Origin of the sequence: Pseudomonas graminis, from assembly GCF_001705435.1 — a bacterium.
GTDB lineage: Bacteria > Pseudomonadota > Gammaproteobacteria > Pseudomonadales > Pseudomonadaceae > Aquipseudomonas > Aquipseudomonas graminis_B.
In genome coordinates, this window is record NZ_MDEN01000063.1 from 56,221 (window position 1) to 282,251 (window position 226,031).

223 protein-coding genes, 1 tRNA gene and 5 pseudogenes (2 of these 229 only partly in view) are annotated in these 226,031 nt (G+C 60.4%); 122 read left to right on the forward strand and 107 right to left on the reverse strand.

From position 1 onward, the window contains the following. A protein-coding gene (locus BBI10_RS27985; RefSeq protein ID WP_244160365.1) for a hypothetical protein crosses the window boundary here: on the reverse strand, nt 1-171 show its 5' portion. Its footprint begins 12 nt before the window's first position; 171 of the gene's 183 nt are visible here — the first part of the coding sequence; its start codon is at nt 169-171; its stop codon lies off the left edge, out of view. A 473-nt stretch (nt 172-644) separates the two neighbouring features. On the opposite strand from BBI10_RS27985, the gene BBI10_RS26615 reads away from it, so the two are divergent. From BBI10_RS26615 to BBI10_RS13935, 6 genes are all read left to right on the forward strand, one after another. Continuing rightward, entirely contained in the window at nt 645-785 is a 141-nt protein-coding gene (locus tag BBI10_RS26615) for a Com family DNA-binding transcriptional regulator (RefSeq protein ID WP_244160376.1), read from the forward strand. A gap of 64 nt (nt 786-849) precedes the next feature. Beyond that, the gene (locus tag BBI10_RS13915) at nt 850-1,650 is read left to right on the forward strand and encodes a hypothetical protein (RefSeq protein ID WP_065989190.1); all 801 of its coding nucleotides are present in this window, start codon (nt 850-852) and stop codon (nt 1,648-1,650) included. Between the two features lie 216 nt (nt 1,651-1,866). After that, nucleotides 1,867-2,184 (forward strand): phage holin, lambda family, encoded by a 318-nt coding sequence (locus tag BBI10_RS13920; RefSeq protein ID WP_065989191.1) that lies wholly within the window; start codon nt 1,867-1,869, stop codon nt 2,182-2,184. A gap of 41 nt (nt 2,185-2,225) precedes the next feature. Next, a complete protein-coding gene (locus tag BBI10_RS13925) occupies nt 2,226-2,612 on the forward strand; it encodes a hypothetical protein (RefSeq protein WP_065989672.1) in 387 nt (128 codons plus the stop codon). Next, nucleotides 2,575-2,760, forward strand: coding sequence for a hypothetical protein (locus BBI10_RS27995; RefSeq protein WP_065989194.1), 186 nt, complete (start codon nt 2,575-2,577; stop codon nt 2,758-2,760). The genes BBI10_RS13925 and BBI10_RS27995 overlap by 38 nt, the downstream gene beginning before the upstream one ends. A 226-nt stretch (nt 2,761-2,986) precedes the next feature. After that, nucleotides 2,987-3,412, forward strand: coding sequence for a cell wall hydrolase (locus BBI10_RS13935; RefSeq protein ID WP_065989196.1), 426 nt, complete (start codon nt 2,987-2,989; stop codon nt 3,410-3,412). A gap of 70 nt (nt 3,413-3,482) precedes the next feature. Here the strand turns inward: BBI10_RS13935 and BBI10_RS28595 are convergent, their stop codons facing one another. Next, nucleotides 3,483-4,364, reverse strand: a complete 882-nt coding sequence (locus tag BBI10_RS28595) for a methyl-accepting chemotaxis protein (RefSeq protein ID WP_410935579.1) — start codon at nt 4,362-4,364, stop codon at nt 3,483-3,485. Continuing rightward, a pseudogene (locus BBI10_RS28600) lies at nt 4,341-5,108 on the reverse strand (MCP four helix bundle domain-containing protein); the annotation flags it as partial. The pseudogene BBI10_RS28600 and the gene BBI10_RS28595, both read right to left, overlap by 24 nt. Nucleotides 5,109-5,371: 263 nt before the next feature. Here BBI10_RS28600 and BBI10_RS13945 point away from each other — a divergent pair. Continuing rightward, a complete protein-coding gene (locus tag BBI10_RS13945) occupies nt 5,372-6,256 on the forward strand; it encodes an EamA family transporter (protein ID WP_065989199.1) in 885 nt (294 codons plus the stop codon). A gap of 119 nt (nt 6,257-6,375) precedes the next feature. On the opposite strand, the gene BBI10_RS13950 is transcribed toward BBI10_RS13945, so the two are convergent. After that, on the reverse strand, nt 6,376-7,863 hold the full coding sequence (locus tag BBI10_RS13950; protein ID WP_065989675.1) for a SulP family inorganic anion transporter: 1,488 nt from the start codon (nt 7,861-7,863) through the stop codon (nt 6,376-6,378). 469 nt (nt 7,864-8,332) lie between these two features. Between BBI10_RS13950 and BBI10_RS13955 the strand changes: the two genes are divergently transcribed. Beyond that, on the forward strand, nt 8,333-10,555 hold the full coding sequence (locus tag BBI10_RS13955) for a TonB-dependent siderophore receptor (RefSeq protein WP_065989200.1): 2,223 nt from the start codon (nt 8,333-8,335) through the stop codon (nt 10,553-10,555). 50 nt (nt 10,556-10,605) lie between these two features. Here BBI10_RS13955 and BBI10_RS13960 read toward each other — a convergent pair whose 3' ends face one another. After that, nucleotides 10,606-11,334, reverse strand: coding sequence for an SOS response-associated peptidase family protein (locus tag BBI10_RS13960; RefSeq protein WP_065989202.1), 729 nt, complete (start codon nt 11,332-11,334; stop codon nt 10,606-10,608). A 98-nt stretch (nt 11,335-11,432) separates the two neighbouring features. On the opposite strand from BBI10_RS13960, the gene BBI10_RS13965 reads away from it, so the two are divergent. The 15 genes and pseudogenes from BBI10_RS13965 (at nt 11,433) to BBI10_RS14035 (ending at nt 23,587) form a co-directional block, all read left to right on the forward strand. Continuing rightward, nucleotides 11,433-11,873: a LexA family protein gene (locus BBI10_RS13965; RefSeq protein WP_065989204.1), complete on the forward strand. Its 441-nt coding sequence runs from the start codon at nt 11,433-11,435 to the stop codon at nt 11,871-11,873. Nucleotides 11,874-11,986: 113 nt separating this feature from the next. Next, nucleotides 11,987-12,959: pseudogene (locus BBI10_RS13970) on the forward strand (transglycosylase SLT domain-containing protein); the annotation flags it as partial. 1,176 nt (nt 12,960-14,135) lie between these two features. Next, nucleotides 14,136-15,077 (forward strand): sigma 54-interacting transcriptional regulator, encoded by a 942-nt coding sequence (locus BBI10_RS13975; RefSeq protein ID WP_083233119.1) that lies wholly within the window; start codon nt 14,136-14,138, stop codon nt 15,075-15,077. A gap of 212 nt (nt 15,078-15,289) precedes the next feature. Continuing rightward, nucleotides 15,290-16,198 carry a sigma 54-interacting transcriptional regulator gene (locus BBI10_RS13980; RefSeq protein WP_065989207.1) on the forward strand — a complete coding sequence of 303 codons (909 nt, stop codon included), beginning with the start codon at nt 15,290-15,292 and terminating at the stop codon, nt 16,196-16,198. Nucleotides 16,199-16,368: 170 nt separating this feature from the next. After that, the gene (locus BBI10_RS13985; protein WP_065989208.1) at nt 16,369-16,701 is read left to right on the forward strand and encodes a hypothetical protein; all 333 of its coding nucleotides are present in this window, start codon (nt 16,369-16,371) and stop codon (nt 16,699-16,701) included. Between the two features lie 53 nt (nt 16,702-16,754). After that, nucleotides 16,755-17,801, forward strand: coding sequence for a harpin HrpZ family protein (locus BBI10_RS13990; protein WP_065989209.1), 1,047 nt, complete (start codon nt 16,755-16,757; stop codon nt 17,799-17,801). Nucleotides 17,802-17,842: 41 nt separating this feature from the next. Further along, the gene (sctI, locus tag BBI10_RS13995; protein WP_065989211.1) at nt 17,843-18,217 is read left to right on the forward strand and encodes a type III secretion system inner rod subunit SctI; all 375 of its coding nucleotides are present in this window, start codon (nt 17,843-17,845) and stop codon (nt 18,215-18,217) included. 9 nt (nt 18,218-18,226) lie between these two features. Then, nucleotides 18,227-19,030, forward strand: coding sequence for a type III secretion system inner membrane ring lipoprotein SctJ (sctJ, locus tag BBI10_RS14000; RefSeq protein WP_065989213.1), 804 nt, complete (start codon nt 18,227-18,229; stop codon nt 19,028-19,030). Next, nucleotides 19,030-19,572: a type III secretion protein gene (locus BBI10_RS14005; protein ID WP_065989215.1), complete on the forward strand. Its 543-nt coding sequence runs from the start codon at nt 19,030-19,032 to the stop codon at nt 19,570-19,572. Before sctJ ends, BBI10_RS14005 begins: the two co-directional genes overlap by 1 nt. A gap of 37 nt (nt 19,573-19,609) precedes the next feature. After that, nucleotides 19,610-20,191: a type III secretion system stator protein SctL gene (sctL, locus tag BBI10_RS14010; RefSeq protein ID WP_065989217.1), complete on the forward strand. Its 582-nt coding sequence runs from the start codon at nt 19,610-19,612 to the stop codon at nt 20,189-20,191. A 90-nt stretch (nt 20,192-20,281) separates the two neighbouring features. Beyond that, the gene (locus BBI10_RS14015) at nt 20,282-20,506 is read left to right on the forward strand and encodes a type III secretion protein (protein ID WP_065989219.1); all 225 of its coding nucleotides are present in this window, start codon (nt 20,282-20,284) and stop codon (nt 20,504-20,506) included. Beyond that, nucleotides 20,493-20,921 (forward strand): type III secretion protein, encoded by a 429-nt coding sequence (locus BBI10_RS14020; RefSeq protein WP_065989222.1) that lies wholly within the window; start codon nt 20,493-20,495, stop codon nt 20,919-20,921. Before BBI10_RS14015 ends, BBI10_RS14020 begins: the two co-directional genes overlap by 14 nt. Before the next feature lies 1 nt (nt 20,922). Next, nucleotides 20,923-23,025 (forward strand): type III secretion system outer membrane ring subunit SctC, encoded by a 2,103-nt coding sequence (gene sctC / locus BBI10_RS14025; protein WP_065989224.1) that lies wholly within the window; start codon nt 20,923-20,925, stop codon nt 23,023-23,025. After that, nucleotides 23,022-23,225, forward strand: a complete 204-nt coding sequence (hrpT, locus tag BBI10_RS14030) for an HrpT family type III secretion system protein (protein ID WP_065989225.1) — start codon at nt 23,022-23,024, stop codon at nt 23,223-23,225. Before sctC ends, hrpT begins: the two co-directional genes overlap by 4 nt. A gap of 2 nt (nt 23,226-23,227) precedes the next feature. Continuing rightward, nucleotides 23,228-23,587 (forward strand): type III secretion protein HrpV, encoded by a 360-nt coding sequence (locus tag BBI10_RS14035; protein WP_065989226.1) that lies wholly within the window; start codon nt 23,228-23,230, stop codon nt 23,585-23,587. Nucleotides 23,588-24,498: 911 nt separating this feature from the next. On the opposite strand, the gene sctU is transcribed toward BBI10_RS14035, so the two are convergent. The 12 genes from sctU to sctW are packed head-to-tail and all read right to left on the reverse strand — an operon-like array spanning nt 24,499 to nt 35,259. Further along, nucleotides 24,499-25,575, reverse strand: a complete 1,077-nt coding sequence (gene sctU / locus BBI10_RS14040) for a type III secretion system export apparatus subunit SctU (protein WP_065989228.1) — start codon at nt 25,573-25,575, stop codon at nt 24,499-24,501. Beyond that, nucleotides 25,572-26,366, reverse strand: coding sequence for a type III secretion system export apparatus subunit SctT (gene sctT, locus BBI10_RS14045; RefSeq protein ID WP_065989230.1), 795 nt, complete (start codon nt 26,364-26,366; stop codon nt 25,572-25,574). The genes sctU and sctT overlap by 4 nt, the downstream gene beginning before the upstream one ends. Continuing rightward, nucleotides 26,367-26,633 carry a type III secretion system export apparatus subunit SctS gene (gene sctS / locus BBI10_RS14050; protein ID WP_065989232.1) on the reverse strand — a complete coding sequence of 89 codons (267 nt, stop codon included), beginning with the start codon at nt 26,631-26,633 and terminating at the stop codon, nt 26,367-26,369. A 7-nt stretch (nt 26,634-26,640) separates the two neighbouring features. Then, nucleotides 26,641-27,294: a type III secretion system export apparatus subunit SctR gene (gene sctR, locus BBI10_RS14055; protein ID WP_065989234.1), complete on the reverse strand. Its 654-nt coding sequence runs from the start codon at nt 27,292-27,294 to the stop codon at nt 26,641-26,643. Further along, entirely contained in the window at nt 27,291-27,767 is a 477-nt protein-coding gene (locus BBI10_RS14060) for a FliM/FliN family flagellar motor switch protein (RefSeq protein ID WP_083233120.1), read from the reverse strand. Before BBI10_RS14060 ends, sctR begins: the two co-directional genes overlap by 4 nt. Continuing rightward, entirely contained in the window at nt 27,757-28,656 is a 900-nt protein-coding gene (locus tag BBI10_RS14065) for a type III secretion system protein (protein WP_244160366.1), read from the reverse strand. Before BBI10_RS14065 ends, BBI10_RS14060 begins: the two co-directional genes overlap by 11 nt. Continuing rightward, nucleotides 28,653-29,207 (reverse strand): type III secretion system HrpP C-terminal domain-containing protein, encoded by a 555-nt coding sequence (locus BBI10_RS14070; protein WP_065989235.1) that lies wholly within the window; start codon nt 29,205-29,207, stop codon nt 28,653-28,655. Before BBI10_RS14070 ends, BBI10_RS14065 begins: the two co-directional genes overlap by 4 nt. Next, nucleotides 29,204-29,659 (reverse strand): YscO family type III secretion system apparatus protein, encoded by a 456-nt coding sequence (locus BBI10_RS14075; protein ID WP_065989240.1) that lies wholly within the window; start codon nt 29,657-29,659, stop codon nt 29,204-29,206. The genes BBI10_RS14070 and BBI10_RS14075 overlap by 4 nt, the downstream gene beginning before the upstream one ends. A gap of 4 nt (nt 29,660-29,663) precedes the next feature. Beyond that, nucleotides 29,664-31,013 carry a FliI/YscN family ATPase gene (locus tag BBI10_RS14080; protein WP_065989242.1) on the reverse strand — a complete coding sequence of 450 codons (1,350 nt, stop codon included), beginning with the start codon at nt 31,011-31,013 and terminating at the stop codon, nt 29,664-29,666. Continuing rightward, nucleotides 31,010-32,002 carry a type III secretion system inner membrane ring subunit SctD gene (gene sctD, locus BBI10_RS14085; RefSeq protein WP_065989244.1) on the reverse strand — a complete coding sequence of 331 codons (993 nt, stop codon included), beginning with the start codon at nt 32,000-32,002 and terminating at the stop codon, nt 31,010-31,012. The genes BBI10_RS14080 and sctD overlap by 4 nt, the downstream gene beginning before the upstream one ends. Before the next feature lie 18 nt (nt 32,003-32,020). Continuing rightward, nucleotides 32,021-34,156 (reverse strand): type III secretion system export apparatus subunit SctV, encoded by a 2,136-nt coding sequence (gene sctV / locus BBI10_RS14090; protein WP_065989246.1) that lies wholly within the window; start codon nt 34,154-34,156, stop codon nt 32,021-32,023. Then, on the reverse strand, nt 34,156-35,259 hold the full coding sequence (sctW, locus tag BBI10_RS14095) for a type III secretion system gatekeeper subunit SctW (RefSeq protein ID WP_065989248.1): 1,104 nt from the start codon (nt 35,257-35,259) through the stop codon (nt 34,156-34,158). The genes sctV and sctW overlap by 1 nt, the downstream gene beginning before the upstream one ends. A gap of 270 nt (nt 35,260-35,529) precedes the next feature. Here sctW and BBI10_RS14100 point away from each other — a divergent pair, with 270 nt between their 5' ends. The 3 genes from BBI10_RS14100 (at nt 35,530) to BBI10_RS14110 (ending at nt 39,752) form a co-directional block, all read left to right on the forward strand. Further along, on the forward strand, nt 35,530-36,081 hold the full coding sequence (locus BBI10_RS14100; protein WP_065989250.1) for an RNA polymerase sigma factor: 552 nt from the start codon (nt 35,530-35,532) through the stop codon (nt 36,079-36,081). 257 nt (nt 36,082-36,338) lie between these two features. After that, nucleotides 36,339-38,717 (forward strand): type III effector HrpK domain-containing protein, encoded by a 2,379-nt coding sequence (locus BBI10_RS14105; protein ID WP_065989252.1) that lies wholly within the window; start codon nt 36,339-36,341, stop codon nt 38,715-38,717. A 171-nt stretch (nt 38,718-38,888) separates the two neighbouring features. Then, the gene (locus tag BBI10_RS14110; RefSeq protein WP_065989680.1) at nt 38,889-39,752 is read left to right on the forward strand and encodes a lytic transglycosylase domain-containing protein; all 864 of its coding nucleotides are present in this window, start codon (nt 38,889-38,891) and stop codon (nt 39,750-39,752) included. A gap of 55 nt (nt 39,753-39,807) precedes the next feature. Here BBI10_RS14110 and BBI10_RS14115 read toward each other — a convergent pair whose 3' ends face one another. The 8 genes from BBI10_RS14115 to BBI10_RS14150 all read right to left on the reverse strand — a co-directional run bounded on the left by BBI10_RS14115 (nt 39,808) and on the right by BBI10_RS14150 (nt 48,651). Next, complete coding sequence (locus BBI10_RS14115) at nt 39,808-40,272, reverse strand: GNAT family N-acetyltransferase (RefSeq protein WP_065989253.1); 465 nt, start codon at nt 40,270-40,272, stop codon at nt 39,808-39,810. A 147-nt stretch (nt 40,273-40,419) separates the two neighbouring features. Further along, nucleotides 40,420-41,712: a PQQ-dependent sugar dehydrogenase gene (locus BBI10_RS14120; RefSeq protein ID WP_065989254.1), complete on the reverse strand. Its 1,293-nt coding sequence runs from the start codon at nt 41,710-41,712 to the stop codon at nt 40,420-40,422. Further along, nucleotides 41,709-42,137, reverse strand: a complete 429-nt coding sequence (locus BBI10_RS14125) for a DUF2231 domain-containing protein (protein WP_065989255.1) — start codon at nt 42,135-42,137, stop codon at nt 41,709-41,711. Before BBI10_RS14125 ends, BBI10_RS14120 begins: the two co-directional genes overlap by 4 nt. A 197-nt stretch (nt 42,138-42,334) precedes the next feature. After that, nucleotides 42,335-43,681: a TolC family outer membrane protein gene (locus BBI10_RS14130; RefSeq protein WP_065989681.1), complete on the reverse strand. Its 1,347-nt coding sequence runs from the start codon at nt 43,679-43,681 to the stop codon at nt 42,335-42,337. Nucleotides 43,682-43,694: 13 nt separating this feature from the next. Next, entirely contained in the window at nt 43,695-44,999 is a 1,305-nt protein-coding gene (locus BBI10_RS14135) for an HlyD family type I secretion periplasmic adaptor subunit (RefSeq protein ID WP_065989256.1), read from the reverse strand. Further along, complete coding sequence (locus tag BBI10_RS14140) at nt 44,992-46,770, reverse strand: type I secretion system permease/ATPase (protein ID WP_065989258.1); 1,779 nt, start codon at nt 46,768-46,770, stop codon at nt 44,992-44,994. The genes BBI10_RS14135 and BBI10_RS14140 overlap by 8 nt, the downstream gene beginning before the upstream one ends. A gap of 23 nt (nt 46,771-46,793) precedes the next feature. After that, on the reverse strand, nt 46,794-47,123 hold the full coding sequence (locus BBI10_RS14145) for an AprI/Inh family metalloprotease inhibitor (RefSeq protein WP_083233121.1): 330 nt from the start codon (nt 47,121-47,123) through the stop codon (nt 46,794-46,796). Nucleotides 47,124-47,235: 112 nt separating this feature from the next. Further along, complete coding sequence (locus BBI10_RS14150; RefSeq protein ID WP_065989262.1) at nt 47,236-48,651, reverse strand: serralysin family metalloprotease; 1,416 nt, start codon at nt 48,649-48,651, stop codon at nt 47,236-47,238. Nucleotides 48,652-49,122: 471 nt separating this feature from the next. Here BBI10_RS14150 and BBI10_RS14155 point away from each other — a divergent pair, with 471 nt between their 5' ends. Together BBI10_RS14155 and BBI10_RS14160 are read left to right on the forward strand one after the other, a co-directional pair. Then, the gene (locus BBI10_RS14155) at nt 49,123-49,353 is read left to right on the forward strand and encodes a hypothetical protein (protein ID WP_065989264.1); all 231 of its coding nucleotides are present in this window, start codon (nt 49,123-49,125) and stop codon (nt 49,351-49,353) included. A 220-nt stretch (nt 49,354-49,573) separates the two neighbouring features. Continuing rightward, the gene (locus BBI10_RS14160; RefSeq protein WP_065989682.1) at nt 49,574-50,572 is read left to right on the forward strand and encodes a bile acid:sodium symporter family protein; all 999 of its coding nucleotides are present in this window, start codon (nt 49,574-49,576) and stop codon (nt 50,570-50,572) included. 148 nt (nt 50,573-50,720) lie between these two features. On the opposite strand, the gene BBI10_RS14165 is transcribed toward BBI10_RS14160, so the two are convergent. The 5 genes from BBI10_RS14165 to BBI10_RS14185 form a co-directional block, all read right to left on the reverse strand. Continuing rightward, nucleotides 50,721-51,362, reverse strand: a complete 642-nt coding sequence (locus BBI10_RS14165; protein WP_065989266.1) for a hypothetical protein — start codon at nt 51,360-51,362, stop codon at nt 50,721-50,723. A gap of 390 nt (nt 51,363-51,752) precedes the next feature. Next, entirely contained in the window at nt 51,753-52,103 is a 351-nt protein-coding gene (locus BBI10_RS14170; RefSeq protein WP_065989267.1) for a hypothetical protein, read from the reverse strand. A gap of 222 nt (nt 52,104-52,325) precedes the next feature. Further along, nucleotides 52,326-52,958: a hypothetical protein gene (locus BBI10_RS14175; RefSeq protein WP_065989268.1), complete on the reverse strand. Its 633-nt coding sequence runs from the start codon at nt 52,956-52,958 to the stop codon at nt 52,326-52,328. A gap of 1 nt (nt 52,959) precedes the next feature. Further along, a complete protein-coding gene (locus tag BBI10_RS14180; protein WP_244160367.1) occupies nt 52,960-57,687 on the reverse strand; it encodes an RHS repeat-associated core domain-containing protein in 4,728 nt (1,575 codons plus the stop codon). A gap of 414 nt (nt 57,688-58,101) precedes the next feature. Then, a complete protein-coding gene (locus tag BBI10_RS14185) occupies nt 58,102-58,545 on the reverse strand; it encodes a hemerythrin domain-containing protein (protein WP_065989270.1) in 444 nt (147 codons plus the stop codon). A 228-nt stretch (nt 58,546-58,773) separates the two neighbouring features. Here BBI10_RS14185 and BBI10_RS14190 point away from each other — a divergent pair, with 228 nt between their 5' ends. Beyond that, nucleotides 58,774-59,508 carry an alpha/beta hydrolase gene (locus BBI10_RS14190; RefSeq protein ID WP_065989274.1) on the forward strand — a complete coding sequence of 245 codons (735 nt, stop codon included), beginning with the start codon at nt 58,774-58,776 and terminating at the stop codon, nt 59,506-59,508. A gap of 418 nt (nt 59,509-59,926) precedes the next feature. On the opposite strand, the gene BBI10_RS14200 is transcribed toward BBI10_RS14190, so the two are convergent. Continuing rightward, nucleotides 59,927-61,111, reverse strand: coding sequence for an MFS transporter (locus BBI10_RS14200; RefSeq protein WP_065989283.1), 1,185 nt, complete (start codon nt 61,109-61,111; stop codon nt 59,927-59,929). A 280-nt stretch (nt 61,112-61,391) separates the two neighbouring features. On the opposite strand from BBI10_RS14200, the gene BBI10_RS14205 reads away from it, so the two are divergent. Then, the gene (locus tag BBI10_RS14205) at nt 61,392-62,309 is read left to right on the forward strand and encodes a Ku protein (RefSeq protein WP_065989284.1); all 918 of its coding nucleotides are present in this window, start codon (nt 61,392-61,394) and stop codon (nt 62,307-62,309) included. A gap of 60 nt (nt 62,310-62,369) precedes the next feature. After that, nucleotides 62,370-65,045, forward strand: a complete 2,676-nt coding sequence (ligD, locus tag BBI10_RS14210; RefSeq protein WP_065989683.1) for a DNA ligase D — start codon at nt 62,370-62,372, stop codon at nt 65,043-65,045. Between the two features lie 65 nt (nt 65,046-65,110). Here the strand turns inward: ligD and BBI10_RS14215 are convergent, their stop codons facing one another. After that, nucleotides 65,111-65,446, reverse strand: a complete 336-nt coding sequence (locus BBI10_RS14215) for a hypothetical protein (RefSeq protein WP_065989285.1) — start codon at nt 65,444-65,446, stop codon at nt 65,111-65,113. Nucleotides 65,447-65,896: 450 nt separating this feature from the next. Between BBI10_RS14215 and BBI10_RS14220 the strand changes: the two genes are divergently transcribed. Beyond that, complete coding sequence (locus tag BBI10_RS14220) at nt 65,897-66,874, forward strand: aldo/keto reductase (RefSeq protein WP_065989287.1); 978 nt, start codon at nt 65,897-65,899, stop codon at nt 66,872-66,874. 118 nt (nt 66,875-66,992) lie between these two features. Here BBI10_RS14220 and BBI10_RS14225 read toward each other — a convergent pair whose 3' ends face one another. From BBI10_RS14225 to BBI10_RS14240, 4 genes are all read right to left on the reverse strand, one after another. Beyond that, nucleotides 66,993-68,306: an MFS transporter gene (locus BBI10_RS14225; RefSeq protein WP_065989289.1), complete on the reverse strand. Its 1,314-nt coding sequence runs from the start codon at nt 68,304-68,306 to the stop codon at nt 66,993-66,995. Nucleotides 68,307-68,470: 164 nt separating this feature from the next. Continuing rightward, nucleotides 68,471-69,118 carry an N-carbamoylsarcosine amidohydrolase gene (locus BBI10_RS14230; protein WP_065989291.1) on the reverse strand — a complete coding sequence of 216 codons (648 nt, stop codon included), beginning with the start codon at nt 69,116-69,118 and terminating at the stop codon, nt 68,471-68,473. Nucleotides 69,119-69,153: 35 nt separating this feature from the next. Beyond that, the gene (locus BBI10_RS14235; RefSeq protein ID WP_065989293.1) at nt 69,154-69,972 is read right to left on the reverse strand and encodes an alpha/beta fold hydrolase; all 819 of its coding nucleotides are present in this window, start codon (nt 69,970-69,972) and stop codon (nt 69,154-69,156) included. Further along, on the reverse strand, nt 69,969-71,117 hold the full coding sequence (locus BBI10_RS14240; RefSeq protein WP_065989295.1) for an FAD-dependent monooxygenase: 1,149 nt from the start codon (nt 71,115-71,117) through the stop codon (nt 69,969-69,971). Before BBI10_RS14240 ends, BBI10_RS14235 begins: the two co-directional genes overlap by 4 nt. 359 nt (nt 71,118-71,476) lie before the next feature. On the opposite strand from BBI10_RS14240, the gene BBI10_RS14245 reads away from it, so the two are divergent. The 4 genes from BBI10_RS14245 (at nt 71,477) to BBI10_RS14260 (ending at nt 77,509) form a co-directional block, all read left to right on the forward strand. Further along, entirely contained in the window at nt 71,477-72,526 is a 1,050-nt protein-coding gene (locus tag BBI10_RS14245) for a 2,5-dihydroxypyridine 5,6-dioxygenase (protein WP_065989297.1), read from the forward strand. Between the two features lie 287 nt (nt 72,527-72,813). Next, nucleotides 72,814-73,272 (forward strand): MarR family winged helix-turn-helix transcriptional regulator, encoded by a 459-nt coding sequence (locus BBI10_RS14250; RefSeq protein ID WP_065989299.1) that lies wholly within the window; start codon nt 72,814-72,816, stop codon nt 73,270-73,272. 140 nt (nt 73,273-73,412) lie between these two features. After that, a complete protein-coding gene (locus tag BBI10_RS14255; protein ID WP_065989301.1) occupies nt 73,413-73,931 on the forward strand; it encodes a (2Fe-2S)-binding protein in 519 nt (172 codons plus the stop codon). Continuing rightward, entirely contained in the window at nt 73,928-77,509 is a 3,582-nt protein-coding gene (locus BBI10_RS14260) for a molybdopterin cofactor-binding domain-containing protein (RefSeq protein WP_065989307.1), read from the forward strand. The genes BBI10_RS14255 and BBI10_RS14260 overlap by 4 nt, the downstream gene beginning before the upstream one ends. A gap of 297 nt (nt 77,510-77,806) precedes the next feature. Here the strand turns inward: BBI10_RS14260 and BBI10_RS14265 are convergent, their stop codons facing one another. From BBI10_RS14265 to BBI10_RS14275, 3 genes are all read right to left on the reverse strand, one after another. Beyond that, nucleotides 77,807-78,463, reverse strand: a complete 657-nt coding sequence (locus BBI10_RS14265) for a TetR/AcrR family transcriptional regulator (RefSeq protein WP_065989309.1) — start codon at nt 78,461-78,463, stop codon at nt 77,807-77,809. Nucleotides 78,464-78,467: 4 nt separating this feature from the next. Further along, the gene (pssA, locus tag BBI10_RS14270; RefSeq protein WP_065989310.1) at nt 78,468-79,811 is read right to left on the reverse strand and encodes a CDP-diacylglycerol--serine O-phosphatidyltransferase; all 1,344 of its coding nucleotides are present in this window, start codon (nt 79,809-79,811) and stop codon (nt 78,468-78,470) included. Between the two features lie 136 nt (nt 79,812-79,947). After that, nucleotides 79,948-80,952: an NADP-dependent oxidoreductase gene (locus BBI10_RS14275; protein ID WP_065989311.1), complete on the reverse strand. Its 1,005-nt coding sequence runs from the start codon at nt 80,950-80,952 to the stop codon at nt 79,948-79,950. 251 nt (nt 80,953-81,203) lie between these two features. Between BBI10_RS14275 and BBI10_RS14280 the strand changes: the two genes are divergently transcribed. The 3 genes from BBI10_RS14280 (at nt 81,204) to BBI10_RS27570 (ending at nt 84,039) form a co-directional block, all read left to right on the forward strand. Further along, nucleotides 81,204-81,965 (forward strand): SDR family oxidoreductase, encoded by a 762-nt coding sequence (locus BBI10_RS14280; RefSeq protein ID WP_065989312.1) that lies wholly within the window; start codon nt 81,204-81,206, stop codon nt 81,963-81,965. A 92-nt stretch (nt 81,966-82,057) separates the two neighbouring features. Next, nucleotides 82,058-83,530, forward strand: coding sequence for a mechanosensitive ion channel domain-containing protein (locus BBI10_RS14285; RefSeq protein WP_065989314.1), 1,473 nt, complete (start codon nt 82,058-82,060; stop codon nt 83,528-83,530). A gap of 371 nt (nt 83,531-83,901) precedes the next feature. Beyond that, on the forward strand, nt 83,902-84,039 hold the full coding sequence (locus BBI10_RS27570) for a hypothetical protein (protein WP_167355794.1): 138 nt from the start codon (nt 83,902-83,904) through the stop codon (nt 84,037-84,039). Nucleotides 84,040-84,412: 373 nt separating this feature from the next. On the opposite strand, the gene BBI10_RS14290 is transcribed toward BBI10_RS27570, so the two are convergent. The 4 genes from BBI10_RS14290 to BBI10_RS14305 form a co-directional block, all read right to left on the reverse strand. After that, the gene (locus BBI10_RS14290) at nt 84,413-84,871 is read right to left on the reverse strand and encodes a DUF2726 domain-containing protein (RefSeq protein ID WP_065989316.1); all 459 of its coding nucleotides are present in this window, start codon (nt 84,869-84,871) and stop codon (nt 84,413-84,415) included. A 198-nt stretch (nt 84,872-85,069) separates the two neighbouring features. Further along, entirely contained in the window at nt 85,070-86,254 is a 1,185-nt protein-coding gene (locus tag BBI10_RS14295) for an ATP-binding protein (RefSeq protein ID WP_208600752.1), read from the reverse strand. A 547-nt stretch (nt 86,255-86,801) separates the two neighbouring features. Continuing rightward, on the reverse strand, nt 86,802-87,731 hold the full coding sequence (locus BBI10_RS14300; RefSeq protein ID WP_065989320.1) for a hypothetical protein: 930 nt from the start codon (nt 87,729-87,731) through the stop codon (nt 86,802-86,804). Beyond that, nucleotides 87,728-88,324 (reverse strand): hypothetical protein, encoded by a 597-nt coding sequence (locus BBI10_RS14305; protein ID WP_141695185.1) that lies wholly within the window; start codon nt 88,322-88,324, stop codon nt 87,728-87,730. Before BBI10_RS14305 ends, BBI10_RS14300 begins: the two co-directional genes overlap by 4 nt. 311 nt (nt 88,325-88,635) lie before the next feature. Here BBI10_RS14305 and BBI10_RS14310 point away from each other — a divergent pair, with 311 nt between their 5' ends. From BBI10_RS14310 to BBI10_RS14320, 4 genes are all read left to right on the forward strand, one after another. Further along, on the forward strand, nt 88,636-88,923 hold the full coding sequence (locus BBI10_RS14310) for a hypothetical protein (RefSeq protein ID WP_141695186.1): 288 nt from the start codon (nt 88,636-88,638) through the stop codon (nt 88,921-88,923). Between the two features lie 462 nt (nt 88,924-89,385). Then, the gene (locus BBI10_RS14315; RefSeq protein ID WP_065989326.1) at nt 89,386-90,228 is read left to right on the forward strand and encodes a hypothetical protein; all 843 of its coding nucleotides are present in this window, start codon (nt 89,386-89,388) and stop codon (nt 90,226-90,228) included. A gap of 345 nt (nt 90,229-90,573) precedes the next feature. Further along, a complete protein-coding gene (locus BBI10_RS27245; protein ID WP_141695187.1) occupies nt 90,574-91,131 on the forward strand; it encodes a hypothetical protein in 558 nt (185 codons plus the stop codon). Between the two features lie 167 nt (nt 91,132-91,298). Beyond that, nucleotides 91,299-91,589 carry a tyrosine-type recombinase/integrase gene (locus tag BBI10_RS14320; protein ID WP_083233128.1) on the forward strand — a complete coding sequence of 97 codons (291 nt, stop codon included), beginning with the start codon at nt 91,299-91,301 and terminating at the stop codon, nt 91,587-91,589. 185 nt (nt 91,590-91,774) lie between these two features. Here BBI10_RS14320 and BBI10_RS28000 read toward each other — a convergent pair whose 3' ends face one another. From BBI10_RS28000 to BBI10_RS14335, 3 genes are read right to left on the reverse strand one after another with little or no spacing between them, the layout of a single operon-like run. Further along, complete coding sequence (locus BBI10_RS28000) at nt 91,775-93,556, reverse strand: hypothetical protein (protein ID WP_244160368.1); 1,782 nt, start codon at nt 93,554-93,556, stop codon at nt 91,775-91,777. Beyond that, on the reverse strand, nt 93,546-94,031 hold the full coding sequence (locus BBI10_RS14330) for a hypothetical protein (protein ID WP_065989331.1): 486 nt from the start codon (nt 94,029-94,031) through the stop codon (nt 93,546-93,548). The genes BBI10_RS28000 and BBI10_RS14330 overlap by 11 nt, the downstream gene beginning before the upstream one ends. Beyond that, nucleotides 94,028-95,182, reverse strand: a complete 1,155-nt coding sequence (locus tag BBI10_RS14335; protein WP_065989332.1) for a dsDNA nuclease domain-containing protein — start codon at nt 95,180-95,182, stop codon at nt 94,028-94,030. Before BBI10_RS14335 ends, BBI10_RS14330 begins: the two co-directional genes overlap by 4 nt. Nucleotides 95,183-95,899: 717 nt before the next feature. Between BBI10_RS14335 and BBI10_RS14340 the strand changes: the two genes are divergently transcribed. The 3 genes and pseudogenes from BBI10_RS14340 (at nt 95,900) to BBI10_RS28610 (ending at nt 98,965) form a co-directional block, all read left to right on the forward strand. Then, entirely contained in the window at nt 95,900-96,829 is a 930-nt protein-coding gene (locus BBI10_RS14340; RefSeq protein ID WP_065989333.1) for a S66 peptidase family protein, read from the forward strand. 1,080 nt (nt 96,830-97,909) lie between these two features. Then, nucleotides 97,910-98,104 (forward strand): annotated as a pseudogene (locus BBI10_RS28605) (HAMP domain-containing protein); the annotation flags it as partial. Continuing rightward, on the forward strand, nt 98,102-98,965 hold the full coding sequence (locus tag BBI10_RS28610) for a methyl-accepting chemotaxis protein (protein WP_432213751.1): 864 nt from the start codon (nt 98,102-98,104) through the stop codon (nt 98,963-98,965). The pseudogene BBI10_RS28605 and the gene BBI10_RS28610, both read left to right, overlap by 3 nt. Nucleotides 98,966-99,003: 38 nt before the next feature. Here the strand turns inward: BBI10_RS28610 and BBI10_RS14350 are convergent, their stop codons facing one another. Then, nucleotides 99,004-100,194, reverse strand: coding sequence for a benzoate/H(+) symporter BenE family transporter (locus BBI10_RS14350; protein ID WP_065989336.1), 1,191 nt, complete (start codon nt 100,192-100,194; stop codon nt 99,004-99,006). Nucleotides 100,195-100,322: 128 nt separating this feature from the next. Then, nucleotides 100,323-100,766, reverse strand: coding sequence for a MarR family winged helix-turn-helix transcriptional regulator (locus tag BBI10_RS14355; RefSeq protein ID WP_065989338.1), 444 nt, complete (start codon nt 100,764-100,766; stop codon nt 100,323-100,325). A gap of 81 nt (nt 100,767-100,847) precedes the next feature. Between BBI10_RS14355 and BBI10_RS14360 the strand changes: the two genes are divergently transcribed. Genes BBI10_RS14360 through BBI10_RS14370 form a run of 3 tightly spaced genes read left to right on the forward strand, consistent with a single transcriptional unit; the run spans nt 100,848 to nt 103,097 of the window. Continuing rightward, complete coding sequence (locus tag BBI10_RS14360) at nt 100,848-102,014, forward strand: PLP-dependent aminotransferase family protein (RefSeq protein WP_065989687.1); 1,167 nt, start codon at nt 100,848-100,850, stop codon at nt 102,012-102,014. A 60-nt stretch (nt 102,015-102,074) separates the two neighbouring features. After that, entirely contained in the window at nt 102,075-102,677 is a 603-nt protein-coding gene (locus BBI10_RS14365) for a glutathione S-transferase family protein (protein WP_065989340.1), read from the forward strand. 33 nt (nt 102,678-102,710) lie between these two features. After that, a complete protein-coding gene (locus tag BBI10_RS14370) occupies nt 102,711-103,097 on the forward strand; it encodes a lysozyme inhibitor LprI family protein (protein WP_065989342.1) in 387 nt (128 codons plus the stop codon). Nucleotides 103,098-103,402: 305 nt separating this feature from the next. Here the strand turns inward: BBI10_RS14370 and BBI10_RS14375 are convergent, their stop codons facing one another. The 11 genes and pseudogenes from BBI10_RS14375 to BBI10_RS14415 form a co-directional block, all read right to left on the reverse strand. Beyond that, nucleotides 103,403-103,768: a glutathione S-transferase N-terminal domain-containing protein gene (locus BBI10_RS14375; RefSeq protein WP_083233129.1), complete on the reverse strand. Its 366-nt coding sequence runs from the start codon at nt 103,766-103,768 to the stop codon at nt 103,403-103,405. A gap of 79 nt (nt 103,769-103,847) precedes the next feature. After that, nucleotides 103,848-104,393: a GTP cyclohydrolase I FolE gene (folE, locus tag BBI10_RS14380; protein WP_065989346.1), complete on the reverse strand. Its 546-nt coding sequence runs from the start codon at nt 104,391-104,393 to the stop codon at nt 103,848-103,850. Between the two features lie 22 nt (nt 104,394-104,415). Then, nucleotides 104,416-105,624 carry a site-specific integrase gene (locus tag BBI10_RS14385; RefSeq protein WP_065989348.1) on the reverse strand — a complete coding sequence of 403 codons (1,209 nt, stop codon included), beginning with the start codon at nt 105,622-105,624 and terminating at the stop codon, nt 104,416-104,418. Between the two features lie 171 nt (nt 105,625-105,795). Then, complete coding sequence (locus tag BBI10_RS14390) at nt 105,796-106,188, reverse strand: hypothetical protein (protein ID WP_065989350.1); 393 nt, start codon at nt 106,186-106,188, stop codon at nt 105,796-105,798. Beyond that, on the reverse strand, nt 106,181-106,345 hold the full coding sequence (locus tag BBI10_RS27575) for a hypothetical protein (RefSeq protein ID WP_167355795.1): 165 nt from the start codon (nt 106,343-106,345) through the stop codon (nt 106,181-106,183). The genes BBI10_RS14390 and BBI10_RS27575 overlap by 8 nt, the downstream gene beginning before the upstream one ends. Then, on the reverse strand, nt 106,342-106,773 hold the full coding sequence (locus BBI10_RS14395) for a hypothetical protein (RefSeq protein WP_065989356.1): 432 nt from the start codon (nt 106,771-106,773) through the stop codon (nt 106,342-106,344). The genes BBI10_RS27575 and BBI10_RS14395 overlap by 4 nt, the downstream gene beginning before the upstream one ends. Beyond that, nucleotides 106,770-107,000 carry a hypothetical protein gene (locus BBI10_RS14400; protein WP_065989358.1) on the reverse strand — a complete coding sequence of 77 codons (231 nt, stop codon included), beginning with the start codon at nt 106,998-107,000 and terminating at the stop codon, nt 106,770-106,772. The genes BBI10_RS14395 and BBI10_RS14400 overlap by 4 nt, the downstream gene beginning before the upstream one ends. Beyond that, nucleotides 106,997-107,164 (reverse strand): hypothetical protein, encoded by a 168-nt coding sequence (locus BBI10_RS27580; RefSeq protein WP_167355796.1) that lies wholly within the window; start codon nt 107,162-107,164, stop codon nt 106,997-106,999. The genes BBI10_RS14400 and BBI10_RS27580 overlap by 4 nt, the downstream gene beginning before the upstream one ends. 175 nt (nt 107,165-107,339) lie before the next feature. Next, a pseudogene (csrA, locus tag BBI10_RS28005) lies at nt 107,340-107,522 on the reverse strand (carbon storage regulator CsrA); the annotation flags it as partial. A 138-nt stretch (nt 107,523-107,660) separates the two neighbouring features. Further along, on the reverse strand, nt 107,661-107,972 hold the full coding sequence (locus tag BBI10_RS14410; RefSeq protein WP_065989362.1) for a response regulator transcription factor: 312 nt from the start codon (nt 107,970-107,972) through the stop codon (nt 107,661-107,663). Nucleotides 107,973-108,108: 136 nt separating this feature from the next. Beyond that, nucleotides 108,109-108,834 carry a S24 family peptidase gene (locus tag BBI10_RS14415; protein ID WP_065989364.1) on the reverse strand — a complete coding sequence of 242 codons (726 nt, stop codon included), beginning with the start codon at nt 108,832-108,834 and terminating at the stop codon, nt 108,109-108,111. A gap of 83 nt (nt 108,835-108,917) precedes the next feature. Between BBI10_RS14415 and BBI10_RS26620 the strand changes: the two genes are divergently transcribed. From BBI10_RS26620 to BBI10_RS14455, 10 genes are all read left to right on the forward strand, one after another. Further along, complete coding sequence (locus BBI10_RS26620; RefSeq protein WP_083233122.1) at nt 108,918-109,235, forward strand: transcriptional regulator; 318 nt, start codon at nt 108,918-108,920, stop codon at nt 109,233-109,235. A 238-nt stretch (nt 109,236-109,473) separates the two neighbouring features. Beyond that, on the forward strand, nt 109,474-109,806 hold the full coding sequence (locus BBI10_RS14420) for a hypothetical protein (protein WP_065989689.1): 333 nt from the start codon (nt 109,474-109,476) through the stop codon (nt 109,804-109,806). Further along, on the forward strand, nt 109,803-110,048 hold the full coding sequence (locus tag BBI10_RS14425; protein WP_065989365.1) for a hypothetical protein: 246 nt from the start codon (nt 109,803-109,805) through the stop codon (nt 110,046-110,048). Before BBI10_RS14420 ends, BBI10_RS14425 begins: the two co-directional genes overlap by 4 nt. Then, the gene (locus BBI10_RS27250) at nt 110,045-110,266 is read left to right on the forward strand and encodes a hypothetical protein (RefSeq protein ID WP_141695188.1); all 222 of its coding nucleotides are present in this window, start codon (nt 110,045-110,047) and stop codon (nt 110,264-110,266) included. Before BBI10_RS14425 ends, BBI10_RS27250 begins: the two co-directional genes overlap by 4 nt. Further along, complete coding sequence (locus BBI10_RS14430; protein ID WP_065989691.1) at nt 110,245-110,808, forward strand: hypothetical protein; 564 nt, start codon at nt 110,245-110,247, stop codon at nt 110,806-110,808. Before BBI10_RS27250 ends, BBI10_RS14430 begins: the two co-directional genes overlap by 22 nt. Continuing rightward, nucleotides 110,805-111,113, forward strand: a complete 309-nt coding sequence (locus BBI10_RS27255) for a hypothetical protein (RefSeq protein ID WP_141695189.1) — start codon at nt 110,805-110,807, stop codon at nt 111,111-111,113. Before BBI10_RS14430 ends, BBI10_RS27255 begins: the two co-directional genes overlap by 4 nt. A gap of 133 nt (nt 111,114-111,246) precedes the next feature. Further along, entirely contained in the window at nt 111,247-111,753 is a 507-nt protein-coding gene (locus BBI10_RS27260; protein ID WP_141695190.1) for a hypothetical protein, read from the forward strand. Nucleotides 111,754-111,927: 174 nt separating this feature from the next. Beyond that, nucleotides 111,928-112,260, forward strand: a complete 333-nt coding sequence (locus tag BBI10_RS14445; protein ID WP_065989366.1) for an HNH endonuclease — start codon at nt 111,928-111,930, stop codon at nt 112,258-112,260. Nucleotides 112,261-112,407: 147 nt separating this feature from the next. Then, on the forward strand, nt 112,408-112,893 hold the full coding sequence (locus BBI10_RS28615) for a terminase small subunit (RefSeq protein ID WP_083233123.1): 486 nt from the start codon (nt 112,408-112,410) through the stop codon (nt 112,891-112,893). Between the two features lie 707 nt (nt 112,894-113,600). Next, nucleotides 113,601-113,897 carry a hypothetical protein gene (locus tag BBI10_RS14455; RefSeq protein ID WP_065989694.1) on the forward strand — a complete coding sequence of 99 codons (297 nt, stop codon included), beginning with the start codon at nt 113,601-113,603 and terminating at the stop codon, nt 113,895-113,897. Nucleotides 113,898-113,920: 23 nt separating this feature from the next. On the opposite strand, the gene BBI10_RS14460 is transcribed toward BBI10_RS14455, so the two are convergent. The 3 genes from BBI10_RS14460 to BBI10_RS14470 all read right to left on the reverse strand — a co-directional run bounded on the left by BBI10_RS14460 (nt 113,921) and on the right by BBI10_RS14470 (nt 114,859). After that, nucleotides 113,921-114,160 (reverse strand): helix-turn-helix transcriptional regulator, encoded by a 240-nt coding sequence (locus tag BBI10_RS14460; protein ID WP_065989368.1) that lies wholly within the window; start codon nt 114,158-114,160, stop codon nt 113,921-113,923. Beyond that, nucleotides 114,154-114,435, reverse strand: coding sequence for a pyocin activator PrtN family protein (locus BBI10_RS14465; protein WP_065989370.1), 282 nt, complete (start codon nt 114,433-114,435; stop codon nt 114,154-114,156). Before BBI10_RS14465 ends, BBI10_RS14460 begins: the two co-directional genes overlap by 7 nt. A 91-nt stretch (nt 114,436-114,526) precedes the next feature. Continuing rightward, a complete protein-coding gene (locus BBI10_RS14470) occupies nt 114,527-114,859 on the reverse strand; it encodes a hypothetical protein (RefSeq protein ID WP_065989372.1) in 333 nt (110 codons plus the stop codon). Nucleotides 114,860-115,855: 996 nt separating this feature from the next. Between BBI10_RS14470 and BBI10_RS27270 the strand changes: the two genes are divergently transcribed. Both BBI10_RS27270 and BBI10_RS14475 read left to right on the forward strand, forming a co-directional pair. Further along, entirely contained in the window at nt 115,856-116,059 is a 204-nt protein-coding gene (locus tag BBI10_RS27270) for a hypothetical protein (protein WP_141695191.1), read from the forward strand. Between the two features lie 638 nt (nt 116,060-116,697). Beyond that, the gene (locus BBI10_RS14475) at nt 116,698-117,636 is read left to right on the forward strand and encodes a hypothetical protein (protein ID WP_208600753.1); all 939 of its coding nucleotides are present in this window, start codon (nt 116,698-116,700) and stop codon (nt 117,634-117,636) included. On the opposite strand, the gene BBI10_RS27275 is transcribed toward BBI10_RS14475, so the two are convergent. After that, complete coding sequence (locus BBI10_RS27275) at nt 117,576-117,815, reverse strand: hypothetical protein (protein WP_141695192.1); 240 nt, start codon at nt 117,813-117,815, stop codon at nt 117,576-117,578. The genes BBI10_RS14475 and BBI10_RS27275 overlap by 61 nt on opposite strands. A gap of 122 nt (nt 117,816-117,937) precedes the next feature. Between BBI10_RS27275 and BBI10_RS14480 the strand changes: the two genes are divergently transcribed. Next, entirely contained in the window at nt 117,938-118,315 is a 378-nt protein-coding gene (locus tag BBI10_RS14480; RefSeq protein ID WP_244160371.1) for a DUF2513 domain-containing protein, read from the forward strand. Nucleotides 118,316-118,722: 407 nt separating this feature from the next. Continuing rightward, a complete protein-coding gene (locus tag BBI10_RS26635; protein WP_244160372.1) occupies nt 118,723-118,923 on the forward strand; it encodes a hypothetical protein in 201 nt (66 codons plus the stop codon). A 470-nt stretch (nt 118,924-119,393) separates the two neighbouring features. On the opposite strand, the gene BBI10_RS14485 is transcribed toward BBI10_RS26635, so the two are convergent. The 3 genes from BBI10_RS14485 to BBI10_RS14495 form a co-directional block, all read right to left on the reverse strand. Continuing rightward, nucleotides 119,394-119,954: a Smr/MutS family protein gene (locus BBI10_RS14485; RefSeq protein WP_065989376.1), complete on the reverse strand. Its 561-nt coding sequence runs from the start codon at nt 119,952-119,954 to the stop codon at nt 119,394-119,396. Between the two features lie 106 nt (nt 119,955-120,060). After that, on the reverse strand, nt 120,061-120,381 hold the full coding sequence (locus tag BBI10_RS14490; RefSeq protein ID WP_065989377.1) for a hypothetical protein: 321 nt from the start codon (nt 120,379-120,381) through the stop codon (nt 120,061-120,063). Between the two features lie 234 nt (nt 120,382-120,615). Then, nucleotides 120,616-121,239 (reverse strand): cysteine hydrolase family protein, encoded by a 624-nt coding sequence (locus BBI10_RS14495; protein WP_065989378.1) that lies wholly within the window; start codon nt 121,237-121,239, stop codon nt 120,616-120,618. A gap of 253 nt (nt 121,240-121,492) precedes the next feature. On the opposite strand from BBI10_RS14495, the gene prmB reads away from it, so the two are divergent. Next, entirely contained in the window at nt 121,493-122,401 is a 909-nt protein-coding gene (gene prmB, locus BBI10_RS14500) for a 50S ribosomal protein L3 N(5)-glutamine methyltransferase (RefSeq protein ID WP_065989379.1), read from the forward strand. Between the two features lie 167 nt (nt 122,402-122,568). Here the strand turns inward: prmB and BBI10_RS14505 are convergent, their stop codons facing one another. After that, nucleotides 122,569-123,369 (reverse strand): hypothetical protein, encoded by an 801-nt coding sequence (locus BBI10_RS14505; RefSeq protein WP_065989380.1) that lies wholly within the window; start codon nt 123,367-123,369, stop codon nt 122,569-122,571. A gap of 134 nt (nt 123,370-123,503) precedes the next feature. After that, entirely contained in the window at nt 123,504-124,499 is a 996-nt protein-coding gene (locus BBI10_RS14510) for an alpha/beta hydrolase (RefSeq protein ID WP_065989381.1), read from the reverse strand. 127 nt (nt 124,500-124,626) lie between these two features. Here BBI10_RS14510 and aroC point away from each other — a divergent pair, with 127 nt between their 5' ends. The 6 genes from aroC (at nt 124,627) to BBI10_RS14540 (ending at nt 129,899) form a co-directional block, all read left to right on the forward strand. After that, nucleotides 124,627-125,718 (forward strand): chorismate synthase, encoded by a 1,092-nt coding sequence (gene aroC / locus BBI10_RS14515; protein WP_065989382.1) that lies wholly within the window; start codon nt 124,627-124,629, stop codon nt 125,716-125,718. Nucleotides 125,719-125,749: 31 nt separating this feature from the next. After that, entirely contained in the window at nt 125,750-126,904 is a 1,155-nt protein-coding gene (locus BBI10_RS14520) for an MFS transporter (protein ID WP_208600755.1), read from the forward strand. Next, complete coding sequence (locus tag BBI10_RS14525) at nt 126,901-127,515, forward strand: methylthioribulose 1-phosphate dehydratase (RefSeq protein WP_065989384.1); 615 nt, start codon at nt 126,901-126,903, stop codon at nt 127,513-127,515. Before BBI10_RS14520 ends, BBI10_RS14525 begins: the two co-directional genes overlap by 4 nt. 110 nt (nt 127,516-127,625) lie before the next feature. Continuing rightward, complete coding sequence (locus BBI10_RS14530; protein ID WP_065989385.1) at nt 127,626-128,171, forward strand: 1,2-dihydroxy-3-keto-5-methylthiopentene dioxygenase; 546 nt, start codon at nt 127,626-127,628, stop codon at nt 128,169-128,171. 6 nt (nt 128,172-128,177) lie between these two features. After that, on the forward strand, nt 128,178-128,861 hold the full coding sequence (gene mtnC / locus BBI10_RS14535) for an acireductone synthase (protein WP_065989386.1): 684 nt from the start codon (nt 128,178-128,180) through the stop codon (nt 128,859-128,861). Nucleotides 128,862-129,182: 321 nt separating this feature from the next. Next, complete coding sequence (locus tag BBI10_RS14540) at nt 129,183-129,899, forward strand: helix-turn-helix transcriptional regulator (RefSeq protein WP_065989388.1); 717 nt, start codon at nt 129,183-129,185, stop codon at nt 129,897-129,899. A gap of 168 nt (nt 129,900-130,067) precedes the next feature. Here the strand turns inward: BBI10_RS14540 and BBI10_RS14545 are convergent, their stop codons facing one another. After that, on the reverse strand, nt 130,068-130,346 hold the full coding sequence (locus BBI10_RS14545) for a DUF3509 domain-containing protein (RefSeq protein WP_065989389.1): 279 nt from the start codon (nt 130,344-130,346) through the stop codon (nt 130,068-130,070). A gap of 511 nt (nt 130,347-130,857) precedes the next feature. Here BBI10_RS14545 and BBI10_RS14550 point away from each other — a divergent pair. The 15 genes from BBI10_RS14550 to BBI10_RS14620 all read left to right on the forward strand — a co-directional run bounded on the left by BBI10_RS14550 (nt 130,858) and on the right by BBI10_RS14620 (nt 147,117). After that, complete coding sequence (locus tag BBI10_RS14550; RefSeq protein ID WP_065989390.1) at nt 130,858-131,394, forward strand: ankyrin repeat domain-containing protein; 537 nt, start codon at nt 130,858-130,860, stop codon at nt 131,392-131,394. A gap of 67 nt (nt 131,395-131,461) precedes the next feature. Further along, nucleotides 131,462-131,986, forward strand: a complete 525-nt coding sequence (locus tag BBI10_RS14555) for a hypothetical protein (RefSeq protein ID WP_065989392.1) — start codon at nt 131,462-131,464, stop codon at nt 131,984-131,986. 109 nt (nt 131,987-132,095) lie between these two features. After that, nucleotides 132,096-132,287 carry a PLDc N-terminal domain-containing protein gene (locus BBI10_RS14560; protein WP_037009073.1) on the forward strand — a complete coding sequence of 64 codons (192 nt, stop codon included), beginning with the start codon at nt 132,096-132,098 and terminating at the stop codon, nt 132,285-132,287. Nucleotides 132,288-132,498: 211 nt separating this feature from the next. Further along, complete coding sequence (gene speE / locus BBI10_RS14565) at nt 132,499-133,359, forward strand: polyamine aminopropyltransferase (protein WP_065989394.1); 861 nt, start codon at nt 132,499-132,501, stop codon at nt 133,357-133,359. A 127-nt stretch (nt 133,360-133,486) separates the two neighbouring features. Further along, entirely contained in the window at nt 133,487-133,738 is a 252-nt protein-coding gene (locus tag BBI10_RS14570; RefSeq protein ID WP_065989395.1) for a helix-turn-helix domain-containing protein, read from the forward strand. Then, nucleotides 133,735-134,946: a type II toxin-antitoxin system HipA family toxin gene (locus BBI10_RS14575; protein ID WP_244160373.1), complete on the forward strand. Its 1,212-nt coding sequence runs from the start codon at nt 133,735-133,737 to the stop codon at nt 134,944-134,946. Before BBI10_RS14570 ends, BBI10_RS14575 begins: the two co-directional genes overlap by 4 nt. Nucleotides 134,947-135,216: 270 nt before the next feature. Next, nucleotides 135,217-137,289, forward strand: coding sequence for an LTA synthase family protein (locus BBI10_RS14580; RefSeq protein ID WP_065989397.1), 2,073 nt, complete (start codon nt 135,217-135,219; stop codon nt 137,287-137,289). 169 nt (nt 137,290-137,458) lie between these two features. Beyond that, nucleotides 137,459-137,695 carry a hypothetical protein gene (locus BBI10_RS14585; RefSeq protein ID WP_065989399.1) on the forward strand — a complete coding sequence of 79 codons (237 nt, stop codon included), beginning with the start codon at nt 137,459-137,461 and terminating at the stop codon, nt 137,693-137,695. A 249-nt stretch (nt 137,696-137,944) separates the two neighbouring features. Continuing rightward, on the forward strand, nt 137,945-138,283 hold the full coding sequence (locus BBI10_RS14590; protein ID WP_065989401.1) for a ribonuclease E inhibitor RraB: 339 nt from the start codon (nt 137,945-137,947) through the stop codon (nt 138,281-138,283). Between the two features lie 460 nt (nt 138,284-138,743). Beyond that, the gene (locus tag BBI10_RS14595; RefSeq protein ID WP_065989403.1) at nt 138,744-140,153 is read left to right on the forward strand and encodes a circularly permuted type 2 ATP-grasp protein; all 1,410 of its coding nucleotides are present in this window, start codon (nt 138,744-138,746) and stop codon (nt 140,151-140,153) included. 12 nt (nt 140,154-140,165) lie between these two features. After that, complete coding sequence (locus BBI10_RS14600) at nt 140,166-141,125, forward strand: alpha-E domain-containing protein (protein WP_065989404.1); 960 nt, start codon at nt 140,166-140,168, stop codon at nt 141,123-141,125. Next, nucleotides 141,122-141,973, forward strand: a complete 852-nt coding sequence (locus tag BBI10_RS14605; RefSeq protein ID WP_065989410.1) for a transglutaminase family protein — start codon at nt 141,122-141,124, stop codon at nt 141,971-141,973. Before BBI10_RS14600 ends, BBI10_RS14605 begins: the two co-directional genes overlap by 4 nt. Before the next feature lie 857 nt (nt 141,974-142,830). Then, entirely contained in the window at nt 142,831-144,036 is a 1,206-nt protein-coding gene (locus BBI10_RS14610; protein WP_065989412.1) for an acetyl-CoA C-acetyltransferase, read from the forward strand. Between the two features lie 67 nt (nt 144,037-144,103). Next, nucleotides 144,104-146,245 (forward strand): 3-hydroxyacyl-CoA dehydrogenase NAD-binding domain-containing protein, encoded by a 2,142-nt coding sequence (locus BBI10_RS14615; RefSeq protein ID WP_065989414.1) that lies wholly within the window; start codon nt 144,104-144,106, stop codon nt 146,243-146,245. 149 nt (nt 146,246-146,394) lie between these two features. Further along, on the forward strand, nt 146,395-147,117 hold the full coding sequence (locus BBI10_RS14620; protein ID WP_065989416.1) for an amidotransferase: 723 nt from the start codon (nt 146,395-146,397) through the stop codon (nt 147,115-147,117). Between the two features lie 200 nt (nt 147,118-147,317). Here the strand turns inward: BBI10_RS14620 and BBI10_RS14625 are convergent, their stop codons facing one another. The 10 genes from BBI10_RS14625 to BBI10_RS14670 all read right to left on the reverse strand — a co-directional run bounded on the left by BBI10_RS14625 (nt 147,318) and on the right by BBI10_RS14670 (nt 155,359). Then, on the reverse strand, nt 147,318-148,289 hold the full coding sequence (locus BBI10_RS14625) for a magnesium and cobalt transport protein CorA (protein WP_065989417.1): 972 nt from the start codon (nt 148,287-148,289) through the stop codon (nt 147,318-147,320). A 92-nt stretch (nt 148,290-148,381) separates the two neighbouring features. After that, entirely contained in the window at nt 148,382-149,137 is a 756-nt protein-coding gene (locus BBI10_RS14630; RefSeq protein ID WP_065989418.1) for a lysophospholipid acyltransferase family protein, read from the reverse strand. A gap of 150 nt (nt 149,138-149,287) precedes the next feature. After that, entirely contained in the window at nt 149,288-149,977 is a 690-nt protein-coding gene (locus tag BBI10_RS14635) for a crotonase/enoyl-CoA hydratase family protein (RefSeq protein ID WP_065989419.1), read from the reverse strand. A 132-nt stretch (nt 149,978-150,109) separates the two neighbouring features. Then, nucleotides 150,110-150,403 (reverse strand): DUF6388 family protein, encoded by a 294-nt coding sequence (locus tag BBI10_RS14640; protein WP_065989420.1) that lies wholly within the window; start codon nt 150,401-150,403, stop codon nt 150,110-150,112. A gap of 227 nt (nt 150,404-150,630) precedes the next feature. Continuing rightward, on the reverse strand, nt 150,631-152,133 hold the full coding sequence (locus tag BBI10_RS14645) for a purine-cytosine permease family protein (protein WP_065989422.1): 1,503 nt from the start codon (nt 152,131-152,133) through the stop codon (nt 150,631-150,633). A 183-nt stretch (nt 152,134-152,316) separates the two neighbouring features. Next, entirely contained in the window at nt 152,317-152,715 is a 399-nt protein-coding gene (locus BBI10_RS14650) for a YybH family protein (RefSeq protein ID WP_065989423.1), read from the reverse strand. A 172-nt stretch (nt 152,716-152,887) separates the two neighbouring features. Beyond that, nucleotides 152,888-153,322 (reverse strand): DUF4124 domain-containing protein, encoded by a 435-nt coding sequence (locus tag BBI10_RS14655; RefSeq protein WP_065989424.1) that lies wholly within the window; start codon nt 153,320-153,322, stop codon nt 152,888-152,890. 67 nt (nt 153,323-153,389) lie between these two features. After that, a complete protein-coding gene (locus BBI10_RS27285) occupies nt 153,390-153,884 on the reverse strand; it encodes a helix-turn-helix domain-containing protein (RefSeq protein WP_065989425.1) in 495 nt (164 codons plus the stop codon). Nucleotides 153,885-154,354: 470 nt separating this feature from the next. Then, nucleotides 154,355-154,444, reverse strand: a tRNA-Ser gene (locus BBI10_RS14665). Between the two features lie 165 nt (nt 154,445-154,609). Continuing rightward, nucleotides 154,610-155,359: a 3-oxoacyl-ACP reductase family protein gene (locus BBI10_RS14670; protein ID WP_065989427.1), complete on the reverse strand. Its 750-nt coding sequence runs from the start codon at nt 155,357-155,359 to the stop codon at nt 154,610-154,612. A gap of 185 nt (nt 155,360-155,544) precedes the next feature. On the opposite strand from BBI10_RS14670, the gene BBI10_RS14675 reads away from it, so the two are divergent. Next, nucleotides 155,545-156,105, forward strand: coding sequence for a cysteine hydrolase family protein (locus tag BBI10_RS14675; RefSeq protein WP_065989698.1), 561 nt, complete (start codon nt 155,545-155,547; stop codon nt 156,103-156,105). Nucleotides 156,106-156,132: 27 nt separating this feature from the next. On the opposite strand, the gene BBI10_RS14680 is transcribed toward BBI10_RS14675, so the two are convergent. After that, nucleotides 156,133-157,578 carry a SulP family inorganic anion transporter gene (locus BBI10_RS14680; RefSeq protein ID WP_065989428.1) on the reverse strand — a complete coding sequence of 482 codons (1,446 nt, stop codon included), beginning with the start codon at nt 157,576-157,578 and terminating at the stop codon, nt 156,133-156,135. Between the two features lie 204 nt (nt 157,579-157,782). Here BBI10_RS14680 and BBI10_RS14685 point away from each other — a divergent pair, with 204 nt between their 5' ends. Both BBI10_RS14685 and zapE read left to right on the forward strand, forming a co-directional pair. Next, entirely contained in the window at nt 157,783-158,991 is a 1,209-nt protein-coding gene (locus BBI10_RS14685) for an MFS transporter (protein WP_065989429.1), read from the forward strand. A gap of 9 nt (nt 158,992-159,000) precedes the next feature. Continuing rightward, nucleotides 159,001-160,122 carry a cell division protein ZapE gene (zapE, locus tag BBI10_RS14690; protein ID WP_065989430.1) on the forward strand — a complete coding sequence of 374 codons (1,122 nt, stop codon included), beginning with the start codon at nt 159,001-159,003 and terminating at the stop codon, nt 160,120-160,122. Nucleotides 160,123-160,146: 24 nt separating this feature from the next. On the opposite strand, the gene rarD is transcribed toward zapE, so the two are convergent. Together rarD and BBI10_RS27585 are read right to left on the reverse strand one after the other, a co-directional pair. Then, on the reverse strand, nt 160,147-161,031 hold the full coding sequence (gene rarD, locus BBI10_RS14695; RefSeq protein ID WP_065989432.1) for an EamA family transporter RarD: 885 nt from the start codon (nt 161,029-161,031) through the stop codon (nt 160,147-160,149). A 344-nt stretch (nt 161,032-161,375) separates the two neighbouring features. After that, the gene (locus BBI10_RS27585; RefSeq protein ID WP_065989434.1) at nt 161,376-161,594 is read right to left on the reverse strand and encodes a hypothetical protein; all 219 of its coding nucleotides are present in this window, start codon (nt 161,592-161,594) and stop codon (nt 161,376-161,378) included. 249 nt (nt 161,595-161,843) lie between these two features. Between BBI10_RS27585 and BBI10_RS14705 the strand changes: the two genes are divergently transcribed. After that, the gene (locus BBI10_RS14705) at nt 161,844-162,995 is read left to right on the forward strand and encodes an MFS transporter (RefSeq protein WP_065989436.1); all 1,152 of its coding nucleotides are present in this window, start codon (nt 161,844-161,846) and stop codon (nt 162,993-162,995) included. Nucleotides 162,996-163,010: 15 nt separating this feature from the next. Here the strand turns inward: BBI10_RS14705 and BBI10_RS14710 are convergent, their stop codons facing one another. Together BBI10_RS14710 and BBI10_RS14715 are read right to left on the reverse strand one after the other, a co-directional pair. Further along, complete coding sequence (locus tag BBI10_RS14710) at nt 163,011-163,448, reverse strand: carboxymuconolactone decarboxylase family protein (RefSeq protein WP_065989439.1); 438 nt, start codon at nt 163,446-163,448, stop codon at nt 163,011-163,013. Between the two features lie 121 nt (nt 163,449-163,569). After that, nucleotides 163,570-164,055 (reverse strand): multidrug/biocide efflux PACE transporter, encoded by a 486-nt coding sequence (locus BBI10_RS14715; RefSeq protein ID WP_065989700.1) that lies wholly within the window; start codon nt 164,053-164,055, stop codon nt 163,570-163,572. Nucleotides 164,056-164,173: 118 nt separating this feature from the next. On the opposite strand from BBI10_RS14715, the gene BBI10_RS14720 reads away from it, so the two are divergent. Continuing rightward, entirely contained in the window at nt 164,174-165,061 is an 888-nt protein-coding gene (locus tag BBI10_RS14720) for a LysR family transcriptional regulator (protein ID WP_065989441.1), read from the forward strand. A gap of 6 nt (nt 165,062-165,067) precedes the next feature. On the opposite strand, the gene BBI10_RS14725 is transcribed toward BBI10_RS14720, so the two are convergent. Further along, nucleotides 165,068-165,994, reverse strand: coding sequence for a LysR family transcriptional regulator (locus BBI10_RS14725; RefSeq protein ID WP_065989446.1), 927 nt, complete (start codon nt 165,992-165,994; stop codon nt 165,068-165,070). A 327-nt stretch (nt 165,995-166,321) separates the two neighbouring features. On the opposite strand from BBI10_RS14725, the gene BBI10_RS14730 reads away from it, so the two are divergent. From BBI10_RS14730 to BBI10_RS14750, 5 genes are all read left to right on the forward strand, one after another. After that, nucleotides 166,322-167,050: a DUF969 domain-containing protein gene (locus BBI10_RS14730; protein ID WP_065989448.1), complete on the forward strand. Its 729-nt coding sequence runs from the start codon at nt 166,322-166,324 to the stop codon at nt 167,048-167,050. After that, nucleotides 167,047-167,997 (forward strand): DUF979 domain-containing protein, encoded by a 951-nt coding sequence (locus BBI10_RS14735; protein WP_065989450.1) that lies wholly within the window; start codon nt 167,047-167,049, stop codon nt 167,995-167,997. The genes BBI10_RS14730 and BBI10_RS14735 overlap by 4 nt, the downstream gene beginning before the upstream one ends. 337 nt (nt 167,998-168,334) lie before the next feature. After that, nucleotides 168,335-169,255 (forward strand): ribokinase, encoded by a 921-nt coding sequence (gene rbsK / locus BBI10_RS14740; protein ID WP_065989452.1) that lies wholly within the window; start codon nt 168,335-168,337, stop codon nt 169,253-169,255. A 67-nt stretch (nt 169,256-169,322) separates the two neighbouring features. Next, nucleotides 169,323-170,654, forward strand: coding sequence for an L-fucose:H+ symporter permease (fucP, locus tag BBI10_RS14745; protein ID WP_065989457.1), 1,332 nt, complete (start codon nt 169,323-169,325; stop codon nt 170,652-170,654). Next, the gene (locus BBI10_RS14750; RefSeq protein WP_065989461.1) at nt 170,651-171,736 is read left to right on the forward strand and encodes an aldose 1-epimerase family protein; all 1,086 of its coding nucleotides are present in this window, start codon (nt 170,651-170,653) and stop codon (nt 171,734-171,736) included. Before fucP ends, BBI10_RS14750 begins: the two co-directional genes overlap by 4 nt. A gap of 217 nt (nt 171,737-171,953) precedes the next feature. Here BBI10_RS14750 and deoR read toward each other — a convergent pair whose 3' ends face one another. Next, the gene (gene deoR, locus BBI10_RS14755) at nt 171,954-172,724 is read right to left on the reverse strand and encodes a DNA-binding transcriptional repressor DeoR (protein ID WP_065989462.1); all 771 of its coding nucleotides are present in this window, start codon (nt 172,722-172,724) and stop codon (nt 171,954-171,956) included. A 130-nt stretch (nt 172,725-172,854) separates the two neighbouring features. Between deoR and deoC the strand changes: the two genes are divergently transcribed. The 5 genes from deoC to BBI10_RS27295 all read left to right on the forward strand — a co-directional run bounded on the left by deoC (nt 172,855) and on the right by BBI10_RS27295 (nt 178,313). Further along, on the forward strand, nt 172,855-173,535 hold the full coding sequence (gene deoC, locus BBI10_RS14760) for a deoxyribose-phosphate aldolase (protein WP_065989465.1): 681 nt from the start codon (nt 172,855-172,857) through the stop codon (nt 173,533-173,535). 167 nt (nt 173,536-173,702) lie between these two features. After that, nucleotides 173,703-174,656 (forward strand): alpha/beta hydrolase, encoded by a 954-nt coding sequence (locus BBI10_RS14765; protein WP_065989467.1) that lies wholly within the window; start codon nt 173,703-173,705, stop codon nt 174,654-174,656. A gap of 67 nt (nt 174,657-174,723) precedes the next feature. Then, a complete protein-coding gene (locus BBI10_RS14770) occupies nt 174,724-175,563 on the forward strand; it encodes an AraC family transcriptional regulator (protein ID WP_065989471.1) in 840 nt (279 codons plus the stop codon). A gap of 664 nt (nt 175,564-176,227) precedes the next feature. Further along, on the forward strand, nt 176,228-176,608 hold the full coding sequence (locus tag BBI10_RS14775) for a cupin domain-containing protein (RefSeq protein WP_065989473.1): 381 nt from the start codon (nt 176,228-176,230) through the stop codon (nt 176,606-176,608). A gap of 628 nt (nt 176,609-177,236) precedes the next feature. After that, nucleotides 177,237-178,313, forward strand: coding sequence for an Ig-like domain repeat protein (locus BBI10_RS27295; protein ID WP_141695195.1), 1,077 nt, complete (start codon nt 177,237-177,239; stop codon nt 178,311-178,313). Between the two features lie 116 nt (nt 178,314-178,429). Here BBI10_RS27295 and BBI10_RS14780 read toward each other — a convergent pair whose 3' ends face one another. Next, nucleotides 178,430-179,341: a LysR family transcriptional regulator gene (locus BBI10_RS14780; RefSeq protein WP_065989475.1), complete on the reverse strand. Its 912-nt coding sequence runs from the start codon at nt 179,339-179,341 to the stop codon at nt 178,430-178,432. A gap of 133 nt (nt 179,342-179,474) precedes the next feature. On the opposite strand from BBI10_RS14780, the gene BBI10_RS14785 reads away from it, so the two are divergent. From BBI10_RS14785 to dctM, 8 genes are all read left to right on the forward strand, one after another. After that, nucleotides 179,475-180,314: an FAS1-like dehydratase domain-containing protein gene (locus tag BBI10_RS14785; RefSeq protein WP_065989477.1), complete on the forward strand. Its 840-nt coding sequence runs from the start codon at nt 179,475-179,477 to the stop codon at nt 180,312-180,314. A 62-nt stretch (nt 180,315-180,376) separates the two neighbouring features. Further along, on the forward strand, nt 180,377-181,540 hold the full coding sequence (locus BBI10_RS14790) for an acyl-CoA dehydrogenase family protein (RefSeq protein ID WP_065989705.1): 1,164 nt from the start codon (nt 180,377-180,379) through the stop codon (nt 181,538-181,540). Nucleotides 181,541-181,550: 10 nt separating this feature from the next. Then, the gene (locus BBI10_RS14795; RefSeq protein ID WP_065989483.1) at nt 181,551-182,900 is read left to right on the forward strand and encodes an MmgE/PrpD family protein; all 1,350 of its coding nucleotides are present in this window, start codon (nt 181,551-181,553) and stop codon (nt 182,898-182,900) included. A 44-nt stretch (nt 182,901-182,944) separates the two neighbouring features. Then, entirely contained in the window at nt 182,945-184,144 is a 1,200-nt protein-coding gene (locus BBI10_RS14800) for a CaiB/BaiF CoA transferase family protein (protein WP_065989485.1), read from the forward strand. Between the two features lie 68 nt (nt 184,145-184,212). Continuing rightward, nucleotides 184,213-185,037: an HpcH/HpaI aldolase/citrate lyase family protein gene (locus tag BBI10_RS14805; RefSeq protein WP_065989487.1), complete on the forward strand. Its 825-nt coding sequence runs from the start codon at nt 184,213-184,215 to the stop codon at nt 185,035-185,037. Between the two features lie 182 nt (nt 185,038-185,219). Next, on the forward strand, nt 185,220-186,218 hold the full coding sequence (locus BBI10_RS14810) for a TRAP transporter substrate-binding protein (protein WP_065989489.1): 999 nt from the start codon (nt 185,220-185,222) through the stop codon (nt 186,216-186,218). 120 nt (nt 186,219-186,338) lie between these two features. Then, nucleotides 186,339-186,971, forward strand: coding sequence for a TRAP transporter small permease (locus BBI10_RS14815; RefSeq protein ID WP_065989497.1), 633 nt, complete (start codon nt 186,339-186,341; stop codon nt 186,969-186,971). Then, nucleotides 186,971-188,254 (forward strand): C4-dicarboxylate TRAP transporter large permease protein DctM, encoded by a 1,284-nt coding sequence (dctM, locus tag BBI10_RS14820; protein WP_065989499.1) that lies wholly within the window; start codon nt 186,971-186,973, stop codon nt 188,252-188,254. The genes BBI10_RS14815 and dctM overlap by 1 nt, the downstream gene beginning before the upstream one ends. Nucleotides 188,255-189,341: 1,087 nt before the next feature. On the opposite strand, the gene BBI10_RS14825 is transcribed toward dctM, so the two are convergent. Continuing rightward, a complete protein-coding gene (locus tag BBI10_RS14825; RefSeq protein WP_065989501.1) occupies nt 189,342-190,274 on the reverse strand; it encodes a hypothetical protein in 933 nt (310 codons plus the stop codon). Between the two features lie 343 nt (nt 190,275-190,617). On the opposite strand from BBI10_RS14825, the gene BBI10_RS14830 reads away from it, so the two are divergent. From BBI10_RS14830 to BBI10_RS14840, 3 genes are all read left to right on the forward strand, one after another. Next, on the forward strand, nt 190,618-191,094 hold the full coding sequence (locus BBI10_RS14830) for a GNAT family N-acetyltransferase (protein ID WP_065989503.1): 477 nt from the start codon (nt 190,618-190,620) through the stop codon (nt 191,092-191,094). A 360-nt stretch (nt 191,095-191,454) separates the two neighbouring features. Further along, a complete protein-coding gene (locus tag BBI10_RS14835) occupies nt 191,455-191,715 on the forward strand; it encodes a DUF1652 domain-containing protein (RefSeq protein WP_065989505.1) in 261 nt (86 codons plus the stop codon). Between the two features lie 86 nt (nt 191,716-191,801). Next, a complete protein-coding gene (locus BBI10_RS14840; RefSeq protein ID WP_065989507.1) occupies nt 191,802-192,263 on the forward strand; it encodes a hypothetical protein in 462 nt (153 codons plus the stop codon). 12 nt (nt 192,264-192,275) lie between these two features. On the opposite strand, the gene BBI10_RS14845 is transcribed toward BBI10_RS14840, so the two are convergent. Further along, nucleotides 192,276-192,590 (reverse strand): hypothetical protein, encoded by a 315-nt coding sequence (locus BBI10_RS14845; protein ID WP_065989512.1) that lies wholly within the window; start codon nt 192,588-192,590, stop codon nt 192,276-192,278. A gap of 954 nt (nt 192,591-193,544) precedes the next feature. Here BBI10_RS14845 and BBI10_RS14850 point away from each other — a divergent pair. Then, a complete protein-coding gene (locus BBI10_RS14850) occupies nt 193,545-194,912 on the forward strand; it encodes a pyridine nucleotide-disulfide oxidoreductase (RefSeq protein ID WP_432213750.1) in 1,368 nt (455 codons plus the stop codon). Between the two features lie 84 nt (nt 194,913-194,996). On the opposite strand, the gene BBI10_RS14855 is transcribed toward BBI10_RS14850, so the two are convergent. Beyond that, nucleotides 194,997-196,250: a M20/M25/M40 family metallo-hydrolase gene (locus BBI10_RS14855; protein WP_065989516.1), complete on the reverse strand. Its 1,254-nt coding sequence runs from the start codon at nt 196,248-196,250 to the stop codon at nt 194,997-194,999. A 162-nt stretch (nt 196,251-196,412) separates the two neighbouring features. Between BBI10_RS14855 and BBI10_RS14860 the strand changes: the two genes are divergently transcribed. Beyond that, nucleotides 196,413-196,649: a DUF465 domain-containing protein gene (locus tag BBI10_RS14860; protein WP_065989518.1), complete on the forward strand. Its 237-nt coding sequence runs from the start codon at nt 196,413-196,415 to the stop codon at nt 196,647-196,649. A gap of 280 nt (nt 196,650-196,929) precedes the next feature. Here BBI10_RS14860 and csrA (BBI10_RS14865) read toward each other — a convergent pair whose 3' ends face one another. The 3 genes from csrA (BBI10_RS14865) to BBI10_RS14875 form a co-directional block, all read right to left on the reverse strand. Next, nucleotides 196,930-197,118, reverse strand: a complete 189-nt coding sequence (csrA, locus tag BBI10_RS14865; RefSeq protein WP_065989520.1) for a carbon storage regulator CsrA — start codon at nt 197,116-197,118, stop codon at nt 196,930-196,932. A gap of 588 nt (nt 197,119-197,706) precedes the next feature. Beyond that, nucleotides 197,707-199,059 (reverse strand): GntP family permease, encoded by a 1,353-nt coding sequence (locus BBI10_RS14870; RefSeq protein ID WP_065989522.1) that lies wholly within the window; start codon nt 199,057-199,059, stop codon nt 197,707-197,709. A 128-nt stretch (nt 199,060-199,187) separates the two neighbouring features. After that, on the reverse strand, nt 199,188-199,715 hold the full coding sequence (locus BBI10_RS14875) for a gluconokinase (RefSeq protein WP_167355801.1): 528 nt from the start codon (nt 199,713-199,715) through the stop codon (nt 199,188-199,190). 267 nt (nt 199,716-199,982) lie between these two features. Between BBI10_RS14875 and BBI10_RS14880 the strand changes: the two genes are divergently transcribed. Continuing rightward, entirely contained in the window at nt 199,983-200,999 is a 1,017-nt protein-coding gene (locus BBI10_RS14880; RefSeq protein WP_065989526.1) for a LacI family DNA-binding transcriptional regulator, read from the forward strand. Between the two features lie 18 nt (nt 201,000-201,017). Here BBI10_RS14880 and BBI10_RS14885 read toward each other — a convergent pair whose 3' ends face one another. From BBI10_RS14885 to glcD, 5 genes are all read right to left on the reverse strand, one after another. Continuing rightward, nucleotides 201,018-203,195 (reverse strand): malate synthase G, encoded by a 2,178-nt coding sequence (locus tag BBI10_RS14885; RefSeq protein ID WP_065989528.1) that lies wholly within the window; start codon nt 203,193-203,195, stop codon nt 201,018-201,020. Between the two features lie 57 nt (nt 203,196-203,252). After that, nucleotides 203,253-203,660, reverse strand: coding sequence for a heme-binding protein (locus tag BBI10_RS14890; RefSeq protein ID WP_065989530.1), 408 nt, complete (start codon nt 203,658-203,660; stop codon nt 203,253-203,255). Nucleotides 203,661-203,725: 65 nt separating this feature from the next. Beyond that, the gene (gene glcF, locus BBI10_RS14895; protein WP_065989532.1) at nt 203,726-204,949 is read right to left on the reverse strand and encodes a glycolate oxidase subunit GlcF; all 1,224 of its coding nucleotides are present in this window, start codon (nt 204,947-204,949) and stop codon (nt 203,726-203,728) included. Nucleotides 204,950-204,952: 3 nt separating this feature from the next. Then, nucleotides 204,953-206,065 (reverse strand): glycolate oxidase subunit GlcE, encoded by a 1,113-nt coding sequence (glcE, locus tag BBI10_RS14900; protein WP_065989534.1) that lies wholly within the window; start codon nt 206,063-206,065, stop codon nt 204,953-204,955. Beyond that, nucleotides 206,065-207,564, reverse strand: a complete 1,500-nt coding sequence (gene glcD / locus BBI10_RS14905) for a glycolate oxidase subunit GlcD (RefSeq protein WP_065989536.1) — start codon at nt 207,562-207,564, stop codon at nt 206,065-206,067. Before glcD ends, glcE begins: the two co-directional genes overlap by 1 nt. 283 nt (nt 207,565-207,847) lie before the next feature. On the opposite strand from glcD, the gene glcC reads away from it, so the two are divergent. The 3 genes from glcC (at nt 207,848) to hppD (ending at nt 210,598) form a co-directional block, all read left to right on the forward strand. Beyond that, nucleotides 207,848-208,621, forward strand: coding sequence for a transcriptional regulator GlcC (gene glcC / locus BBI10_RS14910; protein WP_065989538.1), 774 nt, complete (start codon nt 207,848-207,850; stop codon nt 208,619-208,621). A 125-nt stretch (nt 208,622-208,746) separates the two neighbouring features. Continuing rightward, nucleotides 208,747-209,379 carry a maleylacetoacetate isomerase gene (gene maiA / locus BBI10_RS14915; protein WP_065989540.1) on the forward strand — a complete coding sequence of 211 codons (633 nt, stop codon included), beginning with the start codon at nt 208,747-208,749 and terminating at the stop codon, nt 209,377-209,379. A gap of 142 nt (nt 209,380-209,521) precedes the next feature. Continuing rightward, nucleotides 209,522-210,598, forward strand: coding sequence for a 4-hydroxyphenylpyruvate dioxygenase (hppD, locus tag BBI10_RS14920; protein ID WP_065989542.1), 1,077 nt, complete (start codon nt 209,522-209,524; stop codon nt 210,596-210,598). A gap of 435 nt (nt 210,599-211,033) precedes the next feature. Here hppD and BBI10_RS14925 read toward each other — a convergent pair whose 3' ends face one another. Beyond that, entirely contained in the window at nt 211,034-211,828 is a 795-nt protein-coding gene (locus BBI10_RS14925; RefSeq protein ID WP_065989544.1) for an IclR family transcriptional regulator, read from the reverse strand. Between the two features lie 108 nt (nt 211,829-211,936). Here BBI10_RS14925 and hmgA point away from each other — a divergent pair, with 108 nt between their 5' ends. Together hmgA and fahA are read left to right on the forward strand one after the other, a co-directional pair. Beyond that, nucleotides 211,937-213,253 (forward strand): homogentisate 1,2-dioxygenase, encoded by a 1,317-nt coding sequence (gene hmgA, locus BBI10_RS14930; RefSeq protein WP_065989546.1) that lies wholly within the window; start codon nt 211,937-211,939, stop codon nt 213,251-213,253. Further along, nucleotides 213,250-214,548, forward strand: coding sequence for a fumarylacetoacetase (gene fahA, locus BBI10_RS14935; RefSeq protein WP_065989548.1), 1,299 nt, complete (start codon nt 213,250-213,252; stop codon nt 214,546-214,548). The genes hmgA and fahA overlap by 4 nt, the downstream gene beginning before the upstream one ends. Nucleotides 214,549-215,100: 552 nt before the next feature. Here fahA and BBI10_RS14940 read toward each other — a convergent pair. From BBI10_RS14940 to BBI10_RS14955, 4 genes are all read right to left on the reverse strand, one after another. Then, a complete protein-coding gene (locus BBI10_RS14940; RefSeq protein WP_065989549.1) occupies nt 215,101-216,558 on the reverse strand; it encodes an N-acyl-D-amino-acid deacylase family protein in 1,458 nt (485 codons plus the stop codon). A 4-nt stretch (nt 216,559-216,562) separates the two neighbouring features. Then, nucleotides 216,563-217,423 carry a MurR/RpiR family transcriptional regulator gene (locus tag BBI10_RS14945; protein ID WP_065989550.1) on the reverse strand — a complete coding sequence of 287 codons (861 nt, stop codon included), beginning with the start codon at nt 217,421-217,423 and terminating at the stop codon, nt 216,563-216,565. Next, nucleotides 217,424-218,773 carry a gluconate:H+ symporter gene (locus tag BBI10_RS14950; RefSeq protein ID WP_065989551.1) on the reverse strand — a complete coding sequence of 450 codons (1,350 nt, stop codon included), beginning with the start codon at nt 218,771-218,773 and terminating at the stop codon, nt 217,424-217,426. It lies immediately after the preceding gene. A 390-nt stretch (nt 218,774-219,163) separates the two neighbouring features. Then, complete coding sequence (locus BBI10_RS14955; RefSeq protein WP_065989552.1) at nt 219,164-220,147, reverse strand: GlxA family transcriptional regulator; 984 nt, start codon at nt 220,145-220,147, stop codon at nt 219,164-219,166. Nucleotides 220,148-220,310: 163 nt separating this feature from the next. Between BBI10_RS14955 and BBI10_RS14960 the strand changes: the two genes are divergently transcribed. Beyond that, nucleotides 220,311-220,991 carry a DJ-1/PfpI family protein gene (locus BBI10_RS14960; RefSeq protein WP_065989554.1) on the forward strand — a complete coding sequence of 227 codons (681 nt, stop codon included), beginning with the start codon at nt 220,311-220,313 and terminating at the stop codon, nt 220,989-220,991. On the opposite strand, the gene BBI10_RS14965 is transcribed toward BBI10_RS14960, so the two are convergent. Then, nucleotides 220,988-221,629 (reverse strand): TetR/AcrR family transcriptional regulator, encoded by a 642-nt coding sequence (locus BBI10_RS14965; RefSeq protein ID WP_065989556.1) that lies wholly within the window; start codon nt 221,627-221,629, stop codon nt 220,988-220,990. The two genes, BBI10_RS14960 and BBI10_RS14965, sit on opposite strands and share 4 nt — an antisense overlap. Before the next feature lie 281 nt (nt 221,630-221,910). On the opposite strand from BBI10_RS14965, the gene BBI10_RS14970 reads away from it, so the two are divergent. After that, nucleotides 221,911-223,008, forward strand: a complete 1,098-nt coding sequence (locus BBI10_RS14970; RefSeq protein WP_065989558.1) for an MBL fold metallo-hydrolase — start codon at nt 221,911-221,913, stop codon at nt 223,006-223,008. Between the two features lie 10 nt (nt 223,009-223,018). Here the strand turns inward: BBI10_RS14970 and BBI10_RS27590 are convergent, their stop codons facing one another. From BBI10_RS27590 to BBI10_RS14980, 3 genes are all read right to left on the reverse strand, one after another. Then, nucleotides 223,019-223,174 (reverse strand): hypothetical protein, encoded by a 156-nt coding sequence (locus BBI10_RS27590; protein WP_167355798.1) that lies wholly within the window; start codon nt 223,172-223,174, stop codon nt 223,019-223,021. Between the two features lie 46 nt (nt 223,175-223,220). Beyond that, nucleotides 223,221-224,768: an FAD-dependent oxidoreductase gene (locus BBI10_RS14975; RefSeq protein ID WP_065989564.1), complete on the reverse strand. Its 1,548-nt coding sequence runs from the start codon at nt 224,766-224,768 to the stop codon at nt 223,221-223,223. Between the two features lie 166 nt (nt 224,769-224,934). After that, a complete protein-coding gene (locus BBI10_RS14980) occupies nt 224,935-225,423 on the reverse strand; it encodes a GFA family protein (protein WP_065989566.1) in 489 nt (162 codons plus the stop codon). A 191-nt stretch (nt 225,424-225,614) separates the two neighbouring features. Between BBI10_RS14980 and BBI10_RS28620 the strand changes: the two are divergent. After that, nucleotides 225,615-226,031 (forward strand): annotated as a pseudogene (locus BBI10_RS28620) (MCP four helix bundle domain-containing protein) (its annotated part continues 351 nt past the right edge of the window); the annotation flags it as partial.

Here is a 226,031-nt window from a genome sequence, read left to right on the forward strand (position 1 = left end):
GACAGATACCGAAAGGCGTTTACCGAGAGCGGCTAGCGTCGCCTCAAGTTGCTCCATCTTTGAGGCGTGCAGGAAGCCGACCAGACGATCTTCTTGTACCTGATGAACGCCCAGCAGACGCCGCAGATCGGCCTTCCGCATATCGCGCTCGATCACGGTGCTCCACAGCACGATCTTCGCCACTGTAGGCAGGCAGATAGACGACCTTCTCGCCTGGCTGTGCAGGTGTGGTCTCCGGAATGGCTTTGCGCTCGTCCACGTAGATCGACAGAGTCGACTGCTTCGGCCATCGCGTGCGCCTCATCTTCGCCGTAGCTGTTCAGCTGCGGCAGATCTCGGAACGGCGATCCCCGGTGCGGTGTCTTGTTCAAATCGAATCGCGTAGTTGTACATGTGATTCCCCTTGTGTAGGTGGAATGGAGGTGATCGTTCAGCGCTCAGATAGGGGGAGGGGGCTCTTAGAGCCCCAGTTGTTTAATGATCGCCTTGCGGGTCCCTTCGGGCATTTCCTTTGCACCGTACTCCGCGAAGGTTGTCTGTTGCCGTTTGGAGCGGTGACTTTGAAGTGGCTTCCCTTGGCTGCTTCGAACACCTGACAGTCACCGAGGTATCCGGAAAAAGTTGACCACCTCACTCTCGCCCGTATCGGTGAGATGACACAGCTCCAGATCAAGTGTTCCCGGTGCGGGACTTTGAATCATGTGAGGGCCACGAGCCCCGAGCTATCGCCTTTGAGCGACATGACTGCGGAATTCTCCGCGCAAAATCATTCGACTCAAAGGTGAAAATTATGAGTAACCCACTCTTTCCGTTTACTAATGCGGTAGTCCGATTCTCCCGCCTCACACAATGATGGTGCCAGGTCAGTACCTTACGTCTCCGTCCCAGGGGTATTCGCTGATCCTCAGGGAAGACGGGACGTTAGAGTTCTTCGACAACTTCGTTCAGAAAGTTCTGTGGCGGGCTGTCGAGCGAGAGGGTTCTAATTGGGTGTATGGCAAGCCCGCCGCAAACCGAAGTCTTGGGAATTATCTTGCCACTGAATACTCCCTCCACTTCAATGATGCTACTCGCAATCGGGACTGGTGGTCTTCGAGCAGCACCCCCCTCGGAGAGGAGAGTTTGTTAGCCTCCTATCGTACCTATCTGAGCCTGCAGGACGACGGCAACCTTGTACTGAATGACACCTTTCCTCTGTGGGTATCGTACAAGTCGTTGGAGGCATTTTCCCTGTTCTCCACTGACCTAATCATTAAACCAGGAGAGAAATTTGTACCGGGGGACCGGAGAGAGTCAGGCACCAATTTCTTGCAGTTCCAGGCTGACGGCAACTTTGTGCTCTACAACGCGCAGAAAGTCCCACTTTGGAATTCGGGCACTCAGGGAACGGGTGCAGATCTCGCGATAATGCAAGAGGACGGTAATTTCGTTATCTACGCGGGCTCGAAGGCGGTTTGGAACACTCAGACCGTCGGCAATCCCGATGCCTATCTACGTGTTCAGTCAAATGGCGTCCTTTCCGTCGTAATTGACAAGCCGGTGTGGGCTCGCTTCGGATTCACACCGAAGATTCTCCCTCGAAAAAAATGGACAATGTGGGGGCCGGTCAATATCCCTGTCTGGCCTTTCCCTAACTTGTCCTTGGGTTAAACGCGCGCTTGGTTTCCCTCTCGACTGTTCTCTACGTGTTCGGTCGAGAGGGCCTTAAAAGCGACTATTTTCAAGCAACTACTTATTCCAAGCCTCGGCACTTGCCGGGGCTTTTTCGTATTCAGCCCTTCCACACCCATCGCTACAAGTGAAGAGTGCTGCAGGGCTGCCCCATTCCCCGAGCCCGGAAGGGCGGACTGTCGGAGGTCAACGAAGATGCCGGAAAAAACACCTGACTTCTGGGCGCACGTCTGGCTGATCATCACGACGCCGCTCTGGCAAGGAGCGATCATGGCCGCAACCATTTCCCTATTGCGCGTGCTCTATGAAGGCAAAGAAGCCAACAAATGGCGCGTTGTGCTTGAAGCGCTGATCTGTGGTGCATTGAGCCTGTCAGCCAGCAGCGTCATCGAATGGATGGCCTGGCCGTCGAGCCTGTCCGTCGCCGCTGGCGGCACCATAGGGTTCATCGGCGTGACGGCGATCCGCGAGCTGATCATCCGGTTCCTCGGACGCAAGGCGGATTCGTTATGAGCCTCGAACCCGTTGTCGCAGTTGCCAAGGTAGGCGCCACATTGCGAACCGTTGCGGTCGCCATCGTCATTGCCATCGTCATGGGCCTGCTGATTGCCATCCAGCAGATCCGCGTGGTCACGTTGCAAGGGGCCATCACTGTCGAGGCCAATGCCAGGCAGGAAGCAGTCGATGCCAATAAGGAAAGCCAGGCCACGATCACCACGCTGCGCGCCGAAGCGCAGCGCAACGCCGACTACACCGCCGACCTGGACAAACGCATCAAGGCCAGCGAGGACAAAGCCAAGAAGGCGAGGAAAGAATTCGATGATCTCAAGCGCTACAGCAAACCTGTTCGTGATTGGGCTGCTCAGCCTCTGCCTGACGGCCTGCGTGGCAAGGCCTCAAGTGGTGACAAAGACAACAGCCATAAGGCTGGAGGCCCCTGAGCTGATTCCGTGCGAGCGGGTCAATGCGCAGGATACCGATTTGCGTGACAACGGCGACGTATGGGAGCTGAAAGATCAGGCCATCGAGCTGCTCGACACATGCGCCGACCAGGTCGATGCGCAGATTGTTCGAAGCAAGAATAAATAAGCTCATTTCATTTGAGATGCGTCGAATCTGAACGTGGCCGTGAACCGTGAAAGGTCTTGGTTCTTCTTCGCGCCTGGGTTCGAACATTCCCGATGATCATGCAGGAAAACCGTGTTGGACCGCTGCCTGTCGCGCGCAGGCGATTCTCCAACTCCCGCCTAAAAAAGCACATCCGATTTGCCTGGTCTGCCGTTGAGCGGGCTATTTTTTTGCCTGGAGAATAGTCATGACCGTGACTGATAAAGATCGCGACGTGCTCGCTCGCACGCTGTATGGCGAAGCTCGCGGGGAGGGGCTTGCGGGAATGCTGGCCGTGGCCTGGACGATCCGCAACCGCGTGAACGATGGACAAGAAAGGTCATGGTGGGGCGAGGGCTATGCCGGGGTGTGTCAGAAGCCCTATCAGTTCAGTTGCTGGAACAAGGGCGACCCGAACTATCCGTCCGTGAGCGGCGCGCGACAGATTCCGTTCCGCGAGTTGGCGCAGTGCCAAATCGCTGCCGACCAAGTAATCGACGGGAACGTGCCAGACCCCACCGGCGGGGCGACTCACTATTACGCGACCACTTTGTCGAGGGCTCCGGCGTGGGCAGCCAGCGCCAAGCCGACTCTGAAACTCGGGAGCCACATGTTTTTCAAGGACGTTCCGTGATCAGCGGCACAGTCATCAGCAAGCCGTTGGGGTAGGGAAGCCGGCTTCAGGGCGTCAAAGCAGCCATGGGCTAAAGCCGGAACTTGCCGACCATGTCGTTGAGTCGGACCGCGAGCGTCGACAGTTCGCTGCTTGCCTCCAACGTCTGTCTCGCGCCCTCGGTGCTTTGCATGGCCAAATCCCGAATGCTCACCAGGTTTCTGTCCACATCGCGGGCAACATGGGCTTGTTGCTCCGAAGCCGTCGCGATCTGCATGTTTCGTTCGTTGATTTCAAGGACTGCGTCGGTGATCAGGCGCAGGGACGAGCCTGCGTCTTTCGCAGAGGTCAGCGTGCTGTGAACCTCCTGCCTGCTTTTGTCCATGGATTCCACCGCCGCGGCGGACCCTGACTGGACCTTGGTGATCATCTGCTCGATTTCCTGAGTAGACAGCTGGGTCCGGTGCGCCAGGGCTCGTACCTCATCTGCCACTACGGCAAAGCCGCGTCCTTGTTCCCCGGCGCGCGCCGCTTCAATTGCCGCGTTCAACGCGAGCAGGTTTGTCTGCTCGGCGATGGCGCGGATGACGCTCAGCACTTTCGTAATATCGTCAGCCTGACTGGCCAGGGCCTTGACCTGTACCACAGAGTTGTCCACGAGGTCGGCGAGGTTCGTCATGGCCGTCACCGTGTTGACGACCCGGCGGTTGCCCTCTTCGGCAGATGTGCTGGATGACTGCGCGGCCTCGGACGTCGAGTTCGCGTTTCTTGCGACTTCTTCCACCGCCGCACTCATCTCGGTGACCGCCGTGGCCGCCTGTTCGATCTCACTGTTCTGTCTTTGAAGTGTCCGGTCTGCGTTTTCGGTGATCGATGTCATTTCGACGGACGCGGTGCTCAGTTGGTCGGCCGCTCCCGATATTTCAGTCAGCGTGGTCTTCAAATTGCCGGCCATGAGATTGAGCGCAATCATCAGACTGGATATCTCATCCCGCCCTGTCACGGCGAGGACGCCGGAGAGGTCGCCCGTTGCGATTTTCTCCGCGAAGGTCAACGAACTGCCGACCGGCTTCACGATGCTTCGGGTCAGGGCATAAGCCAGGCCTATGGTGAGCACCGATGCACCCAGAACAACGGAGATAAGAACCATGATGCTGTGGTTGTAAACCTCTGCAGCGCGATGCCCGGCGTTGACGGCGTTCTGTGAATTAAGGTCGCGCAGCTTTGTGAGCTCTGCCTGATACTGCGTCGCGGTCTGCGCCTGTTCGTTGTTGGCGTAGTCCAGCGCGCTTTGATGGTCGGTTTTATTCAGCGAAATAATGTTTTTGACGCCAGCTATGTATTTCTCCATCAGGCCGTTCGCGGTCTGAAACTGCTTGTTATCTTCTTCGTCAGTAATCAGGTGTGCTCGGTAGTAGCCCGTCTTGTCTTCGAGCGTGGCGATGTCTTGAAAAATATTATCGGTGACTTTGCGTTGTGCGTCTGAGCCCGACACCGCCAGCGATCGTATGCTTTCCAGCCGGGTATGCAGCAGAGCGATCTGGATATCGTCAATCACCTGAATGCTGGGCACCACGTCGGTTTCCAGCTTTTGTTCAGTGGCACGCATTTCATCAATTTGAACGTAAGCGAACACGCCAAGGCCTAGCAGGATCAGCGTGATCAGACCGAAGCAAAGCAGCGCCCTGGTCGCAATTCTAAAGTTTTGTAGTTGCATGTGAGTTTCTCCGGAGCTCCAAAGGAAGGCGCTGAGGTCCGTTCCAGCGATCAGCGTGTCTGCCGGATTTTTGAATACTTAAGGTGCGTTCGGCGGATGGGCAGGCCTATGGCTAGCATGTCCGCGGGTTTGCTCAGTGCTAAATAATCAATTAACTAATTCTTCATTCAACGGTGCCAAGGCGTTTGCAAATGCAACAGACACGAGGCGATTATTGTTTCATCGGGCTCTCCCCAACTACCTGCCAACTCTTAAGGAACACCATGCCGTTTAAAGACCTTTGCCTGGCATTGCTGGTCATCATCGCGTGGGGTTTGAATTTCATCGTGATCAAATACGGGCTGGATGGCCTGCCGCCGATGCTGCTGGGCGCGCTGCGGTTCACGCTGGTTGCGATTCCTGCCGTGTTTTTCATCCGTCGTCCGCAGTTGCCCTGGTTCTGGCTGCTTGCGTACGGAGCGACCATTTCCTTCGGTCAGTTCGCCTTTCTGTTCGAGAGCATGGCCCATGGCATGCCACCGGGGCTGGCCTCCCTGCTGCTGCAGGCGCAGGCGTTCTTCACGCTGCTGTTCGCGGCGATCTTCATCGGTGAGAAATTACGCATCTATAGCGTGGCGGGCTTACTCATCGCCGCGGGCGGGCTGACCCTTATCGGCATGGGCACAGGGGCTGCGACACCGCTGCTGGCGGTGTTGCTGGTGTTGTGCGCGGCCTCGATGTGGGCGTTGGGCAACATCATCACGCGCCGGTTCGGCAACGTCGATCTCGTGGCGCTGGTGGTCTGGGGAGCGATTGTTCCGCCGCTACCGTTTCTCGCCATGTCGCTGTGGCTGGAGGGGCCGGCGCTCATTGAGCATTCATTGCTCAACCTGAGTTGGAGCTCGGTGCTGTCGCTGGCTTATCTGGCCTTCGTCGCCACGCTCTTCGGCTACATCAGCTGGAGCAAGCTGCTGTCTCGCTACCCGGCGGGCAAGGTCGCGCCGTTTTCCCTGCTGGTGCCGGTGGTCGGCCTGAGTTCCTCAGCGTTGGTGCTGGGCGAGCGACTCAGCGTGCTGCAATGCGCGGGGGGTGTGCTTGTGATGTTGGGTCTGACAGTCAATTTGTTGGGCCCCAAATTATTCGGTGGAGGGCGACGCGCGGTGGCTTGATGACGGGCGACGCCGGATCACTTTCGCAAACCACGCGTATCCATTGCAGCGCTGCGTCTCTGCGCAGCGCAGGCCGTTGCCAAGCCTTCCCGGCGTCACTGCTGACCGTTTTGCTGCGGTCAGTGCCCCATTGGCGTCTCTAAACCGTCCGGTTTGTCATGAATGCCGAAGCGATCCACGAGAGTTGCACTGGCCTGGTTCATCCCGATGACATCCACTTGGACCCCCAGTCGACGAAGCTTGAGCACCACTTTGTCCAATGCCGCAACCGCCGTGATGTCCCAGAAGTGCGCGGCGCGAAGGTCAATGGCCAGCGTCTCGAGGGGCTCTTTGAGATCAAAGGATCGGATAAACCTGTCCGCTGATCCGAAGAACACCTGACCGGTCACCTCATACGTGCGGTGAGGGTGCTCGGGATCACGGGTTGAGCTCACCTCGAGCTGATGGCCGATCTTGTTTGCGAAGAACATCGCCGCCAGCAAGGTGCCCGCCACAACGCCGAAGGCCAGGTTGTCGGTGGCGACCACTACCACGACTGTCACCACCATAACGATGTTGGTTGAAAGCGGGTACTTGTTGAGGTTGCGGATCGAGTCCCAGCTGAACGTGCTGATCGACACCATGATCATCACGGCCACCAGCGCCGCCATCGGGATTCTCGCAAGCCAGTCGCCGAGAAACACCATCATGACCAGCAGCGACACCCCGGCGCTCAGGGTCGACAGTCGGGTGCGGCCGCCGGATTTCACGTTGATCATGGACTGCCCGATCATTGCGCAACCTGCCATGCCGCCTATCAGGCTAGAGGCAATATTCGCGATGCCTTGTCCCTTGCACTCGCGGTTCTTGTCGCTGGAGGTGTCAGTCAGGTCGTCGACGATGGTCGCGGTCATCATCGACTCCAGCAGCCCTACGACCGCCAGGGCGGCAGAGTAGGGCAAAACGATCAGCAGGGTGTCGAGGTTCAGCGGCACGTCCGGCCACAGGAATATCGGCAGGCTGTCAGGCAACGATCCCATGTCGCCTACGGTGTGTACGGTCAGTCCCATCGAGATTGAAATCGCGGTGAGTACGATAATGCACACCAGCGGCGAGGGGAGCAGTTTCCCCAGCACCGGCAGTCGTGGAAACAGGTAAATGATGGCCAGCCCGCCCGCCGTCAGGGCATAAACCGGCCAGGTCACTCCTGTGAGTTCCGGCAGTTGGGCCATGAAAATCAGGATCGCCAAGGCGTTCACGAACCCGGTCACGACGGAGCGGGAGACGAAACGCATCAGCTCACCCAGGCGCAGATAGCCGGCGATGATCTGAAGCACTCCGCACAGCAAAGAAGCTGCCAGAAGGTATTGAACGCCATGGTCCCTGACCAGATTGACCATGAGCAGGGCCATCGCTCCGGTCGCCGCCGACACCATCGCCGGGCGGCCGCCGACGAAAGCGATGACGGTGCAGATGCAGAAAGAGGCATACAGGCCGACCTTAGGGTCGACGCCTGCAATGATGGAGAAGGCGATCGCCTCGGGGATAAGGGCCAGCGCAACAACGAGTCCAGCGAGTACGTTCGCTCTGGCGTCGGACAGCCAGGCGGTTCTGATGTTTTCAAACATTAATTCACCCAGGGCAGGCACGGCATGACGCACAGCGACGGGCGCCGAGCGATACACGTGTGTCTGTTTCAATTGAGTTGTGGATTAGCCGCGGCCAGAAATTCAGGCGCAGCAGGATTCGACCGCAGTCAGGTGGCGGTCAGAGTCAAGCGAGGGGGGCGTAGCGCTAAGGCGGCGTAGGCAGCCAGTTGGAACGGGGCAAGGTAGTACCTTTGGTTATTCATCGTGAGACATGGGCATGATAGTTGTGATCTCGCCGTCCGGTCCAGACTGAATTCGCCCGAGCCGACTGATGGACGTAAGAGCAGTAAAAACAAATCACACGCTTTAACAAATGGAAACGGTTTGCATTAACAATTTATAAAAAGGTTGTTACGATCGACGCCCTCATAGCTTTTCGCCATGTGGAACGTCGCTCATCAGGGTGATGGGCCGCAGATCAGCTCTCGCCCTTTCCAGGAAGCACCCGATGCTACGTCCCGCCCTGCCAGCCTTGTCGGCACTTGTTGCCCTTGGTTTCTCCAGCCATTCCTTCGCAGCGCCGACGCAGCAGAATTTGCCGGATCAGCCACCGGCAACATCGCTCGCTCAACCGGGCAGTGCCAGCAGCAATTCGGCGTCGGGCGCCGTCGCGCTGGAAGGCCTGAGCATCAACGCCGATTACGGCATCGCGGGACAGGCGACCACGGAGAGTTCGGGGTCCTACACAACGGGTTCCATGAACACGGCGACCAAGCTGCCGCTGTCCATCCGCGAGACGCCGCAGTCGGTGAGTGTGATCACCCGCCAGCGCATGGACGATCAGGGCATGAATGACCTGAACGATGTGGTGAAATACGCGCCCGGCGTGACGTTGCACCGAACGGCGTCGGACCGTCAGGAGTTTCTGGCGCGCGGTTTCAAGATCGACAACATCATGTACGACGGCCTGCCGAGCAGCATCAGCGCCTACACCCAGGACGTGATTTCCGGCGCGGATCTGGCCATGTATGACCGCGTCGAAGTGGTTCGCGGGGCGACGGGCCTGATGACCGGCGCGGGCAGCCCGGCGGCGACGTTGAACCTGGTGCGCAAGCGCCCGACCGCCGTGCCGCAGGTCAGTGTCACCACCAGCGTCGGCAGTTGGGACCGTTACCGCACCGAGGTCGATGCGTCGAACAAGCTCAACGACTCCGGCACCGTTCGCGGCCGTGTGGTGGCCGCGTACGAAGATGACAAGAGCTTCTCCGATATCCGCAAAAATCAGCGGCAGACCTTTTACGGGATTCTCGAAGCCGACCTGAACGACTCGACCACCTGGACCGTCGGCGCGTCCAAACAGCGTGACGACAACACCTCGGACTGGGGCGGTCTGCCCAGCGGCCCGAACGGCGAAGACCTGCACCTCAAGCGTTCGACATTCCTCAGCAACGACTGGTCGTACTGGAACAAAGACAACATCATGTTCTTCACCGACATCACCCACCGTTTCGACAACGGCTGGTCGGCCAAGCTGGCGGGACAGAAGATCTGGGCTGAAGCGGACACCTTCTCCAGCTACATCGGCAACTACGACGGTCTGGGTTTTCAGCAGTACCACGGCAAGTACCGCGACGACGATGACCAGACCAACCTCGACGCCTCCCTCAGCGGGCCGTTTCAGATGTTCGGTCGCGAGCATGAACTGGTCGTGGGCGTGAGCCACCGGCAGGAGAAATTTCACCAGTGGGGCGGCTGGACCGACGGCACGCCCATTGACCTCTACAACCCGACCCATTCACTGCCCAAACCTGACGTCGACACCAGCCTGTACGAAACCCGCAATGCCGCTACCGAAGAAGGGGTTTACGCCGTCGCGCGCTTGAACCCGATCGACCCGCTGCACGTCATCCTCGGCAGCCGCGTCAGCTGGTATGACTTCGACAACCGCGTCGGCAGCGGCGATTACAAGGTGGTCCGCGAAGTCACGCCCTACGCCGGCGTCATCTATGACCTGAACGACACGTACTCGGCCTACGCCAGCTACACCGAAATCTTCAAGCCGCAGACCGAGATGGATTCAGCGCGCTCGGTGTTGAAGCCAATGACGGGCAAGAACTACGAGATCGGCCTGAAGGGCGAATACTTCGACGGCGCGCTGAATGCCTCGGTGGCGCTCTTTGAAATGGAGCAGGAAAACCGCGCGTACCTGGTGCAGGACCAGAACTCCACCAATTGCCCGAGCTTCCCGGCGTCCAGTTGCTACGGCGCAGCGGGCAAAGTGCGCAGCCGCGGGATTGATACCGAACTGAGCGGCGCGCTGACGCCGGACTGGCAGTTCTCGGCGTCGTACACCTACGTGTTGAGCCAGTTTGTCGAAGACGGCACCAAAAGCAACGAAGGCAAACTGTTCGCCCCCGAGCAGCCGAAGCATCTGTTCAAAGCCGCGACCAGCTACACATTGCCCGGCGAGCTGCACAAATGGCGCGTGGGGGCGGACGTGCTGGCCCAGAGCAAGACCTTCAACCGCGTTGGCGACGGCCAGGCCGATCAGGACGCTTACGGCATCGTCGGCCTGATGGCCGGCTACAAGCTGAACGAGCACTGGGACGGCCGGGTCAACGTCAACAACCTGTTCGACACCCGCTACTGGCAGGGCATTCCGATCGCGTCGGGTACCGGCGTTTACGGCGATCCGCGCAACCTGATGTTCTCGGTGAAGTGGACGCTCTGATCACTCCAAATCTGCCCCATTGAGTGCCGCGTGATCGCCATGTGCAGCGATCAAGCGTCCTCGTCCTGATCCTCCGTCAGCAAATCGAGCCCGGCCAAGGGCTCGATCAACTGCGCACCCTCGTTGCGCACATTTCCGACCTCTTTGCCCACGGCATGCCAGTGAAAATCGCTGACCGGCCGACAGCCTTCCTGGGCGATTTGCGCGAGCCGTGAGGCCGGTGTCTGCGGGTCGACCCATTCCCGTGCGAGCTCGGGCGTCAGCACCAAGGGGCGGCGGTCGTGGATGTCGAGCATGCCCGCGTCGCTCGCTGCGGTGATGATGACGAAGCCGTCGCGCTCATCCGGCTCAAGCCCAGGCCTGACCTGTCCCAAGGCGGCGAAGTACATCGGCCCCTGGTCTTTCAGATGAATGAAGTACGCCTGCTTGCGCTTCGAGTCGTTCGGGTCTTTCACCCATTCGTACCAGCCATTGGCCGGGGCCAGGGCGCGACCGTTCGGCCACAGATCCTTGAAGAACTTGCCTGTCATGACCGTTTCGACCCGCGCATTGATCGGGTCGGGCCGTTTACCTTTGGCCCAGTGGGGCGACCAGCCCCAGCGCACTTTGTCGACGCTCAGGCCGTCAGCCACCGGGCGGATGATTTCGACGCGGGTGGTCGGCGCCACGTTGTAACGCTCGATGGGCCAGAGATCGTAGCCGTTGATCACCAACTGCTCTGGCGCAAGCGTCTTGAGGTAATGGTCCATTGGCTCGTAGATCGAGTAGCGTCCGCACATGTGTCACCCGTCGAATTTTCCTGCTTACAACATTGACCGCGCGCGGCTGAGAACGTTAACTGTATATACGTACAGTTAACAAACACAAGGTCAGTCCCATGAGTGTCACCATCCTTGGCCGGTTGTCAGCGGCGGGCGAGCGGTTCCCCCTTTATGCCTTTCAAGTACCGGCGGGTTTTCCCTCGCCAGCGGCCGATCACATCGAGCGGCACATCTCGCTGGACGAGCTCTTCGACATCCGCGCGCCCCATGTCTATCTGGTCAAAATAGAAGGCGACAGCATGCAGGGCGCGGGCATTTATTGCGGCGATCTGGTGATCGTCGACCGCAGCCTGTATGCCGAGCATGGCGACATCGTCATCGCCGCGCTGAATACCGAGCCCGTCTGCAAACGCCTGCACATGCGTGGCAACGAGGTCATCCTCAAGTCCGAGAACACCAAATACCCGCCGCGCTACGTTATGGAGGGCGACGAGCTGCTGATCTGGGGCGTGGTGAAATACAGCGTTCGCGATCACGACAAGGTGATGCATTCGTGATGCAGAGGCTTTCTATATAAGGAAGGCGCGCAGGAGGGGTGTGACAGCACGGGCGTATTGGAACCATTCAAGCGCCCGTGCCACACAGCATAAACCTCTCAGGATGACCTCCCATGCCGCCTGCCTTCCGCCCGTATCCGGGCGTTTTGCGTGTCGTTCGACCGATGCGCATCGCTTCACTGACCGTCGCGGTGCTGTGTGCCGGGTGCCAGTCCTACGGCCCTCCCGAGGCGAGTACCGAACGCACGCCGCGCCTGGTGGCGGGGCTCCATCGCAGCGAAGAGCCGTTGGCTTACTCGCGGCCGACGCAACCCTACGACGGCAGTGATATCTGGCAGCGAATGGGGCAGGATTTCCGCCTGGCCGACGACAATGGCGTCAATGAACGCATCGTGCGTCAGCGCAACTGGCTGCTGGGCAATGCAGGGTTCATCCGCAACGCCAGCCAGCGGGCCAGCCCGTATTTGCACTTTATCGTCGAAACCCTCGACCAGCGCTCGATGCCGGCGGAACTGGCCCTATTGCCGATCATCGAGAGCGCCTACAACCCCAAGGCCAATTCGATCCGTGACGCGGCCGGGCTGTGGCAGTTCATGGCGGCCACCGGGCGCGATTTTGACCTGCGCCAGACCGCCTGGTACGACGGCCGCCGGGACGTCGTGGCGTCCAGCAAAGCGGCGATGGATTACCTGACGCGTCTGCATGGCCAGTTCGGTGGCGACTGGTTGCTGGCCATGGCCGCCTATAACGCAGGGGAGGGCACGGTGAGCCGGGCTATCGACGCAAATCAGCGGCGAGGGCTACCCACCGATTACTGGCACCTGAGCCTGCCGAAGGAAACCCAGGATTATGTGCCGCGCCTGCTGGCGCTGTCGTTGCTGGTGCGCGAACCCGGGACCTATGGTGTGAAACTCAGCCCGGTGGCCAACGCGCCGTATTTCACGGAGCTGGAGCTGGCGCGGCCGGTGGATCTGGAGCGCCTCGCTGTCAGCGCCGGCATCGATCGCTCGGTGCTGTTGAACCTCAACCCGGCATTTCTGCGCAAAAAAACCGCCGACGGACCCTCTCGCCTGCTCGTGCCTCGCGACCAGTTCGAGCAGCTTTCCGCCACTCTGGACAAAATGACCGACGACGTCGTGCACGGTAACGAGGCACTGGCGGTCACGACTGCCACGGCGTCAGCGGGAATTGTGCGCCCCTGAGGCGAGGTTTCAGCCGTGAGGTTGTCCGCTTCGGGCCCACTTTTGGCAGCAATGGGCTCGCCGTGTACCGGCGCAGACACACATCCGCCCGCCTGCTTTGCACGTCCCATCGACCCGGATGAGCCGGGTCAGACTTATTCACACAATGAATTAACGAAAATTTCAGCGAACTTTGCCGGCGTTTTGTAAAAACGCCGATACATCATGGCCAGTCGCCTTCGAAGACACAATTCGAAACATCCACTGCCCTAGGTTGATGAGCCTTTTGGCTCGTTTAGCAGTGCCTGGCAGATCATCCTGCGCGGCGAGGAATAGTTGGATCCCATTACCGAATCGTTATTGATCCGCAAACCTTTGCTTCGCTGTTAATAGTTCAAATCATGATAGTCGGTATGTCCGACCCGCTAAACGCAAGGGGTTTGGACCTATACGCGAGAGTACAGTAAAGCGTGTTCGGAAAACCGACTTGGCTCAGTCGGATTTCCGAACGGAGTTAAACTAGCCTTCCTTGAAACTAATAATTCAGGTGTCAATGATAGGGTCGCTTTAAATAGGTACGTGACGTTATATAAGTTTTAAAGGGACGGGATATGTAAGTCAGGCGATCAAGTAAGTTCGCATTACTTGTTCGGGACGAGCGAATATTAAATACGCGGTGGTCGAGCGCGCGAGGAATGACAATAAGTTTGAAACGGCATGAGTCAGCGTGCTGGCTTGTCAACCGCTTCGCCGCCGCCGTAGCGATGAGGGGAAGACAGAGGGGACGCACCATGGCAGAGCATAACCTGATGATTGTTAAGCTATTGTGATGCAGGCGCCAGGCCGGCCGGGCCGTTGGACGCCTCCGACGCTTCATCGTCCAGTCGGGGGCAACGGATGATTTTAAATAGTCGTTTGAATGTTTTGCGGATAATTAGTTGTATTCGTCAATAAAGTCAAAGTGCTATCACTGGTCGCGTGTGAAGTAGGTCTCGTGACGTCGGGGAACTAAATTTAATTGTGGCTGCCTTTGTAATGCGTGGTATTAATAAATCGCTTGCTCCCACTACGAGAGGTATCGATGAAAGAAGAAATCGATGTAAGCGACTGTTCCTGTCCGCCAGAAAATGTGGCGCTGGATATCCAGCAGATAGCATTGAATACCGCAAACCTGAGTATGGATTTGCTGCTGTGCGGGGAGACAGGAACAGGCAAAGACACGCTGGCCAAACGTATTCATGACTTGTCCGGTCGGACAGGTTCTTTCATCGGTATGAACTGCGCGGCTATTCCGGAATCCCTCGCGGAAAGTCAGCTGTTCGGGGTCGTGAACGGCGCCTATACCGGTGTCAATCGGTCTCGGGAGGGGTACATCGAAGCGGCCTGCGGCGGCACGCTGTACCTGGACGAGATCGACAGCATGCCGCTGAGCCTGCAGGCCAAGCTGCTGCGGATTCTGGAAACCCGGGGCATCGAGCGCCTGGGGTCGACCGACTTCATTCCGGTGGACCTTCGGGTCATCGCTTCGGCGCAGCGCCCTCTGGATGAACTCGTGGAACAAGGGCTTTTTCGTCGCGACCTGTTTTTCCGGCTCAATGTGCTGACTATTCAAATGCCAGCCTTGCGCAAGCGTCGCGAGCAGATCCTGCCATTGTTCGACCAGTTCACCCAGCAAGTCGCCGCCGATTTTGGCTGCCCGGTTGCCGAGCTGGACAATCGCCTGGTGCAGGTCCTGCTCAGCCATTCATGGCCCGGCAACATTCGCGAGCTGAAGTCGGCCGCCAAGCGGTTTGTGCTGGGGTTCCCGCTGCTGGGCGGCGATGCACCTGCGGACCGTGACCTGGAAACCGGCCTGAAGACCCAACTGCGCGTTATCGAAAGGATGCTCATCGAAGACGCACTCAAGCGTCACAAACACAGCCTGGAAGCGGTGGTGCAGGAGCTCGAAATTCCTCGGCGCACCTTGTACCACCGGATGAAGGAGCTGGGGATGAATGATGCTGAAGAAGCGGTGATTTCGTAGGACCGGCTTCAGGGATGGGGCCGGTGTGAGCGTCACCAGACGTGTGGTGTAACGCCTGACGCCTTCCCGGCTAAAGCCGGTCCTACAAACGCGAGTTCCGACCTGAGCCCCACAAATACCTGCCTCACCAAGCGCGCTGTTTCGCAATGGACGCCTCGCAGCCAATCTCGCGCAGCCAATGTCGCGTAACCCTGAGATACCAGAGGTCGTGGATGAGTGTGTACGAGTTATTCGATGAGCAACTGGAGGACGACCATCAGGTGCCGAACCTGCGGGTGGTGGCCCGCAGTCTCGGCCAGTTGGGGATCGACCTGCTGCTGTCAGGCGAAACCGGGACTGGCAAGGACACCGTCGCCAGCCGGATTCATGCGCTGTCCGGTCGTAAGGGCCGGTTGGTGGCGATGAACTGCGCGGCCATCCCGGAATCCCTGGCCGAGAGCGAACTGTTCGGCGTGGTCAGCGGCGCCTACACCGGTGCCGATCGGGCCCGGGTTGGCTACATCGAAGCGGCCCAGCGCGGCACGTTGTACCTCGACGAGATCGACAGCATGCCCTTGGCCCTGCAAGCCAGACTCCTGCGGGTGCTGGAAACGCGCTCCATCGAACGCCTCGGCTCGACATCACCCATTGCCTTGGACGTGTGCGTCATCGCCTCGGCTCAGCGCTCCCTTGACGAGATGGTCGAACAGGGACGTTTTCGCCGGGACCTGTATTTCCGCCTGAACGTCTTGACCGTGACCCTGGCGCCTTTGCGCGAGCAGAGGGCGCGCATCCTGCCGTTGTTTGCCCGTTTTGCTGAAGCCGCGGCGCAGGAATCGGGTGTTCCGATGCCCGAGACCACTGGCGTGCTGCGCCATGTTCTGCTCAACCACGATTGGCCGGGCAATATCCGCGAACTGAAATCAGCCGCCAAGCGTCACGTCATGGGCTTTCCGCTGCTAGGCGGCGAGGCCAGCGAAGAGGGCGAATCATCGGGCCTGAGATCGCAGTTGCGGGTCATCGAAAAAGCGCTGATTCAAGCCGCGCTCAAGCGCCACAACAACAGCGTCGATGCCGTGAGTCAGGAGCTCGAAATTCCCCGTCGGACGCTCTACCACCGCATGAAAGAGCTCGACGTCTGACCTCCGTTTATCCCGCTTTCTCTGGCGACACACCCTGCGTTCAAACGGCCAGATCCGCAGCGTCCCCGCCTGCTACGAACTTTATTGAGCGACATGGGAACCGATCCTGAGGTCCGGGCCACCCATTGGCACCAAGCACTTTCGCTGGTGATGACTCAGGAGTGTTCGACATGCCAAATCCAATAGCAATGGTCGGTGGCCTCGCCAACAGCTTTATCACTGGCGCTGGGCAGGCGACTCAGCAGGGCGCCAACGCTGTGACCAAAGTCCAGCAGGAAGGCCAGATCACTGATTCCGCTGCCCCTTCCAAGGCCGAAGCGGCACAAAACGCCGCCACCGAAAAGGCCGATGCCAGCCAGGCGCGCCTGATTGCCATGCAGACCGAAGCCGACATCCGCAAGCAGACCAACGATGTCCTCAGCGCCATCCGTTCCGGCAAGGAAGACAGCGCCAACAAGGCGATCAGTGCCGAAGCGCAGAACGCCAAGGGCATCAGCTACTGATCGGTCCGAGCGCCCCCTGAAAAGGGGGGCATCCACCTAAGGATGGAGGTTTCATGCTAAGTCTCAATGCCAATACCAATCCGCTGCAAAACCTGCACATCGGCACCGTGGCTTCCCAGCCGACGTCAGGCGGCGACAAGACCCCGCAGTCGCTGAAGGACGTCATTGATCAGCTGGCTCAGGCGCTGACCAAGGACGGGCACCTGGACAAGGAATCGCCGCTGGGCCAGATGGTCGGCAAGCAGATGGAGAAGAACAATCCGTTGGCGTCCCTGATCGGCGGCAATCCGGACATGATCAAGGCGGCGCTGGGCGACCTGATCAAAGACAAGCTGGGCGACAATTTTGGTGCTGCCGCCGATGCAGGCCAGGCGGGTGCCGGCGCGCCGGACCTGATGTCAAAGACCCTCAACGGTCTGGCCAAGGCCTCACTGGACGACCTCCTGACCAAGACGGACAAAGGCACCACCTTCTCCAAGGGCGACATGCCGCTGCTGGAAAAAATCGCTGAATTCATGGACCAGCGCACGGCCCAGGATCCGGTCAAATTCCCGGCACCGGACTCGGGCTCCTGGAAGAATGAGCTCACGGCTGAGGGCGACAACTTCCTCGACGGCAAGGAGACCGCTGACTTCCGTTCTGCGCTCGACTCTCTGGGCGGTCAACTCGATCAGCAACAGAACGGCCTCAGTGATGCCGGCGGCGGATCGCAGCTGAGCAGCGTTTCTCCCGCCGATCCATCTGGCGGCGCTATGCAAACCCCCGGCAGCGTGAATCAGGACCTCGGCCAACTGCTGGGCGATCTGCTGCAGAAGGGCGTCAATGCCAGCGTCGGCGGCGGCCTCGGTACGCCGATGAACGACGCGTCTCAGTCGGGCGGTGCCACCCAGAGCGTGACCCAGGACCTGGGGCAACTGCTCAGCGGCCTGATCAAGAAAGGCCTTGAAGCTGAACAGAACGGTGCCGGTGTCAACGGCGCAGGCGGGCAAAACCCGTTCGCCCAACAGGATCAGCAAAACACCCTGGCCCAGGCCGCTGCTGCCCTTGTCTCGGCATTGGTGGGCGGTGGCAACAGCAGCAATAGCAACAGCCTGTCCTGAACCGAGCTGCGCCCCTCGACACCGTCTGCCGGAGAACCCCCGTGACCCTTTCCAATGTCAACCAACTCAAATCGCCGTCCACCGATCTTGAGCCACGCCTGGATCAGGGACTGGTCAGCGGGCCTTCGCAGGCGGACGTCGATCTGTTCAACGCCGCCATGCGTCCCGAGCTGTCGATGCAGCAAAGCCATTTGTCCGAACAGATCGCCAGCGCGCTGTCGGAACGCCTTGGCGCCACTGACAAGCTGTCGCAGCAAGCGGCGCGCAAGATGAAACGGGCGTCCACCACTGACGACCCGCTGGAAATTTCCCAGATGAGCCGGTCGCTGTCGCAGTATTCGCTGCAAATGGCGCTGACCACCAAAGTCGTCAGCAAGAGCGCCCAGGCCCTCGATAAACTGACCAACCTGCAGTAGAGGCATGCCGTGAAATACCTGACTGCGGGACTGATCTGCCTGATGCTGCTGCTCAGCGGGTGCAGCGATGACACGGACCTGTTCACCGGGATGTCCGAGCAGGATTCCAACGACGTGATCGCCAGCCTCGCCGACCAGCACATCGACGCGCGCAAGCGCAGCGAGAAGACCGGTGTGGTCATCAGCGTGCCGACCGCCGAGATCAACCGTGCCGTGCGGATCCTCGATGCGGCCGGCCTGCCGCGTCGTTCGCGCACCAGTCTGGGTGAAATCTTCAAGAAAGAAGGGGTGATTTCTACGCCGCTGGAAGAGCGCGCACGGTACATCTATGCCTTGTCCCAGGAGCTGGAAGCGACGCTGTCGCAGATCGACGGCGTGATCGTCGCCCGCGTGCATGTGGTACTGCCTGAACGCATCGCGCCGGGCGAGCCGGTGCAGCCGGCTTCAGCGGCGGTGTTCATCAAACACACCTCGGCCCTCGACCCCGACAGCGTGCGCGGGCGTATTCAGCAGATGGTCGCCAGCAGCATTCCCGGCATGTCCGGCGAGCCCCTGGATTCGAAGAAATTCGCCATCGTGTTCGTGCCGGCGGCGGAGTTTCAGGACACCGAACGGCTGGTGAGTTTCGGGCCGTTTCTGGTCGACAGCGCCAACCTCGATTTCTGGAACCGCATGCTGTGGCTCGCGCCGTTTGCCGCGCTGCTGCTGATTGCCCTGATCGTGTTGGCCCTGCGCGGTGACTGGCGCGATGCGCTGTTGCAACGCATCGGCCTGCGCCGCAGTGCCCGGACGAGCATGCCGGTGAGTGCGTAATGCTCAGCGCCGAGGAGCACTGGATTCGCTGGTGGTGTGCGCCATGGGAATGGGCCCATGCCGACTGGATCGACGTGTTCGCGGACCACTGTGGCGTGACGCGCGAGGAGGGCACCGAGTTGCTCGGCACGCGGCACGACGTCTTTCTGCACAGCGTCGGCGTGGTCCCGAGCCAGCCGCCGCCGCCCGTTGACTCGATGATGCAATGGCTGCAACTGGGTGACGCGCAACAGCAGCAGGCGCTGTCGTTGGCCGGCCGCATCTGTTTCGGCCAGGGCGGGCAGGCGAGCGCTGATCACGCCGGGCACGTGCATGAGCCCTGGTGCCGCGCCGTGGCCAAGGCGTTGCGGCCCGGTTTATGGCTGGACGCCTCGGTGAGCGATGCGCGCGTATTGCTGGCGGCGTGGGCGGGCGAGCCTTGCTGGTCACGGCTGCGCCTGTCGTGGGCGCCGGATGTGTTGCCGACGGCGTGCGCCGAGCTGCCCGAGAACAAGCTGCAAACCCTCTGGCACTCGGTGTTGTGGCGAGTGACGACGCCTTGATGATTGCCGTTACCTCATTGTATTTCAGGAGCTGAACATGCTCGCCAAGCGTCGTCTCGTGTTGTCTTCCTCCACCGTGCTGGTCACCGACATCCTGCGTCGCGAAGACCTGGCCAGTACCGTGCTCGCCGCTGAGGTGCTGGACAATGCCCGGGCAGAAGCCGAGCAGATTCTGGCCGCCGCCCACGCCCAGGCGCAGCACGAAAAGGATCAGGCGCTGGCGCAATTCTGGGACAGCGCCAACGGTTTTCTGCAGCACCTTGAGCAGCAGCGACTGGCCTTGGCCGAGGCGTCGATGGAGGCCGTGGAATCCCTGCTCAATGAGGCCCTTGCCGAGTTGCTCGACCAGACCACACTCGCTGAACGCAGCCGCGCCCTGATGCGCAATCTGGCTGCCGGACAGTCCGTTGAAACCACCGCCGTGCTCAGCGCCCATCCCGACATGCTCGACAGCCTCGGCGAGTGGCTGTCGGCCAGTCGATTCGCCGGTCACTGGCAGCTCAAGCGCGACCCGGCCCTGACGCCGCAGACCCTGCGCCTGAGCGACGCCAATGGCGCGTTCGACATCGACTGGGACAGCCTGCGCCGCGGGCTGGTGGGGTCTTCGGCGCCTTCATGAGATTTTCTTGACCCGGTTGTGACGGTTCATGGAACCGGAGCGGCCGCAGGTTCCACTCAGGGGTTGAATCCCTCAGTTGGAGCCACCGGCATGATCAGTTTCAAATCCCTGCAAAACCACCTCGATCACTCCTATTCCCGCGCCCAGGACGACATGCAGGACGCCGCCGAAACCGCCTCGGAAAGCGGCACCATGGAAGACTTCCAGGCGTTCAGCGATGCCTCGCAGCAGACCAACGTCGCCAACATGATCCTCAACGAAGGGCTGCGCGCCAAACACGGCATCACCAAAGCGATCATCGATGGAATTCAGTGAATTCAGCGCGATCCTCGCTCAGTGGTGCGAGCGACGTCCGCTCGCACCACTGGACTGCTGGATCGACGACGCCAACGCGCGACTGGCGGTGTCGGGCAACGGCATTCGCCTGAGCCTGGATGTGCTCGATCCCTACGACGGCAGCGACCCGCAACGCCTCGACGCGGTACTCGCCCAGGGCGGTGCCGGTGTGGCCTGTGCCTGTGAGGGCGGACTGGCGGTCGACCCCGACACCCGCTGCGTGGTGTTGGTCAGCTGGATTCCCGACCCCTGCAATCCCACGCAACTGCTCGAACGTCTGGAGCGCCTGGCCAATCAGCGCGCCGCGATGCTCAGCCTCATGCAAACCTCGATTCGCAGCGCGACCGCCTCGTCGTCCCGCTCGACCCTCAAAACCTGGCAACCGGGAGTGTGAAATGCGCAAGGCCTTAATGTGGTTGCCTTTGCTGATGATCGGCATCGGCGCGCCGGCGCTGGCAGCGGTGCCTGACGCCTGGAAACACACCGCCTACGCCTACGATGCGCGGCAGACCGAGCTGGCCACTGCGCTGGCAGACTTCGCCAAGGAGTTCGGCATCGGTCTGGACATGCCGGCGATGCCGGGCACGCTGGACGGGCGCATTCGTGCGCAGAACCCGCAGGAATTCCTCGACCGGCTGGGTCAGGAGCATCACTTTCAGTGGTTCGTCTACAACGAAACCCTGTACATCAGCCCGACCAGCGAGCAGACCTCGGCGCGGATCGAAGTGTCGCCGGAAGCGGTCGATGACCTGCAGCAGGCGCTGTCCGATGTGGGCCTGCTGGACAAGCGTTTCGGCTGGGGCGCCTTGCCCGACGAAGGGGTGGTGCTGGTGCGCGGTCCGGCCAAGTACGTCGACTTCGTGCGCAGTTACAGCAAGAAGGTCGAGGCACCGGAAAAAGCCGAGAAGCAGGACGTCGTGGTCCTGCCGCTGAAGTACGCCAACGCCGCCGACCGCACCATTCGTTATCGCGATCAACAGCTCACCGTCGCCGGCGTCGCGAGCATTCTTCAGGAGCTGCTGGAAAGCCGCTCCCGTGGCGAATCCATCAACGGTGTCAATCTGCTGCAAGGGCAGGGTGGTACAGCCGGATCCGGAGGCGGCACCACGTCGTCGGGCCTGAATTACGGCGGCATGGAAGGCCAGGGTTTCGACACCGGCGCCATCGAACAGGGGCTGGACCGCGTGCTGGGATCCCGTGGCAAGCGCGGCGGGTCCTCCAGTGAAGAGAAGGGCCGTTCGAAGATCCGCGTCAGCGCCGACGTGCGCAACAACTCGGTGCTGATCTATGACCTGCCCAAACGCCGGGCGATGTACGAGAAGCTGGTCAAGCAACTGGACACGCCGCGTAACCTGATCGAGATCGACGCGGTGATTCTCGACATCGACCGCAACGAACTGGCGCAGCTGTCCAGCCGCTGGAATTTCAAGGGCGGCAGCGTGAGCGGCGGCGCCAACCTGTTCGAGCAGGGCACCAGCACCACGCTGTTTATCCAGGATGCCGGTAAATTTTCGGCCGACCTGCATGCCCTCGAAGGCAACGGCGCGGCGTCGGTGATCGGCAATCCGTCGATTCTGACCCTGGAAAACCAGCCGGCGGTGATCGACTTCAGCCGTACCGAATACCTCACTGCCACTTCCGAACGCGTCGCCGACATTCAGGCCATCACGGCGGGCACCAGCTTGCAGGTGATTCCGCGCTCCCTGGACCAGAACGGCAAATCCCAGGTGCAACTGATCGTCGACATCGAAGACGGCCAGATCGACACCTCGCAAATCAACGAAGATCAGCCGGCGGTGCGCAAGGGCAACGTCAGCACCCAGGCGGTGATCGCGGAGCATGGCTCCCTGGTGATCGGCGGATTCCACGGGCTGGAAACCACCGACAAGGTCAACAAGATCCCGCTGCTGGGCGACATTCCGGTGATCGGCAAGCTGCTGTTCCAGTCCCGCAGTCGCGAGCTGAACCAGCGTGAGCGCCTGTTCATCCTGACGCCTCGGCTGATCGGCGATCAGATCAATCCGGCGCGCTACGTGCAGAACGGCAACCCCCACGATGTCGATGACCAGATGAAGCGCATCAAGGAACGTCGCGACGGTGGTGAACAACCGACCCGCAGCGATGTGCAGAACGCCTTCACCCAGTTGCTCGACGGCGTGACCCCGGTGGGCTTCAACAGCGGCGAGACCCTGCCGTTCGAAGCCGACAGCCTGTGTGATCCGGGCGTCGGCCTGAGCATGGATCGCCAGCGTTCCCAGTGGTTTACCCGCAAGGACTGGGGCATCGCGGTGGTCGTGGCGCGCAACACCACCAGCAAGCCGGTGCGCATCGACGAAAGCCGCTGTGGCGGTCGCTGGGTGATGGGTGTCAGCGCCTGGCCCCATGCGTGGCTGCAGCCGGGGGCGGAGAGTGAAATTTACATCGCCCTGCGTCAGCCGCAGGTGTCGAGCAAGGCCAAACAGAACCGACCTTCGCTGCTCAAGGGGGCTACACGATGAACCTGCGCGGTTTGCTTTTGCTGTTTCTGGTCACTGTCACGTTGGCGGGGTGTGCCACCCATGGGTGCTCGGGTTATTCGTGCAAGCGGCCAGATTCCAATGACCGGGAGTTGGTGATCTGGTGGCCGCCGGACATGCGTCAGGGGATTGATGAGCGTGACCATGAGCAGGATTTTACTGTGGTGCCATTAAAGGACTGAGCATGATTCGGGTATCGGAAAAAGCAGCGTTTTATGCCCACGTCGCCGCTGAGCGTGCGGCGATCTGGCCGGTGGCGACGGGCGTGGCGTTTGTCAGTCGACGTGAGCATCGGGACTGGGGCATTGCGTTGCATATCGAGGGCCGGGCCTTGCGTCCGGAGCAGTTGCGGGATGCTTTGGAGCGGCGGTTTTCGCAGGCGGAGTTGTTTAACGATTTCTTTTTGTTTTTGGATGTTCAGCGGGATTTTGTGGTGTGGCATGCGGTGCCCGATGCGCAGGGGGCGGCGGTGAGTCTGGACAGTATTCGCCGGCAGGAGCTGGAGCTGGCGGGGTTGGGGCATCTGAGTGATGCTTTGCAGTAATTCAAGATCAAGATCAAGGGCGTCTGCCTGGGGGCAGACGTTTCGCCTTCGGCGAGTTACTTGGAAAAGCACCCCAAGTAACCAAGGGTGCTTGCTCCTGGTTAGGTTCCTCCTTCGTCGGAATACCCTCACTTCGACGACGCTCCGTGGGCCCGCGCCGAACGGACATCCATGTCCTGACGGCGCTCTCGCCGCATCCATGCGGCTCGGCCCACTGCGCGTCGTCTGCGTTCAGCCTGCACCCAAGTCGCGATTGGCGGTGACTGAGCCTTTTGCGTAGGAAGATCAAAAGCGCGCTTACGCTTAGTAGGACCGGCTTTAGCCGGGAAGCTGTTGATCTGCTTTTGGTCTTGATCTTCAAACACATAACTCCCAGACGACACCCATCGCGACTTGGGTGAAGGTACTCCGACGAAGGAGAAGCCCAACCAGGAGCACAAGCCCTGGGTGTGGTCTGGGCTTTTTGCGTAGGAAGATCAAAAGCAGAGCAACAGCAGATCATAAGCAGATCAAAGGCTTCCCGGCTGAAGCCGGTCCTACGGGGCGGCGCCGGTCTCGCTGACTGTACGCGCTGCTTTTAGTGGGACCGGCTTTAGCCGGGAAGCCTTTGCTTTTGCTTTTGCTTTTGATCTTCTACGCAAGAAGTCCAAACGACACAAAACGCGACTTGGGTGCAGGCTGAACGCAGGTCTCGCGCAGTGGGTCGAGCCGCATGGATGCGGCGAGAGCGCCGTCAGGGCATGGATGCCCGTTCGGCGCGGGCCCACGGAGCGAGACCGGAGTGAAGGAACCCTGACGAAGGAAGGGCCCAACCAGGAGCACAAGCCCTTGGTTACTTGGGGCTTTATCAAGTAACTCGCCGAAGGCGAAACAGTCTGCCCCCAGGCAGACGCTGTTGATCTTGATCCTGATCAAACATCGTCAATTCGAATGACCTCGTCCGGAACGTCCTCAAGCTGCCGCACGATCTGATAAATATTCGCCACCGCCAACAGCGTCGTCCGCGGGATGTACTTGCCGGCCTTGACCTTATAAAGCGTCCGCGCCAGCCAGATACTCTGCACCACCGGAATACCCGCCTTCTTCGCCCGCGCAATCAACGCCAGCGCCTCATCATCCTCACCCTTGCAGTGAATCTGCGGCAGCGGCGTCGTGCCCGGCCGGTAATACAACGCCACCGCATAATGCGTCGGATTCACCACCACCATGTCCGCATCCTCCACCGGCTTGGCCGGCGCAGTCGGTGCCTGGTTTAACAACTCATGGGCCAGCTGCCGACGATGCCCCTTCACGTGTGGGTCACCCTCGGCCTGCTTGTACTCCTTCTTGATGTCCTCGTGGCTCATCCGCAGCTTCTTCGCGTGGAAGTACTTCTGCAGCGCAAAATCCACCGCGCCGATCACCAGCAGTAACCCCAGCGTGGCCCGCAAAATGTGCCGGAACACCTCCAACAGCGCATGCCAATACGTTGTCAGGTCCGTGCTCGACAGCAAAATCAGCGTGCCCAGCGACGGCTTCACCACCACGTACAGCGTCACGGCGATGGCCGTGGCTTTCAAAATGCTGAGCAGCAAGGTCGTCAGGCTCTGCGCCGAGAACATCTGCTTGGCGTGGGCGAAGGGGTTGAGCTTGTTGAAGTCCAGCTTCAATGCCTTGGGCGCAAACAGGAACCCGATCTGTATCCAGCTGCCCACCAGCCGCATCAGCATCGCGATGCCGACACTGCTCAGGATGAAGCCGATCAACACGCTCGCGCCTTCGCTGGCGACCTGCTCGACGGTGTGCATGAAGGGCTGGCCAACCCCTTTGAACGACAGGTTCAGCAAGTTCAGCAAGCGCGCGACGCTTTCATCCGCCAGGCCCAGGGTCACTTCGCTGACGACCAGCAGCACCAGCAGCTTGCTCAGGTCCTGGCTTTGCCCGACCTGACCCTTTTCGCGGGCGTCGCGCACCTGTTTGGGCGTGGCTTTTTCGGTTTTTTCGCTCACGGCATATGCACCAGTTGACCGAGCAAATGCTTCAGGTCGGCGAGTTGCATGATCTGGCCGTTGCCCAGTTCCAGCAGCGTCGGCAGGTAGATGAGCAGGAACGCGATGCCCGCCATGCTCTTGGCCGGCATGGCCAGGATCGACACGTTCAGTTGCTGCGCGTACAGGCCGATGATCGCCAGCGCGGCCTCGATCAACAGCAGCAAACCAATGAACGGCGCGGCGTAGAGCATCATGTGCTGGAGGGTCTGGTTGAGCTGTTCGAGAAACAGGTCCAGGCCGTCGACAGTCATGCCGGGCAGCCAGGCGGTGGGCGGCCAGACCTGATAGCTGTCCCAGATCACCTGCGTGATCAGCGACAACCCGCCGGACAGGATCACCAGCATGATCAACGTTTCCTGAAACAGCTCGCCCAGCGGCGTCGCGTCAGGCCCCAGCGCCGGGTTCAGCTGACCGCCGCTCAAGGCGCCGCGCTGGCTGTCGAGCAGCGCGCCCACCGAGGCGAACATCCAGAACGGCGCGTACAGCAACAGGCCGAGGAGGGTGCCGAGTACGGCCTCTTTGAGCAGCAGCGCGCCGATGGAAAACCAGTCGTCATTCATCCCCGACAGCGCGCGGCTGATGCTCGGCGCCGGCACCATCGACACCACCAGCACCACCGCGTAACGCAGCGGGCCCTTGAGGTATTTGAAGCAGAATGCCGGCACCAGAATCATGCACGGCAGGATGCGCGCCGCCGCCAGGCCCATGCCCAGCATCAGTTCGAACAGGCCCTGGGCGTCGAAGGGCATCTAGTGCGCGCCGCCGGACCGGGCGATCAGGTCGAAGGCCAGGTTGATGAACTGGATCAACTCGACACCGATCCAGCGCCCGGTCATGGCCAGGGTCAGCCCGACGGCGGCGAGCTTGATGCCGAAGGGCAGGGTCTGGTCCTGGATCTGCATCAAGGCCTGCAGCAGCGAAGTGATGACACCGACCAGCACGGCGACCCCCAACGGCGGCGCCGTGAGAATCACCACCAGAAACATGCCCTGCTTGAACAACGCCAGCGCTTCCATCACCGCCTCACATGTACGAGTAGAAAAGGCTGTCGAGCAGGCGCGTCCAGCCTTGCACCAGCACGAACAGCAGCAGTTTGAGGGGCAGCGAAATGGTCATCGGCGAGACCATCTGCATGCCCAGCGCCAGCAGCAGGTTGGAGACGATCAGGTCGATGACGATGAACGGGATGTAGATCAGAAAGCCGATCTGAAAACCGGCCTGCAACTCGGACAGGACGAAGGCGGGGACGGCCAGCAGCAGGTCGCTTTTGCTGGCCTGATCGGCCATGTCCTTGGGCCACATGCGCTGGGTGTTGTCGAGCAGGTGGGCAACGACTTCCGGGTCGGTGTTACGGCTCATGAACCGTTGCAACGGCTCGATGACGGTGTTGGCGCTGGCCTGCAATTTCTCGGTGCTGCCCATCTCCAGCGGGCGGTCGTGAACCCGCTGCTGGATTTCGTGGGCGACGGGGGCCATGACGAACATGGTCGCGGCCAGGGCGATGCCGTAGAGCGCCATGTTCGGCGGCACTTGCTGCACGCCGATGGCGTTGCGGGTAATCAGCAGGGTCATGGAGATTTTGAGAAAGGCCGTGCAGACGATCAACAGAAACGGAATCAACGACAGGGCGCCGAGGAACAGCGCCAGCATCACCGGGTTCATCCCGTCCATGATCATGGGCGGGACGCCATGCGGGTGATCTGCAGACCGAGCCGGCCCTCGACGCTGACCAGCTCGCCCTCCGCGACGACCCGTTCACCGTGGCACAAGGTGGCGAAGCCCGGCGTGACGCCGTTGACCGGTAATACGGTGCCGGCAGCGACGCGGCGCAGGTCGCCGAGGGTCAGTTCGAGGCTGCCGCAGCGCAGGGTCAGGGCCAGCGGCATTTGATCGAGGGAATCGAGGGAGAGGTGGGTTTCTGTTGATTGAGGCTCGTAAGAATCGTCCGCGTAGCCACCGGCGGCGGTTTCATCCTGCCACTCGTTTTCAGTGGATTGATGTTCGGGGACGCCATGATGTCCAGGGTCCTCAAAAGCTTCCCGGCTGAAGCCGGTCCTACTCTGATCCGGCGCCTGATTCAGCCGTGGCTCAATTGACTCATCGTCGGCAAGATCCTCGATCTCGTCTTCGTACAATTCTTCATTGACCATGTCCCAAGTCTTCCTCGTGGCTGAACCGTACATACAGCTGCTCTGCGCGGCTGTCCGTCTGCACTGCCCATTGCCGACCCCCCAGTTGCAGGCGCCCGCCGCCTTCCTCGTCGAAATGACACAACGACGGCAGCAGCACGTCCCCCGGTTGCAACGACGCCAACTGGTCGAGGCTCAACGACAGCTCGCCCAGCACCAGCGGCTGGCGGATGGGCCAGTCCTGCGCGACGTTCTGCCGGTGTGGCTGCCAGTGGTGGCCGCCGAGCAGTTGCAGCATGACCCGCGCGTCGGCGCAGAGCTGTGCGTGCAACACCTGCGAACCCAGCCGCAGGTGCAATCGGCAGGTCATCGGCGCGGTAGCCGGGCGTTGGCCATCAACGGACAGCGCAGTGATATCGCTGAGTGGCCGCAAGGGGCAAAGCAGTTCCGCCAGTTCGGTATTCAGGCGTTGATTCACCAATTGCCAGTACCACGGCTGGTGCTCGCCGCCGAGGGTAACCGGCAGTTCGCCCAGCAAACTGAGCACTGCTTCGGCGTCGCTCAGGGCGAAGGGGCCGATGGCGCTGTCGAACCAGGTCAGCGACGACCTGTTCCCGGCTGAAGCCGGTCCTACGAAGGGCGAGCCATCCCGGTTTGTATCGTGGGGTATCAATCGCAGGGTCAGTTCGCCGCGCTGGCCCTGGGCGGTGTAGCTGCAGCTCACCCCGGCGCCCAGCAAACGCGAGGCCTCGGCGACGTCGGCGCTGACTTCCCGCAGTGTCAGCGGACTGAACGACGGGTTCCCGGCTAAAGCCAGTCCTACAGGGTTCGGGCGGCTGATGTTCAGGGGGTTTACGTCCAATCCAGCCATGTCCACGTTGCTCACGTCCGAATTTATATCCGGGTTCATGTTGCCGCCTCCTCATGCAAAGACAAGTCAACGTCACAGCCCAGCGCCTGTTCCAGCGCGCTTTCACAGTTGCGTTGATGGGGCTGCAAGCGTTTCAGCACGCCCCGTCGGGCAAAGCCCAGTTCGATGCTCCACTGGTTGTCGCGCTTGTTGGCGTTGACCTGCACCTTGCCCAGATTGGGCATCAGCAAGGTCAGGCTCAACGGGCCGTCCGGCTGTTGGGGCAGGCGTTGGGCGAGCTCGTCGATGAGCTGCGTCGGCACGCCTTCAGCGGGGAACAACGTGCTGAAACTGCTGCCGGCGAAACCCGATTCGCTTTGATCTTCCGTCACCGGCGGCACCAGCAGTTGGGAGAAAAACATCCCGTCTGCACTCAACGACGCAGGCGAAGCGGATTCATCGCACAGCCGGCGCAGGCGTTCGGCATCGGCGCGACGCACGTTGGGCTGCGGCTGGCGCGTTTCACTTGGGGAAGCCGGAGAGGGCGTACGGGGCGGTTCAGCGCGGGGCTGCGGTTGCGGGCGAGGCGGGTGTTGCACCGGGCTGTTCATGACGATTCACCTTGTTCGTTGAGGGCCTCGGCCAGGCAGGCAAGTTTTTCCACGGCGCGTTGGGACGCTTTCGCCGCGTCTTTTGCCTGGGCGAGGCGCTGCTGCTGTTCCTCGATGCTCAACGCTTGGCGGGCCATGTCCTGGCGGATATAGGCGAGCCGGTCGAGCATGCGGTTTTCCTTCTCGTGCCAGCGTTCGAGGTCGTCCAGCGACATTGCTTTGTTGACGTGGGCGCTGCTCAACACCTGCCGGCGTTCACGCTGGTTATGCCGTTCCTGCGCGTAGGAATCGCGAGTCTGTTGCAGGTGTTCGTGCATCTGCTCCAGGGTTTTCTGCGCCTGCCGCTGCGCCCGTTCGGCGCTGGCCTGGCGATGCTGACGCAAAGGCGTGAGCACGCTGATGACCTGCTCCATGGCGAGGGTTTGCGGATCGACTTCGAGCGATTCCTCCACGCGACTACTCCGGCAGCTGCGAGGTGAGTTGCATCAGTGCGGCCAGGGTTTCTTGCAGCGGCACCGGTTCGCGCAGGTCTTGGCGCAGAAACGCATTGATCGGCTCGTTCAGTCGCACGGCGCAATCGGTCACCGGGTCGCTGCCGGGCTGGTATTCGCCCAGGCGCAAGAGCATTTCCACTTGCTTGTACGCCGCCATCAGACGGCGCAACCGGTTGTTCGCCTGCTGGTGCTCGCGGCCGGTGACGTTGCTGATGATCCGGCTGATGCTGGCCTGCACGTCGATGGCCGGGTAATGCCCGCGCTCGGCCAGTTTGCGCGACAGCACGATGTGGCCGTCGAGCAGCGAACGCACCTCGTCGGCGACCGGGTCGTTCATGGAATCCTGTTCGATCAGCACGGTATAGAGCGCCGTGATCGAGCCTTTTTCGCTCATGCCGGCCCGTTCAACCAGGCGCGGCAGCAGGGTGTAGACCGAAGGCGGGAGGCCGCCACGCCCGAGGGGTTCGCCGGCGGCAATACCGATCTCGCGCTGGGCCCGGGCGAACCGGGTCAGGGAGTCGAGCAGCAACAACACCTTCAGGCCGCGCTCGCGAAAGGCCTCGGCGATGGCGGTGGCAGTGAACGCCGCGCGGGCGCGCTCCATGCTGGAACGGTCGGAGGTGGCGCAGACCAGCACCGAGCGTGCGCGCAAGGTGGCGTCCAGTTCGTGGTCGAGAAACTCGCGCAGCTCACGGCCCCGCTCGCCGATCAGGCCGAAGACGATGACGTCGCAGTCCATGTTGCGCGCCAGTTCGGCCATCAAGGTGGTCTTGCCGCAACCGGCGCCGGCGAACAAGCCGACGCGCTGGCCTTCGCCGAGCAGAATCGCGCTGTCGATGGCGCGCACGCCTGTGGGCAATGCCCGGCTGATCCGCGGCCGCTGGGTCGGCGGCAGGGCGTCGGCGATCACCGGCAGGGTCACGCGGCGATCACCGGGCCCGGCGAATGCGCCTTCTGAATCCCCCAACAGCGGGCGACCGAAACCGTCGAGCACGCTGCCCAGCAAACGGTCATCGACGCCGATGCGGTGGGCCATGCCCAGGGGCCGAATGTGCGCGCCGACCTGAATGCCGTCCGGCGTGCCCAGCGCACTGAGCAACGTGCAGTCGCGGGTGAAACCAACGATTTCCGCGAGCATGGTGCTGCCGTCGGATTTGCTCACTTCACACAAGTCACCGACCTTGGCTGCGGGAATCTGGCACTCCAGCAAGATGCCGCTGACGGCGCTGACACGGCCGCTGACTTTCACCGCAGAAAAGCCCTTCAGGCGCTGAAGGTGAGCGGATTTCCATTGATCCAGCGCCGCGTTCACCAGCTCACCTCGTAGTGGCGGTCGCCGTCGAACTGGATGCGGTTGTCATCGATGCGGGTCAGGCGCAGCCCGGCCAGTTCGTCGCCGACGTACAGCCGGCGACCGTCCGCCGTGACCAGGTGGGCGTGGGGCCCGGACATGATCTGCACGATGGTGAACGGCAGGCCACTGGTGCCGGCGGCGACGTTGTCGATCAACGCGACCGGCGTGTCATAGCGGTCCTTGAAACGCTGCAGCATGCGCTGATACACCAGCTGCGATTCCGGCTTGAGATTGCCGCTCAACGCCAGGCCCTCGGGCGTCTGCTCCAGGGTGACGTCGCTCAGCAGGCGTTCGCTGAGCATGGTGTTGAGCTGGCGTTTGACGTCATCGACGCTGGTCAGCCGGATGCGCTTGCTGGTGGGCTGCCCGGCGGTTTTGTCCTTCGTGGTCGAACGCTTTACGGGCTGCACGTCTTGTTTGGCGAGCTGCTGCGCTGGCGTACTGATTGCCATCGCGTCGGACGAAGGCGTCCCGCTGCGGCTCAGGCTCCAGGCGCTGCCGGCGATGCCCAGCAACAGGCCGATGACCACGCCGGTGGTGCGGTTGAAGAAGCGTGAGCGAGACTCGACCTTCTCCAGCGGCGCGCTGGCCGGCGCTTCGGTCTGTGCCGTCTGCTCTGCCCGCGCTTGAGGAATCACCGCCGGCAGCGAAGGCCAGGGGTCCTCGGCCGGGGACACGCACAGCCAGACCGAACCCAGCACAAAAGCGGTGTTGGGGGTGAGCAGGGTGCTCCCGTGAAGGTGGCCCTCTTCATCGGCCACGGCGCCGTCGGCCGCGTCGAGCCGCCAGTCTTCGCCCTGGCGTTGCAGGCGGCAGTGCAGCTGTTCGACGCCGGGATCGTGCAGCGCCAGATCCTGATCGGCGTCAGCGCCAATGCCCCATTGCTCACCCACCAGCGGCAGCGCGGCGCCCTGGTGCAGGCCGGTCAATACGCGTAATTCAAACATGTGACGCTCTCCAGGCACTCAAGCGGCGTACTCGTTATCCAGCGCGTGCGGGTCGTCTTCGTGATCGCTCTCGAAGTCGTCTTCCAGGTCGAAGCGCCCCAGCACCTTGACCTGCGCCGCGTTGCTGATTTCGGCAAACGACAGCACCGGCACGTGATAGAACTCCTCCTGCAGCAGGGTGCGCAGCGGGCTGCGCAAATCCTGGGCGACCAGCAACACCGCGCGCTGGGCGCTGCGCAGGGGGAAGGCGATGTGCAGCTGCTGCACCAGCAGCTGGCTGGTTTCGTTGTCCAGCGCGAAGAAGGTTTCGGTCTGGGTCTGGCGCAGGCCGTCGCGCAGAATGCCTTCGCTTTCCGGCGTCAGGACCCAGACCAGCAAACCCTCGGGGCCGGAGTACTGGTGGTAGATCTGCGACTTCAGGGCGATGCGCACGTAGTCGGCGAGCACCGTGACTTCACGCTCGTGCTGTCCGTGCTCGATCAGGGTTTCGGCGATCACCCGGATCGCCCGCAGCGGCACGCACTCCGAGGCCAGGCGTTGCAGCACCGCCGAGAAGCGCGCCAGCGGCAGCACGCGCTGCATTTCCTGGGCAAGCTCCGGCTGCTCCGATTCCAGCCAGCCGAGGATCGCCTTGGTTTCCTGCAGGCCGATGAACTGCGGCCCGCACGACTGCAGCGCGCGTTCCATGCGCTCAATGATCAGCGTGGTCGCGTCGATGCGCTCGACGTCCCCATGCTGCAATTGCGGCGAATCGGTCGGCAGCCACAACCACTGAGCTTCTTCGCGCTCAACGCTGCCGTGCACGGCCGATTCCAGCGAGGCCGACTCCGGCAAGGCTTCTACCGAGCGCGCGTCCACCGCGACGTGGGTCTGGCTGAGCGTGGCCCTTAGCAGCGGCACTTCGTAGACCGAAAAACGAAACTCGTCCGGAGGCAGCAGCTCGCTGGTTTCGATGATGAAGGAGGGCAGGGTCAGGCCGTATTGCACCACCAGCCGGTTGCGTCGCTGACGGATTTCGCTGACCAGCGCTTCGATCTGCGCCGGGTTCTGGCTGGGGTGAAAATGCAGCACGAACTGGCGGCTGGGAGAGAAGGTGCGCAGGTCTTCGCGGCCGTTCATTTCCGGCGCGACGGCCACGGCCTGGGCAAGCTCGGCCTTGGGCTTGGCGCGGTGCAGCTGGAGCAGGCCGCCGACCCCGCAGATGATCGAGATGACCACGAACACCGCCGTCGGCATGCCCGGCAACGCGGCGAATCCGAGCATCGCCACCGCTGCGATGATCCACGCCTTGGGCTGGCTGGTGATCTGCTCGGCGATCTCCCGGCCGATGTTGGCTTCAACGCCGTTTTCGCCGCTGGGCACGCGGGTGATGATCATGCCGCAGGTGACCGAAATCAGCAGCGCCGGGATCTGCGCGATCAGGCCGTCGCCGATGGTCAGCACGGTGTAGACCTGCAAGGCGTCGCCGGCGGTCATGTTGTGCTGCACCACGCCGATGGCGATGCCGCCGATCATGTTGATCGCGACGATGATCAGGCTGGCGATGGCATCGCCGTTGACGAACTTCATGGCCCCGTCCATGGCGCCGAACAGCTGGCTTTCCTTGCCCAGTTCGGCGCGGCGTTTGCGCGCTTCGTGGACGCTGATCAGGTTGGCGCGCAGGTCACTGTCGATGGACATCTGCTTGCCTGGCATCGCGTCGAGGGTGAACCGCGCGCCGACTTCCGCCACCCGCTCCGACCCCTTGGTGATCACCAGAAAGTTGACCACGGTGAGGATCAGGAAGATCACCAGGCCCACCGCCAGGTTGCCGCCGACCACGAACTGGCCGAACGCTTCGACGATGTGCCCGGCGTCCTGGTTGAGCAGGATCAGGCGCGTAGTAGAGATCGACAGCGCCAGCCGAAACATCGTCGTCAGCAGCAGCACCGCCGGAAACGTCGAGAACGCCAACGGGCGCGGCAGGTGCATCGCCAGCATGATCAACAGGCACGAGATGCAGATGTTGATGGCGATCAGCACGTCCACCAGTCCGGTGGGCAGCGGCGTGATCATCATGAACACGATGGCGATGACCACGAACGCACCGACGATTTCCGAGCGGCGCATGGCGGCGTGCGCGATCGAATTGAGCAGGTTAATGACACGATCCATCAGGCGAGGCCCCCCTGGAGCTGGTTCTGTTCCTGCCGAGTCAGTTCGGCCATGAGAATGAGCAGGTTGCCCAAGGCGTTCTGGCGGCTTTTCAGGTCGCGCCAGAGCAGAATCGGCAGCTGTTGCAGCATGGGCCGCAGCCCGTTGAGAAACGCCAGTTGATGCTTGAGCTGGTTGCCGCCGATGTGTTGCGACAGTTGCAGGGTTTCGCCCAGGTTCATGCCCTTGCCCGACAGCGCCAGCAGGTGTTTGAGAAAGGCCGCTGCATCCACTTGCAGCGCGGGGTTCTTGTTGCGCATGCGGCCCAGCAGATGCTCGCAACTGCGCAGCAGGGTGGTGACGTGCCGGGCGGTGTTCAGGCCATGCATCAAGGTGCGCAGTTGCTGCGGCGACGTAGACGGCGTGAGCGATGAAAGATCGTCGGCGAGGGCGCTGCGCATGTCCCGCAGGTTCAGCTCGAATTCGCCGGGTTCTTCCTGCTCGTTGATCAGCGCGTCGATCAGCCCGGTGATGTTCTGCTGCCCGGCCACCGCCACGCTGTAGAGGTTGCGCAGGGCACCGCGGCGCTTTTCCGAGGTCGGCCGGGAAAACGCCTTGGCGCTGTTGATGCCCGCGCGGGTGCGTTTGCCGTATTGACGGCGCAGTTGCTTGAGCTGCTGGCTCAGCACCACGTGTTCGCCCATTTCGCCGTCGGCCTGGGCCTGCTTTCTCGCTGCTTGCAGCATCACATGGGCCTTGGCCGGGTCGCCGTCTGTGTAACTCAGAATCTGCGCGAGGCTCGACGCGTTCTGCTTTTGCAGCTGCTTGCGCAGGTTACGCGCGGCATCGTCGAGGCCTTTGTCCTGACTGCCCATCAACAGCTGATACAGCTCGCCCAGTTTCACCGCCCGCGATTGCAGGGCGTTCCCGCTGGCGAGCAGCTCCCGCTGGCTGAGGCTGCGGCTCTGCTGAACCAGCGCCGACGCGAAGCGCGCGACCTGTTGCGGTGAGGTGCCGTTGACGTTCGGCGGATTGACATGCAGCGGCGCGGGCGCCTGCGTTTTTGCCGGCGTGATCGCAGGGGGTTGCAATGCCTGTGGGGCAACGGGGGCGGCGATCTTCATAAGTCGGCTCTGGATGGCTCGGTTCGGGGCCTGGTCATGGGTCCTGAGTGGAGCGCGGCGGCAAACGGTTCCATCTATTTGTGCGCAGATGTGGGAGCAGACCGATCTGTGCCAAATCTCGTCCGAGAAACAGCGTGTTCGCGCAAAGATTTGCACAGTGCTGTGCCTGAAGATTTATTTATTCATTTAAATTCAATGGCCTATGGGTTTTTGAAGGGTGGCACGCATATCGCTATAGGGCTAATACACTCAAAACAAGGAAGAGCCCTGATGTTTTCCAACCTTGCGATTCTCGACATTGACTCCCCAGTGCGCCGTCCCGCCCAAGGGATACGTCACCTGACCAGTGATCAGATCAAGATGATTCGCGGCTTCATTCAGAAGCGGGTCATGAACCCGGAAGATGTCGACGACATTCTGCAGAGCACCTTTCTGGAAGCGCTGCGCAGCGAACACAAGTTTCAACACGCGAGCAAACCCCAGACCTGGCTGTGTGGTATCGCGCTCAACCTGATCCGCAACCACTTCCGCAAAATGTATCGCCAGCCGTACCAGGAAAGCTGGGAAGACCACACCCATTCCGAACCCGATAGCCATGGCGACATCGGCCATCAGGTCGACGGCCATCGTCAGTTGATGCAGGCCGTCAGGGCGATCGGCACGCTGCCGTCGAACATGCAGCGGGTGATTGAGGTGTCGCTGGAAATGGACGGCAATTATCAGGAAACCGCGTCGTCCCTCGGCGTGCCGATCGGCACCGTTCGCTCACGCCTGTCCCGGGCCAGGGAACAACTCAAGCGGCAGATGGACCCGTTTGGCTGAGTGCCGAGTGGGACTGACGGAACGCGGACTTTGTGGGACTGGCTTCAGCCGGGAAGGCGTCGGGCGCCACGCCGCAGGGTTGATGGTGTTCACCCAGGCCTGTTCCCGGCTGAAGGCGGTCCTACGCAAAGCATTGCGCGTATCCAGTGAGACTGGCTGCCCGCTCGGTGGTTGGGAAACAAACTGCAACATTTACCGGAACCGACGCGGCGCATCAGCCACACAGTCGCTATCCCTCATGCCCGGATGACGACTTCATGCGTATCTCAAGCACACCCTACAACGGCGTTGCCCCTCAACCCGCCGGCGCCGATGCCGCCCAGGGATCGCCGCTTGCCGAACCCAAATCGACGCTGTTGCTGAAGGGCGGGGTCGATCCGAATGTGCGCTTCGGCGCCTCGACCCAGCCGTCCCCGGCGAACGGTGCATTTGCCGGCGTTAGCCCGTCAGGCAAGGCTCAAAGCACTGAACAGCAGCTGCTTTCATTGCTGAACCAGCTCACTCAGCTCTTCAAAGGCCAGGCGCAATCGTCGCCCGAGTCCGCCACCTCGTCGCCCGACGCACCCGCGCAGAACGCGCCCACCGGCGGTGCCGTTGCCACTGGCAACCCCCAGCCCGTGGCTCAAGTCAACGCCCCAGCACCCGCAGCCCCCGTCGAGGCGGCGAAACCCGCCGAAGAGCCGAAATCCACCGAAGCAGCGTTTCTCGATGATTCGAAATACTCGTCGCCCAAGGAGCTTGAGCGTTGGGCGCCAATGGTCGCCAACCTGCCGGCGGATCAACGCGATCAGGCCGCCAAAGAGCTGAACCGGCCCATCGCCGCTGCACGCATGGCCGCGGAAAAAGGCCCGGACGCCGCCAAGGCCATGGACTTCATCAACGCCAACCCGTCGCTGAAAACGGCGGTCGATACCGGCAAGCACGGCGGCAAAGCGGACGGCAAAATCACCGACGGCGACCTCAAGGCCTTTGCCAAGAACATGCAGAAAGCCGCCGACAGCGCGGACAAGGACATTGCCAACTACCAGAAAGACCATCCGGACGCCGACCCTCAATCCCTGGAAATGGTCCGCAGCGCGGCGATGATGCGGGCCAACGAACCCCTGACGAAAGCCGCCGATCCCAAGCATGCGCTGGGCGCCGACGGCAAAACCAAGGTCGACGGCCTGACCAGCGCCGACGGTCTCAAGGCGATTCAGAACGACAACCCCGGCCTGGGCGGGCCCTTGAAGCAGGCGGCGAAAACCTGGTCGCAGCCCGGTTTTCTCACCCAGATCGATCAGGGTGGCCTGAGCGGTCGCTCGCTGGCGGCTCACAGCCCGGACAAGTTGTTCAATGCCAAGAACATCAGCGACTGGATCAAGAAGCAGGCCCCCACCAACGGCGGCGAATTTGCCAGCGTGCTCAGCGATGCGGCCACGCTCAACTCAGTGGCCAACGTCGATATCTCCAAACTGGGCAAGGACGTTTTCGACAACCCGTCGGCCTACAGCGGCGAGCAGAAAGCCGCAGTCATGGTCAAGTTGCAACAGACCCAGCAGAGCGTCGTCGCCGGCCAGGACCTGCGCAAGACCGGCAAGACCGAAGATGCGCTGAACGAAAAGATCGGCCAATTACAGGCCGATCCCGACGTGCAGGCATTTCTCGACAAACAGATACCGCAGCAGTCGCGGGCGCTGGTCGACAGTACGCCGTCGTTGCAGGAAGCCGTCACCCGGCAGATGCAGAGGGTCAACAGTGGCGAGGCCCTGCAAGCGGACCTGAGCACGGCCGACAAGGCCACCAAAAAAGACAAGCCGAACGCCGATTACAGCAGCGCCCTGGGTGGGTTGTCGGCGCAGTTGCAGATGCAGAAAGACCTGCTCGGCGACAACGCGAACGTGCCGACCGAGCAGCAGGTACTCGGCCAGCGGCCTGACCTGCAGGGCAAGATTCAGGATTCGTACGTGCGCAACTTCAGTGAAGGCGGCGCCGTCAGGCAGTTGCTCGATCAGAAGAAAGCCGATGGCGAAGAGGCGCTGCAGACCGCCGACGCGCAGAAGGCCGCCTACGACAGCGTACTGCCGGACACCTTCGTGCAGAGCCAGCAATCGCGCTATGTGGATTCGACCTTCCACCATCTGGAAGACACCAAGAGTGGTCGCAAGGTGCTGGAAAACGCCAAGGGCGATAAAGACCATGCGCCGTCGATGGCGGCTCAAGTGGCCTCAAATATGGGGCCTTCAGCGCTGCGCTCGGTCGCAGGCTTTGCCTCGGTCTCGGACATGCTCGCCCGCGGCGACAAGACCGATGCCGCCAAGACGATTTACGACAGCACCAAGTCAGGCCTTTCGGCCGCCAAGACCGGTTATGACGCCGTGGCCAAATCCGCCGGACGTGCGGGGCTGGGCGAGGTGGCGGCGAAAGTCGGCGGACGCGTTGCCGGCATGGTCGTGGGTGAAGCAGCGGGCCTGGCGGCCGGTGCGGCCATTGGCGCATCCATTCCGGTGGTCGGCTGGATCGCCGACGCGGCCATGGCCCTGGGTTTCGGCATCTCCGCCATCATCGAAGCCGTCAAGAAGCACAAAGCCCAGAAGGCCTTCGATCACAACGTCGACCCGGTCCTCGATCAGTTCGGCATCCCCAAAGCCCATTGATGTTTCCTGACCCGAAAGAGGTAAGTGATCATGAGTATCGGTATTTCCCAGAATCAGCCATTGAGCAATCCCGCCGCCCACGCGGATTTTTCGTCCCTGAGCGGCAAGCCTGGCCAGAGTAATTCGCTGGGCGGTGGCGGCGGTGCCGGTCAGGCCCTCGACGCCAGCTCGATTCTGTTTGCCCATGCCGGGCAGTCCCAGGTCAACTTCGGATCGCCTGGAAACCAGGACACGAAAACCGACGCCGCCAACCCCCTAGCCAGCGGTGCGGATCAGAATGGCATTGCCCAGCAGCTCATGGCGTTGCTCCTGCAGTTGATGCAAATGCTGATGCAGAACAACCCCAACCAGACCGGTAATCCCGCTGCGCAGAACAATGCGGTGACTGGCGGCGGCGGGGGAGGCGGTGGTGGCGCGACCGAGGGGGCTGGCGGCGGAGGCGGCGCTGCGCAAGGGGCGGGCGGTGGTGCAGAAGGCGCAGGTGCCGGCACGGGTGCTGCTCAAGCCGCCGCTTCACCCGCCGCCAGCACTGGCGCGGTGTCGAGCGACACCTCCCTCAGCGGCTCGGGGGATTTGCACTTGCCGCCCCAGCTTGAAGACTACCGCAAGGACATCATGGAGGCCTCCAGCGCCACCGGCGTGCCGCCGAGCATTCTGGCCGGGCAGATCTGGGCCGAGTCACGGGGTCAGTTGGGCCAGGACACCACCAACGTCAACGGCAAGACAGACGCCGGCGTGATGCAGGTCAACGCCGACACCTTCGCCGCCCTCAAGCGAGACAACCCCAAAGAGCTCGGCAACGCCGACGTCAACAACGCCCACGACAACATCATGGCCGGCGCGCTGTACATGCGCGACCAGAAGAAGGAGTTCGGTGACTGGGATTCGGCACTGCGTGCCTACAACTCGGGCCCGGACAAGGTCAACAAGGGCAACCTCGCGGATGCAGGGGGAATAGGCGATCCGAAGTACGTCGAGAACGTCATGAACTTTGCAAAAATCATCGAAAGCGGTCAGGGGCAATTGCCGGCCTGATGCAGGTCTTCGATCCACTGGGGGCGGGCGAGCAATCGCGCCCCTCTTGCCCCTCTTACAGGGGGAGGAGTTTTTCCATGAACACGCTGTTGGGATCATCCTGGTAATCACCAAAGGGACCCCGACGCTGATACCCGTTGCGCTCGTAAAACGAGAGGGCTTCGTGTTGCAGATACCCGGTCTCAAGCATGACTCGCATGCAGCCTCGTCTCCGAGCCTCTTCTTCCAGAACAGCCAGAATCCTGCCGGCCAGACCCTGCCCGCGTGAGGCCGGTTGGGTGAACATCCGCTTCAGCTCGGCGTAGGTCGGGTGCACCACCAGCGCTCCGCACGCCACGGCTTGTCCATCACTTGAACGTGCGACGGCGAAGCCGGTATTAGCCGAAGCCAGCGCCTTTATGTCGATGCCATGGTGACTTTCCGCCGGATAAAGCGGTATTTGGTAGGCGTCCAGCGCTTCAATGAGCGCGATGATTTCCGGCTGGTCCGGTGATTCAAGGGAGACGGTGGGTGAGTTCAAAAGCCTGCACTCCGTTGGCCAGATGTCAGATCAATGGGGTTACCACGAATACTCGCCCTGTTACGTCCCATGAATCAACCTACGCCATTGGTGCGGTAACGGCCTTTTGTGCATTCCAGGCAGGATTGCCCTGCCCGGAATCGGTCCTCATCGATTGCGAGTGACCCGCCACACGGTGTTCGCCAGGTCGTCGGCGATGATCAGTGCACCGCGAGGGTCCACGGTGACGCCGACTGGCCGGCCGCGGGTTTTGCCGTCGGCACCCCGAAAGCCGGTCGCGAAGTCAATCGGCGCACCGTTCGGACGGCCATTGCTGAAGGGTACGAACACAACTTTGTAGCCCACCGGATTCTCCCGGTTCCAACTGCCGTGTTCGCCGATGAACACCCCTTCGGCGTACTTGTCGCCCATCGCCGGGATGGAAAAATCCACGCCCAGCGCAGCGGCGTGGGACCCGAGGCTGTAGTCGGGTTTGATGGCGGCAGCGACCATTTTCGGGTTCTGCGGCTGGGCCCGCGTGTCGACGTTCTGACCCCAATAGCTGTAGGGCCACCCATAAAACCCGCCCTCGCGAACCGAGGTCAGGTAATCCGGTACCAGATCTGGGCCCAGTTCATCGCGCTCATTGACGACTGCCCATAACTGCCCGGTTTTCGGCTGGATGGTTAAGGCCGTCGGGTTACGGATGCCGGTCGCATACGCCTTATGAGCCCCGGTCTCGGCATCGACCTGCCAGACCCGCGCCCGGTCAAGTTCGACCTCCATGCCGCGCTCGGTGACATTGCTGTTCGAACCGATGCCGACGTACAAGGTGTGCCCGTCATCGCTGACGGCCAGTGACTTGGTCCAGTGGTGGTTGATTTCAGCGGGAAGGTCGGTGACCTTGATCGGCGGGCCGCTGGCCTTGGTCTGACCCTCTGCATAATCGAAACGCACCAGTTCGTCCTGGTTGGCCACGTACAGTTTGCCGTTCGCAAACGCCAGGCCGTAGGGCGCGTTAAGGTTCTCCGCGAACACCGTCTTCGTCTCGTAGACGCCGTCACCGTCAGCATCGCGCAGCAAGGTCAGACGGTTGCCGCCTTTGACCTTGGTGTTGCCTTGGGCCTTGATGTACCCCGCGATCACGTCCTTGGGTTTGAGCTTCGCGGCGCTTCCGCCACGGCCTTCAGCGACGAGGATATCGCCGTTGGGCAGCACGAGGGTCTGGCGAGGAATCTGCAGGTCGGCGGCGATGGCCATCACGCTGTAGCCTTCAGGGACTGTCGGCTTTTGATCGCCCCACAAGACCGGTTCGGCAATCTTCATGTTGGGCAAAAGGCCGCGCTGGGGGGCCGGCATCTTCGGATCAGGCCCCAGGGCCTGGGTGGCATCCCCTCCGTCACCGCAGCCGCTTAACAGCAGCGCCATGCTGATCGCGGTCAGTTTGATCGAGTGGCTCATTGTCCTTCTCCCGAACGGATGCTGGTGAGTCCCAGCCACGCCGTCACGCCAATCAACAGCGTGGTCAGTGCGGAGAGAATGAGGCCCGACGGCATGGTGGCGAAGGCATCCTTGGCGTGTTCGAAGGCGTTGACCAGCCCCAGTGCCCAGGTCACCGCCAACAACACGAGGTACACCACAGGGCGCCCGGCTTTGCGATCGGCCCGGATCAGATTGACCAGCGCGAACAGCACGGCGAGTCCGCAGAACACGAGCCCCCCGGCGATAAGCCAGGAGGCGAAGTTGCTCCATTGAATCTGGTAGGTCTGAAAGTAGGTGATGTCGCTCAGCAATGCGCCGAGAAACAGCGGGACGGTGCCGGCAAGCAAGATCGCGTGTAGCGGGCCTGGCGGGCTTCGGTGGTCAAGATGGGCGGTAGTGTTCACGACGGCTCCCTATTTTACTGACGCTTATGCTGTGCAGATGAACTGACCCATCAGGGCCGCGCAGGGTGCGCATGGTTTGGGATCAACTCCCAAGGAACATAGTTCACCGCATTTAGGCGTCATGCATATGCAGTTACAACTGCCGTTCTGGTGGCCAGCTGAGGTGAACCGGACGTTACCCGTACGGCCACTGATGCTTAGCGATACGGCCGTCCCGCGCCAAACGCCTCATCGACCCGCGCCAGCTGCTCGGCGGTCAAGGTGCCGGCGTAGTAATGCAGCTTGATCCAGGCCATCAGGTACTCATATCGAGTCTTCGCCAGGTCCTGACGGGTGCTGTAAAGCTGTTGTTGCGCATTCAGTTCGTCCAGGTTGACCCGCTCGCCGCCCTTGATGCTGTATTGCGTAGACACCACCAATGCCTCCGCCGACGCCAACGCCTTGTCGTAAGCGCGAATCTTCCGTACGCCCGTAGCACAAGCGTTGAACTGGCGGCGCAACTGGATCAGCGTCTCACGGGTTTTGCCCTCAAGGTCATACTCGGCTTGCTCCAGGCTACGACTGGCCTGGCGGCTGGAGGCGCTGACGCCCCCCCCGGCGTACAGCGGCAGGCTGATTTCTAGGCCAATGGTGTTGGTGTCGTAACGCTGGTTGTAGGTGTTGCCACTGTCGGATTCCATGCTGCGCACCGTGGCGTAGGCGTTGAGCTTGGGCAGATGCCCGGCGACGTTGCGTTTCACCTCCTGGTGCGCGACTTCCAGCAGCTGGCGCTGGGAGGCGAGGTCGGCGTTCTCACTCAAGGCGATGGCATTCCACGCCTCGTACGTGGTGGGCGTCAGGGCCAGGAAGTTGAACGGCGTCCGCAGGGGCGCCAGTTCGTCGATGCGCACCTCGGCCACGCCGATCAAGGCCCCCAGCTCACGCAATGCAGCGTCTTGCTCATTCTGCGCTTCGATTTCCTCGGCACCGGCCAGTTCGTAACGGGATTCGGCTTCCAGGATGTCGGTTCGGGTGCCTTCGCCCTGATCGAACATCTGTCGGTTTTGCTCGAACTGCCGCTCGAACGCTTTCTTCTTTGCCTCGGCAATCTCGATCTGGTCGCGACTGAACAGCGCCTGGCTGTAAGCAGACAACACCCGCACCAACAACTCCTGACTCTTGCCTCGAAAGGCCTGGTCGGCAAACAACGCCTGTGCCACGCCCTTGCGATAGTTGGCGTAGGCCTCGTAGTCGATGATCGGCTGCTGCACGCTCAGGGTTGAACCGAAACTGTTGTAGTGACGGTCCTCGCGGGAGCTGGGGCGATCGTCGCTTTTGTACGTGGCCCTGGAGTCGTTGCGTCCCTTGTTGTAATTCCAGGCCACTTGAGGCAACAGCCCGGCACGGCCGATATTCCGATTCTCCAGCCCCGCGTCACGCTCCTTCATGGCGCCGAGAAAGACCGGGTCTTTACGCAAGGCCTGCTCATAAACGTCAAACAAACCCATTGCCTGGGCCTGCATGTTGGCGCTGATCCACAGCAGCGCTGCCAGCCAGATTTTCATGTACCGAAACATCCTATTCCTCGGTCAGTGCCATGCCTGCGCGATCCATCAAAGGCTTGAACAGGTAATTGAGAAGAGAGCGCTCGCCCGTGCGGACGAACATCTGCGCCGGCATGCCGGGTTTGATCACCAAGCCCTTGAGTGTGGCCAGCGCTTGGTCGGTGACGGTGCTGCGCACGATGTAATAGGGCTGGCCACTGCGCTCGTCGAGTAACTGATCGGCGGAAATCAGGCTCACCGTGGCGTTCACCCGCGGCGTACGGCTCTGATTGAACGCGGTGAAGAGCACATCCACCGGCAGCTGTTCGGCCACCTTGTCGACCATGTTCACCGGGAGGTGGCCTTCGATCTCAAGGCCCTCGCCCTGGGGCACGATTTCCAGCAGCGATTCACCGGCGTGCACCACCGCGCCTTCGGTGTGCACCGAGAGGTTCACGGCGATGCCATCGGCGGGGGCGTTGATTTCACTGTGGGTCAGACTGAATTGTGCCGAGGCCAGTTGCTGGCTCAGCGTGATGCTTTTCAGCTCGGCATCGGCCAGTTGCCCGCGCACCTCCTTTTGGTACTCCTCGACGCCTTGCTGCAGGCTCAGCCGCGATTGCTCGATCTGCTGAGCGACCCGCCCTGTGTCGCCAGTGTTCTGTGCCAGATCCCGTTGCACCTGGGACAGTTGCCGGTCGTAGTCCATCAAGCGGTTGCGGGCGATGTAGCCGCGCTCGGCCAGCGGCCGTAGGTTCTCCAGCTGCTGGCGCAATGACTCGGCCTGGGCCTGAAGGTCATTGCGCGCCTGGCGCATGCCGGCGAGTTGGGCAATGCCACCTTCGATGGTTGCATGGATGCCTGCCTGGGATCGCTGAAACGCCTGGTGCCGGCTGCTGAACAGCTGCCGCTGGCCTTCCAGCACACCGAGCAGCTGTGCAGACGCTTTTTGTAACAGGGCCTCGGGAAAGCGCACCTGCACACTGCCGTCGCGTTCGGCCTGGAGCCTGGCGATGCTGGCCTGGGCCAGTTCGTACTGGGCGCGCAACGATTGCACGTCGGCCTGCACCTGGGTGTGGTCAAGCTGGAACAGCGGTTGGCCCTGATGCACCAATTGGCCCTCGCGCACCAGGATGCGACTGACCACGCCGCTGTCCACCGACTGCACCGCTTTGCGCTTGCCCGAAACCACCACCGTACCAGGCACTGCAATGCCTTGGTCGAGCGGGGCAAGTGCAGCCCAGAGGAAAAAGCTCCCGGCACCGAGCAGGGCCAGCCACCAGCCTGCGCTGACGAAAAACTGTGCGCTGCGCTCGGGTTTGAGGATGTGTTCATTCATGGCGCTGACCTCCTTGCTGCGCGCCGAGCTGGCGACTGGTACTGACCCCTTGCATCCCGTGCGGCCGTTCAGGCGCAGGCGGAGCTCCGGAGAGCGCCCTCAAGACATCACCCGCGGGACCAAACAATTGCAGACGTCCATCGTTGAGCACCAGCAGGCGGTCTGCCTGATTCAGTACGGCTGAGCCATGGGTAATCAGAATCACCGTGCAACCGCGGGCCTTGAGCTGCGCGATGGCAGCGGCCAGTGCGGCCTCGCCGTTGCTGTCGAGGTTGGAGTTGGGCTCGTCGAGCACCACCAGTTTCGGCTCGCCGTACAGCGCACGGGCCAGCGCCACGCGCTGCTTCTGACCGCCGGACAACCCGGAGCCGCCGTCGCCCAATTGCGTGTCATAGCCTTGGGGCAGACGCAGGATCATTTCGTGCACCCCTGCCAGTCGTGCGGCGGTCACCACCTGGTGCGGATCGGCGTCGGTAAAGCGTGCGATGTTGTCGGCGATGCTGCCGCTGAACAGTTCGATGTCTTGGGGCAGATAACCGACATGGGCGCCCAGCGCGTTGCGGTCCCAGCGGTGCAGCTCTGCACCGTCCAGACGCACCACCCCGGCCAGGGGTTGCCAGACCCCGATCAACACCCGGGCCAAGGTTGATTTGCCGGAGCCGGATGCACCGAGCACACCCAGGGTTTCTCCGGCATTCACGGTGAAACTCAGTTGCTGCAGCGTCACGGTGGTCCGCCCCGGTGGGGCTGCACTGATTTGCTCGACACTGATGTGCCCGGTGGGAGCGGGCAGGGGCATGGGCGCTGGACGCTCGGGATGGGCGATCAGCAGGGCGTCGAGCCGCTGCCAGGCCAGCCGCGCGGAACTCCACTGTTTCCAGACCGCGATGAGCTGATCAATTGGGGCCAGCGCACGACCCATGAGGATGGAGCCGGCGATCATCATGCCGCCGCTCATCTGGCCTTCGATGACCAGCAGTGCACCCAGCCCCAGCACCAGCGATTGCAGGCACAAACGCAGGCATTTGCTGAACGAACCGATCAGCGCGCCGATGTCGCTCGCGCGGTTTTGCCGCTCCAGAAAACGGCTGTGCAAGGCGAACCAGCGCTGGCGCAACGGCACCAGCATGCCCATGGCCTGGATCGCTTCGGCATTGTTCAGGTGACTGCCGGACAACTGGCTCGATGCCACGGAAAAGTGCCCGGCCTGGGCCAGCGGCTTGCGGGTCAGCGTTTCATTCAGCCAGGCGAGGGCGATCAGTGCCAGCGCACCCACCGTGGCAAACACGCCCAGCCAGGGGTTGAACAGAAAGATCACCGCCAGGTAGATGGGGAACCACGGCGCATCGAAGAAGGCGAACAATGCCGGGCCGGTGGCGAACTGCCGGACCAGGGTCAAATCGCCCAGCGCCTGTGCGGCATTGCCTTCGCCCTGGCTGAGGTTGCGTTCGAAAGCCGCCTGGTACACCTGTAGGTTGAGGCGCCGCTCCATATCGCTGCCGATACGGATCACCACAAAGCTGCGTATGGCTTCCATGAGCCCGATGAACATGAAAAAGGCGACAACCATCACGGTCAGCATCGCCAGTGTGGTTTCGTTTTGCGATGACAGCACCCGGTCGTAAACCTGCAGCATGTAGACCGAGGGCACCAGCATTAACACGTTGATCAGCGCGGTGAAGGCGCCGATGCTGAGCAGGATGCCTTTATAGGCCTTGAGCGTGGCCCACATGGGCGCGCGCGGCAGGGGGCTTGGCCGGCCTTGGGTCATGGGGGTTCATCCTTGAAAAAGAGTCAGGAGCGTGGGGTGGCGCTGGCGGGTTCGCGTTGCAGTAAAAGGGTGCGGCCATCGGGCAGTTGGGCCATGTACAACCCTTCTCGCTGGCGACCCATGTGCACCAGGAGTTCGTCGTGGTCGTCGACCAGCGCGATGCCATCAGGCGTCGGGTACCAGGTTGCCGCTGTGCCGCCCAGCCAGTGACCGGCGCAGGCCAGATCTCCGGCGAGCCGCCCGTCCTGTTCCTGCAGAATCAACGTGCAGGGTTTCTGCGCATCGTCCTTGGGGTAAAACTGCCAGGGACCGGCCAGTTCGGCGGGGCTCGCGAGACGTAGGCTGCTGGCCATGAGGGGTGCTCCGCTTAAGGTGAAAAGCGTCGTGAACAGACACGCCGCGGTCTTCCAATTCATTGATCTGCTCCGGGTATAGGGACGGCGCTCTCACGCCGCCCCCTCAGGCTTAAACCACGATGTCAGTCGTCGCGGCCTGGCCTACGGTGTTCACCATGAAATCGGCCGCACGGTCGCCCGTGAGGTCGATCGACAAGGTGCTGCCAGTGCTGATCTGGGACAGCATGGCCTGACCTGCCGTACCGCTGAACGCACTGACGAACGTCAGCGGGATGTGGCTTGTCGCAAACTCCGGCATGGCCGACAGATCGATTTTGTCCTGACCGCTGACAAAGTCCATGAGCTGGTCCGGCGCCGACGGCCGTGAGTCACTGCTGGCCGCGAATACAAACGTATCCGCGCCCGTACCACCCCACAGTTTATCGGCACCGCCGCCACCGAAGATGATGTCGTTGCCGGCACCACCACGGAGTTCGTTGGCTGCGCTGTTGCCAATGATCAGGTCATTGCCCGAGCCGCCGATGGCGTTCTCGATGACCACACCTTTGGCAATGGACACGTTGCCCACCAGGCCGCCGACATCCGAAAACGAAGCCTCGTTGAGGTTGATTTTCTGGCTGCTGGTGTAGCCGGAGAAGTCCAGAGTGTCCTTGCCACCGCCATCCCATACCGCGAACACCAGCTTGGACGACGAGGACGTCGCCGAGTAGTAGTCACGATCTGCTGTGGAGTTGAAGCCGTAGGTGGTGTCTGCGGCACGTGTCGCGAGATTGGCACCGTACAGCTTTTGTACGGCGGCAATATCGTCGAGCAAGGGTGCCGAGGCGTAAGCCCCTTTGGCGTTCTGCCCGGTGTTGGTTTCGCTCCAGTAGCTCATCACGCTGTAGCCGCGAGTGTCCTGGGCATAGGTGGCATCGGCATAGGTCGGGTTGCCGTTGCCGGCGTTGTAATCGCCGGGGTGCGACAGGCCCAGGGTATGGCCGATTTCGTGGGTCAGGGTCTGGCGCCCGTAGTTGCTGGTGCCAGGGTTGGCGTTGACCTGATAGCTGTTGTTGATCATGTACCAGGACTGACCTGCATACGAGCCGCTATCAGGGAGGTAGGCAAACGCCGCGCCGCCGTTGTCACCGCTGTAGTTGCCGAACGTCATGTGCCCGTCACCGCCGGAATTGGCTTGGGTGAAGGTGACTTTCGCGACATCGGCCCAGGACTGCATCGACAGCTTGGCCTGGGATTGTTGCAGCGCCGAAAAGGCGCTGAACGTGCCCAGGGTGCGATCGAAATCGGCGGGTCGGCTGGTCAGGAAGGTGTAGGTCAACTCGATGGTGCCGCTCTTGTTCGAGTCTGCCCATGCGGCATGGTCGCGCAAGATGTAGTCGGCTGCCTTGTCCACCGTGTACGACGGTTTTCCGTTGATCGGGTTTCCGCCTCGATCGTATTGGTGGCTGAACGTGTTGATCTGGTTGTAGGCAGAGCTTGGACCCTGCGGCGTGACGCCGAGGGCATTGAGTTTAAGTTTCGACATTCAGACATATCCTTGTCTGCGTGAAAAAAAACGACCGAATGACCTCAGGTGCGAGGTCATCCAATCACTCGCTTGGTGCATGAAGCGAGGAAAAATTGGCACAGGGTTGGGACGATCGTCCAGCGATTTAGTTAAAAATGTATCAAGATTTCTCAAATATGTAACAAATTCGACAAACATTTGCCATCAAGTGACACGCTAGCGTTACACATGAAGCGGGGTGGGAGGGTTACAAGCTCAGCAAGACCGCTTTGTTCGTGATGGCACATTGGGGGTGGTTGAACCGGTCTTTCCCTGACAGTTTTGGAGGGGAAAATGAGTGAGGGGCGGCCAGGCCTCTGTTGGTCTGAACTTTGCTACAGCCCTGTTACAGGCGGCCTTGATCACCGAAAATTGGCGCGAAGGCACTCCTGACATCACCTTTCGTTTTGAATCGGCATGCGCCACGACGCGCACGCCCAGGAGCCGGCCATGAGTACTCTCTCGGAAATTGCAGCAAACCTCCTGAAACGCGAAGACAGTCCCGAGATATCCGCTGCACAGGCTGGCCCCCGTGGGCCGATGGGCTGGGAACAACTGATGATGCTCTCGAAAGAGAAAGACATAGTGAAGTGGCAAGCCGCATTGTCCCGCCTCATCGCCGACAACCCGGGCCAGCGTCGGGTGACCGTGATGCGCGTGATTCAGGGCGGTCTTGCCTGACATAACCCGGGTTATCGCTGATCCGCTTGTCGACGCAATGTCTGGCAAGCGGCTCCCCCTGCGTCTAGTGGGACCGGCTTTAGCCGGGAACAGGTACTCGGTAGGTCCAGATCGGCCGAGGTGTCCGTTAGGCGCTATTGATCGACTTATTGGCGTTAGTCGGCACGTGCATTGCGCGCTAAAGTGACGGGCATGTTCCTGGCACCTTCGGATGACGCAGATGACCCGCCCCCGCTTTCTCCCCGACAACTTCACCCTCATGCTGATCACCGTGGTGATCATCGCCAGCTTCCTGCCGGCCACCGGGCAAGTGGCCGTTGGCTTCGGCTGGCTGACCAACATTGCCATTGCGCTGCTGTTCTTTCTCCACGGCGCCAAACTGTCCCGCGAATCGATCATCGCCGGGGCAGGGCACTGGCGCCTGCACCTGCTGGTATTCGGGCTGACATTCGTCCTGTTTCCCTTGCTCGGTCTGGCACTCAAACCCGTGCTGTCGCCCCTGATTGGCAAAGACCTGTACATGGGCATCCTGTACCTGTGTGCGCTGCCCGCGACGGTGCAGTCGGCGATCGCCTTCACCTCACTGGCGCGCGGCAATATTCCGGCGGCGATCTGCAGCGCGGCGGCCTCCAGCCTGTTCGGGATATTCTTGACGCCGCTGCTGGTCACGCTGTTGCTGAACGTTCACGGCGAAGGTGGCTCGACCCTCGATGCGATCATCAAGATCAGCGTGCAGTTGCTGCTGCCGTTCATTGCCGGCCAGATCATGCGGCGCTGGATTGGCGCCTGGGTCGGACGCAACAAGAACTGGCTGAAATTCGTCGATCAAGGCTCGATCCTGCTGGTGGTCTACGGCGCGTTCAGTGAAGCGGTCAACGAAGGCATCTGGCAGAAAACACCGATCTGGGACCTGGCCGGGCTGGTAGGAGTGTGCTGCCTGCTGCTGACACTGGTGCTCGTGGCTGCGACCCTGCTGTCCAAGCTGTTCGGCTTCAATCAGGAAGACCGCATCACCATCCTGTTCTGCGGCTCGAAGAAAAGCCTGGCCACCGGCGTGCCGATGGCCCAGGTGCTGTTTGCGGGAAGCACGATTGGGTTGCTGATCTTGCCGCTGATGCTGTTTCACCAGATTCAGCTGATGGTGTGCGCGGTGGTGGCTCAGCGGTATGCGAAGCGGACGGAGCCGGTGGTGGAGTTGATGGCGCAGGTTGATCCTTGATTCTGGGGATCAACTCACTGGCGTGATGGAAAAGCCCCGATGATTCGGGGCTTTTTGCGTTTGGAGTGGGTGGGTACACCCAGAGCGGATGTAATCATGCTTGCCCGTCTTGCCCGTATTTAGGATTTAAGCATCGGAAGGGAAGGCCCTACAAAATCCGACTAGAAGGTTTTTTGCCGTTAACTATCAGCGCCTTGCTGACCTGCTGATAAGCTGCCCCCCGGTACCGTCTCCTCAGAGAGGAGGATGTCAATTCAAGCTCGTGAAAATCCATAGTGAGTTTTATAGCGTCAGTCGCGATTTTTTTTAATGCCCCTATTTCATCGTAGTCACGTTCCAGCGTCACGACCTGATACCCATCCCTCCGGTTTCTATGGCTGAATCGCACTGCCAGCGAATCATCAAAAATTATAGCGCCGTCTTTATTGTCATGAAAAAAATAGAATGTCATGCGTTTGGCAACTTCAGGGTGGTGTTGACCATATCTGATATATTCTTTTAATAGTGATGTGAGCCTCACTCCTTTTAAAACTCTGAAGCCGCTAGCTACCTGCTGGTCCTGAAAAAAATAGGGCTTCAACACCACACCTACACTTCTATTGTGGTGACTTACATTGTAAAGCTTCTCAAAAAAGTGATAGTCATCGACTTTGCCTGCTAGCTCGAAGTCTTGAGAAATAAGTTCGTTTGGTGAAAAATTTTCGAGTCCAAATACCTCAGGGTGTCTTAGTGTTGCACCCGTTAAAAACTGGATGAAAATCTCAAAAAATGATGATGCCAATACGTTCATATTGCATTCCGCTGTTATCTACTGGTCGTGAGTCAAAGTGGGGACTCGCTTTAAGTATTAAAGGAGTCCGTCCCCTTTAACCCATGGTTGAGCCCGAGAGTAGGGCGAAGATCAGGGCACAGGCCCTGCAGAAATTGAAGGCCAGTTTATCGGTAAGCATACGATATCTCGTAGTGTGAAGGTTGAGGGTATTAATTGTGTTGTGGTGGGATTTGAGCCGAGTGAATCTCCCCATCGGATCAATAGTTAACGAAAATTGAAGAGCTGTTCCCTTTTGTTTATGGAAATTGGAGAAGCTAGCAAATGGTTAATTTTTGAGTTAAAGGGGGGCGTCCCCTTTAACTTAGTTTAGTTCCATTTCGTGCCTGCGACGTCTACATGTAAGTTTGATTATTGGGATCTAATCCATTTACACATTTCTTTTTTGATTTCATCCAGTAAAGCCACTTTTCCTACTAGGACGAGTTCACGATTCATTTCTTTGTCATGATACGACACCAACTTATCGATATCCTCATCGAGCACTATTCTTAGAATTTGACCATTGCTTTCATTTTTTGTAGAGAATATTGGATTGCCGTCTTGACACGGCGTCCCATCCGAAAATCTCGTATTGCCGTACGGCACTTTAAATTTGCCAGCGTCCAGTCCCTGCTCCTGCGCCTCCGAATAAAACAACTCATATAAATGCCGTTCCAGACCAATGTAGGATTGCGCGTTATCTAGATAGCTGCTGAACATATATTTACTCCACGAAAGCCTTGCCGGTTATAATTTCAATGTCGACCCGCTCATGTTTGGTGTCCTTCACCATAAACGTACGGTTGATGTAGAGTTAAAGGGGTCCGTCCCCTTTAACTTGCTATTGTTTTTCTACTGAAAGTCACATCTCCGCTACCTTTGTCGTGCACTGAATCGTCAATATGGCTTAAGGGTCTGTCCCCTTTATAATAACCCTTCAAGTTAATAATAGATAAGTTCGCGCGTGCTTTTGACAAACTTAATTGTCGCGTGATCCGCAATTATCTCTTTGAATTCGCTGAAGAAGAAATCTAGATTCGAGGAGAAAACGATAAATGCATCGCGGCCATGCTCGCCCGATACCACCCGCCGCATTACATAGTGGCAAGTCTTGTCTAAAGCTTCAAATAAATCCTTCCCAGTGATCGACAAACGCTCGTCCTTAAGCATGCCGGCAAGTGTTGACATCGTTGGCATCACGGCAGGCCTGTGTCTTGAGATCACTTTATATTTTTTTAGGTCAGCTTCATATTTTGAATGTTCGCTCAGCAATGATTCAAACTTGCCATCCTTTTCCCGAAATAATAGTCGAGACATTCGCACGACGTCCCCTGCCTGCGGTCGTTTGACGCTTAAATGCTGTAAATCAACTGAATAGCATCTGGAAACCAGCGTGCGAATTGCGGCATTACCATGAGGTGTGGTATGGAAGCCAACATTATTTTGTAAGTCAGTTGCCATTAGTAGCGCAAACTCATCATGATTTCCCGCGGACATTTCGGTTATGAGATTATCCACTTGAGTTCTAAACTCTGAGAAATCCGCTTTGAAGCACATAATTTTATAGTATTTCATCTCAGTGTCCTTTACGGCCTGACGGATAGGTAAATATTAACACCTCACCTTTTTTATTTGTCGCGTGGACATGAGGCATTTCATGGTGCTCCGGTTGTCCAGGCCCAACCAAGTCAGGATGTCCATCTGGGTGGTCAAATACCTCTAGCTGCTGTTCTTCAACTTCGCGACCGAGCGTGGCAATTCCTCGTTTTTTTAGGCAGGCACAATTTACTCCACGGCTACTAGGGTGGAGTCGTTCCATTGGAATGTCCTTTCCTCCTCTACCTACTCGCGGGACTTGGGCATGTTGCTGCGCCTTCTTCATTGCGCTCCTACGGCTGTTCGTTGCGATGACTTTATGCAAGCCGAGTGGGTCGATCCACTCCACCGGGTTTGCAGCATATGCGTAAAGGTTTAGCCCGCCCGAATACCCTATCGGATCCTTGCTAATGAACCGCCCGACCTTTGGATCATAGTACCGATGCCGGTTGTAGTGCAGGCCGGTCTCGTGGTCGTGGTATTGGCCCTGGAAGCGGATCGGGTTGGTCAGGCCGACTTGTTGGGCGAATTCAGAACGCTGTTCTTTCGCTTCGCCCCACGCTTTGTATTGGGCGCTCCAGGCGGTATTGCCGTTTTGGTCGGTGATTTCCTGCGGGGTGCCGAGGTGGTCGCATTGGTACCAGGCCAAGGTGTCGATCGGGAGTGCGACAGGTTTGTAGTTCCAGAGCGGGTCTTCTTTGAAGTTGTAGCGGCCCTGATAGGTCGGTTGGCTTACCAGGCGGATGGTTTCGTGGCGGATGGCTTGGGCCACCGGGACGAAAGTGCCGGGCTCGTGGATGTAATGCACCGTCCGGCCGAGGGCGCCAGCGTATGGCGGTGGGCTGCTTTCCCAGGCCAGGTTGTCGCCGTCCCAGCCGTACAGGGTGAAGCCGCAGCCGAGTTCGCGTTCTTTGCGGGCGTGTTCGTTTTCGTTCCAGCCGGTTCCGGCTTCCGGGCGCGGTCGGTAGTGGGCTTTGGAGAACTTGTAGAGGCGCCGTCCCAGAGGGTCGTAGCCGAAGTCGACAGTCAGGCGCGAATCTCGGAAGTGCACCAGACGATCAAATAGATCCCAGTGAAGCTCGCTGCGCAGGCCGTTGGTCCAGCGCTCAGTCTGGTTGCCGCGCTCGTCGTATTCGTAGTGGCTGCCGGCGTAGTCGCGCAGCAGGTTGTCGATCAGCTTGTGGCGGACTGGCTCGGGATCTAAAGGTCGGCGGACTGGCGCGTCGCTGTCGTTGAGCAGGTTGCTGGCCGGGTCGAAAGCGAAGGTTTCCACGCCCAGGCGGCTGGTGGCATTGATTAGTCGGCTGACGGGATCGTATCGGTAGCTCAACTCCCCACGGCGGCTGTCGTCGATGTCGGTGAGTTGGCCGGCGGCGTCGTAGGTGTACGCGCGTTTGATGAGTGTGGCTTTGTCGTCGGGACGTCCTAGCAGTTGCTCTTGCAGGCGTCCCGCCGGGTCCCAGCTTTGGGTTTGCAGGAGTTGGTTGCCCTGGTGGCGGGCGACTTCGCGATGCAGATCATCGCGCTCGTAACTGAGGAGTTCGTGCTCGTCCAGTTTCAGCCCCAGCAGATGACCGCTGCCATAGGTCAGCCAACTGACGCGATGGCCGTCAGGACGGATAGTCGCGACGCGGTTGTTCAGCACGTCGTACTCGTGCTGCCAAACGGCAACCAGCGGTTCTATCAGGCTGGTGTAGTGCTGATGTTCGCGCAGCAGGTTGCCGGCCGGGTCGTGGAACCATTGGAGCTTGCTGACGGCGTTGGTCGCCATGACCAGATGGCCATTGCCGTCGTAGGCGAAGGTTTCGCTCTGAGACTTCTCCCCGAGGGTGGCGCGGCGTTCGGTCAGGCGGCCCATGGGGTCGAAGGTCAAAGCAATGGAGCGCTGCCCGTTGATAGTCTCGGCAAGACGCCCGGTTTCGGGATCGTACTGATATCGAGTCGAACGCTCATCAAAGCCGCGCTCTTCCAGCAGCCTACCCACAGGGTCGTAGTGAAAGTGAGCGCGGCGCTCGTTTTCGTTTTCCAGCGCCACCAGCCGGCCAAGCTTGTCCCAGCGGTAACGCAGGGTTTGTTCGGCGGCATCAACGCGTTCGGCGATGAATCCCGCAGCGGTGTAGCGCCACGTCGTGCAGCGTTCCAGGCCATCGGAGTGGGCCAGCAAACGACCTTCTGCATCGCGGCTGAAGCGTTCTTCGGTTTTGTCCGGATGCTTGATCAGGACCAACTGACCTGATTTGTATTCGTACGCGGTGCTGTGGCCAACAGGGTCGGTGAAGCGAACCATCTGGCCGCGTTCGTCGTATTCCCAAGCGCTGACCTTGCCAGAGCAGTCGGTGTACTTAACGAGTTGTCCGGCGTCGTTGTAGGCCAACGCCTTTGTATTGCCGTTAGCGTCCTTGATCGCGGTAGGAAGACCGAAGCCGTTGTAGGCGTATTCGGTAACGTTCTCTAGCGGATCGATCGCCTCAACCAAGTTTCCGCGAAGGTCATAGTCCCGTTTCCACAAGCCACCCTCGCCATCGCTGATCTTGATCAGGTGGCTTTTATCGTCGTAGGCGTAATTCATCACGCTGTGATCAGCGCGGGTGTGTTCGGTCAGATTGCTTAGCTTGTCGTAGCGATACCGGTCGGTGCTGCCATCGGTGTGGACGTGGCGGATGATGTTCTTGGCGGCGTCGCGGAAGAACCACTCCGAGCGACCATCGGCATGGCAAATGCGATAGGTATAACCGAGGCTGTCGTAGTAATGCCGGGTTTCGTTACCGAGGGCATCAGTGACAAAGGTCAGACGGATGTTTTCATCCCACGCCAATCGCGTGTCAAAACTGCCGTCGTCAGCCCATTCGCGTACGGCCTTGGCATCCGGGCCGGAGCCTTGCCATTGCAGGTTCAGACCGCGATTGGTGCGGTCGGTGTAGCGCGTAATCAGGTGATCTTGATACTGATAACGCCATGTACCGCCGTTCTCATCCTGAGCCAGAACAAGGTCACCAAAACCATCGTACTGATACGCGCAGAGTTGGCGTTTGACGCCGCCGTCACGTCTTTCCCAAAGGCCGGTTAGCTGCCCCTGATCATCGATCAAAATGCCCAGGCGAAGATGGACTTTGTTTAGATCTTTCTCCGAGTAAGTCACCAACTCGGAAAGAACCATCTGATCACCGTGCCGATGCTCGTAATGCAGCATCACCCCAGCGCCGTTGGGCAAAACCTTGTTGATCAGAACAAAACGACCACCCCGCCGAACATAGGTTTCCCTGTGTTCCAGGCCACGCATCAGCACCAACCGGTCCTTGCTGACGCGGCTAACGGTCAGATTTTCAATGGCGTCGAAGTGAAAAAGTTTGACCTTTGGAAGAGGGAATTCATGGCTACGGCCATCGGCGTCATGAAACACCAAACCATCGCCGACGAGATCAAAGCGTGTCGTAAACGGCGTAATCCAGCGTGCGCCGATAACGTCCTGATCGTAGGCATCGAGGCTCGAGCAATAAGTCCGAGTCCACTCAATGGGAAACGGCCCCGGCAGACTGAAATCGGTGTGACTGACCGACTCCGAGCCCATCGCAAAACTGATGCTGTTCCGCGTCGCCGCACAGGCACACTCACAAGGACACGGGCACGCACATTTCTTCCGCTCGTTAGGCCGCCCCTTCGCAGGCCGCTCATGCTGAACAACCTCCAGCTTGCCTTCACCCGCCTGGCGCTTGGCCTGATTGGTAACGCCAGGCTTGATGTTGAAAGACTGCCCATGCCCATTGCGCGAACGCCAACTGACAACCGCGCCGGCCAGTGTCTGCAGCAACGAACCGATGGAGTTCTGAACCTCTGGATCCGCCAGACGATTTATCTGAGTCCTGAGGTCTTTGCCCATAGCACGCAACGAGTCGGCGTGACCTTGGACTTTGGTTTCCAGCGCCTCGGGCAGCAGAGTCTCGACAACGTCATTGACCTTGTCTTTGCCTGCGGCGATGTAGAGTTCGGCAACTGCAGCGAACATGTTGCCAATCGAAGCTTTGTGGTCGTACGCCCACTGATCGCGGGAGACGCTGATCAGGTGTACCGCTTCATTTAGATTGCTTTCGGCGTCAAGCTTGCCGACGACCTTCCTCGCGCCGTGGGCAACCTTGGCCACCTTCTCAAGGCCATCGGCGATCTCGATAAACACGCTTTCGCCCAATGCCACGGCGCCATCGAGAATCCCGGGAAGCTTGCCCTGCGCCTGACGCACAAAGTCATCAAGGGTCCCGACAATGGTGGCATTGAGGTGCCCGATCAGAATCTCGATCAGCGCATCGCCCAACACAACCTTGCCCGACCGACGCATTTCCTGACGCACCAGAAACAGCATCGGACGAAGGCTCATCCGCGCTGCTGCCATGGTGGGCGGGATTGGCATCATCCCGATCAGATTAATGCCGAGGCTTACCCAATCCAGAAGCTCACGCTCCGGACTTTTCGAGAGGGTGGCGATGTCATTCAGCGCATCAACCAGCGCCATGACGTTGCCCACCACCGGCAGAAACCCGGCCGCGCTTTTGATTCGCTCGAGCGTGACAACCCCGCCACTGATCTCCTGCAGCCAGGCGTCAACGTTGGCCGCACCGGCGCCAACGTCTTCTAGCTGAATCTGATCAAGCGGAACGATCGCCACTTGCGGTTCGCGTTTCTCACCACCAACGGGCAGATTTAAGGGGGTCGCCAAGGATGCTCTCCGTGCTCAAAAAACCACCCGGCGGGCGTGTTTGCCGAACCGGGGGCGACGGAGATATCAAGGGCTGTGCCAGCCACGAATTAGCCAATTAAAATCAATGACTTAAGAGAGGAAAAAGCAGGTGTTAGCGAACGCCGCACCTAAAGACAAAGAAATAGTGCGCAATAAGTTGCGCACCCCTGTGCAACTTCTTGCTCACTCGCCTGCACGCCAAAAACGACGTGGCCTCCAGCCGGTCAATCGCCCCATTTCCAACAAACGGGTGCGCAACTTCCTGCGCACACCGCCAAGACAGCACCCAGACGGTCTTCACCAGAAACACTGCATCGCGAACAAGAACACACGGCAGAAAACGCAGGCAAAAAAAAGCCCCGAAGAATCGGGGCTTTCAGCATTCAGAGCGGCTCAGGCTTCAGCCAGTTGCTCCTCGTACTCCTTCTGATACTCACTGGCCAGCGACTCTTTCTGCTTGTCGTCCAGCAGCTTACCCGCCGACTGGAAGAACTTCTGCTCTTCTTCCTTGAGGTGGTGGTGGACTTTCTCCGACAGCTTCTTGGCCGTCGCCAGCCATGAGGGGCTGGACATATCGGTCTCGTCGAGTTCTTCCATCATTTCGTCCATTTCATGGTGCTCGGAAATGGCATGGCGGCTGAGGTCGATGCCGTTGTCGAACTGCATCAACGGGATATAAAAGAAGCGCTCTTCGGCGGTTTCATGGGCCTGCAGCTCCGCTTTCAGCTGTTTGTAGGCTTCGACGCGTTCCTTGCTGTCGCCATGGGTTTGGATCAAGGCATCGGCATAGCCGCGTTGCCGGTCATGACTTTCTCTCAGGGCTTCAAAAATATTCACGGGTGCTCCTTGGTTCGGCGACGGGCTGATGTGCTTATCCCTAGACCGCAGCGGGTATTCGGCCGTTCCGTTGTACTTCGAGCCTGAACGTATTGCCCATCCCCGGCCAAGATGAAAAACCGCTCCCATACAGCCCGCCGACAGCTCTGATCGAACACTGACGGGCTGACATTCGCGACATGCTGCGTATGATGAGCCCGACGTTTTTCGCAAAAAAGGCTCACCCCCATGATGAAATTTTTCGCCGCGCTGCTGTGCATGTTCACTGGCATGGCCCACGCAGAACCTGCGCTGCTCACCGATCTTGCGCTGCCGTACGTGGCAGCGGCGCCCGCTGAATCCAAAGACAAACCCCTGATCATTTTCCTGCACGGCTACGGCAGCGACGAGCGCGACTTGCTCGATATCAAAAACGATCTCTCCCCGAGTTACACCTATCTCTCCGTGCGTGCGCCGCAGGAAGTCGACGGCGGTGGCTACAAGTGGTTTACCCAGGACACCGATCAGGCCGAATACGAAGGCGTGACCAGCGATGTCGACAAAAGCACCGACCTGCTGCGGACCTTCATCGAACAGGCCACCGAGAAATACCAGACCCAGCCCGATAAAGTGATCCTGGTCGGCTTCAGCCAGGGCGCGATGATGAGCTATCAGATCGGCCTGCAATACCCGGAGCTGGTGCACGGCATCGCGCCCTTGAGCGGCAAGATTCTCGCGTCCCTCCATTCACGGCTGAAGCCCGACGAGCGCCTGAAATCGCTGAAAGTGTTCATCGGCCACGGCTCGGCCGACACCCGCGTGGCTTACTCTGGCGCGACGGATGCCAAAGCCGTGCTGGAGAATCTGCTAATCGTTCCGGAATTTCATTCCTACGCCGGGGCAGGGCACACGATTACAACGGCTGAGGTGGCGGATTTGAAACGCTGGCTGGAACGCGAGTTGAGGGTCAAGGGGGCTGATTAGCCGGGGAGCCAAGCGTGCAGAGAGCCGCGTTGCGGTTGATGTGTGATGTGGTCGCGAAAAATGCATTCGCTATAAATAGTTACCGCACAGAGGCGCGGCGCTACAACCATAATCTGCGCTATGGATGTATGGCGAGAGGGCACGTTATGAACGTCAAAAAACGTAAGGCTAAAATTCGGGAAATGACGGAATTCAGTGCCGAAGCGCACAGGCGCGCTGCGGAATATGCTCAGGCTCAATTGCACTTTCTGCGCTTAGCGCTGGAGATCGGCAGAGACCTCGGACCCACTGGCCCCATGGCTGGGTTCAGGGGCTGAACCTTCACAAGAAAACCGCCGAATCGGCGGTTTTTTCTTGGGCGGCGAGCAGCGCCTCACGCCTTTGGTCTAAGCATCCTCCGCGTGCCGTGCTCCGTTCTTCATGGCCGTGAGTTCTTCAAAAAACCCAACAACGCCAACACCGGAAACACGCTCCCCACGATCACAATCCAGACCCAGCCACCATGGTCATACAGCGCGCTCGCCACCACCGAACCAATCGCGCCGCCGATAAAGATGCTGGTCATATACAGCGCGTTGAGCCGGCTGCGGCTTTTGGCGTCGAGGGCGTAGACCGCACGCTGGCCGAGGACCATGTTCATCTGCACGCAGAAATCGAGGATGACCCCGGTCACTGCCATGCCAATCACGGCGTATGCCGGTTCGATCAGGCTCGGCAGAAAGCTCAATGCGGCGAATAGCATCGCGCACAGGCTGGCGACCCGGGTGTGTCCGGCATCGGCCAGGCGGCCGGCGATGGGGGCGGCGATAGCGCCAATGGCGCCGACCAGGGCGAAGAGGGCGATCTGGCTTTGCGACAGGCCGTGATTGCCTGCCAGTTCCAGCGGCGCGGCGGTCCAGAACAGGCTGAAGGTGGCAAACATGCAGGCCTGATAGAACGCGCGCTGGCGCAGGACCGGCTGTTTGCGCAGCAGGGTCCATAATGATTTGAGCAACTGGCCATAGGTGGCAGTGTGCGTCGGCTGATGTTTGGGAATGGTGGTCGCCAGCACCACGCTGATCAGCAGCATCACCGCGGCCGCCGTGCCAAACACCGCGCGCCAGCCGAAGTGGTCGGCGATCAGACTGGCAGCGGGCCTGGCCAGCAGAATCCCCAGCAGCAGGCCGCCCATGATGCTGCCGACCACGCGCCCGCGTGTTTCTTCCGGCGCCAGGTTGGCGGCCAGTGGCACCAGAATCTGCACCGCCACCGAGCTGAAACCCACCAGCAGCGAGGCGATCAGGAACAGATTGGGCGTTTGCGCGAACGCGGCGCTGAGCAGACTGAGAATGGCGACGCCGGTGGTGACGATCATCAGGCGACGGTTTTCCAGCAAGTCGCCCAGCGGCACGAGGAAGAACAGGCCGAGGGCGTAGCCGATCTGGGTGAGCGACACGATGAAGCTGGCCAGGGTGCCGGACAGCCCGATGTCCGGCGCAATCAGGCCAATGATGGGCTGGGCGTAATACAGGTTGGCAACGATCGCGCCGCAGCAGAAGGCGAACAGCATCGCCAGGCCCTTGGTCATCGTGGCGCCGTGGATTGCGGGGGAACTGGAGGTCATGGGGATACCGGTGAGGTCGCAGGCCTGACAGAGACGGCTCTGGTACGGCGTGCAGAATAGAGTGGCGCGAGGTTAACGCTTTTTCATTGCGTTAAGAAGGGGCCGCTGGGCAATCGCGCAGCGTTGGTCAGCGCGGCTTGCGGCCCGAGATCATGACTGCCCATAAGCCGGGCACCCCCCTGATAAGAGTGACGCTCCGGTCGTTCGGCCGAAACTTTTCCGCGTGCGCTTCGGTCACTGCTTAAACATACCCCCTCACACCCCATCGGAAATACAAACTATGCCTCGGGCAATCTGGAAAGGCGCGATCAGTTTTGGGCTGGTGCATATTCCTGTGGCGCTGGTGTCGGCGACGTCCCGGCAAGGTGTCGATTTCGACTGGCTGGACAAGCGCAGCATGGATCCTGTCGGTTACAAGCGCATCAACAAGGTCTCCGGCAAGGAGATCAATAAAGAAAACATCGTCAAGGGCGTGCAGTACGAGAAGGGACGATACGTCGTCATCAGCGAGGACGAGATTCGCTCGGCGCACCCGAAATCGACCCAGACCATCGACATTTTCGGTTTCGTCGACAGCGATCAGATTCCGCTCCAGCACATCGACACGCCTTATTTCCTGGCCCCCGACAAGCGCGGCGAAAAGGTTTACGCGCTGTTGCGCCAGTCGCTGGTCGACACCGGCAAGGTGGCGCTGGCCCATGTGGTGATTCGCACCAGTCAGCACCTGGCGGCGGTGATGCCGCTGGAATCGGCAATCGTGCTCGTGCTGCTGCGCTGGCCTTCGGAAGTGCGCGGGCTGGACAGCCTCGAACTCCCCAAGGAAGCCACCGACGTCAAGCTCAGCAAGAGCGAACTGGACATGGCCAAGCGCCTGATCAAGGACATGAGCACCGAGTGGACGCCGGACGCCGACGAGTACCGCGACACCTTCCAGGATCAGATCATGTCGCTGGTGGAAACCAAGGCCCGCGAAGGCAAGATCGAGAACGTCGAAACTGACGCCGGCGACACCGAGCGCAAGTCGGCTGATGTCATCGACCTGACCGAGCTGCTCAAGCGCAGTCTGGGCGGTCGCAGCGGCGCAGCCAAGGCACCTGCAAAAGCCAAACCGGCCAGCAAAAGCAAAGCCGAGTCCAAGGACGATGCGCCGGCAAAGCGCCGTGCACCGCCCCGGAAGAAGACCACCAAGGCTTCTTGAACGCGAGTCGTGTTGTAGCGTTAAAAGATGCAGCGTTCCAATGCGCAGAGGTTCATCGTCATGGCAAAACCTGTGAGTGAATACACCCGCAAGCGCAACTTCGATGTCACGTCCGAGCCGGCCGAAGGCGAGGGCAAGGCAAGAAGGAAGAAAGGCAAGGCGCTGAGTTTCGTCATTCACAAGCACGATGCGCGCAATCTGCATTACGACTTTCGCCTTGAGCTGGAGGGCACGCTGAAAAGCTGGGCGGTGCCGAAGGGGCCGAGTCTGGACCCGAAAAACAAGCGCCTGGCGGTGCACGTTGAAGACCACCCGCTGGACTACGGCAGCTTTGAGGGCAGCATTCCCGAGGGCGAATACGGCGCCGGCGACGTGATCGTCTGGGATCGCGGCATCTGGCAGCCCCACGGCGACCCGCAGGAAACCTACAAGGCGGGCAAGCTCAAATTCACCCTGATCGGCGAAAAACTCACCGGTGACTGGGCGCTGGTACGGACCCGTTTGCCGGGCAACAGCGACAAGGAGCAGTGGCTGTTGATCAAGGAAAAGGACGACGCCGTGCGCGCGGGCGAAGACTACGACATCGTCGTCGACAAACCTGAGAGCGTGGTCAATGGCGCAACGGTGGGCGAGGGACGTAACCCGGCCAAGAACGCCAAACGTCAATCGGCGGCGCCTGAACCCGCCAGTAAAACTTCGGCCAGTACGAAGCCCGCAAAAAAGCCAGTGGAAAAGAAAGCCAGAGCACCGTCGCCCAAACAGAAAGGCGTGCCGGCCAAGCTCTCGCCGCAGTTGGCGACGCTGATGGACGCGCCCCCCGAAGGCAAATGGCTTTACGAAATCAAGTACGACGGTTACCGGATCCTGACCCGCATCATCGATGGCGAGGTGAAGTTCTTCACCCGCAACGGCAACGACTGGACCGAGCGCCTGCCGCTGCAGGCCAAGGCCATTGGCGGTCTGAAGCTGGACAACACCTGGCTGGACGGCGAAGTCGTGGTCCTCAATGCCGCCGGGTTACCGGATTTTCAGGCGTTGCAGAATGCGTTCGACATCGACCGCAGCATGGACATCATTTATTACCTGTTTGACGTGCCTTTTCTGAACGGGGAAGACTTGCGCGATACGCCCGTCGAAGACCGTCGCGCGGCGCTGAAGAAAGTCCTTGGGCGACAGAAAAAAGGCCTGCTGCGGTTCTCCGAAGCCTTCTCGGCAGGCCATCGCGACATCATCGAGAGCGCCAGTCTGATGTCCCTCGAAGGCGTCATTGGCAAGCGTGCCGGTAGCGTGTATCAGTCCAGTCGCAATGCCGACTGGATCAAGCTCAAGTGCAAGTTACGGCAGGAGTTCGTCATTGTCGGCTTCACTAAACCCCAGGGCGCGCGCAACGGTTTTGGCGCGCTGCTGTTGGCGGTGAACGAGGAGGGCGCAGGTCTGGTGTACGCCGGTCGGGTCGGCACCGGATTCAATCAGCAGATGCTCGGCGACTTGCTCGAGCAGATGAAGCCGCTGGAACAGGACACATCGCCCCTGGAGAAAAAAGTGACGAGCGCCCAGGCCCGGGGCGTGCACTGGATAAAGCCGACCTTGGTGGCGGAAGTCGAGTTCGGCGAATGGACCCGCGACGGCATCATTCGTCATTCGGCGTTTGTCTCGTTGCGCAGCGACAAGCCGGCCAGCGAAGTGGTCCACGAGCACCCGATACCGCCGAAGGACATCAAAGCGCCGTTCAAGCCCCGTGCCGCCAAGGCCTCAGCGCCCGCGAAGAAGTCCGGGGCCGGTGACAATGCTGGCGCCGAGAAATCCAGGCCGACCCGTAAGCGCGCAGGCAAGGACCGCATCGAAGTGGCCGGCGTGATGGTCAGCCATCCCGAACGGGTGATTGATGCGCAGAGCGGCCTGCACAAGATCGAGCTGGCGCAGTATTACGAGTCGGTGGCCGACTGGATTTTGCCGCACCTCGACCACCGTCCCGTGGCGCTGCTGCGTTGCCCCGAGGGCGTGGAAGGCGAGCAGTTTTTCCAGAAGCATTCCGAGCGCATGGCGATCCCCAATATCAAGCAGCTAGACCCCAAGCTCGACCCCGGCCACGCGCGGTTGATGGAGATCGACAGCGTCAAGGCACTGGTCGGCGCGGCGCAGATGGGCACCATCGAGCTGCACACGTGGGGCGCGACCTACGATCAGATCGAGCTGCCGGACCACTTCGTTCTCGACCTCGACCCGGGCGACCAGTTGCCTTGGCGTAGCATGATCGAAGCCACGCAACTGACGCTGTCGACCCTTGATGAGCTGGGCCTGGACGCGTACGTCAAGACCAGTGGCGGCAAGGGTATGCACATCGTCGTGCCACTGGCGCGTCGGGCCGATTGGGAGTCGGTCAAAGCCTTCGCCAAGGCGCTGGCGCAATTCATGTCCCGGGAGCTGCCGGACCGATTCACTGCGACGTCCGGGCCGAAGAACCGCGTCGGCAAGATTTTCATCGATTACCTGCGTAACAGCCGCGGCGCCAGCACCGTGGTGGCCTATTCGGCGAGGGCGCGGCCGGGGTTGCCGGTGTCAGTGCCGATCAGTCGTGACGAGCTGACTGAGGTGAAGTCCTCGGCGCAGTGGAACATCACCAATCTGCAGCAGCGGTTGCGCAAGCTGAAGGAGGATCCGTGGGCCGGTTACAAGCACAGCCAACGCTTGACCAAACCGATGTGGAAACGCCTGGGCGCAACGCCGCCAGCTTGAGGCATCGGATCAGGCGTCGATATGGTTGGTCAGGCTGCGGCGCAAGTCACCACCGCGCCGTTAAATCACTTGACCCCGTCGATCCTTTCGCCCACTTCCGCTGGATAAAACTCTCCCTCAAGCCCGGCAGTCAGCAGGCGTTCACGCACTTGGGTTTCGACCTCCAGGACTTGGTCGGGGTTATCAATGTTGTCGACGACGAGCCAGACGGGCATCACGTTCTGGCCATGGGTGCCTTCGCTGAGCATGTCGTGGGAGAAGACTTGATTGGCGCGCCACAGGCACAGTTCGTCATCGGTGTGGTGGGGTTCGCGCACGGCGGTTGGCGAGGTGAGCCAGATTTCGGTGTAGGGGCGAAGGTCGGCGTTGGCGAGTTCGTTCAGGGTGATGACGGTTTTCATTTCGTGTGCTCCAGTGTTCAAGATGCAGTTGTGACGCATGGGGCTGCCCAGCGTTCCCGCGATCTGCGCAGATGGTCGCAGTATCTGCAGAGATCAAGAGCGTCTGCCCGGAGGCAGACTGTGAAGACCAAAAGCGCTGCGCAGATCAAGAGCTTCCCGGCTGAAGCCGATCCTACGCCGCCGCCGGTGCCTCTGGATGCACGCGCTGCTTTTTAGTGGGACCGGCTTTAGCCGGGAAGAGGCCAGTCCAGGCGCTGATGTTTGATCGTTCCCACGCTCTGCGTGGGAATGCATCCCGAGGCGCTCTGCGTCATTCCGGGCCGTTAGGAGAGATGATTTAGTTACAGCGCCAACCCGCGATCTGCGCTGATGGTCGTGCGGACTTGAACCGAGGCCGCGTGCGTGGGGTCGACCATTCACTGTGCGTTCACGTCAGCCCGACCCGGAGAGATGCCCGTGACCGACCCACACCCGCTCACCCGCAGAAGACTGCTCACCCTGGCAGCCGGTGCCTCGGCGGCGCTGGTGTTTGACGCCGTCAGTCGCCATGCGCAGGCATCCGAAGCGCCGCAACCCGGTCCTTCGCCCGGCCAATCTGGAGAACGGAACATGCTCACGCGAGACATTCCATCCAGCGGCGAAGCATTGCCGATGATCGGTCTCGGCACGTATCGCGGGTTCGATTTCGAGCCCGGCAGCGACGCGTACAAACTGCTGCCCGCCGTGGTGGACCAGCTGTTCCACGCCGGCGGCAGGGTGATCGACAGTTCGCCGATGTACGGTCGCGCCGAGGAAACCACCGGCGAGTTGCTGGCGATCCATCAGCCGCCATCGTCGGCTTTTCTGGCGACCAAGGTCTGGACCCGGGGACGCGATGAAGGCATTGCCCAGATGGAAGCCTCGTTCCGGCTGCTGCAGACCCAGCGCATCGACCTCATGCAGATCCACAACCTGCTGGACTGGAAAACCCACTTGCCGACGCTGCGTCAGTGGAAAGAACAAGGGCGCATTCGCTACATCGGCCTGACGCACTACACCCCGTCGGCCTACGCCGAGGTGGAAGCCGCGCTGAAGGCCGACGCTTTCGATTTCCTGCAGATCAATTACGCCCTGGACGATCGCGCTGTCGAAGCGCGGTTGTTGCCGCTGTGTCGTGAGCGCGGGGTGGCGGTGATCTGCAATCGGCCTTTTGGTGGCGGCAGTCTGCTCGGCCGCTTGCGCAACAAACCCCTGCCGGGCTGGGCGGGGGAAGTGCAGGCCAGGAGCTGGGCGCAACTGGCGCTGAAGTTTCTGATTTCACACCCGGCGGTGACGTGCGCGATCCCCGGTACGGGCAATCCGAAATACATGAAGGAAAACGCCGAGGCAGCCAGAGGGCCTTTGCTCACCGATGCCCAGCGCCAGCAGCTGATTGCCCTGATCGGCTGATTTTACCTACCGCCGGTTGGGCCGTTTCACACCAGTAAGGGGACTGATTTATTTACAACGCTTCACCGTAAATCAATCTGTCGCCGGTCCGGAGCCTTAAACGTCCCAAGGCCGGTCATCACCTATTCACCAGCTTCGCCGGCAGCGCCACCACCAGCAGGCTGCTCAAAATCAAACACCCGGCAAAGAACCACAGTGCGCCCGCGCTGCTGCCGGTGACGTCGATGGCGATGCCCATCATCGAGTTGCTCACCAGCCCGGCGATGTTCGCCAGCGAGCAGGCCAACGCAAACCCTGTCGCCGCCGCCCGGCCTTTGAGGAATGTGGCCGGCAGGCTGAAGAACACCGGCACGGCGCCAATGATCGCGGCCGACGCCACGGCGAACAGCGCGACGGTCGCGACCAGGTTATGGGTGAAGAACGGGCTGGCGGCCATGGCCACGGCGCCGATCCAGAACGGCACGATGATGTGCCAGCGACGTTCACGACGACGGTCGGAGCTGGCGCCGATCATCAGCATGCCGATCAGCGCCGCCACGCTGGGCAATGCCGTCAACACGCCGATGTGGAAGGTGTCGGTGACCCCGGCGTTCTTGATGAACGTCGGCATCCAGAAACCCATGGCGTAGGCGCTGAGCAAGATCGAGAAATCGATGCCGCCCAGCATCCACACTTTCAGATTGAAAAACCCGTCGCGAAAGCTGTGCTTACTGTCCTTGCCCTCGGCATCGTCCAGGCGCAGTTCGCCTTTCAGCAAGGTTTGCTCGGTGCTGTTCAGCCATTTGGCTTCCTTCGGGTTATTCGGCAGCGCCCAGAACGTCATCACCCCCAGCAGCACGCTGGGAATGCCCTCGATCAAGAACAGCCACTGCCAGCCGCGCAGCCCGGCGGTCTGGTCGAAATGGCCCATGATCCAGCCCGACAGCGGGCCGCCGATGACGCTGGAAAGCGGCAGGCCGATCATGAACAGCGCGATGATGCGACCCCGGCGATAGGTCGGGAACCAGGTGGTCAGGTAAAACAGCACCCCCGGCAGAAAGCCCGCTTCAGCGGCGCCGAGCAAAAAGCGCAGCACGTAGAACTGCGTCGGCGTGCTGACGAACAGCGTGCAGGACGACAGCAAGCCCCAGGTGATCATGATCCGCGCGATCCAGATTTTCGCGCCGACCTTTTCCAGCACCAGGTTGCTCGGCACTTCGAACAGGATATAACCGACGAAAAACAGCCCGGCGCCGAGCCCGAACGCGGTCTCGCTGAAGTGCAACTGGTCGAGCATCTGCAGCTTGGCGAAGCCGATGTTGATGCGGTCCAGGTACGCGGCCAGGTAGCAGAAGCACAGGAAGGGGATGAGCTTCCAGGTGATCTTGGTGTACAGCGCTTTGATCGGGTCCACGGTTAAGTTCGCGGAGGTTTCTACATTCGCAGAGGGCATGGGTGTCTCCTGGCGGTTCTTCGACCGGTGAGCGCGGCGGCGGCTGATTTTGCCTGTGTTTGCGGTGTTCTGATATGGGTGAGGCAGGCTGCGAACTTCAGCGGCAAGCCACAAGCTTCAAGCTGCAAGAGGGGAACGCGTGCGCTTCACTTGCAGCTTGCGGCTTAACGTTTGGAGCTCACGGCCCGCAACTGCTCAATGGCTTCCTGCTTGCCAACCACATCCCCGTATTTGCTGTCGATGTCGAACAGGTTCGCTTCGTGGGGATCGGGGTGACGGTCGCCCACGCATTCGCGCACGACGATGGTCCGGAAACCGTGCTGCACGGCATCCACCGCAGTCGCCCGGATACAGCCGCTGGTGGAGCAACCGGCCAGCACGACGGTATCGATGCCTTGGGCGTGCAGCATTGATGCCAGTGAGGTGCCGAAGAACGAACTGGCGTACTGCTTACTGATGACGACCTCTTCGGCCAATGGCTGCACGGCCTCGCAGAACGCGGCCAGCGGATTGCCTTCGACCATGTCCTTCATCACCGGCGCTTTTCTCACCCACATGCCGCCGTCCGCGAAATGCGTGGGGTGGTAGCGGATATTGGTGTGCACCACCGGGATGCCGTGTTCCCGCGCGCAGGCCAGCAGCTCGACGCTTTCGGCCACGGCGCTGACCACGCCCGGCGCATATAAAGGTGCACCGGGTTGGGTGTATCCCTGCATGAAGTCGATCATCAGCAAGGCCGGTTTCGCACCAAAACCGATGCGATTGCCCCAGACGCCCTGATAGTTGGCGTCCGCGCTTTGTGAATCGGTCATTGGGTTCTCCTGTTCATCGTTATAAGCAAGGACCGTCAGGTCAGCGGCGTGCCCAGGAAATCGCCGAACGCGGCAAAGAATCCCGGCAGGTTGTCCCACGGGATCATGTGCCCGGCGTTTTCCACCCGCGCGATCAGAATGTTCGGTTGCAGCTGTCGGATCTCGGCCTCGTCTTCCGCCTGAATCACACCCCCACGCTCAGCGACGATGAGCAGGGCAGGGACCGGAAGATTCGGCAGGTCCTGATGGAAATCCACGTCATGGAAGTCGTTGAAGGCGCGGACGATGGCCGGTTCGTAGCAGGTGTGCAGCCACTCGGCACGCAACTGCAACTGCTCCTCGGTCCAGGTCGGGCAGAACGTGCGCATGTCCTCGGCGCTCATGCCCTGTTGCGACTGGCGGATCGAATCGACGTACCACGGCAACTTCGCCGGGTATTCTCGACGCCCCGGACCGGACACCGGTGGATCGATCAGCACCAGGCTTTTCAGGCCTTGGGGGCAACGAATCGAGGCCCGCACGGCGAAACGTGCGCCCATCGAGTGACCGGCCAGGTGGTAGCTGTGGATGCCCATGGCCGCGGCGAACGCACCGATGTCATCGGCGCAGGTGTCGACGCTGTAATCCAGATCCGGCCCCGTGGAAGAAAGCCCGCGACCCCTGGCATCCAGCACGTAGGTGTCGAAGAACTGGCCCAGGTGTTCGGCAACGAACCCCCAGGTGATCGCCGGGCTGGTGATGCCCGGAATCAGGATCAGCGCCGGTTTGCCCAAATGCGTGTCGCCGCCGTAGCGCAGGTAATGCTGACGGATACCGTTGGCCTGGACGTTGCCGCCATGAATGAATGTGCTCACGCCGCCACCCCCGATTTCAGCGCCTGGCCGTACAAGTCATAGCCGTAGACCCAGGCCGGATCTTCCTGGGTGCGCAGCCAGGTGTTGGCGTTGGAAACCGCTTGCACGCGAGAGGCGCGTTCCTTGCGATTGGCTTCGTACAGCTGGAACGCGGTGCGGTAGTCGCTGAGGCCGGTTTCCTGCAGGCAGCGGGTGAGCATCGCGGCGTCTTCGATGGCCATGCCGGCGCCCTGGGCCATGTGCGGCTTCATCGGGTGGCAGGCATCGCCCAGCAAAACGAGGCGGCCGCGACTCCACAGGGGCAGCGGGTTCCGGTTGAGCAGCGGCCACTTGGTCACGCTGTCGGTGGACTCGATCAGGGCCTGCACGGTGGGGTGGTAGCCGGCGAAGGCTTCGTACATTTCGTCCCGGCTGCTGTCGACCCAGTTGCCCTCGAAATCCCACGCCGCATGGGGCACGCCGGTGACGTAGTAGTACTCATCGCGCTTGCCGGTGGTGTGATAAACCATCATGTGACGGTCCTCGCTCCACCATTTCACGCAGTTCTCGAACTCCAGGTTGTACTTGGTGAGTACCTCGCTGGGGATCAGCGCACGGTGGGCGACCCAGCCGCTGTACAGCGGTTTCTCATGGCCCAGCAGCTCTTCGCGGATCTTCGAATTGATGCCGTCGGCGCCGATCACGATGTCCGCATCGGCGTGGGTGCCGTCGGCAAAGTTCAGGCGCACGCCGTTGTCGCGTTCCTCCAGCGTGGTCAGGCATTTGCTGAAATGCACGCTGCCGGGCGCCAGCGTCGACATTTGCAGCGCATGCAAGTCCCCGCGGTGCACGGTGATGTAGGCCGCGCCGTACTCTTTGAGGGAGAACTCGCCCAAGGCGATGCGCGACAGGTAGTCGCCGGTCGCACCGTCGCGGCTGAACCAGAAATCCGGGTGCGAACCCATGTCGCTCAGCTGTTGCTCGATGCCCATGCGCCGGAAGATTTTCATGATGTTCGGGCCCATGTGAATCCCGGCACCGATGCGAGAAAAGGCGGGGGCCTGCTCGTAGATGTCGACGTGGAAACCGGCTTTCTGCAACAGCGTTGCAGCCGCAGCGCCCCCCAGACCGGATCCGACGATGGCGATTTTTTGCGTGGTTGGCATGGCGCGCATTCCTTTGTGTTTCATGAGCTCTGAATGACAGGAGCTCTGGATGACGGCGAGGCGAAGAAGGGCTGTCGCGTCGCTGGGTTTTTAAAGTGTATACGCTGATATTTTTAAAAGTGAACCGATATTTCCAGAAACGGCCGGAGGTGTCGCAAACAGACATGTCACTCGCTGTAACCCGTATATGCGGGTATCTGTGTGGTTAGGTAACAGAGTGGCGTGCCTATTGCAGCGGCGTCCGGATTGATGTCTTATCTCTTTAAACAAGTGTGTACGCTTTAAAAAATGCACTGGTCTGATGCGCGACGCCTTGCAATGGTGCATCCGACCGGTCATCCCCCGAGAGGAGAGAAGAGATGCCGGTTAGCGATTGCGAATTGACCCAGATGTTCGAACACGTGCTGAAGCTGTCGAAAGTGGACGCGACCCAGAGCGTGGCGGTGCTCAAGAGCCACTACTCCGATGGGCGCACGGTGCGCGCGGCCATGGACGCCGCCCAACGCCTTGGCGCGAAGGTGTATGCGGTCGAGCTGCCGTCGTTTAATCACCCCAAAGCCATGGGCAATGACATGACCGCCTACTGCGGCGACACCGCGCTGACCGGCAACATCGCGGCGCAACGTGCCCTGGAGGCGGCTGACCTGATCGTCGACACGATGATGCTGCTGCACTCGCCGGAGCAGGAGCAGATCCTCAAGACCGGCACGCGGATTCTGCTGGCGGTGGAGCCCCCGGAAGTGCTGGCGCGCATGCTGCCGACAGTGGCCGACAAGGAGCGGGTGCTGGCCGCCGAACAGGTGCTGAAGGCGGCGCGGTCGATTCAGGTGAAGTCCCGCGCCGGCAGCGATTTCCGTGCGCAACTGGGGCAATACCCGTCCGTCACCGAATACGGTTTCGCCGACGAGCCAGGCCGTTGGGATCACTGGCCCAGCGGTTTTCTGTTCTCCTGGCCCAATGAAGAGACCGCCGAGGGCACGCTGGTCATTGATGTGGGCGACATTGTGCTGCCGTTCAAAACCTATTCCCGCGAGCAGATCACCCTGGAGATCGACAAGGGGTTTATCACCGGGATTCACGGTGGATTCGAGGCGGAGTACCTGCGCGAATACCTGAAGTACTTCAATGATCCGGAGGTCTACGGCATTTCCCACATCGGCTGGGGCCTGCAACCCCGCGCCCAATGGACGGCCATGGGCCTGCACGACAAGAACGACGGCATGTGCATGGACGCCCGAGCGTTCTACGGCAATTTCCTGTTTTCCACGGGGCCGAATACCGAGGTCGGCGGCACCCGCAAAACCCCGTGTCACCTGGATATCCCGCTGCGCCGTTGTGACATATATCTGGACGACCAGGCCGTGGTGCTGGCGGGGGAAGTGGTGGCCCCCGAGGCTTCAAGGGCCTGAGGCAGATATACATCCCACCGCGGACCTGTAGGAGCGTGGCTTGTCCCGCGATCGGCTGCGCAGCAGCCGTAAACCCGACAATCGCGCTCTTACTGACGCACCGCGTTGGCAATATCACTGCCGCTGCGCGCCAGATCGCGGGACAAGCCACGCTCCTACAGTCGATATCGCCTTATCCATACGCGCATCTCTGGCGCAATAAAACACGCTCGTTCCGAAGATTCCCCTCAACCCCCGCAAACGTTACTGTAGCCACCACTTCCCAGATCCTGCCGAACGAGCCATCCGTGTCCACTGACAACCCTTCCAACAATAACTCGTCCTACACCTTCTCCGAGCAAGTGGGCCATTTGCTGCGCAAGGCCTATCAGCGGCATCTGGCGATCTTCCAGCAGAACGTCGGTGATTCGCAGCTCACGGCGGTGCAATTCGTGACGTTGTGTGCGCTGCGCGATCACGGCCCCAGCTCCCAGACTGAGCTGGTCAAGGCCACCGCCGTGGACCAGGCCACCATTCGCGGCATCGTCGATCGCCTGAAAGCCCGGGACCTGATCAGCCTTGAGCCGGACCCGCAGGATCGCCGCAAAGTCATCTGCAGCCTGACCGACAGTGGCCTGCATCTAGTGCAGGAAACCGTGCCCCGCGCCGCGCAGATCAGTGAGCTGACCCTGAGCAAACTCAACCCCGCCGAACGCGTGGCTGTACTGTTTCTGCTGCGCAAACTGATCGATGAGGGCGATGAGTAACACCGCCTGACCCCCATCATCAGGCGATATATCTACGTCGGAAACTCCAACGTCCTACAGCCTTTTCTTCGCTGGCATGCTTCCTGCTCTCGTTTCATTAAGTAATCACTTCATCAAATGCAAGCTACAGCGGGTAACACATGAAGGCTGACACGAGCGAGCCGCAGCGGGCGGCGGAGAAGACCGTGACCCTGAACGTCAACGGTCAGGCCACACGCGTCACGGCAATGCCTGACACGCCGCTGTTACTGATCCTGCGCAATGACCTGCACCTCAATGGGCCCAAATACGGCTGCGGCCTGGGCGAGTGCGGCGCCTGCACGGTGATCATCGACGGCGTCGCCGCACGTTCCTGTGTGTTTCCGCTGGCGGGCGCGCAAGGGCGTGAGATCACCACGCTGGAAGGCATCGGCTCGCGAAACCGCCCCCACCCGGTGCAGCAAGCCTTCATCGACGAACAGGCCGCGCAATGCGGCTACTGCATGAACGGCATGATCATGACCGCCAAAGCCTTGCTCGACCGCAACCCGCACCCCACCGAAGCGCAGATCCGCAACGAACTGTCGGCCAACCTGTGCCGCTGCGGCACGCACCTGGAAATCCTGAGTGCGGTCATGCGTGCCGCGCGTCATCAGCCCAGCCCGGATCCCGTCCAATGACCCAGACTTTGCCCACGCGCGATGAATTGCTCGCCCAAAACGGCGTGCTGTTGATCGTCGACGACATCCTGCCGCCGTCCGGTCCGGTGGCCAAAGGCGGCACGCCCACGGTCCGGCCCATGGAGCTGGGGCTGTTCATTGCCATCGATCAAGACAGCCGCGTCTACGCTTTCAACGGCCACGTCGACCTCGGCACCGGCATCCGCACCTCGCTGACACAGATCGTCGCCGAAGAGCTGGACCTGCAGATGGATCAGGTGACGATGATTCTGGGCGACACCGAGCGTGCGCCGAATCAGGGTGCGACCATCGCCAGCGCCACGCTGCAGATTTCCGCCATTCCGCTGCGCAATGCCGCCGCCGAGGCCCGGCGCTACCTGCTGCAACAGGCCGCGCAGCGCTGGGCGGTCGGTGTGGATTCGTTGGTGATTGAAAGCGGGGCGATCAAGGCGCAGGACGGTCGCGAACTGACCTTTGGCCAACTGCTGGTCGATCAGCGCGTCGAGTTGCGCATCTCCGGCAATGCGCCACTCAAGCGGCTGGAGGACTACAAACTGGTGGGGCAGGGCGCCGCCCGTGTGGACATTCCGGGCAAGGCCACTGGCGAATTGACCTACGTGCACGACATGCGTTTGCCGGACATGCTCCATGGCCGCGTCGTACGTCCGCCCTATGCCGGTTACGACACGGGAGACTTCGTCGGTACCAGCCTGCTGGACGTGGACGAATCTTCGATCGCGCACATTCCCGGCATCGTCCGCGTGGTGGTCATTCGCGACTTCGTCGGCATAGTGGCGATGCGTGAAGAGCAGGCGGCGAAGGCGGCGCGCGAACTCAAGGTCACCTGGAAGCCGTGGCAGCATCAGTTGCCGGACATGGGCAACATCGAGCAGGCGATTCGCGACAACCCGAGCATTGAGCGCGTGGTGCTCGATCAGGGCAATGTCGATGACGCATTGGCCCAGGCCAGCGAGCGGATGACGCGAACCTATCTGTGGCCCTACCAGATTCACGGCTCCATCGGACCTTCGTGTGGGCTGGCGGACTACAGCGAAGATGGCATTCGGGTCTGGTCCGGCACGCAGAACCCTCACATGCTGCGCGCCGATCTGGCCTGGCTGCTGGAATACCCTGAAGAGCGCATCGACATCATCCGCATGGAAGCGGCGGGCTGTTACGGGCGCAACTGCGCTGACGACGTGTGCGCCGACGCGGTGTTGCTGTCCCGCGCCGTGGGCCGGCCGGTGCGCGTGCAACTGACCCGTGAGCAGGAACATGCCTGGGAGCCGAAAGGCACCGCTCAATTGATGGAAGTCGACGGCGGGATTAATGCCGATGGCGGCATCGCCGGTTACGACTTCAGCACCCGCTACCCGTCGAACAACTCGCCGACTCTGGCCCTGCTGCTGACCGGGCGCGTGGAACCGGTGGCGACGATGTTTGAAATGGGCGATCGCACTTCGATCCCGCCCTACGACATCGAGCACATGCGCGTCACCATTCACGACATGGCGCCGATTGTGCGGGCGTCGTGGATGCGCGGCGTGTCGGCGCTTCCCAATACCTTTGCACACGAGTCCTACATCGACGAGTTGGCGTTCGCCGCCGGCGTGGACCCCATCGAGTACCGGCTTCGTTATCTGCACGACGAGCGTGCCGCCGAACTGGTTCGTGCCACCGCCGCCCGGGCCGACTGGGCGCCGCGCACCCAACCGATGCAGATCCCGGAAGAAGACGGCGTCTTGCGCGGGCGCGGTTTTGCCTACGCGCGCTACATCCACAGCAAGTTTCCCGGCTTCGGCGCGGCCTGGGCGGCATGGGTCGCGGACGTGGCAATCGACAAGCACACCGGCGATGTGTCGGTGACCCGCGTGGTGATCGGCCACGACGCCGGCATGATGGTCAATCCGGCCGGCGTGCAGCACCAGATTCACGGCAACGTCATTCAGTCCACCAGCCGCGTGCTCAAGGAGCGGGTGACGTTCGAGGAATCCACGGTGGCGAGCAAGGAGTGGGGCGGCTACCCGATTCTGACGTTCCCGGAAGTGCCGAAGGTCGACGTCATGATGATGCCGCGCCAGGCCGAGCCGCCCATGGGCGCCGGGGAATCGGCGTCGGTGCCGAGCGCGGCGGCCATCGCCAATGCTGTGTACGACGCGACCGGGATTCGCTTTCGCGAGCTGCCGATCACGGCGGAACGCATTCTTGCCGCGCTGAACAGCGCAGGCACGCAGGCCAACAGCCAACCCCCGCAATCGCCGAAAGCCAAACGTTCGAAATGGCTGTTCGGTTCCTTGTTCGCAGCGTTCGGTGCGCTGCTGGGCATGGCCGCGACCGCATTACCCTGGCGTGGGGAAATCGCGCCGATCACGCCGCCTTCATCGGGCACCTGGTCGTCGGCGACCCTGGAGCGCGGGCGTTTGCTGGCAGCGGTCGGCGATTGCGCGGTCTGCCACACCGCCCCGAATGGCGCCAGCAATGCCGGCGGGCTGGCGATGCAGACGCCGTTCGGCACTTTATACAGCAGCAACATCACCCCGGACCCGGAGACCGGCATCGGCAACTGGTCCTATCCGGCGTTCGAAAGGGCGATGCGTGACGGCATCAGTCGCGATGGCAAACACCTTTATCCGGCGTTTCCCTACACGGCTTTCAGAAATATCGAAGACGCCGACATGCAGGCGCTGTACGCGTACCTGATGTCGCAGACACCGGTAAAACAGGTTCAGCCCGCCAATGACATGCGCTTCCCCTTCAATGTGCGACCGTTGATGGCCGGTTGGAATGCCTTGTACCTGCGCAAAGGCGAGGTGCAGACGCAGCCCCAGCAAAGCGCGCAATGGAATCGCGGTCAGTATCTTGTCAATGGATTGGGGCATTGCGCAGCGTGTCATTCACCCCGGGATCTGCTGGGGGCGGAGAAGGGCGGCACGTCGTTTCTTGCGGGCGGCACGGTGGACGGCTGGGAAGCGCCGGCGCTCAACAGCCTGTCGAAAGCGCCGACGCCGTGGACCGAGGATCAGTTGTTCAACTACCTGAGCAGCGGGTATTCCGATGCCCACGGTGTGGCCGCTGGGCCGATGGGGCCGGTGGTCTCGGAACTGGCGAAACTGCCGAAGAGCGATGTGCGGGCGATTGCGGTGTATCTGGCGGCGTTGAATGAGCCGGCGTCCGGCAGCGCTGATGCCCGTCCGGCGACGGCGACTCGTCTGGCAGAGATGCCCAGCGTTTCGCCCCAGTCGTTGAGCAATGGCCAGCGGGTGTTCGAAGGCTCGTGCCAGGGGTGTCATGCCGACGGTCTGGGGCCGAAGCTGTTTGGCGTGAGCCCGTCGCTGGCAACCAACACCAACGTTCACAGCGCGCTGCCGGACAATCTGATCAAAGTGATTCAGCAGGGAATAGACAAACCGGCGACGGCAGATCTGGGTTACATGCCGGGCTTCAAGGACAGCCTGTCCGACACCCAGATCAGCGACCTGGCGGCGTACCTGCGCAGCCGATTTGCGCCGAATGAACCGCAGTGGACGGGGTTGTCAGAGAAGGTGGCGCATTTGAAAGCCAATCCCGGAACGCACTGATTGGGTAAGCCTGAGGGATTTACTTACTCTTCAGGGACTGCGCTGGACCTGTGCTGAATAAAGTCCGTGTGGGAGTGAGCTTGCTCACGAAGACTGCATTTCGACCGCTAAATATCTGGCGGATGTACTGGCTTTTGTGGGAGTGAGCTTGCTCACGAAGACTGCATTTCGACCGCTAAATATCTGGCGGATGTACTGGCCCCTGTGGGAGTGAGCTTGCTCACGAAAGCGGTATCTCAGCCACAGAATATTCAGCGGATGTACCGGCGCCTTCGCGAGCAAGCTCGCTCCCACAGTTTAGATGTGTGGCGTCTGAGCGGCCTTCGCCACCCCGCGCATCACCAGGTCCTGAATAAACGCCAACCAATCCGTCCGCTCTCCCTCCGCCGCCATGTCCTGGCCCAGGAACGAGCTGAGGGTGTGCAGGTTGGAGTTATAGAAGTAGCACAGCGAGGCGATCATCAAATACACGTGCTTGATGTCGAGGTCCTGCCGAAACAGCCCCTGCGCCTGACCGGCCTCGATGATCGGTCTGAGCACGCCGACGGCTTCGCCTGACAGGCGTCGCAGCTCACCGGACTGGCGCGCGTGCTTGCCCTTGTGCAGGTTCTCGATGCTGAGGATGGCAACGAATTCCGGATGGCTGACGTAATAGTCCCAGACGAACGCCACCAACTGGCGCAGCGTCTCCACTGGCGTCGACGGATCCAGTGACAGCAGGCTTTCGGCGCGGTTGAACTGCTCGTAGGTGTGCTCAAGCACCTTGACGAACAGCTTCTCCTTGCTGCCGAAATAGTAATAAATCATCCGGTCGTTGGACTCGGCTTCGGCGGAGATCTTCTCGATGCGCCCGCCGGAATAGCCGTCGCGGGTGAACACCGTGATCGCCGCCTGAAGAATGCGCGCCCGGGTCTGATCGGCCTGTTGCGCACGCACGCCGGTGCTTTTGCCCATGGGCTTACAGAATCCGGTAGAGCAGGCGCTCGACGCGGACCCGGCTGACACGGCGCAGGAAGGTGCGCACGCCGACCGGGTATTCGCTCAGGGTGTCGAGCTCGTCGAACTTGCCGACCCGATGGGTATCGCGCATCAGCAGCGCAATCTCTTCCGCGCGCGGCTTCAGCCATTCGCCCTTGGGATCATCGATCAGCACGGCGTTTTCCAGGTCCAGCTGAAAGGCCCGCGGGTTCAGGTTATTCCCGGTCAGCAGGGTATAACGGTCGTCCGACCACAGGCCCTTGAGGTGATAGGTGTTGTCGCCGTCTTTCCACAAATGAATATTCAACTGATGCTTGGCGATCGCCGTCTGATGCTTCTGCATGAAGCGACGCAGGCTGATCTCGTACAGATACGGCAGCGCGGAGATCACCTTGAACGGCTCCTCCGGCGAAATGAAAAAGTCGTTGGCGGTCTTGTCGCCGATGATGATGTCGACCTTCACGCCCCGCTTCAGCGCACGGTTGATCTCGCGCTTCACCACCAGCGGCATGTTGAAGTACGGCGTGCACAGCGTCAGTTGCTCGTTCGTCGCGGCGATCAGGTCGCAGAGGGTTTTGCTCAGCGGGTTCTTGTTGCCGATGCCCAGCAGCGGAATGACCCGGAACCCACCGTTGTCCCGCACGCCGTCGTTGACGTCATAGCTGGCGCGCTTGAGGTGCTGACGGAACTGACGAATCTCCCCGCGCAGGCTGCGTGAGCTGGGCGGCGAGGGCAGGTCGAGGCGATGCACCGCGTCAGACGGCAGAATATCCTGCTGCACCAGGCGCTGGAACGAGTCCGCCAGGCCTTTGCTGTCGATCAGGTGATAGCGATCGAGCCGGTATTTGCCGAGCTTGTGCAGATAGACGTTATTGATGCTGGCGCCGCTGTAAATCACGCAATCGTCGACGACGCAACCCTTGAGGTGCAGCACGCCGAACAGTTCGCGGGTTTGCACCGGCACGCCATACACCGGCACTTCCTGGTCGTGTTCCAGGTTCTGCGCCTGATACCACGCCGAGTTCCCGGCCTGCTTGCCGGCGCCGATCAGGCCGCGTTGGGCGCGGAACCAGTCGACCAGCACCACGACGTCCAGCGCCGGTTGCGCAGCCTTGGCGGCATATAACGCATCGAGCATTTCCTGGCCGGCTTCATCTTGCTGCAAATACAGGGCAACGATGTAAATCCGCCGGGTGGCGGCGGCAATCTTTGCCAGCAGCGTCTGCCGGTAATCGGCGGCACTCGGCAGAATCGTGATCGCCGTGCCGGAGGATTCAAAACCGCGCAGCGCTGCAAGGGTAGAACGTCGGAAGGGAGCCCGCATAAGCCTCTCGATGGGTCGGATCAACAGCGCACGAGCTTACACCAGAGTGCGCCCTCTGGTGGTTTTGGCAGCGTTATCCGTGAGTTGTTCAGCGGATTATCAGCGACGGCTCACCCCTTGCGGTCTCGCCTTCACCTCATACCTTCAGGACCAGCTTGCCGCTGTTTTCGCCCTTGAACAGCATCTGCAGGGTTTCGGGGAAAGTTTCCAGGCCTTCGACGATGTGCTCTTTGCTCTTCAGCTTGCCCTGGGCCAGCCAGCCGGCCATTTCCATCCCGGCTTTGGCGAAGTGTTCCGCATGGTCCATGACCACGAAACCTTCCATGCGTGCGCGGTTGACCAGCAGCGACAGGTAGTTGGCCGGACCTTTGACGGCTTCTTTGTTGTTGTACTGGCTGATGGCGCCGCAGATCACCACCCGCGCCTTCAACGCCAGGCGGGTCAGGACCGCATCGAGGATGTCGCCGCCGACGTTGTCGAAATACACGTCCACGCCCTTGGGGCATTCGCGTTTCAGGGCGGCGTGGATGTCCTCGATCTTATAGTCGATGGCGCCGTCGAAGCCGAACTCATCCATCAGCGTTTGGCACTTTTCCTTGCCGCCGGCGATGCCGATGACCCGGCAGCCTTTGATTTTGGCGATCTGACCGGCAATGCTGCCCACCGCACCGGCCGCGCCGGAAATCACCACGGTGTCACCGGCCTTGGGCTGGCCGACTTCGAGCAGGGCGAAATACGCCGACATGCCGGTCATGCCCAGCGCCGCCAAGTACACCGGCAGCGGCACAAGATTGGGATCGACCTTGTTGAAGCCCTTGGGCTCGCCGACGAAATAATCCTGCACTCCCAGCACGCCCTGAACGTGATCGCCCACCGCGAATTTCGGGTGCTGCGACTCGATCACCTTGCCCGCACCCAACGCGCGCATCACCGCTCCCAGCTCGACCGGTGCGATGTACGACTTGCCCTCGTTCATCCAGCCGCGCATGGCCGGGTCCAGGGACAGGTATTCACTTTTCACCAAGATCTGTCCCGGGGCGAGCTCCGCAACGGGCACGGTCTGGAAAGTGAAATCTTCACGGGTGGCAGCACCCACCGGGCGGCGTGCGAGGAGGAATTGGCGGTTGTTCAAGGCAGTCATGGCAGGCTCTCGATTATCGGCGAAGCGGCAGTGATAGACCGTAACGGTCCGGACAGCAAGGAATGCCACTCTACCGAATGCCCGCCGATCCATGCTGCTGATGGCGCACTTCGCGGATCATCATCGCCACCAATGGCCCGGCAACCGGCCTCCTGATAGTGCTGACGCCGATTGTGTCGCGACCGCTAAGCTGCGGCCCACCACGGCATGTGCCGTGCCCCTATTAATACGTACAAAAAAAGGACGATCCCATGAGCATGACGTTTTCCGGCCAGGTTGCGTTGGTCACCGGCGCCGCTGCAGGCATTGGCCGAGCGACCGCGCTGGCGTTCGCCGAACACGGCCTGAAGGTGCTGGTGGTGGATCTGGACAGCGCGGGCGGCGAGGGCACGGCCCAGTTGATTCGGCAGGCGGGAGGCGAAGCGCTGTTTCTGCCGTGTGACGTGACCAAGGACGCTCAGGTGCAGCAGATGATGGCCCAGGCCGTGGACGCTTACGGCCGTGTCGATTACGCCTTCAACAACGCCGGCATCGAAATTGAGAAGGGCCGCCTCGCCGAAGGCAGTGAAGCCGAGTTCGACGCGATCATGGGCGTCAACGTCAAAGGCGTCTGGCTGTGCATGAAACACCAGTTGCCGCTGATGCTGGCCCAGGGTGGCGGGGCAATCGTCAACACCGCATCGGTCGCCGGACTGGGCGCGGCGCCAAAGATGAGCATCTACAGCGCGTCCAAGCACGCGGTGATCGGCCTGACCAAATCGGCCGCCATCGAGTACGCCAAGAAACACATCCGGGTCAACGCCGTGTGCCCGGCGGTGATCGACACCGACATGTTCCGCCGCGCCCACGAAGCCGACCCGCGCAAAGCCGAATTCGCCGCGACCATGCACCCGGTCGGCCGGATCGGCAAAGTCGAAGAAATCGCCGCCGCCGTGCTCTACCTGTGTAGCGACGGCGCCGCGTTCACCACCGGTCACTCGCTGGCAGTGGACGGGGGCGTCACGGCGTTCTGATCGATCAGACCCTTTCAGCAAAAAAGCACACTGGCGCTCCCTGCGAGGTATTCAGCTAAGCTCCACGGGCTGTCCACCCTCAGGGAACGTCGATGGATCATTTGTGGTTCGCCTATCCGCTGATCAGCGCTGCCGTGCTGCTGGTCATCGACCTCACGCTCTGGCAATGGCTGCACCCGCGCTGGCTGCGACGCAAGCTTGTGTGCCGCCTTGTGCTGTTCGTGCTGTTCAGCATGGCGCTGCTGGATGGCGGGCTCAGTCCGCTGTATGCGGTGCCCACCGACTGGTCCGTTCCCCGGCATGTGCTGGCCACCATTCTGACCATCGCCTGGTGGCTGTTTGGCGCGCGGACCCTGACCGTGCTCGCCGTCGTGGTCATGGAGCCACGGATCGGCGGCAAGGGTCATCTGCTGCAAGACGTCATGGGGGCGATCATCTTCCTCGTCGCATCAGTGGCGGCGGCCGGCTACGTGCTCGACCTGCCGGTCAAAGGCCTGCTGGCCACCTCCGGCGCCGTGGCGATCATCTTCGGCCTCGCTGTGCAAAGCACGCTGGGCGACGTGTTCTCCGGCATCGTCCTCAACGCGACCAAGCCGTTCCGCGTGGACGACTGGATTCGCGTCGATGACATCGAAGGCAAAGTCATCGAAATCGACTGGCGCTCCACCCACCTGCTGACCGCCGAAGGCAGCATGACCGTGATCCCCAACGCCATGGCCGCCAAGACCCGCATCGTCAACTTCAGCCGACCGGACCATTTCCACTCCGTCACCCTGTCCATCGAGCAGTCCATCCGTCTCCGCCCTAGCCTGGTGCTGGACTCCCTGGAGAAAGCGCTACTCGGTTGCCGTGAATTACTCGCCCAGCCCGCGCCATCGGCAGTGGTGGTCAAATCCGGCCTGCGCATCGTCGAATACGAAGTCACCGGCTACGTGAAGTCCCGGGACCGGCGTTCAGCGGTGCGCAATCAACTGTTCGACCTCATTCACCGGCAGCTCGCGTCCACCGAAACCCGCCAGGACCAGCAACGCCCCGCGACGCGACAGTCTGCCGTGCTCAACACCGTCAATGCGCTGCGCATGCTCAGCGACGCCGACCGCGCGCAGCTGGAACAGCACATGCGCCTGGGCGCCTATCCGGCGAAAGACATCGTGCTTGCGGAGGGGGTGGTGCCTGATGCGCTGTTCATTATTGAGTCCGGGGTAGTGTCGGCTTCGCTGCAACGCCCGGACGGCTGGCTGGAAGTGGGGCGGATGGGGCCGGGTGAGCTGCTGGGTGAGACGGGTTTCCTGGACGCGACCCCGACGGTAGCGCGGTTCTGCGCGTACACCGACTGCATGATTTACCGGATCGACAAAGCGGATCTGGAGCCGTGGTTGGCGGAGCATCCGGAGTTGATTGGGGCGTTGGCCGGGTTGGCGAAGTTTCGGGCGAAGGCGCGGGCGGCGATGCTGGAGGCCAAGCCGGTGGTGGCTGATGCCAATGGGTTTCTGGGTTGGTTGCGTAAGAATGTCAGGCGGTTTGAGGTGACGCGGGGGCAGGGGCCGACTGACATGAAAAGCTAAGAGGCCTAGTGGCTGTCGAATAGCGAAACTATGGCAGTCAGTTTTTGGTTCGCAGATGTGGGTTTTTAGGTGTGGGGTGTGGTTGATCTGAGCCGCGTCCCGAGTTATGAGGCTCAGCGATGAGCAGTAGCAGAGAATCGTGTACTGTCTGTTTTCCCCCGATAGCAGCCCTTGGTCACTGGCGGCTTCTAGCTTAAAGCTGCAGGCAACAATCGGATCAGAGCGGCCTTAGTTATGTATAGCAACTCAAGCATTACCTGAATTTCTATAGCATTAGTCCTGCAAGTTGAAAATACCGGCAGATAGCCTATACCTAATTTGGGAATAGGAATCCACCTTCAGAGAATCCGCCCATTTTTGAGGTGCTAAAAATGGCAAAAGATGAGAAAACCAGTAAAGACGTGGCGTCTAAGGCAAGCGAGCAATTGAAAGACGAGAAATCTACACCTGATCAGAAGTCTGTTGCAGGCTCGGCGCTAACGCAGACGCCAGATAAGAAAAATAAATAACGAGGTACGGGGGTGGTTTTATTAATGGCTGTCAGCTTAATAGAGCTCACCCCATTTGATTTGAGGTGCCAATGAGCATGAGCCTTCTTGTGATTTTTAAACAACAGAAGGAGAAAGGGGACGGATTTATTTTCTAGGTGAAATAAATCCGTCTCTCATCGCGGGGATCGAAAGCGATCCCTCACCAGCAGTTGCTTCGATCCGATCACTGAGGCGAAACAAAGACCAATTTTGAGTCTCGCCAACCGAATGATGTCTTCGTGTGGCAGCCAGATCACCTTCGGGAACCTTCGATCCACCAGCTTTCGTCCTGGCTACAGGCAGCTTCGGATCGAGTTCTACCAGCGGCGACCGACGACCGCCGCCGCAGCGCTTAGGCACTCTGCGTAGGACTCGCCCACTGCCCGATAAAGTCGCCAATTCTCCGCTCGATGTCACTCTCAACTGTCCGCAGCCGAAGAATCGGAATGCCAATTCTGGCCAAAATCTCATTTTTCATGGCGTCCCGAGCTGCCTGGACGGGTTGGGCGTGGTAACCCCCATCAACCTCAATTACTCCTATCGGTTTCTTGCCTACTTTGAAATAGATCACGAAATCGCAACTGGCGCGCCTCATGAACGCCCGCTGGCGCTCCGTCCAGTCGAGGCTGCCCGGCGATGCAAGCTGATCCAGCTGGATCTGTGTGTGATATTTCAACGCCTGGTAGGTCGGGGCTGAAAGGGCTTCGCGCAGCAACTGAGCAATGATCTGCTCGGACTTGTAGCGCGAATCCTCGGCCCTAAGGCGGGCGTCCAGGCGGGCGAGCGACTGGTCGTACTCGCGGTACAGCAAGTCGAATGCCGATACGAACGAAAGGGGACGGATTTATTTTCAAGGTAAAAGAAATAAGCCCCTTTATCGCCGTTAGCGGAAATTCGTTACTTAGCGGTGGATCTCTCGAAGTTGGAGCTCCATATCTTGGTTGTTCTGAGCGATTTCCACCTAAATAGGCTACGGTATGGGATAGGTAACCCCTTAGCCCGTGCCATTTCACATTTGGAATTTTCTACATTGAACCTTTTCGGCCGAATCTGTATATAACATGAGTTTTATACACATGATAAATCTAGGGTCTTTGACCGAGTAACCGCCAGTGTACTCATTTTTTTGAATAAGAGGACTCGATCCTCCGGTGAGGTCAGCTAAAATTGAGCCTATGCCCATGTTGGTATTAGGTACTGTTCGAGGGAAATTTTCTCTGACTAGCCTATCGATATCACTTGAGTCGAACTCGTGCCTTTTAACCTTTGCAATGCAATAAATCACTTGGTTACGACGCGCGACGGTGGTTTCACGGCTGTTAAGGTTTTTTTCTACTACAGAATAAGCATGTCGCAGCCCAGCCGTCAGCCATGCGAGATCGGCTGTTTGCAGCGTTCTCGGGATATACGTCCACTTATTATCTTGAATCGCATATGCAAGATGCTCACAGAATTCGTGCACGCGTTGTGCGATGCCAAGCGTTACATCTGATACGTGCTCTGATATTTCAATTAATGACGCGCCCGAAAGCGGTATCTGCAGATGCGCAAACCCTTTACTCACGATCTCCCGTACTTGGCCTGAATCAAGGCCGCTCACTTTTTGAATTTCTTGTAATCTATTCGCGACGGATTCGGCGTTTTTTACCTCGCGAAAATACTGAAGAACTCCATTTGGAACACCAACAACTAGAAAATTGATGTCGCATTCCGCATATCGGCTGTCATCCAGAAGTATGATGATGTTCGACAGCTCATCCATCAGGTCTTCGGATCTAAATATAGACTCCAAATTGTCCAAAACTATTATCTTTTTTGCATCGTTTGCGGACGCATAGAGCTTAAAGGCTTTGAGCAGCGGTTCTTCTTGGGTAAAGTCATAACGATCACTTTGCTTCAGTCCGCCTTTTAAAACAGCCGCTGAAAGTTCAGCCACTTTCTCGACATTGTATCCGAGACGTACGGCAGTCCCTGGGGCTATGAGGCAATTGCAAATCTCGGCCGTCAGAGACTTGATGCGTGCAGCATTGGCACAATTGACGGTCACATAGGTTATCCCGTCATCTTCAAGCACTTTTTTGTATAGCCAAGACTTGCCATTGCCGCTCTCACCAAAAATAAGCGTATGCGAATTTCTCTTAAATGCGCGCGACAGCTCGAGTTCAAGCCTCGGCCGATGCACATACATGTTCATGTTTACCTCGCTGCGCCGAGGTGTGAATACCTCGGTTATCTCTTTCCTTAGCGACATAGGAGTCCATCTGTGATGTGGCGGGGCCGGCCTGATCTCAAACAAGCTTTGTGGCCAGGATCTTACTAGATTTCCAGGAGTTTGGATTGCTCAGCATGACACGATTGAACTCCAAGGTACGTTTGACGGGCTCCTTCTGACCCATAGGCACCACTCACAGATCGTAAAAAAGGGAACGGGCTTATTTTCAGTTCATACAACGTCGTCCCCTTATCGATATTCTCGTCCCCGACGACTGAGTCCAGCGGCTTCACATTTTATAGCCTGACTACCTCAAACCGGGGGCTGCGGCGGAGTGTGGTAGACGGGTCCGTTATCTGTCGAACCCGACGCCGCAGTGTGATAGCTGGATACGTCGTCATCCGAGGAATCATTCGACTGCACTTGGGTTGAAACTGAAGCGGGGCAGGTGCCGTCGAAGACCTCGACCCAGGCCGCGCTGCGTCGCTGGAGGGGCCGCCGCTGATCGTGGGTTGTGCTTGCTCACCCTTCAGGCTTGCCCGAGCACTGCCCGCCGGAGACTTGGTGGAGGAGGCCGCCTGGTTCTCGGCATTTTTGATCCAGTTGCCGGTGAGGCTGGTTCGCGGAAGAGAGCCCGAATCAGACCTCGCTCGTTGGGGCCGTTGACTGGATGGTCTGCTGGCACGGGTGGGTCCCCGCCGAGCGTCTCACCGGGAGCGTCGGCCGGATCTTCATGCACGGATTGAGCGGTCTCGGTCGCGTCTGTCGCGGGCTCCGCCGTTTTCTTGCCTCTCGACTTCAAGTCGTCAACCAGCTTGTCCGCAACTGCGACACTGGCGGCGTTGCCCCCGAACACAGCCGCGCCGCCCACTGTATTGACGGCGTGTTTCGCCAATGAACCGAGGGCAGGGTGCTGCTTGCTCAAGGCGTTGACCACAGCGCCTTTACCGGCTTCCAATCCGGCGAAACCACCGGTCAGTGTGGCGACATTGGCGGCTCCGGAAGGGGTGAAAGTGGCTTTGGCGGTTCTCGATATCGCCCCGAGCGGATCGGTTACCAGGGTGCGGCCGGCGTTGGCCAGACGTCCCACTCCATTGGCGAGAGGCGTACGGACAGTTTTCGCGTCCCGCAATGCCTTCAACGCGTCGATCCATTCGGTTTCCTGGCTCAGATCCTGTTTGGGCTGGGCATCTCTTCGTCCCAACAGCAGCGCGGGGCCACTGGTGCCTTGTTCGGTGCGCCGACTGTTGGCGAGGTACCCGGTACCGGTACCGGCAGCGAGACCACCCGCGATAGCAAGGGCTGTGTCCACAATGGGCTCGGCCTTCGGATTGATCGCCGCCACCACCGGGCCAACCGCCGTCCTGATGCCATTCCGGATCGTGAACGTCTGCGCCTCCTTGGCGTTTTGGATGGCCAGGTTCGCTGTGGTATCGATAGTCTTCAGGGCGACGTTCAACGACTCATGCAGTTTGTCCTCAGGTGCATGCAGGTAGTACGCGTCTTCTCGAAGTTCCTCATGGAAGCGCCGCCGACCTGATCCATCACTGACGCCGCCGCGAGTGAAATCGTGCCCAGGGCTGCCGCCTTTGCCACCGGGTTTTGTATGTTTGCCCCGATTCCCGTGATCACAGGAATGGCCGCCTGGAGCGACGACGCCACCGCAAAAGGCACGCCGCCAGCTGTACCCGACACCATTGAAGCGTTGCGGTCCATCTTCTGGGCTTTTTCCATCAACGTTCCAAGCTCCTGGAACGAAATGTTCTCCTCCATCAGCTTGTTGACTCGGCTCTCTATGATTTGATCGATTTCTTCCCGGTGCCCCGATTCCGGATCCAGACGGTCTTTGTAGGGCTGGAACTGACTGCTCACGTAGGTAGTGAGCAAATGCTTCATTTCACGGGCTTGGGTCAGCGCTGCTGCGCTGACCTCACCGGATTGAGGATGACCCTGCCCCACGGAAGCGTGGCCGGTGGCAGCCGTCGAATTTGACCGTTGCTGAAGTTCGATGGAGGGTGCGGAAACGGGGGGTTGCTGGCCAGACACGCGCATGGTGAGGTCCTCTCTGGTTATGGGGATGCAGCCCGACAAAGCTGCTATCAATGGTGGTTTTCCAGAGGGTGTGTGGCTGAATGCGGTGTTCCGGTTCCTGTTGGAACGGCGGTATTTGACGGTTTTATTTCAGGGGATGACGATATCGACTCGACGGAAGTGCTGATTATCGCAACCCGCCAAGCCCAGCAGTGCCCTCGAGCCGACGCTTCGAGGTGCACAATGCTGTGAATGCGCTACGCATGCTCAGCGACGCTAGCCGGCGCAACTTGATAGGCAGATGCGTCAGGGCGCTTATCCGGCGAAAGACATTGCTCGCCGAAGGCGTGGTGCCTGATGGTCTTTTTATTAGCGAGTTCGCTGTCGCTTTGACGTCGCTGAAACGGCCGGACGTCTTGCTAAAAGTGGGCCGCATGGGGGAGGGCGAACTGCTTGGCGGTAGCGGTTTGGCTGACGCGACGCCGATGCCGACGAGTTTCTGCGCCCCCACCGAACGCATCATATACTGCGACGACAAGGCCGATCTGGAGTCGTGGCTTGGAGCATCCGGAATTGGTAGCGGCTTTAGCGGGGCTGCCGACGTTTGGGGCGAAGGCTAGGGCGGCGTTGCGGGAGGCTAATCCCGTGGTGGCTGATGCCAGTGGTTTTCTCAGTTGGTTGCATATGCCTTTGAGGCGGTTTAAGGTTGTGCGCAGCTTAGGGTCTGAGTAGTAACAAGCGCTAACAGGCATACCGGTTGGCGAAAATACAGCTATCGGCAACGGATAAAAACATTCGCAGTCAATTGACGCTTTTCGCCGAGGAGTAGCTTATATATGCGGCTGAATGATTCATCTGAGCGGAGTCAGCGGTCTTATGATGTGCATTTCCGTGCCGCAATAGGGGGGAATAGCCTTCGGCCAAGATCGGACTTAAGCCAGAACAGTACGTTCCACGACCTGCGGATATCTAGAATCCTATGACGCTAATGCGAGCACACTAGGGAATAAGAGTAAGGTGATCACCTTGCTAGAGTCTGGCATTGTGATGTTTCGGGACATGACGCCAATGTGGAGGGCAAAATGAAGCCAGAAGTGATTACAAGTTACGAAGAAATTGCCTTGCTGGGTGCGAAAGTCAGGCGGCTTTATGAAGATTTTAACAAAAAGATTCCCGCGACATCTGATCTAAAAAGATACATTGACTTGTGTGATGGGATAGTCGAAAAGTTTTCTACAATGGAGGAGAAAGAGCTTGTAAGCGTTCATCGCGCTCAGCGGTTATTTAGCGCGTTAGTTCAGTGCAATGAAAATCTTCAAGATTTAGCCGAGAAGGCCGAGTTGAATCATGCACTTAGCCAAATTGCAGCTAACTCACTTGATCCTCGGACTCCAGGCGGATCGCATGCTTTGAACATGATTTTTGAACTTGATTTTCTTCAGTACATTAGGTTTAGAGGATTAGAGGCTCGACTTGGCGAGCCTGATATTGTTATATCTGCTCCGTTTGGCAACTACTTCGTGGTCTGTAAAACAATCAACTCTTTCAATAACTTGAGTTCAAATCTAGAAAAAGGATCTGCTCAGATTACAAGAAATGGTTTTGGGGTTGTCGCTTTGAATCTTGAGCCACATATTTGCTTTGAGGAGCCTTACAAGGCTCGATCTGTGTTTGAAGTGCGTACAGCTATTGCACGTCATCTTGAGACGTTGTATGAAGGTCATAAAGAGCTGATCAATAATCATCTTTCTTCTGGTGATTTTGACGGAGTGACCCTTCAGATTTCTTGTATCGCCAAAATAGCTGAAAGCTCCACAGATCTAGATACCGTTACTCATAATGTTTACTACTCTCGACCGAACGTCCAAAGCCGAGATTCTCACAACCGGTTCGATGGCTTTAGACAAGCTATGATAGGCCGTTGAGTGGTGGGTTTGTGAAGCCATACTGAAGGCTTCTTATTAAGTTTACTTTATATATATAAGAAACGAGCAAAAGCAAGGCGCGTGCCAGATTTAGATATGGTGATATTATTCTACTTTCATGGGTATTGCGACATATCGATAATCGATGCTCGCGGCAGAGAAAATGTCGAGGCTGTCCATGCCTAGCGTTAGTGTCCACACATGCTCACCACTCAGATTGGCTGCTTCCGTGCTTTGACGTTCAGAGCTTAATGTAGGTTGGAACCGATTCAAGCGATTTTAATGCGAAGGAAAAAGATCTGCCGCCATTTGCCTCGACTATCCAAACCAAAAAGGAGCAATTTAATGGAACCAGCAGTTCAAGGAGCCCTAGTTGGAGCAACTGCAGCTATCATTGGAGTGATTTCAAGTGGTGCTATTCAATGGGGTTTAAAGATATCTGAAGAATCACGACGAAAACAAGAAACTGCCGAGCTAATAATATTTTATTGCCGTCGGCTGAGAAGTGTGCTTCGTAAGCTGGGCTCGCAACCAAGTCTATCCAGCCATTTGGCGCTAGGGATTTCAATCAATGACGATGATGTTGGTGACCTAGACTACGTCCTTAAAGAGCTTGGGACAAAAATACCACAGCTTGCGCTGATAGCCTTCGATATCAAAAGAGCACTGAAAAATGTTCAAAGCTATTCCAATCAGTATTGGGATCTACTAGCTTCTCTAAAAAATGGAACTGGAAATCCAAAAGATTTACCTGTAATTGAGTCGTGGCTTATGATTGATGCGCGACAAGGTAGCATTCAAGCCCACAATGCCATACAGCTTTCATTTGAACAGCTTACAAAGCCGAGAAAAAAAATAGTTATTCATAAGGTCCGCCTTGATGATACATATAGCTATAAGTGAAACCTGTCCCGATGGTGGGTGCGGTCCGTAATACAGAAAATGGGGGCCCTTTCGACAAGGCTAATCTCACAATATTTTTAGGTTGACTTAATATCTATGTCGCCGTGCTCGAACAAAAAAGGCGGATTTATTTTCTAGAAAAAAAAGGGTGGTATTTACTAGGTAAAATAAATCCGTTCCCTTATTGCTCTCGTCGATACGCTTGCATCGTCAAAGGCTGGGTGAAAGCCGTGGGCCTTGATCCAGCTATGTATAGCACCCACACAATGAGACGTACGAAGGCATCACCGATCTATCGCGTTACGAAAAACCTGCGGGCGGTGCAGTTGCTGCTCGGCCACACGAAGCTGGAGAGCACTGTTCGATACCTGGGGATTGAGGTCGATTACGCCCTAGAGATGGCGGAACAGACTGAGATTGATCATGTGTGGCTGCGGGCGAAGTCAGACCTTCGTTAACCGGCCAAAAGCAGTCATTTAGAGTCTATAAACTAAAGGGCGATTCAAGGTCGCGCCTGAACTACTGTCTTCATAAAAAACAACCTGGCCGATAAAGCTGAGAAGCTGGATCAAAGCTGTCATAGAGCACCTTGTACAGTGAGGGGGATAGGCCGTACTGTTGGAGCAGTTCGGAGAAACAAAGACTATGAGTCCAGAGTGTTATTGAAATATCCGAGGTACATTGGCTGTTCAAAACCACCGAACTTTGGAAGCCATTCTTCATCCGTCGCACCGTCGATCTCGAAGCGGTAGCTGGTAGTCGAGAAGATAACCTGAGCATTATTTTTTAAAGCCACTACTTTGAGCTCTTTGATATACGCATCCAGATCCTCTGAGTGAATCTCCTGCTGCCGAGGGGTATCAAATATCAATGTTCGGAAGGGCGAGATTGGATTGCCGGTGCAGATTTCAAATAGCGCAGCGTGGAACGCGAGCACCGTACGAGCCTTAGAGCTTCCTTTGATGATCCCAAGCTTCTCAGAGCCAAGAATTGGCTTCAGATCACTGTCGATCTGGATCTCTCTTGAGATATTCTTGGAGTTTAAGATGTCGAGCCAACGGGCCATTTTCTCGGCTAACGCAAGCTTGAATCGCATTACATCCGGAGATTGCTCTCTGGTTTTTCCGAGAGACTCTAGCTCGTTTTGGACCGCCTCTCGCCGATTCAGCAGTTCGAGGTGCTTACCTTCTTGGCTCTTGTATTTCTGTTGTTGACCTTTTTCGAGCTCTAACTCGAAGAGTTCGGAGGCAATTTTACTGATCGCCTCAATGAACATCTCAATCCCTGCTTCCCGCTCTGCAATCCCTCTCTTTGCGGAAAGATCAGCGATTTGTCCTTCTAGCCAAGTCATCTTGGTCTGCAGAGCTTCAGCCTGCTGTATATTCGCGACGGTCACGGCTTCCAGGTCTTTCATCTGATCTTTGAGATAAAGCAGGCTTTTGCCATACGAGTCAGAGCTAACGAGAAACATCCCACACGAGGGGGTTGTGCATATTTCGCTAAAAGAAATGAATGCACGGCGAGCTTCTTCATTCAAATCCAGAGTTTCGATTTCGCTTTCGATCTCATCTCGTATTTGAGACGAGCTGCGAATCCTCGACTCTAGGGTAATATGCTGTGAGGCTATCTCTCGGTGCTGGCGACGAAGATCGGTAATCAAGAAGTCGAAGCTGTTTAATGTCTCGCTTTTAATGTCCTTGGTCGTCTTTAACTCATCAAGACGAGCTTTGAGTGAGGTAATATCACGCGCAATATCTGCTTCAAGTCGTGGAGCGGTCGGTAGGTCTTGTCGTAGCCTCTCCATGAGCTTACGGCTATCTGTGATGGTCTTATCTAGGTAGTCGAGCTCTTTTTTCAGATTGATCGCCTTTTTGGCCGCGTCGAATGAGCTCCTGGCAGGGAGGCCCACGGCTAGGCGAATCATTTCGGAATACTGAGCTTTGATAAAGCTATGTCGCGGCGGAACGTAATAGTCCGAATAACCGGTGTCCTGGTCTAGATAAAATAGTGGCAGTATCGCCGAGAAATACGGAATTGTAGCGGTATCACTATTGGTAGTCAGACGCTCAGATCTTAGGTTCAAGATGCCTAGCATGAACCTGGAAAAGTCTTCATCGTTATAGAAACGATTGATAGTTCTGCCGTCGCTGCTAACGGTGATGTCGTATTTCTCTCCTACCTTCCGCTCAAAGGAAAGTAAGTTAGTTTTTATATTTACTCGCAGGACGACCTTTCCAGTATTGCGAATGATGTCTTCACGAAACTGGACGTCCAATCCGAGACAAAACATGATGGATTGGATTAGCGGTGTTTTCCCACTTCCATTCAGGGCAAATAGCTGAGTAATAGATTTACCAAACATCAGCTCTTGAGAGCCCCATCCACCAGCATGGCTTGCAAAGAACTGCAGGGATTCAAATTTCATCTAGCTTGGCCTCAATGTCTCGTTCTTTGCAGATATTTCTATAGGATCTTTTGATGGTTAAGAGCGCCACGCAAAGGTGGCTTTCTTCGCTCATAACTTTGTCTATGAATTTCTTGCCAGGCTCTGCGGCATCGATCCGAGAGTTGTGTTTGTTAACGACGACCATCCCAGCGTCCTCCAAGAATGTCAGCGCCTTAATTGTTCTTACTCTTAAATTCGCAGACCAACCTAGTTCTTGCGTTGAACCCTTGAAACTGGCAATGCTCTGCTCAAAACACTGCCCAACCAACATGCCAATGTCGTTACGCTTGGGCTTTGCTTGGCTGCGCGCGAGTAAGATTATGGTCAGTGCAATTAACGGGATGTGAAACAAAGTCTCATTGCCCAACACGTCAGACCTGTTTCTTGGCGAATAAGAGAAATTAAGACTCTGGGACTCAGTGCTCGCTGCAGCCACAGCTTCACGGAAATTCATGAAGACTCTCCTTTCACGATTTCGGACAGTACGGCTCCAAAAACTAACTCTTCAGTTAGGTCATTGCGGCCTAGTAGCGTGCGAAGATTAGTTGTTAGTTTGACGACCGCGCCTGTTATTGTCTTCATGTCTATTTTTCCGACAGCTAGGTTATCTGTCAGACTTGTTAATTCATCCATTAGCTGAAGTAGTTTCAGTTCTTGGATTGTGTGCCTGTTAACTCGATACCAAGTTTCCCAGTGCGACTTGAAGTTTGCAAATGAATTAAGCGTTCCTTCTTTATAGTTGTTTCGCTTCAACACGCGCTGAAGAATCGAAACACTTTTAATAGCATTCGGGTCGCCGCCATTTCTGAGGAGATAATAGGCCGGCCGAGAAATGGCAAGGATGTCAAGCATGTCATCAAGGGTCACACTCGCTTTATCATTAAGCATGTCCTCGGTCATGCTGTGCTTTATTTCTTCTGATGATTTGCTTTCTATTAATGAAAGAAGCTGAATGATTAGAAGCCGAATCTCCTTCGGAGTTAAATTGATTTCACTGTATTTGTAAATTTGACTATGTGCGCTTGATACGAAGTTGTCGTCGTCCTCGTTCAAAATTTGCTGGCGAGGCACTAGCTTTAGGTGGGACAGGAAGTCGAGAACTTCTTTGTCGGTCTTTGCTGCCAGACTTGGTGCAAGCTTTTTAGTTTCAGTTATGAGCGTTACCGTGTGCTTGGATACAACATTGCCGGATTGTGCGTCGTTGACCAATCCTTCAACATCATCATCGAAGTTGATATTCGTTAATATTACGAGAGAGTGGCAGGCGTCACCGAAGTTATCTACGTGCAACAACATCTTGCCGGCAAAGCTGTTGGGTAAATCGTGGCCATTTTTTTTGGTTTTCTTGATGCCAAATATCTCTAGGATATTGTAAAGATGGTTCTGCTTTGTCTTTGTTTTGACCTGTACGAAGCGGTAGTAAATTTCCCCTTCATCCACAAACTTAACCACGTAATCTTCGTGGTAGTCGCAAAAGACTCGCTCAATGGCGCAGTCTTCGAGCAGTGCCAAGCATTCTAGGCTTGCGGCTTTGAATTGGGCCTTAAATCGGTGAATGGTATCTCTACCGTTCAACTCGCGAGCCTTAACTTCATGAAGTTTCATATATAGCGCTCAGCGTTCGTTGTCGGATTGGGGCCGGCTATTCTGAACGGTTGAGAAGCGCTGCACTTGCGTGCACCCCCCAAGCGGTTCGGCGGCACACATGGCATTTAGTGAGGTGAGGGGCGTGTACGGATGTGGTCGCGATAGCAACAAGCAGCCGAGCTTGAGTAGCGCGATGTCGTGAGCGCAGATATTCACTGTTAGCTTCCATTGCTAAGGACCTTGGGGCTTATGTTCTTTCAGTTAGTGCATCATATGCGGCTGATTGCCATCAGTAAACGATACTGTGCGATCTAGGTTGCCGTACACAATCTCCTCACTCTGTGTGATAGATGCTTATGTCGGCACTGTCCGGTGCGTTGTACTTGGCAAGACACCGCAGCCCCCTGATCGTACAGGTGTGCTGTTCGCCATTTGGGATCGTATTTAAGACAAATAGGTGTTTTGTCAGACGTCCGTTTCTGCTCCGCCCTGAGAGGCTGCTTCTGTCCGGAAGCTGTCTGTCGCGAAGGGCCGCTTCGGGGCGATAACTGCCACTCCAAGGATCGCTAAACAGATACGGCCCAAACCTAAGCGAAGCATCTAGGCACTATTTTTTCGCAACTGTGCCTGCGCTCAGTCCTACGCACCACATCACCCTCCCCGCACCCCCGCTGGATTCCCCACCGCCAGTGCTCTACATTGCACCATCACCAAACACCCGCCGAGCCTTCAAAAATGCCTGCCTCCCGCCCAACCCTCCACCCTCAAGTCCTTCGCGCTGGCGACGCCGTGGCGCTGGTGTCCCCAGCCGGCCCGGTCGCCGAAGCCCGGGTGGAAGCAGCCGTGCGGGAGCTCACCTCCTGGGGATTACGCCCCCGCGTCTACCCCCACGCACTGGACAACATCGGGTTCCTCGCAGGCAGCGACGCCAATCGCATTTCCGACCTAAACGACGCCCTGGCGGACCCCGAGATCCGCGCCGTGCTCTGCAACCGTGGCGGCTACGGTGTGCAGCGTATCCTCGGCCAACTCGACTACGACGCCGTCCGCCGCGACCCGAAACTGGTCGTCGGTTTCTCGGACATCACCGCCTTGCACGCCGCACTCTGGACCCACACAGGCCTCGCCACAGTTCACGGCCCAATCGCCGCGCAGCTGGAAAAAGGCGGCATCTTTGCCAGCACGCTCAAGCACGCATTGATGAGCACCGAGCCTTCCATCATTCATGCCGACCCGGCCGAACCCACTTTCACCGTGCGTACGTCGGGGACGGTGGAGGGCGTCTTGCTTGGTGGCAACTTGAGCATGCTGAGCACCTGCATCGGCACGCCGTTCATGCCCGACTTGGAGGGCGCGATCCTGCTGCTCGAAGACGTTGGCGAGCTGGCGTATCGGGTTGACCGCAATATCACTCACCTGCTCAATTGCGGGATTCTGCAACGGCTCGGCGGCATCGCGTTAGGTCAGTTCAGCGAGCCGGGTCACGGCAATAATCCGATCCGGCCGCCCGATGTCTTGATCGAGCGTCTGGGTGATCTGGGCATTCCGGTGCTCGGCGGTCTGTCCATCGGCCATGGCGACCCCAATTTGGCGGTGGCGTTGGGCAGTCGCGCGGTGCTGGACACCGAGGCGGGCACGCTGACGGTGGCTGCGGCCACGCGCTAGTACGACGATCACCGTTCTGGAAGCGACTTCGATCTAGCTTTTTGCCATCATTCTGCCGTCAAGACCTTGTTTTGCCCGTTGGGCATTGCGAATCTCCACGGATATTGATTGGCCGTGCGCGGGTGGCCTTGCCATGTGCGCCCTCAAGCTGTGGAGCGGAAACTGATGATGTTGGCCGTGAAGACGCGTTTCGCCAATCTGGGGATGGCCAAGAAGCTGGGAATCGGGTTCGTGCTGGTGCTGCTGTTGACGGCGCTGGTCGCGGCCATCGGGGTCTGGTCGTTGCGGTCCATCAGCGCGCATTTCGACAGCCTGAAGGCGATGACGGCACTCAACGGCGACGCGAATCGCGTGCGGTTGCTGGAGCAGGATTACGCCTTGCACGGCGATCCGAAGGTGGTCGATCAGGTTCGCACCGGACTCGATGGCCTGACTGCCCAGGCGGAGCAGCTCAAGGCGAGCGCGCCGATCAACGAGCAGGTGATGGGCCAGGTGCAGCAAGCGCTGGCGGCCTATCGTGCGTCGTTCGACGAGTTTGTCAGCATCAGTCAGAGCAAGGACCTGGCGCTGGAAATGGCCAGTTGGTCGGTGTCCAGCGTTGCCAATAACCTCGACGTGTTGCAGGCGGGGCTTGCCGACGACGGTGCTTACACGCTGAAGGATTCCCAGGGCCAGCAGGGCGCGGAATTCATTGCGCAGGCCGGTCAGGTCAGCCAGGTGTCGAAACTGATGATGCAGGCCATGGATGAAGCCCGGGTGCGCCTCGACAAGAGCCGCAAGACGGGCTCGGGCGAGGAGGTCAAGACCGGCAAGATCGAGCAGGCGGTGCAGGCCCAGGAACTGGCCGAGCAGCTCAAGGGCGTGATCAAGGACGCCGGTTACCTCACGGTGCTGACCGAAGTGGGCGGGCACATCAGCAATTTCAGCGACAAGCTCAACGAATACACCGGGCTGCTGGAGTCGGAAGCGAAGGTCTCGCAACAACTGGCGAGCAACGCCAAAGCCGTGGTGCAGCAGGTCAATCAGGCCTATGACGCGGAAGGCCAGTCGATGCAGAGGGAGTTGCAGGCCAACGCGATGATGATCATCGGCTCGTCCTTGTTGGCGCTGCTGGTCGGGCTGATCGCGGCGTTGGTGATAACGCGCCTGATCGTCGCGCCGCTGCGCAGCGTGATTGCCACGGCCCAGCGGATTGCGGCCGGGGACCTGAGCCGCACCGTGAACGTCACCCGCAAAGATGAAATCGGCCAGTTGATGCAAGCGATGCAGCAGATGGGCGCAGGCTTGAGCACCATCTTCAGCGGCCTGCAGGCGGGCATCGAGCAGTTGGCGACGTCCGCCCATTCCCTGTCGGCGGTGACCGAGCAGACCAATCTGGAAGTCAGCAGCCAGAAGGAAGAGACCGAGCAGGTGGCGACGGCGATGAACCAGATGACCGCCACCGTTCACGACGTCGCACGCAACGCGGAGGAAGCGGCGCTCGCGGCGCAGACTGCCGACACCAAGGTCGATACCGGCCAGGCCGTGGTGCGCCAGAGCATGCAGCGGATTGAACAGTTGGCGTCGTCTTCCCGTTCCGCCAGCGATTCGATCGAGAACCTCAGCGCGGAAATCCACAACATCGGCACAGTGCTCGGCGTGATCAAAAGCGTCGCCGAGCAGACCAACCTGCTGGCACTGAACGCTGCGATCGAAGCGGCGCGGGCGGGGGAGCAGGGCAGGGGCTTTGCGGTGGTGGCCGATGAAGTTCGCGCGCTGGCCAAGCGCACGCAGCAGTCCACGGAAGAAATCGAGCGGCTGGTTACCCGCCTGCAAAGCGGCGCCCAGGCGTCAGTGGCGCAGATTCAGAGCAGTGGCGAGCTGGTCAAACTGGCGGTGAGCGACGCCCTCCAAACCGAGAGCGCGCTGGGCAGCATTGCCGCGGCCGTGTCGATGATCCAACAGATGAACCAGCAGATTGCTGCTGCGGCGGAAGAGCAGAGTTCGGTGGCGGAAGAGATCAACCGCAGCGTCACCAGCATCCGTGCCAGTGCCGATCACTCCGCGCTGGCGATGCAGGGCAACGCGGCGTCAAGCATCGAACTGGCATCACTGGGGTTGGAGCTGAAAGGCATGGTCGGGCACTTCAAGCTGTGAATTCGGCGGCCCGCTTCTTGGGCCGCTCTAAATAAGACTCAGGCCTTGCGGCCGTTCAATATCACCAGCGTCAACACCCCCGCGACGATGCCCCAAAACGCCGAACCGATGGAAAACAGCGTCAGCCCCGACGCGGTGACCATGAAGGTGATCAGCGCGGCTTCGCGTTCCTTGGGCTCGTTCATCGCCACGGTCAGACCGTTGATGATCGAGCCGAACAGCGCCAATGCGGCAATCGACAGCACCAGTTCCTTGGGAAATGCCGCGAACAATGCCGCCAGCGTCGCGCCGAACACCCCGGCGATGGCGTAGAAAATCCCGCACCAGATTGCCGCCGTGTAGCGCTTGTCGCGGTCTTCGTGGGCGTGGGGGCCGGTGCAGATGGCGGCGCTGATGGCCGCGAGGTTGATGCCGTGGGCGCCAAAGGGCGCAGTGATCAGCGAGAGGATGCCGGTGGCCGTGATCAGGGGCGAGGCGGGGACCTGATAACCGTCTGCGCGCAGCACTGCGACGCCCGGCATGTTCTGCGAGGTCATGGCGACGACGAACAGCGGGATGCCGATGCTGACGGTCGCAGCGATGGAGAACGAAGGCGTGGTCCACACCGGCATCGCCACTTCGAGGGCGAAGCCGCTGAAGTTCAGCAGACCCAGCATGCCGGACAACGCCACACCGACCAGCAAGGTGACCAACACGGCGTAGCGTGGCGAATAGCGTTTGACGATGAGATAGGTGAAGAACATGCCCAGCACCAGGCCGGTACGGTGTTGCGCGGCGACGAAGATTTCGCTGCCGATCTTGAACAGAATGCCCGCCAGCAGGGCCGCCGCCAGTGACGTCGGCAGACGCTTGACCAGCCGTTCGAAGCTGCCGGTGATGCCGCAGATGATCACCAATACCGCGCAGGTGATGAACGCGCCGATCGCTTCAGGGTAGGCGACGCCGCCCAGGCTGGTGATCAGCAATGCCGCGCCCGGCGTCGACCATGCCACGGTAATCGGCGAGCGATAGCGCAGCGACAGGCCGATGCTGCACACCGCCATGCCCATGAACAGCGCCCAGATCCACGAGGAGATCTGCTCCGAGGTCAGCCCGGCGGCCTGACCGGCCTGAAACATCAACACCAGCGAACTGGTGACGCCGGTCATCATGGCGATGAAGCCGGCAACGATGGCGGAGGGCGAAGAGTCGGTCAGCGGTCGCAATGGCGCGAGGGGCACGTCAGTCATGCGGGTCTATCCTTGGCGCAACGGTTGAACAGAGCAGCCAGCCTATACGCAGTGGTCATGTCCCGTTGCAATACAGCCGTCGGCGCAATGGTCGGCACAGTTTCGGCAGTGCCCTGTAACGCGGCCGATCAGCCGCGGGTCATCGTGTTGCCCAGCGCCTGATTCACCGCCATCCAGCCATCCACCGCTTCACGCCCGGCTTCGGCGAACACCCGTTGCAACAGCTTGACCTGCTCGCGGCGCAACGACTCTTCAAACGTGCGGCCCTCGGCGGTCAGCTCCAGCAGGCGCTTACGTTTGTCGTCCTCGGGCGCGACGCTGAGCACCAGTTCCATCTCGATCAACTGCCGCAGCGGCGTGTTCAGCGCCTGCTTGCTCACCCCCAGCTTGCCGAGCAGTTCCTTGACGCTCAGGCCCGGATAGCGGGCGATGAAAAACACAATGCGCTGGTGCACCCGACTCAGGCCACGGCGGTCGAGCATTTCATCGGCCTTGGCGGTGAACGCCTGGTAGCCGAAGAAAAACGCTTCCATGGCAATTTGCTGGGTCGATGAATTTTTAAGGTCAAGCATATTGACGTATCCGTGCGCGGCATCGTAATTTCGGTCAAGCAGTTTGACGTATTCCCCTTTCTTTCCGCCAGCGGTGATCCGATGCCATTTTCCGAACGCGTTACCCGTTTGAAGAGTTCACTGATTCGCGAAATCCTCGCCGCCGCCCAGCGCCCGGAGATGATGTCATTCGCGGGCGGATTGCCGGCCGAGGCCATGTTGCCGAAGAGTAAATGGTCTGACATGCCGCGCAGCATCGGCCAGTACGGCATGAGCGAAGGCGAGCCGCAGCTGCGTGAGGCGCTGGCCGCCCAGGCCCGGGCGTTGGGCATCGACTGCGACGCGAGTCAGGTGATGATCGTCAGCGGTTCCCAGCAGACGCTGGACCTGGCCGCCAAGCTGTACATCGACAAGGGCACCGAGATCCTCCTCGAAGCGCCGACCTATCTGGCCGCGCTGCAGATCTTCCAGCTGTTCGGCGCCGACTGCCTGACCGTGCCGCTGCTCGCCGAAGGCCCGGACCTTGCAGCGCTTCGTCAGCGACTGGAGCAACACTCGCCGTCGTTCGCGTACCTGATTCCCACGTTCCAGAATCCGTCGGCGGTGCGTTACAGCGAAACCGCGCGGGATGCGGTGGCGGCGTTGCTCGACGAATTCGGCGTCACGTTGATCGAAGACGAGCCTTACCGCGAGCTGACGTTCGACGGCGGCAGCGCGCGGCCCATCGTCAGCCGCCTGAAAACAGCTAGCTGGATCTACACCGGCACTGTGTCGAAAACCCTGATGCCGGGCTTGCGCGTCGGCTACCTGATCGCCACGCCTGACCTGTTTCCGCATCTGCTCAAGCTCAAGCAATCGGCGGATCTGCACACCAATCGCGTGGGGCAATGGCAGGCGTTGCAGTGGATCGGCAGCGAGCACTACGAGCAGCATCTGCTGGAGCTGCGCAGCTTCTATCGGACCCGTCGCGATGCCTTCGAAGCCGCGCTGCAGCGGCACTTCGCGGATCTCGCTGAGTGGAACAGCCCTCAAGGTGGACTGTTCTTCTGGCTGACCCTCAAGCACAAGCTCGACACCCGCACCTTGCTCGACAGCGCGCTGGCGCAGAATGTGGCGTTCATGCCGGGCGAGCCGTTCTTTGCCGACCCGGACGCCAACCCGGGGTATCTGCGGCTGAACTTCAGTCACATCGACCCCGAGCGCCTGGACGAAGGTTTGAAGCGGCTGGCCGACGTCATTCGGCAAACACAGCTTTCACAGGCGGCCTGATACATTACGCACACGCACGACCGGCACGACTGACGGCACACGATTGAGGGGAGAGGGTTGATGTACAAGGTTTACGGCGATTACAACTCGGGCAACTGCTACAAGATCAAGCTGATGCTCAACCTGCTCGGCGCGGAATATGAGTGGGTGCCGGTGGACATTCTCAAGGGCGAGACCGAAACCGAGGCGTTTCTGGTAAAGAACCCGAACGGCAAGATTCCGGTCCTTGAGCTTGAAGACGGCACCTGCCTGTGGGAGTCCAACGCGATTCTGAACTTCCTCGCCGAAGGCACGCCTTACCTGCTGACCGAACCGCGGCTGCGCACGCAGATGCTGCAGTGGCAATTCTTCGAGCAGTACAGCCACGAGCCGACCCTGGCGGTGGCGCGTTTCATTCAGTTTTATCTGGGGATGCCAGAGGAGCGAATGGAGGAATACCACTCGCTGCACCGGCGCGGTAACAAGGCCCTGAAAGTCATGGAGCAGCAGTTGCTGCGCACGCCGTTCCTGGTGGGCGACAGTTTCTCCATCGCCGACATCGCGCTGTACGCTTACACCCATGTTGCCGATCAGGGCGGCTTCGATCTGGCGCAGTTCCCGGCGATTCAAGGGTGGCTCGCCCGGGTCAAGCAGCAACCGGGTTATGTCGGCATGCTGGACTGAGGTTTGGCGCTGTTCACTAAAAGGAGATGAGACATGCAGTACAGGATGATTGCAGTGGGAATGATGATGGCGTTGGGCATCGGCTGCTCGGCCCAGGCTCAGGACTGCGACGCCAATCAGGCGTCGATGAATCAGTGCGCGAGCCAGGAGTACAAGGCGCTGGACGCGGAATTGAACACCCAATACAACGCGCAGATGGGCTACCTGAAGACGCCGGCGCGCAAGAAGGCGCTGCAGGATGCGCAGAAGAAGTGGATCGCGTTTCGTGACGCCGATTGCCAGTATCAGGCCGGCAGGCGGGAAGACGGCGGGAGCATGTGGCCGCTGGTTCAGGCGCAATGCCTGTCAGCGCAGACCAAAGTGCGGGTTGAGCAATTGAAGGCGTATACGGCGTGTCGCCAGGAAGGTTGCCCGAAGTAAAGGCGTAAGAGGCCAGGACATTCGCTAAATCTCCAGCGGTTGAAACGGCCCTTTCCCGGCTAAAGCCGGTCCTACTCAGCGCATGGGGTGTGTCAGTGGGACCGGCTTTAGCCGGGAAGAGGCCAGTCATTACACTGGATCTCTACCGGCAGGCACGCCGCCTTCGCGAGCAAGCTCGCTCCCACAGGTTTTGCACAATGGCTGAGAGGCCGGATCCCATAGGTTTTGCGGAATGGCTGAGAGGGTGAGTCGATCGCCGATCACGTTGGAGCGGCGTTGACGCATCGGCTATGTAAGCAGCATCGTCAAATCGCGGAGAATCGCTTCTCCAGGTAATCAACGATCACCTTCGATTCATACATCCACACCGTCTGGCCTTCTTCCTCGATCCGCAGGCATGGCACTTTGATCCGGCCGCCGCCACTCAGCAAAGCCTGGCGATCCGGCTCGTTGTTCTTCGCGTCACGAAGGGCCACGGGCACGTTCAAACGGCGCAGCGCCCGGCGGGTTTTCACGCAGAACGGGCAGGCGTGGAAGTGATACAGCGTCAACGCTTTCGCCGACGCATCGACGGTAGCCTGCGCTTCGGGAGAACGCTTCTTTTTGCTCGGCCGGGTCAGAAAATCGCCCGCGATCACGAGCTGTCCGAGACCGACTCTCACTGCTTTCATCAACACGCTAAAACCTCACTCGGCGGCACGAACCGCCAGACAGCCGCAGCCTGATGCTGCGGCCTTCAGGACGCCGGGATCATTTGATCAGGCTGAGAAACTCGGTGCGGGTCGCGGCGTTTTCGCGGAATTCACCCAGCATCACCGACGTGATCATCGACGAATTCTGCTTTTCGACGCCGCGCATCATCATGCACATGTGCTTGGCTTCAATGACCACCGCCACACCCAGAGCGCCGGTGACCTGCTGAATGGCTTCGGCGATCTGGCGGCTGAGGTTTTCCTGGATCTGCAGACGACGGGCGTACATGTCGACGATGCGCGCGACCTTCGACAGGCCCAGCACTTTGCCGCTCGGGATATAGGCGACGTGGGCCTTGCCGATGAAGGGCAGCAGATGGTGTTCGCAGAGCGAATACAGCTCGATGTCCTTGACGACCACCATTTCGCTGTTGTCGGAGCTGAACAGCGCACCGTTGGTGACTTCTTCGAGGGTTTGCTCATAGCCGCGGCAAAGGTACTGCATGGCTTTGGCTGCGCGTTTCGGGGTGTCGCGCAGGCCTTCGCGGGAGACGTCTTCGCCGAGTTGACCGAGGATGGCGGTGTAGTTCTGTTCCAGAGTCACAGGGGTGTGTTCCGTAAGGGTTTCAGAGTGGTGGCTGTTCAGGCCGTACCAAATTTGTACCAATCAGCTTCGTTTCCAGTTTGTCCAACTCGCCCCAGTCGGTGCTTGAGTTGATCCACTTGGCGTACGTTGACAGCAGCATCTGCACGCTGTGTCCCAGCTGGTTGGCGATGAATGCGGGGTTCATGCCCGCCATGAGGCACATGGTAGCGTAGGTATGTCGGCAGTTGTACTGCCGTCTTCCCCGCAGGCCCAGGTCTTCGACGGCCACCTTGAAGAATTTATCGGTCAGGCTGGCTTGCTGCAGGTACTCGCTGATCCTGGTCGGGGGGAATACGTAGCGTGAGTCCCGCTGCATCCGCTTTTTCTGGGACCTGCGCAGCATTGCGACTTCGTCAGCAACTCGAAGCGCGTTCAATGCCCTGCTGTTGAGCATTACCGTGCGAGCTGCTTTTGTCTTGGTTCGCTCCTCGATGACCTTGTCCACCACGATCCGGCAGACGTGGGCCAGGCGACGTTCTCTGTCCACCTCATCCCAGCGCAGGGCAGCTATTTCACCCGGACGCATTCCGGTGTAGAAGGCAAACTCGAAGTACGCCGCGTATATGGCGGTTGAATGCTTGAGGGTGTCGTACAGGCGCGCGATTATTTGGTCCGCTTGCTCTACGGTGAAAGGATCGGGAGCTTTCTTCGGGCGCGCCGGCAGTTCGAGCGCATCAACGGGGTTGCGTGCTATTACGCCGTCCACGACTGCGCAGCTGAACATTGTGCCCAGCCTCTGGATTGCCGCGCGCTTCACTTCCTGACTTAGCCAGTTCGTCTCGGTGACGACTCGGCGCAGATCCAGTGACGACACATATTCGATCGGTATCGTCGCGAAGTGCGGCATCCAGTACTTGTTCAGGGAAATCCGATAGTTTTTCCGGGTGCCGTTCACGACTTCGCGACCGTTCAGCCAAGCCTGGGCATATGCTCCGAAGAGCATTTTTGCGCCGTGCTGTGAGTGCTTTGAATTGGGGAAGAGGTCGGCGTACCTGTCCGCATCCAGTACGCCGTGCTTGGCGAGGCTAATTACTTGAGCACGTAGATCGGCGGCAGCCTTGATCCCTTTTGGCGTTTGGGGATAGGGGAGGGTTTCGCAGCGTCTCTCACCATTCCAGGTGAACCGGATGCGAATGGAGTTGCCCGCAAATTCAACTCCGGTGGGCAGTCCCATTGGCTTTCGATCCACGCCTCATATCTCCTGATGCTGTAATAAATGCGGCCATCAATCTCGTTCCAGACGCCTTTCGGGATGATGCCCCGGGCACGCTTACCCTGCAGCGCCCGTCGCGTTGTGCCGACGAGCTCTGCCATCCTTGCCTCGGGCACCTTATCCGCGACGTACTTCTCGCCCAACTCTTCAGCGGCGGCCATGGCCTTCCTCCTGACGCGTCATATTTTGTTCGTGCGGTGCAACTGACGCGTCACGGCTGTGTGTCACACGAGTCGGAAAAGCCTCGCCCTCCCATTTGCCAGGAGTGCCGCGAATACGCTCGCGATCCTGATATTGGTGTGGCCGCTTGCCGCTGAAGGCCAAAGCGCAGGCCTCAAATCGTTCAGCCTCGCTCTCTATCGAGATCAGCGCTTGGCCGGCCATTGAACCGATTTGCACCCAGCCCGCCTTGTCGCGACCGAAATTCTCGGTCTTGAACAGGCGGTACCGGTTACGGTGGCCAGAGTTTGGCGACGACGACTCGGTGTTCAGGTAAAACTGAGCGCCGTCCTGCTTGGCGTGAAAGACTGTTTTAGCCATGGCGCGCTTTCTCCAGCTGGTCAAGGATCGCTAGCACCCTGGCAGGCGTCGTCAGCTCCTCAAATTTTTTCAGCGCCTGCTCCGCGTCGTGGACAGATTGGAAACGCTGGCTGACTAAGGCCTCGCACAGATCACGCAGGTTCGTCAGCTCGTTCATAGCGGGAAGCTCCCTCGGCAGGCAAAGCCAATTGCGAAGGCGGCTGCCAGCGGGATCACAAACATGACCCAGCTGCGATGCTTAACGCGCGCAGGCTCTGTGGTGGGCGGAATAGGCAAGGGCTCACGCTCACCCTTGCGGGTCAGGTTGAAGTGCGAGAGCAGGTGGCGGGCCGAATTGTCAGCGTCGCCTGAGTTCCGGTTATGCACGGCTATGGCTGTTCTGAGCTCCACGAACAGAGTGTGGGCTGCTGCCTGATCGGCGCTGTCGTGAAGCGAACCATCACGCGCCTGCCATTTGCGTACTTCGAGGATCGGCTTCAAGTTCTTGCCGATGGCTACACAGTGCAGGCAGAAACCCCGACGAGCGCCGGCCGTGTCTTCTTCGGTGCGCTCATGTCGGCAGCCCTGACACTGGAACTGAATCACAGGACCACCTCCTTCGAATGGTCGACGGTGACTTCGATCTGCCAGCTGTGCTTGAAGCCGGTCGAAGTATCCTCAGACGTGAGATAACCCCTGTAGCGCACGGAGGCGTCGTCCAAGTCGAAGCCGTGCTGATCTGCCAACACCTTGCAAAGGGCCTCAGTGATTTCACCGTCAGGCACCTTGGCGCTGTAGGTGGTGACGTTGGTACGGGTGGCTTGAGCCTTCATGGCCTCGCTCCTCCGCAGAAATAACCGGCCAGTATTTGGCGGGGGTTTATGCCACAAACCCGCGCCATCTTCGCGACCTCGACCACTGGCGTCTCCCGGCGCTGCAATGCGTCGTACAGGGCAAGCAGGCGCTTGGCCATCGGGCCGTTACCGTAGCGGGGCATGTTCAAGCTCCTTGGCCATCAGCGCGATGCGGCTCACTTTCGCCTGAGTTCCGAACACGCGCTGGCCCGACGGCATCTGATTGATCAGCGCGGTAGCAGCTTGGGCACTGGGTAATTCAAAGAGGACGCTCAGCATCACCGGTTCAGACGCTGCAGCCTTGATTGGTTCGTCGATATGAACGCTGCTCTGCGCCCGCTCGGCTTGAATCTTGGCGTAGATCTCGGCGCGATGGACCTCAATGTAGTCCGGAGCATCGATACCGACACGAACCTGAGCCCCCTGCATACCGACAACAGTGACCGTTATGTCGTCGCCGATTTTGATTATTTCGCCTGGGCGGCGGGTGAGGATGAGCATGGAATCTCCTTGATTTCAGGCCGAACGAATCCCGGCCGCGCTGTTTGGCTTTCGCGAAAATCTATTTGGGTAAGGGTGCAGATCAGCCTGAGCACCGGACTGCGTCCCCGCTGGAGGCGCACGCCGCTGCAAACGCGATCATGCGATGAAGACGCCGTCGTGTGATTCGTCGCGCTGGTGCTCGGGAGTAGGGCTGCTCACACCGGCGAAGCTGATCAGGCCCATTGCGAAGGCCTTGGCAACCAGGGCCGCGCGGCGCGTTACGCCGAGCTTTGTCGTCAAAGACAAAATCCGCTTGTTCACGGTGTCTGGTGCGATGCCCAGATCGCGAGCCACTTCTTTCGTGGATTGCCCTGCCGCAACCGCAATCAGGCATTCCAGCTCACGAGGCGCTGCGCCGAGGCCCAAAACGCCGATGAAGCCGTGAGAGGTGATGGTTGAGGTAGTCATGCTGAGGAGCTCCGTGATGAATTCGATAGGTGAAGTAAACAACCTGTTTACTAACGAGTCAACACAATTTGTTTATTAGCTTCAACTACGCATAAAAAAACCGCCATTTCGGCGGTCTGTGGTGCAGCAGGTGTAGTCAGGTAAACAGGGTCTGCGGCAGCTTAGCATCCACGACAGTCCCGGCAATTTCCCAACTATCGTCAAGCGGCTTCATGGGGTAGGAGGAATTTAGAGGCTTTAAATAAAGGTCCCCGGCGTCACGGACGAGCTGCTTGAAGGTTAGCTCGTCGCTTTCTTTCAACCGAGCAATCACAAATTGGCCGTCATTTGGAGGCTGCCCGGGGGCGATCAGAATAAGAGTGCCTTCGGGAAAGGATATATGAGTAGAGCTAGCCATCGAGGACCCGACGACCCTGACCCAAAAACCGCGATGTCCCGCCCACGCGTCACTTGAGTGCCACTTTACAGAGGTATCGACTGCCATGGACAGGGGATCTATGGGGCTGGTGGCTTGCTGCCAAGTAATTTCAGGATACTTGAATGCATTTGGCGATGGTACAGGGCGACTTTGCTGCCGTTCTTTAACCCACTCCTCGCGCTGCTCCGGTGTTGCGTCCATGACCCGTCGAATTTCCGCCAACTGATTCTCATAGAGCGGAGCACCTTCCCCCGTCAAAAGCCATTCAGGACGGACATCAAGAAATTTTGCCACCGGCAGAATTTTGCGGCCTGGAACCCCCCGGCTGAACCAGTTGTTCATGGTTTGGTTGCTGACGCCCATGAGTTGCGCAAATTCCGAGGGAGATTTGCCGACAGCTCGAAGGCACAAGCGCAGTCTGAAGCCCGAATGTTGATTATTCATAAACGAAGAGTTTACCGAGCTTGATCAGATGGTGAAATAAACGTATTGTTGATCCATTGCTCATACTTTCACTCGGAATGTTTATGAATAAGAGCCCGTTAGAGCGCGCCATTGTCGAGGCTGGATCAGCAGTTGCGCTGGCAAAAATAGCAGGTGTTACTCCGATGGCAGTCTCTTATTGGAAAGCCCGCGGGGTTCCTGCTCACCAAGTGCTGGTCATCGAGTCGGCTACCGGCGTATCGCGCCACGAGTTGCGCCCTGATATCTATCCGGACGTCTTGCCGACCTTGAGCGCAAATCTACGCCCAAACCCACCCATCGATCAGTCCTCTGAGGATGCTGGCATTTTGTCCAGTGCTTCGAGCTCATCCAAACTCGACCCTCTTGAGGCCCGCGGTTAATGAGTACGCTACGGACCAACACAGTCAACCCAAAAATGGAAGTCCCTGTTGAGTACCTGCTTAGCGACTTCCATCCAATGGCGTTTGCCGTTTTGATGAGTATCTGAAATGAACAAGCGCCAATCCCAGTATTTGTTGACCGGCTAAACCGCAGGCAACAAAAAGGCCCGCATTCGCGAGCCTTCTTAACCAGTCCACGCCAATGGACTTTCTTGAATCTTCGTTCTCGGAGAACGATATGTCACGCCCAGAAAATAGCAAAACTCAAGGTGTAACGCAACTGCCCCTCACCGTTAGGTCCGACTTCAGCAATACACCGATAGACAACCGCGGCCTGATGGTTTTCGGCGTTACCGCCGGAATCAACGCTGAAGATGCGCTTCAGGCAGCGAGGACCCTCTCGTCTGGACTTGGGCAGATCTGCGATCACATGCATGACTCGCTCAACATGGGCGAAATGGCTTACTGCGATGGCATGAAGACCTTGGCGTTCATTACCGAGGCCGTTTCCGCGCTGGTTTGGTCGGTGCAGCGCGGTCTCCCACAAGCTCAAGAGGAGTCCGGCAAATGAGGAAGCCTCAAGATTGTGGGTATACGTTCGCGCAGATTGCTGAGGCGTTAGACGTCATTGGAACGCTCACCGACGTGCTCGCTGAAAATACTGTGGTCAGAGAGAGTGGTGACGGGATCAACCCCGAGCCGCAGCTCAACTCCCGTGGTGAGGCAGGCATCCAATCTGCTGTTCGCCTCATCGCGCGCTCGGCACATCGCGAGCTTTCCCAACTTGCCACAGACCTGGGAGTGCCGGAATGAGCACTTCTATTACGACGATTCCTGAATTGGCAGCCGAGGCTGAATTTCAGCTGCAAGCTGCGACGGATCAGCTCAACTGGCTGACCGCGCTGGTACCACCGCTTTGTCGAGCTAAGCACTGGCTACGCGAGCGACGAAGACGTCGAAATGAGCCGGCCATCATCCGGGCGCAAGTATGGGAAGGGGAGACCAGATCATGGGAATGTTTGATTGGCTGAAGCCGCGCCAACTGTCGGCAGAGGGTGTTCCGCCGTCCGCTCTGGCTCAAATGCTCGTGCGGGGTAGCGCTGCTGTGCTGCCAGCCGGCGCAGTCCTGGTGAAAACCTATCCGGAAGCCCAGCGCATCGCCGAGTCTTTGCGGGAGTTCCCTGATGACTGGGCATGGCGGCAAAAAGGATATGAGCTGGAGCACGTGCCGACCCGCTTCGCAATTTGGGTGGCGAACAAGGACTACGGCCTAGCCGAAATGACGCAGCACGGCGGAAAGCAGGATTTCGAGGCACCAGAGCAGCAGATTATCTGGCCTGCCGTCGAGGCCTGGCTCGCTCGTGGCAAGGTTGGATTCACCGGGCGGCTCCCAAAAGTGAAGATCACCGCCAGGCGCGGGACCTATTGGTGCGTCGCAGATGGGCACCCGTGGGCCGGTGCTGGAAACTCTCCAGCGGACGCGTACCGATCGTGGGCCCGTGCCGTTTCCATCCAGGCACGCAAAGACACAACCCCTCAAGAACACCTGCACGTATGGAGTGCCGCGCTATGAGTCGAGTATCAGCGGCGCTGCCGCTTAAAAGCCTGCAGGAGCACGAGCGCAAGTTTCTCAAGGTAGCCGGGTCGTACCTGGCTCAGGAGAAAATCGGAGGCCCGGCAGCTCTCGCGGACTTGCTTGATATGGTCGCCAGCTGGCATTCGCTGCGCACCGACATCGAGTTCGGGGAGTACTGCAAGCGCTGTCGTGGCGGCTTTAGCTCGGGCGAACTGATGGCGTTCCTCTACGCATATCCATTCCCTAAGGCTGAGTGGTCAGCGCGGGTCCAGGAAGCCTTCAAAGGCATGGACAATTTGTGAGAAAGAAATCCTGGTACGTCACAGTGCCGGGCTACCCACCATTCCCCATGATCATGCAGGAAGACCACGACCACGCTGGTGCCTCGGCATTCGCGCGATGTAAGTGGCCGGCCTGCACAGTTGAGTAGATCCCATGACCCAAGTTATCGAAATCGTTGTGATCGGCGCTGTTGGCTCGGGCAAGTCCCATGTTCTGGAGCTGATCGATCGCGCCCTTCACGACGAATACGGCCAGCACGTACAAGTGGCATCGCATGAGCTGTCCAGCGAGCGCTACATGGGTTCGCCGGGCACGAAGCCAAAGGTCGCTGAAACCATCTTCAATCTCCGTGAGCAGGCTCCAGCGAGTGGCACGCTGCGCGAGCTGAAGGTGAGTGTCGATACATCTGCGCTGACCTCTTCGATCGATAAGCTTGGTGCGGTCCAAGGTGAGGCTGTCAGCTTCATGCTCGACCCACTTGAGCAGGCCATCGAGTCCACGGCCCGCGTGTTGCGGGATGAGCACGAACACTTGGCACAGTTGAGCGCGCCGCTGGGTGGAGATGTCTCGCCAAGCCCTGTGTACAAGCGCATGAGCGCCCACCTTGAGGCGCTTCTGTCCCGGCAGCTGAAGCGCGTGGGTGACGATGGACATCGATAAACCGCCTCCTACAACCGAGTGGGCGGGTCGGCCTGCTGGCTGGCAACCACCGCCTGCACCGCCTCCTATGCGCGGCGGATCAGTGCCGCATTCGGATGGCGTTCCAATCTTCATCATTGCCGGCGCAATTCTTTTCGGGGTTGCGATCGGCTTTAGGATGGCGGGAGGCTGCTGATGTCTCGGCTCAAATCCTTAGGCAATCGGGTGAGCACGCAGGGCAACAAGCTGCCGATCATGCAGCCTGGTTCGTGGCGCACTGACAAGGCCACATCCGGCCAGCGCGGCTACACCTACGCATGGCAGAAGGCGAGCAAGGCCTTCATCCTCGATAACCCTCTGTGTGTGATGTGTGATGCAGTGGGTCGAGTGACAGCGACAGCGCTGGTCGACCACATCGAAGCGCACCGGGGCAACATGACGCTGTTCTGGGACCGATCCAACTGGCAGCCGCTGTGCACGACCTGTCACTCGTCCGTGAAGCAGCGCGAGGAGGCCGGCAGCCTGTAGCACGCCAACTCCCCGATCTGTCCGGAGTCTGGCACGCCACTGACGTGCAACAAGGGCAGGGGGTGCCTCGAAAGTTCGGAGCCTTGGCGCTCTAGACCACCCGGTCCCGCATTCAGAGTTTTTTTCCCGTTTTGAGGTTTTTTGTTAATGGCTTTAACACCCAAAAAGCGCGCATTCGCCGACGCTTTGAGGGGAGGTGCGTCCAACAAAGAAGCAGCGATAGCCGCAGGCTATAGCGCTTCCAGCGCATCGGCCGCCGGATCACGGCTTGCAAAAGACCCTCACGTTCTGGCCGAACTGGCGAATGGGACCGTTAACAAAAATGTTAAAGCTCAGCCGAAGGCAAAGGCGCCCAAATCGGTCGAGTCTGATGTGGATGATGAGGACTCAGGCCCGACATTCGACCTGGCTCGTGCCCTGACCTTTACCGACCCCAAGGCATACCTGATTGCTGCGATGAACGACCCGGAATCCGCTGATGACTGGCTCGACTGGCGTTATCAACGCATCGGTAAACCCGGTCGCCGGATCGGTGCTGGCGGACAACTACAAGGCATCCGGCTCAGGCCTGAACGGCATCACTTCCCGTTGGTACAAAGAGCCATCCGCCTACGGCGAAGCTCAGTGCATTGAGCTGGCCGGCGCAATGGCGGCCGCCGGCGGGTACATCTACGTGCAGCCAGCTGCGAACGTCACGCTGTCCAATGTTTTGGCAGGGGATGTGATCGAGATGGTTTCGGCGCCGGAGATCGTCGGGAACAGCCGAGGAATCCTTGGCTGGGAAGCAGAGCTGATAATCACCAAGCCGGTGGCCGGTACGTCGACCACCATCTATTACCGGTCGATGGACAAATATCAGGAACCGTTCACTCTGCCGACCAGTTGGAAGGGCATGCTGGAGACGCAACGTTACACGGGCGACGTCACGGAAACCGTCATCACCTCACGCATGGGTCTGTACCTGGCTGCCGGCATCGCTCAGGACTCCAGAGTGAAGGTTGCGCAGTTCGGGATGCGCAAAGTCTGACCTCCAGTCCTGAGCAACCTTGAACGCCTTTAATAACAGCCGGGCTGATTTGGAGGCGTCGAATTACACGGGATCGTTTTCTGCGTGAAGTGACCACAGCCGGAAAGCACTGACATCGCAATCACCATTAAAGCCACACGCCTGAGATACATCGAGCTTCCCTCTGCAAAGTTGACCCGCATTCTAGCCGATGCCAAATTGGCACGCAGCGTTCCGCATTCATCTGTCGGCAGCCATGCCATACAGTATTGACCGAGGCGCCGCGCTCACGTTTACTGTACGCATATACAGTATAAACAAGCGAAGCCTTCTCATGTACGTCCTCATCACCCCGCGCCGCCAGATGGGCGTCGCCGTACCGAAAGACCAGCTCAGCAAGATATCGCCGTTCAAAGGCGACGTGCAGATCGTTGAGTCTCAATGCTCCGCACTTGGCCGCATTACCCGTGAAGCATTCATCTTGAACAGCGTCGGCCACGCGCGGGATGCCTTGCCAAGACTTCTGGATGCCAGCGTGACGAGCATGGGCACCCAGGGGCTTATCATTTCCGGCATCGAGCAGGTGGAGCAGGCGTTCTACTTCCAATCATGGTGGTGCCGTTTTGAGTGATGGTAGCCGTCGCTGCCTCCTCTCTATTCACGAGACGCTTGCACCTTCGCTTGGCTCCAAACCAGAACTTCCTCTTTCACCCATCCCACCGCTTGCGCGCCGATCTTCACCTGCCTTGGGAATACGCCGGCTGTCACCATCCGGTATATCGTCGCGGTGCTCAGACCAGTGAGCCGCTTTACTTCCGGCAATCGGATGAATTCGATCACGTCCGCATCAGATCTATCGTCCACCACCTTGGCCACCCGTTTCTGAATCAGCATCGCTTGAGCGGCGCGCGCCCCATGAGTTGATCATGCTCCGCCTTCGCAGACCTGTGTCGCGCGTCCAGATAATCGGCAAGGTCATTGACGTGGACGCCGCGGGCTGACTTCTGGCTTTGCTCGAGCTTGACCAGCGGCAGGTCAATCTGCCCGGCCGCGACCTTCATCTTCATCACGTCGGGTGTTAGGTGTGTGAAGTAGTCGGAGCAGATGCGCTCCAAGGGGATAATGACTTGGCCGTCGTACTGGGCCATGAGGAGGAATAGCGTTTTCATGGGGATCAGGCTAGCGACTGGCTTGAGGGCTGTCAAAGCCAGAGAGCGTCAACTGAAGCACAAAAAAAACCCGCTTTTTGGCGGGCTCTGACTAGGTTGCTCCTGTGCTTGCGGGGTCAGGCGGCGCCTCTCGTTTAAAAAGGTTTTTGAGATCCCACATCCCTACGGCAAGAAGCGCAATTCCCCCCATGAAGAACGCGACACTAGAGTCCGCTAGTTTCGGGATGAAGCTGCTGTCTGTAGTGCACAACAGAAATGCCACACCATTTGGTAGTGCGCTCCATGTAGCTGAGCGAGTCACCGCGTCCATCAGGGTATTGTCCGAATTGCGTTTTACAACGCATGAAACGAAAAACGCCACCACACCCGTGATGGTGGTAATGACCGATAACTGAGCGAAGAACCAAGCAGAGACCTCATGCATGGCGGTGTGCTCCCGATCGATCTGCGACAAGTTTTCCTAGCACAAAGCCGATAAATGCTGATGACAGTGCTAGCCCCTCCGGCGCGGGAGATGTGGCGAGAAGATTCCAGACAACGTTCGTAGCAGAGCCTGTGAAGCAGCCAAGGCCGACCATGACCGCCAAATCGTGGATGCTTAGGTCTAAGAACCGAGTCATGAAACCAGCCCTCCGGATGGCATGAATAGCGGTAGGACGCATAACGATCCTTGCTGACCGTTCAACGTCGACATTGCTGAGTCTAGCAAAAACGAGAACGTGTTCGGTGTAGTGACCATCTTTTGACCGAAATCGCACATACTTTTCAGCCCCGCTAGGGCTTGGTCGATGTGAATTGACCGCTGAAAAAATGTCGGTAGCGCATATCGTTAGAGCAACTGCCATGTCACTTGTCCAATATTCTTGATGCGACGAATGGGGCGTGAAAGAAAATCGTATGACCGCAATTCATACACGATGCAGTGTAGAGCCAGAGCCCTAATCCCTTAACGTGCGGCACAGGAGTTGCCACGAGTGGCGCGCAATCCCCGCTTGGATCAGATGCTATAGCATAGTCGCCCTTGGTGCAGAATGAGCACATAGCGTCTCTATTGATAGAGTTCAAGTATTCTAAAAACATCGATGGCGAGACTGAAAGCTCCTCTGGTTTCAGCTTCGCCTCAGTTTGTGAGGGGGTAGCGCTCTTTTGGCCATGCTTGCTTGTTGCCATTCCATTCCTCGCGTCATCACCTGAACGTGGTGCCTAGTTAACCTATCGGCGAGAGGCTATGCCTCTTTACCCGATGATGATCAAAGATCACCACCGCGCCAAATCATCCGACCTGTGATCCGGTGCTCGTTGTCGTCACTACGCGATACTAGCAGGTCGCCGCGTTCCATTTGTTCTCGTTTCGGTGGGATGATCCGTCCGATTCGCCTGGACGGTCTACGCTTATCGCTCCACAGGGAGGGTTACGGTCATGAGCGAAGACAGGGAAAGGGTTTTGCGGATGGCGTTGAAGGCGGTGCTGGTTGCGGCGCAAGAGTGCTGCGTCGACATCGATGAGCTGACGGAGATAGCAGTTTTGTCGATGTCCGGTGAGCAGTTTTACAATCCAGCGGACGTGGCTGAGGCAACCGTGGCGATCGAGGTGGCGGCCGATGCGTTGCCGGTGATTCACTGAAAGACATCCGGCGGGGCCTGATTAATCCGACAAGATGCGCCTTGGCGCAGCGCCAAATCGCGGCTTCTGCGATGGAGGTCAACAGCACCGAGATGCCTGGGCTGTTCACGCCAAGTAGATAACGGTCAGCCTGACGCAGCGGGCGGCATTGAGGGTTAAGGAATAACCGGCTGACCGACCGGGCACTGGGCCGCGGTCAATCGAGATTAGTACAAAGCCAACTCGGTGCCGATCAAAACGACCAAAGGGCGCCTGGGGGCCGGGGACAGCAAGTGGATCAGGATCGCGTCGAGAGAGATACCCTCTATGCCGAGGTGTGGGATACGCCCATGCTGACCCTCGCGCCAAAGTACGGCGTCTCGGCCGTGTTTCTTAGGCGCGTTTGTGTGCGACTGGGAATACCGTGCCCGCCGCGTGGTTACTGGGCGAAGAAAGAATCAGGACAGCGACCAACGATTCCGCCTCTCCCAAAATCCCAGCCTGGCGCGCCAACTCAATGGCGCAAGGGAGACGTGCTCTCCAGTAGCGCGGAAGCTGAGCAATCCCAGGACATGCCAAAGTCCGGGAGCGCCCGGCGCGCGATGATCACGGGTTCGCTCAGCTCGTTTACGAGTGGCAGGGTAGCGAGTGACGGCTACTTGAAACCCGCCAAGCGAAATCTGCCGGACCTGGTGGTCACCGAGCCGACCCTGCGTCGAGCTGCTTCAACTCTGATGAAGATAGCCACGCGGTTCCGCGATTTGAACCACCGGATATCGGTCGCTTGCGGCCAACATGGATACACACGCAAGGTCATTGGGGATGAGGACGGCCGGCTGAAGCGATCGGTTTTCGCTACAAGCACCTGGGGACCTGCGCTACCTACACTCGTCTTCATAGACGAGATTGCGATCGGCCTGACGATTTATGAGCAGACCGAGAACAAAGAGATGGTCTACCTCAATGGCAAATATGTGTCTGTGCACGAGGCGAGAAAACAAAAGCCCGGGCTATGGAATGGAATAAGAGCTGAGCGTTATCAGGTCACGACTGACCGAGCCCCCTCAAAAAGGCTTTGCCTCAGAGCCTACAGCCCTTACTACTTTGTCGAGTGGACGCAGACTTGGACAGAGAGCAGTGCCAGCCTCGCAAAACAGATCGAAGATATCGTGCAATCATTGGTCGCGCGCTCAAAATCGTTAGCGATCGAGCTTGCTGAGGCCAACCGCGCCGCTGCTTTGGAGCGTGCAAGGTGGGAAGCCGAAAGGGCAATTGCGGAGGCTAGAGATGAGCGTTTAGCGATCCTGAAACAACGGGAAGCCGCGCTGAAAGAGCTGCTCAACACGATCGATACGTGGAGCGCTGGCAGGAAGACGGAGGCTTTCTTCGACGACATCATTGCCCGCTCAACAGACATGGAAGCCGAGGCCCGAAAGACCCTTTTAGCGAGAGTAGAAGCTGCAAAGGATCTGCTCCAGAGCCCGGACAGCGTCGAAGCATTGATGGCCTGGATTGCCCCTCCAGCAGCACCCCCTGATCACGCTTGCGCTGCAAGCTCTCCGACACGGAACTCGACGGACTGTTCGACCACCAAATAAAGCGCCTCGATGGATGCAGGCTGTAGCGCCTTCAGCCGCTCGACTCCCAGCACGAAGCCCTCCGCCCGGAGGCCGCCGCGCTCCGCTTCATCTGTTGTCGTTGCGCGTTTGATCGTGGTAAGCAGCAGATCAAGCTCCTGCCTGACAGCGGCGGGCATGCTGATGTTGTCGTGGGTCATAGGTAGCCTCTGAGGGGGCGCGAATCCTGATATTGGATCATAGCTACGTCCAGCGTTGTGCGCCAAATCTTGGACTATCCTCAGTGCTCCTAATAGCTTGAGTAGACCACATGAGAAGAGATATGGATTTGTACCGGGCGATAGTTCTGCAGCTCGAGCTGGAAGAGCTCCCACCGGGTGCAATTGCCGAGATCAACGTGCTGGGCGGTGACTTTCCCATTGAAGGGTACACAGAAGAGCAGGTCCAGTATCACGCGCGGCAGATCATTATGGCGGGGCTGATTGACCAAGGTGGTGGTGGCAGCACCACCGGCTTCGGCTTCCGAAGTTTGACCCCGGCCGGACATGATTTCGCTGATTCCGTGCGCGACGAGAAGATCTGGAAGATGACCAAAGATGGCGCGATGAAGGCTGGCGGCTTCACGGTGCAGCTGTTGGTTGACCTCGCCAAAGGCTTCACGAAAAAGCAGATCCAGAAGTTCACCGATATAGAGCTCTAGCGGGGTAGCTCCGGCAGGCGCTCATACCAATTTTTGTACCAATGCGTGCGTTTCGCTGGTTTTTTGTGAGTACGCTGATGTAAGCAATCCCCCGGATTTACAGGGTTTCCCTACTCCGGCTGTCTCTGCAAGCCCCTCAAAGAATAGCGGTGTAGTTCTGTTCCAGAGTCACAGGGGTGTGTTCCGTGTGGGTTCAAAAAACGCAGGGTTGCAGGCCTGCAAAGGCGCACATAGTAGCGTAGCTGGACGCGCAGGGGTACGGCAGGCGGCCCGGACCCCTGCGGCATGGCGCCGCCGGGGCAGTGTCAGCTGACCTTTACCCAACCTTTACCGAGGGGATATGTCGGAATGTGTCGGCGTGATGTCTGACGTAACGGGTGACAGATGCCCGGATGAAGAGAGTGCTCATGATGGTTAGCCGAATCGCGAAAATCGCACTGGTGATTGCCCTGGCGTCGTCGGTTTCGGGGTGTTTTTTCGGACCGGGTTGGGGCCGCCACGGCGGTGGCTGGCACGAACACCGTTATTACGACGGCGGCCCCTACGATGGCGGGCGGGGCGGTTATGGGCCCGGACCTGGACCTGGGCCGGGTTACTACCGCCGCTGATTGTCACTGATCATTTGAACGCGTAAAGCAAAGGCTGCGACGGGATTGCCCATGCCTCGCGGCCTTTTTTGTCGGCAGCTGCTTCGTACCTGTTTCGATACCTGATCGCTACCAAACCACGACGCGGATTCACGGGCGTGCGCTGTCAGAAGCAGCAGGTGATGAATGCCTGAGATCAAGCCCGTTTTGAGAGAGAAAACGAAATGTTGAGTCGTATAGCGAAAGTCGCGATGGTCATCGCGGTGATGTCAGCCATGTCCGGATGCTGGCCATTCTGGGGCCCGGGCGGGGGAGGCCACGGTGGTCACGGAGGCGGTGGCGGCGGCGGTCACTATGAAGGTGGCGGCCCGGGTGGTGGCGGCGGTGGCGGCGGTCCTGGTCCAGGTCCGCGCTGATCGGATAAACGCCCAATGAGCGGTGGGAGCGGGCGGGTTGGCGCTCCCACAGGGACTGGTCAGCAAGTCCCCGCGTTACTCGTCACGCCCTTCCATCATGGTCCGCTTGAGGATCACGTACACCGCACCGGCGCCGCCATGCTTGGCGATGCACGATGCGAATCCCAATACCTGCTGATGCTGGCGCAACCACGTGTTGACGTGGCTCTTGATCATCGGCCGCTTGCCGTCCAGCCGCACGGCCTTGCCGTGGGTAATGCGCACGCAACGCACTTCAAGCTTGGCCGCCTCGGCCAGGAATTCCCACATCGTCTCGCGCGCCATTTCGACGCTCATGCCGTGCAGGTCCAGGCTGCCTTCGAAGCTGATCTGCCCAAGCTTGAGCTTGCGCATCTGGCCTTCCTGCACCCCGTCACGGGCCCAGTACAACGTGTCTTCTGGGCCGACATCGATCACGAATTGGTCTGACAGGCCATCAACGGTAATCGTCGCATCGGAACGCACGGTGGCCGCCTGACGAAGCTTGGCCAGGTTCTTACGGTCGGTTTTGGGTTTTCCTACGTCCGCATGTTCAGTCTTGATGGGCTTTACGCCGCGAATCTCACTTCTGAACAGGGAAAAATCGTCGTCTTGCATGGTGGTCTCCGCGAAGGGGGCCAGTTTAACCGCGTCACGCCATAATCGGCGCGACTATCGATGATTTAGACTCTCGATGATTAAACGGCAGCGGATGACGCGAAGGTCAGTCGTGTTTCTTCATCAGATGGGGAGACATGTTGAGTTCACCGGCACGACGACGGCGGCGGCGACTGCGGCGCCAGAACCAGATACCGACGTACAGCATCAGCAAACCGACAATCACCGTCACCACGGCGCCCGCGGGACTGGCGTTGAGTTCGCCCAGCGCAACAGGGTTGCCGATCAGACTGGCAATGCCGGCCATGGCCAACAGCACGCCAGCGGTGGCCAGAACGGCCGAAATCGCAGCGATTATGCGCATCCGCCAGCTGCCCTGGCCCTTGGGGCGCAGGCGACGGGCATCAAAACCATCGGATATTTTCATTCCGATTTCCTCTATGAGTATCGGCGCTCTGACCAGCGCAGTGTGGGGGTGGTTCCCGCCTGGCCAGGTTTCAGGGGCATCACGCATTGATTACGGATAGGCGGTCAGGTGAACAGGATTACCCTGCCTGACGACTGCATTTGTACGCCTTTTCTTCAGGAACTGCCGGAAAATGATCCGCGCGAGGGGCCTGCGCAGTCAGCTCGGTTGCAACAGCTCCTGTCGAGGGAGGAATCAGATCAGGTCTTTGGTCAGCGCCAGTTTGGCGAAGTTGTCGTTCATGATTGCCATCTCCGCCTGCTGCACCAGCTCGGCTTTGATGACACCGCTCGGGGTCGGCAGGTCGCGGGTGGCGCAGGCGTCTTCAACCAGCGTGCAGCGAAACCCGTAATCCTTGGCCGCGCGCACGGTGGTGCTGACGCTGGAGTGGCTCATGAAACCGCAGACCACCAGGTCCAGACGGCCACGGCTTTCCAGCAGGCTGTGCAGGGTGGTGCGGTCGTCGGTGGAGACCGTGCCATTCAGCGCGTTGGGCAGGCGTTTTTCGATGATGACTTCATCACCCTGTGGCTGCAGTTCGGGGACAAATTGCCCGCGCTCGCCCTGGGGATCGAACATGCCGCCGACGGTGCCGAGATGGCGCACGTGAATGATCGGCGACTTCGCAGCACGGGCTGCGGCGACCAGTTTGACGATGTTGTTGATGGCGTCCTGAACGCCGGTCAGGGCCAGGGGGCCGCTGAGGTATTCCTTCTGCGCATCGATGATGATCAGCGTGGCATTACTCAATGTCGCCGCTGCGTATTCACGGCCACTGAGTTGAAACATGGTCTTTGGACCAGTGTTTGAAACAGACATCGGGGGGCTCCTTCGAGTGGGGCTTTTGCCACATTGTCCACTGGCAGAGCGATTCTGTGAATCGCCGTGCGCACAGACCTCGCTATTTTGCCGGGCTTCAAGCCGTCGAGCAGGTCACGGTTGCTGTCATAGTGCCTGCAAAACGAGGCAAAGACTGCGGAAAATTTTGCGCGGGGCCGCCGCGGCCGGTGCGGGATCGTTTGTTGCGTGGATGGCTGATAGAATCGCCCGTCGTTTTTTCAAGGAGTCTGCCGTGATCACTTCCCGCCTGCGCACCCTGCGCGATCATATCCGTTGGGCTGTCAGCCGATTCCACGGGGAAGACCTGTTTTTCGGTCATGGCACCGACAACGCGTGGGACGAAGCTCGCCAGCTGGTGCTCGGCGCCCTGCACCTGCCGTGGGAAATTGCCGACAGTTACCTGGATTGCAACCTGGAAGACGAAGAGCTGGTGGCGGTTCAACACCTGATCAAGCGACGCATCGAAGAGCGCGTGCCCACGGCGTATCTGCTGGGTGAAGCGTGGTTCTGCGGGATGTCATTTATCGTGGATGAGCGCGTGCTGATTCCGCGCTCGCCCATCGGTGAACTGATCGAGCAGCGGTTCGCACCCTGGCTGGCCAGCGATCCGGCCCGCATTCTCGACCTTTGCACCGGCTCCGGCTGCATCGGCATCGCCTGCGCTGACGTGTTCCCCGACGCTGAAGTGGTGTTGGCGGATCTGTCGTTCGAGGCGCTGGAAGTGGCGAATCAGAACATCGAGCGCCATGGCGTGGATCAGCGCGTGTACACCGTGCAGGGCGATGGTTTCGACGGCCTGCCGGGCCAGCGTTTTGACCTGATCGTGTCCAACCCGCCGTACGTCGATGCCGAAGATTTCGCCGACATGCCCGACGAATACCAGCACGAACCCGAGCTGGCGCTGGCCTGCGGTGACGACGGCTTGAACCTGGTGCGGCGCATGCTGGCCCAGGCAGCGGACCATCTGGAGGAAAAGGGCTTGTTGATCGTGGAAGTCGGCAACAGTCAGGTTCACGTCGAAGCGCTGTACCCGGAAGTGGATTTCGCCTGGCTGGAATTCGAGCGCGGCGGCCACGGCGTGTTCATGCTGACGGCCGAGCAGTGCCGCAATCATCAAGACCTCTTCGCGGCGCGGATCTAGTCAGGCCATCCGCGGGCCTCTTCCCGGCTAAAGCCGGTCCCACCAGGGCACCGCATCCATCCAGATTCACCGCGTATGCTGGATGTAGGACCGGCTTCAGCCGGGAAGGCGTCGGTTGTCACGCCACACAGCTGATGGCGAGCACACGGGCCTGGCTTAACGCCGGGTCACCGGTGCGTTGCAATCCAGATCAGCAGGCCGGCCTGAAACACGGCAAAGGTCACCAGGCAGGCGATGGTGAAGCGCAAGCCGGCGTCGTCCCGGCGGTATTTGTTGACCTTGTCTTCGGTCTTCTTGATCGTAACGTCCTGTTCCTGAATCCTCTGTTCGGCCTGTTGCAGCATCTGCGCGGCGTCGAGGATCTGCACGATCTGGATTTTGTCGGCGTTCCAGGTGTTATTGAGGTTGCCGACCTTGGCGTCCTTGATGGTGCCTTTCAGGTGCTGCGCATCGGCGTAGACGACTTCGAAACCCTGGGTTTTGAGGAAGTGATCACGACGCAGGCGCGTGTCCTCGTTGAGCGCATCCTTGTTGGCCAGCGCAACGCCTTCGATCTTGTACGCGGCGCAACGTTTCTGCGCCCAGGTGATGCCCTGAGCCAGCATGAAGCGCCCCAGACCACGGTTCCACGGGTCGATCTGCAAACCGGATTCCGGGCCGACGCGGACGCTGCGATTGGCGTGGTCCACCCAGATATCCAGTCGATTCTGCTCTTTACGGACCTTCTGCCCCGGCAACTGATAGCTCATGCGCAGCAGGCTGAATTCCTTGTTGTGGCGCTCGGCCTTGCCGAACTCGACGAACCGCAGCGGGCGTGCGCCGGTGGCACGGTCGGTGGGCAGAGGCGCCAGACGCAGCATCGAGAAGTGCTCGGCGTGGACTTCTTCCCACAGCACAGGCGCGGCGACTTCGCCTTCTTTGGCATCGGTCGGATCGACCGCGTCGGTTTGCATGGTTGCTTCTGTCATCACGGCGATCCTGTTATCGACATTGCCCGGCACATGGCACCGGCACACGATGCCAGCAGACAGCTATCGGCCGTTTCTGACGAAGCTGAAGGGATCGTGCGTCGACTCGCGCGTCGACGAGAAGAGCACCGGCCTCAGGCGGCCGGTATCGAGTCGAGGAATTTCAGGATGCGATCGGTGACTTCGCTGGCCAGCGGCAGCTGTGGATCCTTGTAGGACGCCAACTGCCGCTTGATGTCCATCGGCACGATGCGCAGCACGTGGTTCATGCCGTCGATAATCGCCAGTTGCGAGTCGGGTTTGGCCTTGTGCAGCAGCTCGGCATCGCCCACGCCCACTTGCATGTCGTTGCGCCCCTGAATGATCAGCGTCGGGATCTTCAATTGCCCGAACGCCGCCGTCGGATTCTGCCGGAACAATGAAATCAGATAAGGCTGCACGCTCGGGCGGAACACCACCTGAAGGGGTTCGGGCACGTCGTTGTCGGTCTTGCCGGCTTTGATCTCTTCGATCAGTTGCTCACTGCGCGCCAGCAGCGGAGGAGGGAGGCGATCCTGCAATTGCTCGCGAACCACTTGATCCACCGGGCGACCGGTGCCGGCTACGGAGATCAACGCCACGGCGCCTGCGCGTTCCGCCGCCAGGGTGGCGACCAGCGCGCCCTCGCTGTGGCCCATCAGAATCAGAGGGCCCAGGCGCGAGTCGGTCTTGAGCTTGGCGGCCCAGGCGACCGCGTCGTCGACGTACTTTTCGATGCTCAAATCGCGCTCGTCCGGGGTGGCAGGGCGACTGGCCGCGACGCCGCGCTTGTCGTAACGCACGCTGGCGATGTTGTGCTTGGCGAGGATCAGCGCGAGACGCTTCATGCTGTCGTTGCGCCCGCCGTCGGAGTTGTTGCCGTCACGGTCGGTCGGCCCCGAACCGGCGATGATCAACACCACTGGCACGGGTTTGGTCGATTTGGGCAGCAGCAGCGTGCCGAACAGCTCGCCGGTCCCGGTGTCCAGGCTGATGGGGCGCTGCAGCACGACGGGCGTTCCGGCGTGGGCGATGGACGACAGCAGGGTCAGGCTCAAGATGATCGCTCGCAGCGGCCAGAAGCCGCGAATCAGGGGTAAGGCGCTTAGCATTGCAGGACCGTCATCAATAAAGTGTCAATTGGACGCGGGCAAATGAATAAGGTTCGAGGATGAACTGCGCCATAAGCCTGCGTATACTGGCGCGCTTGAGTTTTTGAACGTCCTCGGAGCCTCCCGCATGTCCGGCAATACCTACGGCAAGCTGTTCACTGTCACCACTGCCGGCGAAAGCCACGGTCCGGCACTGGTTGCCATCGTTGACGGCTGCCCGCCGGGCATCGAGCTGTCGCTGGAAGACCTGCAGCGTGACCTCGACCGCCGCAAGCCGGGGACCAGCCGCCACACCACCCAGCGTCAGGAGCCCGACGAGGTCGAAATCCTCTCCGGCGTCTTCGAAGGCAAGACCACCGGCGCGTCCATCGGCCTGCTGATCCGCAACACCGATCAGAAGTCCAAGGACTATTCGGCGATCAAGGACCTGTTCCGGCCCGCCCACGCCGATTACACCTATCACCATAAATACGGCCTGCGCGACTACCGTGGCGGCGGTCGCAGCTCTGCGCGGGAAACGGCCATGCGCGTCGCCGCCGGGGCCATCGCCAAGAAGTTTCTTGCCACTCAGGGCATTACCGTTCGCGGCTACATGAGCCAGCTCGGCCCGATCGAAATCCCGTTCAAGACCTGGGATTCGGTGGAAGACAACGCGTTCTTCAGCCCCGACCCGAGCAAGGTGCCGGAGCTGGAAGCCTACATGGACCAGCTGCGTCGCGATCAGGATTCGGTGGGCGCGAAGATCACGGTTGTGGCCGAAGGCGTGATGCCCGGCCTGGGCGAGCCGATTTTCGACCGTCTCGACGCTGAACTGGCCCACGCGCTGATGAGCATCAACGCGGTCAAGGGCGTCGAGATCGGCGCCGGTTTTGCCTGCGTTGCCCAGCGCGGTACCGAGCACCGCGATGAGATGAGCCCCGAGGGTTTTCTGTCGAATAACGCGGGCGGCATCCTCGGCGGGATTTCGTCTGGCCAGCCGATCATTGCGCACCTGGCGCTGAAGGCGACGTCCAGCATCACCACGCCGGGGCACTCGATCGACGTCGATGGCAACTCCGTTGAAGTCATCACCAAAGGCCGCCACGACCCGTGCGTCGGCATCCGCGCCACGCCCATTGCCGAAGCGATGATGGCCATCGTGCTGGTCGACCACCTGCTGCGCCATCGCGGCCAAAACGCTGACGTGCGTGTCACGACGCCGATTCTGGGTCAGCTGTAATGCCTGAGCCGCGCGTTGCCGCCGCGGTCATCTGAGCGTGGCGGCGCTTCCTTACTGGCGCCTCGCCAGCTTCTATCTCTTCTACTTCGCCCTGCTTGGGGCCACGGCGCCTTACATGGCGCTGTATTTCAGCCACCTGGGTTTTTCTGCTGCGCGCATCGGCGAGTTGGTAGCGATCCCGATGCTGATGCGCTGCGTCGCGCCCAATGTCTGGGGCTGGCTCGGCGACCACACCGGGCGACGTCTGGCCATCGTGCGCTTCGGCGCCCTCTGCGGGCTGGCCTGTTTCAGCCTGATTCTCGTCGACACGTCCTACGCCTGGCTGGCGATGGTCATGGCGCTCTATGCGTTTTTCTGGCACGCGGTGCTGCCGCAGTTCGAAGTCATCACGCTGACGCATTTGCAGGGCCAGACTTCCCGCTACAGCCAGATCCGGCTGTGGGGATCGATCGGCTTCATTCTCTCGGTGGTCGTGCTGGGCCGGATGCTCGAGTGGTTCAGCCTGGATTACTACCCGCAACTCTTGCTGGTCATTCTGATCGGCATTGTCGCCAGCAGTTGGTGGGTGCCGAATGCACAACCGGTGGTCTCGGGCGCGCGGGTCGCGGGGGAGGGGTTTCTCAGGCAGTTGATGAGGCCGGGCGTGCTGGCGTTTTACGTCAGCGTTGCCCTGATACAACTGAGCCACGGGCCGTATAACACTTTTCTTACGCTGCACTTGGAACACCTCGGTTACACCCGCGGCATCATTGGCCTGCTGTGGGCGCTGGGGGTGATTGCCGAAGTGTTGATGTTCATGCTGATGAGCCGTGTGCTGCAGCGATTCAGTGTCCGCCAGGTGCTGATGACCAGCTTCGTGATCGCCGCCTTGCGCTGGCTTTTACTGGGTAATCTGGCCGATCATCTGGCGATTCTGATCGTCGCCCAACTGATGCACGCGGCCACCTTCGGCAGTTTTCATGCCTCGGCCGTGCATTACGTGCAGCGCAGCTTCGGCCCGCGCCAGCAGGGTCAGGGTCAGGCGCTGTACGCCGCCCTTTCCGGCACCGGCGGGGCGATGGGCGCTTTGTATGCCGGGTACAGCTGGAATGCGCTGGGCGCCAGTTGGACCTTTGCCATTGCGAGTCTGGCGGCCGTGGCCGCTGCTGTTCTGACCGCCACATGTATGAAAGAGGAGCGCGTATGAGTCGCGAAGCACTGGCGCGGGAAATCATCGAAGCGGGGCAGTTTTTGTACGCCCGGGGCTGGTCGCCCGCCACCAGCAGCAATTATTCCGTGCGCCTGTCGCCGACCGAAGCGCTGCTGACCGTCTCCGGCAAGCACAAGGGCCAGTTGGGCATGGACGACGTGCTGGCCACCGACCTTGCCGGCAACAGCCTGGAGCCCGGCAAAAAGCCGTCGGCTGAAACCCTGCTGCACACGCAGCTTTATAGTTGCAAGCCTGCAGTGGGCGCCGTGCTGCACACCCATTCGGTCAACGCCACCGTGCTGTCCCGGCTCACGGCCGGTGATCATCTGGTGTTCGAGGACTACGAGCTGCAAAAGGCCTTCAGCGGCGTTTCCACCCACGAATCAAAAGTGCTGGTACCGATTTTCGACAACGATCAGGACATCGCCCGGCTCGCCGACAAGGTCCAGCCCTGGCTGGATCAACACCCTGACTGCGCCGGTTACTTGATTCGCGGTCATGGGTTATACACCTGGGGCGCGAAAATGAGCGATGCCTTGCGCCAGATCGAAGCCTTCGAATTCTTGTTCGAATGCGAGCTCAAGACGCTGTCCGTGCTCAACCGCTGATCCCTGACGTACGCAACGATCAACGCACCGCAGCGTTCCCACTGCCTGAATCAACGCGTCGGATCGGCCCCAGAGCCGACCGGTGCGGACCGAACCGAGGAAGCCCCGAAATGAGCAGTCTGTCCGTTTATCACGTGTCATCCCCCGAGCTGCCCAACAAGGTCCTGACGCACCTGGAAGACATTGCCTCGACCCTGGCCGAGCACGGTGTGGCGTTCGACCGCTGGCAGGCGGCAGCGCCCATCACCCCCGGCGCCAGCCAGGAGGAGGTCGTCGCGGCCTACCGCACCCAGATTGACAGGCTGATGACCGAGCGCGGTTACGTGACCGTCGACGTGATCAGCCTCAACAGCGATCACCCGCAGAAGGCCGAACTGCGCGCCAAGTTCCTCGAGGAGCACCAGCATGGCGAAGATGAGGTGCGTTTCTTCGTTGCCGGCCGTGGGCTGTTTACCCTGCACATCGACGACTTTGTCTACGCCGTGCTGTGCGAAAAAAACGACCTGATCTCGGTGCCGGCCGGCACCCGCCATTGGTTCGACATGGGCGAGAATCCGCATTTCGTCGCCATCCGCCTGTTCAATAACCCGGAGGGCTGGGTGGCCAAATTCACCGGCGAAAGCATCGCCGGCCAGTTCCCGCGTCTGGAAGACTGATTACCCATGACCATTAAAGCGATCCTGACCGACATCGAAGGCACCACCAGCGCGGTGAGCTTCGTCTTCGACGTGCTCTTTCCGTATGCCAAACAGCATCTGCCCGCGTTCGTTCGCGAGCATGCCGCCGACCCCGAGGTGGCCGCGCAGTTGCAGGCCGTGCGCAACGACAGTGCCGAACCCGATGCGAGCGTCGATCGGGTGATCGAGATCCTGCTGCAATGGATCGCCGAAGATCGCAAAGCCACGCCGCTGAAAGCCTTGCAAGGCATGGTCTGGCAGCAGGGTTATCAGGCCGGCCAGCTCAAGGGGCATGTCTACCCGGACGCCGTGGAGGCGCTGAAACGCTGGCATCAGGCGGGGTACGCGCTTTACGTCTACTCCTCGGGCTCGATCCAGGCGCAGAAGCTGATCTTTGGTTGCTCCGAGGCGGGCGATCTGTCCGGACTGTTCAGCGGCTACTTTGACACCACCTCCGGGCCCAAGCGGGAGGAGGCGTCCTATCGATCGATTGCGTCGAGCATCGGTCAGCCGGCGGACGCCATTCTGTTTCTGTCTGACATCGTGGAAGAGCTCGATGCGGCGCAACGGGCCGGCATGGTCACCTGCGCACTGGTGCGCGATGGCGGAGAACTGGATGGGCACATCAACGTCAGCAGTTTTACGGGGATAGAGCCCTGCGCTTTCTGACGATTCAAGCATGCTGAAAACCGACGGCCGATGTCTTTGACATTGGCCGTTTTTGTATCCAAATGCGGAAAAATGTAAGTTGGTTTTTGTTCGTTTTGGGAAGTTGCTTGTTTTACGGTCAGGCATGCCTGTTTGTTTTTGACGCTGTGTTTAACCCTCCTCGACTGTGTAACCCTTCGCCTGCCGGACCCTGACAGCTTTTGAGTGCGCCTCGTGCGGTCGTGTTGACGACAGCACCTGACGCCGTTTTCAGCTGCCATGCATAAAAAATCCAAGGGGCATCAGGGCCGCGCATTTGATGGTTTTAAACGGGAGGGGAACATGAAAAACGCGCAGACAGGGACGCTGAGTCCGTTGATACAACAAATGGTCACCAGCATCACTGAACAGGATGGCGATGCGGCCATCGCCAACGCACTTGACTGGCTGAGAGCTGAATGCCGCAGCGAACGGGCCATGCTCTATCAGTACCGAAACGGCGTGCTCCTCAGTTGCATCACGTCGAACGTCGACAGCTATTGGAAGGACCTTTATTGCCAGGGACGCCTGATGATCGAGGACCCGGTTATCCGCTGCTACCGACACACCATGGGCTTTCTGAATTGGGAAGAGGCCTTCAAGACCTACCCGCCATCACCCGCCTACATGGCGGCGGTGGAGGATTGCGACCTCCTGCCAGCCTTTTCCTACGGCTACAGCAGCCAGACGCGGGCTAATCAGGGTGTCATCACCATTTGCACGCTGAACGGCATGGAGCGCCCGCTGACCCACAACGATCGGTACCTGCTGACGAGTCTGGTGCCGATGCTTCATGTGGCGGGAAAAGGGCGTCAACTGCAGACCCGAGCGCTGTCGCCCAAAGAGCTGGAAATTCTCAAGTGGGCGCGGGAAGGCAAGACGGCGTGGGAGATCGGGCTGATAAAGGAAGTCTCGGAAGCAACCGTCAAACATCACTTCAAGAGCATCTACGCCAAGCTCGGGGTGACCAATCGTGCGCAGGCGGTGGGCGAGGCGTTGTGCCGAGGGATTATTCAATAGGCCCGCTCTGAGAGACAGCGCCGCAATGACTGTCATTGCGTGAAGGGAGTGACTCGAAAAAAGCTCAAAAAAAACCGCGATAGCATCAACTATCGCGGGAATCTACAAGGGATGCTTCGATGAGAGTGAAACGTGCTGCTGCCGGAACGCAATGTTCCGGCCTGATACCTATCGGGTGTGATAAGTAGGCAAATCAAAACGGTGCTGGCTTTGCAACATCGAGATGGCGGGCAGCTCGCTGGCTTGTGCGGCCAGGTCGCGACGAATCGCGCTGATCACCCATTCCAGTTGCACTGGGGTGTGCAGTTGAGCGTAGGACACGCAGCGACGGATGTTGGTGCCTTGATCGTTACGCAGAGTCAACAGAACCCCACCGTCCGGACGCGGTTGAGTGGTGACTTCGAAATCGGAAAATACGGATGCGAATTTTTCTTGGATGAAAGTCATGTCTAGAGGCTCCATTGCTCATGGGATAACAAGCTTGGAATGACTAGTGCAGTGACTGTGCCAGTTTTTGAGGTTAAATAAATATCAATGAAATCAGCGGGTTACGGTTTTTTAAAAAATGCTGCCTCGTGCAATTTGCATGAATGCCTCTCGTGCATCCTGCAATTTACCGGAGTTGGGAGTGAGTGGTGGGTGACGCGGGGAGGGGTGCACGCATTGCGTGACATGACTGAGACAGCGGTATAGGGGATTTATTTCACGTTGTTGCGAAATTTTCTCGGTGAGCGTTCAGGCGCCACTATCACCTCCATTGAAACCGATGGTTGGGCGCCGATCATTGGCGCTAGCAGGGTTGGCGTCATGTGCGACGGCGCCCTCTGCGCTGCGCGCCTGGAGTTGTTGCTGTGAGTGGAACTACACGCTTTGTCCATGGCTCATAGATTGCCTGGCCCGTAGATCGCCGCATCCCTTGATTCATACCGCGCAATGCATTGCGCTACTGGAGTTACCTATGTCCGAAGCCCCCAACACGACCGGTTCTGCCACGCGCATGACAGACGAAGAAGCACTGGAATTTGCCGAGCAGGTATTCGACCGGGCCCGTGCTGGCGACGCCCCGATGCTCGACCGGCTGCTGGAAAACGGCTTGACCCCCAATCTTCGCAACCACAAAGGCGACACGCTGTTGATGCTGGCCAGCTATCACGGTCATCAAGACGCCGTGCGAGTGCTGCTCAAGCACAAGGCTGACCCTGAACTGCGCAACGACAACGGCCAGAGCCCCATCGCCGGTGCTGCTTTCAAAGGCGATCTGGAAACCGTGAAGATCCTCGTGGAAGCCGGCGCAGAGGTTGAAGGCGCTTCCGCCGACGGCCGCACGGCATTGATGATGGCGGCGATGTTCAACCGTACCGCGATCGTCGATTACCTGATCTCCAAGGGTGCCAACCCTCATATCCAGGATGCCAAGGGCGTCACTCCGCTGATGGCCGCGCAGACAATGGGTGCGACCGAGACCGCCGAGCAGCTCACCCGTCTGGGGGCGTAAGCGATAGAGGCGCGCCGCATTTCCAGCTATTCTGCGCGCCTGTTTTCCAGCCCTCGGACGATCTGCCATGAAAGCTTCACTCATCGAATTCATCAGCAAGATCAGCTCCGGCTGCATGAGCGATGAAGAAATCGAAAAAATCGCCGATGAGGCCACCCAGGCCTACGGCGATCCCGATGCGTTCCTGACCGCCAACCCTGACATCAATTTCGACGACACCTTCCCGATCCCGCTGGGGGAGTGGGTGGTGATCGGCAGCCTTCCCGACACCGTGTTGTTTCAGGCCGATACCTATCCCGACCTGCTCACCGAGATCATGGCGTCGTTTGGCCCGAACGTAATGTTCAACATCAAGCCCAAACAGCTGACCAAGGCCGAACCGCTGGCCGCGCTTAACCGTATACAGATTCAGCTGTCCAGCATGAACAAGGACATGGGCGGGTACGTGTTGATGGACGTCAGCGAGCCGCTGGACCACGTGCTGCAAACGGTGCTGGTCTACGGCGCCGACGTCGAGCGAGTCATGGCCCTCGGCGTTGAACTCGGCATACTGATCGAGCCATCGCTGGAGGCGCTCAAGGCGCAGATTTGATCGCCTTCGACGCGATTTGCTGCGCAGACAAATATCCCTGCCGACCAACGGAACCCTCGTTGCAGGCCACTACTCTCAAGTGGGCAAGCCTTCAATAAGGAGCAACACCATGGGTTCTACTTTCAACGGTCTGATCGGCCTGATCATTCTGGCGCTGGATATCTGGGCCATCATCAACGTGCTGAAAAGCGGCGCGGAAACCGGGAAGAAAATTCTCTGGATTTTGTTGATCGTCATCCTGCCGGTGCTGGGCCTGATCATCTGGGCAATCGCTGGCCCGCGCGGCAACGTGCGTATCTAGTAGCGTGCCTATCTAGCATCGCAGCAGAAGCGCAGCCAAGCTTCAGAACACATAACGCCCGACTGGCCTGGCCAGTCGGGCGTTTTTGTTGGGGGCGGATCACCCTTGCGCCGCCGCGACATTCGACCTGTCATGCGCCGCGACGTAGAATGCGCGCCTTCTTGTGGGCGGCGCGCCGTCCTGTCATCAGTAGTTATCGGGGACTCCATCCATGAGCGATTATCAAGAAACGTTGTACGAAGGCTATGGCCAGCGCTTTCGCATGGAAAAAATGCTGCATGAAGTGCGCACCGAGCATCAGCATCTGGTGATCTTCCAGAACCCGCGCATGGGTCGCGTCATGGCGCTGGACGGCGTGATTCAGACCACTGAAGCCGACGAGTTCATTTATCACGAGATGCTCACCCACGTGCCGATTCTGGCCCACGGCCGCGCCAAACGCGTCCTGATCATCGGCGGTGGCGACGGCGGCATGCTGCGCGAAGTCGCCAAGCACGCGACGGTCGAGCACATCACCATGGTCGAGATCGACGGCACCGTGGTCGAGATGTGCAAGGAATACCTGCCGAATCACTCCAAAGGCGCTTTCGATGATTCGCGTCTGAACCTGGTCATCGACGACGGCATGCGCTTCGTTGCCAACACCGAGGAAAAATTCGACGTCATCATTTCCGATTCCACCGACCCGATCGGGCCGGGCGAAGTGCTGTTCTCGGAGAATTTCTACCAGGCCTGCCATCGCTGCCTCAACGAAGGCGGCATTCTGGTCACGCAGAACGGCACGCCATTCATGCAGCTGAGCGAAGTGCAAACCACGGCAGGGCGCATGAATGGACTGTTCGCCGACTGGCATTTCTATCAGGCAGCGGTGCCCACCTACATTGGCGGCGCGATGACCTTTGCCTGGGGCTCTACGGATTCCCAGCACCGCAAGATTTCGCTGGACACTTTGCATCAGCGGTTCGCCGGCAGCGGCATCGTCACCCGTTACTACAACCCTGAGGTCCACATCGGCGCCTTCGCATTGCCGCAGTACGTGCTTCAGGCGATCAGCAAGCCAAGCAACGCCTGACCCCGCTGCAAGGTTACGTAAACCTGACATCCATGGGCTGATGTCAGGTAAACGTAACTTCTCCTTGATCGCCCTGCATGTCACGTGTACATTCCATTCATCGTTAAATGTTATGCAGGCGTGACAAATGGACGCGACGTTGTTGCTTGAGCGGCTGGGCAGCCAGATCGAAGAAATGCGTAGGTCCCGCGGGCTCACTCAGGTTCAGTTGGCCCACCAGTCGGGCATGACACGGCAAAAGCTCGCCGAAGTCGAAAAGGGCAGCCCGACCGTGGCGGTGAATTTCTACGCCAAGGTCCTGGCCGCGTTGAATGCCGAGATAAAAGTCGTCTCCGCCCGACGCCCGACGTTTGAAGAGCTGCGCGAGGTGTTCCAGTGAAACCCCTGGATCGTGTACGCATTTTTACCCCGGAGGGTGAGAGTGGTGAGCTGTCGGCATCGGCGTCCGGCGACTACCTGTTTCGCTACGGCCTGGACGCCAGCCCGGCGTCGCAGATCAGCCTGACCATGGGGGTTCGCGATGCGGCCTACGTATCGCGCAGTCTGCACCCGGTCTTCCAGATGAACCTCCCCGAAGGCTTCGTGCTGGAACAGCTGCGCAATCGCCTCGCTAAAACCACACCCATCAACCCGATGCTGCTCATGGCATTGACCGGCAGCGGTTCGCCGGTCGGCCGCGTGGCGGTGGCGTCTCCCATGATCGACGAGTTGCTGGGTGGCGCGGGCCCCGTCCCAGGCAGAAGCCTGGGGCAGATACTCAGTTGGGACGGGACGCAGGATCTGTTTGCCGAACTGGTCGATCAGTACATTTTGCGCACCGGGATTTCAGGTGTTCAGCCCAAAGTCATCGTGCCCGATTCGGATTTCGTGACGGACCCGAAAGCCACGCTGTTGATGCCGGAGCTGATCGTCAAATCGGGGAGGGCGGACTTCCCCGGGTTGGCCGTTAACGAGTACGTGTGCATGGACGCTGCGCGCAGAGCCGGCATGCCGGTGCCGGAATTTCATCTGTCGGATAACCGCCAGCTGTTCGTCATGCGCCGTTTTGATCGTGATGCTGAGCAGCGGGCCATCGGCTTCGAGGACATGGCTGTGCTGATGGGCCAGGGCACCGAGCAGAAATACGACTCCAGCTACGAAAACATCGCCAAGGCCATTCGCCTGTTTTGCGCGCCTGAGCATGTGCGTGAATCGCTGGATCAATTCTTCGACATCGTCGCGCTCAGTTGCATGGTCGGCAACGGCGACGCCCATCTGAAGAACTTCGGGTTGTTGTATCGCGACCCGCTGGGAGCGGACGCGCAACTGGCGCCGGCCTACGACATCGTCAACACCACCGCGTACATAAAGGACGACGCGCTTGCCCTGCGTCTGGATGGCTCAAAGAGCCTGTTCGGGTCGCGGCTCGGCATTCTGAGCCTGGCGTCGACCTGTGACATCCGCAAACCGAACGTGCGCATTGCGCGACTGATCGCGGCCGTGCAGGCGTCCCTGCAGGAAAACGCCTCGCTCCGCCCCCACGCGCCCCTTGTCTTTGAAGCCATCGAGCACGCCGTCGAGCGCTATGCCCAGACGTTCAAGGTTTAATCCTGATTCGAGGCTTTGTAAGAAAATATGTGAGGGGCGACTAATCAACGGAATTTTCACCGTTTCTTCGGGAAGATTCGCGCCGTTCCGAGACTGCTCCCTGATTGTGATAACCGTTTGTGCCGATCCGTCATGAAGAATGCGCGGCATCGGTGGTAAACCGCGGAGGTTCACGTAATATTTGGCCCCCGCAGCCCGGACCGGCATTTCGATGGGGTCGGGCGCACAGCTTTTTGAACTTAAACCTGAATCCAACGGATCCCACAACCCATGGCCAAAACGGACGCCCCGGCGCGCGCGCCGCAACCTACCGTCAAATCGCACCTGGCCTATACGCTCCTGAGCGGCCTGGTGCTGATGGTTCTGTACACCCTTCTGCGCGTAGCGCTGCTGGTCTATAACCGCGAAGGCATCGGTGCGACGCCAGCTTCGACCTTCGTCGAGGCGTTCGCCAATGGCCTGCGGTTCGATTTGCGTCTGGTCGTGTACATCCTGATTCCCCTTCTGCTGTCACTGTTCAGCGCGCGCATGATGGCGGCCCGTGGGGTCTTCCGCTTCTGGCTGACGCTGGTCGCGAGCCTGACCGCGTTCTTCGGCCTGATGGAGATGGATTTCTACCGTGAATTCCACCAGCGCCTGAATGGCCTGGTGTTCCAGTACGTCAAAGAAGACCCGAAAACCGTCCTGAGCATGATCTGGTACGGCTATCCGGTGGTTCGCTATCTGCTGGCGTGGGCGCTGGTGACCTGGCTGCTGAGCCTGGTCTTCAAAGGCGTCGATCGCGTGACCCGGCCCCGTGGCGGGTTCAACGTTGCCAGCGCTGACAACCGTGTGGTGGCGCCGCTGTACAAGCGCGCCGTGGTGTTCCTGCTGTGCCTGGTGGTGGCCGTCATCGCCGCCCGCGGCACCCTGCGCCAGGGCCCGCCACTGCGTTGGGGCGATGCGTACACGACTGACTCCAACTTTGCCAACACCCTTGGGCTAAACGGCACGCTGACGCTGATCGCGGCGGCCAAGAGCCGGATGTCCGAAGACCGCGACAACATCTGGAAGGCGACCCTGCCTCAGGCCGAAGCCCAGCAGGTCGTTCGTGACATGCTGCTGACCGCCAACGACAAGCTGATCGATCCAGAAAAAGCCGCTGTGCGTCGTGATTTCACGCCGCCGCCGGCCAACACGTTGCCCATCAAGAACGTCGTCGTGATCCTGATGGAAAGCTTCGCCGGCCATTCGGTGGGTGCGCTGGGCGACGAGTCGAACATCACGCCTTACTTCGACAAACTGTCCCAGGAAGGTCTGCTGTTTGATCGCTTCTTCTCCAACGGCACACACACCCACCAGGGCATGTTTGCGACCATGGCCTGCTTCCCGAACCTGCCGGGCTTCGAGTACCTGATGCAGACGCCGGAAGGCAGTCACAAACTGTCCGGCTTGCCGCAGTTACTCAGCGCGCGCAAGTACGACGACGTGTATGTCTACAACGGTGACTTCGCCTGGGACAACCAGTCGGGCTTCTTCAGCAACCAGGGCATGACCAACTTCATTGGCCGCAATGACTTCGTCAACCCGGTGTTCTCGGACCCGACCTGGGGCGTCTCCGACCAGGACATGTTCGACCGTGGCGCCGAGGAACTCAAAGCCCGCGAAGCCAAGGGCAAGCCGTTCTATGCGTTGCTGCAGACCCTGTCCAACCACACGCCGTACGCACTGCCGGCAAACCTGCCGGTCGAGCGCGTGACCGGCCATGGCACGCTGGATGAACACCTCACCGCCATGCGTTATTCGGATTGGGCGCTGGGTCAGTTCTTCGAGAAGGCCAAGAAAGAGCCTTACTACAAGGACACGCTGTTTGTGGTAGTCGGTGACCACGGCTTCGGCAACAACGAGCAGATCACCGAAATGGACCTCGGCCGCTTCAACGTGCCGATGCTGATGATCGCCCCGGGCCTTCAGGACAAGTTCGGCAAGCGCAGCAGCATCGTCGGCACGCAGATCGACATCGTCCCGACCATCATGGGCCGCCTGGGTGGCGACACCGTGCACCAGTGCTGGGGCCGCGACCTGCTCAATCTGCCGGTAGGCGACGAAGGCTTCGGTGTGATCAAGCCATCGGGCAGCGAGCAGACCGTGGCGCTGGTCACCGGCAACCGGATCCTGATCGAACCCAAGGAAATGGAGCCGAAGGTGTACAGCTACGAGTTGGGCACCAAGCCCCACGCCGAGCTGATGCCGAATGCGCCGGACGTCACCGAGTTGCGCAAGAAGCTCGACAGCTTCCTGCAGACCGCGACCAAGAGCCTGCTGGACAACACGGCAGGGGTCAAAGACGCCAAGCCGCAATGACCGCAGCCTGATGAAGAACGCCCCGAGACCGGGGCGTTTTTTTTGCCTGCGGATCGTTGGCATCACGCTGCTAACGTCAGCCGGGCGCTGACGATTCGGGTTGAACGTCGTTGCGCTGCAAGGGTCAAGATCACTAGGCCGTTGTCCGGCCCTTACTGAGGAGACATTGATGAAAGTGTGGACTATTTCGTTTCTGGACAAAGACGGTGTGCAGCAAACCCTCGATCTTGAATCCGATCACCGTCCCAGTGATGAAGAGGCTGCGCAGCGAATCCGTCCGATCCTGTTTCCGGTCGCCAGTGATCTTGATCTGATCGACCTCGACGGTCGCACCGCCGAGCCCACCGTGAAGACACTCAAAGAGCAGAACGCGGTACAGATCATCTCCATCGTAGAAGCCCCCTAAAAAGCCTGGATTCCCCGTCACCCTGCCAATTGGCAACGCACTATCAATGCGCGTACTCTGCCAGTGAGGTCGGTGAAGCATCTACCCGAGTCAGCTCGCGTACGTATGCCCGTTTTGTAAAACGCACCGGCCTTGTCAGCGACATGCTTGAGTCCCGGGCGGCAGATGACCTGCCGCTACACGCCTCGCCACCGGGGAGTGTTTCGGGATAGTTGAAACTCTATCTATCGTTGCATAGGAGGACGTTTCATGAGCACAGCCTATCAAGAAGACGTCAGCAGCCATGTTCTGCGCTGCATGAAAGAAGGCGGTTTCGACTTCGCACGCATTCACCCCATCGAGTTCTATGCCACGTTTCCGGATGAGGACCGGGCGCGTCAGGCAGCGGAAAAATTTCGCGGCGAGTCAGTCAATGTTCAGCTCAATGCTCTGGAAGACGGTGCGTGGCACCTGGAACTGAGCAAGTTGATGTACGCGACCTACGACGGAATAGGCGACTTCGAGCAGGATTTCCAGACCGCGATTTTCGGTCTGGACGGGGAGGTTGAAGGCTGGGGCGTCAAGCAGGAGCTCAAGCGCCTTCATTGATCGGGCTTCATTGACAGTCAGGCCCGAAAACAGGGCATGTATGGTTGAACGCCATCTCTCGGCTCCACGGCAAATCAGTGGAGCGGGAGAGGCACCGAGCCGAATCGCAGGCAAAAAAAAGCCGCTCTCATGGGAGCGGCGGAAAGGGAATATCGGGTGGCGTTGCCAATCAGGTTTTGAGCCAATCGCCTTGTGGAATCCGGCGGGTTGGTCTGCGGTATGGGGCGATTATGCTCAGTGCGCGTAACGCGCGGAAATGAACTGTGGCTATGCCTGCGATAGATTTTCAAACGGAACGACGCTTCGCCATGAAGCGCCGGGGAACGGGTTAGGGCGCATCGTGCACAGGAATGGTGCGGACGCTCCGGCTGTTTAATTCAACCCATTGATATTAAAGCGTTTATGCCGATGGCACGGGCCTTGCGAAGGCTCTGGTGTCCATGGTGACAAGGAGTACGGCATGATCCGCACCTTTTATGACGAGATGTACGATGCGGGCGGCATAGTCCGTCCGCATTATCGGGAATTCGCCCGCTGGCTGGGCGAAGCGCCGCCTGAGTTGCTCGCTCAGCGCCGGCGTGAGGCCGATCTTTTGTTTCATCGCGCCGGGATCACGTTCACGCTGTACGGCGACGAGCAGGGCACCGAGCGGCTCATCCCTTTCGACACGATTCCGCGCAGCATCCCCGCCAGCGAGTGGCGGGTGGTCGAGCGCGGCTGCATACAGCGCGTCAAGGCGCTGAACATGTTTCTCGCTGACCTCTATCACGATCAGCGCATCATCAAGGCCGGGATCATTCCCGCCGAACAGGTCCTCGCCAACGAGCAATACCAGTTGGCGATGCAGGGCCTGAATCTTCATCGTGACCTGTATTCGCACATCTCAGGCGTCGATCTGGTGCGTGATGGCGACGGCACGTATTACGTGCTCGAAGACAACCTGCGCACGCCTAGCGGTGTGAGTTACATGCTCGAAGACCGCAAGATGATGATGCGGCTGTTCCCCGAGCTGTTCGCCGCGCAACGCATCGCGCCGATCGATCACTACCCGAACCTGCTGCTGGACACCCTGAAAAGCTCCAGCCCGCTGGATAATCCGAGCGTCGTGGTGCTGACGCCCGGGCGCTTTAACAGCGCGTTTTTCGAGCACGCGTTTCTGGCCCGGGAAATGGGCGTCGAACTGGTGGAGGGCGCTGACCTTTTCGTGCGCGATGACCGCGTGTTCATGCGAACCACCGACGGCCCGAAAGCGGTCGACGTGATTTACCGCAGGCTCGACGACGCGTTCCTCGATCCGCTGGCGTTCAACCCGGATTCAATGCTCGGCGTGCCGGGCCTGCTGTCCGCGTACCGTTCGGGCAATGTGGTGCTGGCCAATGCCATCGGCACCGGCGTGGCGGACGACAAGTCGGTTTACCCCTTTGTGACCGACATGATCCGTTTCTACCTCGACGAAGAGCCGATCCTGAAGAACGTGCCGACCTGGCAGTGCCGCAAGCCCGAAGAGCTGTCCCACGTGCTCGCCAATCTGGGCGATCTGGTGGTCAAGGAAACCCAGGGCTCCGGCGGTTACGGCATGCTTGTGGGCCCCGCCGCCACCGCCGCGGAAATCGAGTCGTTCCGGGCGCGGCTCAAAGCCAAGCCCCACGCGTATATCGCGCAACCGACCTTGTGTTTGTCGACCTGTCCGACCTTCGTCGAGAACGGCATCGCCCCGCGCCACATCGACCTTCGCCCCTTCGTCCTGGCTGGCCGCGAAACCCGTGTAGTGCCCGGTGGTCTCACGCGCGTTGCCTTGCGCGAAGGGTCGCTGGTGGTGAACTCGTCGCAGGGTGGCGGAACCAAGGACACCTGGGTGGTCGAGGATTAAGGATGCCTGCCAATGCTAAGTAGAACTGCCTCGGATTTATATTGGATGTCGCGGTACCTGGAGCGCGCCGAAAACCTCGCGCGGATGCTCGACGTCAGTTACTCGCTGTCGCTGATGCCACAGGACGGACGCGGGGATGGCCTCAATGAAATCGCCATGCCACTGCTGATCACCGGAACCCTGGACGATTACCTGGAGCGCCACGGCGACCTGCACGCCGAGCGCTTGCTGCACTTTTTCGCACTGGACGCCGAAAACCCGGCCAGCATCTTCAGCTGCCTGGGCGCGGCGCGGGCCAGTGCCCATGCGGTACGCGGGCGTATTACTGCGGACATGTGGGAAAACATCAACGCCACTTACCTGGAAATTCGCGGCATCGCCGAGCAGGGTTTGAGCCGCTACGGCATGAGCCGTTTCTGCGAGTGGGTCAAGGAGCGTTCGCACCTGTTCCGCGGCGCGACCTACGGCACCATCATGCGCAACGACGCCTTCCGGTTCATCCGTCTGGGGACGTTCATCGAGCGCGCCGACAACACCCTGCGCATGCTCGATGCGCGTTATGAAATGCTCGAATTGCGCGGCCCGTCCGCCAACGCGGCGGCAGACAGTTCCGCCGCCGGCTACTACCAATGGAGTGCGCTGTTGCGCGCCTTGTCGTCATTCGAGGCGTACACGGAAGTCTATCGCGACGCACCGGGTGCTCGTCAGGTCGCTGAATTGCTGCTGTTGCGTGCGGATATTCCGCGCTCATTGCGTGCGTGTCTGGAGGAGCTGGACATCATTCTCGCCAGTCTGCCCGGGGCCAATGGCCGTCCCGCCCAGCGTCTGGCCGCCGAGCTGGACGCTCGCCTGCGCTACACCGGCATCGACGAGATTCTCGATGAAGGCCTGCATGAGTGGTTGAACGAATTCATTCCACTTCTGGCCCAACTGGGTAGCGTCATTCACACTTCTTACCTGGAGGCTGCATGAGACTCTCAATTAGCCACGAGACCACTTATCACTACGACGATCAGGTCCGCGCCAGCATCCAGTATTTGCGTCTGACCCCCCACGACAGCGAGCGTCAGCAAGTGCTGAGCTGGCAGTTGGCGTTGCCCCGTCCGGTGCGCGCGCAGATCGATCCTTTCGGCAATATTCTCCACGTGCTGACCCTGGACGAGCCCCACGAAGCGATCGTGATTGGCGCACGTGGCCAGGTCGAGATCGACGAGAAGCGCGAGTCGGAACATGAGAGCCAGTCGTCGCTGCCGTTCCTGCGTTTCACCCGCCTGACCGAAGCTGACGAAGCGATTCGCGCCTTCGCTGTCGCGCAGACCCAGAAGCGCACCGACCGCACTGCGCTGATCGATATGATGCACGCGCTCAACGAACACATCACTTACACGCCGGGCGCGACAGCGGTGGATACCTGCGCCGCCCAGGCATTCGCCAACCGCGCGGGCGTCTGTCAGGATCACACCCACGCATTTCTGGCCTGTGCCCGCAGTCTGGGGGTGCCGGCGCGCTATGTGTCGGGTTATCTCTACAGTGACAGCAGCGAACATCTGTCCAGCCATGCGTGGGCAGAGGCCTGGATCGACGACGCCTGGTACAGCTTCGACGTGACCAATCAGTTGGCGATCCCGGAGCGGCATCTGAAGCTGGCGGTGGGCCTGGATTATCTGGATGCCTGTCCGGTACGTGGCATGCGCCGCGGCGGCGGTTGTGAGCAGATGCACGCCAAGGTCGTGGTGTCGCCCTCAGCGCCGATTGCGGTTCCGGCGGCCAAGAAAAAGCCTGTTCCCGCGCCGATGATCCAGGTGCAACGCCAGGGCTGATCAGCCCGTTGCGGTCGAGCGATCAGCTCGGCCGCGTTCCCACGGTCTGCGCGCCACTCAGTGCGACAGACAGCCCTGCGTTCATTTCGCCCAGCGCGCTGACCTCATACAATCAGCCCCCTTACGATCCGCTGCCAGACCACCCGCCGCCACGCCATCCAAGACGCGACCACGCGATACCCGCACGGCCAACGGCTGCCTGTTTGAAACAGGCAGCCGGCCAAGTGCGTGTGGGGGTCTGCAGGTAGCAGAGCGAAGCATGCTCAGCCGAACAGTCGCGTCATGTTCGGCAGGATCAGCAGCAGTGTGGTCGCGAAAACGATTAATCCGGCCTGACGTATTTTCGAGCGTTTGAACCTGAACTTGAACATGGTAAATGCCTTTTCTTGTTATTCCTGAGCAACAGAAACCCATGGACCTTGGGCGTGACCAAGGCGAGGGTTGGCAAAGGTGAGGCAAAAGAGCAGGTGCCCCGATCAGCAAATCGCGGGCGGCAGGCGCTGGGTGAAACGATTTTGTTATGGCGCCACTGCTACTGACTAAACCTTAGAAGCCACGTGCCGTGCGGTTTAGATCATTGAGGATTAACCAGTTGCGCCTTTATAACTTGAGCACTTTAGGCGAACGGCCATCGCTCAAATATTCGCCTGCTAGACGCCTGCGTCCAAAACGGTCCACGCTCAATAGCTCGCTACCGTTCGTCCGAGTCCGAAACTTCGCACAACCCGCTACCCTGTCACTTGATCCGGCGAAACAGCGCGCCCTGTGTGTCGCTTCGTGATAGACAGTGCCCCCATGACAGTTCGACTGTCGATCGCACAGATAAAAAGACAGTTCATCGGGTTAGCGAGGACAGGATGACCGAAGCGTTTATTTACGATGCCTTGCGCACGCCGCGGGGCAGGGGCAAGTCGGACGGCGCGTTGTACAGCGTCAAACCGGTGGAGCTGGTGGCAGGGCTTTTGAAAGAACTGCAAGTGCGCAATCACCTCGACACCCACCACGTCGATGACATTGTGCTGGGCTGCGTCACGCCCATTGGCGATCAAGGCGCCGACATCGCCAAAACCGCAGCGCTGGTCGCCAATTGGGCCGTGAGCGTGGGCGGGGTTCAGGTCAACCGGTTCTGCGCATCGGGGCTTGAAGCGGTGAATCTGGGGGCGATGAAGATCCGCTCCGGGTTCGAGGACTTGGTGGTGGTGGGCGGCGTGGAATCGATGTCGCGCGTGCCGATGGGCACTGACGGCGGCGCCTGGATGCTGGACCCGCACACCAATCTGCACACCCACTACACGCCCCAGGGGATCGGCGCCGATCTGATCGCCACCCTCGAAGGCTTCAGCCGCGACGACGTCGACCTGTTCGCCGTGCAGTCCCAGCACAAGGCATCACTGGCGCGCGAGCGGGGTGCATTTCGCCGTTCGCTGGTGCCGGTTAAAGACCAGAACGGCCTGCTCTTGCTCGACCATGACGAGTTCATTCGTCCCGACACCACGTCCGAGGCCCTGGGCAAGCTGCGCCCGAGTTTCGAAGCAATCGGCAAAATGGGCTATGACGCCACGGCGCTGCGGGTCTACAGCCACGTTGAACGGATCGAACACGTGCACACGCCGGGCAACAGCTCCGGCATCGTCGATGGCGCCGCCTTGATGCTGCTCGGCACCGCGCAAAAAGGCCAGGCGCTGGGGCTGCGACCACGGGCCCGTATTGTGGTGACGGCGGTGACCAGCACCGATCCGACTATTATGCTCACCGGTCCTGCGCCCGCGACGCGCAAAGCCTTGGCGCGAGCCGGGCTGACCATTGATGACATCGACCTGTTCGAGGTCAACGAAGCCTTCGCCTCGGTGGTGCTTAAGTTCATCAAGGACATGGGCGTCGACCCCGACAAGGTCAACGTCAACGGCGGCTCGATTGCCCTCGGCCACCCACTGGGTGCCACGGGTTGCATCATTCTCGGCACGCTGCTCGACGAGCTGGAAGCCCGGCAGTTGCGTTACGGCCTGGCGACCCTGTGCGTCGGCGGCGGTATGGGCATCGCGACGATCATCGAACGGGTATGAACGTGGAGAACGATAAGCGCTTCGCCCACCGCCTTTATCCGATAACTGTTTCAGGAAGAAAGACCGCATGAGCGATGCCATCCGCTACGAAACCGGGCCGGATCAGATCATCACGCTGACCGTCGACATGCCCGGCCAGCAGGCCAATACCATGAATGCGGCGTATCGCCAGGCCATGGCGGAGACCCTTGAGCGCCTGCTGGCGGACAAAGAGGCCATCGCCGGTGTGATCATCCGTTCGGCGAAGAAAACGTTCTTTGCCGGCGGAGACCTCAACGAGCTGAGCCAGGTTGACGCCGCCCGCGCCGCCGCTTTCTACCAGATGACCATGGACCTCAAAGCCCAGCTTCGCGCGCTGGAAACATTCGGCAAACCGGTGGTGGCCGCCATCGAGGGTTCTGCATTGGGCGGTGGCCTGGAGCTGTGCCTGGCCTGTCACCATCGCATCGCAATCAATGGCGGCCAGGTCAGATTGGGCTTGCCGGAAGTCACCCTCGGTTTGCTTCCGGGTGGCGGCGGCACCGTGCGTCTGGTGCGCATGTTGGGGCTGGAGAAAGCCCTGCCGTTGCTGATGGAAGGCCGGACCCTGGGCGTCGATCACGGGTTGAAACTCGGTGTGATCGATCAGTTGGCCAGCGACGCCGATGACCTGATGGCCAAGGCGCGTGAATGGATTATGGCCAATCCGGCGCCGATCAAAGCCTGGGATCAACCGGGGTTTGAATTGCCCGGCGGCACGCCTGCGCACCCGAAAGTGGCGCAGATGCTGGCCGTCGCGCCGTCGATCCTGCGCAGCAAAACCTGGGGTTGCTACCCGGCGCCGGAGAAGATCCTGGCCGCCGCCGTGGAAGGCGCGCAGGTGGATTTCCATACGGCGGAGAAAATCGAGGCGCGTTACTTCACCGAGCTCGCCACCGGCCCCATCGCCAAGAACATGATCGGCAGCTGGTTTCAGCTCAACCGGGTCAAGGCGGCTGAGGCGCGGCCCAAGGCGCCGCCGGTGTTCAACATGCGCAAGGTCGGCATTCTCGGGGCGGGTTTAATGGGTGGCGGCATTGCCTATGTCACGGCGGTGGCGGGCGTCAGCGTGATCCTCAAGGACGTCAACCTCGCGGCGGCGCAGAAGGGCAAGGATTACTCGGCGCGGTTGCTGAACAAGCAGGTTGCCAACGGTCGCCTCACCGAGGCTCAGCGCGACGCCGTGCTGAGCCGAATCAAGCCGACAGGGCGCGACAGCGATCTCGAAGGTTGCGACCTGATCATCGAGGCGGTGTTCGAGAATCGCGAGCTGAAAGCCCAGGTCAGCGCCGCCGCCGAGCAAGTGGTGGTGCCCAATGCGGTGATTGCGTCCAACACCTCGACGCTGCCAATCACCGGGCTCGCCAGCGCCATCAGCCGGCAAGAGCGCTTCATCGGCCTGCATTTTTTCAGCCCGGTGGAGAAGATGCGCCTGGTGGAAATCATCAAGGGCGCACGCACCAACGACATGACCCTGGCTCGGGCCTTCGATTTCGTTCAGCAGATCGGCAAGACCGCGATTCTGGTCAACGACACACGTGGCTTCTTCACCTCACGGGTGTTCGCCACCTACGCCGATGAAGGCATTGCCATGCTCGGCGAGGGCGTCAGTGCGCCGATGATCGAGACCGAGGCGCGCAAGGCCGGGATGCCCGTGGGGCCGCTGGCGGTGTCCGACGAGGTGTCGTTGAGGCTGATGAGTCAGATTCGCCAGCAGGCGCGCAAGGACCTGGCCGAGCAGGGCGTTGAGCTGGCCGGGCATCCGGCCGACGCGGTGATCGAGCAGCTGCTGCATGAATTTGATCGCGCAGGGAAAACCTCTGGCGGCGGTTTTTACGACTACCCCGACGGCGCGCCCAAGCACTTGTGGCCAGAGCTGAAAATCCGGTTCGATAAGCCCGAGGCACAGATCAGTGGTCAGGATATTCGCGACCGCTTGCTGTTCATCCAGGCCCTCGAAACGGTGCGCTGCATGGAGGAGGGCGTGCTGCGCTCAACAGCGGACGCCAACGTTGGTTCGATGCTCGGGATCGGCTTTCCGGCCTGGACCGGCGGGTCGTTGCAGTTCATCAATCAATACGGGCTGAAGCCGTTCATTAACCGCGCCCGCGCCTTGGCTGAGCGCTACGGCGAGCGCTTTCAACCGCCTGCGCTGCTGTTGCAGAAAGCCGAGGAAGGGACGCTGTTCTAGCGAAGACTCCTCGCTGTGCCGTATCAAGGGTTGGGACAGCGTGGGTTCAGCTGAACACGGCGCACTGCCTCAACTGGGCCTTGCCTTGCCCTGGCCTTCAAGGCAGGCTTGGTCCACGCATTTTCGCTTTTGTCGCTTCAGGGATTTTTATGTCGTTACGCATCTGCATTCTGGAAACCGACGTACTTCGCCCGGAACTGGTCGATCAATACCAGGGTTACGGGCGGATGTTCGAGAAACTCTTCGCGCGCCAGCCGGTGCCAGCGGAATTTGTCGTCTACAACGTCATGCAGGGCGATTACCCGCCAGATGACGAGCCGTTCGACGCGTATCTGATCACCGGCTCCAAGGCTGATTCCTTCGGCACCGATCCGTGGATCGAAACCCTGAAGACGTATCTGCTCGACCGCTACAAGCGCGGCGACAAGTTGCTGGGTGTGTGTTTCGGCCATCAGTTGCTGGCACTGCTACTGGGCGGCAAGACCGAACGCGCCTCACAGGGCTGGGGCGTCGGCATTCATCATTACAACCTCGCACCCACCCAACCGTGGATGACGCCGGCGCTGGACAAGCTCACGCTGCTGATCAGCCATCAGGATCAGGTCACGGCGTTGCCTGAAGGCGCAACGGTCATTGCCACCAGCGAGTTCTGCCCGTTCGCTGCGTATCACATCAACGATCAGGTGCTGTGCTTCCAGGGTCATCCGGAATTCATACACGACTACTCGCGCACGCTGCTCGACATCCGCCAGGACGCCCTGGGCGAACAGGTCTACGGCAAAGGCATCGCCAGCCTGGAAGAAGACCACCACGGCACGGCGGTGGCGGAATGGATGATGCGGTTTGTGGCGAACAAGCGGCCGGTGAGCTAAACGCGATTGGCCGGGTGCAATAACCAGGCAGGACCGGCTTCAGCTGGATCGCGCGTAGGACCGGCTTCAGCCGGGAAGGGGTCAGTTGCCACGCTGCAAAATGGATGGCGCTCACACCGGCCTCTTCCCGGCTAAAGCCGGTCCCACAGTCGTAGGCGTATTCGAAGCCGGTGCCACAGCCGTAAGCACATTAAAAAGCCTCAAAGCCAACCCGACCGCTTGAAGCTGGCAAACAAGATCCCGCACCCGCCGACGATCACCCCCAACACCATGTAATACCCGTAGTGCCAGGTCAGCTCGGGCATGTTCTCGAAGTTCATCCCATAGATCCCGGCGATGGCGGTGGGGAAGGCCAGGATCGCGGCCCAGGCGGCAAATTTGCGCTGGGTCAGGCTCTGCCGCGAAGACTCCAGCAGCAGGCTGATTTCGATGGTTTGGCTGGCGATGTCGCGAAGGTTGGAAAGGTCTTCCATCTGCCGCTTGACGTGGATTTCCACGTCGCGGAAGTACGGCCGCATGTTCTTGTCGATGAAGGGGAAGCTGAGCTTCTGCAGCTCCTCGCCAATCTCCACCATGGGCGCCACGTAACGGCGCAGGCGCAGCAGGTCCCGACGCAGCGAGTGGATGCGGTGGATGTCGGCCTCGTTAAGGTCCTTGCGCAGCACGTTGTGCTCAAGCTCTTCAAGCTCGCAGTGAATCGATTCGGTGACCGGCTGGTAGTTCTCGGTAACGAAATCCAGCAGTGCGTACAGGACGAAGTCTTCCCCATGTTCCAGCAGCAACGGCCGGGCTTCGCAGCGCTGACGCACCAGGCCATAGGACTTCGAGTCACCGTTGCGCGAGGTGATGACATAGCCCTTGCCGGCGAAAATATGGGTTTCGATGAAGATCAGCTTGCCGTTCTCGCGAATCGGCGCGTAGGTCACGATGAACAGCGCGTCACCGAAAGTCTCCAGCTTCGGCCGGCTGTGGACTTCCAGTGCGTCTTCGATGGCCAGCTCGTGCAGATTGAACTGCCGTTGCAGCGTGGTCAGTTCTTCGAGGCCCGGATGCTCCAGGCCGATCCAGACGAAATGCCCGGGTTTCGCCGCCCAGGCTGCGCCTTCGTCGAGGGCAATATTGGTGACTTTCTTTCCCGCACTGTAAACCGCAGCGGCAACCACTCGACCCATAATGTCTGCTTCTTCTTTTAGGGAAAACTCACGCGCAGCTTAGCGCGCTCCCTGATCAGAGTCGGCGGATTTAAACGAGTTCGCAGGTTTTTTCAGTGCGGTTCAGCGTCTGTTGGAAGGGTAGCCGCGCAGCCTCGGACTTGCGCGTCCATGCTGGCGATGCAGGCTTGCATCTGGCCGTGGCACAGCGCGATGAGTTGAGGGATATCGTCGCCGGTGAGGTTTGCGGTCGGGATCGCGGGCAGCGTGCGGATGATCACCTCGCCGCTGTTCCATCGGCTCAACTCCATGCTGCGCACGTAGGTGCTCACGCACACAGGCACAATGGGCACACCGGCTTCGATCGCCATCTGAAACGCCCCGCGCTTGAACGGCATCAGCCCTTCGCCCTTGTTGCGCGTGCCTTCAGGGAACACCCAGATGGACGTGTCCTTGTGCTGCAGGGTGTCGGTGGTCTGGAGAATGGCGCGGCGTGCCTTCTGCGGATTGCCTCGGTCGATCAGCACGTTGCCCGCCAGCCAGAACAGCTGGCCAAAAAACGGCACCCACTTGAGACTTTTTTTGCCGATGCAGACCGTGCGCGGCGGCACGATGTTGCCGAGGACAAACAAATCGTAGTTGGACTGATGGTTACAGATGATCACGCAGGGCCTGGTCTGCTCGAACTGCGGGCTGAGCTGGGTGTTCAGGCGCAGCCCGAGAATGCCGATGGCGGGGAGGGCGTAGAGGCGAGCACACAGACGGCTGTTGTCAGGGTTGAACGGGCGGCACAGGCCAAGTAAAAGCCCCAGTGCGCCTGCGACGAGAAAGTGCAGGCCCATCAACAACATACGCAGTACGAACAGCATGCAAACCACCCGGTAGGCGAAAAGCCGCGCAGTGTACGGATGTGCACTGGAATCGGCAATCGCCCACAGGCCGGGGGGAGGATCAGGAATTTAACGGGATGTTTCAAGGGCAACGCGCTGCCGGGAATGCAGCGCGTTGTCAGGGCTGCCTCAGAGCGGGATCTGGCGATCCAGCTCGATAGCCCGGTCGAGGGTCTCGAGAAATGCCTTGCGCACTTTCAGTTTGGTCTGCTTGTGGGCCCGCATGTTGATCTTCTTCATCTGCAGCGCCACGGCGCGCGCGGCCTCGGTGAGTTGTTCCGGTGCGACCACCTTGTCGAAGAACCCGGCTTGCAGCGCGCCGTGGGGATCGAACATCTCGCCGCAGATCACCGAGCGACCGAAGGCACTTTTGCGCAGGCGATCACGGGCCAGTTCGATGCCGGCATGGTGCATGGTCATGCCGATCTGCACCTCGTTCAGACCGATGCTGAACGGGCCTTCGACGCCAATACGGTAATCCGCCGACAGCAGCAGAAACGCGCCTTTCGCTACAGCATGACCGCCGCACGCGACCACGACCGGGAACGGGAACGACAGCATTCGCCGCGCCAGGGTTGAGCCTTCGGCGACCAAGGCCATGGCGGCTTCCGGCGACGAGGTCATGATTTTCAGGTCATACCCGCCGGAGAGAATCCCCGGCTGACCGGTGATGATCACCACGGCACGGTCCTGCTCGGCGCGGTCCAGTGCGGCATTGAACGCGGCGACCACGTCGTTGCTGATGGCGTTGACCTTGCCGTTGGTCAGGGTCAGCGTCGCAACGCCGTCATCCAGTTGATAGGCGACCAAATCACTCATGGCGCGAGTCCTTTTTTGTTTTGAAGTGGCGCAGACGTTACTCACCCGGCAGGGCAAGGTAAAGCGTAAAGGATGACTGGCAAGTCAGGGGCGGGCCGCCAGGTCTAGCGACCCTGAGAGGGAACGGAGCGGTTAAACCTCGACTTCATTCAGTTCGCAGTACTCATCCCAGTCCATGTCCAGTGCCTCGGCCGCTTCCTTGTGCGTAGCCAGACGCAGTTCCTTCAATTGCTCGGGGGTTTCGGCAATGAAGGTCAGCGCCAGCTCCCAGGTCGGGATGCCCTGGGCTTCGGCTTCGTCTTCGAAAGCCCAGAGGGTTTGCTGCTGCTGTTCTTTCGGGCTCAAATCCTGGATTTCAGCCTGCAACATCGGATTGGTCACGATGTACTTCGCCAAGGCAGCTTCGGTCCAGTCGTTTGCGTTCATGCGGGGGTGATCTCCTGTGGGTCGAGCTGACGTGTTGCTGTGGGTGGGATGCTGCTGAGGTCATGAGCCAAGCGGCGATTGTGCGTGATGTGCATCACTGGCGCCAGTCACAGGCGACCCGTCGGTCGGTGTAGCCCGGGGCTTTGATCGCTGAACGTATAGCGCCGCCGCGGACACATAAAAAGGGCCCGCCTTGCAGCGAGCCCGCGGGCAACGGCGTCGGACTGTCAACCGATCGCCATCGGCTTCTTCATATTACGGCGCGCGTTATTGCCGAGCAGCGGGTGCGGACCCTGAGCACCATACACGCCGACCGGTTCCGGGAAGGTGCGCAACAGGGTGATGTACAACAGCGTCGCCAGGCCAAGGGTGATCGGCAGGCTGATGTCGATACCGCCCGCCAGATTGCCCAGTGGACCGACAAACTGCCCCGGCAAGTTGACGAAGCACAGGCCCACTGCCGCGCTTGGCAGCCACGCGCCCAGCCCGCGCCAGTTCCAGCCATGCTCGAACCAGTAGTGTCCACCGCTCTGGCCACGGGTGAACACTTGCAGGTCCGCCGGATGATAGAAGCCACGGCGTACGATCAGGCCCAGGACCATGATGACGATCCACGGCGACGTGCAGGTGACGATCAGCACCGCGAAGGTCGACACGCTTTGCACCAGATTGAAGGCGAAACGGCCGATGAAGATGAAGGCAATCGCAGCGATGCCGATCAGAATCGTCGCCTGGGCGCGGTTGAGCAGGCGCGGAAACATGCTCGACATGTCCAGCCCGGTGCCATAAAGCGACGTCGTGCCGGTCGACATCCCGCCGATGATCGCAATCAGGCACACCGGCAGAAAGAACCAACTGGGCGAGACCGCCAGCAGGCCGCCAACGTAGTTGTTGTCCGTGATGTATTGCGGCGCCTGGGTGGCCACGATGGTCGCCGTGCACAGCCCGAACAGGAACGGAATCAGCGTGCAGATCTGCGCCAGGAACACCGACGCCATGATGCGTTTTTTCGACGTCTGGCGTGGGATATAGCGCGACCAGTCACCGAGAAATGCACCGAACGACACCGGATTGCTCATCGCCAGAAGCGCCGCCCCGATGAACGCTGCCCAGAACCCTTCGCTGCCCCGATTGACCGTGCCAGCAAAGCCCGCATCGAAGCTGCCGCCGAAGGCAAAGAGGCCGAGCAGGAACAACAGGCTGGAAGCGAAGACCGCGATCTTGTTGACCCACAGCATGAAGCGGAAACCGTAGATGCACACCGCCAACACCAGTACGGCAAACACGCCGTAGGCCAACGCCAGGGTGACGTCGTTTTCCGGCAGGCCGACCATGCGTTTGGCGCCGCCGATCAACGCATCCCCCGAGCTCCAGACCGACAGCGAGAAGAACGCGACCGCCGTGAGCAGCGACAGGAACGAGCCGACGATGCGTCCGTGAACGCCAAAATGCGCGCCGGATGAAACCGCGTTGTTGGTGCCGTTGAGGGCGCCAAACAGACCCATCGGCGCAAGGATGATCGACCCGAGCACGACGCCCAACAGGATGGCCCAGACGCCGGCCTGGAACGACAGGCCGAACAGCACCGGAAAGCTGCCCAACACTGCCGTGGCGAACGTGTTGGCGCCGCCGAAGGTCAGACGAAACAGGTCGAGGGGCGCAGCGTCGCGCTGATGATCGGGGATTTGTTCGACCCCGAAGGTTTCGATCGTGGTGGTGGGGTGAGCCATGGGAGGTTCCTGCGCGCTGTCGTGTTGTTATGGGGCCAACGAAAAGCGCTGGCCCGTTATCTCGACCGGTGAAACCGATCGTGGCATTGGCAGTGGTCGGCATTGCGACCCTGAATCAGGTGAGGCAGTGGGTGGTGCGTACGGCAGCCTCTGAGGGCAACTCGCCATTGATTGCGCGTCGCGCTAGTCGGTTTTCACGGACAGGTGTTCGTGGCACGCCAGCCAGCGCGCGCCATATTGCCGAAAGACAATGGTTTCACGTTCGCTGGAATGGCTTTCCTGATCGCCGAAGCGGACGTGGGTGTCGACGTCGTGCATGAAAATCGCGGTCTCACCCTGCAGGCAGATGTGCGCGTTGCGCGATTGGCAACCCAGCACCGCAAAGCCGTCGGCCTGCCAGCCGGCCCACACATCGCGGTAAGCGGCGCGTGACAGCAGGGGCGCAGGCAGCGTGTGAAAGAGGAAAGTGGCGTCTTCGGCGAATGCGGCGAAGTAGGCGTCCGTGTTGTTGCTGGCGAACGCGTCGATGAGCGCTTGTGCCTCGTGTTGAACGGCGTCGTGGCGGGTGTCGGTGGAGGTCATGGCCGGCTCGTTTTTGTGATTCTGGCGATGGGGCCCGACTGTAAGCAGCTGTCACGGGGCGTCACATCGGCGCCGGTAAAAACTTAGTTCAGAAAATCGAGAAGTAACGGTGAGCGGCAAGCCTTTAGCCTTAAGCGGCAAGCCGTAACTAAGCAGTAAGCAGGCAACGCTGTCAGTTTCCTGAGGATTTCATCAGGCCGCTTTTGACAGGCTGACGAACCCGGCCGCCGGAGGGGTCGAAGCAGGCACTGTCGTAACGAGGTGCGACGCAGGTCGAGGGAAGGCCAGGGGGAGGGGGGCGAATGCTTTGCAGGCGATCGGCGATCTCCCGCTCGTTGGTGATGATGAGCTTCCGGCGTCGGCTGACTTGCAGAATTTCAGTGGCGTTTTTGTTCAGGCGATAGGGAAAATCAGTCTCTTCCCACTCGCTGGAAAGCCGGGACGGAGGCGGGCGCTGTACCGTGGATTCGCCCACATAAGTCGGGCAAGGGCTTTGGGCGAAACTGATGGCGCCGTTGGCGGCGACGCATTTGAACACGTCGGCGTTTGCCATACCGGACAAGGGCAACATTATGGCCGTCAGGCACAGCGCTGGAAATCTGATCATCGAAACCTCCCTGGATGGCGCAAGGCTACCATCTGAGAGGTTCGGCTGTCAGTCACGCTGATCGGGATCAGTGGGTTTCGTGGGCGGCTTTCTGGACTTTCGCCAGGGCGAGTGCCGCGAACATGTCGGCGTCGCTTTGCAACACCCTCAGGTGGTCTTCGACATGATCAGCGCTTGCGCGCGGTTCTTCGGAATTCACCAAACGGGTCACTTCGCACAATGCATTGGCCGTGATCCACAGGCTCTGGCGCAGCTGGCTGATGATTTTCACCATGCTTTCCGAGCTGTCGAGATCGGCTGCACCCTCCATGTCCTGGTCTGTCTGCACCGTCGAAAAGGTGGGCATTTCAGCGCGGGCCGAGGGGTCGACCCCAGTGACAACGCGGTTAATGTCCACTCCGGCGGCGGCGATCTTGAACAGATAATCCGCCCTGGGCAATCGCTGCCCGCTCTCGTAATGCCCCTGAGCGTTGGCTTCCACACCACCGATAGCGCCCAGCGCGCTTTGTGTCAATTTCAGACGTTTTCGTTCTTGGCGCAAACGTTTGCCGATGCCATTCATCTACCTTCTCCTGCGAATTCGCACCCTGCAGATGTCTCTCGCGGGTGCGCAATGGGGGCCGGAATACGGACTGTTTTCTTTTGGTGTAGCGCTAGCCGTTAACGGGAATTGGAGTCATTCACACGTACAACGGGTAGACCTTAGCTGCTAAGACACCCAAATGGCGATTTTTCCGACGCTTTGCGTGGAAAAATAAACGCGGGGCGATTCTAGTTATTCTATTGGGTCGGGTCACGTGTTGGTGACATGGCGGGATGGCGGGGGCATGGCGAGATACCTCACAGTTGTTTCAGTCGATGAAAGAACTGTGGGAGCGAGCTTGCTCGCGAAGATCGTGTTTAATCTGCAGAGTAGTCAACGGTTGAAATGCCGTCTTCGTGGGCAGGGTCACTCGCGCATAGACAGTGGTTGCCACGCACCACAAACAAAAATCCCCGCACGCCAGAAGCGTTGCGGGGATCTTTTTAATGTGGCGGTGAAGGAGAGATTCGAACTCTCGATACAATTTCTTGTATACACACTTTCCAGGCGTGCTCCTTAAGCCACTCGGACACTTCACCGTATCTCTTCAGACGTTCAGTCTGTCGAGGCGCGCTAATGTAGTCGAAAGCTTTGGCGAAGGCAAAACTTTTTTTCAGAATTTTCATGCGCTTAAGCAAAAAAGTCCGAGGCCCCGGCTCCTGAACGAGGTCCGGGGCTTCGTGTCGGTGGCGAGTGCGCGGGGATCAGGCGCCGAAGCCGCCGTCGATGGTCAGGCTGGCGCCGGTGACATAGCCCGCTTCGGGGCCGGCGAGGTAGGCGACCATCGCGGCGATTTCTTCGGACTTGCCGTAGCGCGGGATGGCCATCAGGCCCATCAGTGTTTCGGCGAACTCGCCGTCGGCCGGGTTCATGTCGGTGTCGACCGGGCCGGGCTGGACGTTGTTGACGGTGATGCCGCGCGGACCGAGGTCGCGGGCCAGGCCCTTGGTCAGGCCGACCAGCGCCGATTTGCTCATGGCGTAGACGCCGCCTCCGGCGAAGGGCATGCGGTCGGCGTTGGTGCTGCCGATGTTGATGATGCGACCGCCTTCTTTCATGTGACGCGCCGCTTCCTGACTGGCGATGAACACGCTGCGTACGTTGATCGCCAGGGTTCGGTCGAAGTCTTCGAGGGTGAATTCGTCCAGCGGGGCGATGGCCAGCACGCCGGCGTTGTTGACGAGGATGTCGAGGCCGCCGAAGGTCTTCACGGTCTCGGCGACGGCGTCGCGGATGTCTTCGGCGTTGGCGCTGTCGGCCTGGATCGCCAGGGCTTTGCCGCCGGCTGCGGTGATGCTGTCTTGCAGTTCCCGGGCTTTGGCTTCGGAGCTGACGAAGGTGAACGCCACCGCTGCGCCTTGTTCGACCAGACGCTTGACGATCGCAGCGCCGATACCGCGCGAGCCGCCTTGTACCAGTGCTGTTTTACCAATCAGATTGGTGGGATGAGTCATGTCGATCTCCTTTAGGCCTGAGTGCTCATTCGTGGGTGGATGGGCAACAGTATCTGCCCTCCATGGCTCGCGCGGTAACCGGTGGTCGAGATAGTCTGGGTAAACCGGAGGTCGTGAGTGAAGGCGATGAAGCACTTTCAACGCGCCTTGGTCTTCACGGCACTGACGTCATCAAAGGGAACAACATGCACATCCAACCGAAAGCCGCCCTGGTCCTCATCGATATGCAGCAGGGCATCAACCACCCGAAATTGGGCCAGCGCAACAACCCTGACGCCGAGCAGCGGATGCTGGAACTGCTGAGCGCGTGGCGCGAAAGCGGGCGCACGGCGATTCACGTGCGGCATTTCTCCCGCTCACCGGACTCGGTGTTCTGGCCGCAGCAGTCCGGCGTCGAGTTTCAGCCGGCATTTGTGCCGTGGGATGACGAAGGCGAGCTGCACAAACAGGTGCCAGACGCGTTCTGCCATTCGGCGCTGGAAGGGTGGCTGCGTGCGGACGGGATCAATCAGGTGGTGATCGTTGGTGTGGTGACCAACAATTCCGTGGAGTCCACCGCGCGCACTGGCGGCAATCTCGGCTTCGAGGTCATCGTGCCCCACGACGCCTGCTTCACCTTCGACGGCGTGGACTTCTTCGGGCAATCGCGCAGTGCCGAAGACATCCACGCCATGTCGCTGGCCAACCTGCACGGTGAGTACGCGCAGGTGATGGCGACCGAGGCGGTTCTGCGAGCGCTCAGTTAACCCGCATGTCGAGGCTCAACCCGCGGCTCAGGCGTGCTGCACACCCGCGCGCTTGAGCAGCTTTTTGCAGCGTTCCGACAGGTGCACCACGCGCAGGTGTTTCCCCGCTTTCTGGTAGCGCTCGCGCAGGGTTTTCAGTGCCGCGATGGCGGAATAGTCCACGAAGATAAGATGACGGCAATCCAGCGTGACCTGTTGCGGATCGTTGACGTGATCGAACTGATCCAGGAAGGGCGTGGTGGAGGCGAAGAACAGCGTGCCGTGCAGGTGATATATCTTGCTGCCGTCCGGCTCGGTGTGGCTGTCGGCGTACAGCTCGCGCGCCTGTTGCCAGGCGAAATTCAGCGCCGCCACCAGGATGCCGAACAGCACGGCGGTGGCCAGGTCGGTGAGGACGGTGACGATGGTCACGGCAATGATTGCGAAGACATCGTTCAGCGGGACTTTGCGCAGCACGCGCAAGGACGCCCAGGCGAACGTCTGCTGGGCCACCACGAACATCACGCCGACCAGCGCCGCCAAGGGAATGCGCTCGATGAGGGGCGACAGGAACAGCACGAACATCAGAATCATTACCCCGGCGACGATGCCGGACAGACGACCGCGGCCGCCGGAACTCAGGTTGATCACGGTCTGGCCGATCATCGCGCAGCCGCCCATGCCACCGCACAGGCCCGAAGCCAGGTTGGCGACGCCGAGGGCAACGCACTCGCGGTCGGGGTAGCCGCGGCTCTCGGTGATTTCGTCGGTGAGGTTCAGGGTCAGCAGGGTTTCCAGCAGACCGACCAGCGCCATGAGAATCGCGTAGGGCGCGATGATCTGCAGGGTCTCCAGATTCCACGGCACGTCCGGCAGCGACAGGCTCGGCAGACCGCCGGCGATGTGCGCCATGTCGCCGAGGGTGCGCGTCGGCAGGTCGAACAGGTACACCAGCAGGCCGACGCCGAGGATGGCGACCAGCGCCGGCGGCACCGAGCGGGTCAGGCGAGGCAGCAGGTACACCACCGCCATGGTCAGCGCCACCAGGCCGATCATCAGGTACAGCGGCGTGCCGCTGAGCCAGGATTCGCCGCTTTTGAAATGCTCCAGCTGCGCCATGGCGATAACGATGGCAAGGCCGTTGACGAACCCGAGCATGACCGGATACGGCACCATCCGCACCAGTTTGCCCAGGCGCAGCAGTCCGAACGCGATCATCACCAACCCGCCCAGCAACACCGTCGCCAGCAGGTACTGCACGCCGTGTTGCACCACCAGCGCCACGATGACCACGGCCATCGAACCCGCCGCGCCGGAGACCATGCCGGGACGCCCGCCGAACAGCGCGGTCAGCGTACAGATGATAAAGGCCCCATACAGGCCCATCAGCGGGTTGAGGTGCGCGACCAGCGCGAAGGCGATGCACTCGGGCACCAGGGCAAAAGAGGTGGTGAGTCCGGCGAGGACATCGGCGCGAAGACGGGCGGGTTTCATGACATTCCTGAAGGGCGGTGGGCAAAAGGAGGGGATGTTACGGAATGTAAGCGGCGACGGCCAGTCGCAGGAATGCCGCACCCTGCTGCCTTTCACTCATTCTTCATGTGTCCTGTCGCGGCCGATTATGTAACGATGTTTGACTCAAACAGCTCGCCGATTCCTGTCGCCCAGGCTCGGCACGTCATCAAGGACAGAACACGGATGCTAGCTGCGCTCAGACACTACCCGGCTTCGGTCAATCTCCTGCTTTCGTCGTCGTTGTTTCTGACGCTGGGCAGGGCGATCACTCTGCCGTACCTGGTGATTTACCTTTCTTCGAATTTCGTCCTGGGCATGAGCGATATCGGCATGGTCGTCGGCGGAGCGCTGATTGCCGGCTCATTGCTGAGTCTGTACGGCGGCTACCTCACCGACAAACTGTCCAGCTACCGGCTGATTCTGTGCTTCACCGGGTTCTTCGTCGCCGGCTTCATCGGCATGTGCGTGACCAGCAAGCTGTGGCTGTTCTTCCTGTTTCTGGTGTCGTTCAATTTCGCGTATTCGGTCATTGATATCGTGGTCAAGGCGGCATTCGGCAAGCTGCTGCCGGTGGCCGAGCAGAGCAAGGTGTTCTCGGTGCGCTACACGCTGATCAACATCGGCTATGCGGTCGGGCCGTTCATTGGCGCAGGGCTGGCGCACTGGAACATGAAGCTGCCGTTCGTGATGTCGGCCGCGCTGGGCCTGGGTTTCCTGGTGGTGTACGCGATGTACGGGGACCGCAAGCTGAGCTCGGCGGACCCGGCCAATGCGCCGATTTCCTTCATCGCCGTCGGACGCATCCTGCTCAAGGACTACCGACTGGTGTGCTTCACCATCGGCGGCGTGCTCAGCGCGGTGGTGTTCGGGCAGTTCACGGCGTACCTCTCGCAATACCTGGTGACCACCAGTACGCCGGAATTTACCTATCAGGTGATCAGCTCGGTGGTCGCGGTGAACGCCGCCGTGGTGATCTGCTTGCAGTACCTGGTCGGCAAACGCATCAGCCATGAGTACCTGAATCAGTGGCTGACCGCGGGTTTCAGCCTGTTCCTGATGGGCGTGGTGGGGTTCGCCCTATCCACGACGGTGCTGCACTGGTCGCTGGCGGTGGCGGTGTTCACCCTCGGCGAGATCATCGTGTTTCCCGCCGAGTACATGTTCATCGACCGCATCGCGCCCACTCATTTGCGCGGCATGTATTACGGCGCGCAAAACCTCTCCAACCTCGGCGGCGCGCTGGGGCCGGTGCTGTGCGGCTTCGCACTGGCGACCCAGTCGGCGCATTTCATGTTCTACATGCTGGCGGCGTTCATCATCGCCGGCGGCAGCTTCTATCTGTTGGGCGCCTCGTATTCCAGACGCCACGACCAAAATTCCACTGCGCAGTGAAGCGTTTCGGTGACCGTTCTGTCTCCACTTGAGGCCTGGCAGCAGGCCGTTGATGCCCGGGGCTTTCAGCCGGACGAGGCCCAGCGCACTGCCGCGTTGCACTTGCAGGCGTGCTGGCAGGGGCTGAACGACGGCAAGCGCGGTCGCGCGGTCAAGGGCGTTTATCTGTGGGGCCCGGTGGGACGTGGCAAGACCTGGCTCATGGACCGTTTTTACGAAGGCCTGCAGGTCCCGGCCCGGCGCCAGCATTTTCATCACTTCATGCGGTGGGTGCATCAGCGGCTGTTCCAGCTCACTGGCGTGGCCAAACCCCTTCAGATGCTGGCCCGGGAGCTGGCCCAGGACGTGCGCGTGCTGTGTTTCGACGAGTTGTTCGTCAATGACATCGGCGACGCGGTGATTCTCGGCGGCCTGTTGCGCGCGATGTTCGACGAGGGCGTGGTGCTGGTCTGCACCTCAAATCAGTTGCCCGAGCAGCTGTACGCCACGGGGCATAACCGCGAGCGTTTCGTGCCCGCTATTACAGCGATCAACCACTTCATGGAAGTGGTGTCGGTTGACGGCGGCGAGGACCACCGGTTGCACCCCGGTCAGGCTCAGCAGCGTTACTGGGTGAAGGCGGAGCGGGGGCCGAGCGCGTTGGTGGAGGTATTCGAAGCGCTGAGCAGCGGTGAGTCGGTGTCGACTCAACCGGTGCCGTTAGGCCGTCGCCATGTGCCGGGGGTGCGCAGCAGTCGAACGGTGATCTGGTGCCGGTATGCCGACTTGTGCGAGCAACCGCTGGCGGCGATGGATTTCATCGAGCTGTGCGATCGCTATAAAGCGGTCTTGTTGAGTGAAGTGCCGGCGTTGAGCGCGCCCCAGCGCGAAGGGCGCATTGCCCGTGGTACCGAGGATGGCGTTGAACAGGTGACGGCGGGGGACCGCGAGCTGCCCCAGCTGTCGCCTTACGACGACGGCGTTCGGCGTTTCATCGCCCTGGTCGACGAGTGCTACGACCGCAAGGTGCCGCTGTACATAGAAGCCGCGATGCCGATGGCCGAGCTGTACACCGAAGGCTACCTGGCGTTCGCGTTCCGGCGCACGCTGAGCCGGTTGCAGGAAATGCAGCTGGCGCGCTTCGGTCATTAACGCTGCCAACGAGCAAACGTCAATTCACACGCTGTTGCGTCGCCGCTGGGCCAACACATGTTTGGCACCTTCTCCCACCAGGACCATGACCGCCAGCCAGATGGGCAGGTAGGTCATCCATTCATCGCGGCCGATGGATTCGCCCAGCAGCAGGGCGACGCCGACCAGCAGCACCGGCTCGACGTAGCTCAGCAGGCCGAACACGCTGAACGCCAGCAGGCGGCTGGCGCGAATGTAGCTGACCAGCGCCGACGCACTGATCGCCCCCAACACCGGAATCAGCACATAGAACCGCGGGAATTGTTCCACCACCGACGGGTTGCCTTGGCAGATGAACAGCACCGCGACAGGCAGGATCAGCAGCATGTCCCACCACAGGCCGCCGAGGTTGTCGGTCTTGAGCTTGCGCCGCAGCACAAAGTACAGCGGATAACCCAGGCAGACGAGCAGGGTTTCCCAGGAAAAACTGCCCAGGCGCAGCAGTTCGTTGCCGACGCCGACGAGGGCGCAGCAGGCGGCGATTTTTTGCAGGTGGGACAGGTGTTCGCCATACACCACGCGTCCGGTGAGGATCATCGTCAGCGGCAGCAGAAAATACCCCAGTGATACTTCCAGGCTGCGGCCGTGCAGCGGCGCCCACATGAACAGCCACAATTGCGCGCCCATCAAGGTCGCTGACAGCGCCATCGCCGCCAGCAGGGCAGGCGTCTGACGCACACGGGCGGCGAGGGCGCGGGCGAGTTTCCAGTCTCCGGTGGAGAGCATGAACAGCGTCACGCAGGGCAGGGTCAGCAGCATGCGCCAACCGAAGATTTCTTCACCGCTCAATGGCGTGAGCAGTGAGGTGTAGTAGTACATGACCGCGAACAGGCAGGAGGCCATGACCGATAACGCAACGCCCTTGTACACAGGGGCTCCTTGTTTTCGATGCTTCAGGATTGGGGTGCAGGGATGCTTTTATCGGCGGGCTCTGATGGCGCGCTTTGATGGCACTTGTTGAGGCGCTTTTTGAGGCATAGCGCACTGCAACGGCGCAGAGTTTATCTGAGGTCGTGCCGTCGGTCCGCAGCAATCTGGTAAACCGCAGGTGGGCTGGCAGTAAACGATGCTCTTTCGGGATCAAGATCAAGATCGAGATCTACAGCGGTCGGCCTAGGGGCCTCGGGTTTCGCCTTCGGCGAGTTACTTTTAAAAAGCACTAAAAGTAACCAAAAGTGCCTGCTCTCGGTTTGGCCCGACTTCGTCGGGTTCCCTCACTCCGACGACGCTCCGTGGGCCCGCGCCGAACGGACATCCATGTCCTGGCGGCGCTCTCGCGGCATCCATGCCGCTCGGCCCACTCCGCGTCGTCTGCGTTCGGCCTGCACCAAAGTCGCGATTGGCGGTGTTTGAACTACCGCGTAGAAGATCAACAGCAACAGCAACAGCAACAGCAACAGCAACGGCAACGGCAACGGCAACGGCAACGGCAACGGCTGAAGCCGGTCTCACTGAAGCAATCGATCGTTCCCACGCTCCGCGTCCGTGTCGTCGAGATCGATTGAGGCGTTCGTGAGGCCACTCCCTTCAACATCCCTTCTTCGGCATTGTTTCAAGCTTTGTTAGGCTGGTCCCAATTCGAGGGGACTATTTCGAGGGGACTGATTTATTTACAGCGCTTCACCGTAAATGAATCTGTCCCCGTCCAAGAGTCCGCGTCCAAGCATTTCAAGGGAGCGGCAATGACTTCCATCAGCACCGCAGCGCCCGTGGTACCGGGGCGGCTGGAGCAGTTTTCGACGCGTATCGCGTTTTTTGTCACCGGGTTCAGTATGTCGGCCTGGGCGCCGCTGGTGCCTTATGCGAAAAGCCGTCTGGGCCTGGATGACGCCGGCCTCGGGTTGTTGCTGTTGTGCCTGGGCATTGGCTCGATCGTTTCCATGCCACTGGCCGGGGCTATGACGGTGCGTTATGGCTGTCGGCGGTTGATCGTGATAACGGGCGGCATCGCCTGTGTGTGCCTGCCTTTATTGGCCACCCTGAGCTCGGTGCCGCTGATGGTCGCCACGCTGTTTGTCTATGGCGCGAGCATGGGCGCGCTGGGTTGCGTCACCAATATCCAGGCGATCATCGTCGAACGGGCGAGCGGCAAGACCATGATGTCCGGGTTTCACGGGCTGTTCAGCTGCGGTGGGATTCTGGGGGCGGCGGGGGTGTCGGCGTTGTTGAGCGTTGGCGTCTGGCCGTGGCTAGCGATGGCCTTCGTCGCGTTGTTCATTGCCCTCGCGTTGTATAAAGCCGCGCCGCACTTGTTGCCCTATGGCAGCGAACCGGGCGGGCCGGCGTTTGCGATTCCGCGGGGCGTGGTGCTGTTCATCGGGTTGATGTGCTTCACGGTGTTCCTCACCGAAGGCGCGATGCTCGACTGGAGCGCGGTGTTCCTCAGCGCCCAGCGCGGGGTCGAGCCGTCTTACGCAGGGTTCGGTTATGCGGTGTTCGCGCTGTTCATGGCAATCGGTCGCCTGTGCGGCGATCCGATCGTCCGGCGCCTCGGTGTGCACAAGATCATCCTGTTTGGCGGGCTGTGCGCGGCCGCCGGGATGACCGTCGCGACCCTTATTCCGGTTTGGCAGGCGGCGCTGTGCGGGTACGCGCTGGTGGGCATCGGCTGTTCCAACATCGTGCCGGTGTTTTACAGCGCGGTCGGCCGGCAGAAAACCATGCCGGAGAACGTGGCAGTGCCGGCGATCACCACATTGGGCTACATCGGCATTTTGATGGGGCCGGCCGGCATCGGTTTTGTCGCTCACCTCAGCAGCCTCGGCGCGGCGTTCATGATCATCGCCGTGATGCTGCTGGGTGTGGCGATCAGCGGTCGGTTCTTGCGGGTCTGAAGCCAATAACGGGAGTCAGCTCGGCATCATCGCGAAGCCCACGCCGAAGCGGTTCCAGGCGTTGATGGTGGCGACGGCGAGGGTGATGTTGACCATTTCGGCGTCGCTGTAGTGCTTGAGCAGCGCCTCGTACTGATGCTGCGGCGCGCGGTGCACGGGCAGCAGCGTCAGGCTTTCCACCCAGGCAAGTACGACCTTTTCCTTCTCGGTGAAGAATTCGGTGTCTTCCCACACGCTAAGGGTCTGCAGACGGGCCTCGGTTTCGCCGGCCTTGCGTGCGTCATTGGCGTGCAGGTTGACGCAGTACGCACAGCCGTTGAGCTGCGAAGCACGCAGACGGATCAGCTCCAAGAGCGAATGATCCAGCCCCGATTTGCTCAGCGCCGTCTCCAGCCCGGCCATGGCTTTGTAGGCCTCCGGCGATTTCTGGGCCCAGGCGATTCGGTTGTTCATGTCAGTGCTCTCTTCAAAGGTTGCCGGCGATAGCCGCTGGACGTGGCGAAAGCTTACGTCGGCGCTGGGGCATGCCGAATAGCCAATGAAGGAGGTTTAGGGGAGACCAATTACACGGTTATCAATCAGCAGCGCATGACTGGGGCCGGGCGATCAGTCGCTCGCGAATCCCGTCGTAGGCCAGGTTGAACAGCATTGTGTACGGGAGATACAAAAGCACCAGGCCGATGTCCAGCAGGAAGGCTTCCAGCAATGTGACCGACAACCACCACGCCACCATCGGCACCACCATGAAAATCAGTCCCGCTTCAAAGCCGATGGCATGCAGCGCACGCGCCTTGAGATTCAGGGCGAAACCCAACCGCGCCCGCAGGCGGTCGAACCCGGCGTTAAAGACCATGTTCCAGAGCATGGCGATGGTGGAGATCATCACCGTCATCGCGCCCATCTTGCCAATGGACTGGCCGAGCACCCAAGCCAGCCCTGGCGCAAACATCAGCACGCCGATCAGTTCGAACAGCAGCGCATGCAGGACGCGCTCTTTGAGGGACTTTCGCGAAACGACCGGCTTCGCGGTCGTGTGGGAGGTCAGGGTATGCAGAGGCATGGGGGCGATCACTTTTTCGGGGCAGGTGTGCATTGTCGTGGTGCGATGGGCTAGAGTGAAAATCGGTCCCATCGGAAAAACCGATGGGGAATTGAGCGCTGTGCAGAGGTGCCACCCCGTGAGTTATTCCCCCGAAGCCCTTGAAGCGTTCGCGCAGACCATCGCGCTGGGCTCGTTCAGTGCCGCTGCGCGACGGCTGGGCAAGAGTCAATCGACCATCAGCGAGGCCATTTCGCGGCTGGAGATTGATCTGGGGGTCGAACTGTTTGATCGGTCAACCCGCCATCCGGCGCTTACCGAAGCGGGCAGGGCGCTGGAAGGGCGCATCGAAGACGTGCTCGCAGCGTCCGACACCTTGCGCCGTGCGGCAGGGCGTCTGGTTGAAGGGATGGAGCCGCGCCTGACGCTGGTGCTGTCCGACGCCAACCAGTTCGCTGAATTTCAGGCACGCATGACCGAACTCGATCAGCGCTTTCCGGAGCTGGAACTGGAGTGTGTGTTTGCCGAGCACGGCGACGCGATCAACCTGATCCAGACGGGTCGTGCGTCCCTGGGTTTGCTGTCGGCCCAGGCCTCGTATCCGCCGGAAGTGGGCTACGCGACCATCGTCGAGCGCGCCGACTTCGGCATCTTCGTTTCCCATAACCACCCGCTGGCCACTGAAAAGGCCGTCGATTATCGCCATCTCGCGCAGCATCGGGCGTTGCGCCTGAACACCATCGTTGACGAGAGCGTGCCCACCGACGACCTGCCCAGCGGCGCGCGACGCAGCTGGTCAGCGCCCTATTACCTGCTGCTGATGGACATGGCGATCTTCGGATTCGGCTGGTCGGCACTGCCGCGCTGGCTGGTCAGCACCTGCGGTCAGGGCCGGTTGAAGGAACTCACGGTGCCGGGTTGGCCGCGCAGCTCGGCGGTCGACGTGATCTGGTCGCGGCAAAAAAGCCTGGGTCCGGCGGGGACGTGGCTGCTGGACACGCTGCTGGAGGGGCGGGGGGGCTATTGATCGGGCTTACTCGGGTCCGCCCTCCAGTACAAACCCTTCCGGCATCTCCTGAGCGAACGCGTTTACCACCTCGCGGGTCAGGCTGACGATGTCTTCCACCAACTCCATGCCCGCGCCGGTGCGCCAGCTGGCGACGATGTCCATCAGCGGCGGCAGCGGGACGTTCTCTATCAGCGTCAACGCGCCCTGGGCCAGTTCGCCATGGACCAGCGTCACCGGCAGCGCGCCGATGCCGAAGCCGTCGCGCACCAGGCGGGTGATCGCCGACGCCGAGTTCACGCAGTTGATCCGTGGCGTGACGATGTTGGCGGTGTGCAGCATGTTGAGGATGTCCTGGTGCGGCCGCGAGTTGCGCGAGAACGTGACGATGCGCGCCTCGGCGATCTCTTCGAGGGTCACGTCGGGGCGGTCGAACGCCGAGCCGGTCGGCACTACCCAGCGCAGGGGATAGCGCGCCAGCACCGCATTGCGCACGCTGTCGAAGCGCAGCACGTCGGTCTGGAAAATGATGTCCTGATACCCCTTTTCCAGCTGCGAGCAGAGGTTGCTGGCGGTCTCGGCGGTGAGCTCGATTTCCAGGTTCGGGTAACACTTCATCAGGCGTGTTACCAGGGGGCTGAGCCAGGTGTGTATCACCGTATCCATGGCGCCGATGCGGATGCGGCCGCGCACCTGGCTCGGGTCCTTGATCGCCGCCTTCATGCTTTGCATCGTGTCCATGATGTGCTCGGCGTATTCGAGCACGCGCAGACCCTCTTGGGTCAGCGACACGCCCCTGGAATCCCGGACGAACAGGCGCACGCCCATTTCGTCCTCCAGCGCGGCGATGCGGCTGGAGATGGAGGCCTGGGTGCTGAACAGTTTTTCTGCCGTCAGACGAAAGCTTTTCAGCCGCGCGACCCAGACGAAGGTTTCCAGAAACTTGAGATTCACCGAGGATTTCCTTGAGCAATTGAGCGCCGGCGCACGTACGGGGATCACGGGGGAGCGACACGTCGTGGCCGGCACGACCTGTGCAAACTGAGCACTGGAACAGCAGGTTGCATGCCATCCCGGCAACAGAAAATCTTATGGGCCATAGCGGGTTTTTCCCGTTGGACGCCCCGGCGGGACTGCGGTGCCATGGGGCAGCGGCGCTGTGACTCCGTTGAGCCTGGGCTTAGCCTGTTCTGAGCATAAGTGCTGTCATCGCTCGTTTCTCGACCCTGTTCCTCATTCGTGCCCCAGCAAGGTACCGCCACTGCCAACGAGAACCCCATCATGCAAACCGCTATCAACCTCTGGCCGCTGCTTGGCGTGCTGGTCATCGTTCTGGGCTTCGTCCTGCGTTTCAACCCGATGCTGGTCGTGGCGCTTGCCGCTCTGGCCACCGGCCTTGCCGCCAGCATGCCGCTGGAAACCATTCTGGCGACCATCGGCACGGGCTTCATCAAAACCCGCACGCTACCGCTGATCATCCTCTTGCCCTTGGCGGTGATCGGTTTGCTGGAACGCCACGGCCTGCGTCTGCACGCGCAGAACTGGATCGCCCGGTTCACCGGCGCCACGGCCGGACGCCTGCTGATCGCCTACCTGTTCGTGCGGGAAACCACTGCAGCCTTGGGGCTGACCAGCCTCGGCGGCCACCCGCAGATGGTGCGGCCGTTGCTCGCGCCCATGGCCGAGGGCGCCGCTGAATCGCGTTTCGGCAAGCTGCCCGAGGGGTTGCGCATCAAGCTGCTGGCGTTGTGCGCAGCGACCGACAATGTCGGGCTGTTCTTTGGCGAAGACATCTTCGTCGCGTTTGGTGCGATTGCGCTGATGCACACCTTCCTGCTCGGCTCCGGCATTGATGTCGACCCGATGCACATCGCCTTCTGGGGGATTCCGACAGCGATCTGCGCGTTCGTCATCCACGCCATCCGCCTGCACCGTTTCGATCAGCACCTGAACCGTGAGCTCAAGGTGCTTCCGCCGGCCGCCGCGGTCGACAAGGAGCTGGCGCGATGATCATTTCCATTCAATACCTGTACTGGCTGGCGGGCGTGATTCTGGCGATCACGGCGTTCATGACCGCGACTGATCGGAGCAACCCCAAGCGCTGGACCACGGGGCTGTTCTGGGGTCTGTTCGCCATCGCGTTTCTGGTCGGCGAGAAGCTGCCACCGGTGTGGGTGGGCGTCGGGGTGATCGTTATGGCGGTGATCGCAGGCTTCGGCGGCGTCGGTTTCGGCCAGCATGAGAACCTCAACGACCGGGCGCGACGGAAGAGTGCAGGGCGCTTGAAGAATAAGCTGTTCATTCCGGCGCTGGCGATTCCGCTGGTCACCGTGATTGGCGCGGTGCTGCTGAAGAACATCAAGTTTGGTGACGTCTTTCTGCTGGACCCGGCCAACAGCACGTTTGTGTCGCTGGGCATCGGCAGTCTGGTAGCGCTGGGACTGGCCTGCTGGCTGACCCGCGACACGCCGGTGCAGGCCATGCGCGAATCGCGGCGCCTGACCGAAGCGCTGGGTTGGGCATTGGTGCTGCCACAGATGCTGGCGATGCTCGGCCTGGTGTTCAACGACGCGGGCGTCGGCAAAGCGGTGGCTCACCTGGCCACGGCCTACATCAACCTGGATTTTCGTCTCGTCGCGGTGATGGTGTATGTGCTGGGCATGGCGCTGTTCACCATCGTCATGGGCAACGGCTTTGCCGCGTTTCCGGTGATGACCGGCGGCATCGGCGTGCCGGTGCTGGTAGGCATGTACGGCGCCAACCCGGCGGTGATGGCCGCCATCGGCATGTTCTCGGGCTACTGCGGCACGCTGATGACGCCGATGGCGGCCAACTACAACCTGATACCTGCGGCGTTGCTGGAACTGCCTGACAAATATGCCGTGATCAAAGCGCAAATCCCCACCGCGCTGGCGATGCTGGTGGCGAATATCCTCCTGCTGTATTTCCTGATGTAGTCATTTCCTGATCTGATTTCAGCGCCCGGCCCGCAGGCTTTTGCGGGCAGACCTCCTCCCTCGGCTCGCTTACACCATTCAAATTCGGCGTTGTCAGCCCCTCACCGCAAACGTTTGCGCGAATTCGTGGTCTGTACGACCAGTGGCTGCAAACCCTCTGCCTCAGGGCTTACAGCCCGCTTCCCATGAACACCGTGTGCACCCGATACCAGGCCACATGTCTCCCCGGGAAGAAATAGGTTGAATAGTCACACAAAATGTTATTTAAATAACAAAAATAAAACCGCGACGGTGGCTCATTCTTCGGGCCCAGCGCGTGAACAAGGTACTCACACACATGAATAAGATCGCGGTCATCGGCAGCAATATGGTGGATTTGATCACCTACATCGACCGGATGCCGGCGCAGGGTGAGACCCTCGAAGCACCGAATTTCGCCATGGGCTGCGGCGGCAAGGGCGCCAATCAGGCCGTTGCGGCGGCGAAGCTGGGCGCTGACGTGCTGATGCTGAGCAAGGTCGGCGACGACATGTTTGCCGACAACACCCTGGCCAATTTCAAGCGCTACGGCATCGATACCCAATTCGTCCAGCGCGTTCCCGGCGTATCCAGCGGCGTCGCGCCGATTTTCGTGCAGAGCGATTCCCACAACAGCATCCTCATCGTCAAAGGCGCCAATGCGCACCTGAAACCTGCGGACATCGACGTTGCCCAGGCCGCGTTGCGCGACTGCACGCTCATCGTGCTGCAACTGGAAATCGAGCTGGAAACCGTCTACTACGCCATCGAGTTCGCCAAGGCCAACGGCATTCCGGTGCTGCTCAATCCTGCGCCTGCCGTGAAGGGCTTGAGCCGCGAGCACCTGTCGCAGCTGGACTTTTTCATTCCCAACGAAACCGAACTGGCGCTGGTCACCGGGCGTGTCATCGACTCGGTGGAATCGGCCCGCGCGGCCGCCCGGCAACTGGTGCAGGACGGCATTCGTCACGTCATCGTCACCCTCGGTGAGAAGGGTGCGCTGTACGTCGGCGAACAAGGCGAATTTCGCGTCGAAGGCATCAAGGTCGATGCCCGCGACACCACCGGCGCCGGCGACGCGTTCATCGGTTGCTTCGCCCGCCACTGGAGCGAAGACGGCGACATGCGCAACGCCATGACCCGCGCGGTGGCCTATTCCGCCTGCTCGGTCACCGGCCTCGGCACCCAGAGTTCCTACCCGGACGCTGCCGCGTTCAGCCACTTTCTCGACACTCTTTGAGCCGCCGCGCCCTGCCGATCGCCTGATCGGTGGGGCGGGTATTTCCTGTACTTCCCGGAGAACAACAATGACAAAGCCCGCGCTCCAACAATCACCGGACGGGTTCTACCTGAACCGCACGCCGTGGTTCGCCTTCCTGCTGCTGTGCTGCTGTTTCGCACTGTGGGCGGCGGCCGCGAGCATGAACGACGTGCTTATCGCGCACTTCAAGAAAGCCTTCCTGCTCAGCGATGTGCAGACCTCTTTCGTGCAATCGGCGTTCTACCTCGGTTACTTCTTCGTGGCGATTCCGGCGGCGATGGTCGTCAGACGTTTCAGTTACAAGACCACCATCCTCATCGGCCTGGTGCTGTACATGGCGGGCTGCTCGCTGTTCTTCCCCGCAGCGTCGATGGCCAAATACGGCATGTTCCTGATGGCGCTGTTCGTCATCGCGGCCGGCCTGGCTTTCCTTGAAACCGCCTGCAACACCTACTCGACGCTGATGGGGCCGCGTGAGACCGGCACCCGTCGCCTGAACATCTCCCAGACCTTCCACCCGTTCGGCGCGATGACCGGCGTGTACGTGGGCAGTTTTGTGATGTTCAAGGACACCGACGCCACCCGCGAGCAGTTGACGCAAATGAGCGCCTCGGAAGCCGCCGTCCAGCAACTGCAGATGATTCAGTCCACGCTGCTGCCGTATAAATGGATGATCGCGGTGCTGGTCCTGATGTTCGTGCTGATCGCGTTCACCAAGTTTCCGGCGTGCAAGGGCATCGTCAAGGCCAACGTCAAATCCAGCAGCATCGGCCAGAGCCTGTCGCGTCTGTGGCGCAACCCGCGCTTTACGTTCGGCGTGCTGGCGCAGTTTCTGTATGTCGGCGCGCAAGTGGGCGTGTGGAGTTTCACCATTCGCCTGGCGATGCAGATGGGCGGGATGAACGAGCGCAGCGCTTCGTGGTTCCTGCTGACCACTTTCGCGGCGTACTTCGTCGGCAAGATGGTCGCCAACCTGCTGATGCGCAAAATGTCCCCGGCCAAGGTGCTGGCGATCTACGGCGTGCTGGCCATCGTGCTGCTGGCCTACACGATTCTGGTGCCGAACATCAGCGCGGTGTATGCGGCGGTGGGTGTGAGTATTTTCCTGGGCCCGTGCTGGCCGACCATTTATGGCCTGACCATCGACGGTCTGGGTGAGGACACTGGCGTCGGCGGTTCGCTGCTGGTGATGAGTATTGTCGGCGGCGGCGTGATGCCGATCTTCCAGGGCCTGCTCTCCGACGCCACCGGCGGCAACATGCAAATCGCCTACACCGTGCCACTGCTGTGCTTTGTGGCGATCGTCGCTTATGCCATCAAGTGCATGCGTGATCCGCTGCCGGCCCAGGCGCCGGCTGGCGCGGTGACGGCATCATGAGGGGCACCGAAACGCGCACCACGATTTCGCTGTACCCGGAGCTGTTCAGTGGCGATGAAAAGACGCTGCTGGAATCCGCGGACTTTCGTGTGCTGGCCTGGACCTACCCCAGCGGCGTGAGAGCCTTGGCGCTGGAGAATGACCGCGGCCGGGTTGTGGTGCTGCCTTATCAGGGGCAGATGGTCTGGTCGGCGGTGTTCGATGGCTGCGACCTGACCATGCGCAACATGTTCGAGCAGCCGCGCCCGAGCCCAACGGTGATCGCCACCTACGGCTGCTTCATGTTCCACAGCGGGATCTTGCGCAACGGCTGCCCGACGCCGGAAGACGATCATCCGTTGCACGGCGAAATGCCCTGCGCGCCGATGGACAGCGCCTTGCTGGAGATCGGCGAGGATGCTGGCGGCGGGTTTTTGCGCATCGGCGGCGAGTATGAATACGTGATGGGCTTTGGCGACCACTACCGCGCCAGGCCCAGCGTGACCTTGCGCCCGGGTTCGGCGCTGTTCGACATCGGCATGGACGTGCGCAACCTGGCCGGCAAGCCGATGGAGCTGATGTACATGGCGCACATGAACTATGCCTACGTCGACGGCGGACGTTTGGTCGAGCCATTGGGCATGGCGCGTACACGGGTGCGCAGCAGCGTGCCGGCCCACGTCAAGCCGACGCCGGCATGGTCGGCGTACATGGCCGAACTGAGCGAAGACCCTTCGCGACTGGAAAGCCTGAGCACGCCTGATTTGTACGACCCGGAGATCGTTTGCTTCTTCGACGGCGTCCACGCGGACGCCCAGGGCAATGCGCATTTCCTGCTCAAGCACCCTGAAGGCCCGGCGTTTTACACGCGTTACCAGCCGGCGCAGTTCGACCATGCGGCGCGCTGGATTCTGCACAACGCTGATCAGCAGGTGGCCGCATTTGTGCTGCCCGCGACTTGCGAGCCCGAGGGGTATCTGGCGGAAAAGGCCAAAGGTAATGTGCGTTTGTTGGGTGCGGGGGAGAGCGCGTCTTTTAGCGTGATAACGGGGTATCTGGGGGCTGAAGAGGTGCGGCAGCTGGAAAGCGATCTGAAACGCTGAAGGCGCCTTCGCGATCAAGGTGGAGCGCCACCCCGGTCGCTCCCACCGTGACCGGTTTCCGTCAAAAGATGTCCGGTGACTTCTGATTCGCTGAGAGTGAGCTTGCTTACTCTCACAGTGATCAGTTTCCATCCTCGGATCTTGAAACCACATCATACTTGTGGGAGTGAGCTTGCTCACGAATGCGGTGGCGCAGGCAACACAAATTCAGGGCTGATCACACCACCCAACGCGCCCCATACCCCTCAATCAAATCCCGATAAACCTTCGGCAGCTTCTTGTCGCTCACCACCACATGAAAGTCCTGCAATGTCGCGAAATGCGCCGTGCGCACGGCATCGAACTTGGAATGATCGGCCAGCAACATGCAGTGCCGGGCCTGGCGCAGGACCTTTTGCTTGACCTCCACTTCATTGAAATTGAAGCAGGTCACGCCCAGCTCGTCGCTGACCCCGGCTGCTGAAACGAAGGCCCAGGTCAGGCGGATGCCATCCAGAATCGTGGCTTCGCTGTGGTGCTCGAACACCTGATTCTTGCGATGAAAGGTCCCCCCGCACAACACGATGGAGCAGTTGGGCTTCTGCTGCAGCTTGAGCAGGACGTTGAGGGAGTTGCACACGGCGGTGAATTCCAGCTCGTCCGGAATGAAGTCGATGACGAAAGGGATCGTGGTGCCGCAATCGAAAAACACCGTATCGCCGGGTTGGATGAACGCTGCCGCGAGCTTGCCGACCCGGCGCTTTTCCTCGACGTGACGGGTGCCTTGCTCAGTGACCTTGTAATCACTGGCCTCGGACGGATCAAACGCCAGGGTGATGTGCCCGCCCAACAAGTGGAATTTGTCGGGGTGGCGGGTCAGGTCACGACGCAGGGTCATCTCCGAAACGTCCAGCAGGGCGGCCATTTCCTTCAGGTGAATAGCCTTCTGATCGTGCAGGGCTTGCTGGATCAATTTGATCCGGTCGGATTTTTTACTGTCCACGGGCATTCCGATTGTCGAATGGATATGGTAAAAAAATAACATTCATTGTTATATTTACAACATAAAATGATGCGCTCAGGCATGAAGCTTAAAGCGTGTCGATGGTTACCGCCTCACTATCAGGAAACGATTGGCCATGAAGATCGAACCCGCAGCACTCGCCCAGTACATCGACCACACCTTGCTGGCCGCCGACGCCAGTCGCGAGCAGATCGCCACCCTGTGCCGCGAAGCCCAGGCGCACGGATTCTATTCGGTGTGCGTGAATTCTGGCCAGGTGCCTTACGCCGCCTCGTTGCTGGAAGGTCAGGCCGTCAAAGTCTGCGCCGTGGTCGGGTTCCCGCTGGGTGCCGGGCTGAGCGACACCAAGGCTTTCGAGGCGAAGCAGGCCATCGCGGCCGGCGCGGGCGAGATCGACATGGTCCTGAACATCGGCTGGCTGAAGGACGGTCTGTTTGATGAAGTGCACGACGACATCGCTGCCGTCAAAGACGCCTGTGGTGCGGTCCCGCTGAAGGTCATCTTCGAAACCTGCCTGCTGGATGACGCGCAGAAAACCCGCGCCGCCGAGATCTGCCGTGACCTCAACGTCGCCTTCGTCAAGACCTCCACAGGCTTCAGCCGCAGCGGCGCGACCCTGGAAGACGTCACCCTGATGCGCAAGGTCGTGGGGCAGGGCGTTGGCGTGAAAGCGTCCGGCGGCGTGCGTGACTATGCAACAGCGGTGGCGATGATCGAAGCGGGCGCGACGCGACTGGGGACCAGTTCCGGGATCGCGATCGTCAGTGGGGCGGCGGCGTCGGGCTCGGGTTACTGACTCTGCTGGAAGGTGTCTGGCGCTGACCCTCGCAGGGCACCGTCCCTGGTGTGCCTTTCGACAGAAGGCCTTTCGACAGAAGCCTTTCGCCGAAAAGAGCGGGACCCACCCCGCCAATGAGTGGCAAACTGCCGGTGCACTCACTTCTGCACCGGACACCTTTCTCAATGCGAACATTCTCCCTGGCGCGGCTCAAGGCTCGCTGGTTCTTCTGGCTGTGCATGCTGCTGATCGTAGTCGGTCTGCCGGTCGGTTGCGCAGCGCTGCAGCACAAGGAGCGTGAACTGGTCTTCATGATCGAGCCCGGCACGGCGAGCTGGTACCGCGGCCTGCCGTCCGATGTGCAAGAGCTGGAACTCAAGGGGCCATCGTTTGGCCTCGGGCAGAACATCCATGCCTGGTGGTGGGCTTCGGACAAAAAAGACGCTCCCGCCATTCTGTATCTGCACGGCTCGCGCTGGAACCTCACCGGTCAGCTGTTCCGCATCGAACAACTGCGCGCCCTGGGCTTTTCCATCCTCGCCATCGACTACCGCGGTTTCGGCCAGAGCAAGGGCCAGTTGCCGTCGGAAGCGTCGGTCTATGAAGACGCGCGCATCGCCTGGGAACGTCTCAAGCAGATTCAACCCGACCCGCAAAAGCGCCTCATCTACGGTCATTCGCTGGGTGGCGCCGTGGCCGTTGACCTCGCCGCCGAACTGGGCCGGGACGCGCAGAAAGGCGACGGGCCAATTCAGGCGCGGGGCCTGATCATCGAATCGACCTTCACCAACCTCGCCGACGTCGCGTCCTCCGTCGCCAGCAAACGCACCTCGTTGCCGGTGCGCTGGCTGGTCTCGCAGAAATTCGACTCCATCGACAAGATCGCCGATGTGCAGATGCCGGTGCTGATCGTCCATGGCACGGCGGACCCGTTCGTCGCGCCGCGTTTCAGTGAAGCGTTGTTCGACGCGGCACAGGAGCCGAAGAACCTGCTGATGGTGCCGGGTGGTAACCACAACAACAGCATGAACCTTGGGCGCGAGGCCTACAGCCAGGCGATCCAGAACCTGCTCAGGGAGAAGCCTCCGGCAGTGCATGCGTCCAACGCATCGGCGGCGTTGCTCAAGCAACCCGGTTAGCCCCTTTTCATGAACGCGGCCGGTGTCCTCTCAAAGCACCTGCCGTCCACTGCCGCGAGCGCTGCCAATGGACACACACGCAGACGAAGACACCCATCTGACTCACTCCGCCCGGGACTGGGTGCTGCGTGCCGTGCCGCTGCCGCAGATCGAGCGGATCGAGGCGTATTTTCACGGCCACGGTTTCGAGATGCACCGCCACGACACCTACGCGATCGGCCACACGATGTCCGGAGTGCAGAGCTTTCAGTACGGCAAGGAACAGGTCAACAACCTGCCGGGGCAGACGATGGTGCTGCATCCCGACGAAGCCCATGACGGCCATGCCGGGACCGAAGACGGCTTTCGCTACCGGATGTTCTATCTGGAGCCGGCGATGATTCAGCAGGTGCTCGGTGGCAAGCCGCTGCCGTTCATCAAGGGCGGGGCGTCGAATGATCCGCGCCTGTTCAGGGCGACGCAGGCGCTTTTGTCCGATCTGAACAACGCGCTGGATCCTCTGGAACTGGACGACGCGATCTACGACCTGGCCATCGCCCTGCAAGCGGCCGCCGGTGTGCGCAAGGGCCGTCAGACCGTCAATTACACCGGCGCGCAACGTGCGCGGGAAATGCTCATGGCCAGTCTGGAACAGGGCGTGAGCCTCACCGATCTGGAACAGGCCAGCGACACCGACCGCTGGCGCCTGTCCCGGGATTTCCGCGTGCTGTTCGGCACCACGCCCTACCGCTACCTGACCCTGCGCCGGCTGGACCTGGTGCGCCATTCGATAGCGTTGGGCGTGTCGTTGAGCGATGCGTCGGTGATGGCGGGATTCTCCGACCAGAGCCACATGACGCGGCATTTCGGGAAGACCTTCGGCTACCCGCCGGGGCGGTGGTTGAAGATGTTGAGGGCAGGCGCATAGCGGATCGAACGCCCTTGGTGGGACTGGCCTTGGCTGGGAAGGCTGTACACCTTGTGGGACCGGCTTCAGCCGGGAAGGCGCCAGGCGTCACGCCGCAGAATGGATGGCGTCCATGAGGGCCTCTTCCCGGCTAAAGCCGGTCCCACTATTTGAACGCGCTCATCCTGTGGGACTGGCTTTAGCCGGGAATGCATCATGCGTCACACCGCAAAACTGATGGTGTACGCAAGGGCCTCTTCCCGGCTAAAGCCGGTCCTACTATTTGGACGCGGTCATCCTGTGGGACTGGCTTTAGCCGGGAAAGCGTCAGGCGTCACACCGCAAAATGGATGGCGTACCCACCGGCCTCTTCCCGGCTGAAGCCGGTCCCACTATTTGAACGCGGTCATCCTGTGGGACTGGCTTTAGCCGGGAATGCATCATGCGTCACACCGCAAAACTGATGGTGTACGCAAGGGCCTCTTCCCGGCTGAAGCCGGTCCTACGAAGACACCGCATACCCTCCTGAAACACTGCCCGCTTTTGTAGGACTGGCTTTAGCCGGGAAGGCGTCAGTTGAATCACCGCAATACCAACCCACCCACCACCCTGCAATAACGTACAAGACCCCACCCACAACCACGCTCTAGATTGGCACCACATCAAACCCTTCGGAGCCGCCCACGTGTCCACGTCCAACAATCAACACACCCCCATCAATTTCGCTCAGAAATACAGCCTGTTCACCGAGCAGTGGCAGCCAAAAGTCATCGCGCAGATGAACGACTACCAGTTCAAGCTGGCGCGGCTGGAAGGGGAGTTTCTCTGGCACCGCCACGCTGACACCGACGAAACCTTCATCGTGATCGAAGGGTGTTTGCGCATCGATTTTCGTGACGGTTTCGTCGAGCTCAACGCGGGCGAGTTGTATGTCGTGCCCAAGGGTGTCGAGCACAAGCCGTTCGCTGCCCAAGAGGTGAAGCTGATGCTGATCGAGCCAAGCGGGGTGATCAACACCGGCGACGATACCAACGAGCGCACGGCGCCGAATGATAGGTGGATTTGAACGATGTGGTTCAACCTTCCGCCGATTATTGCCCGAGGCGCCCAGGGTTTTAGGTGTGGTCGATACCTGGCGCCTTTTGCAGGACTCACCACTCATCCCCCTGGACCTCCCACCTGCACGTGATTGTCGTGGAAAGCGTAGGGCCTCAGATCGTTTCGAAATAGTGGTTATTTCGAAAGCGCCTGTTGTGGATTAACCCCCTGATTATTCGGTTCATTCGCAATCGCTCGGGCTTGGCAATTCTGTGACTACTGTCATATTTGACAGTAGCCACACCTAGCTTATGAAATTACCTTGGACGGAAAGGTCGTAGCAGATGTGTCGATATCGGTTTTCGGAAGTGTGGGTCAACGCGTTGAACTGTCTGATTCTGGAGAAAACAGATGGCTGACAATGTGGATGGTCCCTGAGGATTGAGTTCTACAAAGATCGGGCCAGTGAAAGCTGGCTTCATTCCAGCGGGTGATTTTTTCACGAATACTTCGGTGGTAATTGCCCGCATAACATCTCCATCAACTCGACCGGCGCCAACTGGATATCCGTGCTTTGAGTCGTCTGTACGCAGCTGCCTAATATGACAGGGTTAACTTTCAATAACAGCAATCATCCAAACGTTTAGGTGAATACGATGACAGACGAAAACCCTCTATGCGAGGTTGTCAAAAGTCCGGCAGCAGGCTTGGCCTCTCGCACCGCCGGGATGGCTTCAACAACAGTGGATATATATGACGGTGATGTAAAAGTGGGGACAGCGCCGGTCGTCGATGGAGCATGGCAATATACCGCCTCCTCCCTCGCCAAAGGCGATCATCATTTTACGGCGAGGCTCGATGCCCTGCGCAGTAATTCGTGGGACCTGACGATACGCGACGCGCTGCAACTGAATGCGCCGGGTGTCGTTGAGGTTTTCATGGACAGTGGGACTGGCTTTGGCAACTCGTTAAATCTCTTGAAAAGCATCAATTCTGCGACTGTGATTGTTAAATATCCCGGGATGGAAACGGGAGACCAGGTGACAATGAGCTGGAATGGAGCAGGAGGCTCCACCTCTGAAACCAAGCTGGCTGGAAGTTCAGGGGATGTAAGCTTTATCGTTCCGAAAACATATATAACTAGCAACATTAATCAGCGTGTTCGGGTGTCGTATACGGTCGTGCCAGTGGGTGCGACGAACACGGTGAATTCGCCCGAGATGGTTTTTGAAATTACTAATGATTCGTTAGTTGGAAACCCCTATTTTGTTGAAGGATTTAGAATATCGTGGTACCGGTGCACTTTTAGTTCAGGTGAAATAGTAGTGAGTAACAGTACGAGTCCAGGTACCCGTTTAGGCTCGACTCCTGATGGAGATCCGAGCGCGGAAACGCGATTCAGAGCCACCGAGACAACCTCCACTTTTATGGAGAATAAAATCGGCGCTCAGCCGTGGCGCTATTCAGCAATATATCCAACTAATGTACCCGGTATCGGTTTCAAGCTAATTGATGAGGGTGGCACAATTTGTGAGGCTGGACCTGGTAATAGAAATGGGGCTGGCCTCTACGGTAATCCCGGTACTACGATGAGGGTTGAGTTTTTTAAGACAGGGTTCGTGGAACCCGGCACGATACCCGCAGGTGACGTAGTGGAGTGGAGATTTGGCGCTAATCGGCTTTATTACATGTCAGTTTACTTAGCTGACGCTATAAGAATAGTAGTGACTTGAATCGTAATCCTCGGCGAGATATCCACGGCATACCGCAAATACGTAGCGCGTCGCGTTGCAGCCGTCCGGCTTGCCGGCGCTGGTGTCGTCAAGGCCGCCGCCGACAAGCAGTGCGGCTACAGGATCGGTGTTTGCGGGGCTATGTTGTCGGGCAGCAACACCGCAATCAACGCCCTGACCACCCCCGGCAGGGCGTCCAGTTCACGGACCAGAATGCTCCGCTCGCGCACCGCCCAGGGCTCGTCGAGCTCGATGGTCACCAGCTTCATCGTCCTGCTGTGGCGCGACGCTGCCGACTCCGGGATCACCCCGATGCCCACCCCGGCTTCGACCATCCGGCAAATGGCCTCGAAGCTCGACACCTGAATCCGCAGCGACAAATTCTGCCCCAGCCGCTCCACGTGATCGCGCAGAAAAGTCAGCAATGTGCTGCCTTCGTGCAGCCCGATGTGCTGAAACGCCAGGGTTTGCTTGAACGTGATCTTTTTCTCGGCCGCCAGCTCATGGCCCACCGGCACGGTCAGCACCAGGCGGTCGGTGCTGAAGTGGATGACCTGCAAACCCGCCGCTTCCACCGGCCCGGCGATGATGCCCATGTCGGTGCTGCCATCGAGCACGCCGCGCACGATGTCCCGGGACAGGCGCTCCTGCAGGTCCACCGTGACGCCGGGCCGTTTCGCCAGAAACCCTGCCAGCACTTCGGGCAGAAACTCGGTGACGGCAGTGGTGTTGGCGAAGATGCGAATGTGTCCGGCTGAATCGGTGCCGTAACTGGTGAACTCACTCTTCAGGTAATCCACCTGGCTCATGATCAGCCGCGCGTGTTTGAGCAGGCGCTGACCGGCAGGGGTCAGTTCCACGCCGCGGCTGTCGCGGTACAACAGGCGTGTGCCGAGTTGACCTTCCAGCGCCTTGATCCGTGCGCTGGCGGCGGCAGGGGAGAGAAACGCCCGGCGCGCGCCCTGGGTCAGGCTCGGTGATTCGCCGATATGAATGAAGAGGCGCAAGTCAGCCAGGTCGAAATGCATGGGCGTGTCCGGACGTTGCAGAAGGCGTTCATCATACCCGAACGCCGCTATACGCAAATGCAAATTCACAGAATGCCGGCGCACTTCCATGATCGGGCCATAACAACACAACAAACCCAGAGGGTTCCCGCCCATGAGCGCTGCAGCGTCACCCGTGGATTTCACGGCCTGGATCGGCCGCACTGAAGAAGCCCAGGATCATCTGAGCGTCAACCTGATCAAGCGCATCGCCGCCACCTTTGGCGAGCCCACGCCCGCTGCCGGCGATCCATTGCCGCCGCTGTGGCAATGGTGTTTTTTCCAGGAGCCGCTGTTCGAAGCGCAACTCGGCGGTGACGGCCACCCGGCCCGTGGCGGCTTTCTGCCCCCGGCGGACAATCGCAACCGCATGTGGGCCGGTGGCCGCGTCGAGTTCATTCAGCCGCTGAAGGTGGGTGCTGACGCCCATCGCCTGTCGACCATTCTGCACATTGAGGAAAAGCACGGCCGCACCGGGTCGCTGCTGTTCGTGACCGTGCGCCACGACTACTCGCAAGACGGCGAGTTGTGCGTGCGTGAGGAGCAGGACATCGTTTACCGCGAGCCCAATCCGCCAAAGCTCAACAGCGGTGACGCGCCAGATCAGGGCGAGTGGAGCGAGGTCATCGAGCCGACGCCGACGCTGCTGTTCCGCTATTCGGCCGTGACCTTCAACGGCCACCGCATTCACTACGACTACCCCTACGTCACCGGCACAGAAGGCTATTCCGGCCTGGTCGTGCACGGGCCGATGATCGCCACGTTCAACCTACGCGCCTTCATTCGCGCCCATCCCGACAAGCGCGTGCGGCATTTCGCCTATCGCGGCTTGCGCCCGCTCAACGTGCCTGCGGTGTTCCGCGTCGGTGGGCGAGTCGTCGAGCCGGGCAAGGCGCAGCTGTGGGCCGGCAATGACGCCGGCGCCGCCCAGAGCGCCGAAGTCGTTTTTGACTGAACCCTTCTTCTTTAGAGCCCAGCGCGCCGATCCATGGCCGCCGGCCGATGCGAGTGGACACCATGAACCCTTACGAAAACGAAGACCTCAATGCCATCCGTGACGGCGTGCGCGCGCTGTGTGCCCAGTTTCCGGCCGAATACTGGCGCAAGATCGATGAACAGAAAGGCTTCCCGGACACCTTCGTCAAGGCGCTGACCGACGAGGGCTGGCTCTCAGCGATGATCCCCGAAGAGTACGGTGGCTCCGGTCTGGGCCTGGCGGAAGCCTCGGTGATCCTCGAAGAAGTGAACGCCTGCGGCGGCAATTCCGGCACCGTGCACGGCCAGATGTACAACATGTTCACCCTGTTGCGTCACGGCAGTGACGCACAGAAAAGCTACTACCTGCCCAAGCTCGCCAGCGGCGAACTGCGCCTGCAATCCATGGGCGTGACCGAACCGAGCACCGGCACCGACACCACCAAGATCAAGACCACGGCGGTGAAGCAGGGCGACAAGTACGTGATCAACGGCCAGAAGGTCTGGATCTCCCGCGTGCAGCATTCCGACCTGATGATCCTGCTGGCGCGCACCACGCCGCTGGCCGAGGTGACGAAAAAGTCCGAAGGCATGTCGATCTTCATCGTTGACCTGCGCGACGCCATCGGCAACGGCCTGACCGTTCAGCCCATCGCCAACATGGTCAACCACGAGACCAACGAGCTGTTCTTCGACAATCTCGAACTCCCCGCCGAGAGCCTGATCGGCGAGGAAGGCAAGGGCTTCCGCTACATCCTCGACGGCCTGAATGCCGAACGCACGCTGATCGCCGCCGAATGCATCGGCGACGGCCGGTGGTTTATCGAGAAGTCCGCCGCCTACGCCCGTGATCGCGTGGTGTTTGGCCGCCCGATCGGGCAGAACCAGGGCGTGCAGTTCCCCATCGCCGAAGCGCACATCGAAATCGAAGCGGCGGACCTGATGCGCTGGCGTGCCTGCGAGGAATACGACAGCGGCAAAAACGCCGGTGCCAGCGCCAACATGGCCAAATACCTCGCGGCAAAAGCGTCCTGGGAAGCGGCCAATGCGTGCCTGCAAACCCATGGCGGATTCGGGTTCGCCTGCGAGTACGACGTGGAGCGCAAATTCCGCGAAACCCGTCTGTATCAGGTCGCGCCGATCTCCACCAACCTGATTCTTTCCTACGTTGCCGAGCACCTGCTCGACCTGCCGCGCAGCTTTTGAGGACGCCGACATGAGCCATACCCAGGCATTGGCGGGTTTCCTCGCCGAGCTGACCTACGAGCAAATTCCCGGCGTCGTGCTGGACCGAACCGAAGACCTGTTCCTCGACTGGATCGGCTCGGCGCTGGCCAGCCAGGGCGCACGGCCGATTCCGTTGTTCGAGCGCTACGCCGAACGCATGGGCCCGCAACAGGGCAAGGCGAAGATTCTGGTGAGCGGTCGCGGCACTTCGGCGTACTTCGCCGCGCTGGTGAACGGTGCGTCTTCGCACCTGGTCGAGCAGGACGACCTGCACAACAGCTCAGTGCTGCACCCGGCGACGGTGGTGTTCTCGGCCGTGCTCGCAGCGGCCCAGGACCTCGACAAAACCGGCCAGGATTTACTGCTGGCGTCGGTCGCCGGTTACGAAGCCGGCATCCGCATCGGCGAATTCATGGGCCGCTCGCACTACCGCATCTTCCACACCACCGCGACGGTCGGCACCCTGGCCGCTGCGGTGGGCGTCGGCAAGCTGTTGAATTTCGACAAAGAGCATTTCATCAATCTGCTGGGCACGGCGGGCACCCAGGCCGCCGGGCTGTGGGAATTTCTCCGTGACGCAGCCGATTCCAAGCAGCTGCACACCGCCAAGGCGGCGGCCGATGGCCTGCTGGCGGCGTACCTCACCGAAGACGGCCTGACCGGCGCACGGAATATTCTCGAAGGCGATCAGGGCATGGCGGCGGGGATGTCCAGCGACAGTGATCCCGCCAAGCTGTCCGACCGCCTCGGCAGCCGATGGGCGCTGGTGGAGACCTCATTCAAGTTTCACGCCTCGTGCCGCCACACCCATCCGGCGGCCGATGCCCTGCTGCACCTGATGAAGCGCGAAGGCCTGCGCCATGGGCAGATCGCCAAGGTGGTCACCCGGGTTCATCAGGGCGCCATCGATGTGCTCGGCCGGGTCGATGTGCCGCAGACCGTGCATCAGGCGAAGTTTTCCATGGGCGCAGTGCTCGGGTTGATTGCAGTTCACGGCAGCGCGCAGTTGATCGAATTCCGCGACCTGGCCCTGAGCGATGCCGACGTTGCGGCCTTCCGCGAAAAAGTGACGATGGAACTGGACCCGGAGGTCGACGGCGCTTATCCAGCGCGCTGGCTGGGGCGGGTGATCGTCACCACCACCGATGGCCGGGTGTTGAGCGCTGGCATCGATGAGCCGAAAGGCGATCCTGGCAACACCCTGTCGCGGCCTGAGCTGGAGGACAAGGTTCAGCGCCTGCTGGCGTTCTCCGGCGCACGCACGGCGGAGCAGGGCACGGCGTTGATCCAGCGGGTGTGGCAGCTGCGCGATGCGCAGAATTTGAACGATCTGATCTAAACGCAAGCGCGCTCCTGCAGGTGGGCACGAAGAGGTTTTCGAACATGACTCAACAACCCCCGCGTCCTCTGGACGGCATCACCGTCGTCAGTCTGGAACACGCCATTGCCGCGCCGTTCTGCACGCGGCAACTGGCGGATCTCGGCGCCCGCGTGATCAAGATCGAGCGCCCCGGCGTCGGCGATTTCGCCCGTGGCTACGACCAGCGCGTCGACGGCCTGGCCTCGCATTTCGTCTGGACCAACCGCTCCAAGGAAAGCCTGACCCTGGACCTCAAGCAGGACCAGGCCGGCGACATTCTTGAGTCGTTGCTCGGCAAGGCCGACGTGCTGGTACAAAACCTGGCGCCGGGCGCCGCTGCCCGTATGGGCCTGTCGTTCGAAGCCCTGCACGAACGTTTCCCGCGCCTGATCGTCTGTGACATTTCGGGTTACGGCGAAGGCGGGCCCTACGAGAAGAAGAAGGCCTACGACCTGTTGATCCAGAGCGAGGGCGGCTTTTTGTCGGTCACCGGTGGTCCCGGGGAAAACGAGATGGCCAAGGCCGGTTGCTCCATCGCCGACATCGCCGCCGGGATGTACGCCTACACCGGGATTCTGTCGGCGTTGATGCTGCGGGACAAGACCGGGGAGGGCAGCCGCATCGACGTCAGCATGCTGGAAAGCCTGGTGGAGTGGATGGGCTACCCGATGTATTACGCCTACAACGGCGCGCCCCCACCGCCACGGGCCGGCGCGTCCCACTCGACGATCTATCCTTACGGGCCGTTTCCCACCGGCGGGGGCGGCACGATCATGCTGGGCCTGCAGAACGAGCGCGAATGGGCGGTGTTCTGCGAGAAGGTCCTGCTCGATCCGGCGCTGGCCACCGACGAGCGCTTTTCCGCGAATTTCAAGCGCTCGGAAAACCGCGAGGCGCTGCGGCAGATCATCGTCGACGGCTTCGCCCCATTGAGCGTCGATGACGTGGTTGCTCGTCTGGAAGACGCGCAGATCGCCAACGCCCGGGTCAACGACATGCAGGGCGTCTGGGACCATCCGCAGCTCAAGGCCCGTGATCGATGGTGCGAAGTCGACAGCCCGTCCGGCCCGCTGCCGTCGCTGCTGCCGCCGGGCCACAACACCGCGTTCACGCCGCGCATGGACGGCGTGCCGGGCCTGGGGCAGCACACCGGCAGCATCCTCGGCGAGCTGGGGTTTTCGGCTGAAGACCAGGCGCGGATGGCGGCGGGCGGGGTGGTCTAGCGCCCGTTCTGCAAAAGGCTCTTTTGCACAGCGCATCCCTTCCTACAGGACACTCTCAGGACACCCACATGGCCCACACCAACATCCGCTCCGCACTGTTCGTCCCCGGCAGTCGCCCTGATCGTTTTGCCAAAGCGCTGGCGGCCGGCGCCGATGCCGTCATCGTTGATTTCGAAGACGCCGTCGAAGAACCCCTCAAGCGCCAGGCCCGGGACAATCTTGCGGCCTTCTTGAACGACAACCCCCAAGCCTCGGTGTGGGTGCGGGTCAATGCACCGACTCATGCCGAACATGCCCATGACTTGGCGTTTTGCCGGCAGCACGCGGGCGTGGCCGGGGTGCTGCTGCCGAAAGTCGAAATCGCTGCTCACGTCGCTGCGGTCTGGCAGACAGGCAAACCGGTTCTGCCGATCATCGAAAGCGCCAAGGGCCTGCTGGCTCTGGAGCAGATTGCCCATGCAGAGGGGGTCGAGCGTTTGTCGTTCGGCGGGCTTGACCTGGCCCTGGATCTGAACCTCAATAGCGGCACCCACGCTGCACAGATGTTTCTTGACCAGGCGCGGATGTCGGTGCAACTGCATTCAAGGGGCGCGGACCTGCTGCCCCCGCTGGACGGTGTGTACCCGGCCATCGGCGACCCGAAAGGTTTGCACCGCGCCATTCGCCACGCCTACGACATGGGGTATGGCGGCGCGTTGTGCATCCATCCGGCGCAAGTGCCGGTGATCCACGCCGCGTTGGCCCCCAGCGCTGATGACTTGAACTGGGCGCAAAAGGTGATCAACGCCAGCGCGGCGGCCAAGGGGGCGGGAGCCTTTCAGCTGGACGGGCACATGGTCGACGCGCCGGTGTTGCTGAGGGCCCAACGTTTGCTGGCGCTGGCGGCGGGGTGAACGCAGTCGCCGCCGGGGCGCCGGTGGAAAGCTGGATCGCGTTCAGCAACCCCGAACGCCGGCTTTCACAAAAGCAGATTCTCTAAACACCGGAGCTTCGTCATGGTGGAGTTGCACTATGCTCATGGGCTCCACCTGCTCCTGCCAACATAAGTTCATACAAAAATAAAAAGGTGATATCGATGTTGAAGCTGACCAAAGCGCTTTTCTGCGCGGCCGCAGTGTCTGTGGCCAGCCTTGCACAGGCCGCTGATCCGATCACGATCAAGTTCGCCCACGTGGTGGCGGAAAACACGCCGAAGGGGCAGGGCGCGTTGCTCTTCCAGAAGATGGTCGCCGCCGACCCGGCCTTGAAAGACAAAGTCAAAGTCGAGGTGTACCCCAACTCCTCGCTGTTCGGCGACGGCAAGGAAATGGAAGCCCTGCTGCTCGGCGACGTGCAGATGCTGGCGCCGTCACTGGCGAAATTCGAGCAGTACACCAAGAAAGTGCAGATCTTCGATCTGCCGTTTCTGTTCAACGACCTCGCTGCCGTTGACCGCTTTCAGCAGGGTCCCCAGGGCAAGGCGTTGCTGACCGCGATGGACGACAAAGGCATTCACGGTCTGGCGTATTGGCACAACGGCCTCAAGCAACTGTCCGCCAACAAAAAGCTCGTTGAACCGAAAGATGCCCGTGGCTTGAAATTCCGCGTTCAGGCCTCCAGCGTGCTCGAAGCCCAATTTGTCGCCCTGCACGCCAACCCGCGCAAGATGAGCTTCGCCGAGGTCTATCAAGGCCTGCAGACCGGCACCGTCAACGGCACCGAAAACACCTGGTCGAACTACGAAAGCCAGAAGGTCAACGAGGTGCAGCCGTTCTTCACCGAGTCCAACCACGGCCTGATCGACTACATGGTGATCACCAACTCCAAGTTCTGGAACGGCCTGCCGGCGGACGTGCGTGGCGAACTGCAAACGATCATGGATCAGGTGACGGTCGAGGTGAACAAACAGGCCGAAGCGTTGAACCAGACCGCCAAGCAGAAAATCATCGACGCCAAGACCAGCGAAATCGTGACGCTCACCCCTGAGCAGCGCGCGAAATGGCGTGAAGCCATGAAGCCGGTCTGGGACAAATTCTCCGAAGAAATCGGTGCCGACCTGATCAAGGCTGCCGACGATTCGAACAAGGCGCCTTGAGCCCTTCCTTCGCTTCTCGATACAGACCGTGACGGCCCGGCGGCCACCCGTTTCGCGGGTGATCCGCCTCCACGGCCGTCGCCATGCCCGGCTACATTCGGCTTCGTTCGGAGAATGCTTATGTACCCGCTGACGCGATTCTGGGAGCATCTGGAGGAGGGCATCATCGCCTTCCTGCTGGCTGCCATGACCCTCGTGACGTTCGTCTACGTGGCGTTGAACAACATCTACACCCTGTTTTATTCCCTCAGCGATCAATGGGCCGTCAGCAGCGATTTCTTCGCCGGCATCGGCGACCACCTGATGGGTTACGCCCAGGGCATGACCTGGAGCGTGGCGCTGACCAAAGCCCTGTTTGGCTGGCTGATCTTCTTCGGGATTTCCTACGGCGTGCGCACGGCGGGCCACCTGGGCGTCGACGCGCTGGTCAGGAAAACCAGCAAGCCGGTGCAGCGGATTCTGGCGATGCTGGCCTGCGCCTGTTGCCTGGCGTACGCCGGCTTGTTCCTCGTCGCCAGCTACAAGTGGGTCGCAGCGCTGTTCATGGCCGGCATCGGTGCCGAGGACCTTGATCGGTTCGGCATCAAGGTCGCCTACATCGCCGTCATCGTGCCCATCGGCTTTGCTCTGGTGATCGCGCGCTACCTGGAAATCCTTTACCGCATCTGGACGCACCGGCAGACCGGTCTGGGTCTGGCCGACGAAGCGGCTGAAGCGAGCAAACTCGCCAACCCTGCCGAGGAGCAGCACTGATGACCGTTATCTGCCTGTTCCTGCTGCTATTCGTTTTCATGTTCCTGGGCGTGCCTATCGCTATTTCCCTGGGATTGTCCGGCGCCGTTTCGATCCTGCTGTTCAGCCCGGACTCGTTGAGTTCGCTGGCGATCAAACTGTTCGAAACCTCCGACAGCTACACCTTTCTGGCGATTCCGTTCTTCCTCTTGTCCGGGGCCTTCATGACCACCGGCGGGGTGGCGCAACGGCTGATCGACTTCGCCAACGCCTGCGTCGGCCACATTCGCGGCGGCCTGGCGATTGCGGCGGTGCTGGCGTGCATGCTGTTCGCGGCGTTGTCCGGTTCATCGCCCGCCACCGTGGCGGCCGTGGGGTCGATTGCGGTCGCCGGCATGGTGCGTTCCGGTTACCCGAAGGCATTCGGCGCGGGCATCATCTGCAACGCCGGTACGCTGGGCATTCTGATTCCGCCGTCCATCGTGATGGTGGTCTACGCCGCCGCGACGGAGACGTCGGTCGGCAAGCTGTTCATTGCCGGCGTGGTCCCCGGGATTCTGCTCGGTGTGATCCTGATGGTGGTGATCTACATCGTCGCCCGGGTCAAGAAACTCCCGGCCCAGCCACGGGTGACCTTCCGCCAGTGGCTGCACACGGCGCAACGGGCGTTTTGGGGTCTGATGCTGCTGGTCATTATTCTCGGCGGCATCTACAGCGGTATGTTCACGCCGACCGAAGCGGCGGCGGTGGCGGCGGTCTATTCGGCGTTCATCGCGCTGTTCGTTTACAAGGACATGAGCTTCAAGGACTGTCCGAAAGTGCTGCTGGAGTCCGGCCGGCTGTCGATCATGCTGATGTTCATCATCGCCAACGCCATGCTGTTCGCCCACGTCCTGACCACGGAGCAGATTCCGCAGCAGATCACCGCCTGGGTCATTTCCGAAGGCCTGACCCCGATCGGCTTCCTGATCATGGTGAACATCGTGCTGCTGGTCGCAGGTAGCTTCATGGAGCCTTCGGCAATCATCCTGATCCTGGCGCCGATCTTCTTCCCGATCGCGATGAAACTCGGCATCGACCCGATTCATTTGGGGATCGTCATGGTGGTCAATATGGAGATCGGGTTGGTCCACCCACCGGTGGGGCTGAACCTGTTCGTGACGTCTGCGGTGACGGGGCTGACACTGGGCGAGACCATCCGAGCGGCGCTGCCGTGGTTGTCGATCCTGCTGGTGTTCCTGCTGCTGGTGACCTACGTGCCTTATATCTCGCTGGCGCTGCCTAACTGGCTGGGGATGCCATGATCAATGGCGTGGCTAAGATCAAGATCTTTAAGATCAAGATCACAAGCGCCTGCCTAGGGGCAGACGTTTCGCCTTCGGCGAGTTACTTGGAAAAGCACCCCAAGTAACCAAGGGTGCTTGCTCCTGGTTTGGCCCTTCGTTCCTCAGGGTTCCTTCACTCCGGTCCCGCTCCGTGGGCCCGCCGCCATCCGCCATCCATGGCGGGGGGCGGCTCTCGCGGCATCCATGCCGCTCGGCCCACTCCGCGAGACCTGCGTTCAGCCTGCACCCAAGTCGCGATTGGCGGCGTCTGATCTATTGCGTACGAAGATCAAGATCTAAAGCAGATCCAAAGCAGATCAGGGGCAGAGCACGGCAGATCAAGCGCGGAGGATTTGTGGGGGTGAGCTTGCTCACGAAGGGGTCAGTACATTCACCAGGTTTCTGGTGTTTGGAATACAGCATTCGCGAGCAAGCTCGCTCCCACAGGCAGGAGGTGCTATCAGCAAAATTGTTGGCGGCTGGGCTTGCCTCTTCCCGGCTAAAGCCGGTCCCACTAAGGCAGCGCATGCACCCATTAAAATCGGCTCCCACTGTAGGACCGGCTTCAGCCGGGAAGCTTTTGCTTTGTGCTTTTGCTCTCGCCTTTGCTTTTGATCTTCGTACGCAAAGAGTTCAGACGACGCCAATCGCGACTTGGGTGCAGGCTGAACGCAGGTCTCGCGGAGTGGGCCGAGCCGCATGGATGCGGCGAGAGCCGCCCCCCGCCATGGATGGCGGATGGCGGCGGGCCCACGGAGCGAGGCCGGAGTGAAGGTACTCCGACGAAGGAGGAGCCAAGCCAGGAGCAAGCACCTTTGGTTACTTGGGGTGCTTTTCCAAGTAACTCGCCGAAGGCGAAATGTCTGCCCTTAGGCAGACGCTCTTGATCTCTCCAACGGACACTTCATTTCCCGAAGACCAAAAAAATCCGCGCTGCCTCGGGGAGAACAGCGCGGATCTTTAATCAATCACTCAATCAATGCACAAACAGTGCAATCAAAATAATGATCGGGATTGGAATGCCGAGGAACCACAGAAGTAGTGAACGCATGATGACTCTCCTTAATCAGCGAATGCTGGAAGTATTGGAATAAGCACGGGTTTCGACATACGTCACCGCATCACGACGACGACCACCCCAGATGGCAGCAAGGCTCGCGACGAACGCACCGCACAGCAGCGAAACGAAAGTCCACAGCGCAGCGGTTGCAGCAGCCTTCGCGGCAGCGTCGGCAGCCTGTTGAGCTTTCAGCTTGGCATCAGCCACGGCCTGCTTGGCCTGACCATAAACCTGATCAACCCGCGCCTGGGCATCGGCCTGACTCATGTTGGTACGCTGAGCGACCAGCTGAGCCAGATAAGTACGGTCTTCCGGCGCCAGCTGACCATCGTTGGCCATGGTTTTGGTGAAGATACGTACTACGACACCGTGGGCAGCATCATCGCTGACGGCGGCAGGGCGATCATCGCGGAACAGCGAATCGATGTAGTAGCCATACTGATCGCTGCTGGTATTGCCCGCTGCAGAACCGGCCGCGGTGGCGGCGGTGCCTGCAACACCGGCAACCGCGGTAGCGCCGGCTTTCACGCCGCTGCCGACGATGCCGCTGACCGAACCGACGATCAACACGGCAGCGACCAGCGTCGCCACAGCCCACGACAGGAAACCGTGCGCAGTATCACGGAAGTAAACTTCGTCACCGTGCATATTGGCCCATTTGACGCGCAGGCGGCCGGCGAGGTAACCGCCAAGACCGGAAGCCACGATCTGCGTCAGTGCGAGCCAGACGACCGTGGAAATACCGATGGTCTTCGCGCTGGCACCTTCGTTGGCCCAAGGCGACATCGCCGAGAAACCGAGGCCCGATCCCAGCAGGACCAGAATTAAGGACAGCGCGGCGGCGCCGGCGGCACCCGCGAAGATGGCCCCCCAGGACACGCCTGAGACCGAGGAGGACTCTTCTACAGCGGCAGGATAAGAATCAGGTGAGACGTTCATTGTGCTGCTCCGTGCGAATGATGTTGTGCTTCTCCCCATTACGGTGCACTGCCTGTGCCAGCAAACGATTCTTTAAAAAGACCAATAAAATCAGTTACTTATTGAGCAGGGTTTTTGACGTGTTCGTGCAAAATGCATGAACCCGATAAATCGACGGATGCGTTCTGCCCGGTCAATGGATTTCCATGCCTGTCAAAGGTTTGCGACAATCCTCTGCGACGGATTCCGTCAACGCGCAACATTCCGGCACATTTATGTGTGGACGTTGTCTCATAACATCAGCCCCGCAGGTTGACAGCCATAGTCCGCCCACGGCTCCTGTTTCTTCGAGAGGTAACCCAGCATGTTTGTCCATCGCCCCCTGGAAGAAAAAGACGTCCCTTTTATCTGCGACATGCCCCAGAGCATTGATGAGCTCTTCTATATGTTTCCAAAGGCGGTGTTCCCGCTGACACCGGAGCAGCTCAATGAATCCATCGCGCAGCGTTCGGACAACACCGTCATCGAGCTGGACGGCCAAGTGGTGGGATTCGCCAACTTCTCCCGATACGATTTCAGAGGCCGTTGTTCCATGGGCAACGTCATCATCGATCCGCGCTTTCGCTCAAAAGGCGTTGGCCGCTACATGATCGGCTGCATGATGGAGTTGGCCTTCGGCAAACACGAAGCGGCGGAGCTGACCGCCTCCTGCTTCAACCATAACGTCCCCGGACTGCTCTTCTACCCCAAGCTCGGTTTCAAGCCTTTCGCCATTGAAGAGCGCCTGGACAAGCGAGGCGCGCGCGTGGCCCTTATTCATCTCAAGTTGCCTCGAAGCTGACCCACAGACCGCTTGATGACGCCAGTCGTCGGGCGCCTCACGGCTGCCCGACGAACGGATGAGCACAACCCTCGGTCCCTGCAGGTCGACAAATCCCATTATTTCGCCAATTAAGCGATGAGCCGCGACGTTTCCAATCCGGTGAATCGTTTTTCCTTGAGCAACTTGGCTCGTGCGCAGCCATTTGCGGGTGGCAGGCAGCTGTTTGCCTCACTTTGGGGCGCGGCGTATAAGGTGAATATCCCTGATTGCCGGATGGCGGACGGGGTACGGGAAACTTCTCCACCTTCGTGGAATGGGTATTGATAGTCAGGCGAGCGGCTGAACGCATCAACCAGTCCTGCCTGTGGAGGATTGACGATGATTGCCTGTACGCTTTCTAACCTGGAACTGCGCGGCATTATAGAAAGCGCGTTTCTGCCCCTGCGGTGTCACTGCACCGTATTGGAGGACCTTATGACGGTTGAAGTCATCGACCCCGCGACCGAGCACGTCGAACTGTTCGCTTCCAATATTGCCTTGGACTCACTCGATAACAGCCACGCCTTGTGCGCGCTGATCCGGGATCTTCAGGCCGAGCTCGCAAAGGCCAGGCATTACCCCCATGCCCTGGCGAGCTGAGCGCAGGGCTCTAGCAATAATCGCCGTTCGGCCTTATGTTGGTGAGCATCGGCCCTGAGAGGCCAGGCGGGATATTGAGGATTTGCATGGCGCAGGCGCAACCCGAGATCGAGGCAGTACAAGAGCAGAGACCAGCGGCACCCTTGCGCCGTCGGCGCAAGGTCATGATCGGCGTCGGCGGCCTGCTGGGCATTGTGGTGGTAGGCGCGGTGACGATCGTCACGATGCTGGAGCAGCTGGAAATGCGAAATGCCAGCTTCCGACCGCCCATGACTTCCCTGGAACGGCAACAGCTCCTGCCACCGGAGCCTGTGCTGGAAGTCAAACCTCAGGTGGAAGGCCTGCGCTACGGCGCCGCCATTTTGCCGGATCAGGCTGCGAGCGCCGATTCCGCCACGCCTGAACAGGCGTCGGCTTCAGCAGCGGCCCTGCTCTTTAGCGCGCCGTCTTCGCCCCTTGGCCCTGCAGCCCTCACGACACCTGATCCGCTGTCCAGCAAGCCAACGGGCATCGCTCAGGCGATCCACGTGCATAACAGCGCGCAGTAGGCCCCACCTTTCTCAATGCATCCGGCGACGGTGCTCATTTTCGAATAGCAGTTTGAACTGCTCTTCGCCGTTGTCTTGAACCGCATAGTGCTCGCGAACAGGCCCTGCTTCGATGCGGCCATCCATTGCGACGCGGATGACGGCTGACTTGGGCAGATAGTCCGGCACGTCACCGATGATCGTCAGCTCGCGCAGGCGGTGGCCGTCGTGCTCTATGGTAGTAAGCCGCACTCGGCAGGTTGCCTGCATGGGGATAGGCCCAAACAGCGTGTCCCGCGAATAATCAATTTCGGCGATGCTGGACCGACGGGTTTTATCAGCATTCATAAGGTCACCTCTCTCTGTCCATTGGAAAGTGTTCAAGCATGACAATGGAGGCATGGCAGGCCGGAATAGTTCTCATCGCTGCTGACGATAGTTCTCCATTCATCCGATACGCCAGTGCGCGCCCGTGCGTTTCGGGAGAGTGATGGTAATTACCGGGGTCGATAATTCTGACGTCAATAAACACGACGGCACTTAAACGGTTATAGGACAGTACAAGCGGAGCGTGACACTAAAAGCACGTCGCATGTTGCGAAGAAAGCCGCTTATATCCGTCAACGACATGAGATCTGAGATTAAATTGCGAAAGGCTCTTATTTTATAAATCCATGGGCGCCTGCCTGTGCGACGGAATAATGGCGTCACATTTAAAAAATCTATATAAAACAATGACTTGTGTATTGAAATCGTCACGCAGGACGTTTTCTCGGAAAATTGACACTTCGCCGGTTATTTGCAACCATCACTTTACGTTTTCAAGTCTGATGATCTGCACTTAGTGCAAGCGTCGACACTTCTCTTTTCGGGATTAATCTTTTCAGACGCGCGACGAGTTGGCGGTAGCGTCCCTGGAGAAACCTTGAAAAGAGCAGCGTAAAGAATAGGCACCCGGGCAGGCTCGGAAAAGGCCCCGCCACCCGGCAAGCAGCGTGTCAGAGCCTGCGCCGATTGATCGACCGCGCATTGATCGTCCGACCTTCCAGAGCCGCAAACGTGACGCAAATCACCGCGGTTGTCATGCCTGCCGAGTGCAGTAGTTCAATAACAGCGCCTTTATTTTTCAACTTGAAAGTCCAGACATCGCCTCAGCGATAGCGGTTGAACGCGCACGCAAGTGCGGCGGTTTATAACGCACGTGGCGATACGGTAACGACCCAGCGTGGAGTGACAGTTATGCAAGGAGATCATCTGGAAACCGTTTGCGGTTGCGTAGTAGGGGGTGCCGGACCTGCGGGAATGGGACTGCTTTTCAATGCATTGAAAAGTGGCGCCATGCCAGAACTGGCCAAGGAAGGTTTAATCATCGTCGACGCGAGTCCCACGCCGGGCACGGGTCGTTTGGGCGATTACCGGATCACCGCCAACTCGGTGGGCGATGTGTTCCTGGATTGTCTGCGCGACCCGGCTCTGCGTGATGTATTCGAACCCCTCGAACATTCGCCCGCTTATTGGCGCATCCGTCGTCAGGCGCAAAGTGCGCCGCAATTGGCGGACGTCGCCGAACTGCTGGCGGAAGCCTCGACGCTGGTGCTCGACTTTATCGTCGAGCGGTACGGCGTGAAGTTATGGAGCAGCACGACGATCACCGAGATCGTGCGCGACGGCGATGACTATCAGGTGTGGGTCGAGTCCGATGGCCGCAGTCAGCGAATTCGCAGCCGTGCAGTCGTCCTCAATCTGGGGGGTTGGCAGGACCCGCAGCATCTCCTCGACAGCCTGGCGGATCAAGGCCTCGCGGTGCCGCCCTCGGCGCAGATCGAGAGCGCCGATGCGCTGCTGAGAATGAACGCCGTGCAACTGCGCCATCTCTTCGCGAAGACGCTGGCGGCCAAGGGTCGGGTGTGCGTCGTGGGCGGTTCCCACAGCGCGTTCTCGGTGCTGGAAAACCTGGCCGACGCGCTGGAGTTTGCCGGCCTGGAGGAGGTCACGCTGGTCCACCGTTCGCCGATCCGCCTGTTTTACGAAACCGCTCAGGCCGCGCTGGATGCAGGCTATGTGTTCGATGCGGTCAGGGATGTCTGCCCGGTGTCGGGGCGGGTCAACCGGTCAGGCGGTTTGCGCTATAGGGCGCTGGACGTGGGGCGTGAAGCCTTGTCCAAAGGCCAGATCGGCAAGACCGGCGTACGCGTGCAGCTGCTGCAAACCCATCAGGGTCCGACCGATCAGTTCGAGCGCGCCCGTCTGGCGCTGGCGGAAGCCGACATTGTGGTGCAGTGCACGGGTTATCAGCCGTTGCTGCCAGCCTTGAGTAATGCCGGTGGCGAGGCCATCACGCTGATGGAGGTCAAGGGCGGGCTGGATTCAGATCCAACGGGTTGCCCGCTCGACGCCAGCGGTCAGCGCCTGCACGGCCTGCACCTGTTCGGCCTGGGGGCCGGGCTGGGGGTTGATCCGCGATTAGGCAGCGAAGCATCGTTTGACGGCCGCATCTATGGGGTCTGGCAGTTCCATCACGACGCCAGCGGCGTGGTGATCGATTCGGTCCTGACCCGCTTGCAGACCCCGGCACTGCAGCCGGTCGCTGCGGCGCCACGGTGGGTGTCCAGTCGCAGCGAAGAACGTTTGCCGTTCCTCTGGCCCGTGCTGATCAACGCGCAATCCTGAGGCACATTGCAACACCTGCATCCCGGCGCTCCTTTGGTTAGGCAGCCCGGGATTTTTTTTGCCCGAGAGGCGACCAGGCGTCGGTCACTTGCCCGGAGTGTGCGTCGCCAGCTCCATGATCATCCGCGTCAGCAGGTAGATGCGCGGCGATACGCTGTCGACTTCGGCATATTCCTCGGGCGTGTGAATATTGCCGCCAACGATGCCGAAGCCATCCAGGGTTGGCACGCCGACCCCGGCCGAGAGGCTCGCATCGGCCGCGCCGCCGCTGCCTTCGATGGTCAGTTTGCGGCCGATCTCGCCGTAGATGCCCTGGGCGATATCGACCAGCTTGTCGGTTTCCGGCGTCTGCGGCATGGGTGGCAAACCGCGCTCCAGGCGGGTGGTCACTTGGGTGTCCGGGATCAGTTTGTCAGCCGACACCCGCGCCAGATCCTTCTCGATGCGGTCGAACTCTTCCGGCACGGCGGCGCGCACATCGGCCTTGGCGGTGGCCTGATCGGGGATGACGTTGGTGCGATCGCCGGCGTTGAGCACGGTGAAATTGATCGTGGTCTTCTTCTCGGCGTCGCCCAGCTTGCCCAGTTGCAGAATCTGATGCGCCACCTCCATGGCCGCGTTGCGCCCCAGTTCCGGCGCGACGCCGGCGTGGGACGCCTTGCCTTTTACCTCAACCACTGCGGTGGCGCTGCCTTTGCGCCAGATCACCAGACCGTCGGCGGGGCGCCCCGGCTCCAGGTTCAGGGTCACATCGTGCTGTTTGGCGACCTTCTGGATCAGCGCGGTGGCGGCGGCGGAACCGGTCTCCTCGCTGGCGTCCAGCAGGAAGGTAATCTGCGCGTAGTCCTTGAAGTCGAGCTTCTTCAGAATCTTCAGCGCGTAAAGGCCGGCAACGATGCCGCCCTTGTCGTCCATCACCCCTGGCCCGTACGCACGGCCGTCCTTGATGTGGAACGGGCGGGCGGCGGCGGAACCTTCCTTGAACACGGTGTCCATGTGCGCCATCAGCAGTATCTTCGCCTTGCCGCTCCCTTTGAGCGTCGCGACCACATGCTGGCTCTTGTCCGGCGCGGTGTTGGGGATCATCTCGATGGTCGCGCCGAGGGCCTTGAGCTGGGCGACGACGATGTCACGCACTTGGGTCAGTCCCGGCTCGTAGCCGGAGCCGGTATCGATATTGACCAATTGTTCCAGCAGCTTCAGCGCGTCGTCCTTGGATTGCTCGGCATCCGCCTGAACCTGTTTATTGGGCTCGGCAAACGCAGGCGCTGCCGCGGAGAATGCGATACCGAAGGCCAGCGCGCTGGCGAGGAGAGAGCGGGAAAACGGTGAGGTCATGGTCGATCCTTGAAGTGGCATAAAAGGGCTGGAGAGACACCGTAGCCCGTTGCGCAGGATCGTGCATGTCAAAACGCGTTATTCACATCGACAAAAACGCCGAACCTTTAGGCTGGGCTACCCTCAACATTCCTACGTCAGTCATCAGAGGAGAGGCATCCCATGCCGGTTAAGCACGATTTGTACGCGGACCTGAGCATCACCAAAGACGAGCTCGCCAAGCGCAAGGGCACCGACGCGAAGCTCAATGCCCTGGTCGAGCACTACAATGAGCTGGACATCCATATTGTCAGCGCCGAAGAGGCGGGCGATATTCCCGACGATGAGTTGAAGAAGCTCAAGGAAAAAAGGCTGCAGGCCAAAGACACCATCGCCAGCCACCTGAATACCTCAGGCTGATCGGGTCAAACGACTCAGCAACTAAAACGGCCGATCTCTTATGGAGGTCGGCCGTTTTTAGTTGGCGATTCCGGATGCCTGACAACTTGTCGCGGCATCTGGAAGTGCATCGCCCAATACGCTGGATCTGTGTGTTCGCTCGCGCTTAGTTATCGGCGTGGGCGACTTCGATGGATCCAAAGTTCAGACGAAAAAAAACGGCGTCTGGTCAGTCGCCGTCGCCGATCTGTCAGCACCGGGTGGCCGCTGACAGTAATCGAATAAGCATAAACCGGAGGGTTTATTGCGGATCCTGGTCGGGTGCAGCCTCGGCCTTGATGCGCTTGTAGATTTCTTCGCGGTGCACTGAAACATCTTTCGGAGCGTTGATGCCAAGACGGACTTGGAGACCCTGAACGCCCAGAATGGTAACGGTGATGTCGTCACCAATGTTTATGCTTTCGCCGACTTTGCGGGTGAGTATCAACATAATCTTTTCCTTGATGGCCTCATGAAGCGCCTCTACCGGGAGGCTGGCGTGAGCCTTTGGGTGGTGGTGATTGCCGATTGCATCCAAATGCGTTCATCAGTATGACGCCATTGGTACGATTTTAATTCCCCAGGTTCATCGTCTTGTCACAGTTAGCGCCGCTCCTGGGTCGAACGGCAGGGGAATCTTGCCTGATACTGGCGGTAAATTCCCGTGCAAATCGGCCATCGTTTGATAGCCGGATTCCGCGCGGCGCCTATTCCACACTCCTTTAGCCTTTATTGCAAAGAACTCATGCGGGCCGGTGATGAAATTTTCATTAGATTGCCCCGTACGAGTTCTCAGAACGGAGTGTAGGAGACTTCCGAAATGAGTACCGGCAAAACGCCGTAACTTTAATCGAATTGATGAGGGGATGTGTGAACGGTTTTGTATCAAGCCCCGGTTTATCAGACCTGAAGACTCGGACGTCGACATCGGGATAGGAGCGGAAGGGGGCGAGGGGGGCTGAAATAACATGCCCACCGCGGGGGTGGGCATGGATGCAACAGGGAGGCATGGCCGCGTCAATATGCCGCGATCAATGCATCAGACGACCAGCGACAGCAGCATGATCAGGATGATGCCCACCACCGACAGGATGGTTTCCATCACGGTCCAGGTTTTCAGGGTTTCAGCCACGGTCATGTTGAAGTACTGCTTGACCAGCCAGAAACCCGCATCGTTCACGTGGGACAGAATCAGCGAACCGGCACCGGTTGCCAGAACCAGCAGTTCGCGGTTCACCCCCGGGATCATGCCAACCACCGGCGCGACGATCCCGGCACCGGTGATGGTCGCGACGGTCGCGGAACCGGTGGCGATACGGATCACTGCAGCCACCAGCCACGCCAGCAGAATCGGCGAGATCTGCGCCTGCACGGCCATGTGGCCGATGAGGTTACCGACGCCACTGTCCACCAGCATCTGCTTGAAGCCACCGCCGGCACCGACGATCAGCACGATCGCGGCCACTGGCGCCAGGCTCTGGTCGAGCAGCTTGATGATGTGATCGCGGCTGAAGCCACGGGCCGAACCGAAGGTGTAGAACGCCAGCAGCAGGGCGAACAGGAGAGCAGCGATCGGGTGACCGATGAAGTCCATCCAGATGCGGAAGATGTGACCGGCTGGCAGCGCAACGTCGGCAAACGTCTTGAGCAGCATCAGGAACACCGGCAGCAGGATGGTCACCAGCGTGATGGCAAAGCTTGGCAGGTTGTCGTTGGTCGATTCCTTGGCAATCTGGTCCATCAGCTCTTTCGACGGGTTGCCCGGAATGCGCTTGGCAATCCATTTACCGTAGATCGGGCCGGCGATGATGGCGGTCGGGAACGCGACGATCAGACCGTAGAAAATGGTCTTGCCGATATCGGCGTTGAAGATGCCGATCGCCAGCAACGGACCCGGATGCGGCGGCACCAGACCGTGGACGGCCGACAGACCGGCCAGCAACGGGATACCGATCTTGACGATGGACACGCCGCTGCGACGGGCAACGATGAACACCAGCGGGATCAGCAGCACGAAGCCGATTTCGAAGAACAGCGGGATGCCCACCAGAAACGCCGAAAACATCATGGCCCAGTGCACGCGGTCCTTGCCGAAGCGACGGATCAGCGTCTGGGCGATCTGGTCAGCACCGCCGGAGTCGGCCATCAGCTTGCCGAGCATGGTGCCCAGGCCGAGGATGATGCCGACGAAACCCAGCACGCCGCCGAAACCGTCCTGGAACGATTTCATCACTTTGTCGACCGGCATCCCGGAGGTCAGCCCGAGAAAACCGGCAGCGATGGTCAATGCAATAAAGGGGTGGACTTTGAACTTGGTGATCAGAAGCACAAGGCCAATGATGGTCACCAACGCATCGACCAGCAGATACGTGTCTTGAGTCATACCGAACATGGGGGTGTCTCTCCGTTGTATTTTGTTTTTTTGGAGCTGCTGCTTGACGCTGTCGCTCTCTGCCCTGTGAAGCAAGGGCAGCGTCATCAGAGACAGCGCTACCTTTGCCGCTCACGCCTGATCGAGGATCAAGAGCCGGTGCGCGCGGTGACAGATGGGGTTTGAGCCTCGGAGCCAGACTCGCTCCACCACGTGGCCGCTTCCTTACCGATGGTCTCGATCGATTGGGTCGCGTCCACCACCAGTGTGCGGTCCTCGTTATACGGAGGCTCGAGGGTCGCGAACTGGCTGTCGACCAGACTGGCCGGCATGAAGTGGCCCGGGCGATGGGAGCAGCGTTCGGTGGCGAGTTCTTTGGTCAGCTCCAGAAACACGAAGCCCAGCTCCGGCACGGCTGCACGCAGACGTTCGCGGTAGATGAGCTTGAGGGAGGAGCAGGTCAGGACAGGTTTTTCGCCGTTCTTCACAGCGGCGGCAACTTCTTCGCCGAGTCGGGTCAGCCAGCCGGCGCGATCGTTGTCGTCAAGGGGATGGCCCGCGCTCATCTTGTCGATGTTGGCTTGAGGATGGAACGCATCACCCTCGATCAGGCGGCCGCCGCTGTTTTTAGCGATGGCCTCGCCGACGGCGCTCTTGCCGCAGCCGGAAACACCCATTACCACGATGGCGGAAATAGCATGTGGAGCAGTAGTCATAAAAACCTCGTCCCGGAGACAGCGCTATCTTCGCCGAATGGTGTGCAAGTCCGGCGAGACTGTTTCCAGGTGTAGTCATTGTTATGGGTATCTCGCTGATCCATGAGATGCAAAACCCGGTCGTGGAATCGATCGAAAAGTTGCGGGCCTCCGTGAGATAGCGCTACCTTAGAGCCCATCCCACACAATCGCAACCCCCGCAGCTTTCTTCCAATCAGTTGGCAACGCATGACACGTATTGGTTCCCGCTCCACCGGTCGTCCCACCCTCAACGAAGTCGCCAAACTGGCCGCCGTCTCGCCGATTACCGCGTCCCGGGCCTTGCGTGGCGTGGCCACTGTGGCGCCGGAGCTGGTGGAAAAAGTCCGCGCTGCTGCGCTGAGTCTAGGCTATGTCACCAATCCTGCCGCCCGGGCGCTGGCGTCTTCGCACAGTCAGTCGGTGGTGGTGCTGGTGCCGTCGCTGTCCAACCAGTTGTTCATCGAAACCCTTGAGGCGATTCAAACGGTTCTGCGCCCGCGCGGGCTGGAAGTGGTGATCGGTAATTATCACTACTCGCCTATAGAAGAAGAGAACCTGCTGCGCAGTCATCTGTCCCACCGGCCGCGGGGGATTCTGCTGACAGGGTTTGATCGCAGCGTGGCGGCGCAGCAGTTGCTGGCGTCCAGTGGCGTGCCCTGCGTGCACATGATGGAGCTGGACCCGACCCGTGCCGAGCCCTGCGTGGGGTTTTCCCAGCAACAGGCGGGTGCCGAGGCGGCGCGGCATCTGTTGAGTCGTGGCCGGCGGCGGCTGGCCTATGTGTCGGCGCAGCTTGATCCACGGGTGATTCAACGGGGCGTCGGCTTTCGCGGCGCATTGGAGCAGGAAGGGCTGTATGACGAAGCGCTGCAATTGGCGTCGCCGCTGCCGTCGTCCATCGGTTTGGGGAGTGAGTTGTTCGCCCGTTTGATGGAAACCCATCCGGACGTCGACGGGGTGTTTTTCTGCAATGACGACCTGGCCCAGGGTGCATCGCTGGAAGCCCTGCGGCGGGGCATTCGTATTCCGGAGCAGGTGTCGCTGATCGGCTTCAACGACCTGCCGGGCTCGGCGCACATGGTGCCGCGCCTGACCTCCATCCGCACCCCGCGCGAACAGGTCGGCCAGCGCGCCGCGCAGTTACTGCTCGGCTTGCTGGACGGCACGGTTCAAGAGGCACAGGTGGATCTGGGGTTTGAACTGGTGGTGCGGGAGAGCACGTAGCTCCCTCGCACCCTTGGATCAATGCTCCTTCTTGAATGCGAGGCGGAACTCATGCAGCAGCGGTTCGGTGTAGCCGCTCGGCTGTTCGCGGCCTTTGAACACCAGCGCGCTGGCGGCCTGGAAGGCCACTGACTTCTCGAAATTGCCGGCCATTGGCGTGTAGGCCGAGTCACCGGCGTTTTGCCGGTCGACCACCTTGGCCATACGTTTCAATGCATCTTTCACGTAGTCCTCGGAGACCACGCCGTGGCGCAGCCAGTTGGCGATGTGCTGGCTGGAAATACGCAGCGTCGCGCGGTCTTCCATCAGGCCGACGTTGTGGATGTCCGGCACCTTCGAACAGCCAACGCCTTGCTCCACCCAGCGCACCACATAACCCAGCAGCCCTTGGGCATTGTTTTCAACTTCCTCGCGAATCTGATCCTCGTTCCACTCCGCCTTTTCGACGGCCGGAATGCTCAGCAGGTCCAGCAGAATGTCTTCGCTGATGCTGTCCAGGTCGACCTGTTCCAGCTCCTGCTGCACCGCTTTCACGTCCACTTTGTGGTAGTGCAGCGCGTGCAAGGTGGCCGCCGTTGGCGAAGGCACCCACGCGGTGGTCGCGCCGGATTTCGGGTGCGCGATCTTCTGCTCCAGCATGTCGGCCATCAGGTCCGGCATTGCCCACATGCCCTTGCCGATCTGCGCACGGCCGCGCAGTCCGCAGGCCAGGCCGACCAGCACGTTATTGCGCTCATACGCTTTGATCCACGGCGTGGCTTTCATGTCGCCCTTGCGCAGCATCGGCCCGGCTTCCATCGAGCTGTGCATCTCGTCGCCAGTGCGGTCGAGGAAGCCGGTGTTGATGAATGCCACCCGCGACGATGCCGCTTCGATGCACGCCTTGAGGTTGACGCTGGTGCGCCGCTCTTCGTCCATGATCCCCATCTTCAAGGTGTTACGCGGGATCTTCAGCGCGTCTTCGATGCGACTGAACAGCGTGTTGGCAAACGCCACTTCGTCCGGGCCGTGCATCTTCGGTTTGACGATGTAGACGCTGCCGGCGCGGGAGTTGGTGCGGTTATGCAAGTCATGCAAGGCGATCAGGCTGGTGATGACACCGTCGAGAATGCCTTCGGGGATTTCCTTGTTGCCGTCGTAGAGGATCGCCGGGTTGGTCATCAGGTGGCCAACGTTGCGGATGAACAGCAGCGAGCGCCCGTGCAGGGTGATCGCGCTGCCGTCGGCGGCCGTGTACTGGCGGTCGGCGTTCAGGCGACGGGTGATGGTTTTGCCGTTCTTGACCAGCGCTTCGGTCAGGTCGCCTTTCATCAGGCCCAGCCAGTTGCGGTAGATCACCAGCTTGTCGTCGGCATCGACGGCGGCGACCGAGTCTTCGCAGTCGATGATGGTCGACAGGGCGGCTTCCAGCAGCAGGTCCTTGATCCCGGCCGGGTCAGTGGCGCCGATGGGGCTGGCCGGGTCGATCTGGATTTCGATGTGCAGGCCGTTGTTCTTCAGCAGGATCGCATTCGGCTGGCGCGGCTCGCCCTGATAGCCGACGTATTTCTCGGGCTGGGCAAGGCGCGACGGGCTGCCGTCGGCGAGGGTGACCAGCAATTCGCCGCTGTCCACCGCGTAGGCCTTCGCGCCGACGTGGGAACCGGTGGCCAGGGGCGCGGCTTCATCGAGCAGGGCGCGGGCGAAGGCGATGACTTTCTCGCCCCGCAGCGGGTTGTAACCGGCTTTGATCTCGGCGCCGTTCGCCGAGGAAATGGTATCGGTGCCGTACAGCGCGTCGTACAGCGAACCCCAGCGCGCATTGGCGGCATTAAGGGCGTAACGGGCGTTGGCAGCGGGCACCACCAATTGCGGGCCAGCCTGTTCGCTGACTTCGATATCCACCTTGTTGGTGGACACCTGGACCTGCGCCGGTACCTGCTTGAGGTAGCCGATGCTGTCGAGGAAGGCGATGTATGCCGGCATGTCGTTGACCGGGCCGGGGTTGGATTTGTGCCACTTATCCAGCTGAGCCTGTAGGCGGTCGCGCTCTTTCAGCAGTTCGCGGTTGACCGGGGCGAGGTCGTGGACCAGCGAGTCGAAATCGGCCCAGAACAGCTCCGGGGTCAGGCCTGTCCCGGGAATCACTTCCTCGTCGACAAAGCGCTTGAGGTTGGCCGCCACTTTAAGGTTGTGGCAATTGACGAACTCGGTCATCTCGGTCTCCATCATGAATTGGGTTTGCAGCGTTGCGGCAGGCGGTCGCGGCGGGCGTTATTGCGCGCTCACCGCCGCCACCCCTGCCTTGGCCACTTGCGCATCCTGGTCGGCTTTGACGCCGGACACACCTACCGCGCCGATAGTCTCTCCGTCGATGATCACCGGCACGCCGCCTTCCAGCGACGTCAGCAGTGGCGCGGTGACGAAGGCGGTACGCCCGCCGTTGACCATTTCCTCGTACCCCTTGGATTCACGACGACCCAACGCCGAGGTGCGCGCTTTTTCGATGGCGATGTACCCGCCAATCGGCGCGCAGCCGTCCAGGCGCTCGAAGCCCAGCAGGTGACCACCGTCGTCCGTCACGGCGATGGACACGGCCCAGCCGTTGTTCTGCGCCTCGGTGCGTGCCGCGGCGAGGATCTGGGTGACTTCGGTCTGGGTCAGTACGGATTTGGTTTTCATGCAGTTCTCCTGAAGGCAAAGGGTGTCATGAGTGTGCGTCTGATACGGAGCCAGGGCGCCTGCAATCAACTTGGAGGCAAGGCGTCCTCGATGAGTTCGATCCAGTGTTTGACCGGCGTGCGGTTGGCGCTGGCCAAGTGCGTCTGACAGCCAATGTTGGCCGTCGCGATCACGTCCGGGTTGCCGCTTTCCAGCGCGTTCATTTTGTTGTCACGCAGCTGTTTCGCCAGCACGGGCTGGGTCACCGAATAGGTGCCGGCCGAGCCGCAGCATAAGTGACTGTCGGGCACCGGTGTGAGGTTGAAGCCCAATCGGGTCAACACCGACTCAACGGCGCCGCCGAGTTTCTGCGCATGCTGCAGCGTACACGGGCAATGGAACGCCAGGGTCTGGCGCGTGCAACCGCCGAGCTGTTCAAGGGGTTCGGCGCGCAGCACCTCAACCAGGTCCAAGGTGCGTTCGCTGATGGCCGCCGCTTTTTGCGCGTAAGCCGGGTCATTGCGCAGCAGGTGGCCGTAATCCTTGACGAAGGCGCCGCAACCGCTGGCGGTCTGCACGATGGCCTCGGCACCGGCCTGAATGCTTGGCCACCACGCATCGATGTTCCGCCGTGCGCGCTGCAAGCCTTGTTCCTGCGCATTCAAGTGGTAATCCACGGCGCCGCAACAACCGGCCTGGGCAATGGATGTGACGCTGATGCCCAGTCGGTCGAGCACCCTTGCGGTGGCGGCGTTGGTGTTGGGCGACAAGCCGGGTTGCACGCAGCCTTCGAGGATGAGCATCTGCCGCGCGTGCTGCCGGGTCGGCCGGGGCATGGCGGGGCGGATGTTGCCCGGCAGCTTGGTCTTCAATGCGCCGGGCAGCAGGGGCCTGAAGGAATTGCCCAACTGGGTCAGGGATTTGAACAGGCCGGCGTTTGGTACCACAGCCCGCAGGCTGTCCCGCAGCAGGCGCTGGCCGAGGGGGCGCGGCACGGCGGCGTCGACCACTTCCCGGCCGATGTCCAGCAGGTTGTGGTAATCGACGCCGGAGGGGCAGGTGGTTTCACAGTTGCGGCAGGACAGGCAACGATCCAGGTGCAACTGGGTTTTCTCGGTGACTTCCTTGCCTTCCAGCACTTGCTTGATCAGGTAAATGCGCCCGCGCGGTCCATCCAGCTCATCCCCGAGCAACTGATAGGTCGGGCAGGTGGCGTTGCAGAAACCGCAGTGCACGCAGCTGCGCAAAATGCTTTCTGCTTCCTCGCCACGGGGCAGGCTTTTGGCGTGTTCGCTCAGGGTCGTCTGCATGGTTCAGATCTCCGCGTACATTCGGCCCGGATTGAAAACTCCGTGCGGATCAAGTTGCGCCTTGAGCTGGCGGTGGTAGCGCAGCAAGGGCGTGGCCAACGGCTGAAAAGGGCTGTCCTCGACGCCGTGGCTGAAGCAGGTGGCGTGACCGCCTGCAGCGCTGACGATCCGCCGAATCTCGCTGCCGCTGGCGTCGGATTTCAACCAGCGTTGCGCACCGGCCCAGTCGATCAATTGATCCCCCGGCAGGTCCAGCGCCGCCGTGCTGACGGGCAATGACAGGCGCCACAGCGGCCGCCCATCGGTGAAGAACTCCAGGCGATGTTCGTTGAGCGCGCGCCAGTAAGCCGGGTCGATGGATTCGCCGCCGAGGCGGTCATGGGCCGCCGCGACCGAACCTTCGCCGCCTTCAAGACGCAAGCGCAGCACGCGGCCGTCGTGGCTGGCGGCGCTGATGGGCAGCGGTTCCTGACCCCATTGCGCCAGGCGGGCGAGGGCGGTGGCGCTGTCCATCTCCAGTGCGATGCTGGTGCACAGCCGCGGTTTGGGCAGGACTTTCAATGAGACTTCGGTGATCAGGCCCAGACAGCCAAAACTGCCCGCCATCAAGCGTGACAGATCGTAACCGGCGACGTTTTTCATCACCTCGCCGCCGAAGCGCAGATGCTTGCCAAGACCGGTGATCACTCGCGTGCCCAGGACGAAATCCCGCACCGAGCCTGACCACGGCCGGCGCGGCCCGGATAAACCCGCTGCAACCATCCCGCCCACGGTCCCGTCGCCTGCGCCGCTAGCGCCTGCATCACCATGGCCATAGCTGGGCGGCTCGCAGGGCAGCATCTGACCGGCGTCTTCCAGTGCGGCATTCAGCACCGACAACGGCGTCCCGGCGCGGGCGGTGATCACCAGTTCGGTAGGATCGTAAGTGACGACGCCACTGTGGATGCGCGTATCCAGCACTTCCCCGGCCACCTCACGACCCAGGAATACCTTGCTGTTGGCGCCTTGAATGCGCAGCGGCAGGGCGGACTGAATCGCCTGATTGACCTGTTCCAGCAGTGCGTCGCTCGCATCGCGCTCCTGGGCCACGAAGGCTGGCTGACGTTGGGCATCCATCAGAAACGCTCCAGTTCAGGGAAGGGCAGCTTGCCCATGTGCACGTGCATGGCACCGAATTCGGCGCAGCGGTGCAGGGTGGGGATGTTCTTGCCGGGGTTGAGGGTGCCGGCCGGATCGAACGCGGCTTTTACCGCGTGAAACAACATCAGCTCGTCACTGTTGAATTGCGCGCACATCTGATTGATCTTCTCGCGGCCCACGCCGTGCTCGCCGGTGATGCTGCCGCCGACTTTCACGCACAGCTCCAGAATCTTTCCGCCCAATGCCTCTGCGCGGTCCAGTTCACCGGGTTGGTTGGCATCGAAGAGGATCAACGGGTGCATATTGCCGTCGCCGGCGTGGAAAACGTTGGCGACGCGCAGGCCGTATTCTTCCGACAGTGCGGAAATCCCCTTCAACACGCCGGGCAATTCCCGACGCGGGATGGTGCCGTCCATGCAGTAGTAATCCGGCGACAGCCGACCGACTGCCGGGAAAGCGTTCTTGCGCCCGGCCCAGAAACGCACACGTTCGGCTTCATCCTTTGCCTGGCGGATCTCGGTGGCGCCGGCGTTTTCCAGCACGGCGCGAACCCGGTCGCAATCGGCGTGAACATCCGCTTCCACGCCATCGAGTTCACACAGCAGAATGGCTTCGGCGTCGACCGGGTAGCCGGCGTGGATGAAGTCTTCAGCGGCGCGAATAGCGAGGTTGTCCATCATTTCCAGGCCGCCGGGGATGATGCCTTCGGCGATGATGTCACCCACTGCGCGCCCGGCTTTTTCCACCGAGTCAAAGGCGGCCAGCAGCACCCGCGCCACTTGGGGTTTTGGCAGCAGTTTGACGGTGACTTCGGTGATCACGCCGAGCATGCCTTCGGAACCGGTGAACAGCGCCAGCAAGTCGAAGCCCGGTGAATCCAGGGCGTCGGAGCCCAACACCATGTGCTCGCCCTCGACCGTGAGGATGTCGACCTTGAGCAGGTTGTGCACGGTCAGGCCGTATTTCAGGCAATGCACGCCGCCGGCGTTTTCCGCGACGTTGCCGCCGATGGAGCAGGCAATCTGCGAAGAGGGATCAGGCGCGTAATAGAGGTCGTAGGGCGCGGCGGCCTGGGAGATGGCCAGGTTGCGCACGCCGGGCTGCACGCGGGCATAGCGCCCGGCAGGGTCGATGTGCAGGATTTTATTGAAGCGCGCCATCACCAGCAGCACGCCTTTTTCCAGGGGCAGGGCGCCGCCGGACAGTCCGGTCCCGGCACCGCGCGCCACCACCGGCACGCCGCGCTCGTGGCAGACCTTCAGCAGCGTCTGCACCTGCTCGATGCGCTGGGGCAGCACCACCAGCATCGGCGTCGTGCGGTACGCGGAGAGGCCGTCGCATTCGTACGGGCGCAGTTCTTCCTCGCGGTGGAGGATGTCCAGATCAGGCAGGCGGGTTTGCAGCGCGTGCAGCAACAGTTGTTTGTCGATGACCGGCAGAACGCCGTCGACACGTTCGTCGTACAGGATATTCATGATGGGTTCGCAACCCTGTCTTGTTTTTATTGGAGGCCCGTTCCGTGACGGAACGTGAATGGCTGGCTTGCATCATTGGCTCAGCGGGGCTTAGTGTCTACCGGGTGGAGCGGTGGTCGAACCAGTTTATTGAAGAGAGGTGATGAAATTTTCGGCCAATTGCCTTTTTTATCAGTGAGATAGCTCGGCGCGCGGTATTCGTTATTTTTAGGGTTGCCCGTGGTCATACCAGTGCTCAGTGTGTCTGGCCTAGTCTTTTAAAGCACTCAAGGAAGTCCGAACCATGCCAACCACTCAAGCCCAACGCCCGCAGCAGGTCGCCGATGTGGTCAGCGAGCGCATTGAGCGGCTGATTGTCGACGGAGTGCTTAAAGTCGGTCAGCTGTTGCCTTCCGAACGGCGGCTGACCGAAAAGCTCGGTGTGTCGCGCACCGCCCTGCGCGAGGGCCTGCAGCTGCTGCGCGCCAGGGGCATCATCGAAACCCGCCAGGGCAAGGGCTCGTTCGTCGCACAGATGGGCGGGCTCGGGCTGACTGCCAATTCGCCGCTGATGCACTTGTTCGCCTCCCAGCCGCGCACGCTGTATGACCTGTTCGAAGTGCGCAGCCTGCTGGAAGGGGAGTCCGCGCGGCTGGCGGCGCTGCGCGGCACTGACGCGGATTTTGTGCTGATCACCCGCGCCTACGACGCACTGGTCGCCGGCCACGATCACCCCTTGCCCGCGTCCGAACATGCGCGGCTCGACCATGCGTTTCACCTGGCCATCTGCGAAGCGTCCCACAACCCGGTGCTGGTGCAGACCCTGCGTTCGTTGACGGATCTGCTGCTGAACACGGTGTTCGCCTCGGTCAACAACCTCTATCACCGTGACGCCCAGAAGCGGCAGATCGATCGCCATCACGCTCGGCTTTATAACGCCGTGACCGGTCGTTTGCCTGAGCAGGCGCGCAAAGCGGCCGTGGCGCATATCCAGAACATCTGCGACAACCTGCGGGAGATCGAAAGCGAGGAGCAACGGCTGGTGCGCGCCACCCTGCGACTGGAGGGCTGGGCCTGAGCCACGCGGGAGGTTTACGCGTGTGGACCTTGGCTTGACACCCAACCCGTATTGCCGCAGCTTACGCATTGCGTAAGTCGCTTACGCCGTAGTGAAAACCAAAACAACAATAACAGGCCATTCCCGTGGATCTTTTCACCTACTACCGATCGACCTCGAGCTACCGGGTGCGCATTGCCCTGGCGCTGAAAGGTCTCGCGTTCAACCCACTGCCGGTCAACCTGATCCGCGACGGCGGCGAACACCACACGCCCGATTATCTGGCGATCAACCCCCAGGGCCGCGTCCCCTCTTTAAGGCTGGACGACGGCGAGGTGATCATCCAGTCCATGGCGATCATCGAATACCTCGAAGAATTATCCCCTGAACCTGCATTGCTCCCCGACGCGCTGCTCGACCGCGCGCGCCATCGGCAGGTCGCCGCCCTGATCGGCTGCGACATCCACCCGCTGCACAACGTCGCGGTGCTCAATCGCCTGCGCGGCATGGGCCACGACGAAGGGGACGTGACGGCGTGGATCGGCCACTGGATCGGCGAAGGTTTCGCCGCAGTGGAGGCCCTGATTGGCGACACTGAGTTTTGCTTTGGCGCGGTTGGCCTGGCCGATGTGTACCTGTTGCCCCAGGTGTATGCGGCAAGGCGCTTCAACGTGGACATGACCCCGTATCCACGCATTTGCCGGGTCGAAGCGCTGGCGTTGCAGCATCCGGCATTTCAGGCCGCCCATCCCGATGCGCAATCGGACACGCCGGAGTAATCTTTCCCCCATGAAAAGCTTCGGTCTGCAACTCATCTTCGGCGACTTTCTCGCCCGCAGCGTGCGGGGGATTTCCTGCGCGCCACCCGCTGAATCGTGATTCGAGCCGCTGTGCCTCTCACTCTTTAGCAGGAGCAAGACCGTGACTGATCTCTACGAAAACCCGATGGGCCTGATGGGCTTTGAATTCATCGAATTCGCCTCGCCCACCCCGAACGTGCTGGAGCCGGTGTTCCAGATCATGGGCTTCACCAAAGTCGCCCACCACCGCTCCAAGAACGTGTCGCTCTACCGTCAGGGCGCGATCAACATCATCCTTAACAACGAGCCGAACAGCGAAGCGTCCTACTTCGCTGCGGAGCACGGTCCTTCCGTGTGCGGCATGGCCTTCCGGGTCAAGGATTCGCAACTGGCCTACAAGCGCGCGCTGGAACTCGGCGCCCAGCCTGTGGAAATCGGCACCGGGCCGATGGAGCTTCGCCTGCCGGCAATCAAGGGCATTGGCGGCGCGCCGTTGTACCTGATCGACCGTTTCGGTGAAGGCACCTCGATCTACGACATCGACTTCGTGTACCTCGAAGGCGTCGACCGTCACCCCAAGGGCGCCGGCCTGCAATTCATCGATCACCTGACGCACAACGTCTATCGCGGGCGGATGGCCTACTGGGCGAACTTCTACGAGAAGCTGTTCAACTTCCGCGAGCTGCGCTATTTCGACATCAAGGGCGAGTACACCGGCCTGACCTCGAAAGCGATGACCGCGCCGGACGGCATGATCCGCATCCCGCTGAACGAGGAATCCTCAAAGGGCGCCGGGCAGATCGAAGAGTTTTTGATGAAGTTCAATGGCGAGGGGATTCAGCACGTCGCGTTCTTCACCGAAAACCTGATCGACACCTGGGACCGGCTCAAGGCGCTGGGCATGCGCTTCATGACCCCGCCGCCGGACACCTACTACGAAATGCTCGAAGGCCGTCTGCCCAACCACGGCGAGCCCGAGCATGAGCTGAAAGCGCGGGGGATCCTGCTGGATGGCAACTCCGAAGGCGGCAGTCAGCGTCTGCTGCTGCAGATCTTCTCGGAAACCCTGATGGGGCCGGTGTTCTTCGAATTCATCCAGCGCAAGGGCGACGATGGCTTCGGCGAGGGCAATTTCAAGGCGCTGTTTGAATCGATCGAGCGCGATCAAGTGCGCAGGGGAGTGTTGGCGGTGGATTGAAGTACGCAGCCCGATTTGGTGCACGCGATATGTCTGTAGGACCGGCTTCAGCCGGGAAGAGGCAATTTGGACACCATCAGTTTTGTGGTGTGGCTGCCGACGTCTTCCCGGCTAAAGCCGGTCCCACTAGATGCACACGGTCCGTTAGTAGGACCGGCTTCAGCCGGGAAGGGGCCGGTTTGAACGCCATCAGTTTTGTGGCGTAACCGCCGACGCCTTCCCGGCTAAAGCCGGTCCTACAGTCGGGGGTCGCCGCTCATTTCTCTGGATGCATGCGATGTTTTAGTGGGACCGGCTTCAGCCGGGAAGGGGCCGGTTTGAACGCCATCAGTTTTGTGGTGTGGCCGCCGACGTCTTCCCGGCTAAAGCCGGTCCTACACGAGGAACGCGGTCCGTCAGTGGGAGCGCGGTCCTGCCCTTTGGGATCCTGACCAATCACTCCAGCCGCGGCATTTCCCCACCCATCCGCGCGCTGATCGCCTGTGCCGTTTGCAGCAGTTTCTGCGCGGCCGTCGCCTGGCGCTGATCGGTAAACACCGACGCCGAACCCACCACCGTCACCACACCCACCAGCTTGTTGCCCATGGCAAACACCGGCGACGACACCGCGTTGACGCCGGCCATCAACATCCCGTGAATCTGATGCACCCCGGTGCTGCGGATTTCGTGGACGTGCCGATCGATCTCCTTCAACTGCGCTGCATTCAACGAGGCCGATTCCGCCTCTCTCAACGCGGCGGTTTCGGTCGGCGGCAGAAAGGTGTCGAACACCAGCCCGGTGGACGAACCGAGCAGCGGCAGCACCGAACCGATCTGCGTGACCAGGGTGACCGCCCCCAGCGACTGCTCGACGTACACCACCGTCGGGCCTTTGTTGCCCCACACGGCCAGAAAGCAGGTTTCGTTGAGTTCGTCGCGCAGGGCGATCAGGGCCGGAGCAGAGGTCTTCAGCACATCCAGTTGGCTCAGTGCCGCCAGCCCGACCTGCAAGGCGGAGCGCCCCAGCCGGTAATGGTTGCTGGCCGGGTCCTGTTCGGCAAAACCGCTGTCCACCAGCGCTTGCAGGTAGCGATGCACCTTGCTGGCCGGCATGCCGACGTATTCGGCGAGTTTCGACAGTGACGTGGCAGGCGCCAGTTCGGCCAGCGCCTTGAGGATGCCGACGCCGACCTCAGCCGACTGGACTTTCTGCTGGCGCGGCGCGGTGGCGGGGGTGGAATCGTCGGTCATGGAAGGGAGGCCCCCGGTCTGGAAAGGCTGCTTTATAGCTTGACCCTTCTGCAAACTCAAATTACGTTATGCGTAACACGCTTACGATAAAAACAATAAGAGGTCGTCATGTCGACAGCACCCCGGTCCGAGTCCCTGCGCTACCAGTGCGGATTCGGCAATCAATTCAGCAGCGAGGCGATGCCGGGCGGTTTGCCCCACGGGCAGAACTCGCCGCAGCGTCACCCGCTGGGCCTCTACGCCGAGCAATTCTCCGGGACCGCGTTCACCGTCCCCCGCGCCGAAGCCCGACGCTCCTGGCTCTATCGCATTCAACCCTCCGCCGCGCACCCTCGTTTTCAGCGCCTTGAGCGGCAGATCCCCGGTCAGCAGCAAGGCCCGGTCACACCCAATCGCCTGCGCTGGAATGCGTTCGACATCCCCGCCGAACCCACCGATTTCATCGACGGCCTGCATGCCCTGGCCAGCACCTCGTCTGCCGAACAGGCCGAGGGCGTAAGCGTCTACGTCTACACCGCCAACCGCTCCATGCAGCGCGCGTTCTTCAGCGCCGACGGCGAGTGGCTGATCGTCCCCCAACAGGGCCGATTGCGCATCACCACCGAGCTGGGCCTGCTCGACATTGAACCCCAGGAAATCGTCGTGCTGCCCCGTGGTTTGAAATTCAGCGTCGAGTTGCTCGACGGCACAGCGCGGGGCTATCTCTGCGAGAACCACGGCTGCCCCCTGCGCCTGCCGGACCTCGGGCCGATCGGCAGCAACGGCCTGGCCAATCCCCGGGATTTCCAGGTGCCACATGCGCATTTTGAAGACAGCGCACAGCCCACTGTGCTGGTACAAAAGTTTCTTGGCGAGCTGTGGGCGACGCCGCTGGGTCATTCCCCCTTCGACGTCGTCGCGTGGCACGGCAACAATGTTCCGTACAAATACGACCTGCGCTTGTTCAACACCTTGGGCACCGTGAGTTACGACCACCCCGATCCGTCGATCTTCACCGTGCTGACCTCGCCGAGTGCGGTGGCGGGTCAGGCGAACATCGATTTCGTGATTTTCCCGCCGCGCTGGATGGTGGCGGAAAACACCTTCCGGCCACCGTGGTTCCACCGCAACCTGATGAACGAATTCATGGGGCTGATCGACGGTGCCTACGACGCCAAGGCTGCAGGTTTCATGCCCGGCGGCGCGTCGCTGCACAACTGCATGAGCGCCCACGGCCCGGACAACGCCAGCGCCGAGAAGGCTATCGCCGCCGAGCTGACGCCGCACAAGATCGAGCAGACCATGGCCTTCATGTTCGAGACCGGCAAAGTTCTGCGCCCCAGCTATCACGCGCTGGAATGCCCACAGCTGCAAAGCGACTACGATGCCTGCTGGGATGGCATCGCCAGAACGTTCAAGCCTTTCGACACGGACAGCCAACGATGAGCACTCCACAGCATCCGCGCAGCTGGGTGACCAGCGCCAACGACCATCCTGATTTCCCCCTGCAAAACCTGCCCTTGGGCGTGTTCAGCCGCCCCGGTTTCGGCAAGCGCGGCGGCGTGGCCATCGGCGATTTCATTCTCGACCTGCAAACGGCCCTTGAGGCCAGCCTGTTCAATGGCGCCGCGCGGGTGGCTGTCGAAGCCGCCTGTCGCGGGCAGTTGAACGACTTTTTCGCCTTGGGTGGTTCGTCGCGCCAGGCCCTGCGCAACGAATTGCTGCACTTGCTCGACGAAAAAACACTGCAGCGTGAACGCTTGCAGGCCATGGGGGATCGTCTGCTGGTGCCGATGAATGACTGCCAGATGCACATGCCTGCGCAGGTCGGCGACTACACCGATTTTTACGTCGGCATTCATCACGCGATGAACGTCGGCAAGCTGTTCCGCCCGGACAATCCGCTGTTGCCGAACTACAAATACGTGCCGATCGCTTATCACGGCCGGGCGTCGACGCTGGGTGTGTCGGGGATGCCGGTCAGGCGCCCCAGCGGACAGACCTTGAAGCCGGGTGCTGATACGCCTGATTTCGGGCCGAGCAAGCGCCTCGATTACGAACTGGAAGTGGGCGTGTGGATCGGGCAGGGCAACGAGGCCGGCGAGCCTGTCCCCATCGGCAAGGCGGGTGAGCACATCGCCGGTTTCTGCTTGCTGAACGACTGGTCGGCCCGGGACCTGCAGGCCTGGGAATACCAGCCGCTGGGGCCGTTTCTGTCGAAGAGTTTTGCCACCAGCATTTCGCCGTGGGTGGTCACGGCCGAGGCGCTGGCGCCGTTTCGTGCGGCCCAACCGACGCGTCCCGAGGGTGACCCGCAGCCGATGGCTTATCTGTTCGACGAGCAGGATCAGGCCGGGGGCGCGCTGGACATCGAGCTGGAAGTGCTGCTGCTTACCGCGCGGATGAAAGAGCAGGGCGTCGCGCCGCAACGGTTGGCCCTGAGCAACACGCTGAACATGTACTGGACCGTCGCGCAGATGGTGGCCCACCACAGCGTCAACGGCTGCAAGCTGCAAGCGGGCGATCTTTTCGGCACCGGCACCTTGTCAGGCCCGCAACCCGGTCAGCTCGGCAGCTTGCTGGAAATGACCGAAGGCGGAAAACGCGCCGTCGAATTGTCCAACGGCGAGACGCGGACCTTCCTGCAAGCGGGCGATGAGGTGATCCTCAAAGCGCGCTGCCGCAAGGACGGTGAAGTGAGTATCGGGTTTGGCGAATGCCGTGGGGTGGTGGTGGGCTAAAGCCAGTCCACTGGCACAGCGCATGCTCTGAGTAGGACCACGCACTTTTAGTGGGACCGGCTTCAGCCGGGAAAGCGTCATGCGTGACACCCCGTAATTGATGGCGTCCACATGGGCGTCTTCCCGGCTAAAGCCAGTCCTACGGTCGAGGTCACCGCCAATTTCTCTGGACGCATGGGATGTTAGTAGGACCGGCTTCAGCCGGGAAAGCGTCATGCGTGACACCCCGTAATTGATGGCGTCCACATGGGCGTCTTCCCGGCTAAAGCCAGTCCTACGGTCGAGGTCACCGCCAATTTCTCTGGACGCATGGGATGTTAGTAGGACCGGCTTCAGCCGGGAAAGCGTCATGCGTGACACCCCGTAATTGATGGCGTCCACATGGGCGTCTTCCCGGCTAAAGCCAGTCCTACGGTCGAGGTCACCGCCGATTTCTCTGGACGCATGGGATGTTTCGTAGGACCGGCTTCAGCCGGGAAGAGGCCAGTGTGTGCAGCTCAGATTTGCGGTGTGGCGCCCGACGTCTTCCCGGCTAAAGCCAGTCCTACAGAATCAACCAAACCCACCCACCAACGACCCACTGCGCGGCAAGAACCTCCCTTGCCGTTCCCCCTGCGGTTTGCCTTCGGCGTAGCTCAAATGCCCGTTCACCCACACCGCATCAATCCCCTCGGCAGCGCGCTTGGGTTCTTTGAAATCCGCCACATCGCGCACGGTTTCGGCGTTGAACAACACCAGATCCGCGCAATACCCTTCGCGCACGAATCCGCGATCATGCAGCCCGAAGCGTGTGGCGGTCAGTCCGGTCATCTTGTGCACAGCGGTGTGGAGCGGAAAAAGCCCCAGATCCCGACTGAAATGCCCGAGCACCCGGGGAAACGCACCCCACAGGCGCGGGTGCGGGAACGGGTCTTCCGGCAGACCGTCCGAACCGATCATCGACAGCGGGTGCTTCATGATCCGCTGCACGTCGTTCTCGTCCATGCCGTAATACACGGCGCCAGCAGGTTGCAGTTTTCGTGCGGCCTCCACCAGCGACAGGCCCCAGTCGGCGGCGATGTCCTTCAGCTCGCGGCCGCCCTGGTCCGGGTGCGGCGTCGACCAGGTGATGGTGATCGGGAACGCATCTGTCACCTGCTTTAAATCCAGCGTTGAAGAGCTGGCCGCATAGGGATAGCAATCGCAGCCCACCGGGTGGCTCAGCGCGGCGTTTTCCAGGGACGCCAGCAGCTGCGGACTGCGGCCCCAGTTGCCGGCGCCCGCGCATTTCATGTGGGAAATAACCACCGGTGATCGGGCGTGACGGCCGATCGCGAACGCCTCGTCCATGGCCTCCAGCACCGGCTCGAACTCACTGCGCAGATGGGTCGTGTACACCGCGCCGAACGCCGTGAGCTCCTCGGCCAGCTGCTTGACTTCGTCGGTCTCGGCCGAGTAAGCCGAGGCGTAGGCCAGACCGGTGGACAGGCCCAGCGCGCCGTCCGCCAGGCTGTCGCGCAATTGCCCGCGCATGGCGCTGATTTCATCAGCGCGCGCCGTTCGAAAAAGATCGTCCATGTGATTGCTGCGCAGCGCAGTATGGCCGATCAGCGCCGCCACATTGACCGCCGGCCGCGCCGCATCCACCGCGTTGCGGTAGTCGATGAAGCGCGGATAAACGAACGCGGCGGTGGGGCCCAGGAGGTTCATCGGGTCCGGCGGATCGCCCGCGAGCGTTACCGGCGAGGCGCTGATGCCGCAGTTGCCGACGATCACCGTGGTCACGCCCTGGGTGATCTTCGGCAGCATCGCCGGCTGGCGAATCACCACGGTGTCGTCGTGGGTGTGCACGTCGATGAAACCCGGGGCCAGCACGCGGCCGGCGGCGTTGATTTCTTCGCGGGCGGAGACGTCGCGGAGGTCACCAATGCGCTGAATGCGGCGGTCGCAGATGGCCACATCGGCGCGGTAACCGGGGGCATCGCTGCCGTCGATCACCAGCGCGTCGCGAATGATCAGGTCGTAAAGCATGGGGTCAGTCTCCAAGGGGCAGGCCGTCGTCGCCGCCGCGGTAGTCATCCAGCGCGAGTTTGATCCGTCGCAGCCGTTCGCGGTTGGCGTCGGGCGCCGTCAGCGCCAGTTCGGTGGCCAGCACGTCGATGGTCAGCAGCATGCCGTAGCGCGCGGCGGTGGGTTTGTAGATGAAATGGGTTTCGGCGATCTGCAGCGGCAGCAGGACATCCGCCCGTTCCGCCAGCGGTGAGCCGGGCAGGGTGATGGCGAGAATCTTCGCGCCATAGCTGCGGGCCAGGTCCACTGCGTCGAGCAGTTCAGGGGTGCGCCCGCTCAGTGAGCAGACAATGACGCAGTGCTCGGGGCCAAGGGTTGCGGCGATCAGGCGCATCATCACCGGGTCGCGGCTGGCGGCAATCGGGTAGCCGAGGCGCACCAGACGGGTCTGCAGTTCTTCGCTGCACAGGCTGGACGCGCCGCCCATGCCGAAGCTGTGAATCATCCGCGCTGGCGTCAGCAGAGCCACCGCCGCCTGGAAGCGCGACTCATCGAAACCGGCCAGATGCTGGCGCAGGGTGGACTCGATGTCGCCGACGATCTGGGTGAAAAACGCCGACTGTTCCGGCGCCTGCTCCGGGGTGAGGAAGCGGTTGCCCACGGCGCTGGCCTGGGCCAGTTGCAGGCGCAGGTCGCGCAGGTCCTTGCAGCCCACCGTGCGGGCGAAGCGTGACAGCGTGGCGCTGCTGACCTCGGCACGGGCGGCGAGGTCGTCGAGGCTGGCGCTGGCGGCAAAGGCCACGTCGCTGAGCACCAGCCTGGCGATGCGGCCTTCCCCGGCGCTGAAAGAGTCCTGACGGGCGCGGATCTGGTAAAGAATGTCCACTCAGATCACCTGCGCCAGCCCGAGGGTCAGGACGAAAGCAATCACCGATATCAGCGTTTCCAGCACCGTCCAGGTTTTGAAAGTCTGTGCCACGGTCATGTTGAAATACTCCTTGATCAGCCAGAACCCGCCGTCGTTGACGTGGGAAAAAATCACCGAGCCCGCGCCGGTTGCCAGCACCAGCAACTCCGGATGGGGATAGCCCAGACCCAGCGCGACGGGGGCGACGATGCCGGACGCGGTGGTCATTGCCACGGTGGCCGAGCCGGTGGCGACGCGCATCAGTGCGGCGAACAGCCAGCCCATCAACAGCGGCGACAGATGCCAGTCCTGCGCCAGACCGACAATCTCGTTGGTCACGCCGCTGTCGACCAGAATCCGGTTCAGACCGCCGCCGGCGCCCACCAGCAACGTAATGCTGGCCGTTGGTGCCAGGCACTCCTGGGTGAATTTCAGGATCGAATCCCGGGAGAAGCCCTGGGCGATGCCCAAGGTCCAGAAGCTTAGTAACGTGGCCAGCAGCAGCGCGATCACCGAGTTGCCGATGAACAGCAGGAAGCTGTTGAAGCCGCTGCCCGGCGTGGCAATCAGGTTGGCCCAGCCACCCAGCAGCATCAGTACGACCGGCAGCAGAATGGTCGCCATGGTGATGCCGAAGCTTGGCAGTTGGGCGCGGGGTTCGCGGTCGAGAAATTGTTTGGCCAGCGGGTTTTCATCGGGCAAGTGAATGTGCGGCACGATGAAGCGCGCGTAGATCGGGCCGGCAATGATCGCGGTGGGGATGCCGATGAGGATGGCGTAGAACAGGGTCTGGCCGACCGACGCCTGATAGGCCTGCACCGCCAGCATCGCGGCCGGGTGCGGCGGTACCAGGGCGTGGACCACCGAGAGGCCGGCGACCATGGGCAGCCCGACCATCAGAATCGACACGCCGACCCGACGTGCGACGGTGAAAGCGATGGGCACCAACAGCACGAAACCGACTTCGAAAAACAGCGGCAGCCCCACGAGAAAGGCGATGCAGACCATCGCCCAGTGCGCGTTGCGCTCGCCGAAGCGGTCGATCAAGGTGCGCGCCACCTGCTCGGCGCCACCGGATTCGGCCATCATCTTGCCGAGCATGGTGCCCAGCGCCACAACCAGCGCGATGTGCCCCAGCGTCTTGCCGACCCCGCCCTCATAGGACGCAACGACGGCATTGGCCGGCATCCCGGCGACCAGGGCGAGGCCGACGGACACCAGGGTGATGACGATAAACGGATTGAGACGAAACCGCGCGATAAGCACGATCAAGGCGATGATCGCGACGGCGGCATAGACCAACAGAGACAGGCCGGTTGACGGAGGCATGCAACGGATTCCTTGCTGAGGATGAGGAGGTCAGGGCTTGGGCGGCGGCGGGGCTGAGCCTGTCGAGCTGAAACAGGGCAGGACTCCCCCGCGCAGTGGCGTTAACCGGTGCGCAGCCAGGCGGTGAAAACGATCTCGGCAGTGGGTGTTGCAAGCGCCATCAGCGGCGAAAGAAGAACAGGGGCGGGACGATCACAGGCAGTCATTATTGTTATCTCTGATTTCGTGATGAAAATTAAATTACACGAAACAGGATAAAAATATCAATTAATGAAAATTAATTTCTCCTTGAGCCTTGCCTTGTAACGCATCTCAGTCACGCAGGTCTCAAGGCGCGCCCCGGATTTCCCGGTCGCTGCAACCCATTAGTGGCAGCGTGTAGCGGCCAAGTCATGCCGCGCTGAAACGCTCTCGATACGCCTGGGGCGTCACCGATACCGCGCGCATGAAGCTGCGGCGCAATGTCTCTTCCGTGCCGAAACCGCAGCGGTCGGCGATGCGCTTGATTGGCAGCGCGCTGTCCCCCAACAGACGCCGGGCCGCTTCGACGCGCAACTGCTCGATGGCCCGCGCTGGCGTGTTGCCGGTGTGGGCGCGGTAGTGGCGGACGAAACTGCGCTCGCTCATGCCGACCTGAGCCGCCAGCGTGCCGACGGACAGGTCGCTGGCCAGGTTGTCGAGAATCCAGGCGTGCAGGTCGCCAAACCGGCTGCCCTGATCGCGGGTCTGGTGCTGCATCGACAGCGCCGTGCTGAATTGCGATTGCCCGCCCGGGCGCTTGAGAAACACCACCAGATCCCGCGCGACGGCCAGTGCGATGTCGCGGCCCAGGTCCGCCTCGACCATCGCCAGCGCAAGATCGATGCCTGCCGTCACCCCGGCCGACGTCCACAGTTTGTCCTCGTTGATGAAGATCGGGTCCGGGTCGACGCGCAGATGCGGGAAGCACCGCGCCAGTTCGTCGCAACTGTCCCAGTGAGTGACCACCCGATGACCGTCCAGCACGCCGGCGGCGGCGAGCAAAAATGCGCCGGTACACACTGACGCCACGCGCCGGGCACTGGCGGATTGCGTTCGCACCCAGTCCACCAGAACCGGGTCCAGCAGCGCCGTGTGCACCGCGCCGCCACCGGCGATGATCAGCGTGTCCGAAGGCGTGGACGGCAGCGGGTGAGTGAGCAGCCCAAGGCCGGCGGAGGAGATCACGCTGCCGGGGTCCCGAGCGATAACCTCGGGCCGGTAAGGGATTTTTTTCAGGCCGGCTTCCTGCGCCATGACGTTGGCCGAGGCGAACACCTGCAGCGGTCCGGTGACGTCGAGTAACTGAACGTTGGGAAAGGCCAGAACATGAACCGGCCTGGGCTGATGGGGCATGGCGCGCTCACTGTGAAGATTGGCGTGAATTGTTGGCTTTATGGCGTATCCGCCAGAGGCTAGCCCTCTACAGTGCTTTCGTCCAGCCGCTGGCCTTCAGGTGCAACCGGCTGCTCGGCTCACGCATTCAGATGACCCACGTTCAAACGATAAGGAACACGCCATGACCCTGCATATCGGCCTGCTGGTATTCCCCAAAGTCCAGCAACTGGACCTGACCGGTCCCTACGATGTTTTCGCCACCATGCCCGGGGTGGTCGTGCACCTGGTCTGGAAAGATCTCGAGCCGCTGCAGTCCAGCACCGGCCTGACCCTCGTCCCGACCGCGACCTTCGCCGACTGCATCGACCTCGACGTGATCTGCGTGCCGGGCGGGGTAGGCGTCGATGCATTGATGGAAGATGCGCAAACCCTGGCGTTCATCCGGCATCAGGCTGCGACGGCTCAGTACGTGACCTCGGTCTGCACCGGCGCGTTAGTGCTCGGCGCGGCCGGGCTGTTGAAAGGCCGCCGCGCCACCACCCACTGGGCGTCCCATTCACTGCTGGAGCAGTTCGGCGCGATTCCGGTACACGAGCGCGTGGTGCGCGACGGCAACCTGATGACCGGCGGCGGCGTGACGGCGGGGATCGATTTTGCGTTGACGCTGATCAGCGAGGTGTTCGATCCGGATACCGCCCGGACCATTCAGCTGCAACTGGAGTACGCACCGGCGCCGCCTTACGATTCGGGGCGACCCGATACGGCACCGGCGAATATCGTCGGCGTCGCCATTGATCGCGCCATGCAGGGTTTGCTGGCCCGTCGGCAGATCGTCGAGCGCGTCACGGCGGCCATGGACTAACGGGCAGTGGTGGACCGAGATTTGTCGAGCGGGATTTCATACCAGCACAGGAACAGGTCGAGGGCCGACTCCACCACTTCGCGTTGCTTGTCCGGCGCGAGCAGGGGTTCGTTGAGGGTAACTTGTGGCCAGAAGGCGAAGGCCTTGAGCAACGCATGGATCTGCGACGCGGCGAACACCGGCTCGACGGCCTTGAGGCGGCCGTCCTGCTGGGCGCCGCGCACCCAGACGGTGAAGGTTTCTTCGCGCTGATTGAGTCGGCTGACCCAGACCTGCGCGCGATCGGGGGAGTGGATGGTCGCGCCGATGGCCACGCGGGCCAGGTCGATGAAATTGCTGTCGCCGAGGGTTTTCATTTTCGCGTCGAGCAATTCGCGCAGTTGATCGCGCAGGGGCACGCCGGGTTTGTACACCGCATCGGTCTGCGTCGCGGCGGAGGACCACAGACGATGGAGCATTTCGGAAAACAGCTCTTCCTTGCTGGGGAAGTGGTTGTAGACCGTGCGCTTGGAGACCTCCGCCCGGGCGGCGATGCGGTCCATGCTCGTGACCTCGAAACCGTTGTCGCGAAATTCGGCTATCGCCGCCTGAACAATGGCTTCGCGTTTACGGTCGGTCAGTCGCAGTGGGGCAGTCATGGATTCGCTTCTGTGAGGTGAGCCGGGCAACGAAGTCACCCGGCAAGAAAATTACACCGGGCAGTTTACTTCTCTTTGCTCATCGTGCAAGCTTGAAACTACACTGTGTAGTGTAGAAGCAGCCGGAAGCTTCAAGTTTTAAGCTTCAAGCTAAAGCCACGGCCGAAGCCAAAGCGCAAGGCGTACGTCATGCTCTTGCAGCTTGCAGCTTGCAGCTTGCAGCTTGCAGCTTGCAGCGCGCACAGCGCCACCTTCACCCGTTTCATGGAGTCAGCACCCTCATGGCCTCGATCGACAAACACCTTGATTCACATCCTGCGCTGCCCGTCCTGACTCGGCGTGAAGGCCGCTATTTCAATCACAAGCCGATGGCGCGCTCAGGCTTCGTCAAGACCCTGCGCATCTTCTGGAACGCCCTGTTCAATAAGCCCCACCACACCCGCCCGGCCGGTGAGATACCGGTTCAGCCGCTGTCGCGCCAGCAACTGTTGGCGGCGCCCGACAACACGGTCTATCGGCTCGGCCATTCCACCGTGCTGCTGAAACTGCGCGGTGAATACTTCCTCACCGACCCCGTCTTCGCTGACCGTGCCTCGCCGGTGCAGTGGGCCGGTCCGCAGCGCTTCCATCAGCCGCCGATCAGCCTTGCAGACCTGCCACCGCTGAAAGCAGTGATCCTGTCCCACAACCATTACGACCATCTCGATCACATGACCATCCAGGTGCTCAAGGACAAGGCCGAGCATTTCATCACGCCGCTGGGGGTAGGGGACACGCTGATCGAGTGGGGTGTGCCGGCGGCCAAGGTTCAGCAGTTGAACTGGTGGCAGTCGACCGATATTCATGGGATTCGCTTTGTGGCAACGCCGGCGCAGCACTTTTCAGGGCGTACGTTGCGCGACGGCAATCAGACGCTCTGGGCGTCGTGGGTGATGCTCGACGGCGAGCAGCGGATCTTCTTCAGCGGCGACACCGGTTATCACGACGGCTTCAAGTTGATTGGCGAGCAGTACGGCCCGTTCGACCTGACGCTGATGGAAACCGGCGCCTATAACGAGGACTGGCCAAACGTGCACATGCAGCCCGAAGAAACGCTGCAGGCGCACATCGACCTGCGCGGCAAGTGGCTGTTGCCGATTCACAACGGCACCTTCGACCTGGCGATGCACGCCTGGCACGAGCCGTTCGACCGGATTCTCGCGCTGGCGTGGGACCGCAGCATCTCCATCACCACCCCGGAAATGGGCCAGCCTTTTTACGTGCAGTACCCAAGTCGGGGCGAGGCGTGGTGGCTGAAGGTGGAAGCTGCTGCGGAGCCTGCAACCGGCCGCTGCGCAAAGCAGCAAAGTGATCGTCAGCAGGCCACCAGCCGCGGCTGATGCCGCTGGTTCAGGGTTTGGCGTCGGTCGCGTCTGCCGGATGCTCCGTTTCCGGTGGTCGCTGTTGTTCACCACTTTGATTGGCTTGTTTGTGTTCCTCGCCGACCTTGCCTGCGTTTTCAGGCTTGTGGTCGAGGTCTTCGCGGTTGGACTCTTTATCAGGCATGGCGCCCTCCGGTATGCGGGTAAATGAATGACGCTGAAGTGCGTGCTCAATCACCGATCTGGTTGATCAGCATCTGCGCTTCATCTTTGAACAGCGGTTGTTTCATGCGTTCGGCGAGCATCGCCATGGGCCGTTCGCGCCCACAGCTGACCACGGCCGCCACCACATTCTGCTTGCAGAAAAGCGCCAGGAAGTCGAACCGCTCCGCTTCGCCCAGGTAGACGATGTCGTCCCAGTCCTCTGCGTGGCCGAGATAATCCAGGCGCTTTTCAAAATGGTAGGTCCAGAAATACGGCACGTCGGTGTAATGCCGGTCTTCGCCGAGCATATTGCCCGCCGCGATACGTGCCTGCTGTTGGGCAAGCCGCCAGTGCTCGATGCGCTGCGGCTGGTGGTTGAGTGGAAAGGTGGCGATATCGCCTGCCGCCCACACATCCTTGCCTGCGCGCATGCCGTCGTCGACGGGGAGTGAGCCGTCCTCCTCCAGCTGAAGACCGTCGATGAAATGCGTGACCGGACTCACACCGACGCCGACCAACGCCAGATCCACCTGCAGTCGTTCACCATTGCTGAGCACGGCGGTCTGCAGCACCTGCTGGCCGTCCCGTTCAACGCCTTCGAAGCGACTGACATCCACGTGGGTGCGGAACAACACGCCGTTTTGCTCATGCAGCGCGCGCAGCGCCTTGCCGATGCGCTCGCCCAGGAGGCGGACAAACGGCACTTCATGATGGGCCAGAATCGTTACGTTCACACCCTGTGTGCGCAACGCCGACGCCGCTTCCAGCCCGATAAAACTGTCGCCCACGACCAACGCGTGGCTGCCGGGGTGGACCGCCGCGAGAATTCGGCTGGCGTCATCGCGGCTGCGAAGCGTCAGCACCTGCGGCAGATCGGCGCCCTCCACAGGCAGCGCGCGGGGCTCGCCGCCCGTGGTGACCAGCGCCGCGTCATAGTCAAAGCGGCGCCCGTCCGCCAAGGTCACGCGCTTGTTGATGACGTCCAGCTTCATCACCTCGCCGTGCACCCGCTCGATGCGGTTATCCAGGTAAAACCCCTCGTCGCGCAGGGCAGGGATTTCATCGGGTTTCATTTCGGCGGACAGCACAAATTTGCTGAGCGCCGTGCGGTCGTAGCCGGGCGCGGCTTCTCTGTCGATGAGCCGTAATTGACCGTTGAAGCCTTTTTCCCTCAACGCGCAGGCCGCCGCTGTGCCCGCTGCCCCGGCGCCAATGATGACGAAACGGCGGCTGTCCTCGGCCAGTGTCGGCGTGTGAACGGCCATGGGCTGGTCATCGACGTGAACGTGGCCTTCGATGAGTTGAACGGGGTAACGGATAAGGGCGTCCAGGGCGGGCGGTTCGCACAGGTGGCCGTCGTCGATGGAGAATTCGGCTTTGTGCCAAGGGCAGATCAGGTGACCGTTGCAGATGGCGCCGTCCGCCAGGGGGGCGCCGGCGTGGGGGCAGAAGGCTTGAAACGCGCGGACTTCTTCGCCGTGCAGAACCAGTAGCGCCTTGGTTTCGCCAAACTCGACCTGGAGACCGCGGTCTCGATGAAGCTCGGTCAGGGTGGCGACTCGATGCAAAGGCATGTGCGCTTCCTCGTGGGCTTATTATTGGGCTCGTCAGCGTTTAGTTGGGAGTCGGCCGGCGGGGGAGAGGTTCAGGGAATTATCCAGTGGTCGGTCGGGCGGGCGCTCCGTCGGCAGCCACTGCCAGAGGAACGCCCGACGCCTGTGCTCATTCCAGCGCGGCAGATTATTGAGTGAGCTTCAGCCGCTCATGCCAGTCGGCAATCGACTCTTCAGGGTAGGCCTCGAACTGCTGGTCATGGGGCCCTGCGGCCACTTCCACCCACGGCGCTTTGGAGTTCAGCAGCAGGTGCGTGTGCTCCGGCGGGGTCGGCAACGGCGTGTCGATGGCCGACGCGAAGGGATGAATCAGCGCCGGCCACTCGGGGCTGAACAACCACAGACCGCTGCCGCACCGCTTGCAGAAATGCCGTTCGGCGCTGCTGATGTGGGTTTCGTGACCGTCGTCATCGCGCATTTTGGCGTGGTAGATGGCGATGTTGTCCTTGCCTTCGACGGTGAGGGTTTTCGCGTCGCCGCCCAGGTTGATCGCGTAACCGCCGCCACCTTGAGTCTTGCGGCAGATCGAGCAGTAGCAGCGCTGATAAGGGTAGGGATGGGGGCTTGTCAGGCTGAATGCGACGGCGCCGCAGTGGCAGGAACCTTCCAGATGCATGATTCACCTCGGTTCAAATGGGGTATGGGGCTCAAGGGTCTAGACCCCGCACGCTGGCAGGGTTCGATGTTTTCTCGAACAGGCGTTCGGATTCTTAGTGGGCCGACGGCTAAAGAACCCTGCGGCAATGTCGATAAGCCATGGTCATACGACGACTTTGCGTCCCGCCCCTACAACAACGAGCCCCCGCTATGAGCCTACGCAACCTGACCATCGCCCGCCGCGCCGGCCTTGGGTTTACCCTGATTTCCCTGTTGGTCGCGTTGCTCGGCTGGTTCGCCCTGAGCCAGATGTCGACGATTCGACAGAGCGAGGTGGCGGTCGAGAGCAACTGGATGCCGAGCATGCGTCTGGTCAACGATATCCGCGAAGCGATGCTGCGCATTCGCACCATCTCGCTGCGGGTCGCCCTCGACGCCGATCCAAAAAACGTCAGCGTTTATAAAGGCCAGATGGACGCACGTTCGAAAATCCTTGATGAAAAACTCACCAGCCTCGACGCCTTTATCGACACGCCGGAGGAGAAGGCGCTGTACGGCAAATTCCGCGCGACCCTGGCCGATTATCAGCGCGGTCTGACCCAGTCCTTCGTGCTCGCCGAGAGCGGC

Coding starts and splice junctions, on each gene's coding strand:
- BBI10_RS13915 (WP_065989190.1), top strand. CDS start 850: ATGATGGTGCCAGGTCAGTACCTTACGTCTCCGTCCCAGGGGTATTCG.
- BBI10_RS13920 (WP_065989191.1), top strand. CDS start 1,867: ATGCCGGAAAAAACACCTGACTTCTGGGCGCACGTCTGGCTGATCATC.
- BBI10_RS13935 (WP_065989196.1), top strand. CDS start 2,987: ATGACCGTGACTGATAAAGATCGCGACGTGCTCGCTCGCACGCTGTAT.
- BBI10_RS28595 (WP_410935579.1), bottom strand. CDS start 4,364: ATGATTGCGCTCAATCTCATGGCCGGCAATTTGAAGACCACGCTGACT.
- BBI10_RS13945 (WP_065989199.1), top strand. CDS start 5,372: ATGCCGTTTAAAGACCTTTGCCTGGCATTGCTGGTCATCATCGCGTGG.
- BBI10_RS13950 (WP_065989675.1), bottom strand. CDS start 7,863: ATGTTTGAAAACATCAGAACCGCCTGGCTGTCCGACGCCAGAGCGAAC.
- BBI10_RS13955 (WP_065989200.1), top strand. CDS start 8,333: ATGCTACGTCCCGCCCTGCCAGCCTTGTCGGCACTTGTTGCCCTTGGT.
- BBI10_RS13960 (WP_065989202.1), bottom strand. CDS start 11,334: ATGTGCGGACGCTACTCGATCTACGAGCCAATGGACCATTACCTCAAG.
- BBI10_RS13965 (WP_065989204.1), top strand. CDS start 11,433: ATGAGTGTCACCATCCTTGGCCGGTTGTCAGCGGCGGGCGAGCGGTTC.
- BBI10_RS13975 (WP_083233119.1), top strand. CDS start 14,136: ATGAAAGAAGAAATCGATGTAAGCGACTGTTCCTGTCCGCCAGAAAAT.
- BBI10_RS13980 (WP_065989207.1), top strand. CDS start 15,290: ATGAGTGTGTACGAGTTATTCGATGAGCAACTGGAGGACGACCATCAG.
- BBI10_RS13985 (WP_065989208.1), top strand. CDS start 16,369: ATGCCAAATCCAATAGCAATGGTCGGTGGCCTCGCCAACAGCTTTATC.
- BBI10_RS13990 (WP_065989209.1), top strand. CDS start 16,755: ATGCTAAGTCTCAATGCCAATACCAATCCGCTGCAAAACCTGCACATC.
- BBI10_RS14005 (WP_065989215.1), top strand. CDS start 19,030: ATGCTCAGCGCCGAGGAGCACTGGATTCGCTGGTGGTGTGCGCCATGG.
- sctL (WP_065989217.1), top strand. CDS start 19,610: ATGCTCGCCAAGCGTCGTCTCGTGTTGTCTTCCTCCACCGTGCTGGTC.
- BBI10_RS14015 (WP_065989219.1), top strand. CDS start 20,282: ATGATCAGTTTCAAATCCCTGCAAAACCACCTCGATCACTCCTATTCC.
- BBI10_RS14020 (WP_065989222.1), top strand. CDS start 20,493: ATGGAATTCAGTGAATTCAGCGCGATCCTCGCTCAGTGGTGCGAGCGA.
- sctC (WP_065989224.1), top strand. CDS start 20,923: ATGCGCAAGGCCTTAATGTGGTTGCCTTTGCTGATGATCGGCATCGGC.
- hrpT (WP_065989225.1), top strand. CDS start 23,022: ATGAACCTGCGCGGTTTGCTTTTGCTGTTTCTGGTCACTGTCACGTTG.
- BBI10_RS14035 (WP_065989226.1), top strand. CDS start 23,228: ATGATTCGGGTATCGGAAAAAGCAGCGTTTTATGCCCACGTCGCCGCT.
- sctT (WP_065989230.1), bottom strand. CDS start 26,366: ATGCCCTTCGACGCCCAGGGCCTGTTCGAACTGATGCTGGGCATGGGC.
- sctS (WP_065989232.1), bottom strand. CDS start 26,633: ATGGAAGCGCTGGCGTTGTTCAAGCAGGGCATGTTTCTGGTGGTGATT.
- sctR (WP_065989234.1), bottom strand. CDS start 27,294: ATGATCATGGACGGGATGAACCCGGTGATGCTGGCGCTGTTCCTCGGC.
- BBI10_RS14060 (WP_083233120.1), bottom strand. CDS start 27,767: ATGGTCAATGAAGAATTGTACGAAGACGAGATCGAGGATCTTGCCGAC.
- BBI10_RS14065 (WP_244160366.1), bottom strand. CDS start 28,656: ATGAACCCGGATATAAATTCGGACGTGAGCAACGTGGACATGGCTGGA.
- BBI10_RS14070 (WP_065989235.1), bottom strand. CDS start 29,207: ATGAACAGCCCGGTGCAACACCCGCCTCGCCCGCAACCGCAGCCCCGC.
- sctD (WP_065989244.1), bottom strand. CDS start 32,002: ATGTTTGAATTACGCGTATTGACCGGCCTGCACCAGGGCGCCGCGCTG.
- sctV (WP_065989246.1), bottom strand. CDS start 34,156: ATGGATCGTGTCATTAACCTGCTCAATTCGATCGCGCACGCCGCCATG.
- sctW (WP_065989248.1), bottom strand. CDS start 35,259: ATGAAGATCGCCGCCCCCGTTGCCCCACAGGCATTGCAACCCCCTGCG.
- BBI10_RS14100 (WP_065989250.1), top strand. CDS start 35,530: ATGTTTTCCAACCTTGCGATTCTCGACATTGACTCCCCAGTGCGCCGT.
- BBI10_RS14105 (WP_065989252.1), top strand. CDS start 36,339: ATGCGTATCTCAAGCACACCCTACAACGGCGTTGCCCCTCAACCCGCC.
- BBI10_RS14120 (WP_065989254.1), bottom strand. CDS start 41,712: ATGAGCCACTCGATCAAACTGACCGCGATCAGCATGGCGCTGCTGTTA.
- BBI10_RS14130 (WP_065989681.1), bottom strand. CDS start 43,681: ATGAAAATCTGGCTGGCAGCGCTGCTGTGGATCAGCGCCAACATGCAG.
- BBI10_RS14135 (WP_065989256.1), bottom strand. CDS start 44,999: ATGAATGAACACATCCTCAAACCCGAGCGCAGCGCACAGTTTTTCGTC.
- BBI10_RS14140 (WP_065989258.1), bottom strand. CDS start 46,770: ATGACCCAAGGCCGGCCAAGCCCCCTGCCGCGCGCGCCCATGTGGGCC.
- BBI10_RS14145 (WP_083233121.1), bottom strand. CDS start 47,123: ATGGCCAGCAGCCTACGTCTCGCGAGCCCCGCCGAACTGGCCGGTCCC.
- BBI10_RS14150 (WP_065989262.1), bottom strand. CDS start 48,651: ATGTCGAAACTTAAACTCAATGCCCTCGGCGTCACGCCGCAGGGTCCA.
- BBI10_RS14155 (WP_065989264.1), top strand. CDS start 49,123: ATGAGTACTCTCTCGGAAATTGCAGCAAACCTCCTGAAACGCGAAGAC.
- BBI10_RS14160 (WP_065989682.1), top strand. CDS start 49,574: ATGACCCGCCCCCGCTTTCTCCCCGACAACTTCACCCTCATGCTGATC.
- BBI10_RS14165 (WP_065989266.1), bottom strand. CDS start 51,362: ATGAACGTATTGGCATCATCATTTTTTGAGATTTTCATCCAGTTTTTA.
- BBI10_RS14170 (WP_065989267.1), bottom strand. CDS start 52,103: ATGTTCAGCAGCTATCTAGATAACGCGCAATCCTACATTGGTCTGGAA.
- BBI10_RS14175 (WP_065989268.1), bottom strand. CDS start 52,958: ATGAAATACTATAAAATTATGTGCTTCAAAGCGGATTTCTCAGAGTTT.
- BBI10_RS14190 (WP_065989274.1), top strand. CDS start 58,774: ATGATGAAATTTTTCGCCGCGCTGCTGTGCATGTTCACTGGCATGGCC.
- BBI10_RS14200 (WP_065989283.1), bottom strand. CDS start 61,111: ATGACCTCCAGTTCCCCCGCAATCCACGGCGCCACGATGACCAAGGGC.
- BBI10_RS14205 (WP_065989284.1), top strand. CDS start 61,392: ATGCCTCGGGCAATCTGGAAAGGCGCGATCAGTTTTGGGCTGGTGCAT.
- ligD (WP_065989683.1), top strand. CDS start 62,370: ATGGCAAAACCTGTGAGTGAATACACCCGCAAGCGCAACTTCGATGTC.
- BBI10_RS14215 (WP_065989285.1), bottom strand. CDS start 65,446: ATGAAAACCGTCATCACCCTGAACGAACTCGCCAACGCCGACCTTCGC.
- BBI10_RS14220 (WP_065989287.1), top strand. CDS start 65,897: ATGCCCGTGACCGACCCACACCCGCTCACCCGCAGAAGACTGCTCACC.
- BBI10_RS14225 (WP_065989289.1), bottom strand. CDS start 68,306: ATGCCCTCTGCGAATGTAGAAACCTCCGCGAACTTAACCGTGGACCCG.
- BBI10_RS14230 (WP_065989291.1), bottom strand. CDS start 69,118: ATGACCGATTCACAAAGCGCGGACGCCAACTATCAGGGCGTCTGGGGC.
- BBI10_RS14240 (WP_065989295.1), bottom strand. CDS start 71,117: ATGCCAACCACGCAAAAAATCGCCATCGTCGGATCCGGTCTGGGGGGC.
- BBI10_RS14245 (WP_065989297.1), top strand. CDS start 71,477: ATGCCGGTTAGCGATTGCGAATTGACCCAGATGTTCGAACACGTGCTG.
- BBI10_RS14255 (WP_065989301.1), top strand. CDS start 73,413: ATGAAGGCTGACACGAGCGAGCCGCAGCGGGCGGCGGAGAAGACCGTG.
- BBI10_RS14260 (WP_065989307.1), top strand. CDS start 73,928: ATGACCCAGACTTTGCCCACGCGCGATGAATTGCTCGCCCAAAACGGC.
- BBI10_RS14265 (WP_065989309.1), bottom strand. CDS start 78,463: ATGGGCAAAAGCACCGGCGTGCGTGCGCAACAGGCCGATCAGACCCGG.
- pssA (WP_065989310.1), bottom strand. CDS start 79,811: ATGCGGGCTCCCTTCCGACGTTCTACCCTTGCAGCGCTGCGCGGTTTT.
- BBI10_RS14275 (WP_065989311.1), bottom strand. CDS start 80,952: ATGACTGCCTTGAACAACCGCCAATTCCTCCTCGCACGCCGCCCGGTG.
- BBI10_RS14280 (WP_065989312.1), top strand. CDS start 81,204: ATGAGCATGACGTTTTCCGGCCAGGTTGCGTTGGTCACCGGCGCCGCT.
- BBI10_RS14285 (WP_065989314.1), top strand. CDS start 82,058: ATGGATCATTTGTGGTTCGCCTATCCGCTGATCAGCGCTGCCGTGCTG.
- BBI10_RS27570 (WP_167355794.1), top strand. CDS start 83,902: ATGGCAAAAGATGAGAAAACCAGTAAAGACGTGGCGTCTAAGGCAAGC.
- BBI10_RS14295 (WP_208600752.1), bottom strand. CDS start 86,254: ATGAACATGTATGTGCATCGGCCGAGGCTTGAACTCGAGCTGTCGCGC.
- BBI10_RS14305 (WP_141695185.1), bottom strand. CDS start 88,324: ATGCGCGTGTCTGGCCAGCAACCCCCCGTTTCCGCACCCTCCATCGAA.
- BBI10_RS14315 (WP_065989326.1), top strand. CDS start 89,386: ATGAAGCCAGAAGTGATTACAAGTTACGAAGAAATTGCCTTGCTGGGT.
- BBI10_RS27245 (WP_141695187.1), top strand. CDS start 90,574: ATGGAACCAGCAGTTCAAGGAGCCCTAGTTGGAGCAACTGCAGCTATC.
- BBI10_RS28000 (WP_244160368.1), bottom strand. CDS start 93,556: ATGAAATTTGAATCCCTGCAGTTCTTTGCAAGCCATGCTGGTGGATGG.
- BBI10_RS14330 (WP_065989331.1), bottom strand. CDS start 94,031: ATGAATTTCCGTGAAGCTGTGGCTGCAGCGAGCACTGAGTCCCAGAGT.
- BBI10_RS14335 (WP_065989332.1), bottom strand. CDS start 95,182: ATGAAACTTCATGAAGTTAAGGCTCGCGAGTTGAACGGTAGAGATACC.
- BBI10_RS14340 (WP_065989333.1), top strand. CDS start 95,900: ATGCCTGCCTCCCGCCCAACCCTCCACCCTCAAGTCCTTCGCGCTGGC.
- BBI10_RS28610 (WP_432213751.1), top strand. CDS start 98,102: ATGGGCGCAGGCTTGAGCACCATCTTCAGCGGCCTGCAGGCGGGCATC.
- BBI10_RS14350 (WP_065989336.1), bottom strand. CDS start 100,194: ATGACTGACGTGCCCCTCGCGCCATTGCGACCGCTGACCGACTCTTCG.
- BBI10_RS14355 (WP_065989338.1), bottom strand. CDS start 100,766: ATGCTTGACCTTAAAAATTCATCGACCCAGCAAATTGCCATGGAAGCG.
- BBI10_RS14360 (WP_065989687.1), top strand. CDS start 100,848: ATGCCATTTTCCGAACGCGTTACCCGTTTGAAGAGTTCACTGATTCGC.
- BBI10_RS14365 (WP_065989340.1), top strand. CDS start 102,075: ATGTACAAGGTTTACGGCGATTACAACTCGGGCAACTGCTACAAGATC.
- BBI10_RS14370 (WP_065989342.1), top strand. CDS start 102,711: ATGCAGTACAGGATGATTGCAGTGGGAATGATGATGGCGTTGGGCATC.
- BBI10_RS14375 (WP_083233129.1), bottom strand. CDS start 103,768: ATGAAAGCAGTGAGAGTCGGTCTCGGACAGCTCGTGATCGCGGGCGAT.
- BBI10_RS14390 (WP_065989350.1), bottom strand. CDS start 106,188: ATGGCTAAAACAGTCTTTCACGCCAAGCAGGACGGCGCTCAGTTTTAC.
- BBI10_RS27575 (WP_167355795.1), bottom strand. CDS start 106,345: ATGAACGAGCTGACGAACCTGCGTGATCTGTGCGAGGCCTTAGTCAGC.
- BBI10_RS14400 (WP_065989358.1), bottom strand. CDS start 107,000: ATGAAGGCTCAAGCCACCCGTACCAACGTCACCACCTACAGCGCCAAG.
- BBI10_RS27580 (WP_167355796.1), bottom strand. CDS start 107,164: ATGCCCCGCTACGGTAACGGCCCGATGGCCAAGCGCCTGCTTGCCCTG.
- BBI10_RS14410 (WP_065989362.1), bottom strand. CDS start 107,972: ATGACTACCTCAACCATCACCTCTCACGGCTTCATCGGCGTTTTGGGC.
- BBI10_RS14415 (WP_065989364.1), bottom strand. CDS start 108,834: ATGAATAATCAACATTCGGGCTTCAGACTGCGCTTGTGCCTTCGAGCT.
- BBI10_RS26620 (WP_083233122.1), top strand. CDS start 108,918: ATGAATAAGAGCCCGTTAGAGCGCGCCATTGTCGAGGCTGGATCAGCA.
- BBI10_RS14420 (WP_065989689.1), top strand. CDS start 109,474: ATGTCACGCCCAGAAAATAGCAAAACTCAAGGTGTAACGCAACTGCCC.
- BBI10_RS14425 (WP_065989365.1), top strand. CDS start 109,803: ATGAGGAAGCCTCAAGATTGTGGGTATACGTTCGCGCAGATTGCTGAG.
- BBI10_RS27250 (WP_141695188.1), top strand. CDS start 110,045: ATGAGCACTTCTATTACGACGATTCCTGAATTGGCAGCCGAGGCTGAA.
- BBI10_RS14430 (WP_065989691.1), top strand. CDS start 110,245: ATGGGAATGTTTGATTGGCTGAAGCCGCGCCAACTGTCGGCAGAGGGT.
- BBI10_RS27255 (WP_141695189.1), top strand. CDS start 110,805: ATGAGTCGAGTATCAGCGGCGCTGCCGCTTAAAAGCCTGCAGGAGCAC.
- BBI10_RS27260 (WP_141695190.1), top strand. CDS start 111,247: ATGACCCAAGTTATCGAAATCGTTGTGATCGGCGCTGTTGGCTCGGGC.
- BBI10_RS14445 (WP_065989366.1), top strand. CDS start 111,928: ATGTCTCGGCTCAAATCCTTAGGCAATCGGGTGAGCACGCAGGGCAAC.
- BBI10_RS28615 (WP_083233123.1), top strand. CDS start 112,408: ATGGCTTTAACACCCAAAAAGCGCGCATTCGCCGACGCTTTGAGGGGA.
- BBI10_RS14455 (WP_065989694.1), top strand. CDS start 113,601: ATGTACGTCCTCATCACCCCGCGCCGCCAGATGGGCGTCGCCGTACCG.
- BBI10_RS14460 (WP_065989368.1), bottom strand. CDS start 114,160: ATGCTGATTCAGAAACGGGTGGCCAAGGTGGTGGACGATAGATCTGAT.
- BBI10_RS14465 (WP_065989370.1), bottom strand. CDS start 114,435: ATGAAAACGCTATTCCTCCTCATGGCCCAGTACGACGGCCAAGTCATT.
- BBI10_RS14470 (WP_065989372.1), bottom strand. CDS start 114,859: ATGCATGAGGTCTCTGCTTGGTTCTTCGCTCAGTTATCGGTCATTACC.
- BBI10_RS27270 (WP_141695191.1), top strand. CDS start 115,856: ATGAGCGAAGACAGGGAAAGGGTTTTGCGGATGGCGTTGAAGGCGGTG.
- BBI10_RS27275 (WP_141695192.1), bottom strand. CDS start 117,815: ATGACCCACGACAACATCAGCATGCCCGCCGCTGTCAGGCAGGAGCTT.
- BBI10_RS14480 (WP_244160371.1), top strand. CDS start 117,938: ATGGATTTGTACCGGGCGATAGTTCTGCAGCTCGAGCTGGAAGAGCTC.
- BBI10_RS26635 (WP_244160372.1), top strand. CDS start 118,723: ATGATGGTTAGCCGAATCGCGAAAATCGCACTGGTGATTGCCCTGGCG.
- BBI10_RS14485 (WP_065989376.1), bottom strand. CDS start 119,954: ATGCAAGACGACGATTTTTCCCTGTTCAGAAGTGAGATTCGCGGCGTA.
- BBI10_RS14490 (WP_065989377.1), bottom strand. CDS start 120,381: ATGAAAATATCCGATGGTTTTGATGCCCGTCGCCTGCGCCCCAAGGGC.
- BBI10_RS14495 (WP_065989378.1), bottom strand. CDS start 121,239: ATGTCTGTTTCAAACACTGGTCCAAAGACCATGTTTCAACTCAGTGGC.
- BBI10_RS14505 (WP_065989380.1), bottom strand. CDS start 123,369: ATGACAGAAGCAACCATGCAAACCGACGCGGTCGATCCGACCGATGCC.
- BBI10_RS14510 (WP_065989381.1), bottom strand. CDS start 124,499: ATGCTAAGCGCCTTACCCCTGATTCGCGGCTTCTGGCCGCTGCGAGCG.
- aroC (WP_065989382.1), top strand. CDS start 124,627: ATGTCCGGCAATACCTACGGCAAGCTGTTCACTGTCACCACTGCCGGC.
- BBI10_RS14525 (WP_065989384.1), top strand. CDS start 126,901: ATGAGTCGCGAAGCACTGGCGCGGGAAATCATCGAAGCGGGGCAGTTT.
- BBI10_RS14530 (WP_065989385.1), top strand. CDS start 127,626: ATGAGCAGTCTGTCCGTTTATCACGTGTCATCCCCCGAGCTGCCCAAC.
- mtnC (WP_065989386.1), top strand. CDS start 128,178: ATGACCATTAAAGCGATCCTGACCGACATCGAAGGCACCACCAGCGCG.
- BBI10_RS14540 (WP_065989388.1), top strand. CDS start 129,183: ATGAAAAACGCGCAGACAGGGACGCTGAGTCCGTTGATACAACAAATG.
- BBI10_RS14545 (WP_065989389.1), bottom strand. CDS start 130,346: ATGACTTTCATCCAAGAAAAATTCGCATCCGTATTTTCCGATTTCGAA.
- BBI10_RS14550 (WP_065989390.1), top strand. CDS start 130,858: ATGTCCGAAGCCCCCAACACGACCGGTTCTGCCACGCGCATGACAGAC.
- BBI10_RS14555 (WP_065989392.1), top strand. CDS start 131,462: ATGAAAGCTTCACTCATCGAATTCATCAGCAAGATCAGCTCCGGCTGC.
- BBI10_RS14560 (WP_037009073.1), top strand. CDS start 132,096: ATGGGTTCTACTTTCAACGGTCTGATCGGCCTGATCATTCTGGCGCTG.
- speE (WP_065989394.1), top strand. CDS start 132,499: ATGAGCGATTATCAAGAAACGTTGTACGAAGGCTATGGCCAGCGCTTT.
- BBI10_RS14570 (WP_065989395.1), top strand. CDS start 133,487: ATGGACGCGACGTTGTTGCTTGAGCGGCTGGGCAGCCAGATCGAAGAA.
- BBI10_RS14580 (WP_065989397.1), top strand. CDS start 135,217: ATGGCCAAAACGGACGCCCCGGCGCGCGCGCCGCAACCTACCGTCAAA.
- BBI10_RS14585 (WP_065989399.1), top strand. CDS start 137,459: ATGAAAGTGTGGACTATTTCGTTTCTGGACAAAGACGGTGTGCAGCAA.
- BBI10_RS14590 (WP_065989401.1), top strand. CDS start 137,945: ATGAGCACAGCCTATCAAGAAGACGTCAGCAGCCATGTTCTGCGCTGC.
- BBI10_RS14595 (WP_065989403.1), top strand. CDS start 138,744: ATGATCCGCACCTTTTATGACGAGATGTACGATGCGGGCGGCATAGTC.
- BBI10_RS14600 (WP_065989404.1), top strand. CDS start 140,166: ATGCTAAGTAGAACTGCCTCGGATTTATATTGGATGTCGCGGTACCTG.
- BBI10_RS14605 (WP_065989410.1), top strand. CDS start 141,122: ATGAGACTCTCAATTAGCCACGAGACCACTTATCACTACGACGATCAG.
- BBI10_RS14610 (WP_065989412.1), top strand. CDS start 142,831: ATGACCGAAGCGTTTATTTACGATGCCTTGCGCACGCCGCGGGGCAGG.
- BBI10_RS14615 (WP_065989414.1), top strand. CDS start 144,104: ATGAGCGATGCCATCCGCTACGAAACCGGGCCGGATCAGATCATCACG.
- BBI10_RS14620 (WP_065989416.1), top strand. CDS start 146,395: ATGTCGTTACGCATCTGCATTCTGGAAACCGACGTACTTCGCCCGGAA.
- BBI10_RS14625 (WP_065989417.1), bottom strand. CDS start 148,289: ATGGGTCGAGTGGTTGCCGCTGCGGTTTACAGTGCGGGAAAGAAAGTC.
- BBI10_RS14630 (WP_065989418.1), bottom strand. CDS start 149,137: ATGCTGTTCGTACTGCGTATGTTGTTGATGGGCCTGCACTTTCTCGTC.
- BBI10_RS14635 (WP_065989419.1), bottom strand. CDS start 149,977: ATGAGTGATTTGGTCGCCTATCAACTGGATGACGGCGTTGCGACGCTG.
- BBI10_RS14640 (WP_065989420.1), bottom strand. CDS start 150,403: ATGAACGCAAACGACTGGACCGAAGCTGCCTTGGCGAAGTACATCGTG.
- BBI10_RS14645 (WP_065989422.1), bottom strand. CDS start 152,133: ATGGCTCACCCCACCACCACGATCGAAACCTTCGGGGTCGAACAAATC.
- BBI10_RS14650 (WP_065989423.1), bottom strand. CDS start 152,715: ATGACCTCCACCGACACCCGCCACGACGCCGTTCAACACGAGGCACAA.
- BBI10_RS14655 (WP_065989424.1), bottom strand. CDS start 153,322: ATGATCAGATTTCCAGCGCTGTGCCTGACGGCCATAATGTTGCCCTTG.
- BBI10_RS27285 (WP_065989425.1), bottom strand. CDS start 153,884: ATGAATGGCATCGGCAAACGTTTGCGCCAAGAACGAAAACGTCTGAAA.
- BBI10_RS14670 (WP_065989427.1), bottom strand. CDS start 155,359: ATGACTCATCCCACCAATCTGATTGGTAAAACAGCACTGGTACAAGGC.
- BBI10_RS14675 (WP_065989698.1), top strand. CDS start 155,545: ATGCACATCCAACCGAAAGCCGCCCTGGTCCTCATCGATATGCAGCAG.
- BBI10_RS14680 (WP_065989428.1), bottom strand. CDS start 157,578: ATGAAACCCGCCCGTCTTCGCGCCGATGTCCTCGCCGGACTCACCACC.
- BBI10_RS14685 (WP_065989429.1), top strand. CDS start 157,783: ATGCTAGCTGCGCTCAGACACTACCCGGCTTCGGTCAATCTCCTGCTT.
- BBI10_RS14705 (WP_065989436.1), top strand. CDS start 161,844: ATGACTTCCATCAGCACCGCAGCGCCCGTGGTACCGGGGCGGCTGGAG.
- BBI10_RS14710 (WP_065989439.1), bottom strand. CDS start 163,448: ATGAACAACCGAATCGCCTGGGCCCAGAAATCGCCGGAGGCCTACAAA.
- BBI10_RS14715 (WP_065989700.1), bottom strand. CDS start 164,055: ATGCCTCTGCATACCCTGACCTCCCACACGACCGCGAAGCCGGTCGTT.
- BBI10_RS14730 (WP_065989448.1), top strand. CDS start 166,322: ATGCAAACCGCTATCAACCTCTGGCCGCTGCTTGGCGTGCTGGTCATC.
- BBI10_RS14735 (WP_065989450.1), top strand. CDS start 167,047: ATGATCATTTCCATTCAATACCTGTACTGGCTGGCGGGCGTGATTCTG.
- rbsK (WP_065989452.1), top strand. CDS start 168,335: ATGAATAAGATCGCGGTCATCGGCAGCAATATGGTGGATTTGATCACC.
- fucP (WP_065989457.1), top strand. CDS start 169,323: ATGACAAAGCCCGCGCTCCAACAATCACCGGACGGGTTCTACCTGAAC.
- BBI10_RS14750 (WP_065989461.1), top strand. CDS start 170,651: ATGAGGGGCACCGAAACGCGCACCACGATTTCGCTGTACCCGGAGCTG.
- deoR (WP_065989462.1), bottom strand. CDS start 172,724: ATGCCCGTGGACAGTAAAAAATCCGACCGGATCAAATTGATCCAGCAA.
- deoC (WP_065989465.1), top strand. CDS start 172,855: ATGAAGATCGAACCCGCAGCACTCGCCCAGTACATCGACCACACCTTG.
- BBI10_RS14765 (WP_065989467.1), top strand. CDS start 173,703: ATGCGAACATTCTCCCTGGCGCGGCTCAAGGCTCGCTGGTTCTTCTGG.
- BBI10_RS14770 (WP_065989471.1), top strand. CDS start 174,724: ATGGACACACACGCAGACGAAGACACCCATCTGACTCACTCCGCCCGG.
- BBI10_RS27295 (WP_141695195.1), top strand. CDS start 177,237: ATGACAGACGAAAACCCTCTATGCGAGGTTGTCAAAAGTCCGGCAGCA.
- BBI10_RS14780 (WP_065989475.1), bottom strand. CDS start 179,341: ATGCATTTCGACCTGGCTGACTTGCGCCTCTTCATTCATATCGGCGAA.
- BBI10_RS14785 (WP_065989477.1), top strand. CDS start 179,475: ATGAGCGCTGCAGCGTCACCCGTGGATTTCACGGCCTGGATCGGCCGC.
- BBI10_RS14790 (WP_065989705.1), top strand. CDS start 180,377: ATGAACCCTTACGAAAACGAAGACCTCAATGCCATCCGTGACGGCGTG.
- BBI10_RS14795 (WP_065989483.1), top strand. CDS start 181,551: ATGAGCCATACCCAGGCATTGGCGGGTTTCCTCGCCGAGCTGACCTAC.
- BBI10_RS14800 (WP_065989485.1), top strand. CDS start 182,945: ATGACTCAACAACCCCCGCGTCCTCTGGACGGCATCACCGTCGTCAGT.
- BBI10_RS14805 (WP_065989487.1), top strand. CDS start 184,213: ATGGCCCACACCAACATCCGCTCCGCACTGTTCGTCCCCGGCAGTCGC.
- BBI10_RS14810 (WP_065989489.1), top strand. CDS start 185,220: ATGTTGAAGCTGACCAAAGCGCTTTTCTGCGCGGCCGCAGTGTCTGTG.
- BBI10_RS14815 (WP_065989497.1), top strand. CDS start 186,339: ATGTACCCGCTGACGCGATTCTGGGAGCATCTGGAGGAGGGCATCATC.
- dctM (WP_065989499.1), top strand. CDS start 186,971: ATGACCGTTATCTGCCTGTTCCTGCTGCTATTCGTTTTCATGTTCCTG.
- BBI10_RS14825 (WP_065989501.1), bottom strand. CDS start 190,274: ATGAACGTCTCACCTGATTCTTATCCTGCCGCTGTAGAAGAGTCCTCC.
- BBI10_RS14830 (WP_065989503.1), top strand. CDS start 190,618: ATGTTTGTCCATCGCCCCCTGGAAGAAAAAGACGTCCCTTTTATCTGC.
- BBI10_RS14835 (WP_065989505.1), top strand. CDS start 191,455: ATGATTGCCTGTACGCTTTCTAACCTGGAACTGCGCGGCATTATAGAA.
- BBI10_RS14840 (WP_065989507.1), top strand. CDS start 191,802: ATGGCGCAGGCGCAACCCGAGATCGAGGCAGTACAAGAGCAGAGACCA.
- BBI10_RS14845 (WP_065989512.1), bottom strand. CDS start 192,590: ATGAATGCTGATAAAACCCGTCGGTCCAGCATCGCCGAAATTGATTAT.
- BBI10_RS14850 (WP_432213750.1), top strand. CDS start 193,545: ATGGGACTGCTTTTCAATGCATTGAAAAGTGGCGCCATGCCAGAACTG.
- BBI10_RS14855 (WP_065989516.1), bottom strand. CDS start 196,250: ATGACCTCACCGTTTTCCCGCTCTCTCCTCGCCAGCGCGCTGGCCTTC.
- BBI10_RS14860 (WP_065989518.1), top strand. CDS start 196,413: ATGCCGGTTAAGCACGATTTGTACGCGGACCTGAGCATCACCAAAGAC.
- csrA (WP_065989520.1), bottom strand. CDS start 197,118: ATGTTGATACTCACCCGCAAAGTCGGCGAAAGCATAAACATTGGTGAC.
- BBI10_RS14870 (WP_065989522.1), bottom strand. CDS start 199,059: ATGTTCGGTATGACTCAAGACACGTATCTGCTGGTCGATGCGTTGGTG.
- BBI10_RS14875 (WP_167355801.1), bottom strand. CDS start 199,715: ATGGGTGTTTCCGGCTGCGGCAAGAGCGCCGTCGGCGAGGCCATCGCT.
- BBI10_RS14880 (WP_065989526.1), top strand. CDS start 199,983: ATGACACGTATTGGTTCCCGCTCCACCGGTCGTCCCACCCTCAACGAA.
- BBI10_RS14885 (WP_065989528.1), bottom strand. CDS start 203,195: ATGACCGAGTTCGTCAATTGCCACAACCTTAAAGTGGCGGCCAACCTC.
- BBI10_RS14890 (WP_065989530.1), bottom strand. CDS start 203,660: ATGAAAACCAAATCCGTACTGACCCAGACCGAAGTCACCCAGATCCTC.
- glcF (WP_065989532.1), bottom strand. CDS start 204,949: ATGCAGACGACCCTGAGCGAACACGCCAAAAGCCTGCCCCGTGGCGAG.
- glcE (WP_065989534.1), bottom strand. CDS start 206,065: ATGGATGCCCAACGTCAGCCAGCCTTCGTGGCCCAGGAGCGCGATGCG.
- glcD (WP_065989536.1), bottom strand. CDS start 207,564: ATGAATATCCTGTACGACGAACGTGTCGACGGCGTTCTGCCGGTCATC.
- glcC (WP_065989538.1), top strand. CDS start 207,848: ATGCCAACCACTCAAGCCCAACGCCCGCAGCAGGTCGCCGATGTGGTC.
- BBI10_RS14925 (WP_065989544.1), bottom strand. CDS start 211,828: ATGACCGACGATTCCACCCCCGCCACCGCGCCGCGCCAGCAGAAAGTC.
- hmgA (WP_065989546.1), top strand. CDS start 211,937: ATGTCGACAGCACCCCGGTCCGAGTCCCTGCGCTACCAGTGCGGATTC.
- fahA (WP_065989548.1), top strand. CDS start 213,250: ATGAGCACTCCACAGCATCCGCGCAGCTGGGTGACCAGCGCCAACGAC.
- BBI10_RS14940 (WP_065989549.1), bottom strand. CDS start 216,558: ATGCTTTACGACCTGATCATTCGCGACGCGCTGGTGATCGACGGCAGC.
- BBI10_RS14950 (WP_065989551.1), bottom strand. CDS start 218,773: ATGCCTCCGTCAACCGGCCTGTCTCTGTTGGTCTATGCCGCCGTCGCG.
- BBI10_RS14955 (WP_065989552.1), bottom strand. CDS start 220,147: ATGCCCCATCAGCCCAGGCCGGTTCATGTTCTGGCCTTTCCCAACGTT.
- BBI10_RS14960 (WP_065989554.1), top strand. CDS start 220,311: ATGACCCTGCATATCGGCCTGCTGGTATTCCCCAAAGTCCAGCAACTG.
- BBI10_RS14965 (WP_065989556.1), bottom strand. CDS start 221,629: ATGACTGCCCCACTGCGACTGACCGACCGTAAACGCGAAGCCATTGTT.
- BBI10_RS14970 (WP_065989558.1), top strand. CDS start 221,911: ATGGCCTCGATCGACAAACACCTTGATTCACATCCTGCGCTGCCCGTC.
- BBI10_RS27590 (WP_167355798.1), bottom strand. CDS start 223,174: ATGCCTGATAAAGAGTCCAACCGCGAAGACCTCGACCACAAGCCTGAA.
- BBI10_RS14975 (WP_065989564.1), bottom strand. CDS start 224,768: ATGCCTTTGCATCGAGTCGCCACCCTGACCGAGCTTCATCGAGACCGC.
- BBI10_RS14980 (WP_065989566.1), bottom strand. CDS start 225,423: ATGCATCTGGAAGGTTCCTGCCACTGCGGCGCCGTCGCATTCAGCCTG.